Below are 230,686 nucleotides of genomic sequence, written 5' to 3'. Positions count from 1 at the left end.
AAAGTAAATGGTTGCAATAAATAAAAATACAAATGTGGTAAAATACCAATACAGTTTTATGGGTTTTAGTATTGTAAATGCAAAGAAAAAAGCGACTACAAAAGATATGACAGGGATAAGGTCTAAGGAGTGAAGAAGAATACTCTTACAAATTAATAGAAAATATAGGATGTAGATAGTGATGAAAATTTGTTTTATATATTTAAAAACAATTGCCTTTTTTGTACTAATGAAATAGATTATTAATAATATTACTCCAATGGTTAGGTTTGAGGATAAAAGACTTTTAGGTCTTACAAAAAAAAGCTCGAGGTTAATTTCTGTTATTGGGTTTAATATTCCTAAAAACAATAAATAAGTTTGGTATTCCTTTTTTCTTATGTACTCTTCATTGTTAGCTTCTATAAATTTATTTGATAATCTGGATTTAATTTTGAAAAAATTGAAAACTAACAAACCGTAGCAAATTATTAAAATAGGTATTAGCAACCACTTTAGGTTATTTTCCTGTATTATCGCCAAGTCTATTGCAAATAAAAAATTCGTTTTAAATGGAAAAGATCTCCAGAAAACGGAAAATAAATTTGTAATGAATGAAAAAATAGGGGAATAACAAAAAACCATAAAACTGTTTTTAATGTAATTTTTAGAAATATAAAGAAAAAAATCTATAAAAAAACCCAATTTAATAATTATTAGATTGGGAATTAATATTGTGACAAACAAGTTTCAACTAGAGTTTGTGGACTCTTGGAATTACTTCTTTTATATATATGAAATTAGTATTGTGAATTTTCGACTTTTTGAAATTCATTTTCTTTGTCAAAGCCAACAATTTCACTGTATAAAGCATAATACATAGAATACATAAAAGGAATCGTAAAGAAGATTCCAATACAGCAACCTATGAATCCTACCATAGATGCCATCCCAGCAACAAATACAAGTCCCAAAATAACCAATGGCTGTTTTAAAATAATAGTAAAGCTTGAACTGATAGCATCGACAGCTTTTAGGTCAGCAAAAATAATTAGGGGAATTGTCAATAAGGTAAAAAATGATACTGCAAGATTAATTAATGAACCAAGTAGTACTACTCCAGCGTAATCTAAGGCTAGCATTAAACCAGACGTAACACTAGAAATAAGTAGTACGGCAATAAAAAGTTCCTTAAAATAAGGTGCTTTGTAATATTCAAAAATGCTCGAAACATGGAATTCCTCATCCCTTTCTGCGCAATAAGCCATTTTTATCAAGCCTGCTAGTAAAGGACTTATTAAGCAGGAAAATAAAATTTCAAATCCCGTATAGATTAATTTAAAACTTTCAGTAGCCATTTGAGTTTCTAAACTTTCCGGATTGGCCATTGTTTTCAATGCGGCTATTCCAATGAATGCAATAGTAAATGTGGCAATAAGAGCGAAAATGATAAAGAAGAATACCAATATCATGGAACCTGCATAAAGGGCTATTTTTTTGTAATTTTCGAATGCAAGATTGAAGACACTGGCGAAATCCAATTGATACCCATTGGCTTTAATTTCTTCAATTCTGTTTTTTTGTAAATTCATTTTTTCTTGGTTATAATTGGTTGATTAGGGTTTAAAGCTTAAAATAAACTTCTTCTAATGGTACTCTAAAACGTTCTCCATAAATTCCTGTTTCCTCTCTGACTCCGCAAGCTATGATCATGTTTATTTCGGCAGAATTAGGAATCCCTATTATCTTTTTCACTCTCAAAGAGTCAAAACCTTCCATTGGGCAAGTATCATAATTGATTGCAGCCATACTGATCATGAAATTTTGTGCAGCAAGTGCCGCACTTTTTTGTGCCACAATACGCATGTCACTTCGTCTTGCTTCACGGTAAATGGGTTTGAATATCCCAATCGCTTGAAAAGTAATGTATTTTAATGCTCCCAGTATTCCTATAAAATCAAAGTATAGGGTTGGAACTATTTTTTGATAATAATTCAGTGCAAATTTTTCTCTTTTGGAATATTCAGAATGGGGTTTGTCTCCATATTGTGATTTTAAAAAATCAATATTAGACTGTACTCTTTTCTTCCATAAATCTTTTCTGGCCACTACAACGACCATTTGCTGTGCTGTTTTTGCGGCACTTTGGCTAAAGCTAGCTTCGCTAAGTTGCGACAATACATCCGTTGAAGTAACATGATAAAACTCCCAAAGTTGCATATTACTGCTAGTAGGAGCAAGGGAAGCTAAATGAATACATTCCTTTACCTTTTCGTCATCAAGTGGTTCTTTTTTAAAAACACGTACAGAGCGTCGGTAATGAATGGCAGCGCTAACTGATTTTTCAGGGGTTACATCCATTTCAACAATTTTTTTATAGTTGCTAATTTATTATTATAGGGTGCATATCGCATTGTCAAATCTAGCCAATTTGCTTTTTTAACGATTCCTTTTTTATGAGAAAAAATGTCAAAACTCAAACTACCGTGATAAGCTCCAATTCCGCTATGACCTACGCCACCAAAAGGCAATCTTTTGTTAGAGAAATGAACTACAGTGTCATTAATACATCCACCGCCAAAGGAATAGGTCTGGATTATTTTTTTAGCAAATGAATTATTAGTAGTGAAAACGTAAAGTGAAAGCGGCTTTTCATATTTGGAAATAATAACATGGATATCAGCTTCGCTTTCGTAAGAAAGTATAGGTAATAATGGTCCAAATATTTCATCCTTCATGATGAGACTATCAAGGTTCGTTTCCTCAATCAATGTGGGCGCTATGTAACAAGTTTCGGCATCAGTCTGTCCCCCAAAAACAACTTTTTCAGGTTCTATCATGCTCGCTAGGCGACTCCAGTTTTTGCTATTTACAATTCTTGCAAAATCACCAGATTCTTTTGGATTAGATCCATAAGCGGCCGTTATTTCGTCTTTTAAGTATCCCACAAATTTGTTTTTTATATCTTTTTGTACCAAGATATAATCAGGAGCTATACAGGTTTGTCCTGCATTAATAAATTTCCCCCAAACAATTCTTTTAGCTGCAATCTTTAAATTGGCAGTTTCATCAACTATACAAGGGTTTTTTCCACCAAGTTCCAGTGTAATTGGAGTCAGGCTTACAGCTGCGGCTTTTGCAACAATTTTGCCAACAGGCACACTTCCTGTAAAGAAAATATAGTCCCAGCGTTGCGAAAGTAAATCTTGGGAAACTTCTACGCCACCCTCAACAACTTGTACATGATTGACATGAAAGGTTTTTGAAATGATTTTAGCAAGTACTGCTGACGTTTTAGGCGTTAATTCAGAGGGTTTAAGAACCACTTGATTTCCCGCTGCCACTGCAGATACTAAAGGACAAAGAGCTAATTGGTACGGATAGTTCCAGGGCGCAATTACTAATACTTTGCCGTAAGGTTCTTTGTAAATATAATCTGTCGAAGGGAAATTAAGAATCGATGGAAAGACTTTTCTTGGCTTTGCCCAACTGTGTATATTTTTAATGGTATCTTTTAATTCCGAAATAACATAACTGGTTTCAGTTAAAACGGCTTCAAATTCAGGCTTTTTGAAATCATCATATAATGCCTGAATTATTTCCTTTTCGTGAATAATTACGTTGTTTAGAAGCTTTATTAAAGTTTCTTTTCGGTAGTCTATATTTGTTTTGTAATTCATTTTAAAATTAGCTCTTTAATTATATTGCAAGTTAATTTTTAAATTTCAATTATGTTTTTTTCTTTAAATAAAATCATAGTGCATTCCAAATAACTTCATTTGGGACTGGAGCAGTAACGGATAGTGTTTCTTTAGTGACGGGGTGAATAAACACTAATTTCCTGGCATGCAAATGAATACCTCCGTCAGGATTGCTTCTGTCAAAACCATATTTTAAATCTCCTTTTATTGGGGAGCCTATGGCTGAAAGTTGCGCTCTGATTTGGTGGTGTCTTCCTGTGTGTAAATTGATTTCCAGTGCAAAATAGTTGTTCAATTCTTTGAAAACAGTATAGTCCAAACTAGCTAATTTGCTGTCTGGCACTTCATTGATATGTGCTTTAGAAGTATTGTTTTTCTCATTCCTTTTGATAAAATGAACTAATTTATCCTGAGATTTTGCCGGTTTGTTCTTAACGATTGCCCAATATGTTTTTTGAGTTTCTCTGTTCTTAAATAGCTCATTCAATCGTGTCAGTGCCTTACTGGTTCTGGCAAAAACTACAATTCCAGTTGTGGGTCTGTCTAAGCGATGAACAACGCCAAGGAAAACTTCCCCTGGCTTGTTGTATTTGTCTTTGATGTATTCTTTCACAACCTCAGACAATGGCTTGTCTCCAGTTTTGTCTCCTTGTACAATATCACCCACACGTTTGTTTACCACTATGATATGGTTGTCTTCGTGTAATACTTGAAGATTGGTCTTATCTGAAACTATTTTCATAGAAAGTACCCTTTTATTTTTTTTTGATTAGTACTGTTCTTTCTCGTTAGGGAAGTCGCTCGATTTTACATCGGCAACATATTGACTAATTGCTTTTGTCATTCCTTCATATAAATCCATATAGCGACGTAAAAATCTTGGACTAAACTCATTGTTCATTCCTAACATATCGTGGATTACAAGAACCTGTCCGTCAACACCACCACCAGCTCCAATTCCTATTACGGGGATCGAAATACTTTTGGCTACTTTTTCAGCCAAGTGTGCAGGTATTTTTTCTAAAACTAAAGCAAAACAACCTAGTTTTTCTAATAATTTTGCGTCTTCCATCAATTTATCCGCTTCCTCATCTTCTTTGGCGCGTACCGTATAAGTTCCAAATTTATAGATAGATTGAGGCGTAAGACCCAAATGTCCCATTACAGGAATTCCGGCATTTAATATTTTTTTGATTGATTCTTTAATTTCTTTTCCACCTTCTAGTTTTACAGCATGTCCACCACTTTCCTTCATGATTCTGATCGAAGAGCGCAACGCTTCTTTAGGGTCTGATTGGTAACTTCCAAAAGGTAAATCCACCACAACCAAAGCTCTTTCTATGGCTCTAACAACTGAGGAAGCATGATAGATCATTTGGTCCAAAGTGATTGGTAAGGTCGTTTCGTGTCCAGCCATTACATTTGAAGCTGAGTCTCCTACAAGGATAACATCAATACCGGCCGAATCAACAATTTTCGCCATTGTAAAATCGTAGGCGGTAAGCATGGAGATTTTTTCTCCATTATTTTTCATTTCAATTAATGACTTGGTCGTAACTCTTTTGTAGTCTTTTTTTGCTGATGACATAGGATTGCTATTTTCGGCACAACTATAGGTGTCGGATTATACGCTGTAAAAGTAGTGAAACATATTCTTTAGAAACAAAAAAATGGGTCCGAATAAAATCGAACCCATTTTTATATGATGTACAGTCGTTGAACTACTGTTTCAAATCAGTAAATTTTGTATCCAAAGCAAACGAAGAGTTTGTTTTTTCAACAATAGTTTCTTTTTCTAAATTGAAATTTGCTGTTTTCTTAATGTCTAATGATGAAGTTCCAATAGCCACTTTGTAGGAACCAGCTTCAGCAATCCAAGCATTTTTGTCCGTAACAAATGAAGTTAAATCCTTTGGGTTCAATGTCAAAGTAATCGTTTGACTTTCTCCTGCTTTTAATTCGTTTGTTTTAGCAAAGGCTTTTAATTCTGAAGTTGGTTTGTCTGTGTTTTTTGAAGGCGCAGAAAGGTACAATTGAACTACTTCTTTTCCAGGCGTTTTTCCTACGTTTTTTACAGTTAGAGTAACTTCCATTTTGTTCGAAAATGTAGTTGAACTTAGTTTTATATCTGAAATGTCAAATGAGGTATACGATAGTCCGTAACCAAATTCATAGGATGGTTTTACCTTAAATGTATTGAAATAACGGTATCCAACGTAAACACCTTCTTCGTAGGTTACACTAGTAGGGTTTTCTGCAGGTGTACCAATCCAGTTTTTAGTTGCAGCAGCATCTTCATATTTTACGGGGAAAGTCATGGTTAATTTTCCTGATGGAGTTACTTTTCCAGAAAAAATATCTGCAACAGAGTTTCCACCTTCCTGACCAGGTTGCCATGGCAAAAGAATTGCATCTACTTTATCTTTCCAACTTGCTGTCTCTATTACGCCACCGATGTTTAAAACAACAACTACCTTTTTGCCTTCAGCATGAAAGGCTGCCGAAACGGTATTGATTAAATTGATTTCATCTTGTGCCAAGTTAAAATCTTCATCTAGTTTACGGTCGTCACCTTCACCAGCATTTCTGCCGATTGTGATTAAAGCTAATTCAGAACTTTTGGCTTTTTGTTGAACGATTTCTGAATTTAATTCTAATTCGTGAAGTCTTTTTGGAGTTGCCAATAAACCCTCTTTTTCACGTCTTTTAGTCTCAATTTCTTTTTGAGCCTTCATAAATGGGGTGTATAATCCTTCTAATTCGGTATCAATAGAAAACCCCGAATTAGTCAAGCCATCAATTAAAGAAATAGAATAAGCTTCATTTACATCACCACTTCCAGTACCACCAGAAATAAAATCATAAGATGTTATACCAAAAACGGCTAATGGTTTTGATTTTGAAGTGAATGGCAATACATTACCGTCGTTTTTTAATAGAATAATACCTTCAGCTGCAGCGTCTCTTGTGACCTGTGCGTTTTCTTTTAAGTTTGGTTTATTTGAATAGTTGTAGTTGCTCATAGCAGGTGATCTCATCACTAATTCTAAAACTCTTGTTAAATTGATGTTGAGATCTTCTTTAGAGAGTTTGCCATTTTTTATGTTTGCGACAATTGCATGGTGTTGTGCAGGTAAACCTGGCATCAATAAGTCATTTCCAGCTTTGAGTTGTTTGACAACATCACTAACAGCGTCCTTGTCCCTAATGGCCCCAAATCCGTTGTAGCCGCCAAACCAGTCTGTCATTACTAACCCTTTAAAACCCCATTCATCACGAAGTACAGTTGTTAAAAGGTCTTTACGTGCCGATGTGTAAGTACCATTCAAAAAATTATAAGAAGACATCACTGTCCACGGTTGCGCTTCTTTAACTGTGATTTCAAATCCTCTCAAGTATATTTCGCGTAATGCTCTTTCGCTCACATGCGCATTAACGCCCATTCTATTTCTTTCCTGATTATTAGCTGCAAAGTGTTTTACCGATGTTCCTACACCATTAGATTGTAAACCATTTACCATCGCAGCAGCAATTTTACCTGTCAAAAGCGGATCTTCAGAGTAATATTCAAAGTTTCTTCCACACAATGGGTTTCTGTGTATATTCATACCTGGACCTAATAAAACATCTACTCCATATTCTTTTACTTCGTTCCCCATCGCTTTACCAACAGTGTTGATAAGCGCTTCATTCCAGGTAGATGCTAATGCGGTTCCTACTGGAAATGCTGTAGCATAATAGGTATTCGAATCGTCTTCTCTAATTGGTTTGATACGTAAACCAGCGGGGCCATCTGATACAATTATAGAAGGAATTCCTAAACGAGAAATAGCAGTTATTCCTCCAGCAGAGCCAGGTACTTTTGCAGTATCTTTTCCAGAAGTAAACTGCATTTTTGCCCAGTCAAAACCAGGCATACCAATTCCAATCAGCATACTTGCCTTTTCATCGTTGGTCATTTTATTTATAAGATCTTGTATTCGATCTTGAGTTGAAAGTCGATAATCTTCATACTTATCTAATTTTCCATTTCTATTTAAATCAGAAAAAGTAAACCCATTTATAGTTATAAGAGGACTGTTTGTTGGATCTTTTGTCTCTGTGGTGTTTGCCCAAGAAATTCCTGAAAACACTAATGCCGAAAGCAATGATGTTTTTGCGATTGTTGAAATTGATTTGTTTCTCATGAGGTTATTTTTTGTTAATAGCTTTTTATTGCTTCAATATGAAGCAATATTAATAATTTTTATTTGATATTTGTATAAAAAAGGATTATTTTTCTGATTATCAGTTTTTAAAAGATAGATTTATAATCAGTTTCGTATTTTTACGGCCAATTAAAAAATATGGAACTCAAAAAAATTATTGAAGAGAAGTCGAAGGAGTCATGGGAAATCTATTTGCCCAGTATTTCTATCGATTGTGTTGTTTTTGGTTTTCATGATGGTGCACTGAAAGTATTGGTTTTGAAAATGAAAGGAAAAAATTTATTAGGACTTCCTGGGGGCTATATTAAAAAACGTGAAAACTTAAATGAGGCTGCTAGTAGAATACTTCAAAGACGAACTGGGGCCGAAAATATTTATCTGAGCCAATTTAGCACTTTTGGTGATTTAGATCGTTCCGAAAGTTTTTTTGAGGAGTATTCTGATACGTTATGGAATAAGCAGCGCTTTGTCTCTGTAGGATTTTATGCTTTAGTTGATTATTCTAAAGTGAATTTAGTTATAGATGAAGTTTTTGATCCTTGCGAATGGATGCCAATTGAGGAATTAACGGAATTTATGATGGATCATCAAATGATTTTTGACAAGGCATTATCCACTTTGCGAAAGCAATTAAATGATAAACCGATAGGTTATAATTTACTACCTGAAAAATTCACGATGCCAGAGCTTCAAAAACTATATGAAATTATTCTGGGCAAGAAACTGAATCGTGGTAATTTCTATCGAAAGATGTTGCGTTATGATATTCTTGAAAAACTGGATGAAAGTAGAAAAGGCGGCGCTCATAAGGCACCAGACTTGTATAAGTTTGATGTAGAGAAATACCAGCTGGCACTTACGAATGGATTTAATGAGGGTTGGTAGTGAATGTAGGATATCAAATTAAATTGTTAATTATGAAAAGAATTATTTTACTGGGTTTTATTCTAATTTCATGGAATAGTCAGGCGCAAAAGCAAGAAATTAAAAGTACTATTGCTACTTTTTTCGAAGGTTTTCATGCGAGAGACTCGGCGAAAATAAAGTCGGTTTGTTCTGAAAATATGGTTTTGCAATCTATTGCTGAAACTGCGAATGGCAATTCTTTATCAGAAGAGTCATCAGCAGCATTTTACCATTCGATAGCAACGATACCAAATGAAATTAAATTTTCAGAAAAAATAATAAGCTATACTATTCAAGTTGACGGCACAATGGCTGTAGCTTGGACTCCTTATGAATTCTATAAGAACGGAATACTCAGCCATACTGGTGTCAATGTTTTTACACTGTTCAAAAAGGATGACTCTTGGAAAATTATTTATATTATTGATACTAGAAGAAAATAATTTTATAGTAGTTCAATAGCCAGTTTTGTGTTTTGCCCTTAACTTTAGTAGTGTAAAAAACAGATCCCGAAAGTTATCGGGACCAGAATAATTTTAGTAGAGTAGAGGTAAAGCAATCATTTGTTGTTTTGATTGCATTTTTGTTTTTCATATATCATAATCGCAACCTGTTCAATTTAAGTTAGTTTTCCTTCAGCAAAAAGTCTTCGGATCTCTTTTTTGTCAAATTTACCAACGCTGGTTTTGGGCACTTCATTTATATAAACATAATCTTTTGGAATCTGATATTTTACAAACTCTCTAGATAAAAAATCGATTAGTTCTTCATCAGAAACTGTATCATCACTATTTAGCAAGACTATTGAAGCCAAAGGTTTTTCTACCCATTTTTCGTCAGGAATTGCAATTACGGCAGCTTCTTTAATTTTGGGATGCGCCATTAATGCGGATTCTAATGCTACACTTGAAATCCATTCACCGCCGCTTTTTATAAGGTCTTTGGTTCTGTCCTTGATTTCCATATAACCATCCTGATCAATCGTACTCACATCACCTGTTTTAAACCAACCGTCTTCTGTAAAACTTTCATGATTATTCGTTTTAAAATAGGAGCTTATGGTCCATGCCCCTTTTATTTGTAATTCTCCCATAGTCTTCCCATCTGTTGGAGCTACTTTTCCATCATCTGTTACGATCCTTAATTCTACACCCGGAAATGCGGTGCCTTGCTTGGCACGAATAGTTATCTTTTCGTCTTCTGATAGACTGTCATGCAAGGGTTGAAGGCGGCTTACTGTACCTAGAGGAGAAGTTTCAGTCATTCCCCAAGCTTGCACCCCTTTTATTCCAAAATCTTTTTCAAAGCCCTGAATAAGACTTTTTGTTAGAGCAGAACCACCTACAAGATATTCTTCGAGGGCTAATTTTTCTTTTGGAGGGTTCATTTTCAGCGCATGATAGACGCCTAACCATATCGTTGGGACACCATTAGCTTTATTTACTTTTTCTTCTATAAGAATTTTAATGATAGCCTCAGGCTGTAAGTTAGAAGAGGGCAGTACCATGTTTGATCCTGATAAGAGACACAAGTACGGAAAACCCCATGCCATGACATGAAATTGTGGTACAATCAGCAATACAGTATCTCTATTGCTAAAGTTTCCAGCATTTGGCGACATAATTGTTGTCGCATGTAAAAATGTTGATCTATGAGAATATAAAACTCCTTTTGGTAATCCCGTTGTTCCACTTGTATAACACAAACCACTGGCATCATTTTCATTTATCGCAGGCCATTCAAAATGGTCTGATTGATCCGCGATCAAATCTTCATAATGTAATGTATTTGGTAAAGTGGTGGTGAAATCTTGAGCTGCATTTATCAAAACGAAATGTTCTACAGTTTCCAGTAGCGGAGCAATTTTTTCTAAGAGCGGAACTAATGTTGCATCAACAAAAATCACTTTGTCTTCTGAATTGTTGATTATATATTCTATTTGATGACTAGATAATCTAATATTTATGGTGTGACAAACAGCTCCTATACCAGATATTCCATAGTATAATTCTACATGAGGGCCATGATTCCATGCAAAAGTACCCACCATATCACCATTTTTGATTCCTAATTTCTGTGTTAATGCATTGGCTAACTTTTTACAGCGTTTGTACATATCACCAAAACTATATTCATGTCTTGTTCCATCTGGTAAATGGGTTATTATTTTCTTGTGATGATAGACACTATTTCCATACTCAAGAATAGTATTTGTTGTGAGTGGGTAATCCATTATTAATCCTTTCATATTAAAATGTTTTAATGATTGATTTTTTTAATGGCGGCTTTATTTTCAGGAATACTATAGTCCGCTTCTATTAATGAGGTTGCGAGACTAAGTTAAGGTTTTTATTTCAGTTTATTTTACATTACTATAAAGTCTTGTTAAGGTCAGTTTACACTTCTTTTTTAAGACTAAACCTCTAATAAATTGTGAGCTAATTGTGCCTATTATAGCTGGAATTGTTAGAAAGCCGTACATGATGAATTCAAATGGGAATATGTTATGAGAAGAAGAATCGGCAATCATTTCGCAAATGGCTGCTAATGAAAATAAAGCCATACTCATCGGTCCATTTTGCCTTAGGCATTTTCTTTTAAACTCTTTTTGGTTTTTTATGTTTAACTTATGTGTTAACAAAAAACAATCTGTATTAGCAAATTGCATGGCCACTGCAATACATGTTTTTGTAGATACTTTAACTGTCAATCAATAATTAGAGCCTCATTTTTTTACCAACTCCATTATTTTAATGTATATTAAGTTTTCATCAATAGGTTTTGAAATATAATCGTCCATTGCAAATTCTTTGCATTTCGAAATATCTACTGTGGTAACATCAGCGGTTAAAGCGCTGAATTGAATTTTTGATTTCAACGTTTTTCGGATGTATTCCGCGGCTTCAAATCCGTTCATTTCAGGCATCTGTAAATCCATCAAAATGATATCGTGGGTATTAGTTTGTAATTTTTCAATTGCAATTTTCCCGTTTTCTACTACTTCATGTTCAAATCCAAAATCATTTAAAATAATTTTGATTAGTAATTGATTCAGTGGAATATCTCCGGCAACTAATACGCTTCGGTTTTTAATCTTTGAATCTAGTTTTGGTATTTCTATACTTTGTTCTACTTCTATATTCGTTTTTCCAAATAGCAGGGTAAATCTAAATGTAGAACCTTCTCCTATCTTACTTTTCACGTTAATACTTCCGCCTTGAGCTTCTATTAACTGTTTGATGATGGTAAGACCCATTCCTGTCCCGCCATACGAATTTGAAGTGCTAATTTCAGTTTGTTCAAAGACATTAAAAATTGAATTTAACGGCGTTCTAATTTCGTGACTCATTTTACCTCTAACCGTATTCCTGTAATTACTAATGTTAACAAGCCGTCAGTGATGGTTAATTCGATTGTAGTGTATCTGTTCCATTTAGAAACGGGGCCTAATGCTTTAGTGATTTTTGTAAGCTCATTTAGCAATTTGGATTTTCTTATTTTGAAGCTGGCTTGGTTCATTATCAAAATGTATTTAATTGATTTTTTGACTTAGTGCTAATAGATGATAGACTCCTATTGATTGTATTTTTTTTAATAAACCCCAACTTAAGAAATCAAAAGTCTAGCACAATATATCTGTTGGTTAAAAGTCCATCCGTAAATTAACACCGATTAGCGGAGTTTCGCAATACCCAATTTTAGTGATATTTAGCTATGTGATGCTGATTGTGAATAGCTTTCGATCTGTTTTCTGGAAGATGACAGTTGAATACCAATAAAAACTCCGAAATGAGGACACTTCGAAGGGCTGGGGCACGGAATGCAATTGCGCGCGAACGGCTAATGTCAAGTGATAATTCGCTCTTAATTGAATAGGAGACACCTGGCTTTTCAGGCAGGAAGTGGTATCTTTGATGCAAGAAAACTGCTTGCAGAAATACTGTAAAGTGAACACCGTAAATTGAACACTGAATTTTGTACGCAATACTTGACATCGAAACTACCGGAGGAGAATTCAATAAAGAAGGGATTACCGAAATTGCCATTTATAAATATGATGGTCACCACATTGTGGATCAATTTATTAGTTTGATCAATCCTGAAATCCCGATTCAGCCTTTTGTGGTACAATTAACCGGTATAAATAATGAGATGTTACAGAGCGCTCCAAAATTTTTTGAAGTGGCCAAACGTATTATTGAAATGACCAAGGATTGTGTTTTGGTAGCACACAATGCCAGTTTTGATTATCGAATTCTTCGCACTGAATTTCTCCGTTTGGGATATGATTTTAATCAAAAAACACTTTGCACGGTAGAATTATCCAAAAAATTATTGCCTAAACAAGCTTCCTACAGTTTGGGTAAATTAGTTCGTGCTTTGGGAATTCCTATCGTAGACCGCCACCGTGCAAGTGGGGATGCGTTGGCCACCCTGAAGTTGTTTAAACTATTTTTGGATACGGATCTCAATACTGAAATAGTAGAAGCGCACATCAAATTTGAAGTCCAAAAAGGAATAGCTCCCAAATTGAAGAACCTTTTAGAAAGTGCGCCTTGCACTACGGGCGTTTATTACATGCACAACCAAAAAGGAAAGTTGATTTATGTTGGAAAAAGCAACAATATTAATAAACGAATCAAGCAGCATTTTACAGGAAATTCCACCAAATCCAAGAAAATTCAAACTGACGTTTTTGCGCTAACTTATTATGAAACCGGAAGTGAACTCATTGCTTTATTGAAAGAAAGCGAAGAGATAAAAATTAACAAACCCATCTATAATCGTGCGCAAAGAAAGAGTATTTTTCAGTTTGTACTGTACGCTGAGAAAGATGAAAATGGCTATTTGAATTTAAAATTGCAAAAAGCGGATGGTCAAAAAAAAGAAATTACCTCCTTTGCTTCCCTGCAAGAAGCAAAAAATGCGCTGTTCAGCATTACATCACACTACCGTTTATGCCAAAAATTCACGGGTTTATACCAAACAAAAAAGGAATGTTTTCAATATCAAATAAAAGAATGTGATGGTGCCTGCATTGGCTCTGTTTTACCTAAAGAGTACAATGAAAGGGTTCAAAAATTTATTGATAAAAGCAGTTTCGAAGCGGATAGTATGATACTCCATGACAGAGGGAGGAATAGCAGTGAACTTAGCGCAGTTTTGATTGAGAACGGAATTTACAAGGGCTATGCTTTTTATGATTTGAATTGCCCAATTTTGCCGATCGAAAACCTAAAAAACATACTTATTCCCATGCAGAACAATCGCGATGCGCGAAATATTATTCAAAGTTATATACGAAAAGGCAAATTGATGAAAATTGTGAATTTCTGATTTTTGAACTTTATTCATCTCCTGATTGGATAGGGTGGAATGCTGTGCTTTGTCAACGGCAATTTGGATGCTTTAATTAACTTCCATTTTTAAAAATGATATTATTTCGATTAGCCTTTGAATACTAAAACCGCCCCGCTCTGCGAAGTCTCCCGACGTCGAACTTTTTTAAATGTTCTTGTACAACGTAAATCTAATAAAAGTCTCCCCAGTTTTTCCCTGACTATCTTATGAAATCCATTTGGTTCTAAAAACATTTACGGAAAAAATCGGAGACTTTTGAGCTGTTTTTTCTCTTGAAGAGCTTCTGAAAAAGCACAAAGTCATGAGACATTTGTGTACCATATAGAGACGAACACTTCGGGAAGCGGGGAGCAGGCGCAAATCGGAGACTATTGCCTATGACAAATGAGAAACACTAAGGTGATCACAATTAAAGGGTTTGATGTAGAAGCTTAATTCAGTAGGATCAATAAACCACACGGAAGGATTCATCCGGGAGCAGGGAGTAAGAAGCTTATTAATAGAACTTCACCTATTACTTTCCTGAATTTATTTTTGTTGCTTTTTGTAAAAAAAGGTTGTTGGGAATCATGATTTTTTCATCGGTTTCTGTCTTCATAATTACATAGAATAGCCCTATGTCAGACACTCGTCCAGTAATATCAAATTCTTTGTCGATAATTGTAATTGATTCTCCTAATTTAACGGGATGGCTTATAAAAATGATTAGTGCTGAAGATATGTTTGAAAGAATAGACCACTGGGCAAATAATGCTATGCCAATAACTGCGAGAACTGAAGTAATAAAAGTCAAAAGTTTTGTCTGTTCAACTCCCCAAATCGCTATTATTATAGTTACGAGTATTATAAAAACGGCTAAATTAATGAACTTCAGAATAGGTCTCATTCTATATTTTGAATAATCATATTTAGTTTGAATCTTTGAAAGAAATTTTATAGTGGCAAATCTTAAAATAAAAAAGGAGGCGACTGCCAGTATTGTTTCTATTACTCTAATGTCCATATCTGTTTTTGTTTTAATTAGCTAGCACGGTTTTTATAAACACTGGAGATTCGCATTGAGCTTAGTGCCATTTTCGTGTTTTTATAGTTCCTACTATTATCACTTTAAGAAACATATTTGACTCTAAAGTCAAAATTTTAATACTAAACATACTTTATTCTAATGTATTTGTCTTCTTTATATAAGCAAAGGCTTCTTCGATGCTTGCAAAAAGATGTTCTTCTGCCACTAGGTCAGGGATAATATCAATAGATCTTAATTTGTCCATGGGTTGCTTTTGTAGGTTGACCAATAATACTTGTGTTCCCAGCTGTTCTAAATCAAACACGATGTCTTCTAGAGTATAAAGTCCAGATTGATCTATTACCGGCACTTGATCCATTCGAATGATTAAGACTTTTATCTTTTTGTCTGTAGTGGCAACTTGATTTTTGAGATACGTTGTAAATCCAAAAAATAGCGGTCCTTTCAAGTGCTTGATTAACACTTTATCTTTATACTCATCATAGAAAGGCAATTCATCTTGCCATGGTTTTTCGTCTTTCAAGTTTTCTACAGATTCTATGACAATGCCCTTTTCACCAAGGTCACTTGCCTTTTTCATAAATAAGATAGATGCTAGTGCAACACCAAGACCAACTGCTTGGATCAGGCTCCCAAAAGTAGTAATAACTAGCACTAAAATTAAAACCGCTGCATCGGCTCGTGGTACTCGTAGTAAATGCTTCAAGCCTTTGATATCAATAATTTTGAAGCCAATAGGAATTAGTAACCCTGCCAAAACTGATAGTGGGATATACGCTGCTAATGAACCTAAACCTAAAAGTACTGCCAGTAAAAATAAGCCATGAATTGCTCCTGAGATCCGAGTTTTACCTCCAGCATTAATATTGACTACGGTGCCTTTTGTTGCTCCTGCACCTGGGATTCCCCCAAAAGCAGCAGCCAGCATATTGCCTATTCCTTGTCCAATCAATTCTCGGTTGCTATTGTGCCGTGTTTTCGTCATATTGTCTGCAATTACCGAAGTCAATAAGGAGTCAATACTACCCAGTACGGCCAGTACGGCTGCATACTCTACTATTAAGCTGTACGCTTCCGGTGGTATAGTACTGAACATGGTCCCAATCTGTAAATTTGGAATTCCAGATGGGATTTCTCCAATAACGGGTACGTCCCATCCCAGAAAATAGCCCGTAAGCGCACCAATAATCAAGGCTGCCAGCGCACTTGGAATCGCTTTAGTGAGTAGTGGAAATAAATAATAAATTAACACCGTCAAAATGCCTAAAGCAAGAGCATGAATATTAAATTCCGAAAAAAGTCGGGGCAAATCCTCCAATATTGCGAAGGTTGATTTTGCCGAAATGAGTCCTACAAAGGGGAATAATTGAAGAAGTATAATGATTAGACCTACTCCACTCATAAAACCAGAAACTACGGGGTAGGGAAAATATTTCACATAGCCAGCAATGTTTATCAGTCCAAAAACGATCTGCAAAAGGCCACCTAACAGAAAACTTAAAAGTATAATCCCCATCGCTGTTTCTAGACTTCCCGTTAATTGAATTGATGCAGCAACTAAGGCAGCAGCAACAACTGTCATTGGTCCAGTAGGGCCACTAGCTTGAGTGGGTGTTCCACCAAATATTGCTGCAAATATCCCTACCATGATTGCACCATATAGACCTGCCGTCGCCCCCATTCCTGATTGCACACCAAAAGCAAGGGCGAGGGGTAAGGCGACCACTCCAGCGACCAGACCTCCAATAAAATCTCCTTTTAAATTGCTGAAATCTACTATTTTCGATGACATAAGCTTAGTTTTTAGTCAGTAAATATTGAAAAACGATTGTTTATTCCATAAATTTTTTAAATAATCTTATCGTACACACATTTAAATATGTTTATAATTCATTGTGGTAGCGCATTACTGCTAACGGTCTGGAAATTTGATAGGTTGGGGAATTTAAAGCAGTGTATTTTCGATTGACTAAAATACGATATTTTTTTTAATTTCACTAAAAACGCAAATACACAAGTATGAATTTCTAATCCTTTATTTTTTTGATCATTTAGTCAATTAATAAATTTTGGTAATCGTTGCGGGTAAACATATCTTATCATAATGCTACAATTGTGGAGCTCTTACTTTACAAACACGCTGTATTGTCGAATTTATAAGTGCTACTCATTACTTAAAAAACAGAAAATTAGTTTTTACGAGAGCCACACGAAAGGATTCATCCGAGAGCGGTGGAGCAGACCTCTTGGAAGTAGAATAGATAGTAAGAAAACGGTAAATTATATAGCCAATAGAACCATGTTAGGATTAGATTTGAGTAATTTTTGTGCTCGCAGCTGCTGTTTGTCATTACGTAGCCATTTTATTGGCGGTTGCGTCGAATTGAGTCTAAAATGAATTGGGTTTGTCAGAAAACAAAAGAGGCAACCTTAATGGAGGCAATGAAGAGGCTAACTGTAAAGAAAAAACAATTGATATTCGATTAAAAGGAAGTTCGAATTCCGGAGTAGGATAAACCAAATAGTAGAAAGCGGCAGTTCTAAGAAATAACTACTTAATAATTCATGAGTTATTTTTTTTTTGTCTTTAGGCAATTCAAGTGATCAAATAGGGTGAGGACTGAATATATAATAAAGTAGATAAAAGATAATATTGACAGGTGCCAAATTCAGTTCGTGAGGAAGTGATGTAGTAGTACTGAAAAATTACGTTGGGAGTTATTGACTTAAACCCAATAAAATTGCTATTGCTCCTCTACAATAGCTGAACGATAACGTTCCGTTGCCTTTTGTAGGTTTTCTGAAAGGGATTTTAACCACGTCATGTGATTGGCAATCAAATAAGCCTCCTGAAGACCATGAAGCGTTTCGGTATCTAATTCGGTGTGACCTAATCTGATATTTTCATCTCGCAAATTTGATAATTGCTGGTATTTACCCAACAACTTTTCCTCTGCATCTTCAGCAGTTTCTTTATCGACTTTTTTCTTTATTTGAGTATCGCCAAAACTATCTATTGACATCTGTAGGGTATTGGAGATTTTTTTGATGAGTATATTAAATTCTATAGAAGCAGGAGTGGTTTGATGATTACTGATAAAACTACCGATGGATGCGATGGCAGAAACCATTGTCTGGTTAAGCGTCACAATTTCATAAATCAGTTGAAATTCTTTCTGTTTCGATTTTGGATCTTGGGTCAATCGCTGGAAGGCAGCATTTAAATTACTGATAGCAAGAAAGGCTTCTTTCCTTGCCAAACTATAGGAGAGTTTATGTTTAAAAGGATCTTGATACAACTCTTGTGTTGCTAAAAGATATTCTTTGTTCATTTTTAAAGCCGTCAGAAGTACCTGTTTTAGATTATTGGCTTGCCAACTTGGCAAGAGTATATAATTAGCAACGACAGCGATAGTGGCTCCAATGACAGTGTCGATGACGCGGTATTGAATCACTTCAAAGGCATCAGGATTGATTAAGGAATACACAAAGATGATACTAATGGTGATCAATGCGGCAGCAAACTTATAATTCTGCTGAATCAATGCAAATGCGAATACAAACGAAACAAATGCCAATACTGCATAAACCACTACATTTTGAGTAAGCAGCACAATACCAACAGCAATAGCCGCACCAATGAGTGTGCCGATGATACGATCTTTCGACCGCTCTTTGGTTAGACCATAGCTAGGTCGCATAATAACAATGACGGTCAGCAAAATCCAATAGGTGTTTTGGATGTCAAAAAGAAAGCCTAATAGATAGGCAAATACTATCGCAATGGTAAGGCGCAATGAATGTCTGAACATGGTGGAATCCAAACTGAAATTTTGAACAATGACATTCAGTCTGTATTCCTGTAGCGTTAAAAACTGACTCGAATCTTGTCTTTTTAAGGATACTTTTGAAGCCTCTTTGACATTGGCCATTACACGTCTAATAACTCTGATTTCTTGTAGCAGTTGCTCTTGGTAATCGTATAGGTTTTTCAATACTAAAGCACCTTCACGCGCTTCAGGTAATTTGACGGTATCCAGGTAATTCTGGATAGATTCGTTGGCTTCTGCTAATGCACTTAATAGACTATCTTTATTTGGTATTTTATCATTTTGAATCAATAATTCAGACAAACGGATGAGGTGGTTACCCATGATTTTGCTCAGATTTTTGGAAGCTTTTAGAAATTCTTTATGCTCGCCAAAAATGGCATCGATCATTTTATAATCCAAATGTTTTGCTTCTATCAATTCGAAGATATTGATGGAGGAAATTAAGATTAATAGTTGCTTTTCTTCATAATGCGAACGTCCGGAACGTTTACGTGCGGTAAGCAGTGTTTCTCGGAGTGTTTCCTGCTTTTCGTTGATTTGATGTTGCAGGACGAAGCTTTGTTTAAGGTGTTCGTCACGCTTGGTTTTCTTTGTTAATAATTTGGCTCGTATTTTTAGGTATTCACCAATAAGGAGAAGCGTATCTGACAATAGTTGATTCTGATCTTTTACAGGCGCAAGTTTTTGAAAAATAAAGGATACGATTAAATACCAAAGACCTCCAACTCCCATTAAGGCAACCTGAACTAAAATATCATACGCTGTTTCTTTTTGAATGGCAATTGCTATTACCATTGCCAACAAGCCAGAAAAGGACACTAAAGACGCTCTAAAACCATAAACAGAAAGCAGCGACACAGCAAACGTAATAATTGCAATTGCCACCAATAAAAGGGGTAAGAGAGGTTTTGAAAATAGGATTATAGCTGTAATAACCATTGTTAATCCAATACTGACTAAAATGGCATTGACTTTGCGTTTGCTGCTGCCCGGGATGTCGCCTGGCGCATTTAAAAAAGCACCGATAACAACAGCTGGAGCATATTCAAAATACCCTAAAAGATACAACAATGAAAGGGGTACAACAATCCCAAATCCAATACGAATTCCCCGGTCAAAGCTGGAGCTCTTTAAAAATAATTCTAATTGTTTGAGTTTTTCTTTCAAGCGGGTTTATAATTTGATTCTAAAGGTAGAATAATTGAGATGAAGTATTGTCTCGTTAGCTTATTTTAGTTGGTACATTTAAAAGAATCGCATGATGTGAAATAGTTGTATAAAGCCTTTTGTTTGTAGATTGATTTCTGACATTATTGCCAATATCCGGCTCGGCTTGGTCGTCTTTTTTGAGGGAGTTCAGTTGTCTCGTTGTAATTATTTGTAAGCACTTTAATTAAACCTACCACCAAACAATAAAAAAAAGCTAAATAGGAATCTTTATATTTTTGCCAACATAATGGGGCTTGTTTTTCTTTAATACTACTTATAGTTCCTCATCAATGCTATTCTCTATCTTCTGGTAAAGGTGAAATCATAATATGCGCTTTATGTGTTCCGGGATTCATAATCCAAGGATGATTTGAAGCCATTGGGACTTCTGGCAAACCAGTAGATTCTGATGTGGCCCAAGGCAGATATATCACATAGCGAAGTTGCGCACCTTCCACTTTTGAGGCTGCAGAGTCATATACGGTCTTTGCCCCGTAGTAGATTTGTAAAGTCAACCCAGGAGTTATTTTTAGTTGACCTAATTTCATCTCTTCTTCACGGATAGCAAAGACTTCTTGTTCATTCTTTCCTTCTGCTCTTAAGGCTCTTCCTCTTGCCATAAAGGGTTCGAGGTCTTTATGATAACATGCGGCACTAAATCCGGCCTGAGTCGGATTATCTGCAAGAATAATAAATTCATTATCTCCTTCTTTAAGGGTCACAAATTCACCTGCCATATTATATCCAATAACTTTACATTTCGATCTGCTTTCTTTGGGAGCAGCCATTAATGCTGTTGCAATTAAAGCTTCATCAGTATCAATATTCTTTAATTGTTTATTATTGTCATTTGATGTACTTTTTATTTCAGATTCCATTGCAGGGGATTCCTGTGTTGGCTTTTTTGTTTTGTCTGATGAATTACAAGAAATCAAAATTCCTGCAAAAACAAATACTGTAATAATATGTTTCATAATTTATTAATTTTTAAGTGTTTTTATAATGAAGTACAACGTTAGATATATTTTTTGTTACGTATTTAAGCAACTAATTTAGTAAATAAATCACAGATAGTAAATTCAAGCGCCGCGACGCTTCAGTATTTGCAAGTAGGTGAGGACTGGCAATGAATTATATACTGTGTTAGCTTTAGTTTCACAGGTATTTAATTGTCATACTTTATGGTTTTTATTGCTTGTTTAGATAAATTGATAAAAGGCTATTTAGATTTCCTAAATAGCCTTTTACTTCTTTTTTATTTACTCCTTTTTCCATTGTGGATAGGAAGTTATTCGTTATTTCGGTCATCTCCTGGTCTTGGGGATTTGAATACGTCCATTCCTTCTCTTCTATGCTCCACCACTTGTTCTTTGATAAATTCACGGAACTCACTGTTGCTCTGACCATCCTGTTTGGAGAATTCAGCTACTGTTTTTGTTAATCCTCTTGACTTGGTATTCAAATATGTTGTACTCATATGTAAGTGTTTTAATTATTAATCTGCAGTTTACAATTTAAATAAGGGGACTTTATTAATACTGTCTTAAAGTCAAGAGATTAACTTTAACACTTGCATGCCTTGTTAAGGTTTTTCTTAAAAAAAACCGCTACATCAAAGGGATTAAAGATGGCAAAATAGATACCTAAAACATTAATCTTGTCGTTATAAATACCTCTCCTAGGTAAATTCTTTTTTTATTAAGGTTTTGGCTGAGTTTATGGTCGTCTTTGCATGTTATGCTTATGGGAATCACAAAGTTTATAAAAGACAGCGTTTTCGGGTGTTAAAATTTCAAATTTAGAGGTATATATAATCCCATTTTTAAAACGAGTTAAGTGTTTTCATCTTTTGTGGTTACATTATCTGTACCAATGTCGCTACTAAAATTGAAGTCAGTACTTAAACCTAAAGTTAGTGGCGTATTTATCAGTATTACACTCGGCTGAAATTTTTAATTTTAAGAGTTTGCTGTAACGTTTAATTACTTTGTCGTTTTGATATATAGCTATTTAGAATTCACACAGGATTGGTGAATAGTACAACTCACGGTTCTTGGCTTAACGTGGTGTTTGTTTCATAAACGCTCAATTTTCGGCTTAACGAAAACTTGATGCGAAACGATAATCCCACTAAATTCCAGCTAGCTCAAAAAGGCTGTTGGCGGTTCGTATTTCTTATCAAAACGTTTTGTCAAAAGATTTTCCGTTAAATTTATAAACTCCACCTTCTGCCATTCCAAAAAGTAAATTGTTGCTGTTGTCTTTATATATTGACCAAATCATTGGGGTCGAAAGTTTGTTATTGATAGTGTAGTTAATTACATTTTTGCCATCATATTTCCAAGCTCCTGTATCTCTATCACCAAACCAAATATTACCTTCTGAATCTTCTTCAATTGCAAAAACGTGTTCCATTGTCCCAGTTAGTGATAGATTTCCATTTTTACTACTATTCTTTTGAATGAGTCCGTTTATCTCTGAAAAATGTATTGTTTTATCATGCTCCATTAGTAAAACTCCAATACCATTATTCCCTATCCAAATTCGTCCTTTGGAATCTGCTAATACACTTCTTATGTGCAAATTCTCATTAGCTTTAAGTTTTAATTTTTCATGTTCAAAAATAGTTGTCATTTTGCCATCATAACTAAATAATGCAGCATATGTGGATATCCAAAGGTTACCGTTTTTATCTTTTGATAAATCGGTTACCCCGAATGAATTATCAACATTTTTATTTTTGGGTTTTGGAAAAATTAAGTAGTTCATCTTTTTTCCATCAAAACGATTTACTCCGTCTTTTTCGCCTGCATTGAACCATAAATCACCACTGGTTTTGTTCCATTCCAATGTTGGGTTATTTGTTTGAGTTGTATAAGTAGTAAACTTTTTTCCATCATAACTATTCACCCCGTTTGCAGTTCCAAGCCAGATAGTTCCGTTTTTATCTTCTTCTATTGAACGTATTTGATTGTCTAATAAACCATTAGTATTGTTGAAATATTGAAATATTTTTCCATCATAATAGCTTACTCCTTCATTATGACTTCCAAGCCAATAATTGCCTTTACTGTCTTGAAAGATAGCACGGATTCCAGAAGTGAATTTTAAGGTGTCTCTTTTTGAATCACTTACAATTTCAGATTTATTAATTTCTTTTTCGGTTGCTTTCTTTTCAACACAAGAAAAGTTCAGAAATAATAAAAAAATAAGATATATCATTCTAAATAATTTGTCCATTCAGGTCTGTTTTTTAGTATGACGCGCAACGTTATGCCACTTTGAGATGGCTGGAAATTCGTAACCGCTCAATTTTCGGATTAACGAAAACTTGATGCGAAACGGTAATTCCACTAAACTCCAGCTAGCTCAAAATGGTGGTTGTGCTTAGTTTTTTATTTCGTTTCGTATTGATGTTTTTTTATTTCGTAATCAATAAATTCTTTCTCAGTCAATTTCAAAAGTATCATAGAGTATTTTTTATAGCTTTCAGATTCTTTATCCTTAAAAAAGTCTGTTGTCAAGTAATGAGTAAAAGGATGTTCTAAATCCTCAAGTTTAAGTTTTGAATATCGTTTTTTTGATTTTGGATATTGATTCCAGAATCGTTTATAGGTATCATATTGTGAATCGGTAATTTTATGAACTAATTCCGTCATTAAATCAACTGGAATTTTATTTTCTGATAATGCGTTAAAATATTTTTCAATTTCTCTGTAAAATTTCTTTTTCGGTTCAAGTTTGTTTTCAGTTTTCCACTTACTCAAAACTAATGAAGATATGAATCCAAAAAGAGCTAGGATAATTAAAAGCAAACTTCTGAGTGGTCTATTATCAAATGCTAATAATGGAAAAATACTAGTAGCTGTCAAAAGAGCAAATGCAATCAGATAAACATTTCTTTTAAAAAATTCCAGATAAAAATTAAACGCAAAAATTGAAATAATAAAAATAATTCCTGTGTAAAAAATAGGCACTCCAAATCCAACCGACTTATGATATATGGGATAAAAATGATACAAACTATCGTGCATTACTGCTATTCCGACAATTTGAATTATTGAAATCAATATTGGTCTTAGAATCTTTTTAGTCATTTTTCAGTAATCTATTTTTCGGTTTGCTAGGTTTTTTAAAATTAAGCACAACGTGTCGCGGCTTGCAGAAGTGGCGAACTTCGTAACCGAAATCTTTCGGCTAAGGTAAAATTTCTTGCGAAAGATAAACGTGAATTTACCACATTTTTCGCCATTTTTGCAAACCGCTGTTGAACTAAACCTTCGGTAGTGTATTGTGTAAAATACAGTTCTTTGTAAAAATAATTAAAAACCTTTACAATGATAAAAAAAAGAGGATGAAGTAGTAAAATACGTTACTATCATCAATCGAGCTATCGCAGAAGTTCCCGATTTCGGTAATTTATTTCATCGCTTTAAGCGAACAATGTCAGTTCTAGGTAGAAGTGAGAGTACCTGTAGAAACTACGGTCAGCATGTTGCCTCTATGGCGCTTCATTTTGGAAAACTCCCTACTGAGCTAGATGTAGAACAAGTGCAAGAATACTTATTTCTACTTCAAAAACGCTCTAAAACACCTTCTCAAACCTACTTTAAGCACTGTGTTTATGGACTTAGATTCTTACTTAAATCCGAAGGGTTGCCCTATGAGTACCTACATTTACCTTCGATAAAACACGACAAAAAACTACCTACAGTACTCAGTAAAGAAGAAGTTTGGCGATTACTTCAACATTGTCAACTGCTTAAACACAAAATACTCATTGGTTTGATGTACGGTTGTGGTTTGCGTTGTATGGAAGTGCGAAGTGTACGCTTGCAAGATCTTGATTTTGACCGTGAACAACTCAAAGTAGTACAAGGAAAAGGTAAAAAAGACCGCTACGTTCCCTTATCAAAACATTTAATTCGAGGACTCAAAACCTACATTGAAGCCGAAAAGCCAAAAACGTATCTCTTCAACGGACAACCCCAAGGCATAGCAGGTGGTGATTTTGATAGTCGTTATTCCCAACGTGGAGTGCAATGGGCAGTCAAACAAGCCAGTAAAGCCGCTGGGATTACCAAGGAGGTTTGTGTGCATACACTTCGGCACACTTTTGCTACGCATTTACTCGAAGACGGACTCGATATTATCACACTTAAAAATCTCTTAGGACATGAAAATATAGAGACGACGATGGACTATTTGCACATTGCGCAACTCGACACCATAAAAGCCTTTAGTCCACTTGATACCTTGTTTGCCAAGTGCAGCACGAAGTAGCTCATGTACTGGATAAACTAGGGCAAAACATTGAAAATTTAGGATTCAATACTTGGCAATTACGCACCTTATCGGCAGTTCGAAGATGTCGGACATCCGCTTTGGGTGGGCATATTGATGGTTGTGATACATGTGGGAACATCAGCATTAGCTATAACTCCTGTCGCAATAGACACTGTCCCAAATGTCAGGGGAATAAACGAGAAGATTGGATTCAGGCTCGAATGACTGAACTTTTGCCTGTGCCATACTTCCATGTAGTTTTTACCTTGCCAGCTAGTATTAATTCTTTGGCTATACATCAGCCAAAAATAGTGTACGATACTTTGTTTGAGGCGACTTGGGAAACGCTACAACAATTTGGCAAAAATAAGGAAGTACAAATGGGAATGATAGCCGTTTTGCACACTTGGGGGCAGCAACTGAGCTTGCATCCGCACTTGCACTGCATTGTCCCGGGCGGAGGAGTGGACAAAGAGGAGCAATGGAAAAATAGTAGAAGTGATGGTAAATTTCTATTTCCAGTAAAGGCTTTATCGAAAGTTTTTCGAGCGAAGTTTTGCGAAAAACTCAAAGCAAAAGAGCCTATAAAATACGAGCAAATAAGACAAGATTTATGGAAGAAACCTTGGGTGGTTTTTGCCAAGAAACCATTTGGAAACACAAAGTCTGTGGTGGAATATTTGGGCAGATACACCCATAAAATAGCCATAAGTAACCATAGAATAAAAAGCATCGATAATCAAAATGTGACTTTTGATTATAAGGATTATCGGGTGGCAGGAGCAAAGAAGCAAATGACACTCACACACGAAGAGTTTATCAGACGGTTTTCCTTGCATATATTACCCAAACGCTTTGTAAAAATTCGTCATTATGGTTTTTTGAGTAGCACTTGGAAGCGTAAAAAGCTAAAGCTTTTACAGGAGAAACTTCGAGTGAAAGTCTTGGAAAAAGTAGAAAAGAAACCTTTTTTACCCAAATGTCCTTGTTGCAAAACAGGGAATTTACATCGAATAGCAGTATTTGATCAGCGTGGTCCGCCTGCTTGGTATCTTGGCGGTAGCCAAAGTTTAAGTTCCTCTATTAACTAATTTATGGGTAAGGGATTTTATGCCCAAAAGTTACCGAAAACACTCAAAAACGAAGCAGAAACTACTCCAAAAAAAAGAGGACCATAAATCCTCTTGATATTCTCTCTAATTTTTTTACGATAAGTGCATAGGGTTGCGGAAGTGGAAACGGTTCCGTTCAACCGGAGTTTCATTGTTCGTGCTACGCACGCAACGAAACTCTAGCTGTTAGCGGTAGTTATTCATTGGATGAAGTTAGAAATATTGTTCTTGAAATGCGAAATGAAGCAGTATCTGGCTTAGTAGGTGAACAGCGTTGGGATATGCAAGAAAGACTTGGTAAAATAAGAGATAAGTGGAATTTGGGGTATAATTACCGCTAACGTTTTGCCACTTTGAGATGGCTGGAAGTTCGTAACCGCTCAATTTTCGGCTAAACGAAAACTTGATGCGAAACGATAATTCCACTAAATTACAGCTAGCTCAAAATGGCGGTTAGCTGTAGTACTTTTTTATTCATTCAGTTCATCTTCAGTGACAAGTCTAATATTTTTTCCAAATTTCCCTATAATATTTTCATCTGTTACTGTATTTGGAAAAGCCATTGCCAATACTTTTTTAGGCCTAGACATGGCAACATAGATTAATCTTTTCTTCTCATTAGGAAAGCTGTTATCAAGATTCGAAATATCCTCAAAGAGAATGTTATTAACGTGACTTCTTTCGTTAAAGAATATTAATACTGAATCTAAAGTTTTTCCCTTTACTTGATGGATTGTGGTAATCGGAATATTGGATTCTGTATACGATTTTTTAAAATGAATGTTAATAGATTCGTTTAATGTTATTTCCTTATTGAAGAATTTAGATTTTCTATTTCGAAGATTAAAATCCACGTCATAATTTAAACCCAATTTTTCTTTCATAAAAATTTGAGTTTGACTTGTCCAATCTGCGACTGTTAATTCAAAACTTGGTAATTCGTTTAGAATTTGAAATAAAAGTGAATTAAAAAGATGGTCCTCTTTTGAATTTCTTTCAATTTCTTTTAACTGATGATAGTCACTTTCTGGATTTAATAATTTTATAGAAATAGTGCGCATTTCGTTTATGGAATTTTTGATGTCATTTCCTGAAAAACGATTTTTTGCAATAATAATTTCTTTGGGTAGCTCAATACCCCAAGGCTTTTCTTCTGTTGTATTTCCTAATAACTTATTCTTTAATGAATTGCCTCTAACTACAATGTTGTTTTTTTTAAAATTGTTCTTAGAGCAAATTTCTTCATAATGTTTAATAATTGATTGTAAATTGTTTTCAGAATATTTATAAATAATAATTGTATCGTTTTGAGTAGGACTATCTACACAATTTATTTTCGGGTCATCTGCTTTTCTTAGAATAGAAAAAACGTCAATAATATTTTGAGGTGATCTCCTGTTGTCTGTTAAGTCAAACGAATTCCAACTATCGTCTTCATTGTATTTTTTTAAAAATTCATTTGGGTTTGCATCTCTCCATTCATAAAGACTTTGATAAGGGTCTCCTATTAATTCTATGTTTTTTAACCCTTGTTTAGACAGTTCTTCAAAAATAGCGTGCTGAATTAAAGAGTTATCTTGAGCTTCATCAATTATGATAAAAGGAAATCTTATGGCTAACCATTGACAAATTTTTGGATTTGTTCTTAAAATGTGAAGAGCAATAAATGCTGAATCACCTGTTGATATTAACCCTTTTTTAAATTGCGTTTGTTTAATTAATTTGCAATAATTATTGAATTTATCAATATCCACAGTACTATTGGAAGGTGTTTTTCCTTCAACCGTAAATGAACCATTTGGTTCTATTCTAATTGAACTTGGTGGATATGTATAGAATATACTTCTATTGTTTTTTGCCTTATACTCAGGATTATTTAATGGTCTTTTTAAACCTTCTCTTAATTTTCCATCACTCCCTCTATACTCAGTCATCCACATATCATTTAATATATTGGTATGGTCAAGAATTTTAGGCCTACTAAAATCCCTATTTAAAATATTATAAAAAGGAAGTGTGATAAATTTATTTATAAAACTATCAATAGTAGAAACGTGATTAGGAAACCTCAAAATTTTCCCACTTAGTCTTGAATAGGATTCATTTATTTCGTCTTTTGCAGAGTTTGTAAATGAGAGACAAGCAATGCCTGAATAGGAATCAATCTCTTTTGACAGTTCCAACGCTATTATTTTTTTAGCTATAGTAGTCGTTTTTCCACTTCCAGGACAAGCATTTAAAATGACTTTCCCTCTTGCTTGGAGATAAGCTTTTCTTTCTTCATTTAGGTCATAAATCATACTTCTTGTGTTAAATGATTTAAACCTTCTTTTATATATGGAGGAATATTGAAAGAGATTTTTGCTCTTTCCAAATTTTCAAGGATATATATCGAAAAATCTTGAGCGAAGTCAGCTTTTGATGGTAGAGCTTTCCATAATAGAATACCTACTTTTCGTTTTTCAGTTTCTGACATAATATCATTTTCGAACGTTTTAGTGTATTCAATAATTTTATCAATTTTATCTGTAATATTTTGGTTGACAAAGTCAAAAAGAAAACTGTCAAGTAATTGAGTGCGATTCTCAGTGATGTTATGAATGGCTAATTCATATTCTAACGTCTTAAAAGAATGTGAGATTTTTATATTGTCAGCATTATTTGCAACAGAATGTAGATTTGCGATTCTTGTTCCTGCAACACCATTCTGAATGTTATTGTCTAATTCGTTCAGAACAGTATAATCTGTTTCAATCAATCTCTCAAAACTATACTCCGTATTTTTAGAAGACGTAAAACGGTCATCATCAGTTAGCACTGTAATTGGTTTATTTATTCTTATATTTTCTTCTTGATTGTTGAATAAATATAAGAAAGGATAAAAAGATGTTCCTTTTACATTTACTACTTCAACTCTATAATCCTCGAGTTGATAATCGTCTAATCTTGTAAATGAAGAAAGTAAAAGTTCTTCTGAAATCCCTTCCACAAACAATACTGACTTTGCGTAAAAAAGTTGTGATTTTGTCACGTCAATATAACGCTCAAGTTTTTTTTGACTTAATTTAAAATCAACTTCTCTTAATGGATTGTTTTTACTAGTATCTTGTATTATATTTTCACCTAGCCTATTTTTAAATTTATTTTCAAGTTTATGAGCTTTCTTATTATCTAATAAAATTAGATTTTTTAAGGGGACCTTTGAAGTCAGAGTAGGAGAATGGGTAGTTATGAATAACTGACTATTATCTGAAGTGTTAGCACTCGTAAGAAAATTGTACAAGCTTAATTGAAGTTGTGGATGTAAATGAGCCTCTGGTTCTTCAATTAATAGTGCGTAATGTGGAATTACGTTATCTACTATTTGTTGTTTAACATCACCCAATACAATTGCGATGTAAATGAGGTTATTTAAACCCAAGCTATTTTGCCATAAATGAAACCCTTCTTCATTTAAACTTTCCCTATTATGTGGTAGAAAGGGTTTTATTGCATTGACAATGTATTCTGTTTTCGATTCTTCTATTCTGAGTCCAATTTTGTTATCAAGAAATTTTTTAAAAATCACTTCTAAATTATCATTGACACCATTTCTTGTGCTTTTCACTTCTTCTCTTTCAAGTAGCTGTGAATTTGCATCTTTCATTATCTGTTCAATCTCAGATTCTGTTTCATTACGTTTTACGAATCTTTTAATTACTCTTCCTAATACATTTCCACGACTGCTTAATAAATCTCGAGTACTATCTCTTAATGCTCCTAAATAGTAATGTTGAAATAATTCAAAGGTTTTATAGTCTGCTTTTTGTCCATCAATATCTCCCGTATTATAAGAAAAATGGGGGTATTTGCCGTCTTTTTCTTCGTAACTAATTGTTATTTTAGCAAAATCCTCTGCAGTGTCACTTGGATCGATTACCATATATTCATAAAAAGCACCTTTTTGAGCATTAGAAAGTCCTTTGAAAATATATGTAATTGTAATCAATGTAGCTTTTTCAATATCGATTCCATCGGCAGTAGTAATTCTTTTTTGATGAAAATCATCAGATGATACTGATATTTCTCTAATCGGTTCACCAATGTTGTATAGAAGTCTAATTGCATCAATTATAGCAGATTTACAACTCCCATTTTCGCCAATAATAATATTAATATTAGAGTCAAATTCTGTTTCTACAACTTCAATTCCTTTATAATTCTCTACTTTGATATATGATAAGTACATTCTTTTGTTTTTATAGGTCGTTTTGTATTACAGCTAACGTTTCGCTAGTAGGCGATGGTCGGGCTAAGTTATCCTAATATTTCGGTTAATCGGTATATCTCCAAATACAAAACAACATTTAAATTCAGCCTAATTCCCGACTATCGCTTACTAGCTGTGTGTGCCTTGCATGCACTTCCAATTCCTTCAAAAGTAGGAATTTTATCTATAGGGTGCAAGTCCCTTATCGGCAAGTTGTTGTATTATATTGAGCCGATTAGCACGTGGCAAGCTCGGGAGAAGTGATTCTTTGAGTGAAGGAAGCCAAACGGCAAAAGTCTGTACCGAGGAACACAAAGCGCATAAGAGGCTAGCTAAATTGGGTAAGCATGCACAGCAATGCAAAGCCTTAAAACAACAGGTTTAGTTAGTAGATGCGTCGGGGATAGATTGAAAGAGGAAGTGCTTACCGAGGGAGGTCTCTTAGATTACGAGTTAATCTCGAAGAGAAGTCAGCAGAAGTCATAGTACTTGTGGGAAACGAGTTGCGAATAGATACCGCATAGGGCTCACAAACAAGGAAGGACTGAACGCAAGTGGTTCTTAATTTCTAACGGAATAACGCAAGTTATAGCCATAGAGAAGCGGAACAGGTTAAAAGAGAATCTGAAATAATCCCGAAGTTTCGGGACAGATTAAAACAAACAAGTATGATTGCACAAGTAACACATCCTTACAATCTTCAAAAGGCGCTACGTCAAGTAGTGGTCAACAAAGGCAGTGCAGGCGTTGATGGCTTACAAACCACTCAACTGGCGGATTATTTCCGTGAACATAAATCTGCATTACTAGAAGATATTAAGAATGAGCGTTATCTACCGCATCCCATTCTTGGAGTAGAGATTCCCAAAGGAGGCGGAAAGTTCCGTCTTTTGGGAGTTCCAACAGTAGTCGATCGACTACTTCAACAAGCCGTCTCGCAAGCGATGATGCCGCGATTCGAAAAGGATTTTAGTGTGAATAGCTTCGGGTTTCGACCCAATAAAAACGCCCGCCAAGCGGTAGGCAAAGCCTTGGGAAACATACACGAAGGCTACAATTATATTGTAGATATTGACCTAAAAACCTTCTTTGACGAAGTGGATCATTGCTTGCTGATGAACCTAATTTACCAAAAGGTAAAATGCCCAACGACTTTGCGGTTAATCCGCAAATGGTTACGAGTACCGATACTCATTAAAGGCAAACTGATTAAACGCAGAAAAGGAGTTCCGCAAGGAAGCCCAATAAGTCCCTTACTGTCAAACATTCTACTCCACGAATTGGACAAAGAACTGACACGAAAAGGGGTAAAGTTTGTTCGTTATGCTGATGATTTCAGTATTTATACCAAATCGAAAACCCAAGCCAAAACGGTCGAAAATGCTATCTTTCTATTTTTGAGAGACAAGCTAAAACTGACCATCAATCTGGAAAAGAGCGGTATTAGAAAACCGATTCAGTTCACGATATTGGGATTTTCGTTTGCATCTACTTATCAAAAAGGCGTAAAAGGCAGGTATCAATTAACGGTAGGAAAGAAAGCTTGGGCAAAACTCAAGCAAAGTTTAAAGGAAGCGACCCGCAAAACCGCACCTAGAAGTTTCGAGGAACGTATCCGAAAAATCAACGAAATCCAACGAGGATGGTTAAACTATTTTCGGGGGACAAGTATTCAAGGAAAACTACGAGAAATTGACGGTTGGTTGCGCAATCGCCTGCGTTATTGCATTTGGACGGACTGGAAGAAACCTGAACGCAAAAGGAAAAACCTAATGCGATTAGGGGTTGATAAAGACCATGCTTATGCTTGGAGCAGAACGAGAAAAGGAGGATGGCGCATTGCTCAAAGTCCGATTCTAACTTCTACAATTACCCTACTACGGCTTAAGAAGAAAGGCTATCGGTCTATGTTGGAAACTCACATTGAACTCAACCCATCACTTTGCGAACCGCCGTATACGAGACCCGTACGTACGGTGGTGTGAGAGGCGCACTCCGTCAGTTTCTGGCGGAGCCGTCTACTCGATTAGCTATAGTTTTATTTCGATTGTTCTTGATGTTAAATCTACTGGGCTCAACTTTAAATAGATATATAAATTTTCAATATTTCCGTTTGTTTCATATATCAATATTTGAGGTTTTTCATTTATATCATGTAACGTTACTTTTTCTATAAACGGTTTAATCAAATCTTCATTTAAATGGTCTTTCATTCCAAAATCATAAACACTTTTTGGAATTGGCATTAAAGTATTTTCTCCATATTTTTTATCTTCTTTATTTGTAGAAACTATTTTAATATTTTCAATAGAACGTGGTAAATAAAAATAAGCCTTGTTCTTTTCTATTTTTAAAAGCTTAATTCCTTCAATATTCCCTAAATTGAATAAGATATTCTCATCTGTGTTTTTTAACTCCTTGTATTCAATAGTTTCAAATTGCTTTAAAGTTAATTTAATACTACCATTTAGATTTCTGTATTCTTTTTTAAGAGGGATGTCAATGTTTATTACTGAGTTGTAGAATTCTAAATCAGTTGACTGATTAATTTTAATTTTTCTTTCTTCTTTTTCAATAGCTGAATTATTGTTTTCATCAAATAATTTAATTTCAGAAACAGAAACAAATGTATTAGATAAAATATAGTCAATGTTTGAAGTATCTTCTATTGCATTGTTTTTGTTTATTGCAGAAGTAAAATTAAGATTCCATTTTTGTCTATAATCTTGTTCAATATTCAGGGAATTGTTTGCAGTTATGGCAGTAATTGTTTCTATTATGGTTTTTTCGTTTATTTTTTTTACTTCCCAGGGTTTATTAAATATTCCAACTACTCTGTTATCTAATTTTTTAATTGATGAATCATTTTTACTTTCTTGAAGACCTTTAATCATATAAGGCAAAAACTGTTTATAATGTTTTAGTTCTTCTTCGCTATTTTGTCCAAATATTAAATTGGATAAAGTCATTAATGTAAATAGAATTATTGTTTGTTTTTTCATTTTTTTTAAATTATAGCTAACGTCCCCCACGCTTGTACTTGCTGTGGACTTCGTAACCTTTCAAATTTCTGCTTTGCAGATTTACGATTACGAAACGGTAATTCCACTAAAACCACAGTAAGTACAAACGTGTGTTGGCAAATCGGTTTTATTTTTCCACCGAAGTAAGTGAAAAATATTTAATTTTACAAAAACTAATAATTATGAATGCAATTGAAACAGAGAAACACACAAAATATTCTTTAGAACTAATTTTTAGCGAAGCTGATAAAATGGCTACAGAATTACTCGGTTCTATAGCAGAAAACACAAATAAATCATTTATTTTAATAGCTATTTATTTTTCTATATTGTCTTATTCTTTTTTTAAAGTTATAGAAAATCATAGCTTTTTATATTTTATATTGATAATCGGAACGATTGCAGGTTCTTTATTTTTAAGAAAAAATATTTTTCCAAACACAATATGTTTTAAAGGTGCGTTGCCAGAGAATATGATACAAGAATACTTTTCTTCATTTTCTGAAGAATCTTTAGATAAAGAATATTTAGCAACGCAAATTGAATCTTACAATTGTGCAATGATTGAAAATAAAGAAACAATAGAGAAAATGGTAAAAAGATTTAAAAAATCAATTTACATAGTTCTATTTTCATTCTCTCTTTTTGGTTTGATTTCCGCTTTTTTGTTCTCTGCTGAATGTTTGCAACTTTGATGTTGTATTTGGTCTTTGAGTAGTAGGTGGCTTTGGTGCTTGTGAGCTGCTACTATTCTTGTTTTTTTCTTCACTCATATTTTTTTCGGTATTTCGGTTTTTCTAAACTGTTTGCCAACGTTATGCCACTTTGAGATGGCTGGATGTTCGTAACCGCTCAATTTTCGGATTAACGAAAACTTGATGAGAAACGATAATTCCACTAAACTCCAGCTAGCTCAAAATGGCTGTTACCTGCTGGCGTTATTTCTATTTTAGTAACCATTTTATTAATTCGTCATTATCCACAATACTCCAAGAATGCGGATGTCTTCTATTCTCAGGTTGTCTATAACCTTTATATTGTGTTGTTATTAATTCTGCATTTTGATTTCCAAGTCTATTCAGTTCATTAATCATTGCTGAACATTCTGTCGCATTCATACTCGTAAAGTCTGAACCACGTTCTTTTAACCACCAATTTATGTCAGGTTCTGTGTAAATTCTTAAAGGCATTTTTGTCAGTTTTTTAATTGCTGTTTGAGTTGTATCTGAAAATGAATAAGGCGAAATAGCGTAATATCCAGTAAGGTTTGTTTTGGGACTTCCACCAGTTTCTTTTTCAAGTCTGTCAACCATATAAACATTCTCCTCATTTGCTTCGTTCTCTTTCGAAAGTCGAATATCTCTTTTTGCGGAATTATAAAATCTTTCAAAGTCGAGTGGTGGGTCAATCGCAAAAACCGCTGTTGGTTTTATCGCTGAGTTTTCGGCATATTTAATCGCACAACTACCACCAATTGAAAATCCGCCAACATAAAATTTTTGGTCAATAAGTTTGTGTTTTGAAGTTACATCTTTTAAAATTCTGTCAAAAGATTGTTGGCTTAAACTATCCACACCAAAAGATAAAACTCCGTCTTGAAAAGTTGGAATAATTGTCAAAATGCCGTTTAAAGCTAACTTGTTAGGTAAGTCAGTTTGTTGTAAAACGTTTTCTGCTGTTTCACCAAAACCTGGAATTAGAAAAATATATCCTGTCCAAGGAAGTTTTGACGGATATATTATTGTGTAATAGTTTTTTGTAGTGTCCGCTTTCTCAAGAAAAACTTTCTCAATTTTTGGGTTAGTTGCTTTCTGTCCATTACAATTAATAGCAAAAAGTGAAAAAGTCAAAATTATTAAAAAAAGTCGATTCATAAATGTTTGTTCTTTTTTATTTCCGCTGCGCTACGCTTGCAGGTAACGTTTTGCGTCTTTGTCGTCGTTGTTGACGATTAAAAACTAATAATTACTAACAATACCTAAACTTTAAATTATGCCGAATACTGACAAAAATACACCGATGCCACAATGCGACAAAAACGCTGTTATGCCTCGTTATTTTAAGTGCAGATTTTTCAAAGGACAAATACTACATTCAAAAATATTAGAGGCTAAAAACGAAGAAGATATTAAGACTGTTTTTGCTAAAAAATACCCAAGCCGTCACCTTTTGGAGGCAATCGAGGTATAATGAGGCATAACGGTCACGGCTTTGCTAGGTTGCGAACTTCGTAACCGATTATTTTCCGCTAATATAAATGTTCTTGCGAAAAATAGACGTGAATTTCCCACATATTTCGCAATCTTGCAAAACCGGTGTTGCAATATGTATTTATCAGCACAATACTTCTAGCAATTCTGTTTTTCGCCGCAATACATTTCGCCGCAAACTGCATCGCTTTCATTGAAGCAAATTACTTTCTGCTTAACAAGTTCGTTCTAATCCATTTCGCTACAAACTGCATCGCTTTCATAGAAGCAAAATACTTTCTTCTTAACGATTTCGCTCTAATCCATTTCGCTACAAACTGCATCGCTTTCATGGAAGTAAATTACTTTCTGCTTAACGATTTTATAGTAAATTTTTCAGCGCAAAATTCGGCAACAATATGTATTGCAACGTTTGGTCGCTTGGCGATGTGGCGGATTAAGGAAGCCTAATCTTTCGGTTTATGACTAATTTTACAAGTACAAAACCATCTTCAAATTAAGCCAAATCCCGCCATATTGCCAAACGACGGTTATAGGATGTTTTTTTTATTATTTGTTTTCAAAGATTGTGTAATTCTTCGATTTCTTCTTTACTAAAATATTTTTTCAAAAGTCCGCATTGGCTCATATAAGCCCAGCATTCTCCATATTTTAAGCGTTGTGTCTGTGGAATTTCTTTTTTTCTTAAACACTTTTTTAAAATCTCAAGTCGTGTTTTTTCATCATTTTCAATGATTAATGATATTTTTTCTATTTCTTCTTTTGAAAATCTTTTTTGTATTGAATCAAAGTCTTTAATTACAGTCCAATATTTTCGTGCTCCAATTCCAACATCAACTCTTCTGAATCTATTTTTTTCTAAGGCAAAATTTATTTCGTCTTTTCTTTCAAAGTCAATATTGTTTTTCTTTAACTCAATCCAAAATAACTCAGTGTCAATACCAATACTTTCTTTCCAAAAAGTAAGAATGTTACTCGTGATAGATTTTAACTGAGTTAATGTAATTGGTTCTTTATTAATTATTTCAATATAATAATTTTCAAAATACACAAATGCTTCTTTATGCTTATCATCAAAATGTTTAGAATCGTTGACAAGTCTATTTTCAATTTTAATTAGATTGAGAAGTTTTTCTATATATTCAGTTTTTATATTTGTCATTCACTTTCGCTTTTTTTTAAAATATCCTATAACGTTTCGCGGCTTCATGAAGTGGCGAACTTCGTAGCCGTTTTTTTTCCACTAAGATAGAATATTATTGCGAAAGAAAAACGTGAATTTAGCAGATTTCTCGCCATTTCTTGAAACCGCTGTTGGCTGTCAGTGTTTTTTATTTAAATGTGTGTGGTTTTCTATTTATTTACTAACTAAAATCAGATGATTTCTCCATTCAGTTGGTATTTTGTTAATATCTAACAATTTTAATTCTCTTGTTTCAACACTAGTGACAGATTTTGTAAGAGTTTCATTTAGAAATTCTGTTTCAAGTTTAAACATTGCCCCTGTTGCTGGGTCAATTATTAATAAACCTAATGGTCCTCCAAATAATATATTTCCAAAATACCATCCGTTTAATTTAAATTCTACTGGAACTACTTTCTTATCAAATCCCACTTTTTCAAAAGTAACCTGATATTGTGCTTTTGAGAAAAATCCCGCACCTGACTTTAATTTTAATGTTGCTGGAGTATTTCCTGTATAGATTTCTATACCTTTTTTATCTTTTATAGAAATTTTGGCCTCTGAGGGTGTGCTATTTATTGTTATTGGCCAACTACTTTTGCTGACAATACTTGCACAACTACTTAAAAGAATAATTGATAATACTGCTACTAGATTTAATTTTAACTTCATTTTTTAGTTTTTATATAATAGCCTACTTCTCTTTTTCGTCTTTTTTCGGCATATTTAGACGTTTAAAATAACCACACACATTTGATTATTTTTTAAGTATTAAAATTTAAATGATCTTTAATCAATAAGTTATCTTCATCATTTATAGGTTTTTTTTTAACATTGCAGCCAACGGATTGCGGCTTCATGAAGTGGCGAACTTCGTAACCGATTTCTTTCCGCTAAGATAGAATATTATTGCGATAGAAATTTGTCATGCAAGCACATTTCTCGCCATTTCATGAAACCGCTGTTAGCCACAGGTTTTTATTTATTTAACCTTTTTATAATATTGATCTATTTTTTCCTTTTCATATATTTGTTCATCCTTTTCTTTCCATTTCGGTATGTTTTCGATATAATATTTTTGTAATTTTTCTGAATTTAATTCCTCACTATTTTCTTGTAATTCGTCACCTAAATAACTCCAAACAACGTATGAACTAATTTCTGTTAATTTTTCAAGCAATTCAGTTTTTTGATCAGTTGACATCTTTTCGTGCAAAATAAACTCAAAAAGACCTTCTGTTAATTTCTGTTCAGCATTAATATTTTTTTCAGTTTTTAGTTGCTCAATTATTATTTCAATTCCGAATTTCAGGTTTTTAAACTCAAAATCCGCAATGTCAAATTCAAGAAAATCGCAAAGAATTGCAGATGCCAATTCTCTTGTTTTTTCCTCTGTAGATTGAATATCTCTAATCAACCGCTTAAAAAAATCAGTTTTAGAAATTTTTTTTCCGAAAGAAATTAGCTCTTTTGTTATTCGCTCAATTTTATTTTCATCATCGTAGCTGACAGAATATTTTTCAACCATTTTTTCGGAACTACAACTACTCAGACCAAGAGTAATTCCTGTCTTTTCGGAATTCAACAATTTAAATTTATTTCCTATAAATGACTCTTTCATTGCAGTGTGTTCAACTTGTGGCTAACGGATTGCGGCTTGCAGAAGTTGCGGACTTCGTAACCGATTTCTTTCCGCTAATATATAATATAATTGCGAAAGAAATTTATCATGCATGCAGATTTTTCGCAATTGCTGCAAACCGCTGTTGTAAGTAGTACTGTTTATTAAGAAATTTATGACTTGGAAAGCGATTTTGTATAACTTTCTACTTAGAAAGTTTTAGAACAGATTAAATTTAATAATAATTTACTGCAAATTTGAAATACAAACTATGCCACAACTTTCTGCTACAAACTTTGAGTAAAATTACAGTTAAAATAAGGCAATCTTTGCCATAATATTCTGCTACAAACTTTTAGAAATTTAATTAATTTTTACTGCAAAAACTTGCGACAAAATTCGGCTACCAACTTGGAGTAATATTTACAGTATTTTTTCTGTAAACCAAAAATGCAAGGAAAAATAAAACAGAAAATTTTCCACTAAATTATTACCAAAAAATTATAAATAAGATTTTTGAAAACAGTAGAAGTAACGTAAGTTTTTTTCAAATTTGAATTACACTAAATGTAATATTATTTTTAAAAAGATAAATCACAAACTATTGATTTTGAACGTTTACGTTCCGCGATAGTATTACTTACAACGGTTTGGCGCTTGGCGAAGGTGGCGATTTTTACCACAAATGTTGATGCGGAGAACCAAACTTTGATTAACCACAAATGTGTCTGCGGAGCACCGAACCGCCACTTTTGCCAAACGCCTGTTACAGGCTGGCGTTATTTCAGTCGTTTTGTCCATTGATTATTCCGTTCAATGTTTGTTGAAGTTTTTCAATTCTATCTTCCGTGTCTAATTTGTTTGAGTTTTGAGAAATTATGAATTTACAGTCATTATCAATTTTTCCAATACTTACTAATTCGTCCAACAAAGTATTTAAACTTCGGTCTGTCATTCCGTTTTCAAACAAAAAGCCGTTTGGAATAGAAGAAATTAATATTTTTTTCCTGTTGAGTAAAAAAACAAGTTTAGAACCATAATTATTTTCAAATTCTAATTTCGTATTTGATTTAGAAAGTTCGTATAAAAACGGGTCCCAATGGTAGCCGTTAAATTGTCTTTCTTTCATTTTCCAAATGCAATAATCGCTGTCGCTATACCAATTGAAATTACCTTGATTACAATTTTCTCGAAAAGACGAATACTTTAGAAAATAATACTTCCAATCTTTCGGGTTGGTTGTATATTCTAAAAAATTATCTTCAATTTGTTGTGAAATTGCAACACCGTTGTTCGTGATAAAATAATCCAAGCAAGCTAATACTATCGTTTGTGTTTTAGTTTTAAACTGAGATTTGTTGTAGCCTGGTGTTGTAAGAAAGCTTCTTATATTACGATGTTTAGATGTCATTAAGTTGGTTAATGAACCGTCATCTTGTGTATAATCGCCAAAACTCAACAATAGATTAATTTTTGTCTGAAAATCTTGAATAAAATCAGTTTCATCAAATATTTCTAAAAACTTGTTTGCACGATTTTTTACTTTGTTGTCCAAAGGCAACAATGAAATACTTCCTCGCAATATGTCGCTGTCTTCAAGTTTTTGAAGTATTTCTTTATCTGCAAGGGCTTGTTTAAAGTAAGCATCTTTTTCTTTTTCTTCCTCTATTTGGTCAGTTTTAAATGTTTTGAGAACTTGTAAATTGCCACTTAAAACAAATTCTTCAACTTCTGAAAAGCTGTTTCCTAAAGTAGTTTCACGCAATTCGTTTTCAGAATTTACAACCAAGTTTCTCACTACTCTGATTTGGTCATTAAATATATTGCTTGGCATTTTTAGATTTGTTAAGCAAGCTAAGAGTAAAATTTGCTCTGGTAAAGTAAAACCTCTGAAATCAGCAAAGGAAAACAAGCAACGTTTTAAAAGATTAGTGTCTTTATGATTGAAAAATAATCTTGTTTTGCTTGTTGCGAATTCATCTTTATTATAATAAAACAAGTCGCTCCAAAATTGTGGATATTCTTGTTCTTGCTTACAAATAGCATCTAATGTGTCAAATAAAAAGTTTTGGTTTTCTTTGTCGCTATATATCGTTTTTAATAATTCGGCTGAAATAACTGTATTCTTATAACGATTATCGTTTTTGTCTTTCAATTCATTTTTGAAAGAAATAACCGAAGTGATAAAATTGAATAGATTAAGAAAAGAATTGTCAACTGTTAAAGCGATGTCGTCTTCGTCAGTTAATGAACCTGAATGAAGAATAATGTGCCAAACAGCATCAATCCATTTTCCATCAATAGATTCCTCAAATCTTTTTCTTTGCTTGGAATCTGAAATTATTTCAGCAAAACCTGCTTTAAAATATTCAAATTCGGTGAGTGGCTTACCACGTGAGTTCATTTTTATATACAAGTCGTCTGTTAGACCAACTTTGTCCATATCCAATTTATAGAAATAAAAAGGACAAGATGAATTGCCAATAGCACTCCAAATATCTTTTGTGTTGAAGTTTTCATATCGCAACTCTATGTCGTCAAGAACGATTAGCATTGCTTGAATGCTTGGGTCGAAGTCCCAAGTTTCAAAATACCAAGATTGGTTTTTTATTTCTTGGCTAATTTTTTCGTGAGAAAATTTAGGTTTGAATTGAATTAGATTTCTGAAAAATTCAGTTGTGCTATGTCGTGTTTCGTATAAAAAATTAGAAAGGAAATTTATTTCGTTTTCTAGAACATTTTCTTTTACGGAAACAAACCAATACAAAAGCCAAAGAGTTGTCAATCTTTGCTGTCCGTCAATTGGAACAAACGTAGTTTTGTTATCAGATTCTACTTCGCTAAAACCGTAAATAAAATCAAGTTCTATTTGTGCGTTTTTGTCGGTAAGTTTGTGAGAAACAAAATCAAACAATGCGTCCAAAAAATCTTTTCTGATTTTGTTAGTTTTGCTGTCTGTTCTTCCTTGAACATAATCTCGTTGAATGATTGGGATTTCAACTTTGTTGCTTAAAACTTCAATATAATTACTACGCATTTGTGTCAATGATTAATGGTTTATACAATTCAACACGATTACGTATTTCTTTCAAATAAGCATCTCGTTCTTCTTCTGTCCAAACAGAATAACGTTGATTATTTTCAGGTGAATAATATTTTAAGAAAACTCGTTTTGTTGCTAATGGAATAAACGCTCCTGTTTTATCCATTTCAATTATTTTTCTTCGTTTAACCTCAAATACAGAGTTGCCTAATGAAATATTTTCTTCAAGTCCAAGCAATGCCATATTCTGAATTTTGTGCAAATACTCGTTTTCGTTTGTGTTGTCATTAGGAATAAGAGCTAATATTTTTTCGCTCAGTCCTTTAAAATCTTCGTATTTGTATGTTTTCTCGTCAATAGAATTCACTTCATCAATTAATTTTTGTGCTTTTTCTTTTTCGTTAGTTACGTTCAGCAATATGTTTGTATGAGAATGCAACCACTTAAACCATTCATCTCTTCTGTTTTCGTTTAGTCCCTCTATGTTTTGGGCGTGAATATGTTCTAAACTCTTTGTAATGCTTTTATACATTTCAAAAGGGAAAAACTCGTTGCTATTATTGTTGGTTCGTGTAATTTCTATATTGGTTAATAGCAACACGTTTATGATTTTACTGTGTTCATTTGGTTTGTCGTAACTCAAGTCTTCCCAATCTTCATCAATGGTATTTGCTATTAGGTCATTAATTTGATTTTCAAAATTTTCTTTTGTGTTTTTGTTTTTAATACTTATCAAAGCTCCAATTTGTGTTCCTGTGGCAATAAGAAAACCAATTTTGTGATAAAGATTTTTATTAGAATACCAATAAGCCAATGAACGATATATTTCTTCAACTTTTATCCATTTTTCCCAAAGTGATTTTGCTGTTTCTCTGTCGTCAAAGAAGTGTATAAAACTATACAAAGGGTCTTTTTCGCTTGGTTTCTTGTTAGCAACAATGTCAAATAGATGCTCAATTTTGTTGCTGTATTTAGTCAAACTTTCATTTGAAATAAATGCCCAAAATTTCGGATTATTAAGTTGGTTTTCTATTTCGTCCCAAATTTGGACTAATTGTGTTCTTCGCTTGATTTTATCGTCATCAGACATTCCTTTGAAACTGTCAGAGTTTACAAATTTCGCTTTTATCAGTTCTGCACTTGTAAGCGGAATTTTACCTCTGTTTAAGCGTGTAAAAAGTTCTTCACTTTTCTGTGTAATGTCTTTTATTTCATACCAAATTACCTGAACACTCCATTCGGGAAGTTGTTTTTCTCCTTTGTCGTTTCTAATTATGCTTGGCAAAATAATTTTCAACATTTCGTCTTTTACTTGCCTTGGGATTCCTCTTTTCCCATCTTCAAACCAATCTTTAATAGTATTGTAAGCCTCACTCATATAATACAAATCGGGCTTTGTGTTGTCGGAATTATTAGTTTCTAGGAAAGTTTTAGATTCTAATCTTGTCTTGTAATAAATAGAATATAGGTCGTCTGAATAGCCTTCAGACTTCAAATTATTTTGTAGGTATTCTAATGTTAGATAAGTAAGAATACGGTGAAGCGTTGTTAGTCGTTGTTGTCCGTCAATTAGTTCGTAACCCTTTATAGTAATTCCGTTGATGTCTTGCCATTCCGCTTGTCTAACAACTACGGGCTGTAAACAATAAAAAGTATTTCTGTTGTTTGATTCTTGACGATATTCCCAAATATCATTTAGTAATTGTAAAACGTTCGTTTTTGTCCACCTGTAACCCCGTTGGTATTCTGGAATGAAAAAGTTCATTCCTAAAAGTTCTGTTACAGTTAATGTCTTTATTTGATTTTCTTCCATAATGTCAATTCGTCTTTTTGTGGTGTGTCGGTCGTCTTACGCTTGCCTGTAACGTTTCGCAGCTACAAGAAGTTGGCGATTTCGAAGCACAATACTATCTGCCTCCACAAAACTTGATACGAAGCACAAAGCTTCATTTAACCACTGAACCGCCAATTTCTTGTAGGTGCTGTTATAAGCTGGCCTTCTTTCTGTCGTTCGTTGATAATTATTCATTTTTACTGGTCGAAAGTTAGCCAAAATAAAGTAAATTTGTCCACATAATTTTAAGGTTAATTGTATATGAAAATAGTCTCATTTTTTGCAGGTGCTGGCGGCCTTGATTTAGGTTTTGAAAAAGCTGGTTTTGATGTCGTTTGGGCAAATGAATATGATAAAGATATTTGGGAAACTTTTGAGAAAAATCATAAAAATACTGTCTTAGATAGAAGAAGTATTGTTGATATTCCGTCAAATGAAGTTCCTGATTGCGATGGAATAATTGGCGGCCCTCCTTGTCAAAGTTGGTCTGAAGCTGGTTCTAAACGTGGTATAGCTGATAAAAGAGGGCAACTTTTTTATGAGTTTATGAGAATATTAGCAGATAAAAAGCCAAAGTTTTTTCTTGCAGAAAATGTGTCGGGAATGTTGTTGCCTGCACATAAAGATGCGCTTGCAAACATAAAGCAAATGTTTACGGATATTGGTTATGATTTGTCTTTTGAGTTGTTGAATGTGTCGGATTATGGTGTGCCACAAGATAGAAAGCGAGTTTTCTTTATTGGTTATAGAAAAGATTTAGGTCTTAAATTTCAGTTTCCGAAACCCACAACACCTGAAATAAAGATTACTCTTGAAAAAGCAATTGGCGATTTGAAAAACTCTGTATTGCCAGCAAAGGAAGGCAATTACACGAATGGCGATAAATGTAAGGTCGTAAATCACGAATATATGATTGGAGGGTTTTCGTCAATGTTTATGTCAAGGAATAGAGTTAGGTCTTGGGACGAAGTTTCTTTTACAATTCAAGCCGGTGGTCGTCACGCTCCATTGCACCCACAAGCACCAACAATGAAATTTATTGAGCAAAATTTAAGAGAGTTTGTAAAAGGAAAGGAAAGTTTATATCGTAGGTTAAGCGTCCGTGAATGTGCAAGAATACAGACTTTTCCAGATAATTTTATTTTTTATTACAGTAGTGTTGTCGCTGGTTATAAAATGATTGGTAATGCTGTGCCTGTCAGAATGGCGAAAGTTTTAGGGCAAAAAATATTTAAAGATTTAAGCTCTTTAAAAAGCAATAAAAAAGAAGTCGTTCAAGATTTTAACCAAGCAGTTAATGGAAGTATTGTCCGTGAAAAAATGAATGAAATAATTAATAGCATAGCAGTATAATGGCAAAAGTTGCAAGTCAAACAATAAATGGAAAAGCATTTGAGTATGCGTTATTGAAAGAGTTTTTAGAACGGCTGAAAGCGGTTACAACCGTTTCGGTTGTTGAAAATGACCCTTACAAAACAGCATTGAAATGTTATTTAAGTTTTAGCGAAAAAGATAGAAGTCATTACAGTTTGGTAGCAAGTTTTGCTGTCAATTTTTTACTTGATATTGAGCCAAGGTTGTCAAATGGAATTAGTGATAAAGATATTTTGCAACTTGAAATCGTGTCAGATAAAGAAGGTCAAACTGGCGATGTTCGTGATGTTTTAGCGATTAGGTCTTTGCAGAAATGGGAGATAGGAATTTCTGCTAAAAATAATCATAGAGCTGTTAAACATTCTCGATTGTCAAACGATATTGACTTTGGTAAAAAGTGGTTAGGCTTTCCTTGTTCAGTTGATTATTTTGAAAAAGTTAAGCCAATATTTGACAACTTGGCTAAGTTAAGAACTGCAAGTAAAGCAACTCAAAAATGGGACACTCTTGGTGATTATCATACGTCTGTTTATGTCCCAATTTTAGATGCGTTTAAAAACGAGTTGTTGCGTCTTGATGCAGAAAATACTGGTGTTGTAGCAGAAAAATTAATTGAATATTTAATTGGCAACCAAGATTTTTATAAAGTAATTAAAGGCAGCAATAAAGTCGAAATACAAGCGTACAATTTACACGGAACATTAAATTTACCTTTTGAAGGTGTCAAGCCAAAAGCGAAAGTTCCAAAACTGAAATTACCAAGTCGTTTAATTGAAGTTGTCTACCAAGAAAATTCAAAAACAACTTTGTTGGTTACGCTGAATGAAGGTTGGCAAATTTCATTTCGTATTCACAATGCAAGTTCACGAATTGAACCGTCCCTAAAGTTTGATATTAATTTAGTGTCTGCTCCACATTCACTTTTCACAAATCAATTGTTTATTGGTTAGTTTTTGTCTGCTCGATTGTCGGAGTGCGGTCGTCAATAGGCTTGCTTATAACGTTTCGCGGCTTGCAGAAGTGGCGAACTTCGTGACCGATTATTTTCGGCTAAGATAAAATTTCTTGCGAAAGATAAACGTGAATTTACTACATATTTCGCCATTTATGCAAACCGCTGTTGTGCGATCGGTTTTTTTCTTCAATATTCAATATTTATTTTTACAGTTAAAAAACCATTAAAAAAATCTATTTCAGATATTTTTGCTTCATATTCGTTTTTTAAAATTTCGTGGACTTCTTCAACTTCATATTCTGGAATATATCCAATAATTTTATTTAAATGTTTTATTTGAATTGCTCTGTTTGAATATTGATTATTCTTTTCGTGTTTTAAAAATACTTCATCATATTCTGAACAATTTGCGGTAATATATTTTTTTCTATTTTCAACGTGTATTCCAACAATTTCATATTCGCTATTATTCTGAAAAGTATTATTTACAATTGGGTTGGCTATATTTTGCGATTTTTTTTGTTCCGCTTCTTTTTGTAATTGCAAATCATATTTGTGGTTTGCATAAGGTTCTTTTACGGTTACTTTTTTTTCACCACTATTAGCAATAATAAATATAAAAAGTCCAATTATTAATATGATTACAATTATTATAGTCATTTTTATCTTTTATTTTTTAACTCTTTATTTTTTGAAATTTTTATAAACCAATTCCCCAAATTGCGATTTCAAATTCATTTTCATCTCTGTTAATTGCTACAGGAAATTTATTTATTTCGTAATCACTCCAACTTCTTCCAAATAGCATATAAAATTCCTTGTCATTATATTCTTCAATATCTTTATTATTAAATTTTCCTTTATTTGAACTATCATTTCCGTAAATTAAATATAGTTCATCAATTAAAGTTTTGATTTTATCAATTTGTACAGTATTTAAGTCGTAGTTTTTAAAACTAAAGTTTTTACATTTTTTATCAATTAATCTAATTTCAATTGTATCAAATAATCCACATTCTTTGTAAGAAATATTTTTTCTAAATACTTCTATAGTATTTCCACTTTCATTTTCAATTGTTTCTGCTTTTACAAAAGTTTCATCAGGAATTGCATTTAAGTCAACTTGGAAAAATTCAAATATCGTTTTTTTCATTTTTAGTTTTTTTAGTTTTAAAAATTATTTTCTATTATCTTTTCTTTATTTTATGCGGTTGCAGTAAACTGTCGCACAACTTGTATATAACATCAAATATATACATCTTTTTGAATGTTTTTTATTATTCATTCAGTTTTTTCTTGTTATTTTCATCTACTAAACGATCAAGTGGACTTACAATCTTATCAGTTGCCATTTTTGAAACATGCGTGTAGATCGTGGTGGTTTTAATACTAGCGTGACCTAGGAATTTTTGAATGTATCTAATATCTGTTCCATTTTCTAATAAATGGGTTGCAAAACTATGGCGTAAGGTATGTACTGTAGCTTTTTTAGATAATCCAGATTTTTTTAAGGCTTGTCGCATCACTGATTGTGCGCTTCCAGCACTGTAAGGCTCTCCTGCATATTGCCCTTCAAAAACGTATTTATTGGGTTCGTATAATTTCTTGTAGATTTCCAGTGAACTCACAATAGAGTAGGGCAACATCACCATGCGGTCTTTCTTTCCCTTGGCATTTTTAATATGAATTTTATGTTCTGAGAATAAGATGTCTCGCCATTCGAGAGTTACAATCTCACTTACTCGTAAGCCTGCTCCATAACCTATTAATAACAATAATTTATGTTTTGGGTTGTCAACCGCTCTAAAAATTTGTAGACATTCTTCCATCGTTAATACAGCGGGTAATTTTTTTTCGCTTTTTGGTCGTGGTAGTTTGAGTTCAAAGCCTTTTTGATGCTCGATTTGTTGGTAATAAAACAATAACGCATTGACCATACTATGTCCAGATGATGCTGATAATCCGCGCTCCATAAGGGATGCTAAGTATTTTATGATTTCTTTTTGTGATATCGTTTTTGGATCTCTAAACTGATGATCACGCAGGAATTTTAAAAAGGAACTCGTATAAGTACGCATTGTTGAACTACTGTAATTAAGTGCCAATATAGTGTCTACCATTAACGAAATATAGTCATGGGCTGCATCAGGAACTTGATTGAATAGTTGTGATTTGGTTTTGCTTAAATCGAGTTGTTTCCTGTTAGGCAAGTTTTGTTTCATCAAATAGCCTTTTGGTAGCCGATTACTCAGCAGCACTTTATGTGGCTCAAATTGCATTGCCATGGCGTCATATACAGTAGGTGCTGCAGGAAGTAAGTAACAGTCTTTTATGGTGCTATAACGCGCCATAGAGAAACGTTTTATTTTTTCTCGCAATACAAGAAAAGGGGGCATATACACTTCCATCCACTTCGAGTCTTCAGGATGTGGTTTTATTATTATTGATTCAGATGTGAAGACCGTTTCATTTTTATGATAATCATTTTCAGGAAAAAAAGCTGATACACCAAGTATTTTTTCTACTTGCTCTTTTGCAGCTAAATTCCTTAATACCATATAAACTTTATAATTGGCATTCCAATAGACTCCTTTTGTAGCTAATAATTGTCTACTGATAACCTGGTAATACTGCATCTTGAAAACCCAATATTTACCTAAATTAGGTAATAATTCTAAACGCATATTTGGTGCTAACGAATTTGTTTTCGTTATATGTTCAGGGTTATTCAGCACTGGGGCCAAATCTAACTGAAGTTCGCTTTTGGCTATGGCTGGAAGGTCACGGCTTATGGTAAGGCCGGCCAGCGGTTGCGTTTTAGACTTTTTTGGATTGTCAATAACCAAATCTTCAAAGTTTTGGCTGATGAGCTTGTAATTCTCAGCATTATAATCAAAATACCAACAACGGAGTGATTTACTGAATACACCTCCCAATTGTCTTAATTGGGAAATAGTAGCGCTATCGTACTTAAAAAAAAGTCCGATTCTATCTGCATCACGATGCCATATCTTTTTTACAATTATTTGCATAAGGCGTATATGAAAGAACTAAAATACCACTTTATTTTAAATAATATCAGTATAATTTATTGATTTTTAATGAACTATGCTTTTTGCTTTGAATGCTGTTTTGTGAATAGTGAAAAGTGGAAAGTTTTGAATTTAAAATGAAGCTACTCTTTATGGAGTTTATTGTTTTTCCTTTCATCTTAAATGTAAAAAGATAATGTGATGGTATTGACTGCGTGAAGGATCGAAGTGGAAATCCTCCCGATTTTTATTCGGGAGATTGTAACACAGAGCCTGACGCAGCTGCAACGGAGTGTAAGCTGGGGCACGCCATTAAGAAAGTGAAAAAGCTTATTTTAAATTATAAATTTTGAATTAAGTTTTGGTCTCTCGACCTGATTTTCGAAAAACGAATAACGAACAACGAACATCGGTCAAAGATTAACAATCAGCCATGTTGACTGCAACAGCCAGACCACCTTCTGAGGTTTCTTTGTATTTATTGTTCATGTCCTTAGCGGTTTCCCACATGGTGTTTACCACTTTGTCCAAAGGGACTTTTGCGTTTTTTGGGTCGGTTTCTAGAGCTAATTCGGCGGCATTTATTGCTTTGATTGCGCCCATTGTATTTCTTTCGATACAAGGTATTTGCACTAATCCGCCAATAGGGTCACAGGTTAATCCCAGGTGATGCTCCATAGCAATTTCGGCGGCCATTAAGACCTGCGCAGGAGTTCCTCCCATCAATTCACAAAGTGCTGCTGCGGCCATAGAAGATGAAACGCCTATTTCGGCCTGACAGCCTCCCATTGCTGCTGAAATGGTAGAGCCTTTCTTAAATATACTGCCTATTTCTCCTGCAACTAGCAAGAATTGTTTGATTTCTTTTTGACCTGCGTCGTGGTTTTCGATGACTAAATAATACATCAAAACCGATGGAATCACTCCGGCACTACCGTTTGTTGGTGCGGTTACGATGCGACCTAATGCTGCATTGACTTCATTTACCGCTAGGGCAAAACAACTAACCCATTTCAGGATTTGACGGAATTTTACTTCGGTCAATCTGATTTGTTCTAGCCAAGTTTGTGGATCACTATAATTAGATAATCCTATTAAATTTTGATGCATATCAAATGCTCTTCGGCGTACATTTAGTCCACCAGGAAGTATTCCTTCAGTGTGACAACCAATATACATACATTCGAGCATGGTATTCCAGATGCGCATTAATTCATGATCTATAACTTCCTCCGTGCGCATGGATTTCTCGTTTTCATAAACGATCTCTGATATCTTTTTATTTTCGGTTTCGCAATATTTTAAAAGATCAACCGCTTTATCAGTAGGGAACGGAAAAGCGCATTTTATTTCTATTTTCTTTTTGGCATTGATTCGCTCTTCTTTTACTACAAATCCACCTCCGATGGAGTAGTAGGTAGCAGTATAAATTTCGGCATCAGCTGCATAGGCCGTAAAGGTCATCCCGTTTGAATGAAACGGTAAAAACTCTTTATTGAAAATGATGTCTTTTTGAATATCAAAAGGAATTGTAAATTCATTCCCTAAAATGATTTGGTTTTTGTCTTTGATGGATTTTATGATTCCATCAATATCATCAACAGGAATGTACTCTGGATCTTGACCGCTTAAACCTAACATAACAGCTAAATCAGTGGCATGACCTATTCCTGTCAACGACAAGGAGCCGTATAAATCAGTTTTGATTCGGGTAACGCTGGCAATTACATTTTCATCTCTCATTTCTTCTAGGAATCGCTCGGCTGCACGCCAAGGTCCTAAAGTATGAGAACTTGATGGTCCAATACCTATTTTAAGCATGTCAAATACCGAAATGCACTCTTCCATAGTAAGCTTGTTTTTTAGACAAATATAATTGAATTTAGCAATGAACAATAGCTAAAACTTATAAATATGAAATTTTAATTACAGATAATTAACATTAAATGATTATTTGATAATTGAAGACTTGGTTGTTTTTTCTGTTTTAAATAAAAATAAATAGGTATTTATCTCAAAATGATTAAAATGGATAGCCAATTGCTAGATTAAATACCAAATTTTCATTTCGCCAAGTACTATTCCCAAAACTTACTTTGTCAAGTACCCATCTATTTCCATCGGGCAAATACGGTTTCCTGATAGGAAAAGCAAGATCAGTCCTAAGTACCAAAAATGAAAAGTCAAATCGAAGTCCGGCTCCAACGCCCACTGCAATTTCGCTCATGAAATCCTTAGAGAATTTAGCCCCAGGTTTGTCTAGATCCTCTTTTAGTAGCCAAATATTTCCAGCATCCAGAAACAAAGCGCCTTTAACTAGTCCGTAAATTTTAGCTCTGTATTCCGTATTAAATTCTAGTTTTAAATCACCCGATTGATCCGGTAAAAAAGTATTGGCGGTAGTTGAGCCATCAAAACTTCCCGGACCTATTGATCGTGCTCTAAAGGCTCTAATACTATTAGTTCCGCCATTAAAGAATTGTTTGATAAACGGCATTTCGTTCGAATTTCCATAAGCAAATCCTGCGCCCACGATAACTCTACTGGCGATTTGTGAGTCTTCAGTTAATTTTAAGTAATGCCTGAATTCATTTTCTATTTTTATAAATTGGCTGAAAGGGACACTAAATACTTTGACTGTATCTCCTGATTTTATATTGGCACCAGAGACTAATCCTGCCACATTTCCTGCTAAGTCAATACTGCCTTTGTAGTAAAAAGTATGTTTTTTCCTTTTTTGCATCGTATTGGTAAAAGTGTAGGAGTAAGTAGGTCCAAAAATCAATTGTTTTTCGATCACTTTCTCTAATGAAGGATTGGCATCAATTTGTTCTTGATACAATGGAGTCACATTTTGCGGACTGGCATAGGTAATTTCGGTTAGGTTTAGCAAATGTTCCTTGCGTTCATTTTCTTTCCATAAATAACCAAAAGAACCTTTGAATGTTTGTAAGGAGTATAATTTGGTTCTGTTTTGAAACTCATATCCTAGCGTCGCTTTTGTCTTTGGCACAAAACCACTAGACGTTTCAAATTTAAAAGGTGCTATTATTCGTGGCCAAATTAAACTAGCTTCGGTTCCCACACGGTACACATTAAAACCGTTATTTTGTCCTGAAACCTGTACTTCAACACCGCCAAAAGCTGATATAGTAAGCTGTTCGGCTCCTTTAAATACATTTCGATTGCTCCAGTTTAGATTTAATTCGGTCCCTGTATAATTAGCTGAATTGGTTTTAGCCAAAACTTCTACACGGATTGATTTTTTGGGTAGCGGAGTCAGATAATAATATGCATCCAAGTAATTCCCGATGGTGTCAGCTACTTTAAATTGGTTTTTTACAAACTTGAAAGTACCTAAGTTTACTAACCTATTTAAAGATAAGTTGTGATTAGTACGGTTGTAATAATCTCCTTTTTTAAAATAAAGCGTACGATCAAAAATACTTGGTTTAAATAGATTTTCAGAATCTATAATCGTGAAATCTTTGTATTTTACGATTGAATCAGAGCTAGTAGAGTCGTCATCTGAATTAATTGAATAATTAGGATACACTACTACATTATTGATCTTGTATTGCAACTTTGAGAGTTCCGGAGAATCTGTTTTTAGTTTGACAATCAAATCTACTTTATGATCAGCCACAGTACTGTCAACTTGTACTAACAAATAATCAGCATTGAAGTAATAAAACCCTTTTTCTTTTAGTCGTGCATCAATGCGCTCTCTTTCCGTTTTTATTACTTCAAGACTGTACGGTTCTCCTGTTTTTAATAAACTACGTCTTTCAGTTTTCCGTACTAAAGAAGCGATAGCTGATGAATCTTGGGGGAATTTTACTTCTCGAATAAAATAGCGTTTGTTAGGCGTTACAGTATAACTAACTTTTGCTTTTTTACCTGATCGAGTGGAGTCAGCAGTGGATTTTGTGTTAAAATATCCATTGTTTTCGCTATGGTTTTGTAAAACACTTTTGTTGTATTCTAGATCTACTTTGCTGTACAATACTGGTGGTTCACCCACTTTTGTGCGTAGCCAGTATCTCAAACCTTTTTCTTTTTTGGGCTGTCCCGCCAAATTATAAAAAAACAGTTTGGGTCTAAATCCTAAGAAAGAATAGTTGGGTTTTGGTCGGACCAGAAGTTCCAATTCTGTTTTTAGTGCTTTACGCTCTTTTTTTGATGGTTCATTTCCCTCAATTTTAATTTTTGCCCCCGTATATAGTAATTCGTCTTTGGGAATTTTATTCGTACCACTGCATCCAGATAATAAGAGGATGGCGAAAAGGAAATAGAGTAGTGGTGCTTTGTTTTTCATAATGCTATAAGTACGATTCATTATTTCTTTTTGTTTTTCTCTTTTGGAGTTTTGCTTTTTTGAAATAATTCTTTAAAATGATTGTAATCCAAAGTAATAATAAAGGCAATTCCTGTTTCTACTACCTGTCCTTGAAGTGCTACCTGATATTTATTTAAACGGTAGGCTTTTAACTTGTAGCGACCATCTTTAGAAAGTTGGTATTCTACAGAAACATCTCCTGCAATAGTGTTTGTTTCTTCATTTGTTTGTTGTGGTCCTTCTAGTCCAAAACTACTTCCTACAGTCACTTTCAATCGGTCATTGAGTAGTTTTTTAGAAATACCCACATTCAAATCAGTTTTATTCTCTAACTGTCCCGTGGTATAATCTTCGGTTGAATCTAAATCAAAATTAAGTTCGACACCACTAATTAAATTCCCAGCTAAATTGTTCAGCTGTTGCGATAGAATTTTACTCGCACTTTGTCTCGCTATTGAATTGATCGAACTACCACCTGCTTCACTGGCAAAAGGATTTTCACCTATAAAGCGATTCAGTAAAAGCAAAGCAAATACTTGCTTGTTAAGTTCGTCTGGCTGCTGACGCAGTTGGGTTAATTTCGCTTGAGTTGTATTGATGATTTCAGTTGAAACGCTATTATTCCCATCAGGTAAAATGATGTCAAAGGAAATAGACGGTTTCATTAATTCACCTTTCATTTTCAATTCAGTTTCAAAAGGAATTTTTTGTTTGTATGTATTTCTTACATCAGCTGTCATACTTCCTAACTGATCATCAACTAGGTCAATAGGAGCAGCTTCATTTTTATAAACAGCAGTAATGTTAATGTCAGCTTCTGTAGGTTCTCCGGTCCAGAGGATATAACTACCACTTTTAATGTCAAATTTTCGTTTGATAAAATTAAAATTCATTTCATAAGCTCCTTCTTTCAACTCATATCTTCCTGTCAAAGTTGTTTTTCCAGAAGGATCAATTCCACCATTTAACTGGGCTTCTCCTTTTAATTTTAAAAAATCTCCATTGGCTTTATCAATTACAATTGATAATTCAGCCTCTTTATCAACTTCAATATTTACAGATGCATTGATTCCCTTTATTTCAGTTTTGCTTAAATTAGGATCTACAGCAACGGTTTGAACCAGCGAAGGATTATCCTGATCAATAAATTCTACAATTCCTTCTCGATCTGCAATGGAAGGATCAGATTGTGGCATAACAATAGTCAATTTTGTGCCTTTATTTACTTTGATGTTTCCGTCAACAATAGGATTATTAAGGTCTCCTTTTATTCGTAAATGGTTGTCTAAAAACACTTCACCAAAGAATAGATCATTGTCTTTTTGTTTAGAATTTAAGGCTTGAAAATTATCAGCATCCAAGGTCAAGTCAAAACCAAAATTATTGAAATTAGAACTGTTGATTTTTCCATTAATTACTAAGTCATTGTCTTTCTCATCTTTAATGGTAAAACGATCAAATACAATAACATCATTTGAAAAAGAAACAACATCATTCATGGATTTGAATGTTGCATTGAGTTGTGTTACTTTAAATCCTATTTCATTCAACTTCAAATCGCCGTTCATTTTAGGCTGGTCCAGCGTTCCTGTTATTTTGAATTTTCCGTTAAAAAAACCAGTGCTTTCTTTTAGGTTGCCCAAAGTAAATCCTTGAACACTTTTCAGATTCAATTTTACAATATCTAAGTTGAAGTCCATAACTCCATTTCCTGTTTTGTAAACTCCATCTAAATCGACTTGGTTGTCCTGACCTGTTATAGCGATCTTTGCATTGTAGTTATTGGCAATCTTATTATCTACTTGGATATTAATAGTTCCAACGGTATCTTTCTTAAATGCAAAATTATCAATGGTAAGATTAGACGTAAAAACAGCAGTTTTACTTATATTTTTTAATAAAACAGTTCCATTTGTATTCCCACTAATAGTGAAATCGCTTTTCTCAGCTATACTACTTAAGGTTTCAATTTTAAAATCTTTCAAATTAATTGCTAGAGGAGCATTTGCTTGTTCAGATTGTGATTGAAGCGCTATACTACTACCGTCTTTACTTAATTCAACATTATTAGCGTAGATGCCTTTTGCTCCAAAACGGATTACATTATCAGCATCTATTTTCCATGATTCATAATTGAGCAGTAAATTCTTTGGATCAAAATGGATATCATTATTTCCTTTTTTTGCATCAAGCGTACCAGCAATCAAATACTTTTCTTTGTCGTTTAAGTCTTTTAATTGCAAGATATAATCGGCAGTATTGTTTTGTACTTTTCCAGTTAGGGAAGTATATGGTAATTGAAACTGATCGTTTTGTAAATCATCAACCATTAAGTTATAAAGTAAAGCCTTGTCTTTGGTATCTACTTTTAGAACAGCATTGGTTAATGTGTTTCCACCATAAATTAGTTTTGGAATAGCAGCATTCAAAACAATGGAATCATTAACAGTATTGTATCTTCCAGAAATAGCTATGGGTTCTAAACTTTTTAATTCAGGTATCACTTTTACTAAAAGAGGACTGTCAGAAATGGCAATTTTAAATTCTAACTCTTGTTTCTCAGAATTTTTAATAGTCGAATGTGGTGCTGTAGTGTAATATTTTGAAATTGAATTAGACAAGGCTGCGCCAATTTTAGAAAGCTTGTATTTCCCATTTACGGCAGCAGTCATAAATGGAGATTTTAAATTCAAAGTATTTTTCTCAGCTGTAGAAGTTGCAATTAATGTAATGGAGTCTGTAACAAATTGCTCCTTGTCATCAGCAACAGTCAGATTTAAAATATTAAACTTTCCATTTAAGTAATCCATATTTGCTGATTGAATATCAGCATCAACCACACCTCTAATTTTCATTGGTCCAGCATGCAAATTCAATTTTTCCAGGTCAGCAATGTCTATGTTTAACTTTATTTTACCAGCAGGGTACTTGTCCCTAAAGCTTCCGCTGCTCACTAAATCAAAAGTTAAGTTAGAATCGGTGCTGTTAGCATTTGCTTTAAAGAGTCCTTTGTTAATAGTCCCATCAAGGTCTAAGTCTTGATAGGTATATTTGTTGTAATTGATTTTAGAAATTGTTCCTTTTATAGAACTGTTTGCTGTTTTTAGATCTAAGCCAGTTCCTTTTATCGATGCCTTTAAACTGATCTTACCAATAGTATTATCTTTAATCAGTTTACCTAAATCAAAATTTTCTAGTTCTGTTTGAGCGTTGTATTTTTCGTTGTTTTTTCTGCTTTGGTCGTATTGCGCATTTATTTTTGCTTTACCAAAACTGCTGCCCATAACTAAATCAGTTGCAAAATTATTTATGGTTCCTTTGAAGTTTCCTTTCACGTTAAATAATGCGGGTAGCTGTATTGTATTTGGAATGGTTTCTTTTGGCACAAATGTGGCAATATCTTTCGCAGAAGTTTCAAAGTTGGTGATATTCAAATCGAAATAGGCTTTGTTGACATCCGGCAATCCTTTTATGCTACCACTTGAGGCAATTTTTGTTTGACCGATGCCACTGATTTCAAATTTCGGAATTTTTAAGTCATTCAACTTACCAGTAACTTTACTGTTTAACAGCAGAACGGCATTAGGATTAGAACTAAAAGGTTTTTTGTTTGATAGTTCAGGCATAAAAAGAAGAACGTCCTCAAATCCTATTTCACTTTTTTTCAATGAAGCATTAATACTCAATTGTCCATAATCTTTTCTCAGCGCTTCAATCGAAGGGTAACCCACAAGAATTTCGTCCTTTATTACAGTTTTTGGGGTTTTTAAATATAATTTTTTTAGAAATGCATTTTTCTCACCGTAATAAAATTCAGTTTTTAATGACTGAATATTCAGACCACTTTGTTCTTTTACTTTAAAAGAATTGATGCTTCCAGAAATCCCTACAGGACTATAACGTATGTTTTTGGCATCTAAGACTAATGACGAAAGCTTAAGATGGTTATAATCAATTCCCTTTTGTACTGCTTTTGCATTTTGATCATCGTAAGCAAAATCGACTCCCTTAATTTTGGATTCTCTAATTTTTATTTCCCAACCAGTAGCTTCATTTGAAACCAATTCTTTTTTAACTTGTTCTACTTTACCAAAAGCCAGTTTTCCATCGGCATTAGAAAGCGTAATGTTGTGTATCAATATAAATCGATTGTAAATATCTGTTTTATCAAATTTCACTCCTAGTTTTTTAAGCAATAGGGAAGTGGTTAATTTTGTCTTTTCATCCTCGTAGTCAATATCAACTTTGGATAAATCAATTTCACCTAACTGAAACTTATAAATTGTGGCAGGAGCAGTGTCTGTAGTGACTGTGTTCTTGGCTATTCCTTGTTTTAATTTTAGTTGTAAGCCTTTGACGGTTACTTTTGGAACCTCAAAATCCATTTTTTGCAAATCAAAAGTTCTGATTCGGGTATCTAAATGCTTCAGATTCATAGAAAAATTAATTTTCGCAAAATCGTCTTTAAGTTTGACTGTGGTTTGGTCTAGATTAATTTTATCGAGGGAAATAACCATTGGTGTTTTGGTCGTGTCAACTGGGGAAGAAAAGGCTTTTAAGATGTAATCAAAATTAAAAACAGCATCTGAATTCCGACTTAAATTTAAGGTTACGCCCTCAAGGTCTACTGAGTTTATTTCAATTGTATTATTCATCAACTGCAATAAACTGATGTCTACAGCCAATTTTTTTCCAGATAAAAGGGTTTGCTTTTTTTGGTCTTCAAAATAAACTCCTTTTAGAATTATTTTTTCAGGAAATTCAATTGAAAGAGTATCGACTCTTACTTTCGTTTGAATTTTTCCTTCAAGGTAACTAACTGCTTGATTTTTGGCTAGATTTTGAACAGCTGGGATTTGAATAAGTAGTAGCAGTAATAGCAATAATGCAGTGACTATTCCTAATGTCCATTGGAAAACTTTTAGACTCTTTTTTATTACCTTTTTCAAATGTGTGTTTTTTAATAGAAAAAAATCAAATTCTAATTTAAACTAACTACAAAGATGAAAATTTAAATCGGAAATGTTTTATAAAATCAGCAGTTTATCTATTAAAATTATTGGATTTAACTCTTTACTGATTCGCTATTTTTTATCAAGTCTAAAGCGTTAATTCTGGAGGGATTTCATGTTATTGAGTTTAAGTTCTGTATACTGGAATTTCATTAAAGTACTCGGCTTGTTTTTCTTGTAATAAAAAGTCTTTAACGGCCATCAGCATGGCCTTGTTTGAGGTAAATAGTTCCCTGTTAAAATTGATTACCGTAGTGATGTCTATGTCTTCAATAGTGGCGTTTTGTGCTTCAGTATAAAAGTTGTTAAGTGCTGAAGTATAGTTAGTTTGAATAGTGTCATACACAGTTTGTAGATTTTCGAAAGTTGCATTTTTGTCTTGAATCATAAATGCATTTAATTCTAGATATAAGGTTTTGGTTTCTTTCCTATGATGGACGAAAAAATTGTATTTAATTTCTTTTGAGGAATGGCGTAGGTTAGAAATGTTACTTCCTATGTCCTTGACACTTTTAACGGAATGCAGTGAACTGCGTACGGCAGAGATTAGTTGGTTTATTTCAGAATGCTGTTCTATTCGTAATTTAGGTCTTAATTCCAAATAGAAAGCTTGTAACTCGCCCTGTAACTGCTTTAGGAAATCATACTTTTCTTCTACGGTCTTTAAATAATATCTATTCTTTTCATTTATGCTTTTAAAATCAGGGTTTTCACGAAGTAGGCGAGTATCGATTTTAAACAATTCAAGATTGAAAATCATGGAGTTATGAATAAAATATTTTGTTTCTCTTCTAAATAAATCCAAGGCTGTTACTGGTTCTGCGTAGGAGGCGTGCCCTATGAAAGCGGTAGTTGAACCATCGGAATCTTTGAAGAACCGTTCTAGAAAACTAGTAAAAGTATCTAGTAAAGGCAAGAAGATAGAAATGGCTGAAAAGTTTATTAAAGTCGAAAAAGCCACCAGAGCGATAAGATGGTCTTTAATATTAAATACATCTGTTATAAGAAAGAGCAGAGGTTTTAATAAAAGGAAGGCAAAAACAGTTACAAATACATTAAAAAGAACATTTCCCAGAACGATACGTTTTTTTGATACATTTCCGCCTATGGCTGCAAAAATTATTTTAATTGTGGTTCCTGTTTGAGATCCCAGAATAATTGCAGCGGCTATTGGTAAACTAATGGCATCTACATGCAGCGCACTCAGAGTTAGGGCCATGGTAACGGAACTGGACTGCACTACCAAAGTAATGACAAAACCGATAAGCAGGAAAACAGCCAATGGCATTTGGGCATATTGGGAAAAATCAAAAATTTTGACTTGAGCCTGCATCGCGGTTTTCATAAAGCCAAGACCGATAAAAAGGAGGCCAAATCCAAACAGGAAAAATGCAATGTATTTAGTGGTTTTTCGACTACCAAATAAGATTAGCAGCAGGCCTCCAAGACAGACTGCTGGATAAGCAATAACTTCTATATCGACGTTAAAACCAAGTGTGGCGACTAGCCAGCTATCGAGTGTAGTTCCTAAATTTGCACCTAGTACTATAGCCATCGCGTTCCTCATAGTAAAAACGCCAGCTCCCACAAATGCCAACACCATAAAAGATACCATAGAACTGCTCTGCAGAATACCGGTAACTATTGCTCCTCCTGCTGCGGCACCAACCTTGTTTTTTGTAATTCGTTGCAAAAAGAGCTTGAAGCTTCTGCCAGAAAGATTTTTTAGAGAGTCCTCCAATAGGTATATGGCAAAAAGAAATAAGCCAATTCCTGCCAAAAGTTTTAAAATATGATTAAATGTTTCCATAACTAAAGATAACAATAAAATGATGTGTCATGAAAAAACGTTTGTTTTTGTGCCTCGATATTTCGGGGTATATGATAGGAATAGAGTGGTTTTTAGACTTATTTACCCCAGTAAGTAACAATTATAAAAAGTATAATAGCGAAAATGCCTAATAAAGACACAATAAAGAATTTGTCCGCAATTTGTTCTAGTTGCTGCTCTTTCTTAGTATCTGGCGTTCGTATCGAAAAGAACGAGAAGACAGATGAAATGGTTAGTAATAGTGCAACTATAGCGGTAAACTCATCAATATAACTATTATTAGATTTATCACCTATGTGCAATGAAGTAATGATGAATAGGCAAAATCCCAATAGGTTTGCTGATGTACTTAAAATGTGTTGTGAGGTTCTATTTGCCAAAGTAATTTCTGTTGGATTATCCTATTTTTATGATGCAATAGTTGCTTCTGCAATTAAAGGCTTTTATACTGTTGTAAAGTATCAAAGCGGATTATAAAAGTATAAAAAAAACTGCAGCTTTTTGCGCTGCAGTTTGTATTTATAAAGCGGTAGTGAATCAAAAGAAATAATTGACAAATGAGAAACAAGACTCTTTCCTAAAACAAATAAATAGTTAAGCTCAACTGAATTTTAATTTAGCTGAAATAGCGTGTAAATAAATGTGTCTTCGTTCCTTATATGAAAATTGATACTTGTGATTACCGCCTAGAACGTAAAGTCCTCTAAAAAGGTTTCATTTCAGCTTTTCGTTTTCTCAGTTGTACCTCTAAATCCCGAATGGTTTCAGCAACGGCCATTTCGAAAGTTTCCTCATTTGAAGAAGCAAATATTTGCGGACCGGGACAACTCAGGATAACATCACAAATTTTCCCTTTTCCGTTGGATTTTTTTTCTTCTTTAAAAACCACTTTTGCGCGAATAAGCCAATTATAATGCTTTGCTAAATTTTCTAATTTTTCAAAAACTAAGTTGTCTGCTGTAGCATTTGGTTCCGCTTGTACAAATTGAGTTGTAATTTCCATAATTGCTGTTTTTTAAGGTTAGTATAATTTTGATGCATTTTCGTTTTATTATTGTATTAAAACGAATTCATTATTAATTCCTGAAAGAACTTTTTAAATAGGGGTAACTACTCAAATTTACACATAAAATTTAAAGAAAACTAAGTTTAAAATGTTAAACAAACTAAAAAATAGGTAGAAAAAGGATTAAATCTGTTGATATACGGTAATTTCTATATAAACTTAAAAAAGGCTGGCTATCATTGATAGCCAGCCTTTTTAGAATGCTTGATGTTATTTACAAACTCTAGTAATAAAAGTGCTTAAAGTTGGATGAAATCTTCACTTTTTGGCATAGCAGCGAAAGCTTCCAAAGCAATTTCAGGAACTGGATCACACAATTTACGCAGTTTAGTATCCATCCAAGCTCCATCAACGGTGATAGTAGAATGTAGTACGTTAGCTTCATTCACAAATTCGTGTACAATTGACCAGCGCGAACCATCAGCTTTTAATTTAGAGACTTTGGTATGCATGAAGATGGCATCTGACAGTTTTATTTCTTTTCTAAATACACATTCTTCTCTAAAAAGTATCGGTCCAAAATGATTCATTTGTAAAGCTTTCATGGTCAAGCCAAGGCTCTCCAAGATCTCTATACGGTGTTGCGCTCCAAAGTCGTAATAAGCACTATGACGCACATGAAAATTAGGGTCAAGATCTGACCAACGAAAGGATAACTGTTTGCTGAAAGATTTCATTATGTTTTTGTTTGTTTAAATTCGTTTTTTGCTTTTTATGAAGCTGTTCCAAATTTATAAAACTTTAGGCGAATTCCTATGCCATACAAGTCCTTAATGGCAAATTTATTCAAAGGGCGAAAATAGGCAGCTGAAAGGCTTTTCGAAACAAAAACAGCAATAAAGAGTAAAGATAGTTTCAAATATTAAAAATTTAAAGTTTTGGGTACGCTTGTGTTAAAAAGCTCAAAAAAAATGTTTTTTTAGGAATTGGATTATAATTCAAAAGGAATGAAAAAGTAACTATATTTGTTTTCTTATAAGCAATAAAATTAAATAGTTATGAACGGCATATCTAAATTAGTCCTTATTCTCCTTTTAGTAATATTTGATAGTAATTCATTATCAGCACAGTCAGATGCAGAAAAAGCAAATGCGATTGTAAATGAAATGCTTGATGCTATGGGAGGGATCAAAAATTACAATAACACTCATTTTATTCAATGGGAATTTGTAAAACGAAAATTGTATTGGGATAAATGGACAGGCGATGTTCGCGTCGAAAACCCAGAAGCAAACCAAACTATTCTAGTAAATATCAATACCCTAAAGGGAAAAGTATACGAGAACGGGGTTTTAGTTGTAGATGTAAAAAAGGCTAACGAACTGCTGATAAAAGCTAAGAATTGGTGGATTAATGATTCGTATTGGTTAGTGATGCCATGGAAATTACAAGATCCTGGAGTCAATCTAACTTATGTGAAAACCGAAAAATTAGCCAATGGAAAAACAGTAGATATTTTACAGTTAACTTTTAATCAAGTAGGAGTAACACCAGATAATAAATACTGGCTTTATGTAGATCAACAAGACCATTTAATTAAACAATGGGCGTATTATAAAAATTTTGATGATGCAGAACCAAAATTCCTTAAGCCTTGGGATAACTATCAAAAAGCAGGTACTATATTGCTATCTTTTAATAGAGTTAATGAGGATGTAGGACCTAAAAATGTGATTGTCAAATCAGATTTTGACGCATCCATTTTTAGTAAACTGTAAGTTATATATTGGCATCCTGATGGATGCCATTTTTTTTAATGTTATTGCTAAACTTTTTTAGACGCTCAGTTTATTTTCCGCTTAATGCTGTTTCAAAAACACCAACAGCAAGTTCAGCCCAAATTAGAAGAAGAGTAAGGAATAGAATAATACAAATTACGATTCGGTTCTTGTTTTTTCTAATTTTCCTTAGTGCCAGTTCACACATTAAACCAGTACTAAATAAAAGAACTGCTGCGACAACAAAATCTAATAAAGTCCAATTTACTTCATTAGTGAACTGCATCGCTATTAATGGTATCAGTAATATAATTGCAACAACGAGCAGGATAATGCTAAGTCTTTTGTTGTGTAAAATCATAAGTTTTCTTGTAAGGGTCACAATGCTTTAGGAGTGCTGTATAAACAATAACAGAATTCAGCTATAATTTTCGAATTATTTTAGCTCTATTTTGTCAATTATGAGCTTGAATTTTTCCGACTTTTTATTGCCTATTAGAAAAGCTATTTCTTCAATATGATTCTGAGAAAAATCAGGTAAATCCATTTTTTTGCCCCTGAAAGATGGATACATATCCTTTAACGGAATTTCTATTTCTTGCCAGGCTCCAGAAGTAGCGAAGGCGCTGATGTACCAATAATAATTACTTGAATTGTCTTTTATTCGTAGCTGGTACTTCTTGCCATCTCCCCTAAGTTTAAGGATGATTTTGTTGTCTTTATTGACTTTTATTTTGTCAAATGGGTAACGTACCATAGAGAAACCCCCATTATTTTCCAAAGAGACAGAACCTTCAAATACGCCATGTCCATCAGGACTTAATTTAAAAGTACCCGATGATTCTCCTCCCATCACTGCATCATCAACAATTTTCCAGCCTTGGATATTGGCATTTTTATTAAAATCAAAAATGATTTGGCGGTTCATAAAAACAGTCAAAATAATAATTCCCATAAGATAGTTCATAACTTCCTTTTTAAAATGTTAACAATGTCTTTTCAAATATAAAAATAGGACAGAGGTAGACTCGATAAATCGCTAATATTAGCTAAAATAATATTCAGTTTATTTGATCTTATAATCGCTCAAGATTATTCTTATTCCGTCTTGATAGTTCGTTAGCTTAAAATCAGGAAAATTAGCTTTGAATTTTGAGGAATCAAAAATATTATCAATAGCGTAACGTGGTAGTAATTCCTGTGTTTCTTTAAGGTTTTTGTCAAAAAACGAACCTATTTTCAAGACCCACCAACTTAACACATCATATTTTATTTTGCGACCTAATTGGTTAGCAATTTCGTCAATAAATTGTTTGTAGGTTAATCTGTTGTCATCACAAGGCAGATGCCAGGTTTGTCCATAAGCACTCGAAGTGTTTCCTATTAATGCCATCGCCTTACTAGCATCAGGAGTAAAAATCAGTGTGCGTAAAACGTTGTCTTTTAGGAAGACCTTGGGGTTTTTGCCTTTTTTTAAATTGTCAAACACTAAAGTATTAGTAAGTCCTTTGGTTTTTCCGGGGCCATAAAATTCTGGAGCCCTACAAATTACTGCCTCAATTTCTTTGTTGGCAATGGCTTTTAATAATAGTTCAGCCGCCATTTTTTTTCCTCTTCCTTTTTTACCTTCAGATTCTAAAGGTGTTTTTTCTGTCTGAATAGGACTGTCTTGTGGATAGGCATAGGTATTGTCAAAATAGACCAATTTGCAGTTGTTTTGCTTGCAAGCTGCAATTACGTTTTCCATTATCATCACCCAATCCCTAAGCCATATTTCAGAATCATATGGCAGTCCAACTGTTAGGTAAGCAATTTGGGTATTTTCAAGTGCTTTATTGACACTTTCAGCATTGAGTAAATCCGCTTTAAAAAGTAAATCATCAGGATGTACTTTTTGTGGATTTCGACCCACCAGTTTAATTTCCTGAGTATACTTATCGCGCAATTCTTTGGCTAGTTCCTCACCAATTATTCCGTTTGCCCCTAATATTGTTTGCATTTTAAATATCTGTTTATATGATTGGCTTATTCAGCTGTTGTGCTAAGGTATCGATTATAACTAACAAATTATTGGAATTTGGATTACTTGTAGGTCATACTGTACAAGTCAAATCCCTTTGCCCAATAATCCTTTTCAATTTCCTTCAGGATGAATCCGTTTTTCTCGTAGAATTTGTATGCCAGTTGAGAAGTTCTTACCATAATGGTTGTAATATTATCCATCGATTTTAAAAGATCAATTCTATATTTTAAAAGCGATTGTCCAATTCCAAGTCCTTGAAATTTTGGGTCTATAAAGTCCCAGCTAATTTTTGCAGTTTTGCCGTTGGCTTCAAAGTTTATTCCTCCAGCACCGATGATCTGCTGCTCTATTGCTATAATGTAGTATTTTTCAATTTTGTGCTCTAGATAGTATTCAAAATCTTCAATTTAACTTTTGGCAAAAAAATCAGGAACGTTGAGTTTTAGTACCGCTAGAGCACTGTCCTTGTTAGTTGTTTTGTATTCTCTGATAATTAAGTTGTCAATCATTTTCTTCAAGAGTTTACAGAAAAAAATATAGAATCTTAGACGAATTTTTCTTTCTTCGAATAGCTTAAAAGTGAGTTATAAAAAGTAAGAGCTATTTAATTTAACCTAGGATTCTGAGAGTAAAAAATCACTACTTTTTTGACATCAATGTACTATTTATCCTGAATCAAGGTATACAGAAGTATTTCCTCGGTTTCATTTGGTAGTATTATGTTTTTCTCAAACTGAAGACCAATTTTCGTTAACAAAGCCTGTGAAGCTTTATTTTTAATAGAAGTTATTCCGCTAATCTGATTTAGTTTAAAATCATTAAAAGCGATTTCTTTTAGATGATTAACGCTTTCAAAGCCATAGCCTTTCTTCTCAAAATCCGGAAGGAATGCAAAACCAATATCAATCCCATTTACACCCTCTCTATCGTAAAGGCCGCAAGAACCTATTTTTTCACCATCTGATTTTCTGATTATAGTGTAATTGCCATAACCCAATCTTTCGAATTGAGGGATGAATTTGGTTTTGATATAGTTCTCAACCTCCTTGATAGTTTTTAATTTACGGTCTCCTATAAATTCAATCCATTTTGGACTGTTAAAAAGACTTCTTATAAATTCAGCATCTGCAGTGGTTGTGGGTTTTAGAATTAATCTTTCGGTTTCTAATGATTTCAATCTATTCACTTTTTATATTGTGTTAATGGTGCTATTGTGAGAACTCGCTCGGGACTAAATTAAGTAATTTATGCGAATCATCAACTAATATGGCAAATCCAAAACTGACTTCAAAGTGTAGCTTGGATACAATTGTGGGAAACTGCTATTGAAATATAAACTGCTAAAGTAGGCGTACATTTTCTAGGCGGTAGCGAAGGACATTATATAGTATAGTTAGCGGCTTTTCAACAAAAATTTCCTGCAGAAAAATCACTATTTTATAAAATTAAAGATTTGATTTGGTATATAAACCGTTATTAGTGAGGTGTTTATAAAATCTGTTTTACTGTTTTTTCTACTTTAAAGTACTGATAACCTGTGGTTTTTGCTTAACTTAGTAAATGGGATTGAATATTTTCGGTTTTTTCGGTTAGATTTTACTGAAAGAATCGGAATACAGTAATTCTTAGGGATAATTTTATTCAAATTACTAAAAAGATAAATATTATGAAAATTGCAAAAGACAACATTGAAGTTAAAATGGAGATTCCAGGAGCAATTATCCGTCAGAAAACTGATTTTGGAGACGCTACTGGATTAGGTAAAATTAGCGGTGAGTATTTTAGCCTTTCTGCGGGAGTTGATACAACTCCTTTATTTCTGGGTCTTGAAGGGGATTTGTGCCAATGCCCTCACTGGGGATTTGTTATAAAAGGTCAGCTCGCTACCACTGATGCTAACGGTATCGAAGAAGTTGTGGATGCAAATGATTTATTTTACTGGCCACCAGGGCATAATGTAAAAGTGAATTCAGATGCCGAGATTATTATGTTTAGTCCTCAGAATGCGCACAGCCAAGTGATTAATCATATGATTGAGAAGACCAAGGCGTAGAACTTAAAATTTTAAAAAGTGAAGTCGTTCTAGGTGCATGGCAAACGGTGCAATATGTTTTCCAATTTAAATTGATACTACTCTCAGACCATTTCAGTGCGCATTTGTGCAGCAATGTTTGATCTGAGTAATATCTTGAGTGCTTCAGTCTTAATAAACATGTTCTAGAAGCTTATATTTTAGACGGTTTCATCAAACATGATTGGGTCAGAACCGCTTTCTTTAACTACAGGTTCGTCAATGAGTAATGTAAAATAAAAAGAGGTTCCTTCGCCTTCAATACTTTCTACCCAAATATCACCGCCATTTTTCTCTAAAAAACCTTTTACCAGTAATAATCCGATTCCAGCTCCTTTATTCTTTTTTCTTGCCTCTGTGAGTGTTTTTATTTGTGGAGTGAAAAGTTTTCCCAGCATTTCTTTAGGAATCCCAAGACCAGTATCCTTGACATGGATAGTGATTTTGTCGTTTGCTCTTTTTGCAGAAACTGTAATAGTTCCGCCTTTTTCAGAATGTTTTATGGCATTTGAGACAATATTTTGAATGATCGAAATCAGCATTTTACCGTCTGCAAATACGAATGCATTATCTTGAATTTCGTTATCAAGATTTATCGAGTTTGCTAAAGCGTTATCATTTAAAGTCTCAAAAACTTTATCGACGTATTGGTTAAGTTGGATTTTAGTGGGAGAAAATACATCTGCTGCATATTTAATCCTTGCCCACTCGACTAAATAATCTAACATCTCCAATTCATCTGTTGATGATTGATAAAGTAAGTCAAGCATTTCCTGAACATCCTCGGTTTTCATTCTCTGAAAATTTGTTTTCAAATATTTTGCCGTTGATATAATGGATGAAAGGGGACTTCTTAAATCGTGCGAAAGTATAGCGAGAACACTTTCTTTATGCGCGTTTAGTTCTTCTAATTCTTTTACTGTTTTTTTTATAAGGTCTGCAGACTGTTTCTTATCTGTTAAGTCTTGCAAAATTTTAACATAACCTAGCATTACACCATCTAAATCGATAAGTGGAAAAACTAACCCATAAGCGTAAAATACAGTTTTATCTTTTGCAATGTGCCATCTGTTATCAGTTGCTTTACCTTCTTTTAAGGCCGTGTGGATTTCTTTTTTTGGAACTCCGTTTTTTAAATCTTTTTCTGTAAAAATTAAATCGAAATGTTGTCCGATAACTTCATCAGTTTCGTAACCAAATATTTTCGTTGAACCAGAACTCCAGCTATTGATGATAAAATCTTTATCTAAGGTAAAAATAGAATAGTCTAGCAAACTGTCAATTATTTGGCCATAAAATCTAACAGTTGGTACATATTTTTTTTTAAGAATATTAGAATTCTCTTGTTCGTTATTCATAAGATTGTATGTCTGAAGCGGTTTTTAAACTGATCGTAGGCAATACCTATGAGTGGATAGGGGAAGACTTTCTAACTCCGAAAAGGTTGTTTCGAAGATTTGGTCCCGTAATTGCGATCAGCTATTGTGTGGGATCAAATATATGCAACTTTTTAGATGGTTTGCTCTATTTTGAGGGTCTTTTTTTTGCTGTAAATATAATAGGGTAAAAGAAGTTGTTTTTATGTAGCTTATTGATTAGCCATTATTTGGAGCACTCATGATGTTAGAAAGTATATTTACGTTCAGTATTTTAGAACAAAATAATTGAGTAGGGCATAGTGATAACTGTTATTAGGAGAAAGTTTTTATTCTTTTTCACTTACTCTTTTTCAATTCGCATTTTGATTACTATGGCTTTGATTGTGGAGTTTGATCCAATACTTAGGCCCTATTTCGAGCTCTTGAGATTTCGAAAAGAGGGGTGAATGGTTTCGCTTTTAGGAAAAAAAATTAAATTGGTTCTTTTAAAGCAATTCCTCGATATGCCTTTTGATGTTTTCAGCGATTTTTTTGGTGGGTAAATCATTAGGATCATTGCCAAAAGGCTCTTCAATTTCCTCGGCAATAAGTTCTAAACTTGCCAATACATAAAAAATAAAAACCACTACGGGAATCACATAATAGCCGAGATTAAAAACATAGCCAAAAGGCAAAGTCAGTACATAAAAGAAAATGAATTTCTTGATAAAAGCACTATAAGAATAGGGTATAGGCGTATTTTTTATTCGTTCACAAGCCCCACAAATATCAGTGAAAGATTGAATTTCATGATTTAAAATAATGAGTTGGTCGCCAGTAATTTTCTTGGAATTATAGAGGTCATTGATCTTGTGAAATAATATTTTGGCAACCTGATTGGGTCTGTGCTTGTGGTGTTCTATTATAACATCTTCAAAAAGCTGTTTACTAGTTTCCTCGTCTTTTAAATGCTTATTTAAAAGACGAGGAAGCTAGGAATCAGTTTCCTGAAAAAAGCACGATCTGATTCTTCTGTTAAAATAGCAGATAATTTAAGCGCTAGATTTCGAGAATTATTAACTAAACTACCCCATATTTTGCGTCCTTCCCACCAACGATCATACGCAGTATTAGTCCTGAAAACAAGTAATAAAGAGATGACAAAGCCCAGCATACCATGCATGATGGAAATATTCTTGACATGGCTGTCTTCAGGTAAAACCCAATATTCTATTTCAAGATAGGCAATTCCTGCCGAGTATAGACCGATGAAAATCATCATGGGAATCAATTGTCGAAAAGTATCGGCTTTGTGAAAGCGAAAAATAAAAGTGATCCAGTCTTTTGGGTTGTATGAAATCATGTAAGTATATCGAAAGTTGAAAAGTTAAAAAGTCTTAGGATTGAGCATCACAATTATGTAGTAAAAACTAAACAATTACTTTGTCTAATTTCATCAGTACTTTATTACTGTCTATTTGCTCTTTCTGGAACATGCTACAAATTTAATTTAAAATTTAACAGCCCCAGCTAATTCTTTTAATGCAATTTCGGATAATTTTGCTTGAAATTGAGCGTCACTATAACGCACTTTGGCATTTACATAATTCAGCTGAGCGGTTCTAAACTCTAATGTGGTAATCGTTCCAATATGAAATTTATCTAAGGTAATATCTAGATTTTGTTTGGCAATAGCTTCATTAGTCTCTTCCAAATCAATCAATTGTAAATTGGTTAAATAAGTTTGGTAGGATGTGGCCAATTGGCTGTTTAAGGCTTGGTTTTGTTGGTCAATTTGGATAGTAGCATTCTCAATTTGGATACCAGCAATTTTTTCATTTCGCTTTTGGGCAAAACCATCAAACAAATTTAGGGAAGCACTAAAGCCGTAATTCAATCCACGAGCCGAAGATTGTGTAGTAAAACCCAAACTTGATTCGTTCTCAGCAAAATTATAGCCTGTATTTAATGCAAAAGTAGGGTAGCGGCCAGATTTCACTTGTTTTAATTCCAGTTCAGCTACCTTTTTACTGATGATTAAAGCTTGAATTTGCGGGTTTTGCTTTTCAGCTAAGGACTTTAAATCGGTAAATTCAAGTTTGCTGTCCATAGTAAAATCAGATACTACCTTAAAATCAATTTGGGTATCTCTAGCCAAAAGTTCATTTAATATAATCTTCGAATTTTTATACAATTCTTGCTGTCTCAATAGGGCCACTTTGTCCGTATTGATATCTACCTGAGCATTTAAAACCTCCAGTTTTGATGCTTTACCAATCGTATAACGGTTTTTGGCCAGATTTACTCTTTGGTTCGAAATAACGATTGTAGTATCTAAGGCAGCTAATTGTTGCTGTTGCTGAACTAGATTATAATACGCAGCTTGTACATCACTGATTTTTGTAATAATGGTCAGTTTAAGTTGGGTTTCCCCAAGTTTTTGTATTTCTTGTAATTGCTCTTTTTTGGCAAACATTTTAAAACCATCAAAAATGGTCCAATCGAGTCCTACGCCATAATTCAAACTATTGCTCTTGGCATTGTCCAAACTGGTTGTAGAACCATCAGATCGTGTTTGGGACAAATTTTGAAGGTTGTTATTTTGAGATACGGACGCAGTAGCCTTGGGCAACATTCCCGCATTTCCAGCTGCTACATTGGTCTGACTTATTTTCAAGTCGTTCTTTGCAATCTTGATTTCGTAATTGTTTTCTAAGGCTATTTTCACAGCTTCTTCCAGCGATAGTACTTGCTGCGCATTTCCTTTAACGAAACAGAAGAACAGTAATAGTACACTTTTGAATAGTAGTTTCATGTTCATCTTTTTATTTACTTTCTTTTTCATATTCCTCAATGTGGTCAAATTCTGGATAATGTTTACGGGCCTTTGACCACATTAAATAAAGTGCTGGAATGACAAATAAGGTCAATACCAAGGAGAAAATTGTTCCTCCAACAATTACAACTCCCATTCCGATTCTACTTGTTGAAGCCGCTCCAAGAGACATGGCGATTGGCAAAGCTCCTAATGAAATGGCCAAACTAGTCATCAAAATAGGTCTCAAACGCGCTTCTGAAGCTTCTAGAATGGCTTGCAGTTTTGGTTTGCCTTGTTCTCGAAGCTGGTTTGCAAACTCGACAATTAAGATTCCGTTTTTAGTTACTAAACCAATCAGCATTACGGTTCCAATTTGGCTAAAAATATTCCAAGTTTGGTCAAACAACCATAAAGAGAATAGGGCTCCAGCAACGGCCATAGGAACGGTTAAAATAATAATAAATGGATCAATAAAGCTTTCAAATTGCGCCGCTAATATTAAAAATATCAATAGCAAAGCCAGTCCGAAAGCGAAAGAAGTATTCGAGCTACTTTCGACAAAGTCTCTGGATTCTCCACCTAAATCTGTGGTAAAAGTGTCGTCCAGTACTTTGGCTCTGATTCTTTCCATAGCCTCAATTCCGTCACTGATACTTTTGCCTGGGGCAAGTGCTGCAGAAACAGTAGCCGACATGAATCGGTTGTTATGGTATAGCTGTGGTGGTTTACTTTGTTCTTCAGTACTCACAATATTGTCCATTTGAATCAACTCTCCCTTATTATTTTTGACATACATAGAGGTTAAATCCAGCGGTTTTGAACGGTCTTTTTGATCAAATTGGCCAATGACTTGGTATTGCTTTCCCTTTTTCATGAAATAACCAAAACGTTGGCCGCTCAATGATAATTGCAAGGTTTGTGCAATATCAATTACAGAAATACCTAAACTCTCCGCTTTTTCACGATCAATAGTAACATTGATCTCGGGTTTGTTAAATTTCAAATTCACATCGGTCATGGCAAAAGTAGGGTCGTTACCAGCTTCCTCCATAAATTCAGGAATTTTTTGTTCTAGTTTAGCAAAACTTTGTGTTTGAATAATGTATTGTATAGGCAATCCACCACGTCTGTTTACGGCAATAGTAGGCTGTTGTGTTACCGATGTTTTGGCATCTGGATATTGTTTGGTCCACTTGGTTAGTTTTTCGGCTATTTCATCTTGAGATAGTTTTCTTTCTCCAGGTTCTTTTAATGAAAGACGTACAAAACCACTATTTACGGATGAAGAACCAAAGCCAGGAGATGTAACTACTAGACTCACTTTCTTTTCTGGAATAGAGTCATCTACCAATTGCGATATCTCTTGCATGAAGCGGTCCGTGTATTCATAGCTGGAACCTTCGGGCGCTGTCATTCTTAAGATTAACGAACTTCTATCGTCATAAGGTGCTGTTTCTTTTTGGAGTAAATTATAAAAAACAAAAATCAAAGCAAAACAAGCAAATAGAATAGGGAAGCTCCACCATTTTTTAGCCATGAATTTACTTAAAGCATCTGCATAAGTGCTGTTTAATTTTTGGAAATAAGGTTCTGTTGCTATGTAAAACTTAGATTTTTTTTGTTCGCCACCTTTCATTAAATACGCATTCAACATTGGTGTAAGCGTTAACGATACAAAGGCAGAAATCAATACAGCAGCGCCTATGACGACACCAAACTCTCGGAAGAGTCGGCCCACGAAACCTTCCAGGAATATTACAGGTAAGAATACAGCAGCAAGTGTAATGGAGATAGAAATTACCGCAAAAAATATTTCGTTAGATCCTTTTATGGCAGCCTCGATAGGCGTCATTCCTTCCTCAACTTTTTTGAAAATATTTTCAGTTACTACAATTCCGTCATCAACTACCAATCCGGTTGCTAGAACAATTGCTAATAAAGTCAAAACATTGATTGAGAAACCAAACAACCACATAATAAAGAAAGTGGCAATCAATGAAACGGGAATATCGATCAGTGGTCTAAAAGCGATTGCCCAATCTCTAAAAAATAAGTAGATAATTAAAATTACTAAGAAGATCGAAATCCCTAAAGTTTCCGCTACTTCCAAGACTGATTTCTTTACGAAAATAGTATTATCAAGGGCAATATTTAATTTGATGTCCTTTGGTAAGTCTTTCTTTAATGCCTCAAATTGCTCATAAAAAGCTTTTGAAATATCTAAATAATTCGCTCCAGGACGGGGAACTATTGCAAGACCCACTAATGGCAATCCAGATTGACTCAGTTTAGTTTCAATGTTTTCAGGACCCAATTCCGCTCTTCCTACATCGCTTAAACGTACAATCTTATCGCCGTCAGAACGAATGATGATTTTGTTGAATTCTTCGGCTGTAGCCAAGTTTCCAACGGTTTTCACGGTTAATTCTGTATTATCTCCCGTTAATTTTCCGGAAGGCAATTCGACATTTTGTGCGTTTAGTGCAGTGCGAACTTCGGCAACAGTTAGACCGTACGAAGCTAGTTTTATAGGATCAATCCACAGTCGCATGGCATAGCGTTTTTGACCCCAAATTTGAACTCCACTCACTCCTGGAATGGTTTCCAGACGCTGCGAAATAACATTTTCGGCATAATCACTTAGTTCTAAAGGACTACGGGAATCACTTTGTACGGTCATGGAAATAATCGCATCACTATTGGCGTCAGCCTTAGAAACAACTGGAGGTGCATCAATGTCTTGCGGTAAACTACGAATAGCTTGTGAAACCTTGTCACGGACATCATTTGCCGCTTCTTCTAGGTCTTTGTCTAGGTTAAATTCAACTGTAATCGAACTACTTCCTTGCGAACTTGATGATGTGATGTTTCGAATTCCGTCAATCGAGTTGATTGCTTTTTCAAGTGGTTCTGTGATTTGGGATTCAATAATATCACTATTGGCACCGGTATAATTCGTTCTAATGGAAACTTGGGCTGGGTCAATTGAAGGAAATTCTCGAACGCCAAGGTAGGTGTATCCTATAATACCAAATAAGACGATTGTTAAATTCATAACAATGGTCATCACTGGTCTTTTTATACTTAATGTAGATAAACTCATTTAGATTTTTGGTTTTTTATTGCTGACTTGAGCTTTATGATTATGGTATCAATGTGATATCCGAAATCTATTTAACTGTTACCTTAACCGGAGCATCATTTTTGAGCGCCATAACACCAGTTGTAATTACGGTATCACCCGCTTTTAATCCAGATAAAATTAATAGCGAAGCATCAGTTCTTGTTGCAGTTTCTACCATGATTTCTTTGGCCTTTCCCATATCAGAGATGAACACTTTCTTACCGTTTTGAACAGGAATTACGGCTTGGCTAGGAACGACAATAGCATCTTTAATGACATCTAATGGCAATTCGACATTTGCAAAGGTACCAGGCAATAATTTTCCGTCTTTATTATCCGTAATCGCGCGAACTTGTAATGTTCTGGTTGCAATTTCTACAGTAGGCTCTATAGCATATACTTTAGCAGTATAAGTCGCAGTAGATCCCGCAACTGTGAAATTTAAAGTACTATTATTTTTTACTTGATTGGCATATTTTTCAGGAATAGAAAAGGTGATTTTTAGTTTACCAATGTTCACTAGATTGGCCACTAAAATAGTTGGAGTTATATAAGTTCCTTTTGAAATAGAACGCAAACCTATTCTTCCTGAAAAAGGAGCTCTTACTGCTGTTTTGGCAATTTGGGCTTTAATCAACTGACTTTGTGCCTTTGTAGAAGCATATTCGGCTCTTGCCACATCATATTCTTCTTGACTGATGGCTTCTTTTTGTAATAGCAGTTTGGCTCTTCTTTCGTTTTCTGATGCTAAACTTTGTTTAGTATTGGCTTGACTTAATTGTGCACGTAATTCGGTATCATTTACTTTAAAAAGCAATTGTCCCTTACTAACATTACTTCCTTCTTGAAAATTAATACTTTCTACAATTCCAGAAACTTCAGAACGAATTTCTACTTGCTCGTTAGCTTCAATAGAACCTGAAAGTGATAAGTTGTTATCAAATGATTGGGGTTGTACCACAATACCCGACAAACGCATGGCTTTTTGATTTCCAGATTTGTTTTTTCCTGAATCAGAATCTCCTTTGTTTTCCATAATTCGATACGTTATAAAGGCACCGAAACCAATAATTAATAAAGTGTAGATTAAGTATTTTATTTTCATAGCTATTGGGTAAAGTAGGATTAAGTTATTATAATTTTATGTTAAAAAACAAATTTAGGTTTTACATTTCGGAAATCGGAATATGTTAATTTTTATTTAACGTTTGTGTATACAAATATTTTAATTAGTAATATAAAATACTCCTAATCGTACAGTTAATGACGATTAGGAGTATTTAAAAACAAACAATAATAAAACAAACCAATTATTAATGTCTAAGCATGAAAATTAATAATTAGACGTTAAAATAGTCTAAAGGTTTAATGTGAGTATAAAAAAAAGTGAAATTATCAATAAAAGACAACAATCTAGCATTGATTAATGAGATTATTACAAGTAGAAATTCTATTATTAACAGTGTATTAGGGTATAAATATTAAAAAGCTAGAGCAAACAAAAACCGCATGAAAAAAGATTCATGCGGCTGGTTGTTATTAAAAATAGGCTATTTCTTATTTAGGTTTGAATAGCGTAATAATTAGTCTTTAAAATTTCCATTTGAAAAGTTTGCAAGCTTTTTCCAATTTCGAAAGAATGTCCCAACTCTGACAAAGCACGTTCTAAAGCACCTAATACAGCCAAAAGATCATTTGCAGATACAGAACCCATGTGACCAATCCTAAAATAGGATGCTTTTATATCTGGTAATAAACCTCCTGCAATAATCACATTGCTTACTGACATTTTAGTATTCATGGCCGCGCCATCAATTCCCTCTGGGTAATAGACAGCTGTTAAGGTGTTAGCAGCAATTGTATCTGTTTTTGGAAGAATAGTTAAGTTTATAGAGACTAAGGCTGCTCTAAAAGCTGTAGCAAAACTTTGATGTCTTTTTACTCTTTGTTCCATGCCTTCAGTGCATATAATTTTTAAGCTAGTTTGCAAGGCTACAATTAAATTAACGGCTGGTGTTCCAAAATAAGAAGGTTTTCTTTCTTCGTACGCTCGCATGATTGGTAACCAATTTGTCCAATCGGAATAGTAATTCGGAATAGGTGTTTTTCTGTTTTTCCAGACCTGCATCGCTTTTTCAGAAACCATTAAAAGTGCAAGCCCCGGAGGTACACCAATTGCTTTTTGAGATGCTGTTAAGACAACATCAAGTCCCCATTCGTCTTGATGTAATGCTTCTCCCGCTACTGAACATACGCCATCTACAATGCTTAACGTATTGTATTTTTTTGCCAAAAGGGCTATGGGTTTTGGATCAACAATAATTCCTGTAGAGGTATCTACATGCGTAATTGTTAATGCTTTATATTGTTTTGTTTTTAGTTCGTTTTCAATTGTATCATGGGATACAACTTCTCCTACAGGGGCTTCTAAAAGTGTTGTATTTGCACCATAGCGATCTAAAATATCCTTGAATCTTTTACCAAAGTAACCCGAAGAAATGACTAATACGTTATCTCCTGCTTCGATGAGATTGGCAGCAGCCATATCCATCCCTAATGTACCCGTACCCGCTACAATAAATGGTTGGCCTTTTGGAGATTTCCAAACTTCTCTCATTAGCTCAAGGCTATTTCCAAAAATTTCAATGAAATTGGGCGCTACATGACTCGTTGTAGCCATTCCCATTGCTTGTAAAACAGCTGGTTCAAATTCGATTGGACCAGGAATCATCAGTAATTTTCTAGCTTTCATATTTCTTTATTTTAATAAATTTAGTTTGCTTACCAGAATCCCGTCCACATCAGCATAAATATAGTCCTCTGAAGTAAATGTAATTCCTCCAAATTTTACTGGTATATCTATCTCTCCTATATTACGCTTCACGCTTTTAGCAGGGCAGGTGTTCAACGCTTTTATACCAATATTCATGGAATTAATGATTTGACTATCCCGAACGCAACCATTTACAATAATGCCTTCCCAGTTATTTTGTATTGCTAAAGCAGCTAATTGATCACCGATTAATGCACAGCGTAAAGAGCCACCGCCATCAATTACTAGAACTTTACCTTGACCGTCAGCTTCTAATTGTTGCCTAACGAATGAATTGTCTTCAAATAATTTTATTGTCCTGATTATTCCTGAAAATACTTTTTTGTTACCAAAATGGTTAAAAATTGGAGCAACGCAACTAAGAAGTGTTTCGTGCTCGTCCCAAAGATCTGCAGTTGTAAAGCTATTCATATTTGACATTTAGGAGGTTGTTTAATTAACTCAATTAGAAAAGGCAACATGCGTACATGTTGCCTTTTGGATTAATCTGAGTCAGTATTATTTTTCTAAAACCAATTCTCTTTTTGGCTCATTTTTTTTACTTTCAAATTGATCACTAGTGTTTTTTGCTCCATCGGCTTTTAAAGCATTATCTCCAGCAAAGAATGTTTTATGATCATCACCAAGATTAGACCCTGCCATTCTTTGATGTTTTACACAGGCAACTCCTTTACGTATTTCTTGTCTCTGAACTCCTTTAACGTAAGCCAACATGCCTTCTTCACCAAAATAACCTTGTGTTAAATCATTCATATGAAGTGCAGTTGTATGATACGTAGGTAAGGTAATTAAGTGATGGAAAATTCCAGCTTCTTTTGAGCTATCCATTTGGAACGTTCTAATTTTGTCATCTGCACGACGACATAAATCTGAATTATCATATTGTACATCCATTAAATTCGTTCTATCATACTCGGTCATATCATTAGCTTCAGCAAGCATTTCATCATATGCTTGATTACGGAAATTTAATGTCCAGTTAAAAGAAGGGGAGTTGTTATAAACCAATTTGGCATTTGGAACCACTTCTTTAATTCTGTTCACCATATTTGCAATTTGTTTTACATTTGGAGTTGGAGTTTCAATCCATAAAAGATCGGCTCCGTTTTGTAAACTCGTGATGCAATCTAAAACAACTCTGTCAATATTAGAACCCTCTTTAAATTGATATAAACCGTTTGATAATCTCACAGGGCGTACTAATTTACCGTCTCTTTTAAGAAGTACATCATCTTCTTTAGCGTCATTAATACTTATTTCTTCTGCTTCTACAAAAGCTAAATATTGAGAAGCTAAATCTCCTGGTTCTGTGCTTACCGGTAATTTTTGAGTAAGACTTGCACCTTCTGAATCTGTTCTTGCAACGATAATTCCGTCATCTACACCTAATTCTAAAAACGCATAGCGAATAGCATTTAGCTTAGCAATAAAATCTTCATGTGGTACAGTCACTTTTCCATCTTGATGGCCACATTGTTTTGCATCCGAAACTTGATTTTCAATTTGAATGGCGCAAGCACCAGCTTCAATCATTTTTTTAGTCAACAAATAAGTAGCTTCTTCATTTCCAAAACCTGCGTCAATATCAGCAATAATGGGAACGATATGTGTTTCAAAATTATCGATTTGGTCTTGAACATCTTCTCCTTTTTCAAGTCTTCTGAATAAATCATTTAACTCAATTGCATCAGCTTGACGCAAGAAATCGTAAATCTCTTTTATTAATGCTGGAACAGTTGTTTTTTCGTGCATAGATTGGTCTGGTAATGGACCAAATTCTGAACGCAACGCAGCAACCATCCAACCTGATAGGTATATGTATCTTTTATTAGTTGTTTTATGATGCTTCTTTACAGCGATAATATTTTGCTGCGCAACAAAACCATGCCAAGAACCTAGTGATTGTGTATAATTAGATGCGTTTGCATCGTATTCTGCCATGTCTTTTCTCATTATCGCTGCTGTATATTTAGCGATATCTAAGCCTGTTTTAAAACGATTTTGAGTCACCATTCTTGCGGCGCTTTCAGGATTTATTGCATTCCAAGTAGATCCGTACTTCGCTTTTAAATCTTTTACAGTCTGCAGAGCAGAACAATAATTACTTTGTGCTAAATTTTTCATAATTTTGTGTTAGGTTATTTTTTGTTAATAATTAGATCCTGTTGATTGTGACCGCAATCGCAGGATTGTTTTTTTTATATGTATTTGTAAGCGGGTAGAGTTAAAAATTCTTCGAATTCTTCAGAAATAACTAGTTCGTCGAAAAGTGAAATAGCTAATTTAAACTTGCTTTTCGATATGTTTTCTTCTCCAAATTCTGCAGTGATTTTTGCTACTTCATCGTTTAATAATTCTTTATATAATTCCATTTTGAATTGTCGTCCATCTTCAAGTGTTACTTTGTTTTTTAACCATTGCCAAACTTGAGTTCTTGAAATTTCGGCGGTTGCGGCATCTTCCATTAAATTATAAAGAGCAACTGCGCCATGACCTCTTAACCAGGATTCTATATATAAAATACCCACGTTAATATTTTTTCGAATTCCTTCTTCTGTGACAGTTCCTTTAGGGATCTCAACTAAATCTTTTTCTGTTATGATTACATCATCACGTGTAACATGTAATTGGTTTGCTGTAGGCATGTGTTTATTAAATTCAGCCATTGCAACTGCTACTAATGCAGGATGAGCAACCCAGGTACCATCGTGACCGTTTAAAACTTCACGTTCTTTGTCTTTTCTAACTTTTTCTAAAGCAGCAGCATTTGCTTCTTCGTCATTTTTAATCGGAATTTGTGCCGCCATTCCACCTATTGCAAGAATGCCTCTTTTGTGGCAACGTTGAATAACTAACTTTGAATAGGCGTCCATAAATGGTGTAGTCATGGTTACTTGATCGCGATTTGGAACTACAAAATTGGGATGGTTTCTAAATTTTTTGATATAAGAAAAAATATAATCCCAGCGACCACAATTTAAACCAACAATATGGTCTTTCAGTTCAAAAATTATTTCATCCAGCTGAAAACTGGCGGTAATTGTTTCGATTAAAACAGTTGCTTTAAAAGTTCCTTTTGGCACTTCTAAATATTCTTGTGCAAATTCAAAAACGTTGTTCCACCAGCGCGCTTCTAAATAATGCTCTAATTTTGGCAAATAAAAATACGGTGCTGTACCATTTTTTAGCATTGTTTGAGTATTATGAAATACGTACAAACCAAAATCAACTAAACTTCCAGAAGTTTCTTTATTGTTTATTAAAAGATGTCTTTCGTCTAAATGTAGACCTCTTGGTCTTACTAGTAAAACAGCCGTTTCTTTGTTTAATGTATATGATTTATTGCGCTTTGCGTCAATTAAGGAAATGGTCTTTTTATTTGCATCTATTAAATTTTGTTGACCTGTAATAGCATTTTTCCAAGAAGGAGCAGTGCTATCTTCTAAATCAGCCATAAATGTTTTGGCACCAGAATTTAACGCATTAATGATCATTTTTCGATCTACTGGTCCTGTAATTTCAACACGTCTGTCTTGTAAATCGTGTGGAATTGTACCAGCAGTCCAATCTGAATTTCTAATGTCTTCCGTTTCTTTTGGAAACTCTGGAAACTTTCCGCTATCAAAAAAGGATTGCTTTGCAATTCTGCTTTCTAACAGTTCTAGTCTTTGAGAATTAAATTTTTCATGTAGTGCCGTGATAAATGCTAATGCCTCATCAGTTAGAATTTCTGGGTAGTAATTATTAACCTCTTTTGAAAAGTTAATTTTCGATTGTCTTAAAAATGTATCTTCCATTGTGCTTATAGATTTATAGTACAATTTTAGAACAATTAATTCAATAAAACAAGCGAACGTTCGTTAAATATTGTTTTTTACAAAAAAAAGTATATTCGCAAAATGATAAAATTCGCTTGTTTTTAAGAAGATTGTATTGCTTTTAAATTTAGTTAAGTTTTTACTTAACAAGTGTTTACAGTAGTTCCCAGCTCTTTTGACTTGTAAAGAGTATAGTTTTTAAACTACAGGTATAATGAAGTTTAGCTGAAAATAAAATGTTTTTTTTTATTGATAAAATTATCATTCACCAATAGAAATTTATGCTAATTATAACTTAATGATGTAGTAAAGACACAAAATTTAGTGAAGTTTTTAAAAAGAGTAGTTTGTGGTTTCAAATTATGGTGGTTAGCTAAACAAGAGTTTTGTTTTAGGAAAGTCTTGTTTTATCGATAAAGCAGCAGTTGATGAGAGAAGTGAAGCTAATAATTTTTAAGTATTAATGGAAAACCAAAAGAAACTAGAAATTGTTAAATGATTGGGCTCATTTATTTAAAAAAAAAGGGGCGAGTTTCCTTTTATCACTCTGTGTGGTAAAAAAAAACATGTCATTTGTGATTGAAAACTCAGCTAATATAATTCCAGATATTTTTCTTCTTGGTCAACTCGATATACACTGCTCTTAGGGTAGCGTGTTCTGGTTTTTGTAAAGGAGCATCCTCTTTTAGTATTTTTGCGGCATGGTTTCTGGCTAATGCCAAAATTTCCCTGTCGCGTACGATATCCGCGATTTGAAGGTTTAGTACGCCGCTTTGTTGGGTTCCCATAAGATTTCCTGGTCCTCGAAGTTTGAGATCAACTTCGGCAATTTCAAAACCATCATTAGTGCTTACCATCGTTTCCATTCTGGTTTTACTGTCGGAACTCAATTTGTGGCTCGTCATCAGGATGCAATAACTCTGATCAGCACCACGTCCCACACGCCCACGCAATTGGTGTAGCTGCGATAGTCCAAAACGTTCCGCACTTTCAATAATCATCACTGAAGCATTAGGAACATTCACACCAACTTCAATTACAGTCGTTGCGACCATTATATTAGTTTTCCCTTCGCTAAAGCGCTTCATCTCCGCATCTTTATCCGCGGCCTTCATCTTTCCGTGTAAGATAGAAATAGAGTATTGAGGTAGCGGAAAATCACGTGATATACTTTCGTAACCATCCATTAAGTCTTTAAAATCCATTTTAGCCGATTCTTGGATCAACGGATAGACAATGTAAATTTGGCGTCCTATGGCAATCTCGTCACGTATAAATTTCCAAACTTTCAGGCGGTTTGAGTCAAAACGATGTACGGTTTGAATGGGTTTTCTTCCTGGTGGCAATTCGTCAATTACCGAGATGTCTAAGTCGCCATATAAGCTCATCGCCAAGGTTCTTGGAATAGGAGTTGCCGTCATCACTAAAACGTGTGGCGGAATCGTATTTTTCTTCCATAATTTAGAACGTTGCTCCACCCCAAAACGGTGTTGCTCATCTATGACTGCCAGTCCCAAATTTTGGAATTTTACTTTGTCTTCTAACAAGGCATGTGTCCCAATAAGGATTTGTAAAGTTCCATTTTCCAGTTCTTCGTGTATAATTCTTCTAGCTGCAGTTTTACTTGAACCTGTAAGTATCTTTATGTTTATATTCAACTCATTAGCGAGTTCTGATAACCCTATTAAATGCTGATTTGCGAGGATTTCAGTAGGTGCCATCAAGCAGGCCTGAAATCCATTATCGAGTGCAAGCAACATACTCATAAAAGCCACGATCGTTTTTCCAGAACCTACATCACCCTGTAACAAACGGTTCATTTGGGCATTAGTACCCATGTCTGTTCGTATTTCTTTGATCACCCTTTTCTGTGCTCCAGTAAGTTGAAAAGGCAGGTGGTTTTGGTAGAAATCGTTGAAATGTTCACCTACAATTGTAAACGGATGACCCTTTATTTTGTGCTTCTGAACAAGGTTTTTAGTAATGAGTTGCAACTGGATAAAGAACAATTCTTCGAATACCAAACGGAATTTGGCTTTCGCCAAAGCTTCAGCGCTTTTTGGGAAATGAATGTTGATTAAAGCGTCTTTTTTTGAGATCAGTTTCAGTTCCGAAATCAAATAATCAGGTAGTGTTTCAGAAAACAAAGTATGCGTTTCCAGAAACAGCTGTTGCATTATTTTGTTAATCGTACGATTTGAAATTCCGCGATTAGTTAGAGTTTCTGTCGAAGGATACACGGGTTGCATGGCAGAGCGCAAACTTTGTTCGTGTTCGCTCAGCAATTCAATTTCAGGATGAGACATATTATACATGCCATTGAAGGAAGTACATTTCCCAAAAATCACGCTGACTTCATTAATTTTCAAAGATTCGCGTACCCATTTGTGTCCTTGAAACCAAACTAGTTCCATTTGTCCTGTATCATCCACAAATGTGGCAACTAAGCGTTTTCTTCCTTTACCAAATTCTACCGTTTTAACATTAATGATCTTACCTATAATCTGTACCTCGGCAACATTGTTTTGCAACTCGTTGATTTTGTAATAACGGGTACGGTCAATGTATCGGTTGGGGTAAAAATTGATCAGGTCCTTATACTTATGAATCCCCAATTCCTTACGTAGTAATTCGCCCCGACTGGGACCAACGCCTTTTAAGTATTCAATGGGAGTAAGTAGGAGGTTGTTCATTTTGCTGTTTTGGAAAATAGAGTAAAGAGTAAAGAGTAAAAATAGAATATGGAACAAAGAGTATAGATGTTTCAGATCTTTTTTTCTGTGCTCTATTTTCTTTTCTCTTTTAAAAAGCGAAGATAGTTTTTTGTTTGGGAATTTCGAAATGGGATTGATTGAAAGTGATGTAGGAAAAAAGAGTATATTTGGTTTATAAACACGATTAGCGTTGCAAATTAGTTTTTGATGAAAGATAATTAGTTTTGTAATTTGTACTAATCATTATCAATTATATTTACACTCTTTTATAAACTCTTCCATTTTATGAGTATTTTACATATTTCAAGGTTAAAAACGTTGTTAGAAAACCAAGTTTTTCAATATATAGATATTGAAGAAATAAAAGTCGAGAAAGCTAAAATTTCTGATGAAGAGTTAGAAAATATAAAGCTGACGCAATCGTATTTGTTATTCGCTTTAAAAAACATAACGGGACTAGATTTTTCTGATCTTTCTAATTGTATTGTAGATAATTTCAAAGACAATGGTTTAGATGCTATTTTATATTCTCATAATAGTAATACATTATATATTTGTCAATCTAAATTTAATAAAAAAGGGAATTGTAGCTTTGATAAAGGAGAAACCTTTAAATTCTTAGAAGGTATTAATGATCTACTTTCACTTAATTTTTCTAAATTTAATTCAAAAATTAATTCAAAAATTAATTCAATTAAAAAGGATATTGAATTTGCAATAAATTCACCTAATATTAAAATTGAGGTTATTTTAGTGCATTCAGGAAATAAACTTTCAGATGAAATTGGAAAATTAATTAAAGATAAAATAGAAGCTTTAAATGATACTGACGAAGTAATCTTTTTTGAGGAATATAATTTAGTTAAGGCTTATAATAATCTTAAAGAAGCTGTAAATGGCGAACCCATCAATGTTGATATTGATTTGTTCAATTGGGGAATTAATGAGGAACCATTTAAAGCATATTATGGAATGATAAATTGTGGGAGTATAGCCGAATTAGCCGAAAACAATCCAAAAAGATTGTTTTCTAAAAATTTACGAAGTTTTATAGGTGTGAATTCGATTAATTATGAAATAGTAAAATCAATAATTAATACTCCAGAACATTTTTTTTATTTAAATAATGGAATAGTTTTACTATGTAAAGAGATAAAGAAATCGCCTTATAATAGCGGAAAGAGAGATATCGGTAAATTTCAACTTATAGATGTTTCCATTATTAATGGAGCGCAAACTGTTGGATCCATAAAACATGCATTTTCGAAGCAACCTGATAAAGTTAATAATGCAAATGTATTTGTTAAAATAATATCATTAGAAAACACCCCTAAAGACTTTGATAAACATATTACGATAACTAGTAATACACAAAATAGAATTGAAAAACGTGATTTCATTAGTTTAGATGATCAGCAAAATCGATTAATTAATGAATTTTACCTTGGTAATTTAAATTATCATGTTAAAAGGGATGATTTGAACGAGACCAAGGATGATAATAATTACTATTTTGAAGAAGCAACAATATCATTGGCGGGTTTTCAAGATAACCTTGATTTTTCGACTTACGCAAAACGAGAAATTGGAAAATTATGGGAAGATGAATATTATAATGTATTATTTAATAGTAGATTAAATATTACTTTCTTAGTGAATATTATTAAAGTTTATAGAGAGATTGATAAATATATCAAATCGTTAGGTGATTCAGATAGATACATATGTAGTCATGGAATTTATTTAATTTCTAACTTAATTTATAACAACCATAAATCAATATTGCAAAATCCTAATATTGATATTAATAATTTTATAAAAAGTGAATTTAAAGAGGATATTTTTAGAATTTGCCACAGAATAGTCCATGTTTATAATTCTAAGTTTACACAAAATAAAATTCCTCTTTCTGTTTTTAAAAATTTTAAATTTTGTAGAGAAATTAAAGATAATGTTTTAGAACTTGAAGGTAAAATTAATGAAAATAGTCAACCGTCACTATTTGATTAATATTGCAACACAATTTCTATAACTTTTCAGCAATGAGTGCTTTTTTTGACTAAATCAATATCATATTTTAGTAAGTATATATTCTTTTCAATTTTTCGAAAAAAGCACAAAATAAAAAGAGTTTGTTTTTAAAACAACGCTATATTTTTTTACATTTTTGCAAAAGCAATAAAACAGAATTAAACAGTTAAAAATAAAACATGATAATTGATAAAATTGATAATTACAGTCTTTATGCAAACCTAACCGAAAGATTAGCCAAAGGATTTGAATTTATAAAAAATACAGATTTGGTTCAAATAGAGCCTGGGACTTATGAAATAGACAATAAAGAAGTATTCGCCATTGTTCAGGAGTATGATACAAAGGAAATTAAGGATTGTGTTTTAGAAGGACATACCAAGTATATCGATATTCAATATGTGATTGAAGGAGCGGAATTAATGGGTGTTACTACCAAAAAGAATCAAAAAGTGGTAACTAGTGATTTAGACAAAGATTATACTTTCTATGAAGGTGAAACAGCTTATATAAGACTTAAAGCAGGAATGTTTACGGTATTTTTCCCTGATGACTTACACAGGCCTTGCGTTCAGAACGGGCAAAGTTCAAGAGTTAAAAAAGTAGTTGTTAAAGTTCAGATTTAATTACTAGATAAGATAGAAGTATCTCGGAGTCCGAAAGTGTTATTGCTTTCGGATTTTTATTTGCTGAAAAGCAAAGGCGTATTTTCTGTTTTAATAAAATTGTGAATTCTACATTAAACACAATATCTTTGGAACAATTACAAAAAACTAAAAAATGACAACGCATCTTGCACTTCTTCGTGGTATCAATGTTTCAGGACATAATATGATGAAAATGGATTTATTGAAAACGACTTTGGAGAAAATTGGTTTCACCAATGTAGAAACCTATATTCAGTCCGGTAATGTTTTTGTAGATACTGAGGAGGAGAATGCCGCCAAAGTTGGTTTTATAATCAAGCAAGAGATTTTTAAAGCCTTTGGTCATGACGTTCCAACAATTGTAATTGGAATTGAAGATTTAAGAAAATGCTTTTCAAACAATCCTTTTTTGAAAGAAAAAGAACTGGACATCAAAAAAATATATGTGGCTTTTGTTTCGAAAGAATTACGTTCTGAAAATATTAATGATTTAAAAATAAGTCAATTCAAACCCGATGAAGCTAAAATAGACGGCAACAGGATTTTTATTAAATATGCTGTAGGGGCAGGAAAAACAAGATTAGATCAAAAATACATCGAGAAAAAACTGAATCTTACTGCAAGCATCAGGAACTGGAATACGGTAACGCAGTTGCTGAAAATGTATGAAGAGCGATAAGTGAATTAAAATTGTGTTCTTTGAAGCAACCTTTAGCATAAAAGAGAATCTATCTAGTATATCTAAATTCTAAAAAAAATGAAAAGATCAATTATTTTTTGTGCTTTGCTAATGGTTTTTTGTTCTTGTTCCAATGATAATATAAAAGCAATTACAACCGATTATCAAGGAAAGTGGGAATTGTACCAAATGTCAGGCAATATTCCTAACAGTGAAACCACTGGAGCAGCAATGGAATGGCAAGAATACTATTTATTCAATACTGATGGAAGTTTTACCAAATCCAGAACTAGGAATGGCATCAAAAAGGAAATATCCGGAAGCTACCTCATTACAAAAATACAAGAAGATTCTTTTTTTGAATTAACTTATAAAACAAATAGCGAGCTTATAGGAAGTTGCTATGGCAGCAATAAAGAAGAGCTCTTTATCCTTCCTAACTCTAAGTTGTCTAGTACTTGGAAAAATTGTGACGGTCCGGGACTAGAATATAAGAAAACGAATGAATAGTTTGTAAGTAATAATTGGGGAAACATTTCTTTTGTCTCAATTTAAAAATAAAAATATGTCTTTAAAATTAAGCTTCATCATCACGGTTTTTTGTGCCTATTTTTCGATGGCTCAAAATGGTACTCCCACCGATTATTTGTCTTCCCAATTCCATAAGGAACGAAGAGAGGCACTTCGTAACAAAATGCCTAATAATAGCGTGGCTGTATTTTTTGGGAATCCAATTCGCAACCGTGCTAATGATGTGGATTATGTGTACCATCAAGATCCCGACTTTTATTACCTGACGGGGTACAAAGAACCTAATTCGGTTTTAGTTGTTTTTTCGAACGATCAAACCAATAAAGAGGGAAAGATATATAACGAAATGCTGTATGTTCAGGAAAAGAATGCACAGGCGGAGCAATGGACCGGGGTTCGTGTGGGTACTGAAGGAGCCAAAAAGGATTTAGGTTTTGAAGTCGCCTTAAATGGCAAGGAGTTTTTGAACTCAGGTATTGATTTTTCTAGTTTTTCTACTGTACAATTCAAGGAGTTTCAAGATGACTATAGAAACTCAAAACGGGATAATGCCGATTTGTTTAAACTGGTAGCTGCTTTTAAAACACAAATTGGATATAATGAAAAGATCTTACCTAAAATGGATTCAAAAATGCAAAAGGAATTGAATCTTAAAAAAAATATTAGTACTCCAAGGGCTGTTCTGGATACTAAGTCCATTACGAACTATATGGCAAGTTTGCGCGAGAAAAAAACCAAGGAAGAAATGGTGTTGCTTACAAAGGCAGTTCGTATATCTGCTATGGGACAACGTGAAATCATGAAAGCAATGCATCCCGGAATGTCAGAAACCGAGATTCAAGGCGTGCATGAGTTCGTTTATAAGAAATATGGAAGTGAGTTTGAAGGTTATCCTTCTATCGTAGGAGCTGGGAACAACGGTTGCGTATTGCATTATATTGAAAACATTAAAACAAAAATCGAAAACGATTTGGTTTTAATGGATTTGGGTGCGGAATACCACGGTTATACTGCTGATGTAACGCGCACTATTCCGGCAAACGGTAAATTCTCGCCAGAACAAAAGATTATTTATGATTTAGTGTATGATGCGCAAGAAGCGGGAATCGCTACAGTAATAATAGGCAATAGCTTTGCTGCTCCAGATATGGCGGCACGAAAAGTAATCACTGAAGGTTTGCTGCAATTGGGAATCATCAGAACCGAAGAGGAATCTAGAAAATATTTCCCTCATGGTACTTCACATCACATTGGTTTAGATGTTCACGATCCAGGCTTATACAACAAATTTGAGGAAGACATGGTTCTAACTGTAGAACCAGGAATTTATATTCCAAATGGCTCAGATTGTGATAAAAAATGGTGGGGAATTGCGGTGCGAATTGAAGATGATATTCTAATATCGACCAATGGTCCTGTTAACCTATCAGCAGAAGCGCCTAGGAAGTCAGATGAAATAGAAGCGTTGATGGCAGAGAAAAGTGTTTTTGACGATTTTCATTTGCCTAAGTTGGACTAAATTTTTAATCGAAACTAAGGCTTATAGTTACTTTAAAATAAAGCTCCGAATTCTACTGGATTCGGAGCTTTTTGCTGCTATCTACTTTTCAATTAGATCACAATACCAGAACCCATAATCAAAGGCATCAGAAGTGCTGCTGTCGCAAGCAGTATCTGAGGAATCTTCTTTCTCAGGTCTTTCATACTTGCGGTATACTACTTCGCCAATTTCAAAAGCAATGGGTTTTGAGAAAATAGGCCCATCAAAAGTAAAGGTGTGGAATTCTCCGTTTTCTCCGCATACATCTACATTTTCGGGTAAATCATTGATGAAATTCTGGTCAATCGCGCGACCCACAAAGCTTTTGTCAAGAAAGCGCTCATTGACGCAAACAACAATCGTTTTAAAGCCTAGATCGATGAATTCTTGTATCAAATCCTTTGTAGGGACTTTCCATAGCGGAAAAACGCCTTTAAAACCTATTTCGGCAAGTTTGTCTTCACGGTATTTACGTAAATCTTCCAGAAAGATATCACCGAATATAGAATGCGTTACGCCTTGATCTTTCAGTTTTCCCAAAGTTTTATTCATAACTTCTTCGTAAACCTCCATAGTTGGCATTTCGGGGATTTGCATAATCTCCAACGGCAGTCCAATGCTTTGAGCTTGCTGATGCAACAATTCAACCCGAACGCCGTGCATCGAGACGCGTTGAAACTGTTGGTTAACACTTGTCAGCAAACAGCTGATTTCATAGTCGGGATCTTGTAAAATTTTATATAAGGCTAAAGCAGAATCTTTTCCGCTACTCCAGTTAAATAGGGCTTTCTTTTTCAATGTATTTGTATTGTGATTTTGGAAGTAAACTTACAAAATTAGTAGAGAAGCAGTGCTGTATGTCTATAGTAATAGTTAATCTTTGTAACTTTGGCAATCATATTAATGCTTTTTATGGCTTTATTCAAAAATAAGTACCAAGTAGAATCGAATCGATTGAAAAACTGGGATTATTCCAGTGAAGCAATCTATTTCATTACCTTGGTTACTACTGACAGAGCTTGTGTTTTTGGAGCAATTGACAATGATAAAATGATATTAAACGATAATGGAAAAATTGTTGAAACGGAACTGCTGAGGTCTATTGCGATTAGGGAACGTTGGCTTTTTCATAATTGGATTATTATGCCCAATCACATTCATTTATTGGTCGAAATTTTGGATACGCACAACGTAGAGACGCACAATGTAGAGACGCACAATGTAGAGACGCACAATGTAGAGACGCACAACGTAGAGACGCACAACGTAGAGACGCACTGCAGTGCGTCTCTACAATCGGAATCGGAATCGGAATCGGAATCGGAAGCGGAATCGGAATCGGAATCCCCCAAATTATTTCGCAAACCCAATTCCATTTCATCATTTGTAGCCATTTTTAAATCGGTTACAACCACCAAGATCAATTCACAACGTAGAGACGCACAGGGTATAGACGCACGACGAGACGCACTGCAGTGCGTCTCTACAGGCAAACAAAATAAAATATGGCAATCTAATTACCACGATCATATTGTACGGAATTACAATTCCTTTGATAAAATCTATTTTTACATAAAAAACAATCCTAAAAATTGGAATCAGGATTCCATAAACCCAAATTAGAATGAAATACCTACTTTTATTTATTACCTCATTTGCATTCGCACAACAGACAAAATCTGTAGATTTCAAATCAGTTCATGGCCAAATTACAATTGATCCTATTGAAAAATCGGTTGCGGGCTCCGTTAGCTATTCGGTAGAGGTTTTGCAAGCCATTGATACCATTAAAATTGATGCCCAAAACATGGAGTTTTCTAAGGTTGTGTTAAATGATAAAACAGTACAATTTAGTAATGATGGAAAGCAACTATTGTTAATTTATCCTTTCAAAAAAGGAAAAAGCAATATCAGTTTCAATTATGTCGCGTATCCGAAGCAGACGATGTATTTTGTAGGTTCAGAGGAAAAAGACAATTTGCAGATTTGGACACAGGGGCAGGGGAAATACACCAGTAATTGGTTTCCGAGTTTTGATGATGTCAACGAAAAATTAGTTTTTAACTTGACTGTTTCTTTTAACCGAGATTATCAGGTTGTTTCGAATGGTATTTTGAAAGAAAAACGCGTAGCTAATGAAGGCCTTCAGTGGAATTATGTTATGCAAAAACCAATGAGCTCTTATTTGTTGATGGTTGGCATTGGGAAATATGATATTCACAGTCAAATTTCGAAATGTGGTACTCCCTTAGAATTATATTTAGAAAATAAAGATGCTGCTAAATTTGAACCTACATACCGCTATTCAGCACAAATGTTTGATTTCCTAGAAGACGAGATAGGAGTGAAGTATCCTTGGGAAATCTATAAACAAATTCCGGTTAGGGATTTCTTGTATGCGGGAATGGAAAACACTTCAGCAACCTTATTTGCGAGTCGGTATATAGTGGATTCGATAGGTTTTGAGGATCGCAATTATACCAATGTCAATGCACATGAATTAGCGCATCAATGGTTTGGGAATTTAATCACTGCAGAAAGTGGAAAGCATCACTGGTTACAGGAAGGTTTTGCTACTTATTATGCCTTATTAGCAGAACGCGATATTTATGGGGATGATTATTTTTATTCCAAATTATACCAATCAGCACAACAGATAAAATACGCTTCAAGAACAGATTCGATTCCGGTATTGAATGCCAAAGCCAGTTCGTTGAGCTTTTATCAAAAAGGGGCTTGGGCACTATTTGTGCTCCACGATGAAATAGGAGATGCGGCGTTTAAGAAAGCGGTACGAACTTATTTGAAAAAGTATGCCTTTCAAAACGTGATCACAGAAAATTTCTTTGATGAGGTGAGAAAAGTGTCGAACTATGACTTGGATAAATTTAGTAAAAAATGGCTTGAGTCTACGGTATTTAATACTAATTTGACCAACGAGTTACTTATCAAAAATAAAATGATACAGTTGTTGTTTGAAGTAGAGAAATTGAAAGGAAAACCGTTGAATGAAAAAGAAGATTTCCTAGAAAAAACTATGAAATCAGATGCTTATTTCACAGTAAAAGAAGCCATTATAAGCCAACTTAAAAACGAGAAATTTGCAGCTAAGAGGCAGTTGTTACATTTGGCTTTGGCAACTGATGAGGTTCAAGTGCGTCAGGTTGTAGCTAGTGAATTGCGTACTATTCCTGAAAGTTTTAGAGAAGAATATGAGACGCTACTGAATGACAAATCATATCAAACACAAGAAATCGCTTTATACAATTTATGGAATAACTTTCCTGAATTCCGTAGTAAATATTTAGATGCATCGAGTAATTGGATCGGTTACAATGATTATAATCTAAGAACTTTATGGTTGTCATTGGCTTTGTCAACCCCGGATTATTCAGCTGATCAAACTGCTTTAATAGGGGAATTAATCAATTATTCGTCCATTAATTATGAGGCGATCACAAGACAAAATGCATTGACGAAACTAATCGCTTTTAAGTTAATTGACGATACAGTTTTGGATAACTTGGTCAATGCCACAACGCATCATATGTGGCAGTTTTCTAAATTTGGAAGAGACAATATTCGGGTTCTATTGAAAAATTCCGAAATGAGAACTTCGTTTGAAAGGATTTTACCTGAGCTAAATGACAAGGAGCAATTTCAACTAAATCGCTTATTAAAAGAATAAGTGGTCTACCACAATTGACCCACTTCATCTTTAATAAATGCCAATGCGGCACTACTTGGAGAAGGTTTTTCCAATAAATCACTTAGTATCGTTTCGCGTAGACTATTTGCATCGGTCACTTTTTCATTTTTTGCAGCCAGACGAACCATTTGAATCGTTGCATTTTTGGCGGTTACAATAATGGACCAGCATTCATCAGATATATAGATCTGTTGTGCCAAATTATGCTCGAACTCTTGCTCTACTTGTGCGATTACAAAATTTCGATAATCGTTTTTGTCATCAGAAAGAGGTGCAATTCTAACTAATAATTGTGACGGATTGATTCGTTCCATAAACAAAGTCATGCGTTCATATGCTTGTAATCTTAGAGGCAAGGTTGCCGTCTGATTGTCTTTTTGTAGTAACCAGCGTCTCGTGTTTTGTTGATCTTTGAAATGGGAATTGAATAATAAATAAGCAACTCCTCCCGTAATTAAAGAAGGCAAAGTATAGGCGATTATTTCTGTAATAGTAGTTGAATCCATTGCGATTTAAATATTTGATTAGCAAAAATATACTTTTTGATGAGAATTCCGCTTCAATTGTATTGTATAAATATAGGGAATAGTATTTTTGCAAAACATAAGTAGGAATGGCGCTGATTTTGGGCGCATCAGTTTTAATCTTTTATTGTAGACCATCAATGGAGTCGTATATCATTATTTTTCTTTGTATAGCAGCTTTTGTAGCTGGATTTATTGACGCCATAGTAGGAGGAGGCGGACTGATTCAAACGCCAGCAGGTCTTATTTTTCTACCTAATTTACCGGTTTCCACTGTTATTGGAACCTTAAAAATACCCGCTTTCAGCGGTACTTCCTTTGCTGCGTATCAATATTTGAAGAAGGTAAATATGAATTGGAAACTACTTTTTATAATGATGGCTGTGGCTTTGCCTTCCGCTTTTATGGGGTCCACATTGTTAACTTATATGAGCAATGATTTCATGAAGCCGTTATTGCTTTTTATACTTTCTCTTTTGGCGATTTATACCTACGCCAAGAAAAATTTTGGACAACATGTAGAAAAAAACATTTCAGATAGAACGCTTATTTTAAATGCGATAATGATCAGTTTTATTGTTGGATTTTATGACGGATTTATAGGCCCTGGAACCGGAAGTTTCTTTGTAGTTGCTTTTATTGCTTTGATGGGTTTTGACTTTTTGCATGCTTCTGCAAATGCTAAAATGGTGAATCTTGCGACTAATTTTGGTTCGATTTGTCTCTTTGCTTTTAAAGGAAAAATCATCTGGGCAATCGCTTTGCCTATGGCTGCCTGTAATGCAATGGGAGGATGGCTGGGTGCCAAATTAGCTATTAACAAAGGGAATGGTTTTATTCGAATTTTCTTCTTGGTAGTTGTAGTGGGGACTTTGATTCGATTTGCCTACGATGTCTTTTTTATATAGTTCAAGCTATCTCCGAAAGTCAGAATATTAAACTAAAAAAAGTAATAACAATAGTATTTTGCACATATAAATTTGCTTGGATTGAAAGTAATAATGTGAGCAATGATTATCTATAGGTTTTTCTAATGGCTTAAGTCTTTAAAACTTTAGGAGTTCCAACTTTATTAACTCTTAAATTCTTATTTTTGCATAAATAGAAAATTTCAATGCAAAAATACATTGCCCAACTTAACGAAGCACAACGCGAACCCGTATTACAGAAAGACGGGCCAATGATTATTATAGCTGGTGCTGGTTCAGGAAAAACACGTGTGTTAACCATACGTATTGCCTATTTGATGCACCAAGGAATAGATGCATTTAATATTTTGTCGCTTACTTTTACCAATAAGGCAGCGCGTGAAATGAAAAAACGTATTTCGGATATCGTAGGTTCTAGTGAGGCTAAAAACCTTTGGATGGGAACTTTTCACTCCGTTTTTGCCAGAATTCTGCGTTCCGAAGCCTCTCTATTGGGGTATCCTTCTAATTTTACGATTTATGATTCTCAGGATTCACTTCGTGCTATTTCTGGAATTATAAAAGAAATGCAGTTGGATAGAGACGTCTACAAACCAAAACAGGTTTTGAGCAGAATTTCGAATTTTAAAAACAGTTTAATTACCGTAAAAGCCTATTTCAATGATCCCGATTTGCAGGAAGCGGACGCTATGTCCAAAAAACCTCGTATGGGTGAGTTGTACCAAAAATATGTAGAAAAATGCTTCAAGTCGGGCGCGATGGATTTTGATGATTTATTGCTAAAAACCAATGAATTGTTGACCCGTTTCCCTGAAGTATTGGCCAAATACCAAAACCGTTTTCGTTATATATTGGTTGATGAGTACCAAGATACCAATCACTCTCAATATTTGATTGTTCGTGCTTTATCTGATAAGTTTCAAAATATATGTGTGGTAGGGGATGATGCGCAAAGTATCTATGCCTTTCGTGGCGCGAACATCAATAACATTCTTAATTTCCAAAAAGATTATGAAGGCGTAAAAACCTTTAGACTGGAACAGAATTATCGTTCGACAAAAAATATTGTTGAAGCGGCGAATACTATTATTGATAAAAATAAAGTCAAATTAGATAAAATTGTTTGGACTGCGAATGATTTTGGTCCAAAGATAAAAGTGCACCGCAGCATGACAGATGCCGAAGAAGGGCGTTTTGTTGCCAGTACAATATTCGAACAAAAGATGCAAAACCAAATGACCAATGGTCAATTTGCAATTTTGTATCGTACTAATGCGCAATCGCGTTCGATGGAAGACGCGTTGAGAAAGCGTGACATTCCGTATCGAATTTACGGAGGTCTGTCCTTTTATCAAAGGAAAGAAATCAAAGATGTACTCTGTTATTTGCGTTTGGTAATCAATCCAAAAGATGAAGAAGCATTGATGAGGGTAATTAATTATCCTGCGAGAGGAATTGGTAATACAACAATCGAAAAACTATTAGTTGCCGCTAATCATTACAAGCGCTCCATTTTTGAGGTGATGCAAAACATAGACAAAATTGACTTGAAATTGAATTCAGGAACAAAGCAAAAACTACTTGATTTTGTTACTATGATTCAGAGTTTTCAGGTAATAAATGAAAATCAAGATGCTTTTTTTATAACCGATCATGTTTCTAAAAAGACGGGATTGGTACAGGAATTAAAGAAAGATGCTACTCCAGAAGGAATGGCTAAGGTTCAAAATATTGAAGAGTTATTAAACGGTATTAAGGATTTTACCGAAGGTCAAAAAGAAATTGACGGAGCACGAGGTGCTTTATCAGAATTTATGGAAGATGTGGCCTTGGCAACAGATTTGGACAAGGATACCAGTGATGAAGATCGTGTGGCTTTGATGACAATTCACTTGGCTAAAGGACTTGAATTTCCTCATGTTTTTGTGGTGGGTATGGAAGAGGATTTATTTCCTAGTGCCATGAGTATGAGTACAAGAAGTGAATTAGAAGAGGAGCGAAGGTTGTTTTATGTGGCTTTGACTCGTGCGGAGCATCAAGCTTATTTGACGTATGCGCAATCCCGATATAGATGGGGTAAATTGACAGATAGTGAACCTTCTCGTTTTATAGAGGAGATTGATGCGCAGTATTTAGAGTATCTTACGCCTACAGAGAATAATTACCGTTATAAGCCAATGATTGACAGTGATATCTTCGGAGATGTAGATAAATCAAAATTACGTCTGGCAAAACCAGCTAATGGGACACCACCAAAGCCTAGTGCTAACGGTGAATCTAGACCTGATGTTAGTGTTAGGAAATTAAAACCTTTGTTAGATAAAGGACCATCAGGAACGGCAAATTTGTTTGATAATAAATTGGTTTCTGGAAATGTGGTGATGCATGAACGCTTTGGTAGAGGACAGGTATTAAACATTGACGGAGGAGGAGCTGATAAAAAAGCAGAAATCAAATTTGAAGTTGGCGGAATAAAAAAGTTATTATTGCGTTTTGCAAAACTAGATATAATCGGATAAAAAAACTTTAAACTAAAAATAAAATGGCAGAATTTATTAAGATTTACCCGGATAAACCCAGTGAGGCTGCTATTGCGAAGGTAGTAAAGGTGCTTAAAGATGGTGGATTAATTATTTACCCAACAGATACTGTTTACGGTTTGGGATGTGATATTACAAATACCAAAGCTTTAGAACGAATCGCAAGGATAAAAGGAATTAAACTGGACAAAGCCAATTTTTCGTTTGTTTGTCACGATTTAAGTAATTTGTCGGATTATGTGAAGCAGATTGACACGGCTACTTTTAAAATATTAAAAAGAGCATTACCTGGACCTTACACATTTATATTGCCGGGGAACAATAGTTTGCCTAAAGAATTCAAGAAAAAGACAACTGTGGGGATTCGTGTGCCAGATAATTCCATTGCATTGGAAATTGTAAACCAATTGGGGAATCCAATTGTTTCGACATCGATACGTGATGATGATGATGTAATAGAATATACAACAGATCCTGAGCTGATTTTCGAAAAATGGCAGAATCTTGTTGATATGGTTATCGATGGAGGTTATGGTGATAATGTTGGTTCTACCATTATTGATTTGTCAGGAGATGAGCCAGAAATTATCAGAGAAGGAAAAGGAAGTCTAGATATATTGTAATATCGTAATTTTTGGCTTAATTGTTGTTTACATTAAAATAATTATTATTTTCGCTTAAAATAGAATAAGAATTTATTTACATATAGCATGTCGTTCTTAATAAATATTTAATTGGTTATTAATAAAAAATTAAGGATGCATAAAAGCAGGTCAATTGACCTGCTTTTTCTTTTTAAACAATTTAGCAGAAGTATATTCAAAGAAGAAAATACTGGATATAAAAAAACGTCTCGAATATCGAGACGTTTTTATTTATATCAAAAATGAAGTTAAAAACTATTGTTTTTGTTTTTTCATTTCTTTTTCAATCATATCGTAGAATTGATCGATTTTAGGCAATACAACAATACGAGTTCTTCTGTTACGAGCTCTGTTCTCTGCAGAATCGTTAGCAACCAAAGGAATGTATGAGCTTCTTCCTGCAGCAATCAATTGCGCTGGATTTACTTTCAATTCATCTGTTAGCACTCTAATGATAGAAGTAGAACGTTTTACACTTAAATCCCAGTTGTCAAGTAAAACACCGTTTCCAATGTAAGGAACGCTATCAGTATGTCCTTCAACCATACATTCGAAATCTGGTTTGTCGTTAACTACTTTTGCAACTTTAGATAAAACTGCTTTTGCTCTATCAGATACAACGTAGCTTCCAGTTTTAAATAATAATTTATCAGCAATTGAGATAAACACAACTCCTTTTTCGACATTAATTTCAATATCTGGATCATTTAATCCTACTGAACTTTTCAAGCTAGTAACTAAAGCAAGTGTAACACTGTCTTTTTTAGTTAATGCATCTTGCATTCTAGTAATTTTTAAATCTTTCTCTTTGATAGACTCTAATGCTTTTTCTATATTATCTGCACCTTTCGCAGTCAATATGGTCATGTCTTTAGATGTGCTGATAAGAGTTTGGTTGTGATCTTTTAAACCTGCAACTGTTGCTGTAAGCCCTGCTTTCTCTTCTAGGCATGAGTTTAATTTTACAGTACAACTGTTCAATAGATCTTGTGTTTCCTTGTTTCTAGCTTCTAAATCAGTGTATTTCTTTTTAGAAACACAAGAGCTCAAAAGTGCTAGAACCGATAATGCAATTACAATTTTTTTCATAGATTTTTTTGTTAGGTTCAAGTGCAAAGTTAGTTTTTAATGATTAAATATTTGATATAAATTACTGTTAAAATTACTTAACAAATACCTTGCCAGCCTTGAGGTAATAGTTATAAACGATACTTTTGGTATTGTAGTATTTTTTTGACTGAAAAAGTCCTCTTTTCTTGTAAGTATTTGATAATAAACTATAAAAAGACGCATGTGCTTTTAAAATAGCCGTGAAATGAGAAAATTTTCCTTTAAAAATAAATTGAATTCCTGCTAGGCCGTCTAGTAGCATTCGGGAAAATAGAACTAAATATAACTTTTCCTTGGGTAAATTTTTGGTTAACATTAACAATGAGTTTCTGAAATTCAAGAACGTTTTCTTAGGATTGCCTTGCTGCAATGTAGCCCCGCCTACATGGTATACCACTGATTTATGATTGTATTTTATTCCATATCCTTTATTTACGGCACGCCAGCATAAATCTATCTCTTCCTGATGGGCAAAAAAATCATCATCAAAACCTTTTAATTCCTTATAAACAGAACTTCTTATGAAAAAACAAGCTCCTGATGCCCAGAAGATCTCACAATCATCATCATACTGTCCTTTGTCTTTTTCTACTGTTTCAAAAATGCGTCCGCGACAATAGGGATAACCATATTTATCAATGAATCCACCTGCAGCTCCTGCATATTCAAAATAGTCCTTATTCTTATAATCTAATATCTTAGGTTGGATAATTGCTATCCGTGATTCTTTTTCAAAAGTTTCAATGATTGGTACAAGCCAGTTTTCGGTTACTTCAATATCTGAATTGACCAAGGCGAAGATATCAGCATCAATGTGCTTTAGGGCCTCATTGTATCCCTGCGCAAAGCCAAAGTTACTGTCGTTTTTTACAATTTGTACCGTCGGGAAATGAGCCGTTACAAATGAAATGGAATTGTCTGTGGAAGCATTGTCAGCAACATAGACAATTGCTTCAGACGAAAACTGTAGTATTGATGGTAAAAATTGTTCTAGTAAAGTAACTCCGTTCCAATTGAGGATAACGACTGCTATTTTCATTTTGTTGATTTAGGTAGTATAATTGGGAAGATTTGCAAGAAATTGATATTTTTCATTTTCAAAATCCATTTGGCAAAAGTAATGATCTAAACCGTTGGTGACCATTAAAAATTGTGCATCTAAGGTCATATTGTAGCGTGCAATTTGGTCAAAGGTCGCTTGTGCGATTTTTATTTCGGGTGCTTTACATTCGACTAAGATAAAAATGGAACCGTCAGGATTATAAACCACCACATCGTATCTCTTGCGCAATCCGTTGACTTTTAGAACTTTTTCTACATTTATATGGGACTTAGGGTAGTTTTTTTCTTCTAATAAGAACTTTACAACATGCTGTCGAACCCATTCCTCTGGTGTTAGAATGATAAATTTTTTCCTGATTTCATCAAAAATAGACACTTTATTTTCGCTATTTTTGAAGCGAAAAGAATAAGAATAAAAATTCAGTTTTTGCATGAAGCAAAAATAGTTATTTAGTTTAAAGTTTAGCAAGTTGAGACCAACTTTAAACTTTAAGCTTTAAATCAAAAATATGGACGAGGTAATTAAGATTTTAAGTGACATAAAAGGCGGCAACATCAAACCGATTTATTTCCTGATGGGAGAGGAAGCCTATTACATCGATATCATTTCTGATTATATAGAAAAAAATGTATTGTCTGAAGAAGAAAAAGGATTCAATCAAACTGTATTATATGGTAGGGACGTAACAATTGAAGATGTAGTTTCGACAGCCAAACGATACCCAATGATGGCTGAACGTCAGGTGGTAATTGTTAAAGAAGCGCAGGATCTGAGTCGAACTATAGACAAACTGGAGAGTTATGCTGAAAACCCTATGCTAACAACCGTTTTGGTAATTTGTTATAAATACAAAACGCTTGATAAACGTAAAAAATCGACCAAGTTATTAGCGAAGTCGGGATTAGTATACGAAAGTAAAAAGCTGTACGAAAATCAGGTTGGAGATTGGATAAAAAGGATATTAGCCAATAAAAAATATACTATAGAACCTAAAGCAAATGCGATGCTAGTTGAGTTTTTAGGTAATAATTTGGGAAAAATAAACAATGAACTTGAAAAATTGCAAATTGTACTGCCCAAGGGAAGTGTAATTACAGCAAAAGATATTGAGGAAAATATAGGTTTCAGTAAGGATTTTAATGTGTTTGAACTTAGAAAGGCGATAGGGGAGCGCAACCAACTTAAAGCCTATACCATTGCGGAGAATTTCGCGAATAATGCAAAAGAAAACCCAATGGTGGTTACCACGAGTTTGGTTTTTGGATTCTTTATTCAATTGCTAAAGTACCATGGATTAAAAGACAGGAACCCAAAGAATGTTGCCTCTGTTATAGGAATTAATCCTTTTTTTATAAAAGAATATGACGTGGCACTAAAGAATTATCCTATGAGAAAGGTAAGTCAAATAGTGGCTTCACTAAGGGATATAGATGTAAAAAGCAAAGGAGTTGGGGCAAATGCAATGTCAAATTCCGATTTATTGCGAGAAATGCTCTATAATATTTTCAATTAGAGGTTAAAATTATCGATATTTGCAGTTCATAAAATATGGCACAATCATGGGAATGAATAAGAATACTGTCCTTGGATGGGCAACTTTTATAATGATTATAATGGGATTACTTTTAATAGGACTTGGTGCTTTCAGGTATAGCGATGTTTCCGGATGGGGATTTGCTGCTGTTGGGGTTGGATTCCTTGCAAATGCTTGGGTTTTTAGTTCGCTAAAAGGAAGGCTTTAGAGCAATCAATATGTAAAAATATGTTTAATAAAAAACACTATGTAAATAGTGTTTTTTTTGGTTATAATAGTATATTTAAAAAATAAATCAATAGTTAAATGTGGAATAAATCATCAATTAAGTATCAGTTAATATTAATTTTATTGATTCCGTTTTCGGGTCTAATTTACATCACTGTATCAAATATAAATTTCTCTTTAGAAGAATATAAGAATACTGAAGGTAGTCTTGAAAATATTAATAATATTGCTATCCTTTCAGAAGGTATAGAATTGATTGGTAATGAAAGAACATTAAGTAATTACTCGTTTTTTGACAATTCAAAAAGAAAAGTATTTCTGGAAAATAAACAAAAAACGGAGGACTGGTTTTTAAGAACGCATATCAAAGATACGGTAATATCAAAGAATCTTAAAAAACTACAGAGTTCCATAATCAATCTTCATGAAAATATAGATAATAAGATTGAAACACCAGTAACTTCTTTTATAAAATACACAAATATCAATGAGTCGATAATTAATCTAATCGAAAGAGAAGTAATTAATTGCAGATCCTCTAATGTCGCCATACTCGCAAATAATTATTTAAATTTTGTACTCATAAAAAGGGCTGCTTTATTAAAGAGAGGGGTCGTTTTACAAACGCTGATTGATAAAAAAAAGGATAATTTATTATTGGAATATTATTATGATGCAAAAACATTTGAAAGCAAAGTCAATTTTAGATTAATGAATTTTGAATTGGACGATGTCAATAAAGGCTTAATTCAATTTAAAGATTCTAAAGAATTAACAGACTTTAATCTTAATACGTATAAAGTAGTAGAAAATCGATATGTACTGGCACCTACAATATGGTGGAAAGAATCGGGGGAAATAATTAATAAAATTAAGGAATTAGAGAAAGAAAACTTACAGTACATTCAAAATTATGTTAATGGCGAAAAGCAATCTGCATTAATAAATGTGACAGTTTTGATTTCTATATTATTACTGTTTTTAATAGTGACTTTTGTTTTATTATTTAAACTAGTAAATAGGCTATCTGGTTCCCTCAAGTTAATGTCTTCGACCATAAAGAAGATATCACAAGGAAAAATTATTCGTAATCCTACTTTTTCAGGTAATTCAGAATTTGTAGATATCAGTAATTCCTTCAGTCAGTTGCTGGATGGAATGAAGGAACAGTTTGATTTAGCTTCAAAAATTAGTTCAGGTCATTACGGAACAAAAATTAATCTGCGAAGTCAAAATGATACGCTTAATAAGTCAATGAATACAATGTCTCTGGAATTGAAAAGGATGGATAAAGAGTCCTCGGAGATTAATAAAATGAAGGAAAGTATTAGCGCAATAAATTATTCCGTTTTAGAATCCAAAGATTTAGAAGATTTTGGAAAGAATCTTTGTCAAACACTTGTAGAACAAACTCAAGGTTGTCAGTCCAATTTTTATATTATTAATTCATCTGAAAATAAAAAGCAACTTAATAAAATTGGGGGATATGCTGATCATAAAAACACTCCTAAAGTTATTAAGATGGGAGAAGGTTTAGTAGGAGAAGTTGCTAAATCAGGAGAGCAAAATTGCTTGAATGATTTGCCTAATAGTTACTCTTATTTATCATCATCCCTGGGAGAGTCTCCATATTTTAATGTATTAATTACACCTATTTCTTATAAGAACACAGTAATTGGTGTTATCGAGATTGGATCTCTTATAAATTTTAATGAAAATCATAAAATACTTTTAAACACTACTTCTGAATCCATAGGAAGTGCTATTGAGGTGTTTATTCGTAACGAAGAGCTAAAAGCTTCGGTTAATGAAATAAATCGTAAAAACAGTATTCTTCAAGTACAGGAAGAAGAACTTCGACAAAGTAATGAAGAATTAAACAAGCAATCCATGCTGTTACAACAATCAGAGGAAGAGCTTAGAAATCAAGCCTCTGAATTAGAACAGACGAACGCCTATCTCGAAGAAAAAGGCCGTGAGCTTGAGAATAAAAACCATGAAGTTAATATTAAAAATGAGGAACTGCTTATTGCTCAAGAAGAATTAAATGTAAAAGCAGATGAAATTGGTCAAGCTAGTAAATATAAGTCGGAGTTTTTAGCTAATATGTCTCATGAATTAAGAACCCCTTTGAATAGTATTTTAATACTTTCGGAACTTTTAAAGGAAAATAATTTAGGTAATTTAACCGATCCTCAAATTGACAACCTCTCTGTTATCAACTCTTCTGGTAAAGACCTATTAAATCTAATTACTGATATTTTAGATATTTCGAAAATTGAAGCTGGTAAAGTTGAAATTTATTCGGAAGATTCTATCGTTGAAAGAATTTATTCTGATATGGATGGCTTATTTAGAGCCCAAATGGAAAAGAAAAATATTGAGTTTATTACCACTATTTCTGAAGATTGTCCAAGGATACTATATACAGATATAGGAAAGCTAGAACAGATTCTTAAAAACTTTTTGTCTAATGCATTAAAGTTCACTCCAGAAAACGGAAAAGTTTCTCTGCGTTTTTCATCTAGTCTAGATAAGAATGATTTTGCTTCAGAAGCTTTAGCGAAACTGAAATCAAAGGAGATTTTATCTGTTTATATTGAAGACAATGGAATTGGAATTTCTGACGAGAATAAAAAGAAATTATTTCAAACTTTTCAGCAAGCAGATAGTTCTACTAGCAGAAAATATGGAGGTACAGGCTTAGGTTTGTTTATTTCTAAAGAATTGGCTGTGTTATTAGGGGGTGAAGTTAAGTTTGAAAGTGAGCTGAGCAAAGGAAGTATTTTTAGTGTTCATATTCCTGCGAAATTCCAAGAGGGTAATTTAGATCGTGCTGAATCAAGTTCTACAGCTGATAATAATATGGGTTTAAATAGAGTTGAAACTGTTAGACCATCGGATGCCGTTTTAGATTTATCTGAAAATCTTAAAGATGATCGGAATTTAGTTTCAGTTGATGATAAAACAATTTTGATAATTGAAGATGATGTTTCATTTGCAGATGTATTATTGCAGCTAGCGCATGACAATGGATTTAAAGCAATAGTTGCTTATCAAGGGGAAACAGGTTTTCAATATGCTAAAAAGTACAAACCAAAAGCAATCATCCTAGATATGAAATTACCTGGAATAGATGGCTGGACAGTTCTAAAATGGTTAAAAGAAGATAAAGAATTGCAGCACATTCCTGTACATGTAATGTCAGGAATGAATAGAGAAAAATTAGCTAAAGAAATGGGGGCTTTTGATTTTTTAATTAAACCAATAACGACAGATAAATTAAAAAGCGCTTTTGAATCGATTGATATTCAGATTAATAATGTATTTAAAAAAGTATTGATTTTAGAAGATGATGTCAGTCTTAATTATTCAATTAAAGAGCTAATTCACAATTGCGATAGAAATGTAATTTGTATTCAGGCGCATACCTTTAAAGAAGCTGAGAATATTTTAATGAATGATGATATAGATTGTGCAATTATGGATATTGGTTTACCTGATTCTAAGAAAATTGCCAACATAGCTTCGCTTAGAAAAATCTCTAAAAATAATGAGATTAATATAATTGTAAATACAGGACAATCATTGACTGATCTAGAGCAACTTGAATTGCAAAATAGTGCTGATGGTATTGTGATTAAAACAAGTAATGTCACTGAAAGATTAAAAGACGAATTACTATTATTTCTAGATACAGTAGAGACTTCAAATAAAAAAGTTACTAAAACAGTACAAAATTTATTAGGAGGAGAAGTTCTTAAGGATAAAAATATTTTGATTGTTGATGATGATATTCGAAATATATATGCACTTTCGAGTGCGTTAACGACAAAAGGAGCGTCAATTTTAACTGCCTTTAACGGAATCGAAGCGCTTGAAGCTTTAGAAAAGAATACGAGCATTGATATTGTACTGATGGATATTATGATGCCGGAAATGGATGGCTTTGAGGCAACAAAAAAAATAAGAGAAAATCCAAAATGGAAAAACCTTCCTATTATTGCCCTCACAGCAAAAGCAATGAAAGGTGATCGGGAGGAAATATTAAATGCAGGTGCATCTGATTATCAGTCAAAACCAATTGATATACAACAGCTTATTTCATTAATCAGTATATGGGTATATAAATAGATGATAGAATTTGACGAGCTAGAAGAAATAGTTTTTATAATAAAAAAACAATACGGATACGACTTTGAAGGATACTCTAGAGCTTCTTTTTTGAGACGTATTAATCGATATATGGAACTATCAGGGCTGGCTACAACTGTTCATCTAAAGAATGAGTTAATAAATAATCCTGAAAATTTCAACGCATTTATAAATGAGATTGTTGTGAATGTTAGTGAATTTTTTAGAGATCCTGATTTTTTCAAATCATTGATAGCTAATGTTTTTACCTATCTAGCAAGTTACCCCAAAATTAATGTGTGGAGTGCAGGATGTTCCTATGGAGAAGAAACATATTCTCTTGCCATTCTATTCAAAGAAATGGATTTATTACAAAAATCAAGAATATATGCCACAGACATCAGTACAAATGCATTGGATAAATCAAAGAAAGGAATCTATTCGAATAAAGATTTCAAAGAATATTCAAACAATTACTTTTCATGTGGAGGAAAAGAGTCTTTGAATCAATATTTCGTTTCTGACGGGCAAAAATCAATTATAAATTCTGAATTTAAAAAAGATATTTTGTTTTCTAGACATAACTTAGTGACAGATGGAGTATTCAAAGAATGCCAGCTTGTTTTATGTCGGAATGTATTAATTTACTTCGATGAAGAATTGCAAAATAAAGTGTTAAAACTGTTTTATGATAGTTTGCCAGTACACGGATTTTTGGCACTTGGAAATAAAGAGACATTGCGATTTAGTGAAGTTCAGGATAAATTTAAAATTATTGACAGTAGAGAAAAAATTTATCAAAAAATAAAATAATATGAAAATGATTATTATTGGAGGCTCCGCTGGTTCTTTTAATGTAATACTGTCTATTCTAAAGGAACTGGATGCAGACATTAGCATGCCTATTGTAATTGTTTTACATAGACTAAAAAAAGCGAAAGCTATTCTGGAAGATTGTTTGCAAACACAATCACATTATATTGTAAAGGAAGTAGAAGATAAAGAGTTTGCAAAGGCAGGGTATATCTATACTGCTCCATCTGATTATCATGTGCTATTAAATGAGAATTTAAGCTTCTCATTAGATACTTCAGAAGAGGTGAATTATAGTAGGCCATCTATCGATGTTAGCTTTGAATCTTTTTCTTGTGTATTAAAAGAGAACTGTTGCGGAATTCTATTGTCGGGAGCTAATCAAGACGGTGCAATCGGTCTAAAAATGATTGCTGAAAATGGAGGGGAAACAATCGTTCAAGATGGCGACGAAGCTGAATTTGCAACAATGCCTCGTGCTGCAATTGAATTATATAAAAAACATACAGTGTACAAACTGAAAGATATTGTAAAAAAAATGAATAATTATGCAAAATAAAAAACATACTCTCTTGTTAATTGATGACAAGCCAGAAAATTTGATGGCCTTGAAGAGTATTCTTGATCTACCGGAAAGAGAAATAATTTGCTGCTTGTCTGGTAGTGAAGCTTTACAAGTTTTACTTAAGAAAAAGGTTTCTCTAATTCTTGTAGATGTTCAAATGCCTGATATGGATGGGTATGAGTTTGTCGAAATAATAAAGAGTCACCCTGATACTGTTTTTATTCCCACTATTTTTGTTACAGCAATTAGTAATGAACATAAATATTTAACTAAAGCCTATGACTTGGGGGCCATAGACTTTTTATCTAAGCCTTTAAATACGGAGATTACGCGGAAAAAAGTGGAGTCGTTTTTAAAAATTTGGGATTACGATCAAGAATTGAAAAAATTGAATGAAACACTGGCTCAGAAGAATGAAGAACTGGAACAGTTTGCCCATATTATTGCGCATGATTTAAAAACTCCATTGGGGAGTATTCAAACTTTAATAAATGTAATTGAGGAAGATTATATTCTGAAGCTTGACGGTGATGTGGCTGAACTATTTGAGATGGTAAAAACTTCATCTAAAAACATGTCTGTACTAATTGACGATTTACTTTATTACAGTAAAAATGTTCAAGATAATGAAGGAAAAGAAGTAGTCAATGTTGAATCAGCACTCGATGAAGTTTTAAAACTTATAAATCCATCTGTAAATGTTGAGATTAGCAAGGAAAACCTGAATCATGCTATTGTATTTCAACCTTTTGCATTTAATCAGATTGTTTCAAATTTATTGTCGAATGCTATTAAGTATAACGATAAAGAGGTTTCGAATATTAAAATCTCTTTTAACCCAGAAAACTTCTCTTTGTCTGTGAAGGATAATGGTCCTGGAATTGAGAATAAATACCACACTAAAATTTTTGAAATGTTTCAAACATTAGGAAAAAGTTTCAATGGAGAAAGTAGTACAGGTATTGGTTTAAATTTGGTAAAGAAACTCGTGGAAAGGAATGACGCGACTATTGATGTTAAAAATAATGATGATATTGGATGTGAATTTATTATTTCTAACCTTGAGGTGACGAATGATATAGTTTAAATGCTTTGGAGTTTATGCTATAATATTTTAAGCATGGTATTTATTCATTAGTGTTAAAAGAGGCTTTGTTGATAAAAAAATAATACCTTTGCACTTTAAAATTTTATTAATTTTGTGTGTTATAACTGGGTTTGAAATGAATTTAAAAGCATTTTGAACAAAACCTATAAGTTCATTCAAACAATTAAACAATAATGTATGTCAGACGATAAAAAAGTAATTTTCTCAATGTCAAAATTGAGTAAAACTTATCAAGGAGCAGATAAGCCAGTCCTGAAAAATATTTATTTAAGTTTTTTCTACGGAGCTAAAATTGGTATTTTAGGTCTTAATGGATCTGGTAAATCATCTCTTTTAAAAATTATAGCTGGAGTTGATAAAAACTATCAAGGTGATGTGGTTTTTTCACCTGGTTACACTGTTGGTTATTTAGAGCAAGAACCAATTCTAGATGATAGTAAAACGGTTATCGAAATTGTTCGTGAAGGTGTTGCTGAAACGATGGCAGTATTAGAAGAGTTCAACCAGATAAATGATAGTTTTGGCCTTCCTGAAGTTTATGAGGATGCGGACAAAATGGAAAAATTGATGGACCGTCAGGCGCTTTTGCAAGATAAAATTGATGCATTAGGTGCTTGGGAAATTGATACCAAATTAGAAATAGCAATGGATGCATTACGTACTCCAGATGCAGATACTCCAATTAAGAACCTTTCTGGTGGTGAGCGTCGTCGTGTTGCTTTATGTCGTTTGTTGTTGCAACAACCTGATGTATTGCTTCTGGATGAGCCTACGAATCACTTGGATGCGGAAAGTGTACTTTGGTTAGAACAACATTTAGCACAATATTCAGGAACGGTTATCGCTGTAACGCACGATAGATATTTCTTAGATAATGTAGCAGGTTGGATTTTAGAGTTAGATAGAGGAGAAGGTATTCCATGGAAAGGAAATTACTCTTCTTGGTTAGACCAAAAGTCAAGCCGTATGGCCTTAGAAGAAAAAGTAGCTTCAAAACGCAGAAAAAATTTAGAACGTGAGTTGGACTGGGTTCGTCAAGGAGCTAAAGGACGTCAAACGAAACAAAAAGCGCGTTTGCAGAACTACGACAAATTGTTGAATGAAGATCAAAAAGCTTTAGATGAAAATCTAGAAATTTATATCCCGAACGGTCCCCGTTTAGGAACAAATGTTATTGAGGCAAAAGGTGTTGCTAAAGCGTATGGTGATAAATTACTATATGATAATTTAAACTTTACATTGCCACAAGCTGGAATCGTCGGAATCATCGGACCCAATGGTGCTGGTAAATCGACTATTTTCAGAATGATCATGGGCGAAGAAAAACCAGATGCAGGAGAGTTTGTTATTGGAGATACTGTAAAGATTGCTTATGTCGATCAAGCACACTCTAATATCGATCCTAATAAATCAATCTGGGAAAACTTCTGTGATGGTCAAGAATTGATTATGATGGGCGGACGCCAAGTGAATTCACGTGCTTATTTAAGCCGATTTAATTTTGGTGGAAGTGATCAGAACAAAAAAGTGTCTACACTTTCTGGTGGAGAGCGTAACCGTTTGCACCTTGCGATGACATTGAAAGAAGAAGGAAATGTATTGTTACTAGATGAGCCAACCAATGATTTGGATATCAATACACTACGTGCATTGGAGGAAGGATTGGATAACTTTGCTGGTTGTGCAGTGGTAATTTCGCATGACAGATGGTTCTTAGATAGAATTTGTACGCACATTCTAGCATTTGAAGGAAATTCTGAAGTGTATTACTTTGAAGGTGGTTTCTCTGAATATGAAGAAAATAAGAAAAAACGTTTAGGTGGTGATTTAACTCCAAAACGATTGAAATACAGAAAATTAATCAGAAGCTAATTCTGAATTTTCAATTTATTAAAAAAGGATATCTAATTGTAGATATCCTTTTTTTTATTTCTTTTTCTTGTCGTTGTTCATTAGTAAGAATACTGTTGCTACTAAAGCAAGTACAACGAAACCAAAGACAAAAACAATAATTATGGAACCGCTATCCCAGGTGATAAGTGTTATGTTTTTCATGTTTACCGATTTTAGATATCAAAATTAACAGTTTTGTACTTGACTTAATATGATAAAAGTCAGGAAACCCATTTTATTCTAAAAACTTTGATTTCAATTCAGGGGTAGGGATCATGCAAGCTTCTTTTCTTCCATACCATTTATACCTATTCTTGGCTATGTAATCGTATAAACTATCCTTTAGGGCTGTTGGTAATATTTTAAATATTGTTAGAAAAGCTATTCCTCCACTAAGATGCTTTGCTATTTCTAAAGCTGCTTCAGACTTTATATAATAGGCTACACCGGCTTCGTAGAGAATAATACTGTCCGTGTTTTGAATACCTATATGTTTAATAATATTCTGACCCAAATCAGATTGTAAAGGTACAAATCTAAACAGGTCTTTTTTATCATGTTTAATCACAAATTGTACCGCAGTATTACACAAATTGCAGACTCCATCAAATAGAATTATTTTTTTATTTTTGGGTAGATTTAGCATTTATGCAGTTTGTGTTTGTTATTAATTTATTGAAAAGGTTGAGAGGCTAGATCAGTTTGATTAAAGTCGTTTACAGCATAACTGAACAATCTAAACCTGACCACTGACTATCTATTTCTTCTTAACCGCTTCAACCAACTCCAGTTCGTCCATACTCACTTTGGAGGTAAACATTCCGTAATTTACTGTTGCTTTATTTTTCTCAATATTGTCAATTGTTCCTACAGCTTTTCCGTCTAGCATTCGAACGCGATCTCCTAATCGAATAACCGCTTTAGGTTTTTCGATTACAGGTTTTAGTTTCTTTTCTTTTTTCTCTTTCCTGATTTCTTCTACATGAACAGTAACTTCTTCAATTACTTCTTTTTTCTTTGCCACAATAGCTTTCACCTCTTTAGGAGTGGCTTTCTTGCGTTTTGAATTTTCAATTTCTACAATTTTTAAAAACTCACCAATAAGGTCTTTTTTACTTTTATTATTGAAATACTTCTCCGCTATGTCCTCAATTTTCTGACCTATATAAATCGTCTTTTGGTTGCTATCATACAATTCCTGATAACTCTCTAGTTTCTGCTTGATTTTGACATTGATGTTTTCCATTTTCTTGCCTTCTTCGCGAGCTCTGGTTTCTTCCTCCTTTAATGTTTGGGAGGTTTTTTCCATTTTGGAACGTTCTTTCTGAAGGGTAGCTATGGTCTTGTCAAAACGAACTTTTCCAACTTCAATTTTCTTTTTAGCACGATTAATCAAACTAAAAGGGATTCCGTTTTTCAGAGCTACCTCAAAAGTAAAAGAACTTCCTGCTTGACCCAATGCCAATTTATACATGGGTTCTAATGTCTTTTCGTCAAACATCATGTTGGCGTTGGTTGCGAATGGTAACTCGTTAGCCAATATTTTTAAGTTGGAATAATGCGTTGTAATAATCCCGAATGCTTCCCTATGGTAGAACTCTTCGAGAAAAATTTCGGCTAGAGCGCCACCCAACTCTGGATCAGAACCGGTACCAAATTCATCAATCAAGAACATCGTTTTGCGATTACATTTCTTGAGAAAGTAGTTCATGTTCTTCAGTCGGTAACTGTATGTACTTAAATGATTTTCAATGGATTGGTTGTCGCCAATATCTGTAAGGATTCTATCGAATAAAAAAGTTTCGGAACGCTCATGCACTGGAATGAGCATTCCAGACTGTAACATTAGCTGTAATAAACCAACTGTTTTTAAAGAGATTGTTTTACCACCAGCATTAGGTCCAGAGATTACAATAATTCTATTTTCCTGTTGCAATTCAATAGTCTGCGGATGCGTAATTTCTTTTTTCTGTTTGTTATTCAGATATAAAATAGGGTGATAGGCATCTCTAAAATAGAGTCTACGATTATCTGTTATATGAGGTAATATTCCGTTGATTCGGTCTGCATATTTTGCTTTGGCAGCAATCACATCAATATCACTCAGGAAGTCTTGATATTGTATAAGCAAAGGTAAAAAAGGACGGATGTCATTCGATAATTGTTTTAAAATACGCATAATCTCTTCGGACTCTTCGTATTCTAAATTACTTAATTCCCGAGAGTATTGTAAAGTAGCTTCCGGTTCAATATAAGCGATGCTTCCAGTTTTAGAGCTTCCCATAATAGATCCTTTGACTTTACGTCTATACATCGCCAAAACAGCTAAAACACGACGGTTTTGAACGAAACTTTCTTTGATGTCATCAAGGTAGCCTAGACTGTTATATTGCGTTAAAGCTGATCCAAAGCTTTGGTTTACTTTGCCTCGTACTGAATTCATATTTCTACGAACATCCAGAAGTACTGGTGATGCATTGTCCTTTATCTCACCGTATTTATCAACGATTTGGTCAACAGCTGTGATAATTTCTTTAGTTAATTCAACTTCGTTAGCTCTAGCGTTTAAATGAGGGTAATAGTCATCAAATTTTTTAAAATAGTTCAGCAAAAAATTAACTGTTGCCGAAAGAGTTGCAATTTTTCTAAAACTACCTACTTCAAGATAACTGTCTTCTATCGCTAAAAATTTAATTTCGTGGGTGATGGCATCAAAACCATGATTAGGAATTGCATTATTATTTTGAAAAGAGGAAACGTATTCTGATGTTTGCATTAAAGCTTGCATCAAAGTTTCTTTGTCTTTAAAAGGAGTTATTTCTAAGGCTTTTTGTTTTCCAATGTCTGTATTGCAGATTGTAGAAATCGTTTCTAGAACGGTTGGGAATTGTAAGTCTTGTAATGTTTTTTCGGTGATGGATATCATTCTTTATTGTAAATGGTAAAGAAGCAAAGTTACAAAGAATCCGTGTTAAAATTTGGCATATTGCAGTGTCTTTTAGGATGTGCTTTATTTCGTATCAAATCATATAGGAAAACCGCTAAGACATTAAATTTTTATCCTTTGTTTCATTCACGTGCGGAACACTTGAAAATCTTGGCTTATATTTGCTGTATAACTCTTTACTATGCAAATTAAGCTCGATTCAGAATGGAAATCGATATTATCCGATGAAATCCAAAAGCCCTATTTTACAGAATTAATGTTGAACGTAGAGAAAGAATACAAAGAATACACTTGTTATCCTCCTAAGGATTTAATTTTTGCTGCTTTTGACTATTGTAGCTTCTCTAATTTAAAAGTGGTTATTATTGGCCAAGACCCTTATCATGGGGAAGGAGAGGCGAATGGGTTGTGCTTTTCTGTAAATGACGGAGTTCGAATTCCGCCTTCGTTGCGAAACATATTCAGGGAAATCAATGAAGATCTTGGCAGTATATTTTTGCCTACTTCAGGAAACTTGGAGCATTGGGCAAAACAAGGCATTTTGCTCTTGAACGCTTCTCTTACCGTAAGAAAAGACAGCGCTAACAGTCACAAACATTTGAAATGGAATCTTTTTACCGATGCCGTAATTCAAAAGATCTCTGATGAAAAAGAAGGAGTTGTTTTCTTACTTTGGGGCGCTTTTGCTCATAAAAAAGGAAGTAAGATTGACCGAAGCAAACATTTGGTTTTAGAATCAGGACATCCTTCGCCTATGAGTGCTAACCAAGGGAAATGGTTTGGAAATAAGCATTTTAGTAAAACGAATGCCTATTTGAAAAAAGTTGGGCAAACAGAAATTTCTTGGTTTTAAAAATACGTCCTAATTTATAGGGATTTGCGTGAGGGATAGCAGCATCCGCCGCAGCGGAGCGAATAGCCCGACGGCAATAGATAAAGGGGGCTAGTTATCGTACTGATAATTAGCCCCCTTTTTTTATTGCTGGCACGCCCAAAAGATGAGAATGTTATTTTTTAATAATCTCTTCTAAGATTGCCTTATCCGCTTTGTTGCTCACCTTTAAGATGATTTCCACGTTTTTTACTGTTTTACCTTCAATGACATACATTTTGGCTTTTTTAAACTCGGTGTTGCTTTTGTCAAAGTCAACGTCACCGTACTGTAAGGTGTTTTTTATGTCAATGGTGTCAATCCATTTTTCGGCTAAGACTTTAGAAGCTTTTTCAGAATAATGGAAAGGTTTGTTTCTTAAATCATTTAAAACTCTGGAATTCGGAAAATAATTACATCGGGTATCTTTTCCGCTAAAAATCATAGCTACAAAAAACAGACCCATTACTAATCCCACTAAATAGTAGGCAAAACGTTGGAAAAACTTCATGAATTTTTTTTTGCAAAGGTAATTGAAAGTTTACTTAAAACACAATTAAATTGATATCGTTATTTGGTAAATCGAACCAATCCCCAATGACTTTGCTCGTCAATATTCCATGATAAAGGTAAACGCCGTGTTTTAATCCGATGTCACATCTAATGGCGCTTTCTATACCGCCATCTTCGGCAATTTGCATCAGATAAGGGCTGATGATATTGCTGATGGCAAGAGAGGCTGTTTTAGAATAACGAGATGGGATATTAGGCACGCAGTAGTGGACCACGTTACTTTTTATAAATGTGGGTTTTTCATGTGATGTTACTTCTGAAGTTTCAAAGCAACCACCAGTGTCAATACTCACGTCTACGATTACCGCACCTCTTTTCATGTGCTCGACCATTGTTTCAGTAACCACAACAGGGCAACGCTCAATGCCGCTCATCGCGCCAATAGCAACGTCACAGCGTCTTAAGGCTTTTAATAATGATTTAGATTGAATTGTTGAAGTGAAAATTCGTTGGTTTAAATTGTTTTGTAAACGACGTAATTTAGTGATGGAATTGTCAAAAACTTTCACGGTTGCGCCCAAACCTATTGCTGTTTTTGCGGCAAATTCACCAACTGTTCCAGCACCCAAAATGACCACATCAGTAGGAGGTACGCCGGTAATGTTACCGAAAAGTAGTCCTTTTCCAAATTCATTAGTAATCATCAGTTCTGCGGCAATTAATACAGAAGCTGTTCCTGCAATTTCACTTGATGAACGTACCGCTGGGTAGGTACCGTCTTCGTCTTTTATATATTCAAAAGCTAAAGCAGTAATTTTTTTTCTGCTTAGCGCTTCAAAATAAGCTTTTCTGGTTGTTTTTAGTTGAATGGATGATATCAGGATCGTCTGACTGTTCATCATTTCGATTTCGGCAATGGTGGGAGGTCCCACTTTCAAAATCATTGGGCAGCCAAATACTTTTTTGGTATCATTGGTTACTTCTGCGCCTGCATCACTATATTCTTTGTCTGAATAACTGGAACTTTCTCCAGCTCCAGCTTCTATCATTACTCTATGTCCGTTAAAAGTCAGAGAGTTGACAGCGTCCGGAGTAAGACAAATGCGACGTTCTTGGTAACTGGTCTCATTGGGAATACCGATAAAAAGATCGCTTCTTCTTCTCGCTACCTCTAGCTTTTCTTCTTGAGGCATTAACTGTTGTTTGGTAAAAGGCGTAAATGATATTGACATTGTTAATAGAATGATTTAGAAGTAAAAATACGCAAAAAAGATTAGAAAAAAATGTTTTTGGTGCAGAGAAATAGGGATATTTTTGTGTTTTAGATCAGGAAATAACCTTTTCCATTTTAATATCCGCCCTTTCATAAACGCCATCCTCTAAGGGAACTTCCTCAAAACCAAATTTTCTATACAAATGAATGGCTGGCTCTAAGCCTCTGTTCGAGTATAGGATTATTTTCTCTATTGCATTTTCTTGGGCCATTTTGAAGCAATGTTGTAGCAGTTTTTTTCCTATTCCTAGTCCCTGAACACCATCTGTAACTGCCATTTTGCTAAGTTCATATACGGAATCAGTTATTTTCATCAAGGAAACGGTGCCTACAATTTTGCTGTTGTATTCAGCATAAAAAATCAATCCGCCTTTATCGATAATTTCTTCTTGTGGATTTGATAGTACCCTTTCGTCTTTTGGCTCAATTTTAAAATATCTTTTCAGCCATTCGATATTTAGGGTTTTTATGGGTTCCGCTAAATCTGGAGAGAAGGGGATAATTGTAACAATATTCTCTAAATTCATAAAATCAAAGGCTATAATTTAACTTAATTCTAAAGCGCGTTTGCCGTCAGGAAGTTCCTTGATGGTGATAACCGAATGCGTTTCGGGAATAAGATTTGGAATTTGTTCGGCCCATTCGATAAAGCACCAATTGCCAGAATATAAATACTCATCAACTCCCATATCTAAAGCTTCGGTTTCATGCTTTAATCTGTAAAAATCAAAATGATAAACAACTTGGTTATCAGTAGTTTCGTATTCATTAACTAAAGAAAAGGTTGGGCTGCTTGTGGCTTCTGTAACACCCAGTTCTTTAGCCAATTGTTTTATGAAAGTCGTCTTACCTGCGCCCATTTCTCCGTGAAAAAGAATTACTTTATTGGGGTTTTCGTCCACTACTTGACGTGCTATATTTTCGATTTCATCTAATGAAAAAATAAATTCCATGGGCAAAATTATTATGAATTATAAGTTATAAATTTTGAATTAATGAATAGTGAGAAGTGAAATGTATTAAGGCAATTCAGTTGTTAAAACCAATAAACGACTCCCTTTTCACTTCTCAGTACAAAATTACTTCGGATTAAAAACCAAAAACGGAATTATCATTTCTTCCAGTGATATACCGCCATGCTGATAAGTGTTTTTATAATAACTCACATAATGGTTGTAATTATTGACATAGGCCAAGAACAAATCATTTTTTGCAAAAATATAAGAACTACTCATATTAATCGTAGGCAAACCAATTTTTTTAGGTTCTTTTACCGCATATACATCTTTGTACTCATAAGTAAGGCTTCGACCTGTTTTGTATCTCAAATTCAGACTGGTATTTTTATCACCCACCACTTTCGAAGGGTTTTTGACATTGATAGTACCATGATCTGTCGTCAAAATCAGTTTGAAACCCAGTTTTTGTGCCTGTTGAATGATCTCCAAAAGTGGAGAATTCTTAAACCAACTCAAGGTAAGTGAGCGATAGGCTTTGTCATCTGATGCTAATTCTTTCACCACATCCATTTCGGTTTTGGCATGCGATAGCATATCTACAAAGTTATATACTACGGTCACCAAGTCGTTTTCTTTTAATCCCTTGAAATTTTCAACCAGTTTTTTTCCTGATGCTAAATTGGTGATTTTAAAATAATCCTCTTTGATATTCAGTCCCAATCGTTTTAATTGCGCCGACAAAAACTCCGCTTCATAAAGGTTTTTACCTCCTTCTTCGGGATCATTTTTCCAGTATTGTGGAAACTGTTTCTCCATTTCAAGTGGCGTTAAACCAGAGAAAATGGCGTTTCGTGCATACTGCGTCGCTGTAGGTAAAATAGAGTAGTAGGGTACCTCTTTTTCTAGTTTGTAATAATCAGCCACCACACTTTCAAAAGTTTTCCATTGGTCGTAACGCAGGTTATCAATCACTACAAAAAGAATAGGTTTGTCTTTCTTTACTATTTCAGGAACTACTAATTCCCTAAATAAGGTATGGGACTGAACAGGTTTGTCTGCTTTTGGCAAAAACCAATCCTCATAATTACGTTCAATAAATTTTCCAAACTGGGAGTTGGCTTCTGCTTTTTGGGATTCTAATATTTCAATCATCCCATGATCGTTGATGCTTTCCAGATTAAGTTCCCAAAAAATCAATTTTTTATACAGTTCAACCCAGTCTTCATACGAGTTCACCATGGCCATTTCCATGGAAATTTTCCTAAACTCCTTCTGGTAATCCAAAGTTGTTTTTTGCGAAATCAAACGGGAGTGATCCAGGTTCTTTTTCAAACTCAACAGGATTTGGTTTGGGTTGACCGGCTTAATCAAATAATCAGCGATTTTAGAGCCAATGGCTTCTTCCATCAGGTATTCCTCCTCACTTTTAGTAATCATAATCATGGGAATAGCCGACTTTTTTTCTTTCATTTCAGAAAGCGTTTCTAGTCCACTCATGCCGGGCATATTTTCGTCTAGAAAAACAATATCGAAGTTCTCGCTCTCAAAAATATCAATCGCGTCACGGCCGTTATTGCAGGTGGTGACACTGTAATTTTTTTTCTCTAGGAACAGTATGTGCGGTTTTAGATAATCAATTTCATCATCAACCCAAAGTATTTTTATCTTGTCCATATATATCGTATAAAAAGAATAGTAAAGTCATTAATCAATGTGCCAAATTACATTATTTTCAAGCGCTTTGTTATTAATATTATTATAAAATTTACTACTAAAACTGATCTAGCAAACTATATAATACCTTTATTTGGGGCGTGCCCTCCGCAAAAGCTCCGGTCGGGCAGTTCACTGCAAGTCCTCGTCCCGCCAAAAAAGTGGTACTGTGGGCTTTCCGTTTCCTTCCCTCACGCGGGATTAGGGATTTGATTGTATGTCTTATTCTCAAGAAGGTTTGTAATTATTCTTATTGTAATGAGGGAAGTCGCAAAGTATTTCTAGAGGGTTATTTAAAATTTGGAATATTATAATAGTTACTGTGAGTTAATATAATAAATGCTATATTTGAAAACCACGAATAAAACAATATTAATCCAGAATAAAAGAGAGTTTCCTTTCCTTTTGTTCTGGATTTTTGTTATTTCAAGGGGGGATAAAAAACAAAAAAAATAGTAAAGTTTACAATACATTATCAATGGATAAAACAATGGAAATACCCCAGCAATTAATAAAAAAAATACAGCAAAATAATTTAGTGATTTTTGCAGGTGCTGGGATATCAATAAATGCGGGACTTCCAAATTGGAATAATCTTATAGATACAATCTTAGAAGGACTCGGGAATAAGGAACCAAAAAGCGAAAAATTTAAAGCGGCTTTAAAAGATGAATTATTTACACCAATAGAAATTTTAAATAAAATAAAACATTTAAAATCAGAATCAATTGAAATATTTTATCAAGAACTTTCCAAGTATAACAACTGTGAACCTACAACAATTCACAAAAAAATTGGAGAATTATCAAATAAAATTATAACTACCAATTATGATGAATTATTAGAAAAAGAACTTTCATCATTTGAAAAAATAGTATATACAAATACTTATAAAGTAGCAAAATTATCAGAAATAGATAGATATATTTATAAAATTCATGGAGATATAAATGAACCTGATAAATGTATTTTATTTCCTTCAGAATATGAAAATTTATACTCAATTGATGAAAAATCATCAGTTTTTGAATTGAAAAAAATAATTTCTGATAAATCGGTTCTATTTATTGGTTTTAGTTTGAATGACCCTTACATAGATTATATATTTAATTATGTAAATAATTTGTATTCCGGATTTACCCCAGAACATTTTATAATTACAACACAAAAAAATAAAGAGTGGCCAAATAAAATAACTCCAATTATTTTAGATGATTTTAGTAAATTAAGTAGTCTTCTTGACGAATTAATTAAAATTAAAGTCACTCAAAAAGAAGAAATTGAAGAAATTCAACAAGAACTAAAAAACAGTTCGAAAAACGCTATAATAGAATTTAAACAGAGTTCTGAATTTGATTCACCTCCAAATAATAAATATTGGGTTGGTAGAAATAAAGAATTAGTTAATATTAGTAATGATAATTTTAAAATAATATTTATCACAGGTATTGGTGGACAAGGGAAATCAGCATTAGCTGCAAATTATTTACGAAATCATTTTGATTCAAAAAAATACGAATTTGCTGATTGGAGAGATTTTAAAGAAGAAACAAATCGATTTCAAACTAAGTTAGTATCTATAGTTAAAAGACTAAATGAAAATTTTAATATTCTTAACTTAGAGAATTTTAGTAATAATGACTTAGTAGACACCTTTTTTAATAATCTTGGTAATAGAAAAATTATATTTGTTTTTGATAATATTGATAGCTATATAGATCTAGAGACTTTTAAACCTACAGGTAGCTTAGGATATTTTTTCGAACAAATCCTTTATAGGGAACATAACTCAAAATTTATTTTTACTTGTAGACCATTTATACGAGAAGCTAGTATAAATTTTTATCAAATTTCTTTATCGGGTATATCTGAAGATGAATGTGAAGAACTTTTTGGTTTTTATAAAATACCAATTTCTAAGATTCAACTAAAATCATTGAGCATTCGTGCTCATAAATTAGCAAAGGGTCATCCACTATGGTTGAATTTAATTGCTGGTCAGGCTATTAGAGGTGTTGAGACAGTAACTAATTTTATTAACTCTATTGAAAATAAGTCAAATTTTGATGAAGATAATTTTTCAGCAATTCTATCTGAAAAAATATTGAATGAAGTTTGGAATTCTTTAAATGATAAGCAAAAGATATTAATACGTGGTATATCCGAAACTGTTAAACCAGAAAAAGAAGAAAATTTAAAGACTATTTTAGATAGCGAATTAAACGCAAATCAATTTCATAAATCATTACGAGTTTTAAAAAACTTAAATTTAATAGAAACCTTGAGTGATGGAGAGATAGAGTTGCACCCTTTGGTGAAAGAATTTATTTTAACAAAATACCCGAGAAATGAACGTGCAAAATTCATTACCCTATTTGTTCAGTATTACGATAAATTTATTTATGTTTTAAAGCCTAAGCTAAATTCAAATTTAACAATAAATGAATTTCAAAACTGGACTTCAAAAATAGAATTACAAATTAATAGCAATGATTTTAAATCAGCATTAATTGCACTAGAGGAGGTTAGTTCTGCAATTTTAACATCTGGATTTTCTGAAGAATATTTAAGAGTATGCGAAATGTTATATAAGAAGATCGACTGGAATGATTCTATTAGCAAAGAATATCCATATTTTCATTCTCAATTTATTTCTTTGACTAGCACTCAAGTGCAAATGGGGAAATTTGACTTATGCGATGAGAATTTGGAAAAATATCAAAATTTAATCCCAGGAAAAAGTTCTTACTATTTATCATACTGTAGTCAAAAATCATATAAATTATGGTACCAAGGATTGTTTGATGATTCTATTTCAATTGCAGAGGAAGGTGTATTTCTTTTGGATGAATCCAGCTTAACAGATAATTATAGTTTACGACATAATTTAGCTCTAGCTTTGAGAGATTCTAGGAAAAAAAATAATTTAAAAAAGGCCTTGGAATATTTTTTAAAAAATGAAAAAATTGAAGATATTTTAAATAGAGAAAAAATTAATTTTGATTTTAATGGGCACTTTTATGGAAATATTGGTAAGTGTTTAGAATATATGAATTTGTATGACGACGCACTATATTGTTACTACTTATCATTGAAATTATTATTTAAAGAAAATGATACAAATTCAATTCTAAACATGGGTTACGCTAGTTTATGGATTTCGGAATTATTATTAAAAGATAAAAAAAATATAGATGGATTATATTTTTTAAAATTTGCTAAAAATAATTGGGACAAAACATCCCCACCACGTGCAAAAGGATTAAAACAGACTTGGTCTAATTTGGCTTTTGATAAGGCGTCAAAAGATTCAATTGCTAAGCTGACAAATTGGAAAATTGAAAATCATTGTAAAAATTATTTAAGTAAAAGATTATTGAATTAATTAAACCGCTTAATATGGTTTAATCAAATAATAGTGAGGCATTCCTGTCAGTAGCTCGTACTCCCAATTTTAAAATAAATTACGGTTACAATACGAGTAAAATCCAACTAAGTAAACCAAAAGTAAACATGAAAAAATATTTAGGAAAAACAATGATTTTAGTTGCCGTTTTTGCGGTTAGTACTATTGCTCATTCGCAAGTCGACAAAGTGGACAGTGCGATGAAAGAGCTGATGCTAAAAAACAGGATTGTGGGTTTGCAACTGGCGGTGGTTAAAAACAATAGCATTGTCAAAACGGCGCATTACGGTCTGGCAAATATTGAGGATTCGATTGCTGTTGATAATGAAACTGTTTTTAGTATTAACTCAATGACTAAATCCTTAACGGGAGCTGCCGTTATGCAATTAGTTGAAAAAGGTCAGTTGAAACTGGAAGATCCTATTTCTAAATATTTGGACAGTTTGCCTATTACATGGCAAAATATCACCGTGAAACAACTGGCAACGCATACCTCCGGAATCCCTGATATTTGGGAAAGACCAGAGCAAATGTGGTCAGATGATAGTGCTCCGTTGTTTAATAAAATAAAGGAGCAAGCTGTCGTCTTTCAACCCGGAGAAGAACAAAGCTACAATCAAACCAATTTCCTGCTGCTAGGAAAAATCATCGAAAAAGTTAGCGGTCAATCTTTTGAAAAATATGTGATAGAAAACCAGTTTAAAAAAGCGGGGATGAAAAATTCGATTAAAGCGGGGATGGGCAATTTCTTCACGATAATTGATCATTCCGCTAAACCGTATACATATTATATTAATGGTACTTTAACTAATATATTCCAACCCATGCCCAAAAACTTGTATCCTGCAGGCGGAACATATTCAACTGCTACCGAAATGGCACAATGGGCAATTGCTTTACAAACGAATAAATTAATAAATAAAGAAAGCCTAAAAACGCTATTGGCTCCAGTAACTTTAAATGATGCTGCGATACATGAAGGGAATGGTTTTTTTAATCAAAGTTCGATTGGATTTTTTCTAGCCACAAAAACTAGCGCTCCTGTAGTCGGTACTTTCGGTGGCGCCAGAAATGCTTTGTTTATCTATCCTAAAGATAATGTTACCGTTGTGGTATTGACGAATTTAGTAGGTGCACATCCTCAAGATTTTATTGAAGAAATTGCCAAATTATATATATCGGATAAGAAATAATAAACTCTAGCCAATTGCTATTTGATGCTTGCGTAAAAAACTATCATATTGCGAATTTAATTTGAAAGAGAATATGAGAATGGATAGAAAGTCTAGAAAACTACGTTTTGAAAATTCCCCTCCGCTGGAGGGGTGTCCGCAGGATGGGGTGGTAGATAACATAGCACAACAAGACTTTTATATAAATAAAACTCAAATCAACTTAAATCCTATTTTAAAGCTTCCGTATAATGTAAAATTAAAACAATGGGCAAGAGAATTACGTCAAGCAGAAAACTTATCTGAAGTACTTTTTTGGATGCAGGTGACCAAAGGAAGATTTCATAAAATAGATTTTGACAGACAGCGCTTAATTGGGAATTTCATTGTTGATTTTTATGTCAAAAAATTGGGTTTGGTTATAGAAATTGATGGTTCCAGTCATGATTCTAAAGTTGAATATGATTCTGCCAGAGAGGCTTATTTAATATCATTGGGATTAAGAGTATATAGAATTAAAGTATCAGATGTTATGAACAGGATGACTGATGTATTAGTGAGTTTAGAAAATTATATTATTGAGAATTATGGAGTAAAAAATGATGAGTTCGTTAACGAATGAAGAACCACCCCGTCCTTCAGACACCCCTCCAAAGGAGGGGAATTGAGGACAATTTCTAAAAAAAAAATATATTACAATAGTTGATCAGCAATTGTGTTTAAAACAGTGGTATTAGTATTTAAATTTAGTACTGTTTCGTTCTGAGAAAAAGTTAAGATATTTATATTTAATCAAAAAAGCCTCCTGAGAAGTCAGGAGGCTTTTGATCTGTAGCAATCTTAATTAGAACAGGAAGTTAACTCTATTCTATATATTTCAGTTTCTGTAGTACTTTAAAAGTTCTATAATGTATCGAAAACAGCTTTTAGATCTGCTTTCAAATCATCGATATCCTCAAGTCCTACTGACAAACGAATCAAATCTTTAGTTACGCCTGAGGTAACTTGTTGCTCATCAGACAACTGCTGATGTGTTGTGCTTGCGGGGTGTATCACTAATGATTTTGTATCTCCAATATTTGCCAAAAGCGAGAATAATTTTGTTTCATCAGCCACTTTTTTAGCCGCTTCAAATCCGCCTTTTAAACCAAAAGTCACTAAGCCATTTTGACCTTTTGGTAAATATTGTTGTGCCAAGTCATAGTATTTACTTGATTTCAATCCTGGATAGTTTACCCAAGCTACTTGCTCTTGTGTTTGTAACCACTCCGCTAAAGCCAAACCATTTTCGCTGTGTTTCTGAACGCGAATAGGTAAAGTTTCTAATCCCTGAATAATTTGAAAAGCATTAAATGGACTCAAAGCTGCACCAAAGTCGCGTAATCCTTCGATTCTAACTTTAGCAATGAAAGCCGCTGCACCTAGTGCCTCGTGATAAATCAGTCCGTGATATCCTTCGTTTGGCTCTGTGAATTCTGGGAATTTTCCGCTGCTCCAATCAAATGTACCGGCATCTATAACTGCTCCTCCCAATGAAGTTCCATTTCCAGCGATATATTTAGTTAAGGAGTGAATTACAATGTTTGCTCCATGTTCAATAGGGTTTAATAAATAAGGTGTTGCCACAGTGTTATCAACTATGAACGGAACTTTGAAAGCTTTGGCTTCAGCCGCAATAGCTTTTATATCCAATACATCTAATTTAGGATTTCCTAAACTTTCTACGAAAAATACTTTTGTATTATCTTGAGCTGCTTTTGTGAAATTTGTCGGATCTGAAGGATCTACAAATGTGGTAGTGATCCCTAATCTTGGCAAAGTAGTTTTTAACAGGTTGAAAGTTCCGCCATACAAACTGCTGGAAGCCACAATGTGATCTCCAGTTTTTAATAAAACCAATAAGGATGTTGCAATGGCCGCAGTTCCTGAAGCCGTAACTACCGCTGCAATACCACCTTCAAGTGCAGCAAGACGTTGTTCTAAAATATCATTCGTTGGATTGTTTAATCTAGTGTAAATATAACCTGCTTCAGCAAGTCCAAATAAATTGGCGGCATGCTCAGAGTTATTAAAAACGTATGAAGACGTTTGGTAAATAGGAACTGCTCTTGTTCCTCCATGTTTTGTTACGTCATGCCCTGCATGTAATGCGTTTGTTGCAAATTTTGGTGTGCTCATGTTTATTTAGATATTAAGTACGCTGTTGATTATATTTATTTTCAATTGTGTTGATTAGTCTATCAAAGATAATTTTATTGATTTGCAGAAGCAATGTTTCAGAATAAAACTTTATTAAAATAGTTGATTTATAACAATTTAATTCAATACTAATAGATGTAAAACAAAAAATAGATTATTCTAATTTGGAAATAGTTCTGTTTGTGAAATTGTATTTGTTTAATGAAAATGTTGAATAATCGTCAAAAAATAAATTCATATTTACTAAGAATTAGATGCTTTTTCCTTTATTTTTATAAATTCGTAGTAGTTTAGAGCTTTCCTCTTTACAAAACAATATGATTGTTATAGAAGTGATGGATGCTGCCATACAAAGCAGTAAAACAAAACGAACAGTTAAAATTAAATAATAAACACAACCTCAATAAACATCCAAATATCCATTTATGAAAATGCACAAAAACGTATACTTAGTATTTGCTATCGTCTTTTTATTATCATTCATCGATTCTTTATTCGATGCTGAAGCGACACACGAACTCTTATTTTGGGAAGTGAATATTTGGGTGTACCGTTTTTTCAGATTGGCAATAGCAGTACTGTTTATGAAATCGTATATGGATATAAGAAACGCTGAAAAGATAGCTAAGGAATAGCGACTCTAGAAAGCTATGGTATGCTTAAAATAGTGTGCCTTAAAAATAAAAGAGAATGAGTAATGATTTAGTCTACAAAAGAAATTGGTGGGAAAGAAACTGGAAATGGTTCTTAGCTGTTATTGTTTTAGCACTAGGTATTTGGCTATTTCTTATTTCTGTAGCTAATACTAATAGTATTGATGTGGTTCAGGCCTATTCAGAAAATGCACTTTATGAAAACGCTTTAGCAAAAGTGAATACAAATGATGAGGCTATCTCGATTCTTGGTAATTTGGAACCTTTAGATCAATTAGCAATTTTAGAAGGAAGTGCAAAATATTCAACTGATAAACAGCGAATAGAAACCACAGTACGAATTAAAGGAAGTAAGGCAAAGGGAAAAATGGATATTTCGGCCTTCAAAAAAGGGAATAACTGGCAATACGAAAAAATTAATATTAGGATTAATTCGACTAAAGAAGTGATCTCCATTGTAAAGTAATTATGCTATTTCTTATATGAATAATTCAAAAAAAATCTATGTAATAGTTGCAATCGTTTCGCTTCTCTTTGGCCTTTTTTCTTGTAACAGCAGTAATCCAAAATTCGGAAAACGATTTGTCGCAAAGGATAGCGACACCATATCTTTACAAAAATTAAAAGGAGAAATTAGAAGTGTTTCCAATACAGTTTTTGAAATTGGATCTTACACTGGGAGCCAAAATATTCCTATTCACTACCGTTTACTGAAACCAAAATTGAAGCGAGAGATTGATAAATTCCCACTAGTCATCGTATTTCATGGATCAGCTGCTATTGGTACTGATAATGAAAGTCAATTGGGATTATTAGCAAAACTTTGGGCCGTGGATAACATTCAAAAAAAGTATCCCGCTTATGTACTTGCTCCACAATTTTCGGTTCGTTCGTCTAATTATTCGATGGATAAAAATAGGGCTGTAATTGTATCTGTTGCTCAAGGTCCTGTGCAAACTACGCTGCAGCTTATTGATTCCTTAAAGGCGAATTTAAATATTGATAGTAAGCGAATTTATCTCGTGGGTTTCTCAATGGGAGCTTCAACCGTAATCAACACTTTATCCTCTCAACCCGATTTGTTTGCTGCCGTAGTGAGTATTGCTGGTATTCCGCAATTTGATCAAATAGGAGCCTTGGCTAATAAACCTATTTGGCTAATACACGGCAATCAGGATACCGAAAATCCTTTTGAAAGTGATATGCAGTTTTATAAAGAAAGCAGTATGCACAATAAGACACTTTTTTGGGAGATGGATGCATTAGAGCATAACAATATTCTTTCAACAGAACTTCTCGGAGATGCCATTCCAAAATGGTTATTTCGTTTTAGTGCACCATAATCAATGCCCTCAAGCTTTGTAAAAGGATACTTTTCAACGAAGTACTATTGTTGCACTAATTGTATGAAACAGCTGATATTAAAATGCAATTAACTGTTTATTAGTTGATTAGTTGGTGCTTTTATCTTTTATTTATTACCTTAGTTATATAGTTCATATTACTGAATAACTGATAAATGTAATTTTAAAAAGTGCGTATAATTAAAAATAAAACAAGATGGAAACTTTCGACTGGACTAAATTCACAAAGAAAATTGCTGTAGAAGGAAATCTTTTTGATATTTATAATGCTTGGACAAAACCAGCGGCATTAGAAAGTTGGTTTTTAAGTAAAGCTATCTTTCGTAGAGCGGAGAAGGGTATTGTTGACAGTCAGGAAAATATTTTGAAAAATGATAAATACGAATGGTCTTGGTATTTGTATGATGTTATTGAAGAAGGAAAAGTAACAAAAGCGAACGGAATTGACCATTTGCAATTTACTTTTGCGGGAGAATGTTTAGTCGATGTTCAACTCAAAAAACAAGGGGAGTACGTGATTGTAGAATTAACACAAAAAAACATTCCAACAGATAATGAATCAAAACTAAATACCCGATTGGGATGCGAGTCAGGTTGGTCCTTTTACCTTTTAAATTTAAAATCAGTTTATGAAGGTGGTGTGGATCTAAGGAATAAAAATCCAGACTTCAAAGGAATGCTAAATAGCTAATAAGAAATCAGCAGTAGAAGTGAGCTAATAATTAAATGACTTAGCGAACCGAGGTGTATAAAGTTTCAGGAATTCCTAGTTGTTCAATTTCACAACTAAACATAAAAAAGCCACTGCGTATCGTACTCAGTGGCTTTTTTCGAATTAACAAACCTATTTTATTCTTTGTACCGAAGTCCGTTTATTGCCATCCACCACCAAGGGCTCTGTACAATTGGATTACAGCTTTATATTGTTGAAACTTATTATCTACTAAACTTAAATCAGAATTTAAAGCGGCGTCCTTAGCAGTCAATACTTCTAAATAATTTGCCAAACCATAAGTTAATAATTCGTCAGAGAACATACTTGCTTTTGATAATGCGTCAGCCTGTTTTTTTCGAATAGAAATCTTATAAGTTTCATTATTATATTGTGCTAAAGCATCTGAAACCTCTTTAGCTGCAGTTAACAATGATTGCTCAAATTGCAAATAGGCCTTTTCTTGATTCGCCTGCGCAATTTCATACTTTGTTTTCACTTGTCTTTGATTGAAAATAGGTTGTGTCAAACCTGTAATTACATTGGCGAAAAGCGAATTAGCACTAAACCACTCTTTTAAATCTATACTTTGAAGTCCTCCAGTAGCCGTTATTTTTAAACTTGGATAAAAACCACTTTTTGCAACGTTAGTCATCTCAAAGTTGGTAATCAAGTTGTATTCGGCAGCAATTACATCCGGTCTGTTTCGTAATAAATTAGCAGAAACACCTAATGTGATTGCGGGTTGCAAACTTTGAGATTCAAAAGTAGAACGTTCAATTTTAGCTGAAGCTTCTCCCAAAAGTGCACTCATCGTATTTTCTAAAATAAGAATGCTGTTTTTCAAGTCGGCAATAATTATCTCCGTAGCGTATTTTTGTGCTTCAGTTTGTTTTACACCTACTTCAGTAACATTACCTGCTTTTTTCAAGGCTAAAATAGTTTCGACACTTTTATCGCGATTGATTAAAGTTTCTTCGGCTACTTTAATTTGTGCATCAACAGAAAGTAATTGGTAATAAGTGGTAGCGATATTAGCAATCAATTGCGTTTTTATAGCTTGATTCACAGCTGTTGTTTGTAGGTAAGCCGCATTAGTAGCGCGTTTATTACTTCTTATTTTACCCCAAATATCAGCTTCCCAAGAAAGACTACCATACAATTGATATTGATCTGTATTCAAATCAGTCAAAAACGAACCTGACTGGCTATTTTTAGAAATTTTGTTGTGAGTCCAATCCGTGCTCGCTGAAAGAGTAGGGAAGTAGCCCGCTTTTCCCTGTTTCATTGTCGCTTGTGCAGCAGCAATGTTTTGCATGGCAATACGGATATCTAAATTGTTTTGTAATCCTTTTGAAATATAACCTTGCAAAAGCGGATCAGTAAAAATTTTATCCCATGATACATTTGCTAATGAAGTAGTGTCTGTTGACACTACTTCATTTCGGTACAAATTCTCCGTTTTTAATTCCGGACGTTCATATTCTTTGGCAACAAAACACGATTGCATTACTGTTGCAGTCACAGTCAAAAGTGCGACTTTGTATATTTTATTTTTCATTTTCTTTTTCTAAAAGTGGAACATCTGATTCCTGATTTAATACAGGAAGTGGTTTAGTGCTAACTCGTTCTTGTAATGATTGGAAAACAATAAACAGTACTGGAATTACAAATACACCAAGTAGCGTACCTATCAACATTCCTCCAATTGCTCCAGTTCCAATGGATTTGTTTCCTACAGCTCCTGCTCCTTGAGCCAACATAAGAGGCAATAATCCGAAGATAAATGCAAATGAGGTCATCAAAATAGGACGCAAACGTGCAACAGCACCTTGGACTGCAGCTTGAGTAATACTTAATCCTTTTTTTCTCGCTTCTACAGAAAACTCTACTATCAAAATCGCATTCTTAGCGAGCAATCCGATCAGCATGATGAGCGTAATTTGTAAGTAAATATTGTTACTCACATTAAATAGATAAGCAAATATGTAAGCTCCTGCTAAACCAATTGGTAAGGAAATTAATACTGCAAAAGGCAACATATAACTTTCATATTGGGCTGCTAATAAGAAATAAACAAAAACTAAACACAATAAGAAAATATACAATGTTTGTCCGCCTGCACTAATTTCCTCACGCGTCATTCCTGAGAATTCGTAACCATAACCAATAGGTAGTTTTTGACTAGCTACTTCTTCAACGGCTTTAATAGCGTCACCAGTACTAAACCCTTCATTAGGTGCTCCGGTAACTTTAACAGATGTAAACAAGTTAAAACGATCAATAGCTTGTGGGCCAAATACTTTTTCTAAAGTAATAAATTGAGAAATAGGAGCCATTTGCCCTTTGTCATTTCGTACTAAAACTTTATTCAAAGATTCTGGATTAGCTCTGAATTGAGGTTCTGATTGATATACAACTCGGAATTGTTTTCCAAACTTATTAAAGTTAGATGCGTAAACACCACCATAATAACCTTGCATCGTTCCTAAAACATCAGAAACACTTAAGCCTGATCTTTTTATGGCTGCTACATTCAGGTCAATTCTATATTGCGGATAATTTGGAGAGAATGAAGTGGCTGCATATTTTATTTCTGGACGATTGTTTAAGGCTGCCAAAAAGTTATTGTTAACCTCACTTAATTCTTGAATTGTTCCTCCTTTTTGATCTTGCAATTGGAATTCAAATCCATTGGTAAAACCAAAACCAACAAGTGTAGGACGAGCAAAATAAAGAACTCTAGCATTTTTTACTGCAGCAGTTCGTTTAAACAAGTCTTTAACTATCATGGATATTTCTTGATTGGCGTCTTTACGTTCTGCCCAAGTTTTCAATTTTACAATTACCATTCCGTAGTTGCTCCCCGTACCACTAATCAAACTTCGACCAGATATACGAAGGACTTCTTTGATCTCAGGAATATCTTTAATCTTGTTTTCAATTTCTAATAATACTTTTTCAGTATTTTCAAGTGATGTTCCTGGCGGAAGAGAAACATCTGAAAGTATTGCTCCAGTATCTTCTCCAGGTACAAAAGCCTTAGGAGTGATATTTAATAACAAAACAAATATTCCAGCAAAAACGGCTATTCCTAAGAATGCTAACCATTTGCGTTTTATGAAAAACTCTACTGATCTTTTGTATTTTTTAGTTGTTGTATCAAATCCAACATTAAATGCAGTATAAAAACGGTCTAAAAAGCCTGTTTTCTTTTCGTTCTCATGAGGTTTCAAGAAAATCGCACATAAAGCTGGAGAAAGTGTCAGCGCATTAATTGCTGACAACACAATAGAAACCGCTAATGTTAAACCAAATTGTTTGTAGAAAACTCCAGCTGAACCGCTAATAAATGACACGGGTATAAATACGGCAGACATTACCAAAGTAATCGAAATAATGGCGCTACTAATATCACCCATAGCACTATGAGCAGCTTTTTTAGGATCGTGTTCGCCGGCTTCCATTTTTGCATGTACGGCTTCCACAACCACAATGGCATCATCGACCACAATTCCAACGGCAAGTACAAGTGCAAATAACGTCAACAAGTTAATCGTAAAGCCAAATAAGCTAAGGAAAAAGAACGTTCCTAAAATTGCAACGGGAACAGAAATTGCTGGAATAAGTGTTGATCTCCAATCTTGTAAGAAGATAAAAACCACAATAAACACTAATATAAAGGCTTCTATTAACGTATGAATCACTTTTGTAATCGATTCATCTAAGAAATCATTAGCGTTAATTAAGGTCGTATAATGTACTCCTTTAGGGAAATTAGCTTCTGATTCATCTAAAACTTTTAAGGAGCCTTCAATTACTTCTTGAGCATTCGAACCTGCCGTTTGTGCAATTGCAATAGCGACTGATTGATTACCATTAGTAAGTGTATTACTAGCATAATTTACAGCACCTAATTCAATTCTGGCTACATCACCTAATTTAAGAATTTCACCGTTTTCTGTTGAACGAACAACAATTTCTTCAAACTCTTTAGTGTCTTGAAGACGCCCTTTGTATTTTAAAGTATATTGGAAAGATTGTCCACTATTTTCACCCAATTGTCCTGGTGCAGCTTCTATATTTTGTTCTGCTAATAATGCAGAAATATCAGAAGGTACTAGACCATATGCACCCATTACATCAGGCTTAAGCCAAATACGCATAGAGTAGTCCTTTTGACCAAAAATCACCGCTTCTCCAACACCTGCAACCCTTTTTATTTTGGGTAAAATGTTGATATTAGCATAATTTTGAAGAAAAGTCATGTCATAATCAGGGTTTTCACTGTATAAAGAGAAAATCAAAATATTATCACTTTGTCTTTTCGATGTGGTAACTCCTGCTTTTGTAACCTCTTGTGGTAATAAAGGTGTGGCACGTGATACACGATTTTGCACATTCACGGCTGCTAAATCAGGATTTGTACCTAATTTAAAATAAATACTTATCGAAGCTGAACCATCATTATTTGATGTTGAAGTCATATATGACATGTCTTCAACACCGTTAATTTGCTCTTCTAAAGGAATAACTACTGAGTTCATTACTATTTCAGCACTTGCTCCTTGATAATTTGCTGTAACTGTTACTGTTGGTGGCGCTATTTCTGGATACTGTGAAACTGGAAGTGAAAGTAAGCCTATAACCCCTAAGATTACGATGATAATGGATATCACTGTTGACAATACTGGCCTGTCAATAAATTTTGAAAACATATTTTGTTATTTATTCAATAGTTAGTTTGTCAATTATTTTTTTGCAGATTCAATCGTAGTATTAAAATCTACGATTTCTGGTTTGATAGGAGTTCCTTCAGTAACAATACCTACACCTTCGATAAGCATTTTGTCTGAAGTTGTAAGTCCGCTATCAACTACAAAATAGCGACCTCCAGGCACTGGACGCACTACAATAGGTACAGCTTTTACTTTATTATCTTTATCAACAACAAGAGCAATACGCTTGTCTTGCATTTCTAAAGTTGCGCTTTGAGGAATAATAATCACATCCTGTAAGGCAGTTGGAATTTGAATTGTTCCGCTTCCACCTGAACGTAATAATCTATTTGGATTAGGGAAACTAGCTCTTACATTAAATGAACCAGTTTGCATATTGGCTTGACCACTAAAAGTTTCAATCTTACCTTTTTGCTCATACGCAACACCATTGCTTAAAACTAAATTTACAGCTGGCATTTTATTGATTTTATCTTGAAAAGATTTTCCTTCAGAGTTCATCATGATGTCTAGTTGTTGTTTTTCATTTACAGAAAAATAAGCAAAAACAGTACTCACATCAGAAATACGCGTTAAAGGCTCTACTGTTTGACTGCTTACATAACTTCCCAAACGTAAAGGCAAACTCCCTACAATTCCGTTAACGGGACTTTTTATAGTGGCGTAATTAATTCTAGCAATAATACTTTGGTACGTACTTTTAACTCCAGCAAGATTTGCTTTGGCAGTTTCTAGTTGGACATCACTAATGATATTACGGTCAACTAAAGGTTTTAGACGATTTACCTCTACTTGTGCAGCAGTAATTTTAGCTTTTGCGGCAGCGGCTTCTTGAGTAGCTGTTTGAGTTTCTAGTTTAAAAAGTATTTGTCCTTTTTTAACCTCTTGGCCTTCTTGAACGTATATTTTCTCGATATATCCGTCCACTTTTGCGCGAATATCAATATCTGTAATTCCTTCTAAACTAGCAGGATACTCAGCTAATAAAGTGGTATTTGATGTGGCAATTTGTACTACTTTGTAGGGTTGTACAGGAGGAGCCGTTTGAGTTGTTTCTTTTTTGCAGGAGAGGAAGCTTATTGATAATAATACTGCACCTATAAAGGATCTCTTTTTCATTATTGTATTTACTAAAATTAATTATTTATTGATTGTTTTTATTTTTGATTTCTGTTTCTTGAAACTTTTGGATCGTATTTAGGAATATTTTCTCAACTTCATTAACGTGCTCTTTATACGCTTTTACGTTTTCAAGATTACATTTTTCCTCAGGACAAGAAGCTGTATGTTCTCTGTAAACAATCATTCGGTTAATAATTGCCATTTCAGAAGCAAGTAATTGCATATAGCTACCTAATCTTTTACTTAAATCGGCAGCTTTAAAATATTTCTTGCGATCACCACAAATTGTGAAGTAGGTGATCTTTTCCATTTTTAAAAGTAAATTTAAATTGGTCGAAATGGAACTTTTACTGGCGCTCATAGTTTCAACTAATGATTCAAACCTAAGCCCTGATTTACAACCATCAATAATTAGAACGCCTAATATTCTTGCAGCTAATGGAGGAATGTTATAAAGTTTCTCAAAATGATCACCAAACATTTCTCTTAACTCATTTTTTTCATTTTGAATGTCCATGGTATAAAATTTTGTGCAAATGTAAGGTTGGTTCGCAAAACACCGAACTAATCGAACTTAATGTTATGTTAATTTTATTACGAATTATTGTATTCTTATTTATCACCAAAAAAAAGATGATTTTAGCAAGAATTAGGGTTTCTAAAAACACTTTGATTGATAAGATCTAATTTGACTATATTTGTTGACCTAAAAAGAAAGTTATAGTGAGTCAAATCAATAAACTGAAAATATTCAACGATCCCATTTATGGTTTCATAAGCATTCCGAATGCCTAAATTTACGACCTAATACAACACCCTTATTTTCAAAGATTAAGGAGGATTTCTCAAATGGGTTTGTCCTATTTAGTATATCCAGGGGCTAATCATACTCGTTTTCATCACGCTCTAGGTTGCATGCATTTGATGCAAAAGGCAGTTGATGTGCTACGTTTTAAAGGGGTTTCCATTAGTAAAGAAGAAGAAAATGCCCTGTATATAGCAATTTTATTGCACGATATAGGTCACGGACCATTTTCCCATGCGATGGAAAGAAGCATCGTGGAAGATGTGCACCATGAAGAAATCTCTTTGTTGTTTATGCATCAATTGAACGTGGAATTTGAAGGGCAATTGGATTTGGCGATTCAGGTATTTGAAGGACATTATCATAGAAAGTTCATGTTGCAGCTTATCTCAAGCCAATTAGATATGGATCGAATGGATTATTTAAAACGCGATAGCTTTTATTCAGGTGTTGCGGAAGGAAATGTCAATTCGGAGCGATTGATCCAAATGATGAATGTAGTGGACGATGTTTTAGTAATCGAAGAGAAGGGAGTGTATTCAGTAGAAGAATTTCTGATGTCCAGACGTTTGATGTACTGGCAGGCTTATTTGCACAAAACTAGTTTGGTGGCTGAGTTAATTTTAACCAGAATATTAAAGCGTGCAAAAGAACTCACATTAAAAGGAATGCTGTTGCCATGCAGCGAGCCATTGCAGTTTTTTTTACAGAACAAGGTTACACTGGAGACATTTGATACAGATACTTTAGACTTATTTTCCCAATTGGATGATTTTGATATTATAAGTGCGTTAAAATCGTGGCAACGACAAGATGATTTTATTCTATCTTCGTTAAGCAAGATGATTATCAATAGGGATTTATTGAAAATAAAATTGACCAGTGAAAAATTGCAAGTGGAAGATTTGCAACCTATGAAGGAACGGTTTGCACTGGAGAACAATATAAGTATCGCAGAAAGTAGTTATTTTATTTTTAAAGGTAAAATTAAAAATCAAGCATACAGTAAAGAACAAGAACCGATACGAATTTTGAAAAAAGACAAGACTGTCGAGGATGTAATTGAATCTTCTGACCAGCTGAATTTAAAATCATTATCGAAATCGGTCACCAAATATTACATCTGTTTCCCAAAACAACTTGTGGAAATGAACATTTAAAATCTATTTTTTTATATTTTTGTCGGAATGAAATTTACAGCAGAACAAATAGCGGGGATTTTGGAAGGTGAGGTTGTTGGGAATCCCAATGCTGAAGTGCACGAGTTATCTAAAATTGAAGAAGGAAAAGACGGCTCGCTGACTTTTTTATCGAATCCTAAGTACAATAGCTTTATTTATACTACAAAAGCTAGTATTACAATTGTAAATAAGACCTTTACCCCAGAATCAGAAATTAAAACAACTTTAGTTAAAGTAGACGATGCTTATTTGGCTTTTTCTAAATTATTGGAGTTTTATGATCAGGCCAAAGGAAATAAAAGTGGAATAGAACAGCCATCTGTTATATCAGAAAACACTAAATATGGTAAAAACTTATATTTAGGTAGTTTTAGTTATATAGGTTCAAAGGTGGTGATTGGCGATAATGTCAAAATTTATCCAAATTGTTTTATTGGAGATAATGTTGTCATTGGAGATAATGTGACTATTTTTGCTGGCGCCAAAATATATTCAGAAACCGTGATTGGTAGCAATTGTGCTATCCATTCTGGAGCTATAATTGGTGCAGATGGTTTTGGCTTTGCGCCAAATCCTGACGGAACTTTTAAAAAAATACCCCAAATAGGGAACGTTATTATAGAGGACAATGTTGATATAGGTTCCTGTACTACGATAGATAGAGCCACTATGGGTTCTACTATTATTAGAAAAGGGGTAAAGCTTGATAATCAAATTCAGATTGCCCACAATGTTGAAATAGGTGAGAATACAGTGATTGCCGCACAAACGGGTATTGCAGGTTCTACAAAAATTGGTAAAAACGGCATGATCGGAGGACAGGTAGGAATTGCAGGGCATTTAACTATTGGGAATAATGTTCGTATTCAAGCACAATCTGGTGTAGGAAGGAATATTAAAGACGATGAAATCTTGCAGGGAAGTCCAACATTTGGATACAATGATTTTAGCAAATCCTATGTTTATTTCAAGAATTTGCCAAAGATTGTTGCAGAATTAGAAGAATTAAAGAAACAAATAACAAACCAAAAAAACGGGAATAATGGTTAAACAGAAGACTATCAAGACAGAAATCTCGCTTACCGGAGTAGGATTACACACCGGGAAAGAGGTTCAAATGACATTTAAGCCGGCTCCAATAAATAATGGATTCACTTTTGTCAGAGTAGATCTAGAGGGACAACCTGTTGTTGAAGCTGACGCAAATTATGTCGTAAACACACAAAGAGGAACCAATTTAGAGAAACTTGGAGTAAAAATCCAAACCCCAGAACATGTTCTGGCGGCATTAGTTGGTTGCGATTTAGACAATGTCATTATTGAATTAAACGCTTCTGAACTACCTATAATGGATGGTTCGTCTAAGTATTTTGTTGAAGCGCTTGAAAAAGCGGGAATTGAAGAACAAAATGCCAAACGTAAAGTATATGTAGTGAAAGAAGTTATTTCTTTTACTGATGAAGCTTCAGGAAGTGAAATATTGATTATGCCAAGTGACCATTATTGTGTTACTGCTATGGTAGATTTTGGGACTAAAATATTAGGTACTCAAAATGCCAATATGAAAAGTATTGCCGATTTTAAAACTGAAATTTCTGAATCAAGAACTTTTAGTTTTTTACATGAATTAGAAGAGTTGCTAGACAACGGTCTAATTAAAGGAGGTGACTTGAATAATGCTATTGTATATGTTGATAAGGAAATATCTGAATCTACAATGGAGAATTTGAAAGTAGCTTTTGGTAAAGAAACTATAAATGTAAAACCTAATGGAATATTAGACAATCTTACTTTGCATTACCCTAATGAAGCTGCCAGACATAAACTTCTTGATGTGGTTGGGGATTTAGCTTTGATTGGAACTAAAATACAAGGAAAAGTTATTGCTAATAAACCAGGGCATTTTGTAAATACTCAGTTTGCAAAAAAGATGGCAAAAATCATCAAAATAGAACAAAGAAATTATGTCCCTGTTTATGATTTAAATTTGGAGCCCTTGATGGATATCCATAAAATCATGGCAGTTCTTCCTCATAGACCTCCATTTTTATTGATTGACAGAATTATTGAGATGTCTGAGAGTCATGTGGTTGGTATGAAAAATGTGACAATGAATGAAAATTTCTTTGTAGGACATTTTCCAGAAGCTCCAGTTATGCCGGGTGTACTAATTGTTGAGGCAATGGCACAAACTGGTGGAATTTTAGTGTTAAGCACTGTTCCAGATCCTGAAAATTATTTGACTTATTTTATGAAAATAGATAATGTTAAATTCAAGCATAAGGTGTTACCTGGTGATACTTTAATATTTAAATGCGATTTAATTACGCCTATCAGAAGAGGAATCTGTCATATGCAGGCCAACGCTTATGCGAATGGAAAACTAGTTGCAGAAGCAGAATTAATGGCTCAAATTGCCAAAAAGCAATAAATTTAAGATAAGGGTAAAAATTCGAAATTAGATTTTCAAAGTTTTTATCATGAATATAAAAAACATAAAAATAAGTAGATGAATCAACCCTTAGCATATGTTCATCCTGGCGCAAAAATAGCCAAAAATGTTGTTATTGAGCCTTTCACAACCATTCATAATAACGTAGTTATTGGTGATGGAACATGGATAGGTTCTAATGTAACCATTATGGAAGGCGCAAGAATTGGAAAAAATTGTAATATATTTCCTGGTGCAGTAATTTCTGCTGTTCCACAGGATTTAAAGTTTGGTGGAGAGGAATCACTAGCTATTATTGGGGATAATTGTACCATTAGAGAATGTGTTACAATCAACCGCGGTACAATAGCGTCTGGTCAAACAACACTTGGAAACAATTGTTTGATTATGGCAACGGCACATATTGCTCATGATTGTCATATTGGTGACAATGCTATTATTGTAAATGGTGTAGCATTAGCAGGACATGTAACGGTTGGTAAATTTGCCGTTATTGGTGGTTTAGCAGCAGTACATCAGTTCATTCATATTGGGGATCATGCTATGATTTCTGGTGGTTCATTAGTAAGAAAAGATGTTCCTCCTTTTACAAAAGCGGCAAAAGAACCTTTGTCTTATGTTGGGATTAACTCTGTAGGTTTAAGAAGAAGAGGTTTTACAACTGAAAAAATCAAAGAGATTCAGGACATTTATAGAATTTTGTACCAAAAAAACTATAACACCACACAGGCAATAGGAATTATTGAAGCAGAGATGGAAGCAACTCCGGAACGCGACGAAATTCTTGATTTTATCAGAAATTCTTCTAGGGGAGTTATGAAAGGATACACAGGAAACTATTAGAAATTAAGTCAGTCCTTTAAAAGGATTGAGATGAATTTATTAGTTGGATAAAAATTAGAATAATACTATAAATAATAAGTAACACACTTCAATTCTGTTTTCTTACCCTTCGGGGAGGAGTTGGGTGGAAAAAAACAAATAATATCATGGCATCTACATCAGACATCAAAAACGGATTGTGTATTAAATATAACAATGACATTTACAAAATCATTGAATTTCTTCACGTTAAACCAGGAAAAGGACCTGCTTTTGTTAGAACTAAACTAAGAAGTTTAAGTAATGGAAAAGTATTGGACAATACATTTTCAGCTGGGCATAAAATTGAAGAAGTAAGAGTGGAAAACCACAAATTTCAGTATTTATATCCAGAAGGGGACGATTTTCATTTTATGAACACGGAGACTTTCGAACAAATATCTTTGAATAAAAATATTTTGGATTCACCAGATTTATTGAAAGAAGGCGAAAGTGTTATGGTAAGTATCAATACAGAGACTGATTTGCCTTTATCAGTAGATATGCCATCTTCAGTAATTCTTGAAGTTACTTACGCAGAACCTGGAATTAAGGGAAATACGGCTACAAATGCAACAAAATCAGCAACTGTTGAAACTGGAGCGACCGTAAACGTACCTTTGTTTATCAATGAAGGAGATAAGATTAAAATAGACACTACAACAGGTTCTTACATGGAGCGCGTTAAAGAATAGTTTGCAGTGGTCGGTATTCAGTTTGTATTAAAACTGAATACCGACCACTGATCATTGAATACAAAATTTATGAAATTTAATAAAGTACATTCTTTACAAGAAATTGCAAATTTACTTAACTGTGAATCTGTAGGTGATAAAAATTTTGAAATTTTAGGCATGAACGAAATTCATGTTGTAGAAGAAGGTGATATCGTTTTTGTGGATCATCCTAAATATTATGATAAAGCTTTAAAATCAGCCGCAACAATTATTCTTATAAACAAGAAAGTAGATTGTCCTGAAGGAAAAGCACTTTTGATATCTGACGATCCATTCAGGGATTTTAATATATTGACGAATCATTTCAAACCGTTCCAGTCTGCTAGTGCTTCAATTTCTGCTTCAGCAAAAATTGGTCAAGACACTGTAATACAGCCAAATGCTTTCGTAGGAAATCATGTTGTAATAGGGGAGAATTGTATGATACATTCTAATGTTTCTATTTATGATCATACGATAATTGGTGATAATGTTATCATTCATGCAGGTTCTGTTTTAGGGGCTGATGCTTTTTATTACAAAAAGCGTGAGGATGGATTTGACCAGTTACTGTCGGGTGGTAGAGTGGTAATTAAAGACAATGTCGGCATTGGTGCACTTTGTACTATTGACAAAGGAGTAAGTGGTGATACAATCATTGGAGAAGGAACAAAACTGGATAATCAGGTGCATGTAGGACATGACACTGTGATTGGAAAGAAATGTCTGATAGCTTCGCAAACAGGTATTGCAGGTTGTGTAATTATAGAAGATGAAGTTACAATCTGGGGACAAGTGGGTACCACAAGCGGAATAACAATTGGAAAAAAAGCAATCATTCTTGGTCAAACAGGAGTGACGAAATCAGTAGAAGGAGGGAAATCTTATTTTGGAACCCCTATCGAAGAGTCCAGAGAAAAGTTAAAGCAACTGGCCAATATTAAAAAAATCCCCGAGATTTTAAATAAATTGAAATAAGTATGACAGCAAAAGAAATCGTTCAAGAATTCTATAAATCAGATGCACTTATAGACAGTGCGATTCTGAAAGATTATATGCATCCTGATGTTATTGTAGATTGGAATAGCAGTAAAGGATTCGTGCAGTTAAATTTTGCTTCTTTGGTAGAATTATCTGATGAACTATCTCAGGCTTATGTTCGTTCTAAAATAAGAATAAGCCATATTATCGCAGAAAATGATATGATAACGGTTCGTTATTCTCATTTTGTCAAAACGATTGAGAATCCAAGAGAGGAGATGTTGTTGGCACATTTTATATCAATTTGGCAAATAAAAGACAATAAATTGCATAGAGGTTTTCAAATGAGTCAAATATCGTAATTTATTTTGTCAGGAAAGGTCTCAAATAATTTTCAAAACCTTACTTTTGCATCACAATTTTTAAAAATCACATAAAATATATATCATGAGTGTTTTAGTTAATAAAGATTCCAAAATTATTGTTCAAGGATTTACAGGAAGCGAAGGAACTTTCCATGCTTCTCAAATGATTGAGTACGGAACTAACGTTGTTGGTGGTGTAACTCCAGGAAAAGGGGGAACTACTCACCTAGATCGTCCAGTTTTCAACACTGTAAAAGACGCCGTTGAACAAGCGGGTGCTGATACAACTATTATTTTTGTACCACCAGCTTTTGCTGCTGATGCAATAATGGAAGCTGCTGATGCTGGAATAAAAGTGATTATTGCAATTACGGAAGGAATTCCTGTTGCAGATATGATCAAAGCAAACAGCTATGTAAAAGAAAGAAATGCTAGATTGATTGGACCTAACTGTCCAGGTATCATCACTCCAGGTGAAGCTAAAGTTGGTATCATGCCAGGTTTCGTATTCAAAAAAGGAACTGTAGGAATTGTATCTAAATCAGGAACTTTAACTTATGAAGCGGCTGACCAAGTTGTAAAACAAGGATTAGGAATCACTACTGCTATCGGTATTGGTGGAGACCCAATCATTGGAACTACTACAAAAGAAGCAGTAGAATTGTTGATGAATGATCCAGAAACTGAATGTATCGTAATGATAGGTGAGATTGGTGGACAATTAGAAGCTGATGCTGCACATTGGATTAAAGCTGATGGTAACCGTAAACCAGTTGTAGGTTTCATTGCAGGAGTTACCGCTCCAGCAGGAAGAACAATGGGTCATGCAGGTGCTATTGTAGGTGGATCTGACGATACAGCTGAAGCTAAAAAACAAATCATGAGAGAATGTGGAATACACGTTGTGGATTCTCCAGCTGAGATTGGTAAAAAAGTAAAAGAAGTTATCGGATAATTGAAAGATTATTAATGATTTCAAGTCATTATAAAAATGCCTCACTGTTTTTGTGAGGCATTTTATTTAAAATTAATACAAAAGTAAGATGTACAAAGAATTAGAAAAGTTTAAGGTAAGCGATAGCTTTACTTTTACAGCAGATGATAGCTTAGAGCAAGTTTGCAACGCTTCTGAAGGAAGTGGTGTGTTTTTGGTTTATGCAGTTGGAGATGAAAAAGAGTTAATCATGGTAGGTTCTACTGGAACTGTTCAAAATGACGGATCTTTGAAAATCAAAAATGGTGGTTTGAAAGAAAAGATTGTTGAAGGGCACCAGTTTGCAAAAACAGGAAGAAAATATTCTTGGCCAGCACAAATGACAAAAGAAGATATCAGCACTTTAGAAGTAGTTTGGTACGAAACATTCAATGATGATACTAAAGGTATTCCTACATCTGTTGAAGGACAAGTTTTACAGAACTTCATGGACGAAAATGGAAGATTGCCAAAATGGAATGTGGCTTTTTAGTCAATTTCAAAAATCATATATTTTATAAAAAAAGCTTTACTTCGGTAAGGCTTTTTTTGTAGGAAAATAATTTATTACTAATTGATTTCTATATATTTGATTACTTTAATTGATGTAATGAAAAAACTTTATTTTTTACTTGTTGGAATTTGTTTTTTTGGAAGTGTTAATGCTCAGATTATAAATATACCGGACGGCAATTTTAAATTTTGGTTACTGTATGCTGATATCTATTCATCTATTGCAAAAGATGTGAATGGGAATAATATTAAAATTGATTTAAATAGTAATGATGAAATTGAAGCCAGTGAAGCGTTAAATGTTTATGAGCTGGATCTTAGAAATAAGGAAATAATCAATTTAAATGGGATTTCATTTTTTAAAAATTTAAAGAATTTAAATTGTCAAGAAAACAACATTGAAAATTTAGATGTTTCTGAGTTAATAAATTTAGTCGAATTGAACTGCATTTATAATAAAATATCTAGTGTATTTGTTACTGATTTAAAGAAATTAAAAACCTTAGATCTTTCTCAAAATCAGATTAAAAATATCAGTTTTCAAGGACTTACTAATCTTGAGAGTTTATCAATTGCAAACAATCAATTAACTAGTTTAGATATCTACGGATTGACTAATCTTAAATCAATCATTTGTTTGAATAACAAGATAAGCAGTTTTCAAGCAAGCGGATTAAGTTTATTAGAAAATATAGACATTTCTACGAACCAAATAAGTTCCTTAAACCTATCAGAATTAATTAATCTTAAAAGTTTAAATTGTAGGGAAAACAAACTAACAACTATCGATTTTTCTAAGATTAATTCTATTACAGCATTATATTGTTCGGGTAATTTACTTACTTCATTAAATGTCAATAATCTGATCAAATTAGAATATTTGTTTTGTAACGGGAACCTTTTAGAAAACCTTGAAACAAAAACATTATCTCATTTATCAAATCTAAATTGTTCTTCAAATTCAATTAAAAAATTAGACTTATCAAATAATATTTTATTGAACAGCCTAGATTGTACATATAACCTTTTAACAGAATTGAATTTAAATACTTGTGTGGAATTAAATAATATATATTGTGGTTTTAATAATTTACTTGAGGCAGTTTATATTAAAAACAATGTATTTACATACAATATGGGTTTTGCTCCAAATCCTAGCCTCAAGTTTATATGTACTTCCGAAGGTCTTATATCCCATTATTACCGGGTAATTGGAAGTAGTTTAGGGAGTTCTCCAAGCTGCCAAATTAACTCGTACTGTTCTTTTACACCTGGCGGAACTTTTTATACAATTAAAGGAAAATCTAAATTAGATACAGATAATAACGGTTGTACTACAAATGATGCTGTGTATAAAAAATTGAAGTTTAAAATAACTGACGGGACTACTACAGGAAATTTTATTTCAGATTCCTCTGGAAATTATTCGATTCCTATTCAAGCAGGAATTCATACAGTCACTCCAATTATTGAAAACTCCAATTATTTCAACATTTCACCAAATGCTGTAAATGTAACTTTCCCCTCAGAGTTAAGTCCTTACAATCAAGATTTTTGTGTTACTCCAAATGGTATTCATAATGATTTAGAAGTAACGATTTTACCGCTTATTCCAGCAAGACCAGGATTTGATGCAACTTATAGAATCATATATAAAAATAAAGGAACAACGATGCAATCCGGTTCGGTGGTTTTAACTTTTAATGACGAAGTTTTAGATTATGTTTCTGCAACACCAATTTTTGATAATCAAATTACCAACAAACTAACTTGGAATTATTCGGACTTACGATCTTTTGAAACTAGAGAAATCAATTTTACATTGAATGTAAATTCTCCTATGGAAACTCCTGCAGTGAATAATGGAGATCGTTTGAGTTTTAATGCTTTGATTACTCCTGTTGCTGGTGATGAAAAACCAGTAGACAATTCATTTGCTTTACGCCAAAGTGTGGTGGGGTCTTTTGATCCTAATGACAAAACTTGTTTAGAGGGAGATGTTATCACTCCAGAACTGATTGGTGAGTATGTACATTATTTAATCCGTTTTGAGAATACAGGAAATTATGCCGCTCAAAATATTGTAGTGAAAGATTTAATTGACTTATCCAAGTTTGATATTTCAACTTTAGAACCAACAAAAGCCAGTCACGAATTTGTGACTAAAATATCCGAGGGAAATAAAGTGGAATTCATATTCGAAAGCATCAATCTTCCTTTTGACGACGCTACAAATGATGGCTACATTGCTTTCAAGATTAAAACATTACCAACGCTGGTAACTGGGGATTCATTTGCTAATGAGGCTAATATATACTTTGATTACAATTTTCCAATCCTGACTAATAAGGCAACATCTACTTTTAAAACGCTAGGAACTCAAGATTTTCAATTTTTAGATTATTTTAGTGTGTATCCAAATCCTGTAAATGATATCTTGAATATTGGAACTAAAAATACTATTGAATTAAAATCAATTTCGATTTATGATATGTTAGGACAATTAGTTATTGCTGTTCCAAATGCTCAGAATATTTCAAAAGCGGATGTTTCAAAATTATCTAAAGGTAATTATTTCTTGAAAATGAACACGGATAAAGGAACTTCTAGCTTTAAATTTATTAAACAATAAAAAAATATTTAAATGAAAAAACTATACTTTCTACTGTTGTGTTTTTTGTTTTTTACTACTGCAAAAGCACAAATTGTTGCCTTGCCAGATACAACTTTTAAAGAAAAATTAGTGTTGTCTGGAAAAGGGCAATATTTATATGTTGCTAAAAATCTAAGTGGCGTTTATTTTGAAGTCGATGCAAATAAAGACGGTGAAATCGTATCTTCGGAAGCTTTACAAGTCAGTTATTTGAATGTTGTTGGTTCTACAATAACTGATTTAACAGGTATTTTGAGTTTTAAAAATCTTGAAACTTTGTATTGTAATAATAATAAAATTACAGCATTAGACGTCAGAGGCTTGATAGGTATGAAAGATATAATTTGCAGTAACAATCAGCTAAGATCATTAAATATTAATGGATTGGTTAATCTTGCACATATTGATTGTTCTTACAATCAACTCAGCGCCTTGAATTTGGAAAATTTACCAAGTATGACCGAATTAAATTGCGGTAAAAATAATATTACTACACTAAATACAAGTGATTTAATAAATCTATGGGGATTAAATTGTTGGGGAAACCAACTAGAGTCATTGTTTCTGAAAAATGGAAAAGAACAAGGAAGTGTTAACTTTAATGAAAACCCAAATCTTAAATTTATTTGTGCAGATGAATCAGAATTAGGGTGGTTACAAAAAGGTGTCATTGCTATGGGATACGAGCATTGCGTGGTAAACTCTTATTGTTCATTTAATCCCGGCGGTACTTTTTATACTATTAAGGGCAATAGTAAATTTGATCTCTTAGGTGACGGTTGTGATGAGACAGATAAAAAATATCCCAATTTAAACTTTTCCGTTTTTAACGGGGCAACCAAAGGAAATATAATATCCAATAAATTGGGTTTGTATGCGATTCCAGTACAAGCAGGGAATTATACAATTACTCCAATTTTAGAAAACCCATCCTATTTCAATATTTCGCCTGCATCTTTGAATGTAAATTTTCCATCACAAACGAGTCCTTATACTCAGGATTTTTGTATTGCCCCAAACGGTGTTCATAAAGATCTTGAAGTAACTATTTTATCAACTATTCCTGCAAGACCAGGCTTTGATGCTACCTATAAAATCATTTATAAAAATAAGGGAACAAGTACACAATCTGGTTCCGTTTCTTTGACTTTTAATGATGCTGTTTTAGATTTTGTTTCGGCTGTGCCAAATGTGAATAGTCAAATCACAGACAAGCTGAGTTGGGATTATAGTAGTCTTTTACCTTTTGAAACTCGTGAAATTACAGTAATCCTAAATGTAAATTCTCCTATGGAAACTCCTGCGGTAAACATTGGAGACCGTTTGAGTTTTAATGCCTTGATTACTCCAGTTGCTGGTGATGAAAAACCAGTTGATAATTCGTTTGCTTTGCGCCAAAGTGTAGTTGGTTCGTTTGATCCAAATGATAAAACCTGTTTAGAAGGCGATGTAATCACTCCAGAACTGATTGGTGAATATGTACATTATTTAATCCGATTTGAAAATACAGGAACCTATCCGGCTGAAAACATTGTGGTAAAGGATTTAATTGATTTAAGGAAATTTGATATTTCAACTTTAGTACCAACAAAAGCGAGTCATGATTTTGTAACAAAATTATCCCAAGGAAATAAAGTCGAATTTATATTTGAAAATATCAATTTGCCTTATGATGATGCTACAAACGATGGGTATATCGCTTTCAAAATTAAAACATTGCCAACGCTTGTAACTGGTGATTCTTTTACCAATGAAGCTAATATTTATTTCGATTATAATTTTCCAATTCTCACTAATAAAGCGACTTCAACATTTAAAACTTTAGGGATTACGGATTTTGCGTTTTCGAATTATTTCAGTGTGTATCCAAATCCTGTAAATGATATCTTGAATATTAATAATAATGGATCTATTGAAGTACAATCAATTGCGGTTCTTGATATTTTAGGACAGTTAGTTATAGCCGTTCCAAATGCTCAAACTATTTCTAAAATAGATGTTTCTAAATTAACGACTGGAAAGTATTTCTTGAAAATGAATACTGATAAAGGAACATCAATTATGAAGTTTATAAAAAACTAAAAAAGATTTTTTTTTTAATAGCTAAACTGCTTGGTTAATTCAAGCAGTATTTTTGTGTTTTGAAATCAAAAAGTCATCTCTAGCCCTGATTGAAGCAAGTATCCTTTTGTGGCGTTTTCGACACAAAATATACTGTGGAAAGCAGGAGGGAAGTAGATTTAAACGAAAATGTTGTGCTGCTAAAAAAACAGATGCTATCTCTTTAATGAGAAATGAGATTTGAATTCTTTATTGATTCCGTCCTCAAGATAGATTACCCTAAACCAATAATCAGTGGCAGGCATGACTTGACCGTTGTAGGTTCCGTCCCAACCGAAATCAATAGAGTTTATTTGTTTTAATAATTTCCCGTAACGGTCAAAAATGGTAATCGAAGGATTGTATTGACTGTTGAAACCAATAATTTTCCAAGTGTCGTTATGGCCATCCCCGTTTGGTGTAAAGAATTTTGGATAGCCTATTACGATGACTTGGTAACTTAAATCAGTACAGCCTTCAGTATCTACAATTCGTATAGTATGTGTCCCTGGAGTAACTTCAGAGAAAACGTTTGATTCTTGAAAAGGGTTTTGGTCCAGCTGATACTCATAGTTTGCACTTCCTTCAATAACTGCAATAGTTAGGGTTGCATTGTCACTAAAGGCATTGGTTTGTGTTATTTTAAATGTTGTAGTGTTAGACAAGGTTTCAGTAACTATTGCTTCAATGACTGTTGAACTGCAATTAGTAGATTTATTTGTAGCCTTAACAGAATAGGTTCCTTTTTGGGTTGCTTCAAAAGTGCTTTGTGTGGCATTTAATATTGTAAACCCATCTAAAAACCATTCAAAATTATGAGTTGCATTATTTAGCTTGCTGTCCAAAAGGTAAGACTGGATTACGGCATTTGAGTTTTTATCGACGCATATTTTACCATCTGTCAAAAGCGGTATTGGTTTTGGTTTTACTGAAATCGTCAATTTTGTTTGATTCGCACATTGTCCCGCATTTGGAGTAAATGTATATTCAGTAGTTGTGATATTGTTTGGAGCAGGCGACCAAGTTCCATTGATACTGTTGTTTGATTGTAATGGAAGTGCAGCAAGTGTTTCACCTTCACAAATAGCAGCAATAGCTGTAAATGTTGGAGTTGTTTTTTGATTTACAACAATCGTTAATTTGGCCGTATTAGCACATTGTCCCGCATTTGGAGTAAAGGTGTATTCAGTAGAAGCAGTATTGTTTAAAGCAGGCGACCAAGATCCATTGATGTTGTTAATTGATTGTAATGGAAGTGCAGCAAGTGCTTCGCCAGAACAGATAGGAGCAACTGCTGTAAATGTAGGAGTTGTTTTTTGGTTTACAACAATCGTTAATTTGGCCGTATTAGCACATTGTCCCGTATTTGGAGTAAACGTATATTCAGTAGTTGCAGTATTGTTTAAAGTAGGCGACCAAGATCCATTGATGTTGTTTATTGATTGTAATGGAAGTGCAGCAATCGTTCCTCCTGCGCAAATAGGAGCAGCAGCGGTAAATGTTGGAGTTGTTTTTTGGTTTACAACAATCGTTAATTTGGCCGTATTAGCACATTGTCCCGTATTTGGAGTAAACGTATATTCAGTAGTTGTAGTATTGTTTAAAGTAGGCGACCAAGTTCCATTGATGCTGTTAATTGATTGTGATGGAAGTGCAGCAAGTGCTTCGCCAGAACAGATAGGAGCAACGGCTGTAAATGTTGGAGTTGTTTTTTGATTTACAACAATCGTTAATTTGGTCGTAGTAGCGCATTGTCCTGTATTTGGAGTAAATGTATATTCAGTAGTTGTATTATTGTTTAAAGCGGGCGACCAAGTTCCATTGATGTTGTTAATTGATTGTAATGGTAAAGATGCGAGGGTTTCTCCTTCACAAACAGGAGCAACGGCGGTAAATGTTGGAATCGTTCCTAGATTTACAGTAATGGATCCATTTAAAGTTGCATTTGGAGCACATCCTCCTGATGTAGTTATCGTATAATTAAAGGTTCCCGAAACGCTTGGGGTACCTTCAATTTTAAATTGATTTGCAACTAAACTTGTCGTTACACCATTAGGCAAACTTCCAGAAGTTATAGATGCAGTGGTTGCTCCAGCGCCAATTGTATAAACAACATTCGAAATAGCTTCGTTTTCACAAGTTTGTTGTGAGCTAGCACCTTGAGTGAGACTTAATGTTGGACTAATTAAGCAACTGTCAAGTACGCAGGATATTGAATTGGGGCCAAAACATTCACTTGGCGTTCCTATTGGAGTTACCGTTATAACGACAGTTTCACCCGGAGGAACATCTTGAACAGTATAGGAATAAACTTTACCAATGAATCCAACGTCAACAACTGTATTTGTTCCTATTTTATAAGCAACAGAAAATTCTGCTTCTCCTAAAGCCAGCCAATCAAAAGTGATAGAATTAGAAGTTTTTGTTCCACAATAAAGATAAGGAGCTGCAAGGGTACCGAATTGAATGGCTATCTCATCACTGACTGGACAAGTCGTCCCAAAAGGAAAGGCTTGAACGGAGTATAAGCCCGATTTATCTATAGTGATTTGTGGTCCGTTTTGTCCCGGAATTAAGGTTCCATTATAACGCCATTCATGAATTTCACTGGCACTTAATCCCGAATTTAATATATGGTTTGAGGCACTGCATATCTTCAAGTCAGGTCCTAAATTAATTGACGGAGAACTAAAACTGGCTCCTTCTATAAATACAGCCGAATCGTAATTATTATCCCCAACATTTGCAATGGCTAACTTAATATGATAGGTTTGCCCGCAAACAACATCAGCGTTTGCCGATAAAACTTTAGTAAATCCATCGTATTGAATAGTAGGTCCTCCTTCATTATTAACGTAGTATTGACAATATTCACAAGGTCCCGAATTTGAAGTTCCATCGTTTAGATTATTAATAGAAACAGGAAGAGTTGTAGTAGGAATTAATGCAATGTTTTTAGCACTACTTGAAAAAGGACCTGTAATTCCAGGTCCGCTTAAGAAAAAACCAAAATTATCGTTATAGGTATCATTCACAAATTCAGGATACTCCTCAGAAGCAAAAACAAAATTAAAACTCAATTTATTTCCTGTAGGGATAAAATCAAATTCTAGGATAGCTACATTTTGAATACTTTGATTATTCGATAATATGTATAAATCATTATCTCCTATAAATGGATTTGAAGTGGGTAAAGTACCTAAATTGGTGTCATTTGCACCTTTTGCAATTATAGCATTTCCCGTACTTAAAATAATTCCGGTGCTTAATCCGATGTTGGTTGTGAGTCCATTAGAGAAAAGACCTACTTGATCGCATATTAAATCTGCATTGGCAGCAGTGCCATTAAATATAATATTTGAAACGTTAATTCCTTGTCCTACGACTACGTTTTGCACTAATTGTTTAGGGGTTTGCGACGTATTATCGACCACTAATTGCGCAGTAGTAGTTATACTAAAAAGAATATAAAATAAGAAAAATATTTTTTTCATTTACAAATTCGGGAAATTGATTTTTCTCTTTCTTATTTTAAATAAAGGGATAATAATAAATTGACTACTGACAAATATACTTAAGAAGATTGTAATCCTTTTCTCTTTTTTACAAAATGTTAAAGTAAGTATGTTCTTTTTTTAAAGGAATTTGTATTGAATTATTCATTTTTTGGACATTATTTTTTGTAGTACAAAATTTGTTATATTTACTTGCTTTAAAAATTATACATGAAAAAATTCTACTTTTTATTACTTGCTTTTTTTATCTTTTCTGGAGTTAATGCTCAAATTATAGAGTTTAAAAGTCCAACTTTTAAGGAAAGATTATTAATTGCTAATACTGATAATGACATTGCGAAAGATCTTTTAGGTAATTCTATTAAAATTGATGAAAATAATGATAAGGAGATACAATTAGAGGAAGCCTTAAAAATTAGTGCTCTTGATTTAAAATCTACTCCTATTTATGACATATCAGGTATTGAATTTTTTACAAATTTGAAAAGTTTAAATTGTTGGAATACCCAAATATCTACATTGAATATAAGTACATTAAAAGAGTTGAAATATTTAGACTGTGCTTGGAATTCAATAAAAACTTTAGATGTCAGTTCACTTAAAAACCTGGAAACTATAGTTTGCACACAAGGGTCTCTTACTTCAATAAATCTTACAGGACTGGATAAACTTCATCATTTACATTTAGATGGTAATGCATTAGTTGATTTAAATTTATCTGGATTAACAAGTTTAAAATATATTGATTGTGGTTATAATAGACTTACTAAATTAGACTTGTCTGGAATAACCCAATTAGAAGACTTAATTTGTAATGATAATAAGATTACAAGCTTTACTAATTTGGCAGATTGTCCTGAAATTACTCGAATGTGGGTGCAACAAAATGAATTAAGCAGTATCGATTTTTCAAAATGTTCTAAATTAAAGGACTTGTGGGCCGATGATAATAAATTAGTAACTATAGACTTAACGGTGCCAAAAGATGTTGGAAATGCTAGCTTTGGAAACAATAATTTATCATCTGTAAAAGTAGACGGTTATAGCAATATCAAGTTTATAAGATTATCAAATAATAATTTTACAACAATAGATTTATCTCCTTTCATTCAAATTAGCGATGCTGAATGTAGTAATAATAGTGAGCTTACTACAATCTTCGCAAAAAATGGTAGAAATGAAGGGATTGCTTTTGAAGGATGTCCAAAATTAAAATACATATGTAACGATGACATCAAAGATTCAGTAGTAGAATGGTATCTTAAATACTATAATTATACGAATATATCATTAAATTCCTATTGCACATTTGAACCTGGGGGAGTTTTTTATACTATTAAAGGGAAAACGATTTTAGACAGTGATAATAATGGTTGTGACTCATCAGATTTGAGTTATTCTAATTTAAATTTTTCAATTACTAATGGTTTGAATAAAGGGAATTTAATCTCCAATAAGTCTGGAGACTATAATATTCCAGTTGGAGAAGGAACGCATACTATTACTCCAATTTTAGAAAATCCAATTTATTTTAGTGTTTCACCTACTTCAATCGATGCGAGTTTTCCATCGCAAAATAGTCCATTCACTCAAAATTTTTGCATCACTCCAAATGGTGCTCATCCCGATCTAGAAGTAACTTTATTACCAATAATTCCAGCAAGGCCAGGATTTGATGCTACTTATAAAATCATATATAAAAACAAAGGAACTAATGTACAATCTGGTTCATTAAGCCTAAGTTTTAATGATGCAGTTTTAGATTATATCTCGGCAGTTCCAGCAGTAAATAGTCAAGCGACAGATAAACTTAGTTGGGATTATATCAATTTACAGCCTTTTGAAACTCGTGAGATTGTAGTTACCTTGAATGTCAATTCGCCAATGGAAACTCCTGCCGTAAATAATGGAGACCGTTTGAGTTTTAATGCACTAATTAATCCTGTAACAGGAGATGAAAAACCCGTTGATAATTCGTTTGCTTTGCGCCAAAGTGTCGTTGGTTCCTATGATCCAAATGATAAAACCTGCTTAGAAGGAGATGTCATTACTCCAAGTTTGATTGGGGAATATGTACACTATTTAATTCGTTTTGAAAACACAGGAACCTATCCCGCTCAAAATATCGTAGTAAAAGATCTAATCGATTTAGGCAAATTTGATATTTCAAGCTTAACTCCAACCAAAGGAAGTCATGAATTTGTAACCAAAATTTCTGATGGGAACAAAGTAGAATTTATATTCGAAAACATCAATTTGCCTTTTGATGATGCTAATAATGATGGTTATATAGCTTTTAAAATTAAAACATTACCAACGTTAGTAGTTGGCGATACATTCCAAAATGAAGCTAATATTTATTTTGATTATAACTTTCCAATTCTGACAAACAAAGCGACGTCTACTTTTAAAGCCTTAGCAACTTCAGATTTTGAATTTTCAAATTACTTTAGCGTGTTTCCAAATCCTGTAAAGGAGATTCTAAATATTAATTATAAAAATTCGATAGAAGTGCAATCAATAGCTATTTATGATATTCTAGGACAAATGGTCATTGCTGTACCTGATGCAAATGCAGTTTCAAAGATTGATGTTTCAAAGCTGGCTACTGGAAAGTATTTCTTGAAAATGAATACAGATAAAGGAAGTTCGAATATGAAATTTATAAAAAACTAAATTAGTTGTATTGAAAGCTTTACTTCCGTAAAGCTTTTTTTTGTAAAATAATTTTTCTGGCGGAAGAAGGTAATTTCAAAAAATAATAATTACTTTTGCAGCCGTTATCACGAATCTCATAAAGAGATAGCAACCTGCAACAACGAGCAAGGTGCTAAAACGATAAGCCAAATCCTTTGGAAAAAATGTTGTTTACATTCCCATTTTTTTAGCTATTGTTTTTCGTCATATTTATATCATTATAAAACTGATTTATGACTCATTTATTGAAAAAAACAGGAAGTGCCTTTGCTTTAATTCCCTTATTGATTTTTATTTTTATGTTTTTAGGAGCGGGATTATGGCTTGATGATTTCTATGCCTTACCTGCACCAATTGCGGTTGTGATTGGAATAATTTCCGCTTTCTTATTATTCAAAAGTTCGTCAGATGAGAAAGTAGCCACTTTGATTGCTGGTTGCGGAGAGAGTAAGATTATGACTATGTGTCTCATTTATCTTTTGGCGGGAGCATTTGCTGTGGTTAGTAAAGCAACGGGAGGTGTTGATGCCGTTGTAAGCCTTGGGATTAATACAATTGATGTCGCTTATTTTCCGTTAGGAATCTTTTTAATAGCGGCCTTTTTATCAACTGCTACTGGAACTTCTGTGGGAGCTATTGTAGCAATTGGGCCTATAGCTGTTAGTCTAGCTAATTCAAGTGGTGCTTCATTGCCATTGATTGCTGGTGCTTTGTTAGGTGGTTCTATGCTTGGAGATAATCTATCGATGATTTCAGATACTACAATCGCTGCAACGCAATCTTTAGGGTGTGAGTTAAAAGATAAGTTTAAAATAAATTTATTCATTGCTTTTCCCGCAGCCATTATTACCATTTTAGTCTTCTTTTATTTGGGATTAAACTCTGATATTACTGCAGTGGCGATTCCTAAGACTAGTTTTGAATGGATAACTATTGTTCCTTACGTTTTAGTAATTGTATTAGCATTAGTTGGCGTAAACGTTTTTTCGACACTGATTATTGGAACTTTATTAGCTGGATTGATTGGGTATTTTGGAAATCATTTTACCTTGATGGAATTCGCTCAAAAGATATACGAAGGTTTCACTAGTATGACTGAAATATTTTTACTTTCTATGCTTACAGGTGGTTTAGCAGCAATGGTAGATAAAGCGGGAGGAATTGACTACTTATTGCACCAAATTAAAAAGCGTATTAAAAGTAAAAGATCAGCGCAGGCTGGAATAGGTGCTTTGGTAGGTTTTACTAATGTGGCTATTGCCAATAATACAGTTTCCATTGTAATTACTGGAGGAATTGCTAAGGAAATTAGTGATGAATACGATTTGAGTCCCAAGAAAACTGCAGCAATTCTTGATATATTTTCTTGTGTTGTACAAGGGATATTGCCTTACGGAGCACAAGTATTATTGATTTTAAGTTTTGCTAATGGCAAACTCGATTTCATGGATTTAATTACGAATGCTTGGTATCATCTATTTTTGTTTATTTTTACATTGGTTGCGATTTACAGCTCTTTTTGGGATAAATTAGTAAAACGATTCTTGCATATTTAAAATCGGTTTGAATTAGAATGTAAATGAATTTGAAATTTTTTTTAAAAAAGGAAATATTCTATATTTGACAACTGTAAGATAGCCCTGATAGTAGTGGAAATCCTTTTATGAAAGCGATAGCGGTCATAAAAGATTGAAGCGGATAGCAGGATTAGCTTCAAATAAAAATTAAACTAATTTTTGAATATGAAATTACTAGAAGGAAAAGTGGCCATCATAACAGGCGCAAGTCGCGGAATTGGAAAAGGAATTGCAGAAGTTTTTGCAAAACATGGAGCAAATGTTGCTTTTACATACAGTTCATCTGTTGAGTCGGCTTTAGCATTAGAAAACGAATTGAATGCTTTGGGAATAAAAGCAAAAGGATACCAGTCAAACGCAGCTGATTTTAATGAAGCACAAGCAATGGTTGATGCCGTTATCGCTGATTTTGGAACTGTTGATATTTTGATCAATAACGCTGGAATCACTAAGGACAACTTGCTAATGCGCATGTCTGAAGAGGATTTTGACAAAGTTATCGATGTAAATTTGAAATCAGTTTTCAATATGACCAAAGCGATTCAAAGAACTTTCTTGAAACAACGTTCTGGATCTATCATCAATATGAGTAGTGTTGTGGGTGTGAAAGGAAACGCTGGCCAAACAAATTATGCGGCTTCAAAAGCAGGAGTTATTGGTTTTACAAAATCAGTGGCATTAGAGTTAGGTTCTCGTAACATTCGTTGTAATGCAATTGCGCCAGGATTCATTGAAACTGAAATGACTGCAAAATTAAGCCCTGAAGTGGTTCAAGGATGGAGAGACGGAATTCCGTTGAAACGTGGAGGAACTACTGACGATGTTGCTAATGCTTGTCTATTCTTTGCATCTGACATGAGTGCGTATGTAACTGGTCAGGTTATGAATGTTGATGGAGGAATGCTTACTTAGAATTATTTTTAAATTATAAATGATGAATTTTAAATGATATAAAAGTTCTGAATTTGCACTATATTTAAATAAAAAAGAATGACTTTAAACACTACTCTATTAATAGTTCTTTCCTTGTTAGTAGCTGGAGTTTTATCGTTTTTTCAATATTATTACAAAGCCAAAAACAAATCAAAACTGATTTTGTTTTTGGCTTTTTTGCGATTTGTATCTGTTTTTGGAGTGTTGTTATTGCTGATTAATCCCGTAATCAGTACAAATTCAGAAGAATTAATTAAGCCTACTTTGTCTATTGTAGTTGATAATTCAAGCTCGATTAAGACTTTGAATGGGGATAAAACAGCTGTGGAGGTTTATACAGCACTAGTTGGTGATGAGAAACTGAACGAGAAATTTGACGTTCAATCCTATAAATTTGACAGTGAGTTTCAGGAATCGGATAAGTTTGATTTTAAAGGTACGCAAACCAATTTAGACCTGATTGCGACAAATCTCAAAAACAACAATAGAAATAAAGTATTTCCCACCATTATCATTACTGACGGAAACCAAACTTCGGGAAATGATTATGTGTATAGTTTTGATGCTTCCAATAAAGTTTTCCCGATAGTTCTGGGAGATACCACAAAGGTATTGGACTTGAAAATAAACCAACTGAATGTCAACAAGTATGCGTTTTACAAGAATAAATTTCCTGTTGAAGTGTTTTTACAATATTCAGGAGACAAAAGCCTTACTGCCAATTTTACCATATCTCAAGGAAATGCAGTTTTAGCCAAGGAAAATATTTCATTTTCATCGTCTAAGAAAACAGCAGTTGTGAATGTGCTTTTGCCTGCAAATAAAGTGGGCTCACAAGTTTTTAAGGCTAGTATCTCTTCCAACGAAAAGGAGATAAACAGCTACAATAACACCAAGAACTTTGCCGTCGAGGTGATGGATCAAAAGACAAATATTGCTATTATATCGGCTATAAACCATCCTGATATAGGTGCTATAAAGCGATCGATTGAATCTAATGCACAACGTAAAGTAACTATTGTTAAACCGCAAGAAATAAAACAGTTAAGTGATTATAATGTTTTGGTTTTATATCAACCAACTGCTGAGTTTAAATCGGTTTTTGAAGAGAACAAATCCGCAGGGATTAACAGCTTTATAATTACTGGAACGAATACTGATTTTGCCTTTTTAAACCAGCAGCAAAATAGCTTAGGATTTAAAATGAGCAATCAGAAAGAAGATTATTTGGCTGGATTCAACCCGCAGTTTAATCTATTTGCACTCGATAATATTGGCTTTGAAAATTTCCCTCCTTTAGAAAATAATTACGGCACAACAACAGTTAACGGAGCAGTTTCTGTTTTGCTTTATTCAAAAATAAGAAATCTAGAAACTAATTCCCCTTTAATGGCTTTTGCTGAAAACCAAGGCGGACGTACTGCTTTTCTTTTAGGTGAAAATATATGGAAATGGAGATTGCAAAGTCATGTAGAAAATCAATCCTTTGATAAATTTGATATTTTTATCGATAAAACAATACAGTATTTGGCGTCTAACAATTCCAAAAAATCATTGGTTGTCAATCACGAAAGTTTTTATAATTCAGGAGAAGCAATTGAAATTAGTGCACAATATTTCAATAAAAACTACGAGGTCGACGAAAAGGCACGCTTGAGTATTTCTGTAATTAACTCAGAGACTAAGCAAGCGAAGAACTATGATTTGTTGAAAAGTGACAACTCTTATAAAGTAAATCTTGATGGACTAGCAGCAGGAAATTATAATTTTACTGTAAAAGAACTCAATTCAAAAAGTAGTTATTCTGGTCGTTTCGAAATTTTAGATTTTGATATCGAAAAGCAATTTGTAAATCCTGATCTTCAAAAATTAAATCAGTTAGCTTCAGAAACACAAGGAAAGACCTATTTTCCTAATCAAGCGGATAAGTTGATTAAAAGTCTTCTTGAAGATGAAGATTACAAAGCAATACAAAAAAATAATGCAACAAGAACTCCTTTGATTGATTGGTATTGGTTATGTCTTTTAATCGCTATGACATTGGCTGCAGAATGGTTTGTCAGAAAGTTTAATGGCTTGCTATAGAAACCTTTTGGAATAACAAAAAAATGGAATTATGGATTTTAGACTAAAGGTATTCTTTACGGTGGCTAACAGATTGAGCTTTACAAAAGCCGCAAGCGAATTATTCATAAGCCAGCCGGCAGTTTCTAAACACATACAAGAACTCGAGGAAGAATATAAGATTAAACTTTTTGATCGAAATGGAAGCAAAATATCACTTACTGCAGGTGGTCAGTTATTGCTTAAACATGTGAAAAATATATTCGAAATTTACCGTGAAATCCATTTTGATATGGGAATGCTAATTGATCAGCAACAGGGAACATTACGATTAGGCGCCAGCACCACGATTTCACAATATATCATTCCGCCGCTTTTGGCTCGTTTCCATCAGAAAATGAAAGGAATAAAAGTCAATTTACTTAATGGAAACACAGAACAAATTGAAAATGCACTGTTAAACAAAGAAATCGAAATAGGAATTGTAGAAGGACAGTCGAAAAACAAATCAATTAAATATAGTCCATTTTTGAAGGACGAACTAGTATTGGTTTGCAACAGCAAGAATCCATTAGTAAGCAAGGAAGATATTACAAAGGAAGATCTAAAGGTTATGCAATTTGTAATGCGGGAGCAGGGTTCAGGAACACTTGAAGTTATTGAACATGCCTTAAAACCTTTTAGCATTAAACTTTCGCAGCTAAGTGTTGAAATGCAGTTAGGTAGCACTGAGAGTATTAAATCGTATCTTATGAATTCTGACTGTGTGGCTTTTATATCGATTCATGCCATAGAAAAAGAATTAAAAAATAATGAATTGGTTATACTTGACGTGAATAATATGGTCATTGAGCGGTATTTTTATATTATTAGTTTACAAGGTAAGACTGAAGCATTATCTGAATTGTTTATTAATAATATACTAGAACATCATAACTTAAAGTTATAGGAGATTGTTATTTACGATTGGTTAATTCTATTGAATAAGCGCACCTTTGTACAGTAATCATTCAAATATTGTATTTTGGAAAATAGTGTGCAAACGGTCGAAAACAAATCATTGCCATTTTTGGAAGTAAACAAATTTTATCAGCAAGTCATTTTTGGTTTATTGGTTTTAGTTTGTTTGAGCGGATTTGTTTCTCCTCCAGTCGCCTTGCTGCTAGGATTGATTGTGGCTAATGTTTCAGGACATCCTTTTTTACATCTGAATGCTAAAACAATAAACATCTTATTGCAATTGGCTGTTGTTGGGCTTGGTTTTGGAATGAATGTAAACAGCGCTTTGTCTGCAGGTAAAGAAGGTTTCTTATTTACAATCGCTTCTATTGTTAGTACTTTAGTTTTAGGAAGTTTACTTGGTAAATGGTTTGATATCGAAAATAAAACCTCACATCTGATATCTTGTGGAACGGCTATTTGTGGTGGAAGTGCCATTGCGGCTATCGCTCCCGTAATAAAAGCAGATGAAAAGCAAACCTCAGTTGCCTTAGGAGTAATTTTTATTCTTAATTCTATTGCCTTGTTTCTATTTCCTGCAGTCGGACATTTGTTAGAATTATCACAGCAAGATTTTGGGCTATGGTGCGCTATTGCTATTCACGATACAAGTTCAGTAGTAGGAGCAGCCAATAATTACGGGGCGGAAGCTTTGCAAATCGCGACCACTGTAAAACTAGCCAGAGCATTATGGATAATTCCAGTAGCTTTGATAACTTCGGTTTTATTCAAAAACAAATCTAGTAAAATCAAAATCCCATACTTTATAGGATTGTTTATTTTAGCGATGATAATGAATACCTATATTCCCCAAACAGCTTTAGTATCTCCTTATTTAGTGGCTGTGGCTAAAATTGGACTTACGGTAACTTTATTTTTAATTGGTGCTGGACTTAGTAGAGGTGTGCTGCAGTCTGTAGGTATAAAACCATTACTGCAAGGCGTTTTACTTTGGGTATTTATTGCTGTCGCCACTTTGGGATCAGTAATGTATTTTAATTAATGTGGCGTGTGAATTTTTTCCTTCTGATTACAAAGAATTGCAGGCGAATGTAATCATACATAAGGGCGATCAATAGAAAAAAGGCACCAACGAAAAGTGTTTTTATTTCAAGAAAAGTATATAAGAATCCTCCCGAAATGCAACCTATAAAAAAGAAAACAATGATAGACAATCGCAAGTATATACTGGTCTTTAACCTTTTTCTTTCGTTTTGTTTTTTATAGAAAAATAATTGCGATAGTTCTATTCCTAAGTCTGTAAATAGTCCTGTTAAATGGGTTGTTCTTACAACAGAATTTGATATTTGGGTCACCAGCGAATTCTGAATTCCCATAGCAAATAGCATAGAAAAAGCAATTGATTTCCCTTCAATTGTAGACAAGTCGGTTTGCATACCAAAAAATCCAACCGAACTTAAAATCGCAATCTCTAGTGAAATTGGTATCACATGTAGCAATTCGGGTTGTCTAATGGCGACGAATTCCGCCAAAAAGTTAGATGTAAAAGCGCCCATCAAAAAGAAAAGGGTAAAAACAAAAAAAGCAATTGCAGCGGAATAGTTGTGTTTAATGACTTCCTCTGCAAAAAAAGCAAAGTGCCCCGTGACATTAGTAGTTAAAGTGTTTACGGCTAAAACTCCGGTGATATTTACTATTCCTGCGACAAATGAAAGTAAAGTAGCTAAACGCAAATTATGAATGAAAGTTCTGTTTTTTCCTTGATGCCGAAACATAGTTGTAAATATTGTTTAAATTACTGTAATCTTAAACCCATTATTTTTGAATTGTTCAAAAAAAAAATACATTTGTACCACATAAAAATAAATGTAATGAAAAATATCAAGTTTAAGCCTACGATGTTGTTGTTAACTGCAGTAGCCATTTCTTTCCTGACGATATCTTGGGGAATTGTGGGACATGAAAGAATCAACAAAGCGGCAGTTATGGCACTTCCAAAGCCACTGCAAACTTTCTTTTATAACCATATCGATTTTATTACGCAAGAGTCTACTGTTCCAGACTTACGAAAGTACATCTTGCAAGATAGGGCAGAGAACCCAAGACATTATTTTGACATGGAAAATTTTGGTTCTGTAGATAGTTTTCCAAAGACTATGGCTGAAGCCAAAAAGAAATATGATGATAAGTTCTTGTCTAAAAATGGAACCTTGCCTTGGCATATTCAAGATATGATGGCTAAATTGACTACTGCATTTAAAGAAAAACGCAAGTCAGAGATCTTGTTTATCGCTGCTGAATTAGGTCATTACATAGCTGATGCACATATGCCTTTGCATACTTCAGACAATCATGATGGTCAGCTTACAGATCAAAAAGGAATCCATTCTTTATGGGAAAGTAGATTGCCTGAGTTATTCGTGAAAAACTATAAATTCACTGTAGCTCCAGCTGAGTATTATGAGGATGTTGACAAGGCTACTTGGGATATGATCAATGATACACATAGTTTAGTACCTGCATTATTGGCAGCTGATAAAGGATTGAGAACGTCATTGGCTACAAATCAGATTTTTGTTACTGACGCTAGTGGTGCTATTGTAAAAAACAAATACAATGGTGTACGATATACAGATGAATATGCTGGACAATTTCACACAGCTCTAAACGGAATGGTGGAGAGCCAAATGAAGAAAGCAGTTACTGCAACGGCTAGTTTTTGGTATACTGCTTGGGTAAATGCAGGAAAACCTGACCTAAATAATCTTGATGCTGTTGCTTTAACAAAACGTAATTCTAAAGCATTAAAAAAAGACATAAAACTTTTCAAAAAAGGAGATTTGTTTGGAATAGAAAGCGATAAAGACGCTGAATAATCTATCTTAGATTTAAATCGAAAAAGCCTGTGAATTTATATTCACAGGCTTTTTTATTTGCTTAATTTTTCTGGTATTTCTTTTTCTTCAACATATCAGAAGCCGTTTGATAGAAAGAGATCGTTTCGTTTACTAAATCTTCCCTTTCCTTGGCTAAAGGTTTCTGATCATAATACAATTGAAAATCATCTTCAATTCCTTCTTTAGGCAATAATGTCAATTGAAATTGTTTTACTTGTTGTTTTGGGCTAATGATAGTCAAGATATTATCTCTAATCATCCCTAAATCCTGATAAGTAGCAATTAAAGCTCTAGGCTTATAATCTGCTTTTAGTACATCCTGCCCAAAAAATTTGCTTTGGTAGTTGAAATTCAAAATTCCAAAAACAGTTGGCATAATGTCAATTTGGGAAACAAGATTAGTATAGCGTTGTGGTTGTATGAAACCAGGGCTATAAATCATAGCTGGAATTCTGTATTTGTCAACAGGAAGTTCTGTCTTACCCGCGCTAGATGCACAGTGATCCGCCAAGATGACAAAAACAGTATTTGCAAACCAAGGTTGTTTTTTGGCCATTTCAAAGAATTTTTTCATGGCATAGTCTGTATATTTTACACCACCATCTCTGGATTTTGCATCTCCAGGAATATCAATTTTATTATTAGGGTAAGTAAATGGCCTATGATTACTAACCGTCATTATGTGATTAAAAAATGGCTTGTTTTCCTTAGCCTCTTTATTCATTACCATGATAGCTTTATTATACATATCTTCATCACATACACCCCAAATATTGTCAAAAGTGATTTCGTCAGGGGAGAATGTTTTTTTGTCTACAATATCATAACCATTCCCAGAAAAGAAATCTTCCATGTTATCAAAGAAAGCATCACCTCCGTAAAGGTATTTTACATTGTATCCTTTTTGTTTGAATATATTTCCTGTTGAGAATTTGTCTTTGTTATCTTTTCTTTTTACTACGCTTTCACCGGCAGTAGGAGGCAAACACAAAGTTACAGCTTCCAGACCACGTACAGTTCTATTCCCTGAGGCATAAAAATTAGTAAACAATAAACTTTCTGAAGCTAAACTATCTAAAAATGGAGTTAGATTCTTATCGCTACCATATATTTTCATGAAATCAGCACTATAACTTTCAATAGTAATTAAAACGACATTTTTATGGTTTTCAGTCGCAGCAGTTTTAATGTCTCTTAAGGTAGATTCACCAGTTAGACCAGGAATTTGTTCTCCTAATAAGGCATAGACTTCTTTTTCGGGAAGTGTTTTGTAAAATTTGAAATAATCCAACTCACTATTCATAAAGGCCAAATAGAATTTATAAACTCCATTTGCTTGCAACTCATTTGAAAATATATTTTGGGAATTTTCATTGGTTGCCAATGATGGAATGGCCAAAAGGGAAAATCCAAACAATACAAAATACAAACCAGAAATTTTGACTTTTTCAACAAAGGTCGGAATACTGTCAATGTAGGATTTTGATCTCCCAACAATAAAATAGGTAACAATTCCCGCAATAATAAATAAGCCTGTAAATAATGGAACTACAGGATAAGATTCCATTATGTTTCCTATTACCTCATTGGTGTAAACCAAATAATTTACTGCTATAAAGTTATATTTTACTCCAAATTCATTCCAGAAAAAATATTCACTAATTGCGTTTTGCAAGATCAAAACGACAAACAAAAACATCACAAAGCTAAATAACCAGAATCTAATTTTGTTACGGTATTTTGGCAGAAAAAGGAGTAAGCCAAATAGAAACGTTTTAATTCCAACAAAGATTAAACCAATTTTGGGTAGTGCACCGCCATATTCATTAAGAATTGATTTTCCTGAGGCTATATAAAGAAATAAAGCCACAAAAAGACCAAAAAGGAGGTATCCATAAGGTTTTAGGTATTTTGAATTTGATATGAAAATCAAGTACAGCCATAGAAAACCACTTGCGATAATAAACACAAAGAAATCAGAAACGATTCCTAAAGTAAAAATTTTTAAGGAATCAATAAAAGAAAATGATGCTTGAGTAATGGGATGAAAGAGCAATACAATTCTTAAAATAAAACTGACTACAACATAGAAAAAGATTAGGTTGTAGAAAGGGGATAGTTTTTTTAAAAAAGACATAGATATTTTTTTTGGTAAAATTAGGTAATTTGTTAAGACAACCTACTAGTTTACTGTGCTATCTATTCTTAAATTTAGCTTAAGAACATTTAACTTTAACAATAAGTAGCTAAGAATTGAGTTAAATTTGTTGACAATTGAAGTACAATATTAGTAATAAATAGTTCTTTATAGAATTTAAAATAATATACAATGAAAAATAAAATGGCATTCTTATTATTGTTCATGGTAACAATAGGATATTCTCAAAACTGGAATACTGATTTTAGTAAAGCGACAACTGAGGCCAATGCTCAGAATAAGCCAGTTATATTAGTTTTTGCAGGCTCAGATTGGTGCGCTCCATGTATTAAATTGGATAAAGCTATTTGGCAATCCGAAGCATTTAAAAGTTATTCGGCAACAAATTATATTCTTGAAAGAGCAGATTTTCCTAAAAAGAAACAAAACCAATTGACAGAAGAATTAAAGAAACAAAATCAAAATTTAGCGGAAAAATACAATCAAGACGGTATTTTTCCCTTAGTTGTTGTTTTGGATTCTAACGGTAAAGTATTAGGTAAAACAAGTTATAAAAACGTGACTCCTGAAGAATATATCGAATTACTAAATTCATTTATAAAGGGATAATAATGCGACAGCTCTCTTTAATTTTATTTTTATTTGCCAGTGTAGCAGTTACAGCGCAAGTCACTCAAAAAAGAACGTTGTCCATGCTGGGCAGTCCGTTTGAGATGATTGTTGAAGCAAAAGACATTCCGCAAGCTGATATTTACATTGACATGGCTGTAGCCGAAGTCTCCCGCGTTGAGAACTTAATTTCAGATTGGATTCCGACGACACCAATTTCTGAAGTCAATAGAAATGCAGGTGTAAAGCCAGTTAAAGTACCTCAAGAAGTATTTGATTTAGTGCAACGCTCTATAAAAATATCTGAATTAACTTCTGGCGCTTTTGATATCAGTTATGCCTCGATGGATAAAATTTGGAAATTTGACGGCAGTATGACGAAAATGCCATCTCCAGAGGAAATTAAAAAATCGGTAGAGAAGGTGGGCTACAAAAATATAATTTTGGATGCTAAAAATTTTACTATTTTCCTGAAGAATCCAGGAATGAAATTAGGACTAGGAGGAATTGGACAGGGTTTCATTGCCGATAAAATAAAAGCATTACTTGTTTCAAAAGGTGTAGTCGCCGGAATCGTAAACATATCCGGTGATATTAATACTTGGGGAAAACAGCTCAATGGAGAAAAATGGAAAGTTGGAATTAAAAACCCATTAAATAAGGACAAAATTTTCGCCACTTTTCCGCTGGAAGACAGTGCTGTGGAAACTTCAGGAAGCTATGAAAAATATGTGACATTCAACGGAATTAGATATTCTCATATTATTGATACCAGAACAGGCTATCCTGCCTCAGGAGTGATTAGTGTTACTGTTTTTGCTAAATCAACAGAATTTGCTGATGCATTAGCTACTGGTGTTTTTGTAATGGGAGTAGATGTAGGATTGGATTTAGTCAATCAATTACCAGGAATCGGTTGTATATATGTCGATGATAAGGGAAAAATATTCGCTTCAAAAAATATAGATTTAAAAAAATTCAAAAATGAATAAACTAGCTCTTTTTATAATCGTTTTAGTCACTATGCAATCGTGTGTTGCGGTGAAAGAATATGATAAATTATACATTAACGATCCTGACATGAAGTTAGCGGCAAAACCGTCTGAGAAATACGAAACTACTTTTCAGGTATATCGCGAGGCTGCAGCAGGAGCCAATGGCGGAAAAACAGGTGGTGGATGTGGTTGTAATTAATATAGTAAGATGAAAAAAATAATATTTGTGCTGGCTTTGTTAATGAACATGGCTGCTATTGCCCAGGTTAAAGACTCAACGACTACTTTTAAGAAGAGAGTTTTAGAAAATACCGAAGTAGACTTTTTACTGAGTTATTACAATCAGGATGGAACGCATTCTGCTGTGAGCGGTGGAATAGGTTCAGAAAAATTGTCTGACATCGCTTCAAATATCGTGGTTGCTCTTCCTCTGAATGACGATGATGTCTTGACTTTTGATGTGGGAATTTCGGCTTATACCTCTGCCTCTTCAAGTAATATTAATCCGTTTAATGCAACGGGGGCTTCTGGATCAGGATATGATGATGATAAAACAACAATTGGAAAAAATGCCGCTGCAACTAGTCCTTATGGCACTCCTTGGCAAGCATCATCTGGAGCATCAAGAAGTGATCAGCTAGCATCTGTTGCTGCAAATTACAGCCATAATTCAGATAATAGAAATAACATCTGGAATGCTGATGTTTCTTTTTCGAATGAGTATGATTATACTTCAATTGGCTTTGGCGGAGGGTTTACCAAATTATTTAATGAAAAGAACACCGAAATAAGTATAAAAGCCAATGCTTATTTAGACCAGTGGAGACCAATTTATCCTACTGAATTACATGAATATGCTAAGTATGGGGCTAATTTTCAAAATAACGGATTCTTTTCTGGTGTTCCTGTATTAGATCAAAATGGTACTACATCAAATGGCTATTTACCATCGGCATTTAATCCTTATGACAAGTCAAATAGAAATTCGTATTCTGCGTCTTTTTCTTTTTCCCAGATACTGACAAAAAAGATTCAAATGTCTATTTTTATGGATGTTTTACAGCAGGAAGGCTTATTAGGAACTCCATATCAACGAGTGTATTTTGCTGATAAAGCAAACTATTATATCGGACAATCTCAATATATTCCATTATATACTACTTCAGCGAATAAAGGGGTGTATCAATTAGCCGATGACAAAGAGCGTCTACCAAGTACCCATTTTAAAATTCCGATAGGAGCGCGACTAAATTTTTATATTAATGAATACGTAGTCGCCAGAACCTATTATAGATATTATCAGGATAATTGGGGAATTCAGGCACATACAGCTTCCATTGAATTGCCAATTAAATTAAGTTCAAAATTCACTATGTCTCCATTATATCGCTATTATACTCAAACAGCGTCTGATTATTTTGCAGGCTACGAAGAGCATATTTCGACTGAAAAGTATTATACATCTGATTATGATTTATCTAAATTTGATAGCAATCAATACGGACTTGGTTTAAGCTATACTGATATTTTTGCCCAAGCTAAAATTTTTGTTTTAGGATTGAAATCGATAGATTTACGATTGAATCATTATGAAAGAAGTGATGGCTTATCAGCAAATATTGGCTCATTAGGGTTTAAATTCGAAATAGAATAAATAAAGATAATAAAATGCATATTTTAATAGTGGAAGATGAAGCAGGTATTGTACAATTCCTGACGCAAGGTTTAGAGGAAGAAGGGTACGAAATCACAGCGGCTTTTGACGGATTACAAGGTTTTGAATTAGTTCAAAAAAACAATTTTGATCTTATTTTACTTGATTGGATGCTACCTAAGATGAGCGGTTTGGATTTATGTAAAGCCATAAGAATAAAGGACAATACAACTCCAATTATTTTTTTGACTGCCAAAGATACTATTCAGGAAACGATAGAAGGATTGAAGGCAGGAGCCAATGATTACATCAAAAAACCTTTTAGTTTTGAAGAATTAGTAGAACGCATTAAAATTCATTTTAGAATCCAAAAGGAGGAGGAAACATTAAGCTTAGGTACAATATTTATAGATTTGGCTAAACACACTGTTTCTGTAAACGAAAATGAAGTTTCATTAACGCAACGTGAGTTTGAATTGCTTTGCTACTTAGTTAAAAATAAAGGTAAAGTTTGTACCAGAAACCAAATTATAGAAGACGTGTGGGATATTCACTTTGAATATGATACTGGGGTTATTGATGTTTTTATTAACGCCATTCGTAAAAAGCTAAACTTAAGAATTGAAGAAGACTATATAAAAACAGTGCGAGGAGTAGGATATATCGCAAATGACTAATCAATAATGCAACAATTTTCGTTTAAAAACAGGATCGCTTTTAATTACATCATTACAACAGCTTTGTTGATTTTTGTAGTATTTGCTGTGATTTATTCCATTGTTCGATTAAGTGTTTATAGCCATATAAACAGCGATATTTCCATTGAAGTAAGACATCATTTGCAAGAAATTGACATTTCGAGTGATTCCTTTCATTTGACACACGAAGATGAATGGAAAGAAAGAGAGCACAACACTGTTGATGTAAATCCAGTTTTTATTCAATTTTTAGATCAAAACGGAAAATTAATAGAGAAATCTCCCAATCTAAAAAAGCAAACCCTATTGCTTAATGACCAAGTTGAAGATAGCGAGTTATTTGACACCAAGTTATTAGGGAGTAAAATTCGTCAAATTCAAGTTCCCATCATTTCACATGATAAAAAAGTGGGCTATTTATTAATCGCCATGTCACTTGAAGGAGCATCAATTGTGCTTCAAAATCTTTCAGAAATACTAGTTATAGCTTACCCATTAATCTTAATTATCCTTTTTCTTATTGCTAGATTTATTGCAGGAAGAAGTATAAAACCAATTAGTGCAATCATAGAAACATCTAATATTATTACCAAAGATAATCTTATATCTAGGATTCCGTTACCGCAAAAAAAAGATGAATTACATGTTTTATCAAAAACCATAAATAATCTTTTAGATAGAATAGAAACTGCCGTTGAAAGGGAAAAACAATTCACATCAGATGCTTCACACGAATTAAGAACTCCTTTGACAGTGATTAAAGGAACACTCGAAGTATTGGTAAGAAAGCCCAGAACTCCTGAAGAATACGAAGATAGAATTAATTTTTGTGTTTCAGAAGTCGACCGTTTGAACTATTTAGTAGATCAGTTATTATTATTGGCACGTTTTGAAAACCAAAAACAGAGTCTAAAAATGGAGCGCTTATATTTGAATGCTGTAGTTCTAGATACTCTTTCAAGACATTCAGGCAAAATCCAAGCTAAAGAGATAGAAATTGTTACTAATTTCTCTGAAGAATTTTATATAAAGACTGATTATTATTTATTCTCAATAATAATTAACAATTTGATTTCTAATGCTTTAAAGTACTCAAATAAAAACACTAAATTAGCTATTACTATTTCAAAAGGTATTAATACGATAGAGTGCAGTATAGTCGATTCTGGTATTGGAATTGATTCAAAAGATGTTGGGAAAGTTTTTAATTCTTTTTTTAGATCTGATGCTACTGAACATCCAGAAATTAAGGGAACTGGTTTAGGGTTGTCAATCGTTAAAAAGTTATGTGCATTGCTTGCAATTGATATTGATATTTCCAGCCAAAAGAATGTGGGGACTTCAGTTATTTTAAGCTTGCATGAAGAAGACCTTAAGTAGTTCTTAAGACAACTTTTTTATTTTCACTGTATTTTTGAAAGATAAAATAAAGTTAAAATGCTCGAAAAAATAATTGCTTTTAGTCTCAAAAACAAACTCATTGTTTTACTATTTACCCTAGGGATTTTTGGATTTGGTGTCTATTCCATATTTCAAATATCAATTGGTGCTGTTCCTGATGTGACTAATAATCAGGTACAGGTAATAACCACTTCTCGAAACCTTTCTACCCAAGACATCGAGCAATACATTACTTATCCAGTAGAAATTGAAATGGCCAACTTGCCTGGAGTTCAGGAAATCCGTTCTATTTCAAAATTCGGATTGTCAGTGGTAACCATCGTTTTTGATGATGATTTAGGTACTTATTTGCCAAGACAATTAATTGCAGAAAAAATAAAATCTGCTTCAGAGAAAATCCCTCCTGGTTTTGGAACTCCAGAAATGGGTCCAATTACTACCGGCCTTGGAGAAATATATCAATATACTTTAGAAGTAAAACCGGAATTTAGAGATCAATATTCAGTTACTGATTTAAGAACAATTCAGGATTGGGTAGTAAAACGCCAACTTTCAGGAATAAAAGGAGTTGTTGAGATTAATACTTGGGGAGGCTATTTGAAGCAATATGAAATCGCTATCAATCCGTCGAACTTAAAAGCAATGAACATCAGTACTACAGATGTTTTTACTGCTCTGGAGAAAAACAACAGCATTGCAGGCGGTGCTTATATTGAAAAAGTTAACCAAAGTTATTTTATTCGTGCTGAAGGAAAAGTAAAATCACTTCAGGACATTGAAAATATTGTCGTGAAAACCGTCAATGGAATGCCTATTTATGTAAAAAATGTAGCTGAAGTACGTTTTGGTGCTGCCAATCGTTTTGGAGCAATTACCGGAAATGGTGAAGGTGAGAAAGTTCTTGGGCAAGTAATGATGCTTAAAGGAGCCAATTCAAAACAGGTTATCAATGACGTAAAAGATAGAATTGCTGTTATTCAAAAATCACTGCCTGAAGGGGTTTATATTAACGGCTTTTTGGAACGAAGCGAATTAGTAGGCAAAACAACTTTCACGGTTGCCGAAAATCTTATTTTAGGTTGCCTTATTGTGATTTTTGTTGTGGTTTTATTGTTAGGAAATTGGCGTTCCGGCTTAGTTGTAGCTTCAGTTATTCCGTTGTGTTTACTGTTTGCAATTTCGTTAATGAATATTTTTGGCATTGATGCGAATCTGATGAGTTTGGGTGCCATTGACTTCGGAATTATAATTGACGGAGCGGTGATTATAGTAGAGTTTATTGCTTTTCAAATAGCCAGTAAATCAGCGCAATTAGGTCCGCTTTCGAAAGAAGACCGTCAACTTGAAATTGATCAAATCACCTATAAAAGTGCCTCTAAAATGATGAATTCGGCTATTTTTGGACAGCTGATTATTCTAATCGTTTTTATTCCAATTCTTTCTCTTTCTGGGATTGAAGGCAAAATGTTTAAACCTATGGCAATGACCTTTAGTTTTGCCCTAGTTGGAGCCATGATCTTCTGTTTTACCTATGTACCAGTTGTTTCATCTTTATTTCTAAAGCCAACGGTAGAAAATCCAAAATCGATATCCAGTAAATTAATACGTAAACTAAATTCTTGGTATCTGCCTGTTATCAGTTGGGCTTTGAGTAATACTAAGAAAGTAATGTATGGTGCAGTAGGTTTGCTACTAATGGCTGCAGTTTTATTTACTACAATGGGAGGGGAGTTCATTCCTACTCTTGATGAAGGAGATTTCGTGATTCAGCCTGTCCTAAAAACAGGAACTTCATTGACAAAAACAATTGCCACCACAACTAAAATCGAAAAGATAATTCTTGAAAATTTCCCTGAAGTGGAGCAGGTGGTAAGTAGGATAGGAGCCGCCGAGGTACCAACAGACCCAATGAGTATGGAGGAAAGTGATGTAATCGTGAAGCTAAAGCCAAAATCAGAATGGGTTTCGGCATCCAGTAAAGACGAATTAGCTGATAAAATAAAAGCAGCTATTGAAAAACAAATTCCAAACATGGAAATTGAATTTACCCAACCTATAGAAATGCGTTTCAACGAATTAATTTCAGGTACGAGATCAGATGTAGCGGTAAAAGTATTTGGTGAAGACTTAAGCATTTTGGCCACAAAAGCCAATGAAATTAAAAAAGCAATAGAAAAAGTAGAAGGTGCCTCAGATGTCATTATTGAAAAGACAGAAGGATTACCACAAATGACGGTACGCTATGACCGATCTAAAATTGCCCGATATGGCTTGAATATTTCGGATCTAAATGACATTATTGCTCTTGGGTTTGCAGGAAAAACAGTAGGTAATGTCTTTGAGGGAGAAAAACGTTTTGACATGGTTATTAGGCTGGATCAAACTAAACGTAATGATATAAATGATCTGAAAAACTTATATGTATCAACTCCAGCAGGAGAACAAATTCCGTTACAAGAATTAGCAAATATTGAATATACTGAAGGGCCTGCCAAAATATCCAGAGATAATACTAATAGAAGAGTTGTAGTGGGAATCAATGTGAGAAACAGGGATTTGCAAAGTGTAGTAACAGATATTCAGAAAATTGTTGATACACAAATTAAATTGCCAACAGGATACTATGTTGAATATGGAGGGCAGTTTGAGAATTTACAAAGTGCCAAAGCCAGATTAATGATTGCAGTACCAATTGCCTTGTTTTTGATTTTTATACTACTATATTTTGCCTTTGGTTCAATCAAAGAAGCGCTAATGGTATATTCAGCAATTCCGCTTTCAGCAGTGGGTGGAGTATTATTTTTATGGATGCGAGGTCTGCCGTTTAGTATTTCAGCAGGAGTAGGATTTATAGCGCTGTTTGGTATTGCAGTTTTAAATGGAATCGTATTAATCGAACATTTTAAAGAACTAAAACATCAGGGAATGAAAGATATCGACGAACTTATTTTAAAAGGAACCACAGACAGATTACGTCCGGTATTATTAACGGCTGCTGCCGCAGCTTTAGGATTTTTACCTATGGCAATATCATCGTCTGCAGGTGCAGAAGTACAACGACCTCTCGCAACTGTAGTTATTGGAGGGTTATTTACAGCGACAATTTTGACTATGGTTGTTTTGCCTATTTTATTTAAGGTTTTTGATGAAAAAGAGTTTAAAAAACCAAAATTTAAAAAGCATCATAGCAGTACATATCTACTTCTATTGTTGTTAAGTACTTCGTTTGCTTTTTCACAAAATTCAAATCCCGAATTGGATAGTTTAATTGGAAAAGGGATCACTAATAATAAAGGCTTAAAGAGTTATCAATTGCAGGTCGATAAATACCAGGCTAATATAAAAAGTGCGTATACCTTTGAAAAAACGACTATTTATTATAATTATGATCAAAATAACTTGGCTTCGAATAATGAACCTCTGAAGATCTTTGGGGCGCAACAACGCTTTTCTTTCCCCACGGTGTATGGTGCACAAAAAAGAGTAAATGAAGCGGAATATGAAAAGGGGAAAGCCAATTTTGAAATTCAAAAGAACAAACTTTCAGTAGAGATTTCCAAAGTATATTATCACATTGTGTATTTGCAAAATCGGGAAAAGTTATATCTCTATTTGGATAGTTTGTATCAAAATTTTTCAAAAGCTAGCGACAGACGTTTTGAATTAGGCGAAACCAATTATCTCGAAAAAATTACTGCTCAGGCCAAATTTCGACAAATAAAAACAAGTCTTTCTCAAATTGAAAATGATAAAAAAGCACAGTATGATTTGTTGTATTCCTTGATTCAAACTGATGAAGAAATAGTTGTAAAAAACAATTCAATCAGTCCACTACTTAATTCAACTGAAGAATTAAGTAAAAGTATTCATAACAAATATTTAGAGAGTGTTACGAATAATTATAAGAGCCAAATTAAACTTGAAAAACAACATTGGTTACCTGATTTTCATCTGGAATATTTTAGAGGATCAAATAAAGGTTTGTCACAATCATTAAATGGTTTTCAGATTGGAATTGGGGTTCCAATTTTATTCTCGGGAAATGTTTCAAAATCAAAAGTGGCACAACTCGAATTGCAAAGTTGGGAACAACAAAAAGCTAATGAAGAACAAAAAAGAGAACAGTTTGTTAACCAAAAAAAGAACGAGTTAGCAAAGTATCAGGAAGCAATAAATTACTATAATCAATACGGAAAAAAGTTGTCAGATGAAATTATAAAGGTGGGAAATTTGAGTTACAAACATGGAGAAATTGACTTCTTTCAGTACATTCAAAGTTTAGAAAATGCCACTGCCATTCAAGTAGAATATTTAGACAATGTTCTTCAATTCAATAAAACCCAACTGGATTCACAATACCTTAATTTCTAAAAAGCATAAAATGAATAAATCTATATATTTACTAGCCTTGTCACTTGTTTTATTCTCATGTAAGGAGACTAAAACAGAAGAAACTCCAATTAAAGATGATAATTTAATTACAGTCACCTCTGATCAATTTAAGTCAACAGCAATGGAAATCGCAAGTCCAACTGAACAAGATTTTGAGGTAACAGTAAAAACTGCAGGTAAAATTGATGTGCCACCACAAAACAGAGCCCAAGTAACCACTTTTGTTGGTGGAAATGTCAAATCGACAAGACTATTGGTTGGTGACAAGGTAACAAAAGGACAAGCTTTACTAACTTTGGAAAACACAGAGTTTTTAGATATTCAAAGAGACTATCTCGAGGTGGCTGAGCAAATTAAATATCTGCAATCAGAATACGAACGCCAGAAAACATTATTTGACGAAAAAATCACCTCTCAGAAAAACTATCTGAAAGCCGAAAGTGAGTATCGAAGAGCCAAGGCAATGTATCAAAGCCTTAGGGCAAAATTAAAATTATTGAATATCAATCCTTCTAATGTAGCGCAGGGAAAATTAACGTCAGTAATTACAATTTTCTCCCCTATATCAGGTGATATTGTAGTAATGAATGCAAATGTGGGGATGTATGTCGCTCCTTCAGATGTAATGCTTGAAATTATTCAAACAGATCACTTGCACTTAGAATTAAATGTTTTTGAAAAAGACATTTTAAAGGTCAAAGAGGAACAAGATATTAATTTTACAGTTCCTGAAGCTACTAAAGACGTATTTCATGCAAAAGTGCATTTAGTAGGTAAATCTATTGAAGGAAATGACCGGACAATCAATGTTCATGGTCATTTAGACGACAATATAAAGCAAAAACTAATTACAGGAATGTTTGTTGAAGCGGCCATTGTGGTGGATTCTAAAAAGGGAATGGCAATTCCTACAGAAGCATTGATAACCGAAAACAACAGAAACTTCGTACTTTTATTGAAAGAAAATAAAAACAACAGTTATTTCTTTAAAAAAGTGCCAGTTGAAGTGGGTGAACGATCAGAAAAATTTGTTGAAATTCTTTCAGGAACTCAAGTTAATTCTTCATCAAAAATATTGGTAAAGGGTGTTTTTGACTTAGTTAATTAAAAAAAATATATGGACTTAAACAAACTAAAAGGGCAGCTCCAAACAGAAGTAGATACTGCTTTTTTGTATGAAAGTATTGCTGCCATACAAACTGATGATAATTTAGTCCGTGTATTGCAAAGTCTGGGTGAAATTGAAAAGGGGCATGCCAAGCATATGCTTGATAAAGTGATAAGTGCGGAGCCTAATTACAAAATACCTTCACCATCTTCAAGAGCTAAGATTCAGTTAAAATTGGGAAAGATTTTTGGCTATGGTTCCATAATTAGTAGTTTGTCGAATATCGAAAAACAATTTGCAGTAAATGCTATAAAAAACAAAATAGAAAGCGGAGGAAAACCAACCGGTTTTGAGCACAATCATCTAAAAATAATTGAAGCGGTTAATGATAACGCAGCTTTTAATGTTTCAGGAGGCTTTTTATCGAAATTTGAAAGCCGACATAAATCCGTTGGCGGGAATGCTTTACGGGCCGCTGTTTTAGGATCGAATGATGGCTTGGTTTCTAATATGAGTTTGGTAATGGGTGTTGCGGGAGCGGCAGTCTCAAACAATACCATATTACTGACGGGAATTGCAGGATTAATGGCTGGAGCTATTTCGATGGCTTTGGGCGAATGGCTATCGGTACAAAGTTCAAGGGAATTGAATCAACGCCAAATCGATCTGGAAACGGAAGAACTGCAAGCTTCTCCGGAAGAGGAAAAAAAAGAGTTAGTTTTATTATATCAGGCAAAAGGAATGAGTATCGAAGAGGCTACGAAATTGGCGGAGAAAGCATTCGAAAGCCATGAAACAGCTATAGACGCCATTATAAAAGAAGAATTGGGAATCGACAAAGAAGAATTAGGTGGTTCGGCATGGGAAGCGGCAATTGCTTCTTTTGTGCTTTTTTCAATAGGTGCCATTATTCCTCTTTATCCCTTTATGTTTTTGGACGGAAAAAATGCCATTTTATTGAGCGTAGGAAGCAGTGTTATCGGACTTTTTGGTATTGGTGCCGCCATTACTTTGCTCACCGGAAAGAGCATTTTGTTCTCTGGCTTTAGACAAGTATTTTTCGGTTTGGCCGCCGCCGCCGTAACCTACGGTATTGGATCGTTAATAGGAGTTTCATTAGCAGGATAAATTGATTAAGTTTGTTGAATACTAATATACCAATTAAATTATATAATTATGAATGATGCTCACTTACACCTTGTGGTAAATCACTTTCCAATAATAGTGACTTTTTTGGGATTGGGGATTTTGGTAGTTGGAATGTTTTTAAAGAACAATTCGGTAAAAAATACCGCTTATGTCTTATTTGTTGTTGCTGCAATTTTTGCTTTGGCTAGTATGGCTACAGGAGATGGCGCAGAAGAAATGGTTGAGGATATGCCCAGCATAGGAAAAAAAATTATCCATGAGCATGAAGAATTGGCAGAGAAATTGACTTTAGTTTTATATGCTACGGGACTTTTTAGCTTACTTTCATTATATACCTCTTTCAAAAAAAATAAATTTGCTAAAATACTATCATATAGCACCTTATTACTTGCCTTTGCTGCTTCATTTTTAGCTGTTGGGGTAGGGAATTCTGGTGGGGAAATACGTCATACCGAGATTAGGGCAGAAAGTACTAATGCAATAATAAATGACACTAATGCTGTTAAAAGCCAAAATTCAGAGGAAGAAGAATAGATTGAAAATTCAAAGTACTAATAATAATTTAACAAAAACTCTCTGTTAAGTTAAATTTAATATTGTGTTCTAAATAAAATTTCATGTATATTTGCAACAGGAATTAAAATTCTAAAATAAAACACAGTTATGTTTACAATACAATTGCATCATCATCATTTTCATTCTTGCTCTCAAGCGAAGTGTTAATGATATGCATGTAAATCATCATATTTAAAAACCCGTTTGAGTACATCAAACGGGTTTTTTATTTGCCATTTTTTGTACTCAGACATATTTAACAAGAAAACTAAAAACAAAAAAAATGAGTACATTAAAAATTGCAATTCAAAAATCAGGACGTTTAAACGAAGAAAGCATTCAGATCTTAAAAGATTGCGGAATCTCGATTAACAACGGAATCGATCAATTAAAAGCTGAAGCGTCAAACTTTCCTCTAGAGGTATTATACTTAAGAAACTCTGATATTCCTCAATATTTGATTGACGGTGTGGTAGACATTGCCATTGTTGGAGATAATTTATTGGTAGAAAAAGGAAAAGGAATTGAAGTGGTTCAAAAACTTGGGTTTTCAAAATGTAAGGTTTCTGTTGCTGTCCCCAAAACATTCGAATATAATTCAATTCAAGATTTAAACGGACTTCGTATTGCGACTTCATATCCTAATACCGTTATCGAGTATTTTAATTCTTTTGGTGTGAATGTTGATATTCACCAAATTTCAGGTTCGGTTGAAATTGCCCCAAATATTGGTCTTGCAGATGCTATTGTCGATATTGTTTCAAGCGGAAGTACTTTGTTTAAAAACAACTTAAAAGAAGTAGAGATAATTTATAAAAGTGAAGCAGTTTTAGCTGTTTCTCCAAAAGTAACTCCAGAGGTTCAAAAATTAATTGACACTTTAAAATTTAGAATAGAATCGGTTTTAAGAGCTCGTAAATCAAAATACATTTTGATGAACGTTCCTAACGATAAAATTGAGCAAGTAGGAAAGATTCTTCCAGTACTGCGTAGTTTGACTGTTTTGCCATTAGCACAAGAAGGTTGGAGTAGTGTACACTCAGTAATCGATAAAGATACTTTTTGGGATGTAATCGATCAATTAAAAGAGGCTGGAGCCGAAGGAATTTTGATTTGCCCAATTGAAAAAATGGTACTTTAGATAATTATAAATTATTAAGTATGAATTATAAAGTTGAGCAAAACTTAGTAGTTGATACTTTAGCAAACTTTGCGAAAACTCTTTGCGAGCTTTGCTGTTAAACCAAAAAACGATGAATAAAATATATAGCCCGAAACCCGATACTTGGTCAGAAATCTTGGAGCGACCTACAAAAACGGTCGACGATATTGAACTTACAGTAAAAGAAATTTTCAAAGAAGTTCAGAAGAAAGGGGATGAAGCTGTCGCAAAATACACTTCGATTTTCGACGGTGTCAATTTTGAAAATCTAGAAGTTTCTATACAGGAAATTGAAACGGCTGTTGCTGCTGTTCCTACTGAATTGAAGGAAGCAATTCAATTAGCTAAAAGCAATATCGAAAAGTTTCATGCGGCTCAAAAAACAGCCAAAGTGGAAGTAGAAACGGTAGAAGGTGTACAATGCTGGCAGGAAAAAAGACCGATTCAAAAAATTGGTTTGTATATTCCTGGTGGTACAGCTCCTTTGTTTTCAACGGTTTTAATGTTGGCTGTTCCTGCAAATATTGCAGGGTGTAAAGAAATTGTCTTGTGTTCACCTCCAGATAAACAAGGAAATATAAATCCAGCGATTTTATACGCGGCTCAATTATGTGGCGTAACTAAAATTTTAAAAGTAGGAGGAATTCAAGCGATTGCCGGTCTGACCTTTGGTACTCAAACAATCCCTAAAGTATATAAAATATTTGGACCAGGAAATCAATTTGTAACTGTTGCTAAGCAATTAGCGACACAATATGGTGTTGCAATTGATATGCCTGCTGGACCTTCTGAATTGTTGGTTGTAGCTGATGACATTGCTGTTCCCGCTTTTGTAGCCTCGGATTTATTGTCGCAAGCAGAACACGGAACGGATAGTCAGGTTATTTTGGTTTCTACTTCTAAAAATCTGATTGATGCTGTTGAAGATGAAATTCAACTTCAGTTAGAGCAGTTACCTAGAAAAGAAATTGCAGAAAAAGCAATCGCAAATTCAAAGTTGATTTATGTCGCAAACGATTCGACAGCTTTAGAATTAATCAATGAATACGGACCAGAGCACTTTATTGTTTGTACTGCCAATGATGATTTTTATATTGACGGAATTGAAAATGCAGGTTCGGTTTTTATTGGGAATTATACGCCAGAGAGTGCTGGAGATTATGCTTCAGGAACAAACCATACATTGCCGACAAACGGTTACGCAAAGAATTATAGTGGTGTAAATCTAGATAGTTTCACTAAATCAATGACTTTTCAAAAAATATCTGAAGTCGGAATTCAGAAAATTGGAAAAGCCATTGAAGTTATGGCTGAAGCTGAAGGATTGCAAGCACATAAGCATGCCGTTACTTTGAGATTGAAGAGTTTAGAATAAAGAACATAGAATAAAGAAAATAGATATACATTTAGAACTACAGTAAATCTTTGTTCTATTCCCTAAATTCTTTACTCTTTTTAAAATAGGAAAATGGAAAATTTCGATATAAATAATTTAGTTCGTGAGAACGTAAAAACCATGAAACCGTACTCATCGGCTCGTGATGAATTTAAGGATTTTGATGTTGCTCAAATGATTTTTTTGGATGCCAATGAAAACCCTTATCAAAGTGGGGTAAATCGTTATCCAGATCCACAGCAAAGCAGCGTGAAAGCAGTTTTAGCAAAACAAAGAAACCTGCAAGCCAATCAAATTTTACTTGGAAACGGTAGTGATGAAGTATTAGATCTATTGTTCAGAGCTTTTTGCGAACCAAATGTGGACAATGTAATCACATTGCCACCCACATATGGAATGTATGGCGTTTTGGCAAATATTAATGCAGTTGCGAATAGAGAAGTACTACTTTCTACAGATTTCCAACCGGAAATTGATGCTATTCTTGATGCTGTCGATGAGAATACTAAAATGATCTTTTTATGTTCGCCAAACAACCCTACCGGGAATACTTTTTCGGATGAAAGTGTGGTAACTTTACTGCAAAATTTTAAGGGATTGGTAGTTATTGACGAGGCATATATTGATTTTTCAAAAAAGCAAAGTTGGTTAAATGAATTGGACGAATATCCTAATTTGATAATTACGCAAACCTTGTCAAAAGCCTATGGCTTGGCAGGAATTCGTTTAGGAATTTGTTACGCTTCTAGTGCAATTATTGGTGTTTTGAATAAAATCAAACCACCTTATAATGTAAATGAACTGACGCAAAAAAGGGCTTTGGAAAGATTAGCAGACAAAGAAAAAATTCAACTCGAAATTGACTCAATTATAATGCAAAGAGAAGATTTACTTAAAGTTTTAGATGAAGTAAAATTTGTATCAAAAATATATCCTACTGAAGCGAATTTCGTTTTGATTAAAGTAGATGATGCCAGCAAACGCTACAATGAATTAATAGCTAAAGGAATTGTTATTAGAAACAGGACAACTCAGCCGTTATGTGAAAATACCCTACGATTAACTATTGGGACAGCAGAAGAAAATAAAAAATTAATGGATGCATTATTAGCGATTAGCTAATTTTCAAAAGAATTATAAAATGAAAAAAGTACTTTTTATCGATCGTGACGGAACGATTGTTTTAGAACCAGAAGGATATCAATTAGACAGTTTAGATAAATTAGAATTTTATCCAAAGTCATTTCAATATTTGGCTAAAATCGCCAATGAATTGGAATATGAATTAGTAATGGTAACCAATCAAGACGGTCTTGGAACGGATAGTTTTCCTGAAGACACATTTTGGCCTACGCAAAATTTCATATTGAGGGCTTTTGAAAATGAAGGAATCCTTTTTGACGACATTTTTGTAGATCGCTCTTTTCCTGAAGATAACGCACCTACACGCAAGCCCAGAACGGGAATGTTGACAAAATATATAGATAATCCAGCCTACGATTTAGCGAATTCATTTGTTTTAGGGGATCGTTTAACGGATGTAGAACTAGCCAAAAACCTAGGAGCGCAAGCAATTTTCATGAACACGACTGAGGGTGCTGGAAGTACTGAAATTGCTGCAAAAAGAGAAGAATTAGACTCTGTAATTACTTTGCAAAGTACAGACTGGAAAGTGATTTATGAGTTTTTAAAACTAGAAGCACGTTCAACTACTATTTCTAGAAAAACGAATGAAACAGACATATACATCAATCTTAATCTGGATGGAACTGGAAAAAGCAAAATCGAAACTGGAATTGCCTTTTTTGATCATATGCTTGACCAAATTGCACGCCACGGACAAATGGATTTAGAAATTCTTGTAAAAGGAGATTTAGAAGTTGATGAGCATCATACTATTGAAGACACTGCTATTGCTCTTGGAGAAGTTTTTGCGAAAGCATTAGGGAATAAACTGGGGATTGAGCGTTACGGTTTTTGTTTACCAATGGACGATTGTTTAGCACAAGTAGCGATTGACTTTGGAGGAAGAAACTGGCTAGTTTGGGAAACTGAATTCAAACGTGAAATGGTTGGGAAAATGCCAACAGAAATGTTCTTGCACTTTTTTAAATCATTCTCAGATGGGGCAAAAGCCAATATCAATATCAAAGCAGAAGGACAAAACGAGCACCATAAAATTGAGGCCATTTTTAAGGCTTTCGCCAAAGCAATTAAGGTTGCCGTAAAACGTGATACCGAAAAGATGATTTTACCAAGTACGAAAGGGATGCTGTAGCCCCCTAACCCCCGAAGGGGGAATTAATGGGCATATAAATTAGTTTAGAAAAATATTATGGATCAAGAAAAAACACAATCTTCTTCAACTCCCCCTTCGGGGGCTGAGAGGCTTGTAATCATAAATTACGGAGCAGGAAATATTCAAAGCATTATGTTTGCTATCGAAAGATTGGGATTTAAGGCGGTTTTGAGTAATGATCCAGCCGAGATAAAAGCAGCCGATAAAGTAATTTTTCCTGGTGTAGGTGAAGCGAGTTCAGCGATGGAGATGCTTTTAGAAAGTGGTTTAGATACTTTAATACCAACATTGAAACAACCTGTTTTGGGAATCTGTTTGGGAATGCAATTGATGTGCAATCATACTCAAGAAGGAGATACGAAAGGATTGGGAATTTTTGATGTAGACATACTCAAATTTTCATCAAAAGTAAAAGTACCACAAATGGGGTGGAATAATATTTACAACCTCAAATCAGATTTATTTAAAGGTGTTTCTGAAAATGAATACATGTATTTGGTACACAGTTTTTACGCGCCCAATTGTGCAGAATCAATTGCGACTACTAACTACGAAGTGGAATATGCTTCGGCATTACAAAAAGACAATTTTTACGGAACCCAATTTCACCCTGAAAAAAGCGGTGATGTAGGAGAAAAAATTCTTGGAAATTTCCTAAAACTTTAAACCTGAAAAAAATTATGCGTATAATACCAGCCATAGACATCATCGACGGAAAATGTGTCCGTTTATCAAAAGGGGATTACAACACTAAGATCATATACAATGAAAACCCGCTGGAAGTGGCTAAATCATTTGAAGCACACGGAATAGAATACTTGCATTTGGTTGATTTAGATGGAGCCAAATCAAGCCAAATAGTCAATTATAAAATATTGGAACAAATCGCTACTCAAACGAGTTTGAAAATTGATTTTGGCGGTGGATTGAAATCTGATGCCGATTTGAAGATTGCCTTCGAAAGTGGTGCTAACCAAATCACAGGTGGAAGTATTGCTGTAAAAAACAGAGCGATTTTCGAAAAATGGATCGCTGAATACGGAGCAGATAAAATTATCCTTGGAGCAGATGCTAATAATGAAAAAGTAGCCGTTTCAGGTTGGTTAGAAGAGTCTAACGAAGATTTAGTTCCTTTCATTCAAGATTATCAGGCTAAAGGAATTCAGTACGTTATTTGCACTGATATTGCTAAAGATGGAATGCTAGAAGGTCCTTCTTTTGATTTGTACGCGAAGATTTTGGCGGAAGCCCAAGGAATTAAATTAATTGCTTCAGGTGGAATTTCTACATTTGATGAATTGCCTAAACTGGACGAATTAGGTTGTGAAGGTACGATCATTGGAAAAGCAATTTATGAAGGACGGATCTCGTTGAAACAATTGGAACAATATATTATAGCATAAATTCAAATTTTTTAGAGACGCACACGGTAGAGACGCACTGCAGTGCGTCTCTACACAAAACGAAAAAAATCATGTTAACAAAAAGAATTATACCCTGCCTAGATATAAAAAACGGTCGTACCGTTAAAGGCGTAAATTTTGTAGATTTACGAGATGCAGGTGATCCTGTTGAACTGGCAAAAATTTATTCAGATGAAGGCGCTGATGAATTGGTATTTCTAGATATTTCAGCAACTGAAGAGCAAAGAAAAACATTGATTGACTTAGTTCGAAAAGTGGCTTCTACAATCAATATTCCGTTTACCGTTGGTGGTGGAATCTCATCTGTAGAAGATGTTGCCATTTTGTTGCAAAACGGGGCTGATAAAGTGTCTATCAATTCATCGGCGGTAAAAAATCCGCAGTTGATCAATGATTTGGCGCAAAAATTTGGAAGCCAATGTGTAGTTGTTGCAATTGATGCAAAACAGATTGCCGGTGAATGGGTAGTACATTTGGTTGGAGGAAAAGTACCTACTGAATTAAATCTATTTAATTGGGCAGTGGAAGTGGCAGATAGAGGCGCGGGAGAAATCTTGTTTACTTCAATGGATAATGACGGAACTAAAAATGGTTTTGCTAATGAAGCTTTGGCTAAATTATCAACATTGGTAAATATCCCGATTATTGCTTCTGGAGGTGCTGGAAATATACAGCATTTTGTAGATAGTTTTGCAGTTGGAAAAGCAGATGCAGCTTTGGCCGCAAGTGTATTTCATTTTAAAGAGATTGAAATTAAGACCTTAAAACAAGAATTGAAGAATAATAATATCGAGGTGAGATTGTAGAACATAGAAAAAAGAGTAAAGAAGTCAGAGGTAAAATCTTTCAATATTTGTATCTTTTAATCATTAAATTATAAAAAATGAACATAGATTTTTCAAAAAGCGCAGACGGATTAATTCCAGCAATTATACAAGACAGTGAAACTAAAGCCGTTTTGATGTTGGGTTACATGAATGCGGAAGCGTATCAAAAAACAGTTGAAACACAAAAAGTAACTTTTTTCAGTCGTTCTAAGCAAAGACTTTGGACAAAAGGAGAAGAGAGTGGAAATTTTTTGAATTTGGTTGATATCAAAAATGACTGTGATGGTGATACCTTGTTAATTCAAGCAAAACCGGTGGGACCAACTTGCCATACAGGTGCTGACACTTGCTGGCAAACAGAAAATAAATCAGATTATGGATTTATTTCAACATTAGAAGACACTATTGAACTTCGAAAAAATAACGCCGATTCTGAAAAAAGTTATGTGGCTTCATTGTTCAAATTGGGAATGAACAAAATCGCTCAAAAGGTAGGTGAGGAAGCTGTTGAAGTGGTTATAGAAGCCAAAGATGACAACGATGATTTGTTTCTAAGTGAAAGTGCCGATTTGCTATTTCATTACCTTATTCTTCTTCAAGCCAAAGGATTCAAAATTGATGATGTTGTAGAAGTACTAAAAAGTCGTCAGAAGTAGATAAATTTCCTTGTTAATAGTATTACAGAAACCCCAATAGCGAATTCATTTGCTGTTGGGGTTTCTTTTTTCTTTTTTATCAAAAGACAATCCCTTATATTTACTATTTATATTAAAAAAATACCACAATAGATTTATGAATTTTGATATTGAAACGCGTACTAAAGATTTAAATCATACAATTATAAAAACAGGACTCCATTTCATATTAACCACTGATGAAGATGATTCACGTCCAGTATACCTTTCGGGAAATTTTAACGAATGGCGTACTCAGGATAAAGAGTTTATGATGGAGAGAGTTGGAGCTGGTTTGTATCACTACAAATTCACCCACGATTTTGATTATCCGGAGACTCTTTTATATAAATTCACCAAGGGAGATTGGAGTGAAGTAGAAATTGACAGTGCGGGTAATCGTACTGAAAACAGATCAACAATGAAACACACGGGGATTCAGAAAGAACATGTAGCAAGATGGCGTAAAAACTGGTTGCCTTTCAGACAAAATTTCTTACCGCAGCTGATGCTTATATCTGATGCTTTTGAAATTCCGCAGCTTAATAAAACGCGAAAAATATGGGCTTTGCTTCCGCATGATTATGACAGCTCTGATGAACGTTATCCTGTTATGTATTTGCAGGATGCCCAAAATTTATTTAATGAAAGTGCAGAGTACGGGAATTGGGAAATTGACAAGAAGCTGGCTGTAATGTCTGAATATAAAATAGGTAAAATCATCGTCATTGCCATAGAACATGCCGAAGAGGATAGAGTAAAGGAATATAGTGTAGGGAAAAGTGTCCTTGGAAAAGGGCAAGGAAAAAAATACATCCGTTTTGTGACTGAAACCCTAAAGCCATTTGTTGATATTAATTTTCGAACAAAAAAAGACAGAGAAAATACAGGAATAGGAGGTAGTTCGATGGGCGGATTAATCAGTATTTTTAGTGGATTGCGCTATCCAGAAGTTTTTGGGAAATTAATGATTTTCTCTCCTTCACTTTGGGTTAAGCCAGATCTGAAAATTAATATTGCAGATGAGAGTATCAACGACACTAAAATTTATTTATATGCGGGTGGTGATGAAAGTGAAACGATGATTGAACACGTGAAAAGTTTTAAAAACCGAATGCTTTCAAGTGAATTTGTGAAAGATAAAATGAAAATTAATTTAAGCATCAATAAACAGGGAAAGCACAACGAAACCTATTGGAGTGATGAATTCCCTAAAGCAATTGAGTGGCTGTTTTTTAACAATAAAGACAATTAAATGAAAACAAAAAAAATTGACAACTTAAAAGAATTTTCGGGAACAGTTTTAATTCCAGTTTTTGAAACGACTGCTAAAAATTTAATTCCCATTAAATATGATGATTTAGCCGTTTCTGCCAAAGTTTTTTACGGAAAAAAAGACACTCATTATTTAGTTGAAAAAAATGACAATACCTTTATTTTTATAGGGTTAGGTAAGTCAATTGATTATAAGTCGTTAAAAACGATATTTCGCAGGATAGCATCTAAGGAAAAAGAAACTTTTGCAAAAAGCGTGGCTCTGTCACTGCCTTCAGAATTTAGCTCTGAGGAAGTGGAAGCCGCTATATCTGGATTGCTTCTAGGAACTTACAGTTTAGGACATTTCAAAAAAGAAGAAGATCATCCATTTTTAGATCCTGATTTTGAATTGGATATTTTATCTGATAAAGATCATACCGATTCTATAAATAAGGCCATAAAAATTGCACGTGCACAACTAGAGACTCTTAAACTGGTTGATTTGCCACCTAACAAAGTCACGCCAAAATATTTGGCCACATGGGCGTTGGATAAAGGTGAGAAATACGGATTCGATGTTGAAGTTCTAGGTTTGGAAGCATCCAAGATAGAAGGCTTAGGGGCTTTTTTGGCTGTTGGAAAAGGTAGCGAAAACGAACCGCAATTTGTAATTATTAAGTACAGTCCTAAAGAGGAAACTGAAGCTTTAAAACATGTTGGACTGGTAGGAAAAGGAATCACATTTGATACAGGAGGTTTAAATATAAAAACCGCAGGAATGGTTCATATGAAATGTGATATGGCTGGTGGTGGTGCTGTATTTGGCGCGATGCAACTTATAGCTGATTTGCAATTACCTATAAAAGTAACTGCAATTGTTCCCTGTGCCGAGAATTCAGTAGATAGCAAATCATTTTTGCCTAGTGATGTGATTCACAGTTATAGCGGGAATTCAATTGAAATTATAGATACTGATGCTGAAGGACGTCTTGTTTTGGCTGACGGATTATCCTATTTAATTAAAAATTACAAGCCAGAATATATAGTAGATATTGCCACATTAACAGGAAGCAGTGTGGGAACTTTAGGATATGAAGCTGGTGCTTTGTTTACTAATAACGAAGCCATTTCAAAGAAACTGCAAGAAGTAGGGGACTCCATTGGAGAGCGTTTATGGCAATTGCCACTTTGGGATGTTTATAAGCAGGATATAGAAAGTGATATCGCTGATGTAAAGAATTATAGTGGAAAACCAGTCGCTGGTGCGATAAGTGCAGCTAAATTTTTGGAATATTTTACACAAGAGCACCCAGCTTGGGCGCATCTTGATATTGCAGGAGTAGCTTTTGGAGATGACGAATTTGCCAAGAGTAAACATGCAACAGCATACGGAGTTCATTTATTAACCAAGTTCATCGAAAACTTATAAGCTTATGAAAAATGCTAAGACCTTCATTTGTATTTCAAATTATTTTAAGGGTGCCGACTTTTTAATTCATTTAAAGAATCTAGGCAACAAAGTATACCTTATAACAAGCGAAAAATTGCGCGATAAGCCATGGCCACATGACTCTATCGACGAAATATTTTACATGCAAGGTCAGGACATCGATTGGAATTTGGAGCATTTATTACTGGGAGTCGGTAATTTGATGAAATCAAATCAAGTAGATGCGATTGTAGCATTAGATGATTATGATGTGGAAAAAGCCACTTATCTTAGGGAAAACCTGAGGATTGATGGTATGGGCCAAACCACAGGTCGTTATTTTAGAGATAAATTAGCAATGCGAATGAGAGCAAAAAGTTGCGGTATTAACAGTCCCTCTTTTTGTTCCTTATTCAATGATCATGATATCAATACTTTTGCAGACACTGTTTCGGCTCCATGGGTATTAAAACCACGATCTGAAGCATCTGCTTCTGGAATTATAAAAGTGTTTGATAAAGAAAGCTTGTGGATGCACATAAATGAAATGGGAAATAACCGTTTCAAGTATTTGTTGGAACAATTCAAACCCGGAGATGTTTATCATTGTGACAGTTTAATTTTAGATCGAAAAATTATATTTAGCTTGACCTCGAAATATTTGGCAACGCCAATGGAAATTTCTCAAGCGGGAGGTGTATTTCGCAGTTCAAATATTCCATATAATTCAGATGATGACAAGGCGATTAAAAAGGTTAATGAGCAGGTGTTAAAAGGCTTTGGATTGAAATATGGTGCCGCACACACTGAGTTTATTAAAAATAGTGAAGACGGGGAAATATACTTCTTGGAAACTTCCTCTCGTGTTGGTGGTGCTCACCTTGCCGAAATGGTGGAAGCAGCTTCAGGCATCAATCTTTGGAAAGAGTGGGCCGCAATCGAAGACGCATTGGTGAAAGGCAAAAAATACAGCTTACCAAAAGTGAAGAAAGGCTACGCCGGAATCGTATTGACATTATCTAAATATCAAAATCCAGATTTATCTTCTTTTTCTGATCCAGAAGTTTGCTTTACAGTTCCATTGGAATATCATGCAGGCTTAATCGTAAAATCAGATAAACATGAAAGAATACTGGAGTTACTGAATGAATATGTTGACAGATTGGTTGCAGATTATTCTGTAGTGGTGGAACAAGAAAAAGTGTCAAAGCTGCATTAGTTGAACGGTTTACAGTATCGAATTACATTATTATCTAAGGTTACAAATTCATGAAGAAATTATTCGGTTTTATTTTTATATCATTATTTATTTCAAATAACACAAAAGCACAAGGTCTGTTAAAAGGGAACAATGAAGTTTTCACAAGACAGGATACATTAAGGGGAAGTATAACCAAAGAAAGAGCATGGTGGGATGTGAAATATTATTATCTGGATATAAAAGTTAATCCTTCAGATAGCACGATTACAGGGTCTAATACTATTAAATATCAAGTGTTACAAGAGTACAATCGCATGCAAATTGATTTGCAAAAACCGATGGATATTTATAAGGTGATTCAGGATGGTAAAACTTTAAAATTCACAAGAGAAGGCAATGCTTTTTTTATTGAATTACTTGCTCCCCAAACAGCGGGCAAGACAAAAGAATTGACTGTTTTTTACGGAGGCAAACCCAAAGTAGCTGTCAATCCACCATGGGATGGAGGTATCACTTGGAAAAAAGATGGTAATGGTAAACTATTTATTGCTTCTTCCTGTCAGGGACTAGGAGCAAGTGTTTGGTGGCCAAACAAAGACCATATGTATGACGAGGTAGAGAACATGCTTATTAGTGTGAATGTACCAGGCAATTTGACGGATGTATCCAATGGCCGTTTGCAAAGTGTAAAGAAATTAAAGGATGGGACTAAAACCTATAACTGGTATGTCTCTAATCCGATTAATAATTATGGTATAAATATAAACATCGGTGATTATGTTTCCTTCTCGGAAAAATACGATGGAGAAAAAGGGAATTTGGATTGCACTTATTATGTGTTGAAAGACAATTTGGCAAAAGCCAAAGAACAATTTAAAGACGTGCCTCGAATGCTAAAAGCTTTTGAACATTGGTTTGGACCTTATCCGTTTTATGAAGACAGTTATAAGCTGGTAGAAGCTCCTTACCTGGGAATGGAACATCAGAGTTCAGTTACCTACGGAAATGGGTTTCAAAATGGATACCGAGGACGGGATTTGAGTGGAACAGGTTGGGGCCTTAAATTTGATTTCATAATTATCCATGAATCTGGGCATGAATGGTTTGCGAATAACATCACAGATAAAGATATCGCAGATATGTGGATTCACGAGAGTTTTACAAACTATTCTGAGAGTCTATTTCTAGAATATTATTACGGAAAAGAGGCTGGTTATGAGTACGTTAGGGGCATCCGAAAAAATATTGAAAATGATAAACCAATAATTGGTCACTATGGTGTAAACAGTGAGGGTTCCAGTGATATGTACTATAAAGGGGCTAATATGCTGCATACTTTGCGCCAAATTGTGAATGATGATGAAAAATGGAGAGCCACCTTAAGAGGTTTAAATAGTACTTTTTATCATCAGACGGTCACCACAAAACAGATTGAAGATTACTTAAGTGAGGCGGTTGGTATGGATTTAACCCCTTTCTTCAATCAATACTTAAGGGACACTAGAATACCTACATTAGAGTATTTCTTCAAAGATAATACCCTCGGTTTTCGTTGGACTAACTGTGTTGCAGGCTTCAATATGCCAGTAAAAACTACCCTGAACGACAAAGAAAAATGGCTTAAACCAACTACTGACTGGCTAACTGATTCCATTACAGTAGAAAATCCAAATCTTAAAATTGACGTAAATTTTTATGTGGCGGAATTTGATATTACAGAATAAAATTGGTTAATTTTACACAGGCATATTAAGAGCCAAATTGTCAAATTTCTTTTATTTTATGAAAAATTCAATTACATTACTATCGTTATTTCTATTCTTCAGTATAAATGTTTGTGGACAAAATAGTACGCAAAATCAAGAAGAGTCATTAGGTAGTATTGAAAATCCTGAAATTGCAGTTCGAATTAATCTTGATTCTATTACGCTCCCAAAATCAAGTGAAATGCTAAGTGAGAACAGCTTTTGGGCATTAATAGAAAATTCACTGAAGGAAACGACAAACCAAGAAGACCAGGAAATTTTTCTAGTTTCGGCAATTGAGAAGTTGACTCCGCAAGAAATGATAGGCTTTCGTTTACGAACTGATAAGCTACTTTTTGACACTTATAATGAAAATTTGTGGTGTGCGGCCTATATTATGAATGGTGGCTGTTCTGATGGTGGTTTTGAGTATTTTAGATGTTGGTTAATTTCTAGAGGAAAAGAAGTATTCTATAATGTAAAAGAAAACCCAGATTCCCTAATTAATGAAGTAATAGTAGGGCAAGAGAACTATGAGTTTGAAGGATTTTGGTATGTAGCTATGAATGCATTTAAAAATAAAACTGATAAAGAATTATTCTCCTATATAGATTACGATAGATTTGTTACAAATGATGAAAATTACCCCGTTCTAAAATTTTCATGGAATATAGACGAACCAAAAACTATGGGAGTAATTTGCCCTGTTTTATTTAAAAATCTTTGGAAATAAAATAACAAACAATTACTTTCTCTTATATTGAATAGGGTTTTTACCAACTACCTTTTTAAAAATTCGATTAAAATAAGATAAACTTTCAAATCCACATTCATAACAAGTTTCTGTTACATTTTTATCACTTTTTAATAGCCTTTTTGCTTGCTCAATTCTATATTGATTTAAAAATTCTGTAAAAGTAAGTTGGGTCATTTTTTTGAAATAACGACAAAAAGCGGCGTTTGACAAATTAGTTTTCTGTGCTATTTCCTCTAATGAAATAGGTCTTTGAAAATTAGCTTCAATAAACTCATAAACAATTTTCAATCGCAACTGTTCTTTATTATTATACCTATTTTCAAAGGGAACTTCATGTAAAAGTGTCATTTCAGTAGTATTTGCAAGTAATTGAAATAGAGATAACACTTCTATGAATTGATCAAAATGAGATAATAAATGTACTTTTTGAAGTCTTTTGCCAACAGTATTTTTTATTTTTCCATCAAAACAAATTACCCTTTTAGAATTTTCGAAAAATTGATAAATTGAAGCTAACTCAGGGGTAGTAGCCAAGTCATTTTTAAAAAAATCTTCATTGATCTGTAAAACTACTTTTTCATATTCCGTTTTTATTCCATAATCGAAATTTAAATGTGGAATATTAGAACCTATAAAGACCAAATCACTTCCTTCAAAATTTCCTACATGATTTCCAACACGCCTTGTTCCGCTTGGAGCAACAATAAAAGTAAGTTCAAATTCAGGATGAAAATGCCAATAATAGAAATCATTCAACTTTGGATTTACTAATATTCGGAACGAACTTCCTGCTAACCTTTTTATATCTTCTAAAACTATTTTCATTTCAATATCAATTCTTTAATTGTTTTAAATATACAAAAAACTAGAATAAAAACAGTTATTTAATCAATATTGTACAAATAGTAGTAAATTTTGTAGAAATTAATGGCATTCATTTTTTATAATTTTGAATTATTAATAATAACTAAATATTCAAATAATGGAAAATAAGGAAAAAACAATGACGCCAAATATGGTGCCTACGATGGCAACGAATAATGCTCATAAAAACATCCCTGGTAATCCTTCGACTGCAAAATCGAGTAGTTTAAAATTAAATGATCGTTCTAATGGAAAACCTTTACGTTTATTAACTGAGGAAGATTGGAAATTTTGGAAAGAGAACGGATATATTGTAATAAAAAATGCTGTTCCCAAAGAGAATGCTAAAAAGATGGCTGACTTTTTATGGGAATTTGAAGAAAAAAATCAAAATGATCCAGAAACATGGTATGCTCCACCAAGAGCGGAAATGCAAATGAAAGAACTAACTAATAGTGGAATGGTTGAAGTATATAATCATCAATACCAATGGGATAATCGCCAAATGCAAAAAGTGTATGATGCATTTGTAGATATTTGGGGAACTGAGAAATTATGGGTGACTATTGATAGAGCTAATCTCAATTTGCCAATCAGACCTGATTTTGATTTTAAAGGATTTATTCATTGGGATTATGATCCTGAAACCAAGCCACAAAACGTTCAAGGAGTTCTTGCTTTAGCTGATCAAACTGATGAAAATATGGGAGGTTTTCAATGTATTCCTGATTTATATCGCAATTATGATACCTGGAAATTAACACAACCCGAAGATCGTAACCGTTTTAAACCAGATGTAACAGGATTAGAAGATAAATTTGTAAAAGTAAAAATGGAAGCTGGGGATTTATTAATTTTCAATAGTACACAACCACATGGAATACGACCAAATATTACTAAAGACAAAGTGAGAATGGCACAATATATTTCGATGATGCCAGCAGAAGAAGATAATGAAGAATTGAAACAATGGCGTATTAATTCTTGGAAAAATAGGGTAGCACCTGAAGGATATGCTTTTCCGGGAGATCCACGCAAATGGGAACAAACTAAATATGAAACTGCAGAGTTGACCGATTTAGGTAAAAAATTATTAGGACTTGAAAAATGGGAATAAAAAAAGGGATACGAAAAGTATCCCTTTTTTGTGGCTTTATATTAAGTTGTTCTTTATATAATTATAACTAGCAGCTGCAGATTCTATTGGATTAGGAATGTAGTTGCTTTCATGTTCCAAAAAGAAACGCTTCAATCCAGAAAGTTCCGCTTGCGCAAAAATAGCTTTAAAGTCAATAGTTCCAGTTCCAATCACAGCATTAAACTCATGATTGGCTTTATCCATATCTTTTACATGCCACATTTTAAAACGGCCTGGATGTTCTTTAAATAATTGCAATGGATCATGTCCAGCGCGAACTACCCAATATAAATCCATTTCAAAATCAACTAATTTTTTATCAGTTTCATTTAATAAAATTTCATAACCATTCGTTGACCCAAATTTTGTAAATTCAAAGTCATGATTGTGATATGCTAATTTTAAACCAGCAGCTTTACAAATTTCGGCTGCTTTATTAACTTTTAAGGCTAATTTTTTATAATCATCCCCAGTTTTACCTCTTAAGTTTTCAACTACATAAGGAACAGTAATGTATTCACTACCTAATATATTAGCTGCTTCAGTATAGGACTTAATTACATCAGTATTCCCATTTTCTATATAACCATTAAAATCAAAATGATTACTAGTTGCTTTTAAATCATTGTCACAAAGCATTTTTTTGAATTCCTTAACTGATGTCCCAAAAAAACCTTTTGTGGGAGAAAAACCAAAAGTTTCCACTTCGTTAAATCCTACTTTTCCAACTTGCGCCAATACTCCTTTAACATCTTTTGGAAAAGTATCTCTCAATGTCCATAATTGAATGCCTATTGCTTTCTTTTTTGCAGCAAAAGCAAAGGAAGGAGCAATCGCTAATGCTCCAAGAGCCAATCCGGTATTTATTAAAAAGTCTCTTCTTTTTATCATGAGTTCTATTTTTTATAATCGTTAAATATCACATATTGCGATTGCCTTTTTCAAGGATTTCAGCTTGTTCTGGTTTTTAGGAATAAACTCCTGCGCTACATATCCTTTAAACCCAGTTTCATGAATAGCTTTCATTATAGCACCGTAATTTAATTCTTGTGTATCATCAATTTCATTTCTCCCAGGAACTCCTGCTGTATGATAATGCGCTATATAATTATGGTTGTCTCTAATTGTTCTAATCACATCGCCTTCATCAATTTGCATATGGTAAATATCATATAATAGTTTGAAATGTTCTGAATTCAAACGTTTGGCCAACTCCACTCCCCAAGGAGTAGTATCACATTGATAATCAGGATGATTTACTTTACTATTCAATAGTTCCATAACTAAAACCACACCGTGCTTTTCTGCAATAGGAATTAATTTTTGTAAGCCAATAACACAATTGTTTAGTCCTTCTTCGTCTGTTTTATTTCTTTTATTCCCGCTAAAGCAAATAAGGTTTTTAAAACCTGCATTAGCCACGAGCGGAATCATTTCAGTATAATTATTAACTAGTGCCTCATGAAATTGAATATCATTAAAGCCGTCAACCAAATTAATTTCAGCGCCATTACACATAGGGGAGTCTAGTCCATACTTTTTTAGAATAGGCCATTCTTTAGGTCCAACCAAATCAATTCCCTTAATTCCAATTTTTTGGGCTTCTTTACAAAGAGTGTCCAAGTCTATATCATTAAAGCACCAGCGCGCAACGGAATGATTAATATTCCCTTTTAAAATATCTAAAGCCGATTCTTTTTCATTTGGATTCAATCCAAAATCAGAAAAACTTGCAGGAATTCCCATTGCTGCTGTTCCTGCTAACATCCCTTTTATAACGGATCTTCTGCTTAAGTTTGAATTCATAACTAGAGTATTAAATAGCCTTAATTTCTTTTTCTTTTTTCGAATCAAATAAAAGGGCAAATAACAAAAATACTGCGAATGCTATCCCTGCTGGAATAATCCAAACCATTTGCCAATTGATAGTACCATCAATCATTTTATAATTATCAGTAATCCAGCCGGCAACGGCAAAACCAACTAACATTCCAACACCATAAGTAGCTAATGTTATAAGGCCTTGGGCTGCACTTTTATATTTATCGCCCGCTTTTGAGTTGGTATATATTTGGCCTGAAACAAAAAAGAAATCATAACAAATTCCGTGCAGAGCGATACCAATTATCAGCATAAAACTCAAGTCACCACCATTTCCGTAAGCGAACAAAGCATAACGAATTGCCCATGCCAACATACCAACTAAAATTGTTTTCTTAAATCCGTAACGAACAAAAAATACGGGAATTAATAGCAAGAATAAAGCTTCAGAAATTTGCCCAATAGCCATTTTACCTGTTGGATTTTCAATTCCAGCACTTGTTAAAAAGGGATGTGCATTTTGATAATAAAAGGCTAGGGGAATACAAATAAGAATAGAAGAGATAAAAAATATAGCAAAGTTTTTATCCTTTAATAATTTTAAGGCATCTAATCCCAATAAATCAGCAACTCTAATTTTTTCATTTGAAACTATTTTTGGTGATGTTTTAGGTAAAGCAAAACTAAAAATTCCTAATACAAAAGCGGCTATTCCTGATAAAAGGAAAGTGTTTTTCAAGAGACCTTGCGTAACTCCTTCTGAAGAGTCCCAATGAAATACGTAACTGATCGATAGTCCAGCTAAGATCCAACCAATAGTTCCCCAAACTCTTATATTTGGAAATTCTTTTTCAGGATCTTTCATTTGATTAAAAGCTACTGAATTTACAAGCGCCAATGTAGGCATGTATAAGATCATATAGCCTAATACATAGGTGTAAAACATACCTACTTGTTCTGATTGATACATTTGATACATCAATAATGCTCCTGCTATATGAAGGATTCCTAATATTTTTTCAGCATTAAAGTAACGGTCAGCAATTAGTCCAATTATGAATGGAGCAATTATAGCGCCCCAAGACTGCGTTGAGAAAACAGAGGCCGTCTCTGAACCTGACGCTTGTAGATTTATTGCTAAATACGTTCCTAGAGTTACAAACCATGCTCCCCAGATAAAGAATTCAAGGAACATCATAACAGATAATTTAATGCGGATGGTGCTATTCATTGGTTTTTTTGGTTGGTTGGTTAATTTTTTTTGTAAGGCTAATCCTAATTAGGTTATAATTTTTTAATTAATATATTTCTATACCAAACATTATCTCCATGATCTTGCAAGGCAATTTTCCCCTTCTTAAAGGTTCCAAAATCTTTCCAAGCCGCAAATTTACTTCCTGCTACTAATTCCTTCCATTCATTATCCCAAAGTGTCGTTTTTACAACTTCAACTCCATTTAAAATAAATGTAAGTTGACCGTTGTTAGATATGATTTCAGCAGTATTCCATTCTCCCACAGCTTTAACTGGCTCTACATCACCTTTTACTAAATCATACAAATTTCCTGCTCTATGCTTGTCTATTTTCCCATCAGGATGACCTTCATTATCTAAAACTTGCATTTCCAAACCTGTTTCATAAGTATTTTTATACTTGATAGGATCTTCATTGATGTAAAAAATTATTCCGCTATTTCCTTTTGGAGCCACTTTCCAATCTACTTTTAAATGAAAATTAGAATATTCTTTATCTGTAACTAGATCTCCTCCTTGATTGTTTTCTTTTGCTGTTGGATCAAAATGTAATGTGCCTTTTTCAACTTTCCAAGCATTTCCTACTGTTGATTTTCCGTATGTATGCCAACCGTTAGTCGTTTTTCCATCAAAAAGACTCTCGAATTCACTTTGTGCATTGGCAATTGGTATCATAAGTAGAAGAAGGATTACGGTGATATTTAATTTTTTCATTTTTATTTATTTTAATATTTAACATTGATTTTTTATAGTACAAGATTTTTCCATCCTTGACGATAGTCTCTTTTTACAAATTGGTTTACATCATCAAAATTGGTGATTTTCATGTTTTCATTATCCCATAACAATTTTACAGATCTACCTGGATATTTAATTTTGCCATTCACTTCCTTTTGAATGTCATAACCTCTTATGGCTAAATTTGCCATTAATAAAGCTTCGGTTAATGGACCAGCAATTTCAAACGGTGAACTCAATTCGTGTTTTCCATACCCAGCAATAGCAGCTTCAACCCATTGTTTGTAATGCCCATTTGCACCATCTTGAACTCTATTATATTTGGAAGCTATTTTCAGGTTTTCATTCTTACTTAAAGGTAATAAACGGGGATTCAGCCCGTAAGTATCACACATCATTTTGCCTTTTGTACCAATAAATAGAGTTCCGTTACCACCATCACCAAAGATTTCATTAGGCTCTAATTCTAATGGTCTCTCCGGTTGGATACCACCATCCATCCAATGTAAGCTAACATCACCATTGGTTTTATCAGTTTTAGGGAATGTTAATGTGACATGGCTTGAAGGCGGACAACTTTCTGGAAAATAACCTCTTTTAAATTCATCGACATATACTGATCCTACACTGCATTGTACATCTTTAGCGTATTTTAAATTTAACACACTAAATGGAGCTTCAATTAAGTGACAACCCATATCACCTAAAGCTCCTGTTCCATAATCCCACCAGCCACGCCAGTTAAATGGAACTAACTTGTCTATATATTCTTTATAGGGTGCAGTACCTAACCATAAGTCCCAATCAAGTGCTTCAGGAACACTGCTTTTAGTTCCTGGCCAAGGAATTCCTTGAGGCCAAACAGGTCTATCTGTCCAAGCATTTACCGTATGTACATCACCTATTAGTCCCGCTTCATACCATTCTTTCATTATTCGTGTGCCATCATTTGAGGCACCTTGGTTTCCCATTTGAGTAACCACCTTATATTTTTTGGCAGCTTCAGTTAAAATACGGGCTTCAAAGATATCATGAGTCAGTGGCTTTTGAACATAAACATGTTTTCCTAGTTGCATGGCTGCCAAAGTTTGAATAGCATGATTATGATCTGGCGTTGCCACAGAAACAGCATCAAAATTTTTATGTTCTTTATCAAACATTTCTCGCCAGTCCTTATAATATTTTGCTTTTGGAAAAGCATTTACGCTTTTAGCAGCTCTTCTGTCATCAACATCACATAGAAAGGAAATATTTGCCTTTCCACTTTTATCAAACATTGCAATATCAGACTGTCCTTTTCCTCCAACTCCAATACTAGCTATTAATAAACGATCACTTGGAGCGACAAATCCTCTTCCTAACACATGACGAGGAACAATCATAAACGCTGCGGCCGCCATAGCACCCGTTTTTATAAAATCCCGTCTATTCTGAATAATTTTAGTGTTTTTTTCTTCTTCTTCTTTCATGTTTGCTACTTATGAGAATTAATAATATAAAAACATGTATGCGATGATATTAAAGGAATTGAAATCAAAACAATCAATTCTGAGTTTTATTTTTTTAAAGTCAAGATGTATTTAACCATAGATTTAGCATCATCTTTCGTTAGAGAAGCATGAGCGCCCATTGGTAAACTTCCCCATACACCCGAGCCTCCTTTTATGATTTTTCCAGATAAATAATTGATGTTCTTATCGTTTGCAGCGTACTTATTAGCGATATCTATATAAGAGGGACCTACCACTTTCTTATCTTTGTTATGACAACCAATACAGTCTGATTTAGCTATTAATTTCTCACCATCTGAAACTTGAAATTTTAAACTATGTATGTTTGAAGATTTAAGATAATTTTCATCCAAACTCTCATTAGAGAAAGAGGTTAAACCAATCATGGCAATGGCAAGCAATAAATATTTTATTTTCATTTCGTTTTTATTTTATATTCTACAATCCTAAAATTTTTCTGTTAAAAGTCTGACTGCTGTTAACTGAAGCAAAGTCATCAAAAGCTTTATCGGTAACTTTTATAATGTGCTTTTTTATGAATTCAGCACCTTCACGAGCACCATCTTCTTGATTTTTGATACAACATTCCCATTCCATGACGGCCCAACCTTTAAAATCATACTGAGATAATTTGCTGAAGATCGTTTTAAAGTCAACTTGACCGTCACCGGGTGAACGATAACGTCCGGCTCTGTTTAACCAACTTTGGTATCCACCAAAAGTTCCTTGTTTACCTGTAGGGTTGAATTCGGCATCTTTAACATGAAACGCTTTGATACGTTCGTGATAAAAATCAATGTATTGAATGTAATCTAATTGTTGGAGCACAAAGTGAGAGGGATCATATAAAATACAAGCACGAGAATGATTATTAACGGCTTTTAGAAACATTTCATAAGTTTCTCCATCGAATAAGTCTTCACCAGGGTGAATTTCATAACAGAGATCGACACCATTTTGATCAAATTCATTCAAAATAGGCATCCAACGCTTAGCTAATTCAGCAAATCCCTCTTCAACTAAACCTGCTGGTCGTTGTGGCCAAGGATGGAAATATTGCCAAAGTAAAGATCCACTAAAAGTAGCATGTGCATTTAACCCTAAATTATTAGAAGCTTTAGCTGCATATTTCAATTGTTGTACAGCCCATTCTTGTCTTGCTTTTGGTTTTCCATGTACGTTTGCAGGAGCAAAAGCATCAAATAAGTCGTCATATGCAGGATGAACGGCAACTAATTGACCTTGTAAGTGAGTTGATAATTCGGTTATTTCTAGACCATAAGACGCAATTTTGCCTTTTAATTCGTCAGCATACGTCTTGCTTTCTGCAGCTTTTTGTAAATCAATAAAACGCGTGTCTAAAGTTGGCATTTGTATACCTTTAAAGCCCAAATCAGCAGCCCATTTACAAATTCCGTCTAAAGAATTAAAAGGCGCTTCATCACTGATGAATTGTGCTAAAAATACTGCTGGTCCTTGTATTGTAGTCATTTCTTATATTTTAAATTTTAAAATCAAACCATTTTTGATCTGATTTACCTGAGGCGATTACATTTTCAATGAAAGCCATTCCGCGTACACCATCTTCGACAGTAGGGAAATCAAGCATTTCTTCAGTTGGTTCCTTTCCTTCTAATTTTGCGGATAATGTCAAAGCGAAATTCTTATATAAATTAGCAAATGCTTCTAAATACCCTTCGGGATGTCCACTAGGAGTGCGAGAATTGAACTGCGCACTACTAGATAAATAACCATTTCCGGCCCTATAGATTTGAGCGGGAGCATCGGGCCATTTAACAAGTAGGGTATTGGGTTCCATTTGATGCCATTCCAAACCTCCTTTTTCTCCGTAAACCTTAATTTTCAAACTATTTTCTTCTCCACTAGCAATTTGTGAGGCTACCAAGATACCATTGGCACCATTGTCAAATTTCAATAATACATTACCATCATCATCGAGTTTTCTGCCTTCGACAACGATGTTAATATCGGCACATAATTTAGTGATTTGTAAACCTGAAATATATTCAGCTAATTGAGCTGCATGTGTGCCAATATCTCCCATACAACCGCTAATACCACTTTTTTCAGGGTCAGTTCTCCAAGCTGCTTGCTTGTTTCCGTCTTTTTCAGTCAAAGTACTTAACCAACCTTGTGGGTATTCGACCATTACTTTACGGATTTTTCCAAACTGATTATCAGCAACCATTTTTCTGGCTTGTTTAACCATTGGATAACCCGAGTAGGTATGACTGAGGCATAAAATAAGTCCTGTTTCTTTTACTCTTTGTTGTATTTGCTTGGCTTCATCAAGACTTAAAGTCATTGGTTTGTCAATCATAACATGAAACCCATGTTCTAAAGCCATCATAGCAGGGGCGAAGTGGGCAAAATTTGGTGTAACAATAGACACAAAATCCATTCGTTCGCCTAAAGGAAGTTTACTTTCAGTAACTAACATTTCTTGGTAAGAACCATAACATTTTGAATCAGTAAGAAACAAATCTCTTCCCGATGCTTTAGATGTCTCTGGATTAGAACTAAAAGCGCCGCAATGGAGTTCTATTAATCCGTCCATGTTAGCAGCAATACGGTGAATAGCGCCAATAAAAGCATTTTTTCCACCGCCAATCATTCCCATTTTTAGTTTTCTCATAGCCATTAAATTCCCTATATATTTCCTTTTTTTAATTCTTTTACAGCATAATCTGCTGCGCGAGCAGTCAAAGCCATAAAAGTCAAAGAAGGATTTTGACAAGCTATTGAAGGCATGCAAGAACCATCAGTAACAAATACGTTGCTAACTTCGTGCATTTGATTCCATTTGTTTAGTACAGATTCTTTAGGATCATTACCCATTCGGGCAGTTCCCATTTCATGAATCGCCATACCTGGATAACATTCATTATCAAATGTTTTTACATTTTTGATTCCAGATGCTTCTAGCATTTCTGCAGCATCATTCATCATATCAATTCGCATTTTTTTCTCGTTTTCTTTGTATTCGCAATCAATTGCCAACACAGACTGACCCCATTTGTCTTTTCTGGTATGATCGATGTACACTTTATTTTCATAGTACGGTAACATTTCACCAAAACCTCCAAGTCCCATACTCCAAGTATCAGCAGGAAAACTCAGTTTGTCTTTAAAATCACCGCCAAACTCTAGTTCAGCTACTTCTTCATGCCATGAACCTCTGCTGGCCCCACCTTGGTAACCAAATCCTCTTAAATAGTCTCTTTTATCATTCCCAACATTTTGATATCTTGGAACATAAATTCCGTTGGCTCTACGACCATAAGTGTATTTATCTTCAAAACCTACAGCACTTCCTGAAGCACCACAACGAAAATGATGATCCATTAAATTATGTCCTAATTGCCCGCTTGCATTTCCCAATCCATTAGGGTGTGCATCTGAAGTTGAATTTAATAAAATAAAGGTTGATCCTAGAGTAGATCCGTTTACAAATACAATTTTAGCATAAAACTCGATACTTTCATTAGTCTTAGCATCAATAACCATAACTCCTTTTGCCTTTTTAGTGTCTTTATCATAAATGATGTGGTTAACAATAGAGTATGGTCTAACGGTTAATCGTTTAGTAGCCATTGCAGCTGGTAGAGTGCTAGACTGTGTGCTAAAATAAGCGCCAAATGGACATCCACGGCTACAAAGATTACGGTACTGACAGCTACCTCTACCTTTATGAGGGACAGTCAAATTAGCAGTACGTCCAATAGTTAATATGCGGCTTTTATTGTAGTGCTTTTCAATGCGTTCTTTAACTGATTTTTCGACACAATTTAAATCCATTGGTGGTAAAAATTTACCATCTGGTAGTAACGGCCAGTTTTCAGCTTGACCACTTATACCTGCAAATTGTTCTACATAGTCATACCATTTAGTTAGGTCTTTATAGCGTATTGGCCAATCATTTCCATGACCATCTTTTTTATTATCTTCAAAATTGTGGTCGCTGAAACGGTAACTCTGTCTTCCCCAAGTCAAAGATTTACCACCTACGTGAAAACCTCTATACCAGTCAAAACGCTTGTCCTCAGTGTAAGGGCAATCTAAATCATTTACCCACCATTTTTCATTAGCTTCCTGATACGGATAATCTCTAGTCTGTACCGGATGGGTTCTTTTTTGTTCCTCTGTCAATTTTCCAGCATGCTCAAACTCCCAAGGGGCTTTCATTGCTGAGTCATAATCTTTTATATGTTCTACATTCATGCCTCGCTCGAGCATCAATACATTTAAACCTTTTTCAGTAAGTTCTTTTGCAGCCCAGCCACCGCTAATACCAGATCCAATTACAATTGCGTCGTAGGTATTTTGTTCTTTTAAATTGGTATTTATATTCACTTTCCTTATTTTTTAAATTGATTTTTAAATCTTCTATTTACTGAAATAGTCGTTATGTCGCCCAGGCTTTTTGCCCAGGCTTATACTCCGCATTACCGTCATATTTACCGGGGATTGGTAGATATTCACGAGCTTGAGTACAACCAATTTCAGAAGAGAAATACCCCAAAAGAGTTAAATCTCTAGCTATAGTAAAGAAAGAATAAGGTAGTTTTTTGTCAATCGTGTCTTTTCTTAAATCTCCAACCAATTTTTGTTTTTGATCGTCGGCAAGAGATAGGAAATTTTTATTGTAGTCTTGCATTGCTTTTGACTCCATTTCTTTTAAGCCTGAAGCAAATGTATGCTGCATTGCAGGAGGATAACAATCCCTTATCATCATTGGAATAAAAGTTCCAACTCCAGCTGCCTTAGCTCCTGGAGAGAGTTTTGTAGTTGGAATAATTATATCAGCAAATTCGGCTAAAATCTCTTCATCTGTTCCTGAAAAAGATACTTGATTTTTTTCATCCTCGGGAAGTGTAAAATTTTCAAATAAAACTCCAATTGTAGAGGAGGAGAGGGCAGTTCCGAGTAAAAATGCCACGTTTTTAAGTGCTTTTCTTCTATCCATTTGCTAAATTATTAAGTATGTCTTATTATTTTGCTAAATATGTAATTAATACATTGTATCAATATTACTAAAATTATTGCTGTAATCTTAGTTAACAACACTGTTGGCTATAATAAATATTAAATTATTAATGATTTTAGGCAAATGATTAAATATGTATATTATTTTGGATTTGAAATGCTTGTAAATTACCATTTATTCAACAGGAAATTTATTATTACTATTGTAAGTGTCTCAAACAACGCCTTAAAAATTATTTAAAGTAAAAATAATCTTGTTAAAATTTATAAAAAACGTCGAATTGTAATCTCATTGCTTAAAAAAGAAACAATAAAGAAAATGTATTGCAAAAAAAGGAATAGTAAATGAAGTGTCTGAAACATCAACTTCAAAAGTAAAATTTCAGTAGAAATGAAATCCTAAAAAGAAGGTCAGCCACTAGAATTAAAAAGTAGTAATAAAACTGCTAATATTAAGACAAGAAAGAGTAAATATAAATTAATAAAAGGCTAACGCTCAAACAACCCTATAGTTCCGCCAACCCAATCTTTATCTTTATTGAATTTAACGCCTATCATTTCTCCTCTGCTCAATCGCACGAGGTTGCAAAGTAGAGTAGGAGCAGCATCATTCTTTTTCCATACGCAAAGAACGCGGACTTCTGCTTTTACTTTCCCTTCAGGTGATTGTACGATAGGCATATAGTTTACCTTTTTCTGAAGGATGTAGAGTTCTTTTTCAACAACTGCTTCAATATCTTCCTTTTTTACATGGAAAATAACTCCCGTTCCTGAAAAAGAAAACAAGGGTTTCAAAACGTAGTTTTCTAAATCTTCCGGAATTTCGGTCAATTCGCTCAACAAAGTGGTTTCAATAAAATATTTTCCCTTTAAAAAAGGCAATATGAATTTACTAATCCTAAAAAACCAATTCGGATGTCCTGCCCATTCCACATCAAGTTCGTCTGAGAAATGAAAATTCAGTTTTAAATCGGTACGCAAATCGAGTTCATCAAAAATCACTCGATTGTATATGCGTTTTACAAGAATTTCAGTACCGTTTTCATTCGTATAAAAAAGCTGTTTTCCTTTTTTAATTAGTTCGGTTACACAAACCGTAGGTATACCTAAATCTCGTTTGCAATAATAAAAGTCAATTTTGGTGTTTTGTTTTTCGGGTTCAATCTCGAGGAGAATGACATTTTCTTTAGGATGACCGTTGCGTATTACATCATCAAGTATCTGAAGGTATTGTTGTGAAGTAATCCCATTTATGAATGGAGTCAACTCGTCTAGAAAAGGATATTGATTTGTGAATTTTTCGAACAAATTCATCTGGTAATTAAACAAGGACGGGAATCCTTGTACTTCAATTAATTTTGGAATAATAGCACCATATTCTTCACATATTCCGAAATCTATTGCCAGAAAGGTGCTGTGCTCGTCTTCGTTCGGCACTTTATGATTTAATTCTAATGATTTGTCAGTAAGCGCTTTAAAATGATCTTTCTGAATCAAAGCTATAACTTCATTACAACCTTCAATAAGCTGTTCCTTAAGCTCATTAGATATAAAAAAAGGTGTTTCTCCCAATCGAAAAGTGGGTTCGTAACCAAAGTCGGAAGCAATATCATCTTTGAGTGCCTGATACTTCTTTTCTGTAAATTGGGCATTGAATAATTTTCGATATTTAGAAATCATATAAAGAAGAATTGTTAATTGGACATCATTTTCTTAGTCTGCAGCAAGTCATTTATTGCTGAACGAAGAAAATTAGGAATTAAAGTTTCGTTAGTTCGGTATATTTTGTCGTCATCAAGTAGGTCCTCAAGCATATTGCGAAACTTTCTTTTTCCCTTCATGTCCCTGATTTTTTCTTTGACCTCTTTATTTCTCAAATGCGAAATAAAACTTATAGGATCAGCCTCAGGGTGAAACTGGGTTCCTACGAAATAATCAGTAAAACGTACCGCCATGATAGCGCGTTCGTATTGTACATGGTCTCTAATTTTTTCTAAAGAAATTATTTTGGCACCTTTCTTTTTAAAAACGCTCAATTTAGGCTGAACCACCTGATAATCTCTAGAATCTATCGCATAAAATGGATCATCTAATCCTGCAAAAAGAGGATCTGTAATTCCTTCTTTCGTTTTATGCATTGTCATAACACCAAAAGAGGTATCATTTCTTTTAGTGATTTCAGCAAGACCAAAGTGTTTACAAGCCATTTGAAAAGAGTGACAAATGAATAAAACATGCTTTTTTACCGGATTTTCAATATTCCATTTGGTCAACGCATCAATAAATTCGTAATATTTTATATCCCAATCACCATCACCAATTAGTGGATTTCCGGGACCTCCTGTAGATATATAGATGTCAAATTTGTCAATTTCAGGCAACTCACACTTCCCTCTGACATCAAATATTTTGAAGTTTACAAAAGGATTAAACCTGTTAACGATGTCAATAATACAGCGCATTCCTTGATTAGGCACACCGTCGTACATGTCTAAAATAGCGATTGTTAGGGTCTTGTTATTCATGGGTAATCTTTAATAAATGTGGATTGCAAATATAATCTAATTATATCATAACCCTTTGGTAAATTCATCAGTTATGAAATCTACGACCTTTGTCAGATCATTTGTTTCTTTAAAAACTGCTAGCTGTTTGGCTGCTCCAGTACCGTTTTTTAAGATTTGGTGCACATAATTAATATGCTCACGACTTCCCAATTCATCGACCACATCATCTACAAAATCTAATAACTCTAATATCAGCATTCTTGTTTCTACTTCTTTTTGTAGTCCAAAATCAATCATATGCCCTTCGATTCCATAACGGGCAGCGCGAAATTTATTTTCTTTTATAAGAGCTAATCGATAGATATTGAAGCTCATATTATTTAAATTCAACTTATATAATTTAGCTACAACTGCTTGTATAACAGACACAATACACATGGTTTCCTCAACTGTTAGACTCATGTCGCAAATACGAAATTCAATGGTATCGTAAAAGGGGTGCAAACGTAAATCCCACCATATTTTCTTAGGATTGTCGATGCAATTAGTTTTGACTAGGGTTTCCAGGAAATTATCGTAGGAAGCAACTGAATCAAAATATTCTGGCAGTCCAGTTCTTGGGAATTTATCAAAAACCTTTGTTCTAAACGATTTGTAACCTGTTTGTCTTCCTTCCCAAAAAGGAGAGTTGGTCGATAGTGCAAAAATATGCGGTAAAAAATAGCAGGCTTGATTCATCAATTGCAGACCGATTTCACGATTTTCAATTCCCACATGGCAATGCATCCCAAAAATCAAATTGGACCGTGCGGCATCCTGTAATTCATTTACGATATTGTGGTAACGAGGGTCATCAGTAATTGGTTGGTCTTGCCATTTGGAAAATGGATGTGTTCCCGCTCCACCTACGATCAAATTTTGCTTATCAGCAAGTTCGACAATTTTGGTTCTTAAAAACTTAATTTCCTTTTCGGCTTCATCTACATTTTTACAAATGTTTGTTCCTACTTCAACCACAGATTGATGCATTTCTGCTTTTACCTGTTCATTCAATATTATTTTTGCTCCGTCAACAATTTTAGATAAATGGGAGCGAAGGTCTCTTGTTTCAGGGTCTATAATCTGGTATTCTTCTTCAACACCAAGTGTGAAAGTAGGTAATTTTTTCATTTTAATTTTTTTAGGAGCTCTTTCCCGCTTTTCGTTTCAATTCCCGATCAAGAAAAATTAGATTTAACAATCTATTTTTCTAAAAATCGGGAGATTTCCTCTGCAATCGGGGCTAAGGTCACTCATTCCTCTAAATTATTTTATTTGCCCGCTACTGCATCTTTCATAAAAGTTCCCCAAGTCAAATTCATTTTACCTGGCTTATGCTTTTTTGCTGCAGCGATAGCCATTTTAGCGGATTCTTCGACTACCCATTCAAAATTATCAGCACCTACAGATGTCAACTCTGCATCTGGAGCTGGATTTCCAAAATCAATAGCATACGGAATTCCATCACGAACAGCAAATTCTACGGTATTAAAATCATAACCTAAACCTTCGCAAAGTTTCAAGGTATAATCTTTTACAGTTGCTAATAGTTTCTTATCAGTAGGAGGTCCGTCTAATACATAGCGCAAATGCGGTTGATTTCTTGGCTCGTACTGCATAATTCGAACCGCTTTACGGCCTAAGCAGTATACTCTGAAATACTCCGTAAAAACGATCTCTTCTTGAAGCATCATCACAAGTTGTCCTGTTTCTTGATGCTTCTCCCAGAATTCCTCTTTATTTTCAAGACGGTACACGTTTTTCCATCCACCACCAGCATAAGGCTTCATGTAAGCAGGAAATTTTATGTAATCAAATATCCCTTCCCAATCCATAGGAAATTTGAGGTTTCTAAATGATTTTTCTGATGTATCTGTAGGATGTTGTGCAGAAGGCAGCAAAACAGTGTTAGGCAATGGTACGCCTAAAGTATCAGCGAGTGCATTATTGAAAAATTTATCGTCAGCACTCCACCAAAATGGATTATTTATTACGTTAGTTCCAGTTAAAGCAGCATTTTTAAGGTATGCACGATAAAAGGGAACATCTTGTGAAATACGGTCAATAATTACAGCATACTCACCATCTTTATTTTGAACCACTTTGTCAATTGAAACCGCTTCGGCGATAATTCCTTTCGTGTTTTTTGAATTTACACGATCTATAAATGCTTGTGGGAAGGTATCTTCCATTCCAAATAAAATTCCAATTTTTTTCATCCCTAAATTTTTATCTTAATATATACTTTTGATTATTTCTTGATGTTAGCACCTGCACTAAAAAAACTTGACTCTTGATAGGTAATGCGGAAACATTTCTTTCCAAACGGGCCAATCGTGCTTTTTGTCTTGGCGTATATCTAACCAGTTGTGAATGTTTCTTTCGTTTAACACTTTACTCAGCTTTAGGTTGTAATCAAGACAAACATCCCAATTAGAAGTTCCTAAAACAATATCCATTTTCCATAATTCAGAATCATCTAGTCCGTATAAATAATCCTCTGGACTATTGTAATATACATCGTCATTATGAAAACCATCCATAAAACTTTTTATGCTGAATGCGCCACTCATAGAGAACATATGACTTACATATCCGGGATGTCGAAAAGCGAAATTAGCGGCATGGTATCCACCAAAACTAGCACCCGCTACCACAACTTTTCCTGCAGGGGTGTTATTTTTTACTTTTTCCACAATTTCATGGCAAATCATCCTGTCATACCTCACATGATTTTCGATGCGATGGATCGGATAAATGTTTTTATTGTAGAAACTATCTTTATCAATACTGTCTGGACAATAGATTTGTATTAATCCTTGTTCGATGTACCATTTAGCTGATTCTATCAAACCCATATCCTTATTTTCATGGAAACTTCCCATCGAAGTAGGAAACAAAATCACTGGGTATCCAGAATGTCCAAAAACTAACATTTCGATCTCTCTATTTAGGTTAGGAGAATACCATTTGAAATACTCTTCTTTCATAACATATTTTTAACAATTATAATAAAAAATATTGAATAAACACAATAAAATAGCGGGTATATTCCATTTTTAAATTCTAAAAACAAAAGAATTATGAAATAGTTAGTAAACTCCGTTTTTATTGGGAAAAGACTATTCACTGCTGCTAGTTTCAAACAATTGTATCTGACTTCGCAATCTTTCGATTAACATGGTCATCATTCTTTTGTTTAGACTCGAAGAATTTTTGATATATATTGAATATTCTTCAATAGTAAATAATCCAATTACCATCCCTTTTAAAGCATTACGATATTTAATATCTTTTTGAATTGAATTCTCAATTGCAGCTAATTTTTTTTCTATTGACTGAGAATAAAAGTCGCTTTTATATTTAGTAATATAATTCTTGAAAGAGGCGATGAACAAGTCATTTTGAAGTTTGAGGATAGGACGAAGTACTTCATTTTGGAAGGTTTCGTCAGAAGAAGATTGAGAACTGATAGAACCTATAGTTTCCCCACGTAATTCCTTTAAAAATATATCTCTTTGGCTCATTTTTTTCTTTAAAATTAAAAAAAAATCAAGTGAGAAGTGTTATTTTCGCATTAATAAATTAAAAACTATGAGATTTCACACTAGAAAGTGGGTTAAACCCGAAGACCTAAACCCAAACGGAACATTATTTGGAGGCCAATTGTTAGCTTGGATAGATGAGGAATTAGCTTTATATAGTATTATCCAGTTAGAAAACTCAAGAGTAGTTACCAAACATATGTCTGAAATTAATTTTACAAGTTCAGCAAAACAGGGAGACATCATCGAAATTGGTATTGCTGTCGCTAAGTTTGGAAAAACATCTTTGACACTTAAATGTGAGGTTCGAAATATGATGACCCGAGAAACAATCATTACTATAGATAGTACTACCATGGTTAACCTAGGAGCTGACGGAAAACCAAAACCACATGGAAAAACACAGATTGAATTCGTTAAAGACCGAATTAATTAGAAAATTCCTCTAATATGTGGATTGCTTTATTGATGTCATTGTGGTCAACAAAAATATGATCATGATAAAATGCCGCAATCACATTACAGCTAATGCCATTTTTGGCAAGTGCATTAGAAAAAGCTGCTGTCAGTCCAACTGCTTGTAAAGACGAGTGGACGGTCAAAGTGATCCAACCAGAAATGAAAGAATAGTCTAATTTTAAACTATCGGCTAATTCCTTTTTGATGACAATAGTGATTCCTTCTTTTTCTCTGAAAACTAAAATCACTTCCTCAAGATTAATATCTTTTAGATTAGGAATAACACAAAAAACATATTCCCCAATATTATGTTGGGGTTTCATGGTTTTGAGTAATATTTCCAAATTTTCTTCTGCTGCCATGTTTTTATAATAATTTTCGACTTATTTATTTTTTTATTCTCTCGTCCGTTTCTAAAATGGCGTATTCATAATTATCCGACCATCCTGATTTTAAAGGAAGCGTTTGCCTTGCATGGCCTTCTCGTGTCATGCCTACTTTTTCAAGCACTTTAATAGATCCTATGTTTTCTATCGCGCAGCCTGCTACAATACGGTGTAGTTTTAAGTTGTAAAAACCAAAATCTAAAACTAAATTTAAGGCTTCGGTTGCATATCCATTTCCCCAATAATCTACATTCAGCTTGTAATAAACCTCTGCGTTATTGTACTTTTTAGAACCTAATTTGAAACCAAGCAAACCTATAAATGTTCCTGTATTTAATTCTTCAACAGCAAAAGTATAGTTTACAATCTCCTGCTGTTGATTTGCTGTAATTTGTGGATTAATGATTTTTTTCGTAGCCTTAATATCATCTGGAATTCCCAGCGTGTTGTATCTATCGGTTTCCGTTAGGGAATGTAAGGCATGGATTGCATTCAAATCCGAAGATTCAATTCATCTCAGTTTTAATCTTTCGCTAAACAACTCTATCGTCTTCATGCTAATACAATTTTTTATTTTAGATATTCTTTTTCTGATGGCAATTCAAATACTTCTAGATCAAAGTATTTTACCGATGCAAAAATATGGTCAAAAACATCTGACATCACGTACTCATAATTTTCCCATCTTTTATCACTAGAAAAAGCATAAATTTCTATAGGAACACCATGTGATGTAGACTGTAATTGACGGCACATCATTATCATTTCCTGATTCAATGCCGGATGGTTTCGCAAATATTGTGTGATGTACTTTCTAAACAAACCTAGATTAGTAAGGTTTCTACCATTGATAGCAAGTGACTTATTAACAGAATTGTTTATGTTGAATGTATCAATATCTTTTTTTTGGGTATCGAGATAATCACTAATAAGCGTTATGTTTTTTAATTCTGACAGCTCTGTTTCTTCAAGAAAACGAATACTGCTTGTTTTAATAAGGATATGTCTTTTAATTCTTCGCCCATCTGAATTAAGCATTCCTCTCCAGTTTTGGAAAGAGTCAGAACTCAAACTATAGGTTGGAATAGTGGTAGTCGTATTGTCAAAATTCCGAACCTTAACGGTGGTTAAATTGATTTCAATTACGTCTCCGTCGGCACCAAATTTATCCATTGTTACCCAATCTCCAATTCGGATCATATCATTTACCGAAACCTGTACACTTGCCACAAAACCAAGAATAATGTCCCTGAAAATTAATATTATTAAAGCAGAAACGGCTCCGAAAGTAGTTAATATTTCCGTATGGTTGATGTCAAAAAGTCGGGAGATAATAACAGTGATACCTACCATCCAAAGCACAATCATGATAACCTGAATGAAACTATCAATAGGTTTGTCGCTGTATCGAGCCTTCAGTTTTAAATAATCTCTTAATGCATTAAATATGGTTCTGATGATCCATAAAACCAAGACAACAATGTATATACTGACCAGTTTACCAAAAACACCTTCCCAGTATTCATATTTGGCCAGAATTATAGGAACTGATTTATAGATAAATAATAGCGGAATAAGATGGGCAATGTATTTAGCAGTCTTATTGGTCACTAATAAATCATCAAATTTTGTTTTGGTTTTTTGGGCTATAAAAACCATAACCGTTACCAAAATAAGACGAAACACCACATATATTAAGTAAGCCAATACGCACAGTATGGCTATATTGAAAATCAAACTAATATAAGACGCAAAGCTATAACTCATTCCCCATTTTCTAAAAATGGGGTAGAAGAAGCCAAAAGTCTTTTCGATGAACTTATACATTTTTTAGGTATTTCTTCTCAACGTAAAAAGCGCCAAAAGGAATTAGGGAAGCGAGTAGGATTATACCCAAAGTTTTAAAAGACCAATTTTGTGATTTTTTTACAAGAATTGCCAATAAAACATAGGCGATAAATAAGACTCCGTGACTCATCCCGATTGGGTAAAGCAAAGTATGGTACAGTTCGAAATTTGATGGCTTGATAAAAAGCATATTTGAAAATAATACCAAATAGGATATTCCCTCTAGGACTGCTGTAACCTTAAAAATCTTGAGCATTTAATTTTTTTTAAGTAATAATTTACAAAATTAACTATTCTGATTGAAGTATTCAATCCCAAAGTAATTTACTTTTGTAAATCTGAAACAGTTAACATGAGCAAACGTGATTTAAAAAAATACCTGAACGAACTTAATAAAGAACAACTCGAGGAGCAAATCATCGAACTGTACGAAAAGTTCAGTGCTGTCAAGGTCTATTACAATTTTGTATTCAACCCTAAGGAAGATACTCTTTTGCAGGAATGCAAAATTAAAATCTCCAATGAATATTTTCCCATAAAAACTACTGGAAGAGGGAAGAAACCAAAAATGCGACGTTCCGTTGCTCAAAAGTATATCAAGCATTTTATTGTTTTAGGCGTAGATCCATTTGTTATCGCTGATGTTATGCTTTATAACATTGAAATTGCACAAACCTTCTCCTCAGGGCATCCCATAAAACAAGAGTTATTTTATAAAAGTATGTTCAATTCCTTCGAGCAAGCTGTGGCTTTTATGATTGCAAATGGCATTTTAAATGAGTTTAAAACAAGAATTATTGGCATTCATAAAGAGACAATTTCCCAGAAATGGAAAAACGAACCCCAATTTGATGCAGTAATTGAGCGATTTGAGTATTAATAGGTCGCGTAATCCAAATTATTTAAATCAGGTCCTATATTTTCAATTAAATATAACAGAATTACTGTTTTTTAGGTGTATTTTTGCAAAAACCCAACAAAAACAATGTTTGAAAATACTATAGAAATAGAAAAAGAAGACAGAAAGGAACTTTATGCGTACCAACAAGGGGATATTGACTCCATTTTTGAGCGTATAGATAATGCACCGAAGCAACATCATTTGTTATATCAACTACCTACGGGTGGAGGAAAAACAGTTGTATTCTCTGAAATTGTTCGTCGTTATTTGACAAAGCACGAAAAAAAAGTTGTTGTTTTAACACATCGAATTGAGCTGTGTAAACAAACCTCAAAAATGTTAAAAGGTTTTGGAGTTAAAAACAAAATTATTAATAGTAAAGTAAAAGAACTTCCAGATCAAAATGAGTATTCTTGTTTTGTTGCCATGGTAGAAACTTTGAAAAACCGTATTAATGACGAGAAACTACATCTTGATAATGTAGGTTTGGTGATTATTGATGAAGCCCACTACAATTCATTTAGAAAATTATTGAGTTCATTCACAAATGCATTTATTTTAGGAGTTACAGCAACTCCTTTGAGTTCGAATATTAAGTTACCTATGCACGAAAGCTACGATGAATTAATTGTTGGTGATACCATCAATTCATTGATCGAAAACGGCTTTTTAGCTAAAGCAATTACGTATAGTTATGACGTAGGTTTAACTTCGTTAAAAGTCGGTATTAATGGTGATTACACCGTTAAATCATCGGATGATTTGTATACCAATATGGCCATGCAGGAGAAATTACTACATGCCTATACCGAGAAATCATTGGGTAAAAAGACCTTGATTTTCAATAATGGAATTAACACATCTTTGTATGTTTATGAAACATTTAGAGAAGCAGGTTACCCAATTCGTCATCTTGATAATACCAGCAGCACTGAGGAGCGTAAAGATATCTTGCAATGGTTTAAGAAAACACCTGATGCGATTTTGACATCAGTTGGTATCTTAACAACTGGTTTTGATGAACCTACTGTTGACACCATAATTCTTAACAGAGCAACAAAATCATTGACTTTATATTACCAGATGATTGGTCGTGGTTCAAGAAAACTGCCTAATAAAGATATGTTTACCGTTATTGATTTAGGGAACAATGCAGCTCGTTTCGGACTGTGGAGTGAACCTGTAAACTGGCAACATATTTTTAAATCACCTGAGTTCTATTTAGAAAATTTACGTGATGATACGGAGATAGAATTGTATTTTAAATATACAATGTCACCAGAATTGAGAGCCAAATTCAGTAAAACAGAAGAAGTTTCTTTTGATGTTGATGAAGAGCATAAACTGATTATTGCTCAAAACTTACGTTCAAAAGTAGTTTTGGAAAAATCATTGGAGCAGCATGCTGCCATGTGTGTAGACAATACAGAAACGTTGCAAGAAGCAAAATCACTGTCAAAAGAATTAGACGAAGATATCGAGTGCCGTATAAAACGCTATTCTAAATGTCTAAGTCAATGTAGTAAAAACTACCGCGAATGGCTTGTTGATGATTACAAATTAAAAATGACCTTATTAATTGGGAAAAAGTATCGTGAGAAAATCATGAACGAACCTGATGAAGAATAAGATATAAAATAAGGAGCTAATCCCGCTGTACACTTTATCTGTTGTGGTGAACCCCACCACAACAGGATATCGTTACCATCGGGGCTAAAAAGCAGATTACAAAACAACTATTTTTTATAAAATAACAAATCCAAAAAAATGCCAAAACAATTCTCTGATTTAGGAATTTCAGCACCAATATTAAAAGCGATTACCGAATTGAAAATTGTTGTGCCAACAGAAATTCAACAAAAGACAATTCCGTTACTTTTAGCAAACGCTACTGATTTAGTAGGTCTTGCAAAAACAGGTACTGGAAAAACAGCTGCTTTTGGATTGCCCCTTTTACAATTAATAGATACACAAATAGCTACTGTACAAGCTGTAATTCTGGTTCCAACACGGGAACTAGGACATCAGATTTTCAGAAACCTTGAGGATTTTGCAAAACACCTTCCTGAAGTTTCTATAGCGGCAACCTGCGGTGGAATCCCAATCAAACCACAAATGGAACGCTTGGCTTCGCCAACACATATCGTTGTGGCTACACCTGGACGTTTGATAGATTTAATCCAACGCAAAGCAATAAACTTAAAAGAAACTAAATTTTTAGTTCTTGATGAAGCCGATGAAATGGTAAGCATCCTGAAAGAAAGTTTAGACGAAATTGTAGCTGAATTACCTAAGGAACACAGAACATTTTTGTTCTCGGCAACCATGCCAGGAACAATCAAACAATTAGTTCAGAATTACCTAAATAAAAATGTGGTACAAGTTAGTGCTAGCATGGAAACGATAGGAAATCAAGGAATTGATCATGAATATATTGTGGTTGACCCTATTGAGAAACTAGATATTTTAATGCATTTCCTGAATTCTAAGGAAGGCGAACGCGGAATCATCTTTTGTAAAACAAAAGCAGCCGTGAATAAACTGGCTAAAAACTTAGCTATCAATCGTTTTTCATCTGGAGCATTACATGGTAGTTTGTCACAAGGAATTAGAGACCGTATCATGGAGCAATTTCGTGAAGGACACATCAATATATTAGTTGCTACTGATTTAGCAGCTAGAGGAATTGACGTAAAGGAAATATCCTATGTGGTTAATTATCATTTACCTGACGTTTATGAAGCTTACGTACACCGTAGCGGAAGAACTGCCAGAGCAGGAGCAAAGGGACTTTCATTGACTGTATTGCAGCCCGAAGAAGTTGCAGAAATTGCTGATTTCGAAAAAGAACTTGGAATCAAATTCTCAGAGTTTAAAAAACCAAGTGCTTTAAGTATCGAAGAAAACAATACCCTTTTATGGGCAAAACAAATATTTAAAACCAAGCCCAACCATGAAGTGGACGCGGAATTAAAAACAAAAATAAAAACTGTTTTTCATCATTTAACGAAAGACGAATTAATAGAAAAACTCTTGGCGAATTATTTGTTGCAAAACAAAAACGAACCAGCGGAAAAACCGGTTAAGAGACAAAAAATGAAATAGAACTTTTTCTATTTTATAAATGAAAAACCATTGCAATGCTTGATAAAGCGATGCAATGGTTTTTTTTTGCCTTCTATTAATTTTAAAAAAAATAACTCTAGATGAAGGAGCTGAAATACATTTAATAGTTAAAAAATATTCTAAATAAAAAAGCTTGCTAAAGCTATACTAACGCAATTATAATAACGCGGCCCTGCTCTCCAAAGCAGGCTGAGCAAAAGCTCTGTCTACTATTTGGGTTAGGATCTTAGTTTCCGGACACAAACTCAACAGATTTTGGAACGGGCTGAAAATTCATTCCATATTCTTTATTGAATGAAAACTAAAAATAATTTTAGTTAACTGAGCTATAAATCTCTTTAAAGAGCAATAACTTGATTTATACTTCGTTATTTACTCTAACAATAACTAGTTTTTCACTTAGTTATACATCCAAAGCGTTTTACCTCATGAAAAAAATGACAATTGCAATAATTGCAACCATTGCCCTATTATTTATTACATCAAACATTTTTAGTCAAACCACAAATAAACCTATTGATTCGGGTTCTTTAAAAGATCAGTTTGATAACCTTATTAATACATCAAATGATTTTAAAGGTTATAAAGTGATTAAAGCAACATCGTTACTTAAATTACAATCAAATGTTCTTGATTCTCTTTCAGTTTCAAAAGAAAAGATTTTAGTCAACGCCGGTTTTAGGAATTCCCAAAAACAACTTATTGACAGTTTAAAAAGCAAATCTACTGCCTCAAAAGAGGTTGTTTCCAACTTAAGATCTGAAAAAGAAAGTATTTCACTTTTTGGCATTCAATTGGAAAAAACGTTTTTTAAAACATTGTTTTTCCTTATTGTACTTGGATTAATCGCTACACTAGTATTTTTCATCTTCCAATTTAAAAAAAGCAATGCCATAACAATTGAAAGTAAGCTTGCATTAAAAGAATCCGAAAAGGAATTTGAAATCTATAAAGAAAAAGCATTGGAGCGTGAGCAGAAAGCTATGCGCAGGCTACAAGATGAATTGAATAAAAAGAAAAAGGAATTCTCTGCGACTTAAGCTCGTACATAAAAGAGGACGGACTGAGAACCTTAGCTTTACATCAAACACTTATAGAGAATTTAGAAAAGGGCTGTCTAAAATGTATCGACAGCCCTTTTTTAATGCTGCCATTCTGTACTATTCTGGCATCCTGAAAATTTAGTGTTACAAACCGAATGCGTTTGAAAAAAATAAGTAAGCAACTTTAAAGCAATCACATCATAGTTTTTTACTATTTGGAAATTTTATACAAGTCATAAATATCGTATATTTATGACTTGTATTTTTTTTAATAAATAAGGAAACTAATATATGGAAATTGTAATAATAGGAGGAGGATTTGCAGGACTAAATTTGGCCAAAGAACTACTCGATCAAAAAGGAATTAATGTAACGCTTGTTGATAAAAACAATTATAATTTCTTTCCGCCACTTATATATCAGGTAGCTACGGCATTCCTCGAGCCGTCAAGTATCAGCTATCCCTTCCGGAAATTTTTTGCAGGTAAAAAGAACCTTCAATTTCGCCTTGGAGATTTGCAAAAGGTCATTCCTGAAGAAAATAAAATCATTTTACATAACGGAGAATTACATTACGACCAATTGGTTTTTGCTACTGGAGCTGAAACCAGTTATTTTGGAATGGAAAACGTGAAGAAAAACGCCATTCCTATGAAAACACTCAATGATGCTATTGAGATGCGAAATACGGTACTAAAAAATCTAGAAAAAGCGGCGATTTGCAAAGACATGCGAAAACGTAGGAAGCTATTGACTATTGTTGTGGCCGGTGGTGGACCAACAGGCGTTGAAGTTTCTGGTATGTTTGCCGAAATGAGAAAAAACATCATTAGCAAAGAATATCCAGAATTGGCCACATCAGCAAGTAATATCTATTTGATTGATGGTGGAGATGCATTGCTGGCCCCTATGAGTAAAGCTTCACAAGAAGATACGTATAAGGCCTTGACAGAGTTGGGTGTTGTCATAAAATTAAATACTCGAGTTGTTGATTATAAAGATGACACCGTATTTTTCTCCAACGGAAAAACATTGGAAACTAAAAACCTTATTTGGGCTGCCGGAGTTTCGGCAAAAACATTTGAAGGAATTCCAGCAGAAAGTTATGGTCGCGGAAAACGAATGTCTACAGATGCCTACAACAAGTTAAGTGGTTCCCAAAACATATATGCAATTGGTGATACTTGTATCCAACTTACCGATGAGAATTTTCCGCAAGGACATCCTCAAGTGGCACAAGTAGCTATTCAACAAGGATTGAATTTGGCAGCCAACTTTAAACTTATGAATAAAAATAAACCATTAGTGCCATTTAAATACAATGACAAGGGCTCGATGGCAATTATTGGAAAGAACAAGGCTGTAGTTGATTTACCAAGTCCAAAATGGCACTTTAAAGGCTTCATTGCCTGGTTGATTTGGCTTTTTGTTCACCTAATTTCCTTGATAACCTATCGCAATAGAATCGCTACATTTATTAATTGGACAATTGCTTATTTTTCGAAAGACCAATCTTTACGAATGATCATTAGACCAAATAAAAAATAAAGTGAAAGCTAGATAAAAAAAGCCTCAAGTCCTGTAGTAAGGTTCTTGAGGCTTTTTTTTAATGCTTAATTTTAATGGTTCGTTTCCCAATAAATAAAACAATTAATGCGGTTACAGTTGAAATAGTCATAATCACAACCATAGGAACCATAGAATCTTTTACGAAAATACCAACGGCAAACGAGGCAAAAGCACCTAAACCTAATTGAATTGCACCCATTAAAGCAGAGGCACTTCCAGCATTTCTTGTAAAAGGAGCAAGTGTAAGTCCAGCTGTATTAGGATTAGATATACCCAAACAAGCCAAGAATAAAAACAACATTCCAATTGTTTCATACATTCCCAAAAGACCATATATAGAACTGATTAAAAAAGTAATTGCAACTACGGTTTGTGTTACTAAAGCACCAAAAATCATTTTCTCGCTTGAAAACCATTTTAGTAATACAGAGTTTAGCTGACTTGCTAAGATAAAACTGAGTGACATAAATGCAAAAATCCAACCGTATGTTTTGGCATCAACCTTAAAAATGTCCATAAATAAAATAGGAGAAGCTGCTACATAAGTAAACAATCCTGAAAAGGCAATCGAACCAGTAAAAGCATACGTATAAAATTGTGGCTCTTTTAAAACAGTGGCAAAATTAAGCAGAATCGGTTTGGGTTTTAATGAAATAGAAGTGTCTGGAGTATAGCTATTAGGTAATCCAAATTGTGCTGCTAATAAAATTACAATTCCAATACACATCAAAATAAAGAAAACCATATGCCATCCGTAAGCATCTGTAACGTATCCACCTACAGTAGGAGCTAACATTGGTGATATTCCTACCACTAACATCAATAAGGAAAATACTTTTGGAATATCGCGTACGGGAAATAAATCACGAACCATAGAAACCGAAGCCACTGTAGCAGCGCAACTTCCTATCGCCTGAATAAAGCGTAAACCAATGAAAGTATCGATGTCTTTCACAAAAACGCAACCCAAAGAAGCAGCAATATAAACCAGCAAACCAATAAATAATGGTTTTTTCCTTCCAAAACGATCTAATAATGGACCATACAGTAATTGCCCCGCTGAAATTCCGATGAAATAACTAGACAAAGTCATGGCAACATTAGCAACAGTAGTATTCAGGTCTTTTGCAATTCCAGCAAAACCAGGTAAATACATATCTATTGAAAAAGGACCAAGCGCCGTCAGAGAACCTAAAATCAGAATTAATTTAAAATATGTGGCTTTTGTCATTAGTGTCGAAGGAATTTTTAATTTTTTTGCAAATGTAAAAATTTAGAATAGGAATCGGAAGTCAGGGAACTAAAGATTATATAAAATCATTTTGTAGTTTCGGATTTATGTTAATGCTATGCTTTCTAAAATTGAAAGAACATTTATATGCACTACATTTGGAGACTTTAAGATTATAAAAATGCCAATAGAAAACATTCCCCAAATTTACACAGACAACAGTAATTTACCTCTTGACTTATTTGTCTATGATTTTAAAATGACAAATGATGTTGTAAAAACGAAGGTGAATTTAAGCATGAATATGTTCAGCTTTTTGCAAGTGGGTAAAAAGCAAGTCCATTTTGCCGATACTTCTATTGCCGTAAACAAAGAACAATCACTACTGATCAAAAAAGGAAACAGTCTTTGGACAGAACTCTTAGATATTGAAAACGTTTATTACTGTAAACTCTTATTTTTTTCTGAAAATAAACTACAGGAATTTTTAAACAAACATTCTAAGCCCACCACATATAACAAAGATGAAATACCCTATTTTGTTATTGAAAATGACGCTTATATTTCGAACTATTTAAACTCTTTATCGGCCATTAGTTCGATCTCAACGCCTTTTACTGAAAATTTTCTATCGGTAAAGTTTGAAGAAATAATGCTTTATCTTTTTAATAAATATGGTGAGCGGTTTGAATTGTATTTGCATTCACTGATTTCAAAAGAAGTTTCCCCATTCAAAAAGGTTTTAGAAAGTAATATTCATTCGAATCTAAAATTAGAAGAAATTGCTTTTTTATGCAATATGAGTATGTCTACTTTTAAACGTAACTTCATAAGCGAATACAATACTAGTCCTGGAAAATGGTTGCAAGACAAACGCTTACAAAAAGCCAAAGAAACCTTGGAAGAAGGAAAATTAAAACCTTCGGATATTTATTTAGATTTTGGATATAACAACCTTTCCAACTTTAGTACAGCCTTCAAAAACAAATTTGGCAAGAGCCCAAAGGAGATTTAGTAGTTATGCTATTCGTCCGTATAACACTGATATATTAATAATTATCTCCTTTTATTTCGATTACAAATAAAATTGACCTTTTTTCATAAGTTTCTGAACTCTTTCCGTAAGCCCATTTCTTTCCTCTTAAATTACCTTTGTCGAGTAGTTTGTTGCGCTTTTATAGCGGTCAAATTGCAATTGTTTAATTTAAATATATAGATATGGCTAATGTTATAAAACCAGTTTTTAAAGAAAGATATGGTAATTTTATTGGAGGAAAATTTGTTGAACCTATTAAAGGTCAATATTTTGACAATCCATCCCCAGTTGACGGGAAAATCTTCACTCAAGCAGCAAGATCAACTCAGGAAGATGTAGACGCAGCTTTAGATGCAGCACACGGAGCTTTTCCAACTTGGAGTAAAACTTCTGCTACAGAAAGAAGTAATATGTTGTTGAAAATTGCTCAGGTAATGGAAGACAATTTAGAATACTTAGCAACTTTAGAAACGATTGACAATGGTAAACCAATCCGTGAATCTCGTGCCGCTGATATTCCTTATTGCGTAGATCACTTTCGATATTTTGCAGGTGTAATTCGTGCTGATGAAGGAAGTATTTCAGAACATGATAAAAACACCGTAAGTATTGTACTTCACGAACCATTAGGAGTTGTAGGTGAAATCATTCCTTGGAATTTCCCAATGTTGATGCTAGCGTGGAAAATTGCTCCAGCTTTAGCAGCAGGAAATACAGTGGTGGTAAAACCAGCTGAACAAACACCAACAAGTGTTATGTGTCTAATGGAACTGATAGGTGATATTTTACCTGCAGGTGTCTTAAATATTATTACAGGATTTGGTAACGAAGCAGGTGCAGCATTAGCGACTTCTGAGCGTATTGCAAAACTTTCATTTACAGGTTCTACTGAAACTGGACGTAAAGTATACCATAATGCAGCTGAAAACATTATTCCAGTAACTATGGAATTAGGTGGAAAATCACCAAACGTTTTCTTCCCATCAGTAGCTGATCATGATGATGCCTTCTTTAGTAAAGCAATTGAAGGAGCACTTATGTTTGCCTTGAATCAAGGTGAAATTTGTACTACTCCGTCTCGTATCTTAGTACATGAAAGCATTGCCGATAAGTTCATCGAAAGAATGTTAGAAAGAATCAAGAAAATCAAGGTAGGAAATCCATTGGATCCTGAAACGATGATTGGTTCTCAAGTTTCTAAAGGCCAAATGGATAAGATCTTAGGGTATATCAACATTGGTAAAGAAGAAGGAGCAGAAGTACTATCAGGGGGTGAAGCAGGAAATCATGTAGGTGAAACTGCAGACGGATACTACATCCAACCAACTATCTTGAAAGGAAACAACAAAATGCGTGTTTTCCAAGAAGAAATCTTCGGACCAGTTGTGGCTTTGACTACTTTTAGCTCTACTGAAGAAGCGATTGAAATTGCAAATGACACCATTTATGGTTTAGGTGCAGGAGTTTGGAGTAGAGATGCCCACGAATTATTCCAAGTACCAAAAGCAATTCAAGCTGGTAGAGTTTGGGTAAACCAATACAATACTTATCCTGCACACGCACCGTTTGGTGGAGTTAAAAAATCAGGATTTGGTCGTGAAAACCATAAATTAGCCTTAGACCATTACCGTCAGGTTAAAAACATGTTGGTATCTTACGATAAAGAACCAGTTGGTTTCTTTTAATCAACGTTAGAATATAACTTGTAGATATAAACCTCGGACTTGTCCGGGGTTTATTTTTTTACGACATTAAATTTTCTTGTCCCAGATCAAGGCTGTGGAATTTAACCATTGGTACCTTTGTGTGTCTGATAATTTCAGTTAATAAATCAAATAAAAAATAGCAATTATATGTCAAACATAATAAAACCAAGAATACTTATTACGGGCGCAACCGGCCAGGTTGGCGGGAAAACGATCGATTTTCTATTATCAGATACATCCATAGAAATTGTGGCTGCTGTTCGAACTGCTGAGAAAGCGGTTCCATTTACAGAGAAAGGAATAAAAATGGTCATTCTCGATTTTGATGATGAAAGCACGCATATTCCCGCTTTCAAAAACATCGATCGCATTTTTATGGTGACCGCCTACACCGTAGACATGCTGCGCCAAAGCAAAGCACTACTAGACAATGCTAAAAAAGCCGGGGTAAAGCATATAGTACATCTTGGTGCTTGTGGTCCAGACGATACGACTATTGGCCATTGGGCTTGGCATCAGTTTGTAGAACGTTACATTGAGTGGTGTGGTTTTTCGTATACGCATTTACGTCCCCAGGATTTCATGCAAAACCTATTGGGCTATGGTGGTAAAAAAGCAATTGAGAATGGTATTCTGCACCATTATGTTTCTGACGCAAGAATGAGTTGGGTAGATGTGGATAATGTGGCCGAGGTGGCTGCAGTCACACTAGTCCATCCAGAGCTGCATGCCGGTAAGACATATAGACTTGGCTATGACGGCAAGAATTTTAATGAAATAGCCGCACTAATGACTTCAATTGTTGGCAAACCTTTTCGCTATGAGCCGCTTTCGCCTGATGTATTTCTTCAGTCAATGATTGATGCAGGAGCAGAGATGGCGTACATGGGCTGCGTGTACGACCACTGGAAGCGCTATGCCGCAGGAACTATTCCTGGAGCTGATGACACATTCGATAATTTTCAGAAAATTACAGGCAAACAGCCTACGAAATGGGCCGATTTTATCGAGAAACACAAAGCGCAATTGGACTATTAAAGTCCTAAAACGGAATTGAACACTATAAACACAAATCTAACAGCTTGGGTTTTATTGCCTGTATATAACAAAAAATAAAACCCAGCTCTTGGTTTGTCATAAAATACTTTAAGTTCACTATCTAGAACTAATTCTACGAAAGAAACACATTGGAGTTATACCTACTTTTCACCTGAATAAGCGGCTGAAATGTTGCTGGTATATTCAACCCATTTCTAAATATTTATCAAATAATTCTCTTTGTATGCCTTTTGATAAATATCCTTACTGAACATAAAGAGGTGAGATGGCTTTTTTGAAATCCCCACTTGTTTCTCATCTAACTTAACGATGAATTTCTTTGTTATCAGTTTTCGTCTAAAATTACGATTGTCAATCTCAGTTCCTAGTATTGCTTCATAGGTATCTTGCAATTCCTTGATTGTAAATTTATCAGGAAGCAATTCAAAAATAATAGGTTTATACATTGATTTCTCCTTCAAATCAGCATAGGCTTCATTGATTATGGCTTTATGGTCAAACCCAAGTGCAGGCAATTTATCTACAGGAAACCATTGTGCTTTGTGTTCCGTATTTCGCAAATTAACTTCATGCGTCTGCAATAGAAAGTAATAGGCGATAGTAATCGTCCGTTGGTTGAAGTTTTGATTTTTTGCCCAAATGATATCTCTATCATTCATTAAACGGTTTGGATCCCCAAAAACTTTAAACTGCTTCTTATAAAGATTGTCAAGACCAGTTAACTCCTTCAATACTCTTGACGCTGTTTCATCTAATGTTTCGCCCTCATAGGTATGATATCCAGTTAAAACATAATCATTAACAAGTGGCTCGTTACCTTCATCCGCTTTTAAAAAACGTTCAATTAATAATACGTTTAAGGATTTAGTTTCGAAGTCAAAACCAAAAATGACACAGTCAACAGAAATATTGGGGATTATTTGAGGTTGCATAAACAAGAATATAAAAAGGTTGCACGTTTTTCTGATAAGTTTGAATACTTCGAAAGGCAAATCTAATGATTTAATTATGAATATAGGAGATAACATATTATAGTAAAATATTCATTAAACGTCAAATGAACAATTGTTTGTACATTTGATTTATTTTAAACATAAAATGTGATATTACGATGTAAGTTCCTTGTATTTTGTATAATATCAAAAAATAAATTACTTTTTTTAGTATATATTATAATTAAAATATACATTTGGAAAATAATAGTCAATATGACGCTTATTAATAAGTGAAATACTATTACGATTAAGTAAAATCAAAATAGATAAAACCAGCTTACATCTATAATCTTAACTAAACCAAAAAAAGTAACAAAACGGAAAGCCATGAAAAAACCAATTACACTTCTTTTATTATTCTCCACTATGTTTTCCTACACACAGGTAGTTATCACTAATTCTAATTTTTCTATGGGAACTACAGGTAGGATTGGAGTGGGGCTTTCGCCAAATGGAGAAGGGAACCAGTGGAGACCATTAAACCTTTCTGGACAAGGGTCTTTGGGTGGTAGAATGGAACAAACAGATTATATCGATATATTACCCGCTTTTCACTTTTCGCCAAAAATTCTAGATAAAGACAGTACTAATATAACGTTCCAAATGCGTTTAGGAATGTATTCAAACAATGGGCAGTTTATAGGGAATGCAAGTTCACGTACTGATAATGGACTAACTTTTATCCTTCCTGAAGCTTATGTTGAAGCTACAAATATCATGGGAAGTAAATGGTCTGCTTGGGCTGGTTCTCGGTTCCGTCGCTATGACGATATACACATTAGTGATTACTTTTATTTTGATGATCATTCCTCTCAAGGATTTGGTGTAAGCCATAAAAATACAGAACTGACGATGTTAATGCCAGCATCTTCAAATACAGGTTCTATTTTTCCGTATAATTATGAAGTAAGTGTTGCAGGAGCTACAAACTCAGCTATTCGTCAAAGAATGGTTTGGATTGGAGAACACAGTTTCAAGCTAAAAAATAACAACACAATTAAACTTCTTGGAGAGTTTCACCATGTATCTGCAAGTTCAGATGAAGCAAGTATTAAATACGCTGCTGACAATGGATGGGTGGCTGGAATCAAATACAACAGTCCGTTTAAAACGGCTATGCCAGGATCATTTAATCAAATTTCGGCTCGTTATGGTTCTGGAATTGCTAATGGTGGAGATAACGGTAATACTTTTACGTGGGCTACATATGGAGCTCCAGATGATCAAGGAAAATACAATAGCGCATACTCCTTTACAATGGTAGAGCACTTTTTATTAAATGTTTCTAAAAAATTTAGTATCAACGGTTATGGGGTATTTACTAGAAGTAAAGGTGGATCTAGCAGCACTAATAAAGACACTTACTTTAACGGAACAGAATTGTTCAATCAAAAAACCGACTTAGTACTAGGGATGCGTAATTTTTACTACGTGACTGATTGGTTTCACATTCTTCAAGAACTGCATTATGCTGTTAGAAAAGATGGTGATAATCCGGAAGCAAAAATGTGGAAATTCTCATTGGCACCTACAATCGTTCCTTTAGGAAAACGGGACCCTTGGAGTCGTCCACACATTCGCTTAGTTTATACCGTTGCCAGATATAATGATTTTGCAAGAGATAATAATTACTCGTCTTTCTTACAGACAAACCAGAAACAATGGGGTTCTTATATAGGAGTAAAAACAGAATGGTGGTTGTTCTAATCAATCAGTAAACAATAATTTAAAAACATAATAATATGCCAATTTTTGGAACTAGTATTTTATCATTCATTCCAGCATGGACTCTCGAAGGTCGAAGTTTTGCTATCAAAAAAACAGCAGAATATGGTTTTGATATGCTCGAAATCAGCTTGCCTGCTTCATTGGATTTTGACGCCAAGGAAACTAAAAAGCAACTGGATCAATACGGAATTCAAGGGCGTTTGTCTTTAAACTTACCTACAAACTGTCATATTCCTTTATATCCTGAAAATGCAATAGCACTTATCAGTAAAGCAATAGATAAGGTAGGGGAGATGAACGGTGATTTTTTGGGTGGTGTTTTGCATTCTGCTATTGGCACGTTTACAGGAAAACCATGTACTGCTGACGAAAGAGTAATTGTCCGTCAAGTATTTACGGAGTTATCGGCTTACGCCAAAAAACAAAATATAACGCTGGGAATTGAGCCAATTAATAGATACGAAAGTTATGTTTTTACAGCGGCACAGGAAGTATTGCAAATGATTGAAGAGATCAATACCCAAAATATCGGTTTGCACCTAGATACTTTTCACATGAATATAGAAGAAAGAAATTTCTATGATCCTATTATTGCTGCGGGAGACAGGCTGAAACACGTTCACATCACTGAAAGTGACCGCGGAATGACTGGAGAAGGAAATGTGCATTGGGATGATTTTTTCAAGGCTTTGGCCAAAATTAATTACCAAGGTCCTTTAGTTCTCGAGAATTTTTCTTCAGAAATCACAGCTTTGGTTGGTCCTACCTCTTTATGGAGGCCTTCAAAATACAATTCTGAGGAACTCGCAAAAGGCAGCTTGCTCTTTATGAAAGAGATGGTAGCTAAATGGTATAATAACTAACAACTGATTTAATAAATAAATAAAAATAAGATGGAAAAAATGCTAAAAGGAGTATGTTACGGTGAGATTCTTTTCGATGTTTTTCTTGAACACAAAAAAATTGGGGGAGCCCCATTAAATGTAGCTTCAAGATTAAACTCACTGGGTGGAGAAATTTCGATGATTAGCGCTGTTGGTAATGATGCTAACGGAGAGAAATTAGTAGATTATTTGAATACCGTAGGCATAAATACTAAAACGGTTCAAGTAAAAGAAAATTACGGAACAGGTGTTGTAAAAGTAATTCTTAACGAAAAAGGAAATGCCTCTTATGACATCAGCTACCCTGCCGCCTGGGATAAGATCGAAGCTTCTCCTTTGAGTACACAAGTGGTTCAAGATGCTGATTTTTTTGTTTACGGGAGTTTGTCTTCTAGAGATTCAGTATCAAACAAAACTTTAAAAGGATTGTTGAAAGATTCAAAGTACAGCATTTTTGACGTCAATTTAAGAGTTCCTTATTATACAAAAGCGAACGTTTTAGAACTGATGTATGAAGCTGATTTCATAAAATTCAATGATGATGAATTGAATGAAATTTGTGAGGATCTAAAATCAGATAGAAAATCATTAGAGCAAAACATCTTGTTTATTGCTGAGAAAACCAATACTAAAACAATCTGTGTTACTTTAGGATGTCACGGTGCTGTATTATATTGCAATAATAAATTTTATCACAACTGTGGATTCAAGGTTGATGTGGTAGATACTGTAGGTTCAGGAGATTCTTTTTTAGCCTCTTTAATCATTAAGTTATTGAGTGGTGAAGATCCACAATATGCAATTAATTTTGCTAGTGCCATAGGTGCAATTGTTGCTCAAAATGAAGGTGCTAATCCTGTAATTACAGCAGCCGAAATCGATTCTTTTTTAATTGGGCTTGAGCCAAAGACACAAAAAATACTGAACTAAAATATTTTTTTAAACAAACCAAAAAACTATAAACCCAATGAGCACAACAACCCGTATTCCTATTGTAAAAAAGGATCTATTATTTCCTTTTATCATTATTACCTCACTATTTGCCTTATGGGGAATCGCTAATGACTTGACCAATCCTATGGTTTCGGCATTCAAAAAAGTAATGCCTGAATTGTCAAATGTTCAAGCATCGTTAGTACAGTTTGCCTTTTATTTTGGGTATTTCTTTATGGCTTTGCCAGCAGCTTTATTTATTAGAAAATACAGCTATAAATCAGGAATTATCTTGGGATTGCTTTTATATGCAACGGGAGCTTTCTTATTTTACCCTGCGGCTGAATACGAGCAGTTTAATTACTTTCTAGTTTCCTTGTGGATTCTCACCTGTGGATTGGCATTTTTAGAAACCATTTCAAATCCGCTGATATTGTCATTAGGAGATCCAGAAACGGCGACCCAAAGATTAAATTTGGCGCAAGCCTTCAACCCAATTGGTTCAATCACAGGGATGATTATGGCGCAAACATTTGTGATGAGTGCTTTGAGATCTGATGATTTTACAACTACGGCATACAACGCTTTATCTGCTGCAGAAGTGGCCTCAATAAGGGAAAATGACTTGAGTATCATCAGTATTCCTTACATTGGTTTAGGAGTTTTGGTATTGTTTATCATGGTAGTAATCCTTTTTACAAAAATGCCTAAAACAGCCGAATCTGATAAGATGTCAATATCTGAATCGTTCAAAAAACTGTTTTCAAACAAAAATTATAAAAATGGAGTTATCGCACAAACTTTTTATGTTGGAGCTCAAATCATGTGTTGGACATACATCTTTCAATACGTTGATTATATCAATGAGAGCTTAGGTTTAGACTTAACGGCTACTTATTACAATGTAGGAGCAATGATTTCATTTTTAGTAAGCAGATGGATTGGAACCGCATTGATGTTAAAAATTAATCCATCTAAGCTATTGATGCTTTTTGGAATTGGTGGTGTGATTTGTTGCGCTGGAGCAATCCTATTACCAGGAATCCCGGGACTATTATCGCTAGTGGCGATCTCTATATTCATGTCAATTATGTTCCCTACTATTTACGGAATTGCATTAAAAGACATGGGTGACGAGGCTAAAATTGGGTCCGCAGGATTGGTAATGGCTATTGTTGGTGGAGCATTAATGCCAGTTCTGCAAGGATCCATATTAGATATGGGTGGTTCAGGTTTTTCAGACATCAAACTTTTCGGATACATTCCAGAGGTGAATTTCTCTTTCATTCTGCCTCTAATTTGTTTGGCTGTTGTAGCTCTATACGGGTATAGCACTTATAAAATGTCAAAAATCGTAGTATAATTCACTAGAATAGGACAACTAAATATATAACCGAAACAGGCATTAAGTCTGTTTCGGTTTTTTTGTTTTATAAATTTTCAGTAGCTAACTCCCGTTATCCGTTGCACCCTTTCTGTCTTCAAACTCTTTTTCTAGGTGGTGGCAGGCGCTTCTTTTAGTCGCACTGCCACAACCAGAAAAAAGTGGTTTTCAGCCTGTAAAGGGGTTTCACTACTACCGGGGCTAAAAAACATACGCTAAAAAACCTCCGTTTACGGTTTGCCGTAAAGTACCTGGAGGAAAAGCAGTTATATTTGAAAAAAAAATAATTTATCAGATTTTTCGGTAAATTTATATATATTTAATTAATTAAAAAAAGCGAAACAAAACTTCGCATATACATACAAAAAAGGGTATATTGGCGAAGCTTTGTTTCGCCAATATACAAGTTGGCGGTAATTGTAAAAAACTGCCACTAAAAAAACATAAATTGACATAAAACATGAATACAGATTTTTTCATAAAACAGCTTGACGAAATATTAAATGACTTTAACAAAATCAAGTCAAAGAATGTTAACCAGATTGCTCTGATATAATCTAAAAAACTAATAAAAAAACAACAATGAAAAAACTATCTAATACTGTAAAAATAACGGCATTAATTTCTATCTGTTTATGGATAATTGGGAGTATTATCCTATTCGATGAGAAAAACGGAAAAACTATTATTTTGCTTACTGCTGTGGTTATAATAGCTGGATTGTTTTCTCAAATAAGTAAAGAAAGAAAGCTGAATTCCGAAGGTTGAGATTAATTTAGTATGACCGCTCGGCTATGGAATCCATTGTACACAACGATATTGGGTTGTGAATCCTGAAAAGGCATAAAAAGGCATAAGAATCTAAAAGGGTACGTCGGTGTTTGCTAGCTTGTAGACATAAGCAGTGATTTTCTTGCATAAAAAAACCTGACAGCAAAGCTGTCAGGTTTTTTTACGTAAGTAGTGTCCCGTCCTGAAATAGCGATACACAAAAAGTATCCTAATGGAACAACATGAAGAAACACGCTATGTTAAGCGAACTCAAAAAGATTACTCAATGTCTTTTAAATTACAAATTGTTCAAGAAATTGAACGAGGAGAACTT

186 protein-coding genes, 2 pseudogenes and 1 riboswitch are annotated in these 230,686 nt (G+C 33.9%); of the genes and pseudogenes, 93 read left to right on the top strand and 95 right to left on the bottom strand.

Annotation, left to right across the window (positions count from 1 at the left end):
- Positions 1 to 779 precede the first annotated feature (779 nt).
- From BLV91_RS04655 to BLV91_RS04630, 6 genes are all read right to left on the bottom strand, one after another.
- Positions 780 to 1,571 (bottom strand): hypothetical protein, encoded by a 792-nt coding sequence (locus BLV91_RS04655; RefSeq protein ID WP_091430184.1) that lies wholly within the window; start codon positions 1,569 to 1,571, stop codon positions 780 to 782.
- Positions 1,572 to 1,602: 31 nt separating this feature from the next.
- Entirely contained in the window at positions 1,603 to 2,340 is a 738-nt protein-coding gene (locus tag BLV91_RS04650) for a nitroreductase family protein (RefSeq protein WP_091430182.1), read from the bottom strand.
- Positions 2,331 to 3,659, bottom strand: a complete 1,329-nt coding sequence (locus BLV91_RS04645; protein ID WP_091430180.1) for an aldehyde dehydrogenase — start codon at positions 3,657 to 3,659, stop codon at positions 2,331 to 2,333. Before BLV91_RS04645 ends, BLV91_RS04650 begins: the two co-directional genes overlap by 10 nt.
- 73 nt (positions 3,660 to 3,732) lie before the next feature.
- Positions 3,733 to 4,422, bottom strand: a complete 690-nt coding sequence (locus tag BLV91_RS04640) for an RluA family pseudouridine synthase (RefSeq protein ID WP_091430178.1) — start codon at positions 4,420 to 4,422, stop codon at positions 3,733 to 3,735.
- Positions 4,423 to 4,449: 27 nt separating this feature from the next.
- Entirely contained in the window at positions 4,450 to 5,268 is an 819-nt protein-coding gene (panB, locus tag BLV91_RS04635) for a 3-methyl-2-oxobutanoate hydroxymethyltransferase (protein WP_091430176.1), read from the bottom strand.
- 133 nt (positions 5,269 to 5,401) lie between these two features.
- Positions 5,402 to 7,867: a glycoside hydrolase family 3 N-terminal domain-containing protein gene (locus tag BLV91_RS04630; RefSeq protein WP_091430173.1), complete on the bottom strand. Its 2,466-nt coding sequence runs from the start codon at positions 7,865 to 7,867 to the stop codon at positions 5,402 to 5,404.
- 159 nt (positions 7,868 to 8,026) lie between these two features.
- On the opposite strand from BLV91_RS04630, the gene BLV91_RS04625 reads away from it, so the two are divergent.
- Both BLV91_RS04625 and BLV91_RS04620 read left to right on the top strand, forming a co-directional pair.
- The gene (locus BLV91_RS04625) at positions 8,027 to 8,773 is read left to right on the top strand and encodes an NUDIX hydrolase (RefSeq protein ID WP_091430170.1); all 747 of its coding nucleotides are present in this window, start codon (positions 8,027 to 8,029) and stop codon (positions 8,771 to 8,773) included.
- Positions 8,774 to 8,805: 32 nt separating this feature from the next.
- Positions 8,806 to 9,237 carry a Cif family virulence factor gene (locus BLV91_RS04620; protein ID WP_091430318.1) on the top strand — a complete coding sequence of 144 codons (432 nt, stop codon included), beginning with the start codon at positions 8,806 to 8,808 and terminating at the stop codon, positions 9,235 to 9,237.
- Between the two features lie 176 nt (positions 9,238 to 9,413).
- Here BLV91_RS04620 and BLV91_RS04615 read toward each other — a convergent pair whose 3' ends face one another.
- The 4 genes from BLV91_RS04615 to BLV91_RS16960 form a co-directional block, all read right to left on the bottom strand.
- Positions 9,414 to 11,042, bottom strand: a complete 1,629-nt coding sequence (locus BLV91_RS04615; RefSeq protein WP_091430168.1) for a long-chain fatty acid--CoA ligase — start codon at positions 11,040 to 11,042, stop codon at positions 9,414 to 9,416.
- 111 nt (positions 11,043 to 11,153) lie between these two features.
- A complete protein-coding gene (locus tag BLV91_RS04610) occupies positions 11,154 to 11,357 on the bottom strand; it encodes a hypothetical protein (RefSeq protein ID WP_139262276.1) in 204 nt (67 codons plus the stop codon).
- Positions 11,358 to 11,519: 162 nt separating this feature from the next.
- Positions 11,520 to 12,143, bottom strand: a complete 624-nt coding sequence (locus BLV91_RS04605) for an ATP-binding response regulator (RefSeq protein ID WP_091430162.1) — start codon at positions 12,141 to 12,143, stop codon at positions 11,520 to 11,522.
- Positions 12,140 to 12,313 carry a hypothetical protein gene (locus BLV91_RS16960; RefSeq protein WP_175513952.1) on the bottom strand — a complete coding sequence of 58 codons (174 nt, stop codon included), beginning with the start codon at positions 12,311 to 12,313 and terminating at the stop codon, positions 12,140 to 12,142. The genes BLV91_RS04605 and BLV91_RS16960 overlap by 4 nt, the downstream gene beginning before the upstream one ends.
- A gap of 456 nt (positions 12,314 to 12,769) precedes the next feature.
- On the opposite strand from BLV91_RS16960, the gene BLV91_RS04600 reads away from it, so the two are divergent.
- Entirely contained in the window at positions 12,770 to 14,131 is a 1,362-nt protein-coding gene (locus BLV91_RS04600) for an exonuclease domain-containing protein (RefSeq protein WP_091430160.1), read from the top strand.
- A gap of 538 nt (positions 14,132 to 14,669) precedes the next feature.
- Here the strand turns inward: BLV91_RS04600 and BLV91_RS04595 are convergent.
- The 7 genes from BLV91_RS04595 to BLV91_RS04565 all read right to left on the bottom strand — a co-directional run bounded on the left by BLV91_RS04595 (position 14,670) and on the right by BLV91_RS04565 (position 24,321).
- On the bottom strand, positions 14,670 to 15,158 hold the full coding sequence (locus tag BLV91_RS04595) for a mechanosensitive ion channel domain-containing protein (RefSeq protein ID WP_091430157.1): 489 nt from the start codon (positions 15,156 to 15,158) through the stop codon (positions 14,670 to 14,672).
- Positions 15,159 to 15,312: 154 nt separating this feature from the next.
- Entirely contained in the window at positions 15,313 to 16,974 is a 1,662-nt protein-coding gene (locus BLV91_RS04590) for a SulP family inorganic anion transporter (protein WP_245709605.1), read from the bottom strand.
- Between the two features lie 952 nt (positions 16,975 to 17,926).
- On the bottom strand, positions 17,927 to 20,182 hold the full coding sequence (locus tag BLV91_RS04585; RefSeq protein WP_091430154.1) for an FUSC family protein: 2,256 nt from the start codon (positions 20,180 to 20,182) through the stop codon (positions 17,927 to 17,929).
- A 335-nt stretch (positions 20,183 to 20,517) separates the two neighbouring features.
- Complete coding sequence (locus tag BLV91_RS04580) at positions 20,518 to 21,198, bottom strand: hypothetical protein (protein ID WP_091430152.1); 681 nt, start codon at positions 21,196 to 21,198, stop codon at positions 20,518 to 20,520.
- 314 nt (positions 21,199 to 21,512) lie between these two features.
- The gene (locus tag BLV91_RS04575; RefSeq protein WP_091430150.1) at positions 21,513 to 21,701 is read right to left on the bottom strand and encodes a hypothetical protein; all 189 of its coding nucleotides are present in this window, start codon (positions 21,699 to 21,701) and stop codon (positions 21,513 to 21,515) included.
- Positions 21,702 to 22,402: 701 nt separating this feature from the next.
- Positions 22,403 to 23,464 carry a ligand-binding sensor domain-containing protein gene (locus BLV91_RS04570; RefSeq protein ID WP_091430148.1) on the bottom strand — a complete coding sequence of 354 codons (1,062 nt, stop codon included), beginning with the start codon at positions 23,462 to 23,464 and terminating at the stop codon, positions 22,403 to 22,405.
- 155 nt (positions 23,465 to 23,619) lie between these two features.
- On the bottom strand, positions 23,620 to 24,321 hold the full coding sequence (locus tag BLV91_RS04565; RefSeq protein ID WP_091430146.1) for a hypothetical protein: 702 nt from the start codon (positions 24,319 to 24,321) through the stop codon (positions 23,620 to 23,622).
- A gap of 406 nt (positions 24,322 to 24,727) precedes the next feature.
- Here BLV91_RS04565 and BLV91_RS04560 point away from each other — a divergent pair, with 406 nt between their 5' ends.
- Positions 24,728 to 25,507, top strand: coding sequence for a tyrosine-type recombinase/integrase (locus BLV91_RS04560; protein ID WP_245709604.1), 780 nt, complete (start codon positions 24,728 to 24,730; stop codon positions 25,505 to 25,507).
- Entirely contained in the window at positions 25,492 to 26,601 is a 1,110-nt protein-coding gene (locus BLV91_RS04555; RefSeq protein ID WP_091430142.1) for an IS91 family transposase, read from the top strand. The genes BLV91_RS04560 and BLV91_RS04555 overlap by 16 nt, the downstream gene beginning before the upstream one ends.
- Positions 26,602 to 27,092: 491 nt before the next feature.
- Here BLV91_RS04555 and BLV91_RS04545 read toward each other — a convergent pair whose 3' ends face one another.
- Together BLV91_RS04545 and BLV91_RS04540 are read right to left on the bottom strand one after the other, a co-directional pair.
- Entirely contained in the window at positions 27,093 to 28,922 is a 1,830-nt protein-coding gene (locus BLV91_RS04545) for an ATP-dependent helicase (protein WP_091430138.1), read from the bottom strand.
- A complete protein-coding gene (locus BLV91_RS04540) occupies positions 28,919 to 30,850 on the bottom strand; it encodes an ATP-dependent nuclease (RefSeq protein ID WP_091430136.1) in 1,932 nt (643 codons plus the stop codon). The genes BLV91_RS04545 and BLV91_RS04540 overlap by 4 nt, the downstream gene beginning before the upstream one ends.
- A 689-nt stretch (positions 30,851 to 31,539) precedes the next feature.
- On the opposite strand from BLV91_RS04540, the gene ltrA reads away from it, so the two are divergent.
- Positions 31,540 to 32,856, top strand: coding sequence for a group II intron reverse transcriptase/maturase (ltrA, locus tag BLV91_RS04535; protein WP_091430135.1), 1,317 nt, complete (start codon positions 31,540 to 31,542; stop codon positions 32,854 to 32,856).
- Between the two features lie 45 nt (positions 32,857 to 32,901).
- Here the strand turns inward: ltrA and BLV91_RS04530 are convergent, their stop codons facing one another.
- Positions 32,902 to 33,873 carry a hypothetical protein gene (locus tag BLV91_RS04530; RefSeq protein ID WP_139262274.1) on the bottom strand — a complete coding sequence of 324 codons (972 nt, stop codon included), beginning with the start codon at positions 33,871 to 33,873 and terminating at the stop codon, positions 32,902 to 32,904.
- A gap of 203 nt (positions 33,874 to 34,076) precedes the next feature.
- Here BLV91_RS04530 and BLV91_RS04525 point away from each other — a divergent pair, with 203 nt between their 5' ends.
- Positions 34,077 to 34,589 (top strand): hypothetical protein, encoded by a 513-nt coding sequence (locus BLV91_RS04525; protein WP_091430133.1) that lies wholly within the window; start codon positions 34,077 to 34,079, stop codon positions 34,587 to 34,589.
- A 249-nt stretch (positions 34,590 to 34,838) separates the two neighbouring features.
- Here BLV91_RS04525 and BLV91_RS04520 read toward each other — a convergent pair whose 3' ends face one another.
- Positions 34,839 to 35,768: an alpha/beta hydrolase gene (locus BLV91_RS04520; RefSeq protein WP_245709603.1), complete on the bottom strand. Its 930-nt coding sequence runs from the start codon at positions 35,766 to 35,768 to the stop codon at positions 34,839 to 34,841.
- A 118-nt stretch (positions 35,769 to 35,886) separates the two neighbouring features.
- On the opposite strand from BLV91_RS04520, the gene BLV91_RS04515 reads away from it, so the two are divergent.
- Positions 35,887 to 36,084 (top strand): hypothetical protein, encoded by a 198-nt coding sequence (locus BLV91_RS04515; RefSeq protein ID WP_091430132.1) that lies wholly within the window; start codon positions 35,887 to 35,889, stop codon positions 36,082 to 36,084.
- 579 nt (positions 36,085 to 36,663) lie between these two features.
- Here the strand turns inward: BLV91_RS04515 and BLV91_RS04505 are convergent.
- The 5 genes from BLV91_RS04505 to BLV91_RS04485 form a co-directional block, all read right to left on the bottom strand.
- Positions 36,664 to 37,266 (bottom strand): hypothetical protein, encoded by a 603-nt coding sequence (locus BLV91_RS04505; RefSeq protein WP_091430130.1) that lies wholly within the window; start codon positions 37,264 to 37,266, stop codon positions 36,664 to 36,666.
- Between the two features lie 195 nt (positions 37,267 to 37,461).
- Positions 37,462 to 37,959: a peptidase associated/transthyretin-like domain-containing protein gene (locus BLV91_RS04500; RefSeq protein ID WP_091430129.1), complete on the bottom strand. Its 498-nt coding sequence runs from the start codon at positions 37,957 to 37,959 to the stop codon at positions 37,462 to 37,464.
- Between the two features lie 310 nt (positions 37,960 to 38,269).
- Entirely contained in the window at positions 38,270 to 38,815 is a 546-nt protein-coding gene (locus BLV91_RS04495; RefSeq protein WP_139262272.1) for a hypothetical protein, read from the bottom strand.
- A gap of 877 nt (positions 38,816 to 39,692) precedes the next feature.
- Positions 39,693 to 41,945 (bottom strand): DUF262 domain-containing protein, encoded by a 2,253-nt coding sequence (locus BLV91_RS04490; protein ID WP_091430127.1) that lies wholly within the window; start codon positions 41,943 to 41,945, stop codon positions 39,693 to 39,695.
- Entirely contained in the window at positions 41,938 to 43,764 is a 1,827-nt protein-coding gene (locus BLV91_RS04485; RefSeq protein ID WP_091430126.1) for a DUF262 domain-containing protein, read from the bottom strand. The genes BLV91_RS04490 and BLV91_RS04485 overlap by 8 nt, the downstream gene beginning before the upstream one ends.
- 282 nt (positions 43,765 to 44,046) lie before the next feature.
- On the opposite strand from BLV91_RS04485, the gene BLV91_RS04475 reads away from it, so the two are divergent.
- Both BLV91_RS04475 and BLV91_RS04470 read left to right on the top strand, forming a co-directional pair.
- Positions 44,047 to 45,138 (top strand): DNA cytosine methyltransferase, encoded by a 1,092-nt coding sequence (locus tag BLV91_RS04475; protein WP_091430124.1) that lies wholly within the window; start codon positions 44,047 to 44,049, stop codon positions 45,136 to 45,138.
- A complete protein-coding gene (locus tag BLV91_RS04470) occupies positions 45,138 to 46,109 on the top strand; it encodes a HaeIII family restriction endonuclease (protein ID WP_091430123.1) in 972 nt (323 codons plus the stop codon). The genes BLV91_RS04475 and BLV91_RS04470 overlap by 1 nt, the downstream gene beginning before the upstream one ends.
- 191 nt (positions 46,110 to 46,300) lie before the next feature.
- Here BLV91_RS04470 and BLV91_RS04465 read toward each other — a convergent pair whose 3' ends face one another.
- The 10 genes from BLV91_RS04465 to BLV91_RS04420 all read right to left on the bottom strand — a co-directional run bounded on the left by BLV91_RS04465 (position 46,301) and on the right by BLV91_RS04420 (position 62,071).
- Entirely contained in the window at positions 46,301 to 46,774 is a 474-nt protein-coding gene (locus BLV91_RS04465; protein WP_091430122.1) for an HIRAN domain-containing protein, read from the bottom strand.
- 40 nt (positions 46,775 to 46,814) lie between these two features.
- Positions 46,815 to 47,267 carry a hypothetical protein gene (locus tag BLV91_RS04460; RefSeq protein ID WP_091430121.1) on the bottom strand — a complete coding sequence of 151 codons (453 nt, stop codon included), beginning with the start codon at positions 47,265 to 47,267 and terminating at the stop codon, positions 46,815 to 46,817.
- A gap of 124 nt (positions 47,268 to 47,391) precedes the next feature.
- Positions 47,392 to 49,146, bottom strand: a complete 1,755-nt coding sequence (locus tag BLV91_RS04455) for a tyrosine-type recombinase/integrase (RefSeq protein ID WP_091430120.1) — start codon at positions 49,144 to 49,146, stop codon at positions 47,392 to 47,394.
- Positions 49,147 to 49,566: 420 nt separating this feature from the next.
- On the bottom strand, positions 49,567 to 50,994 hold the full coding sequence (locus BLV91_RS04450) for an L-serine ammonia-lyase (RefSeq protein WP_091430119.1): 1,428 nt from the start codon (positions 50,992 to 50,994) through the stop codon (positions 49,567 to 49,569).
- Positions 50,995 to 51,169: 175 nt separating this feature from the next.
- Positions 51,170 to 53,485, bottom strand: a complete 2,316-nt coding sequence (tamL, locus tag BLV91_RS04445; RefSeq protein WP_175513951.1) for a translocation and assembly module lipoprotein TamL — start codon at positions 53,483 to 53,485, stop codon at positions 51,170 to 51,172.
- Positions 53,485 to 58,434 (bottom strand): translocation/assembly module TamB domain-containing protein, encoded by a 4,950-nt coding sequence (locus tag BLV91_RS04440; RefSeq protein WP_091430117.1) that lies wholly within the window; start codon positions 58,432 to 58,434, stop codon positions 53,485 to 53,487. The genes tamL and BLV91_RS04440 overlap by 1 nt, the downstream gene beginning before the upstream one ends.
- Positions 58,435 to 58,624: 190 nt before the next feature.
- A complete protein-coding gene (locus BLV91_RS04435; protein ID WP_091430115.1) occupies positions 58,625 to 60,307 on the bottom strand; it encodes a Na/Pi cotransporter family protein in 1,683 nt (560 codons plus the stop codon).
- Between the two features lie 98 nt (positions 60,308 to 60,405).
- Positions 60,406 to 60,708, bottom strand: a complete 303-nt coding sequence (locus tag BLV91_RS04430) for a hypothetical protein (RefSeq protein ID WP_091430113.1) — start codon at positions 60,706 to 60,708, stop codon at positions 60,406 to 60,408.
- A gap of 323 nt (positions 60,709 to 61,031) precedes the next feature.
- The gene (locus BLV91_RS04425; RefSeq protein ID WP_091430110.1) at positions 61,032 to 61,331 is read right to left on the bottom strand and encodes an HPF/RaiA family ribosome-associated protein; all 300 of its coding nucleotides are present in this window, start codon (positions 61,329 to 61,331) and stop codon (positions 61,032 to 61,034) included.
- Positions 61,332 to 61,633: 302 nt separating this feature from the next.
- Positions 61,634 to 62,071 (bottom strand): acyl-CoA thioesterase, encoded by a 438-nt coding sequence (locus tag BLV91_RS04420; RefSeq protein WP_091430109.1) that lies wholly within the window; start codon positions 62,069 to 62,071, stop codon positions 61,634 to 61,636.
- 321 nt (positions 62,072 to 62,392) lie between these two features.
- Between BLV91_RS04420 and BLV91_RS04415 the strand changes: the two genes are divergently transcribed.
- Positions 62,393 to 63,112: a DUF6503 family protein gene (locus tag BLV91_RS04415; RefSeq protein WP_091430107.1), complete on the top strand. Its 720-nt coding sequence runs from the start codon at positions 62,393 to 62,395 to the stop codon at positions 63,110 to 63,112.
- A 70-nt stretch (positions 63,113 to 63,182) separates the two neighbouring features.
- Here the strand turns inward: BLV91_RS04415 and BLV91_RS04410 are convergent, their stop codons facing one another.
- From BLV91_RS04410 to BLV91_RS04390, 5 genes are all read right to left on the bottom strand, one after another.
- A complete protein-coding gene (locus BLV91_RS04410) occupies positions 63,183 to 63,473 on the bottom strand; it encodes a hypothetical protein (RefSeq protein WP_091430106.1) in 291 nt (96 codons plus the stop codon).
- Positions 63,474 to 63,548: 75 nt separating this feature from the next.
- Complete coding sequence (locus tag BLV91_RS04405) at positions 63,549 to 64,079, bottom strand: CIA30 family protein (RefSeq protein ID WP_091430104.1); 531 nt, start codon at positions 64,077 to 64,079, stop codon at positions 63,549 to 63,551.
- Positions 64,080 to 64,178: 99 nt separating this feature from the next.
- Positions 64,179 to 65,111 carry an NAD-dependent epimerase/dehydratase family protein gene (locus BLV91_RS04400; protein WP_091430102.1) on the bottom strand — a complete coding sequence of 311 codons (933 nt, stop codon included), beginning with the start codon at positions 65,109 to 65,111 and terminating at the stop codon, positions 64,179 to 64,181.
- Between the two features lie 83 nt (positions 65,112 to 65,194).
- The gene (locus BLV91_RS04395) at positions 65,195 to 65,542 is read right to left on the bottom strand and encodes a GNAT family N-acetyltransferase (protein ID WP_217636953.1); all 348 of its coding nucleotides are present in this window, start codon (positions 65,540 to 65,542) and stop codon (positions 65,195 to 65,197) included.
- A gap of 254 nt (positions 65,543 to 65,796) precedes the next feature.
- The gene (locus BLV91_RS04390) at positions 65,797 to 66,321 is read right to left on the bottom strand and encodes a GNAT family N-acetyltransferase (RefSeq protein WP_317039682.1); all 525 of its coding nucleotides are present in this window, start codon (positions 66,319 to 66,321) and stop codon (positions 65,797 to 65,799) included.
- Positions 66,322 to 66,834: 513 nt separating this feature from the next.
- On the opposite strand from BLV91_RS04390, the gene BLV91_RS04385 reads away from it, so the two are divergent.
- A complete protein-coding gene (locus tag BLV91_RS04385; protein WP_245709602.1) occupies positions 66,835 to 67,188 on the top strand; it encodes a cupin domain-containing protein in 354 nt (117 codons plus the stop codon).
- 179 nt (positions 67,189 to 67,367) lie between these two features.
- Here the strand turns inward: BLV91_RS04385 and BLV91_RS04380 are convergent, their stop codons facing one another.
- From BLV91_RS04380 to recG, 10 genes and pseudogenes are all read right to left on the bottom strand, one after another.
- A complete protein-coding gene (locus tag BLV91_RS04380; RefSeq protein ID WP_091430096.1) occupies positions 67,368 to 68,564 on the bottom strand; it encodes a PAS domain-containing sensor histidine kinase in 1,197 nt (398 codons plus the stop codon).
- Between the two features lie 506 nt (positions 68,565 to 69,070).
- Positions 69,071 to 69,927 (bottom strand): annotated as a pseudogene (locus tag BLV91_RS04375) (bestrophin family protein).
- Between the two features lie 147 nt (positions 69,928 to 70,074).
- Positions 70,075 to 71,409 carry a TolC family protein gene (locus BLV91_RS04370; RefSeq protein ID WP_394331830.1) on the bottom strand — a complete coding sequence of 445 codons (1,335 nt, stop codon included), beginning with the start codon at positions 71,407 to 71,409 and terminating at the stop codon, positions 70,075 to 70,077.
- Positions 71,390 to 74,485, bottom strand: a complete 3,096-nt coding sequence (locus BLV91_RS04365) for an efflux RND transporter permease subunit (protein ID WP_091430094.1) — start codon at positions 74,483 to 74,485, stop codon at positions 71,390 to 71,392. Before BLV91_RS04365 ends, BLV91_RS04370 begins: the two co-directional genes overlap by 20 nt.
- 67 nt (positions 74,486 to 74,552) lie before the next feature.
- Positions 74,553 to 75,611, bottom strand: coding sequence for an efflux RND transporter periplasmic adaptor subunit (locus BLV91_RS04360; protein ID WP_091430092.1), 1,059 nt, complete (start codon positions 75,609 to 75,611; stop codon positions 74,553 to 74,555).
- A gap of 456 nt (positions 75,612 to 76,067) precedes the next feature.
- On the bottom strand, positions 76,068 to 77,258 hold the full coding sequence (locus BLV91_RS04355) for a pyridoxal-phosphate-dependent aminotransferase family protein (protein ID WP_091430089.1): 1,191 nt from the start codon (positions 77,256 to 77,258) through the stop codon (positions 76,068 to 76,070).
- Positions 77,259 to 77,264: 6 nt separating this feature from the next.
- Positions 77,265 to 77,750, bottom strand: coding sequence for a ribonuclease E activity regulator RraA (gene rraA, locus BLV91_RS04350; RefSeq protein ID WP_091430310.1), 486 nt, complete (start codon positions 77,748 to 77,750; stop codon positions 77,265 to 77,267).
- An 87-nt stretch (positions 77,751 to 77,837) separates the two neighbouring features.
- Positions 77,838 to 79,463, bottom strand: a complete 1,626-nt coding sequence (locus tag BLV91_RS04345; RefSeq protein ID WP_091430087.1) for an isocitrate lyase — start codon at positions 79,461 to 79,463, stop codon at positions 77,838 to 77,840.
- 74 nt (positions 79,464 to 79,537) lie between these two features.
- Positions 79,538 to 81,136 carry a malate synthase A gene (gene aceB, locus BLV91_RS04340; RefSeq protein ID WP_091430084.1) on the bottom strand — a complete coding sequence of 533 codons (1,599 nt, stop codon included), beginning with the start codon at positions 81,134 to 81,136 and terminating at the stop codon, positions 79,538 to 79,540.
- Positions 81,137 to 81,744: 608 nt separating this feature from the next.
- Entirely contained in the window at positions 81,745 to 83,850 is a 2,106-nt protein-coding gene (gene recG / locus BLV91_RS04335) for an ATP-dependent DNA helicase RecG (RefSeq protein ID WP_091430081.1), read from the bottom strand.
- A gap of 306 nt (positions 83,851 to 84,156) precedes the next feature.
- Between recG and BLV91_RS04330 the strand changes: the two genes are divergently transcribed.
- The 5 genes from BLV91_RS04330 (at position 84,157) to BLV91_RS04310 (ending at position 89,278) form a co-directional block, all read left to right on the top strand.
- Positions 84,157 to 85,881 carry an AIPR family protein gene (locus BLV91_RS04330; protein ID WP_091430078.1) on the top strand — a complete coding sequence of 575 codons (1,725 nt, stop codon included), beginning with the start codon at positions 84,157 to 84,159 and terminating at the stop codon, positions 85,879 to 85,881.
- Positions 85,882 to 86,081: 200 nt separating this feature from the next.
- Positions 86,082 to 86,528 (top strand): NanQ anomerase/TabA/YiaL family protein, encoded by a 447-nt coding sequence (locus BLV91_RS04325; protein ID WP_091430076.1) that lies wholly within the window; start codon positions 86,082 to 86,084, stop codon positions 86,526 to 86,528.
- Positions 86,529 to 86,682: 154 nt separating this feature from the next.
- Positions 86,683 to 87,228 carry a DUF1697 domain-containing protein gene (locus tag BLV91_RS04320; RefSeq protein WP_091430074.1) on the top strand — a complete coding sequence of 182 codons (546 nt, stop codon included), beginning with the start codon at positions 86,683 to 86,685 and terminating at the stop codon, positions 87,226 to 87,228.
- Between the two features lie 78 nt (positions 87,229 to 87,306).
- Positions 87,307 to 87,738: a hypothetical protein gene (locus tag BLV91_RS04315; RefSeq protein WP_091430071.1), complete on the top strand. Its 432-nt coding sequence runs from the start codon at positions 87,307 to 87,309 to the stop codon at positions 87,736 to 87,738.
- Between the two features lie 55 nt (positions 87,739 to 87,793).
- On the top strand, positions 87,794 to 89,278 hold the full coding sequence (locus tag BLV91_RS04310) for an aminopeptidase P N-terminal domain-containing protein (RefSeq protein WP_091430069.1): 1,485 nt from the start codon (positions 87,794 to 87,796) through the stop codon (positions 89,276 to 89,278).
- 81 nt (positions 89,279 to 89,359) lie between these two features.
- Here BLV91_RS04310 and BLV91_RS04305 read toward each other — a convergent pair whose 3' ends face one another.
- Positions 89,360 to 90,097, bottom strand: coding sequence for a Dph6-related ATP pyrophosphatase (locus BLV91_RS04305; RefSeq protein ID WP_091430066.1), 738 nt, complete (start codon positions 90,095 to 90,097; stop codon positions 89,360 to 89,362).
- 90 nt (positions 90,098 to 90,187) lie between these two features.
- Here BLV91_RS04305 and BLV91_RS16955 point away from each other — a divergent pair, with 90 nt between their 5' ends.
- Both BLV91_RS16955 and BLV91_RS04295 read left to right on the top strand, forming a co-directional pair.
- Positions 90,188 to 90,922, top strand: coding sequence for a transposase (locus BLV91_RS16955; RefSeq protein WP_175513950.1), 735 nt, complete (start codon positions 90,188 to 90,190; stop codon positions 90,920 to 90,922).
- Position 90,923: 1 nt separating this feature from the next.
- Complete coding sequence (locus tag BLV91_RS04295; RefSeq protein WP_091430059.1) at positions 90,924 to 92,987, top strand: M1 family metallopeptidase; 2,064 nt, start codon at positions 90,924 to 90,926, stop codon at positions 92,985 to 92,987.
- A gap of 5 nt (positions 92,988 to 92,992) precedes the next feature.
- On the opposite strand, the gene BLV91_RS04290 is transcribed toward BLV91_RS04295, so the two are convergent.
- Complete coding sequence (locus tag BLV91_RS04290) at positions 92,993 to 93,514, bottom strand: DUF7935 family protein (protein WP_091430056.1); 522 nt, start codon at positions 93,512 to 93,514, stop codon at positions 92,993 to 92,995.
- Positions 93,515 to 93,672: 158 nt separating this feature from the next.
- Here BLV91_RS04290 and BLV91_RS04285 point away from each other — a divergent pair, with 158 nt between their 5' ends.
- From BLV91_RS04285 to BLV91_RS04275, 3 genes are all read left to right on the top strand, one after another.
- Complete coding sequence (locus BLV91_RS04285; protein WP_091430308.1) at positions 93,673 to 94,440, top strand: sulfite exporter TauE/SafE family protein; 768 nt, start codon at positions 93,673 to 93,675, stop codon at positions 94,438 to 94,440.
- Positions 94,441 to 94,646: 206 nt separating this feature from the next.
- A complete protein-coding gene (locus BLV91_RS04280) occupies positions 94,647 to 96,980 on the top strand; it encodes an ATP-dependent helicase (RefSeq protein ID WP_091430053.1) in 2,334 nt (777 codons plus the stop codon).
- A gap of 23 nt (positions 96,981 to 97,003) precedes the next feature.
- Entirely contained in the window at positions 97,004 to 97,624 is a 621-nt protein-coding gene (locus BLV91_RS04275) for an L-threonylcarbamoyladenylate synthase (protein ID WP_091430050.1), read from the top strand.
- A 276-nt stretch (positions 97,625 to 97,900) separates the two neighbouring features.
- Here the strand turns inward: BLV91_RS04275 and BLV91_RS04270 are convergent, their stop codons facing one another.
- From BLV91_RS04270 to BLV91_RS04260, 3 genes are all read right to left on the bottom strand, one after another.
- Positions 97,901 to 98,734: an OmpA/MotB family protein gene (locus BLV91_RS04270; RefSeq protein WP_091430047.1), complete on the bottom strand. Its 834-nt coding sequence runs from the start codon at positions 98,732 to 98,734 to the stop codon at positions 97,901 to 97,903.
- 73 nt (positions 98,735 to 98,807) lie between these two features.
- Positions 98,808 to 99,794: a glycosyltransferase family 2 protein gene (locus tag BLV91_RS04265; protein WP_091430045.1), complete on the bottom strand. Its 987-nt coding sequence runs from the start codon at positions 99,792 to 99,794 to the stop codon at positions 98,808 to 98,810.
- 9 nt (positions 99,795 to 99,803) lie between these two features.
- On the bottom strand, positions 99,804 to 100,250 hold the full coding sequence (locus BLV91_RS04260; protein ID WP_091430042.1) for a type I restriction enzyme HsdR N-terminal domain-containing protein: 447 nt from the start codon (positions 100,248 to 100,250) through the stop codon (positions 99,804 to 99,806).
- 76 nt (positions 100,251 to 100,326) lie between these two features.
- Between BLV91_RS04260 and holA the strand changes: the two genes are divergently transcribed.
- The 7 genes from holA to ettA all read left to right on the top strand — a co-directional run bounded on the left by holA (position 100,327) and on the right by ettA (position 110,072).
- Complete coding sequence (gene holA / locus BLV91_RS04255) at positions 100,327 to 101,331, top strand: DNA polymerase III subunit delta (protein WP_091430040.1); 1,005 nt, start codon at positions 100,327 to 100,329, stop codon at positions 101,329 to 101,331.
- A gap of 46 nt (positions 101,332 to 101,377) precedes the next feature.
- On the top strand, positions 101,378 to 101,560 hold the full coding sequence (locus BLV91_RS04250) for a CAL67264 family membrane protein (protein ID WP_091430037.1): 183 nt from the start codon (positions 101,378 to 101,380) through the stop codon (positions 101,558 to 101,560).
- A 98-nt stretch (positions 101,561 to 101,658) separates the two neighbouring features.
- Complete coding sequence (locus BLV91_RS04245; RefSeq protein WP_091430035.1) at positions 101,659 to 105,714, top strand: response regulator; 4,056 nt, start codon at positions 101,659 to 101,661, stop codon at positions 105,712 to 105,714.
- A complete protein-coding gene (locus tag BLV91_RS04240) occupies positions 105,715 to 106,527 on the top strand; it encodes a CheR family methyltransferase (protein ID WP_091430033.1) in 813 nt (270 codons plus the stop codon). It abuts the gene before it with no gap.
- Position 106,528: 1 nt separating this feature from the next.
- Entirely contained in the window at positions 106,529 to 107,086 is a 558-nt protein-coding gene (locus BLV91_RS04235; RefSeq protein WP_091430031.1) for a chemotaxis protein CheB, read from the top strand.
- Positions 107,076 to 108,179: a hybrid sensor histidine kinase/response regulator gene (locus tag BLV91_RS04230; RefSeq protein WP_091430029.1), complete on the top strand. Its 1,104-nt coding sequence runs from the start codon at positions 107,076 to 107,078 to the stop codon at positions 108,177 to 108,179. The genes BLV91_RS04235 and BLV91_RS04230 overlap by 11 nt, the downstream gene beginning before the upstream one ends.
- A gap of 198 nt (positions 108,180 to 108,377) precedes the next feature.
- A complete protein-coding gene (ettA, locus tag BLV91_RS04225) occupies positions 108,378 to 110,072 on the top strand; it encodes an energy-dependent translational throttle protein EttA (protein WP_091430027.1) in 1,695 nt (564 codons plus the stop codon).
- 54 nt (positions 110,073 to 110,126) lie between these two features.
- On the opposite strand, the gene BLV91_RS17240 is transcribed toward ettA, so the two are convergent.
- The 3 genes from BLV91_RS17240 to BLV91_RS04215 form a co-directional block, all read right to left on the bottom strand.
- Entirely contained in the window at positions 110,127 to 110,255 is a 129-nt protein-coding gene (locus BLV91_RS17240) for a hypothetical protein (protein ID WP_262488599.1), read from the bottom strand.
- 73 nt (positions 110,256 to 110,328) lie between these two features.
- Complete coding sequence (locus BLV91_RS04220; RefSeq protein ID WP_091430025.1) at positions 110,329 to 110,739, bottom strand: thiol-disulfide oxidoreductase DCC family protein; 411 nt, start codon at positions 110,737 to 110,739, stop codon at positions 110,329 to 110,331.
- Positions 110,740 to 110,850: 111 nt separating this feature from the next.
- Entirely contained in the window at positions 110,851 to 113,019 is a 2,169-nt protein-coding gene (locus tag BLV91_RS04215) for an endonuclease MutS2 (RefSeq protein WP_091430023.1), read from the bottom strand.
- Between the two features lie 202 nt (positions 113,020 to 113,221).
- On the opposite strand from BLV91_RS04215, the gene ung reads away from it, so the two are divergent.
- Positions 113,222 to 113,893, top strand: a complete 672-nt coding sequence (gene ung / locus BLV91_RS04210; RefSeq protein ID WP_091430021.1) for a uracil-DNA glycosylase — start codon at positions 113,222 to 113,224, stop codon at positions 113,891 to 113,893.
- 154 nt (positions 113,894 to 114,047) lie between these two features.
- Here the strand turns inward: ung and BLV91_RS04205 are convergent, their stop codons facing one another.
- The 5 genes from BLV91_RS04205 to porX all read right to left on the bottom strand — a co-directional run bounded on the left by BLV91_RS04205 (position 114,048) and on the right by porX (position 118,330).
- Positions 114,048 to 114,422, bottom strand: coding sequence for a DUF4258 domain-containing protein (locus tag BLV91_RS04205; protein WP_091430019.1), 375 nt, complete (start codon positions 114,420 to 114,422; stop codon positions 114,048 to 114,050).
- 34 nt (positions 114,423 to 114,456) lie between these two features.
- On the bottom strand, positions 114,457 to 115,656 hold the full coding sequence (locus BLV91_RS04200) for an alanine dehydrogenase (protein WP_175513949.1): 1,200 nt from the start codon (positions 115,654 to 115,656) through the stop codon (positions 114,457 to 114,459).
- A 94-nt stretch (positions 115,657 to 115,750) separates the two neighbouring features.
- Positions 115,751 to 116,224, bottom strand: a complete 474-nt coding sequence (locus BLV91_RS04195) for a GNAT family N-acetyltransferase (protein WP_091430016.1) — start codon at positions 116,222 to 116,224, stop codon at positions 115,751 to 115,753.
- Between the two features lie 18 nt (positions 116,225 to 116,242).
- Entirely contained in the window at positions 116,243 to 116,650 is a 408-nt protein-coding gene (tsaE, locus tag BLV91_RS04190; RefSeq protein WP_091430014.1) for a tRNA (adenosine(37)-N6)-threonylcarbamoyltransferase complex ATPase subunit type 1 TsaE, read from the bottom strand.
- Between the two features lie 126 nt (positions 116,651 to 116,776).
- The gene (gene porX / locus BLV91_RS04185) at positions 116,777 to 118,330 is read right to left on the bottom strand and encodes a T9SS response regulator signal transducer PorX (RefSeq protein ID WP_091430011.1); all 1,554 of its coding nucleotides are present in this window, start codon (positions 118,328 to 118,330) and stop codon (positions 116,777 to 116,779) included.
- A gap of 517 nt (positions 118,331 to 118,847) precedes the next feature.
- Between porX and BLV91_RS04180 the strand changes: the two genes are divergently transcribed.
- The 3 genes from BLV91_RS04180 to BLV91_RS04170 all read left to right on the top strand — a co-directional run bounded on the left by BLV91_RS04180 (position 118,848) and on the right by BLV91_RS04170 (position 123,569).
- Positions 118,848 to 121,754: an SIR2 family protein gene (locus tag BLV91_RS04180; RefSeq protein ID WP_091430009.1), complete on the top strand. Its 2,907-nt coding sequence runs from the start codon at positions 118,848 to 118,850 to the stop codon at positions 121,752 to 121,754.
- A gap of 128 nt (positions 121,755 to 121,882) precedes the next feature.
- Entirely contained in the window at positions 121,883 to 122,968 is a 1,086-nt protein-coding gene (locus tag BLV91_RS04175; RefSeq protein WP_091430007.1) for a serine hydrolase domain-containing protein, read from the top strand.
- A gap of 79 nt (positions 122,969 to 123,047) precedes the next feature.
- Positions 123,048 to 123,569: an endonuclease domain-containing protein gene (locus BLV91_RS04170; protein ID WP_091430004.1), complete on the top strand. Its 522-nt coding sequence runs from the start codon at positions 123,048 to 123,050 to the stop codon at positions 123,567 to 123,569.
- A 281-nt stretch (positions 123,570 to 123,850) separates the two neighbouring features.
- Here BLV91_RS04170 and BLV91_RS04165 read toward each other — a convergent pair whose 3' ends face one another.
- Positions 123,851 to 125,125, bottom strand: a complete 1,275-nt coding sequence (locus BLV91_RS04165) for an O-acetylhomoserine aminocarboxypropyltransferase/cysteine synthase family protein (protein ID WP_091430001.1) — start codon at positions 125,123 to 125,125, stop codon at positions 123,851 to 123,853.
- A 446-nt stretch (positions 125,126 to 125,571) separates the two neighbouring features.
- Between BLV91_RS04165 and BLV91_RS04160 the strand changes: the two genes are divergently transcribed.
- From BLV91_RS04160 to BLV91_RS04145, 4 genes are all read left to right on the top strand, one after another.
- Positions 125,572 to 125,781: a hypothetical protein gene (locus tag BLV91_RS04160; RefSeq protein ID WP_139262268.1), complete on the top strand. Its 210-nt coding sequence runs from the start codon at positions 125,572 to 125,574 to the stop codon at positions 125,779 to 125,781.
- A 55-nt stretch (positions 125,782 to 125,836) separates the two neighbouring features.
- Positions 125,837 to 126,265 carry a cytochrome c oxidase assembly factor Coa1 family protein gene (locus tag BLV91_RS04155; RefSeq protein WP_091429996.1) on the top strand — a complete coding sequence of 143 codons (429 nt, stop codon included), beginning with the start codon at positions 125,837 to 125,839 and terminating at the stop codon, positions 126,263 to 126,265.
- 16 nt (positions 126,266 to 126,281) lie between these two features.
- Positions 126,282 to 127,142 (top strand): carboxylesterase family protein, encoded by an 861-nt coding sequence (locus BLV91_RS04150; RefSeq protein ID WP_091429993.1) that lies wholly within the window; start codon positions 126,282 to 126,284, stop codon positions 127,140 to 127,142.
- A 217-nt stretch (positions 127,143 to 127,359) separates the two neighbouring features.
- Positions 127,360 to 127,854, top strand: a complete 495-nt coding sequence (locus BLV91_RS04145) for an SRPBCC family protein (protein ID WP_091429990.1) — start codon at positions 127,360 to 127,362, stop codon at positions 127,852 to 127,854.
- A gap of 181 nt (positions 127,855 to 128,035) precedes the next feature.
- On the opposite strand, the gene BLV91_RS04140 is transcribed toward BLV91_RS04145, so the two are convergent.
- The 4 genes from BLV91_RS04140 to BLV91_RS04125 are packed head-to-tail and all read right to left on the bottom strand — an operon-like array spanning position 128,036 to position 134,253.
- On the bottom strand, positions 128,036 to 129,436 hold the full coding sequence (locus BLV91_RS04140) for an efflux transporter outer membrane subunit (RefSeq protein WP_091429987.1): 1,401 nt from the start codon (positions 129,434 to 129,436) through the stop codon (positions 128,036 to 128,038).
- Positions 129,426 to 132,593: an efflux RND transporter permease subunit gene (locus tag BLV91_RS04135; protein ID WP_091429985.1), complete on the bottom strand. Its 3,168-nt coding sequence runs from the start codon at positions 132,591 to 132,593 to the stop codon at positions 129,426 to 129,428. Before BLV91_RS04135 ends, BLV91_RS04140 begins: the two co-directional genes overlap by 11 nt.
- A gap of 33 nt (positions 132,594 to 132,626) precedes the next feature.
- Positions 132,627 to 133,733: an efflux RND transporter periplasmic adaptor subunit gene (locus BLV91_RS04130; protein WP_091429983.1), complete on the bottom strand. Its 1,107-nt coding sequence runs from the start codon at positions 133,731 to 133,733 to the stop codon at positions 132,627 to 132,629.
- 25 nt (positions 133,734 to 133,758) lie between these two features.
- The gene (locus tag BLV91_RS04125; RefSeq protein WP_091429981.1) at positions 133,759 to 134,253 is read right to left on the bottom strand and encodes a GbsR/MarR family transcriptional regulator; all 495 of its coding nucleotides are present in this window, start codon (positions 134,251 to 134,253) and stop codon (positions 133,759 to 133,761) included.
- A 206-nt stretch (positions 134,254 to 134,459) separates the two neighbouring features.
- Here BLV91_RS04125 and BLV91_RS04120 point away from each other — a divergent pair.
- The 11 genes and pseudogenes from BLV91_RS04120 (at position 134,460) to BLV91_RS04070 (ending at position 147,318) form a co-directional block, all read left to right on the top strand.
- Positions 134,460 to 135,701: pseudogene (locus tag BLV91_RS04120) on the top strand (HD domain-containing protein).
- A gap of 27 nt (positions 135,702 to 135,728) precedes the next feature.
- The gene (lpxD, locus tag BLV91_RS04115) at positions 135,729 to 136,772 is read left to right on the top strand and encodes a UDP-3-O-(3-hydroxymyristoyl)glucosamine N-acyltransferase (protein WP_091429979.1); all 1,044 of its coding nucleotides are present in this window, start codon (positions 135,729 to 135,731) and stop codon (positions 136,770 to 136,772) included.
- Positions 136,765 to 138,153 (top strand): bifunctional UDP-3-O-[3-hydroxymyristoyl] N-acetylglucosamine deacetylase/3-hydroxyacyl-ACP dehydratase, encoded by a 1,389-nt coding sequence (locus BLV91_RS04110; protein WP_091429977.1) that lies wholly within the window; start codon positions 136,765 to 136,767, stop codon positions 138,151 to 138,153. The genes lpxD and BLV91_RS04110 overlap by 8 nt, the downstream gene beginning before the upstream one ends.
- Before the next feature lie 78 nt (positions 138,154 to 138,231).
- Positions 138,232 to 139,017 (top strand): acyl-ACP--UDP-N-acetylglucosamine O-acyltransferase, encoded by a 786-nt coding sequence (gene lpxA / locus BLV91_RS04105; protein ID WP_091429974.1) that lies wholly within the window; start codon positions 138,232 to 138,234, stop codon positions 139,015 to 139,017.
- Positions 139,018 to 139,163: 146 nt separating this feature from the next.
- A complete protein-coding gene (gene efp, locus BLV91_RS04100) occupies positions 139,164 to 139,730 on the top strand; it encodes an elongation factor P (protein WP_091429972.1) in 567 nt (188 codons plus the stop codon).
- Positions 139,731 to 139,799: 69 nt separating this feature from the next.
- Positions 139,800 to 140,729, top strand: coding sequence for a UDP-3-O-(3-hydroxymyristoyl)glucosamine N-acyltransferase (locus BLV91_RS04095; protein WP_091430304.1), 930 nt, complete (start codon positions 139,800 to 139,802; stop codon positions 140,727 to 140,729).
- Between the two features lie 2 nt (positions 140,730 to 140,731).
- Positions 140,732 to 141,094 (top strand): hypothetical protein, encoded by a 363-nt coding sequence (locus tag BLV91_RS04090; protein ID WP_091429970.1) that lies wholly within the window; start codon positions 140,732 to 140,734, stop codon positions 141,092 to 141,094.
- Between the two features lie 85 nt (positions 141,095 to 141,179).
- Positions 141,180 to 142,052, top strand: a complete 873-nt coding sequence (gene sucD / locus BLV91_RS04085) for a succinate--CoA ligase subunit alpha (RefSeq protein ID WP_091429967.1) — start codon at positions 141,180 to 141,182, stop codon at positions 142,050 to 142,052.
- Positions 142,053 to 142,140: 88 nt separating this feature from the next.
- Positions 142,141 to 142,563, top strand: coding sequence for a hypothetical protein (locus BLV91_RS04080; protein ID WP_091429965.1), 423 nt, complete (start codon positions 142,141 to 142,143; stop codon positions 142,561 to 142,563).
- 117 nt (positions 142,564 to 142,680) lie between these two features.
- Positions 142,681 to 145,215 carry a DUF7619 domain-containing protein gene (locus BLV91_RS04075; protein ID WP_091429964.1) on the top strand — a complete coding sequence of 845 codons (2,535 nt, stop codon included), beginning with the start codon at positions 142,681 to 142,683 and terminating at the stop codon, positions 145,213 to 145,215.
- 12 nt (positions 145,216 to 145,227) lie between these two features.
- Positions 145,228 to 147,318, top strand: a complete 2,091-nt coding sequence (locus tag BLV91_RS04070; protein WP_091429962.1) for a T9SS type A sorting domain-containing protein — start codon at positions 145,228 to 145,230, stop codon at positions 147,316 to 147,318.
- Positions 147,319 to 147,512: 194 nt separating this feature from the next.
- On the opposite strand, the gene BLV91_RS16840 is transcribed toward BLV91_RS04070, so the two are convergent.
- The gene (locus tag BLV91_RS16840) at positions 147,513 to 150,830 is read right to left on the bottom strand and encodes a T9SS type B sorting domain-containing protein (protein ID WP_139262266.1); all 3,318 of its coding nucleotides are present in this window, start codon (positions 150,828 to 150,830) and stop codon (positions 147,513 to 147,515) included.
- 231 nt (positions 150,831 to 151,061) lie between these two features.
- Here BLV91_RS16840 and BLV91_RS04050 point away from each other — a divergent pair, with 231 nt between their 5' ends.
- The 6 genes from BLV91_RS04050 (at position 151,062) to BLV91_RS04025 (ending at position 160,124) form a co-directional block, all read left to right on the top strand.
- Complete coding sequence (locus tag BLV91_RS04050; RefSeq protein ID WP_091429956.1) at positions 151,062 to 153,527, top strand: T9SS type A sorting domain-containing protein; 2,466 nt, start codon at positions 151,062 to 151,064, stop codon at positions 153,525 to 153,527.
- A gap of 99 nt (positions 153,528 to 153,626) precedes the next feature.
- Positions 153,627 to 153,723, top strand: a riboswitch (SAM-I-IV-variant riboswitch).
- A gap of 58 nt (positions 153,724 to 153,781) precedes the next feature.
- Positions 153,782 to 155,104, top strand: coding sequence for a Na+/H+ antiporter NhaC family protein (locus BLV91_RS04045; RefSeq protein ID WP_091429954.1), 1,323 nt, complete (start codon positions 153,782 to 153,784; stop codon positions 155,102 to 155,104).
- A gap of 186 nt (positions 155,105 to 155,290) precedes the next feature.
- Positions 155,291 to 156,037, top strand: coding sequence for a 3-oxoacyl-[acyl-carrier-protein] reductase (gene fabG, locus BLV91_RS04040; protein ID WP_091429952.1), 747 nt, complete (start codon positions 155,291 to 155,293; stop codon positions 156,035 to 156,037).
- Between the two features lie 78 nt (positions 156,038 to 156,115).
- Entirely contained in the window at positions 156,116 to 158,143 is a 2,028-nt protein-coding gene (locus tag BLV91_RS04035; protein WP_091429950.1) for a hypothetical protein, read from the top strand.
- 31 nt (positions 158,144 to 158,174) lie between these two features.
- Positions 158,175 to 159,071, top strand: coding sequence for a LysR family transcriptional regulator (locus BLV91_RS04030; RefSeq protein WP_091429948.1), 897 nt, complete (start codon positions 158,175 to 158,177; stop codon positions 159,069 to 159,071).
- Positions 159,072 to 159,146: 75 nt separating this feature from the next.
- Positions 159,147 to 160,124: a YeiH family protein gene (locus tag BLV91_RS04025; protein WP_245709601.1), complete on the top strand. Its 978-nt coding sequence runs from the start codon at positions 159,147 to 159,149 to the stop codon at positions 160,122 to 160,124.
- Here the strand turns inward: BLV91_RS04025 and BLV91_RS04020 are convergent.
- Positions 160,117 to 160,857 (bottom strand): YoaK family protein, encoded by a 741-nt coding sequence (locus BLV91_RS04020; protein ID WP_091429938.1) that lies wholly within the window; start codon positions 160,855 to 160,857, stop codon positions 160,117 to 160,119. The two genes, BLV91_RS04025 and BLV91_RS04020, sit on opposite strands and share 8 nt — an antisense overlap.
- A gap of 96 nt (positions 160,858 to 160,953) precedes the next feature.
- Between BLV91_RS04020 and BLV91_RS04015 the strand changes: the two genes are divergently transcribed.
- Positions 160,954 to 161,958: a zinc dependent phospholipase C family protein gene (locus BLV91_RS04015; protein ID WP_091429936.1), complete on the top strand. Its 1,005-nt coding sequence runs from the start codon at positions 160,954 to 160,956 to the stop codon at positions 161,956 to 161,958.
- Between the two features lie 61 nt (positions 161,959 to 162,019).
- Here BLV91_RS04015 and BLV91_RS04010 read toward each other — a convergent pair whose 3' ends face one another.
- Positions 162,020 to 164,116, bottom strand: coding sequence for an LTA synthase family protein (locus BLV91_RS04010; protein WP_091429934.1), 2,097 nt, complete (start codon positions 164,114 to 164,116; stop codon positions 162,020 to 162,022).
- A 192-nt stretch (positions 164,117 to 164,308) separates the two neighbouring features.
- On the opposite strand from BLV91_RS04010, the gene BLV91_RS04005 reads away from it, so the two are divergent.
- The 23 genes from BLV91_RS04005 (at position 164,309) to BLV91_RS03895 (ending at position 190,845) form a co-directional block, all read left to right on the top strand.
- Complete coding sequence (locus BLV91_RS04005) at positions 164,309 to 164,746, top strand: thioredoxin family protein (RefSeq protein WP_091429932.1); 438 nt, start codon at positions 164,309 to 164,311, stop codon at positions 164,744 to 164,746.
- 2 nt (positions 164,747 to 164,748) lie between these two features.
- Complete coding sequence (locus BLV91_RS04000; protein WP_091429930.1) at positions 164,749 to 165,738, top strand: FAD:protein FMN transferase; 990 nt, start codon at positions 164,749 to 164,751, stop codon at positions 165,736 to 165,738.
- Positions 165,731 to 165,940 carry a DUF4266 domain-containing protein gene (locus BLV91_RS03995; RefSeq protein ID WP_091429927.1) on the top strand — a complete coding sequence of 70 codons (210 nt, stop codon included), beginning with the start codon at positions 165,731 to 165,733 and terminating at the stop codon, positions 165,938 to 165,940. The genes BLV91_RS04000 and BLV91_RS03995 overlap by 8 nt, the downstream gene beginning before the upstream one ends.
- A gap of 9 nt (positions 165,941 to 165,949) precedes the next feature.
- Complete coding sequence (locus BLV91_RS03990; protein WP_091429925.1) at positions 165,950 to 167,395, top strand: DUF3570 domain-containing protein; 1,446 nt, start codon at positions 165,950 to 165,952, stop codon at positions 167,393 to 167,395.
- A 14-nt stretch (positions 167,396 to 167,409) separates the two neighbouring features.
- Positions 167,410 to 168,072, top strand: a complete 663-nt coding sequence (locus BLV91_RS03985; protein WP_091429922.1) for a response regulator transcription factor — start codon at positions 167,410 to 167,412, stop codon at positions 168,070 to 168,072.
- Between the two features lie 6 nt (positions 168,073 to 168,078).
- The gene (locus BLV91_RS03980; protein ID WP_091429918.1) at positions 168,079 to 169,473 is read left to right on the top strand and encodes a sensor histidine kinase; all 1,395 of its coding nucleotides are present in this window, start codon (positions 168,079 to 168,081) and stop codon (positions 169,471 to 169,473) included.
- 57 nt (positions 169,474 to 169,530) lie between these two features.
- Entirely contained in the window at positions 169,531 to 173,865 is a 4,335-nt protein-coding gene (locus tag BLV91_RS03975; protein ID WP_091429916.1) for a CusA/CzcA family heavy metal efflux RND transporter, read from the top strand.
- Between the two features lie 10 nt (positions 173,866 to 173,875).
- On the top strand, positions 173,876 to 174,994 hold the full coding sequence (locus BLV91_RS03970; protein WP_091430298.1) for an efflux RND transporter periplasmic adaptor subunit: 1,119 nt from the start codon (positions 173,876 to 173,878) through the stop codon (positions 174,992 to 174,994).
- Positions 174,995 to 175,003: 9 nt separating this feature from the next.
- On the top strand, positions 175,004 to 176,122 hold the full coding sequence (locus tag BLV91_RS03965; protein ID WP_091429914.1) for a VIT1/CCC1 transporter family protein: 1,119 nt from the start codon (positions 175,004 to 175,006) through the stop codon (positions 176,120 to 176,122).
- A gap of 48 nt (positions 176,123 to 176,170) precedes the next feature.
- Positions 176,171 to 176,677 carry a DUF2231 domain-containing protein gene (locus BLV91_RS03960; RefSeq protein WP_091429912.1) on the top strand — a complete coding sequence of 169 codons (507 nt, stop codon included), beginning with the start codon at positions 176,171 to 176,173 and terminating at the stop codon, positions 176,675 to 176,677.
- A gap of 304 nt (positions 176,678 to 176,981) precedes the next feature.
- The gene (gene hisG / locus BLV91_RS03955) at positions 176,982 to 177,839 is read left to right on the top strand and encodes an ATP phosphoribosyltransferase (RefSeq protein ID WP_091429910.1); all 858 of its coding nucleotides are present in this window, start codon (positions 176,982 to 176,984) and stop codon (positions 177,837 to 177,839) included.
- 112 nt (positions 177,840 to 177,951) lie between these two features.
- A complete protein-coding gene (gene hisD / locus BLV91_RS03950; protein WP_091429907.1) occupies positions 177,952 to 179,235 on the top strand; it encodes a histidinol dehydrogenase in 1,284 nt (427 codons plus the stop codon).
- Between the two features lie 93 nt (positions 179,236 to 179,328).
- Positions 179,329 to 180,378, top strand: a complete 1,050-nt coding sequence (gene hisC / locus BLV91_RS03945; protein WP_091429904.1) for a histidinol-phosphate transaminase — start codon at positions 179,329 to 179,331, stop codon at positions 180,376 to 180,378.
- Between the two features lie 19 nt (positions 180,379 to 180,397).
- Positions 180,398 to 181,534, top strand: coding sequence for a bifunctional histidinol-phosphatase/imidazoleglycerol-phosphate dehydratase HisB (gene hisB, locus BLV91_RS03940; protein WP_091429901.1), 1,137 nt, complete (start codon positions 180,398 to 180,400; stop codon positions 181,532 to 181,534).
- A gap of 57 nt (positions 181,535 to 181,591) precedes the next feature.
- A complete protein-coding gene (hisH, locus tag BLV91_RS03935; protein ID WP_091429897.1) occupies positions 181,592 to 182,221 on the top strand; it encodes an imidazole glycerol phosphate synthase subunit HisH in 630 nt (209 codons plus the stop codon).
- A 14-nt stretch (positions 182,222 to 182,235) separates the two neighbouring features.
- Positions 182,236 to 182,958, top strand: a complete 723-nt coding sequence (gene hisA / locus BLV91_RS03930) for a 1-(5-phosphoribosyl)-5-[(5-phosphoribosylamino)methylideneamino]imidazole-4-carboxamide isomerase (RefSeq protein ID WP_091429895.1) — start codon at positions 182,236 to 182,238, stop codon at positions 182,956 to 182,958.
- Positions 182,959 to 183,029: 71 nt separating this feature from the next.
- A complete protein-coding gene (gene hisF / locus BLV91_RS03925; RefSeq protein ID WP_091429893.1) occupies positions 183,030 to 183,785 on the top strand; it encodes an imidazole glycerol phosphate synthase subunit HisF in 756 nt (251 codons plus the stop codon).
- 77 nt (positions 183,786 to 183,862) lie between these two features.
- Positions 183,863 to 184,462: a bifunctional phosphoribosyl-AMP cyclohydrolase/phosphoribosyl-ATP diphosphatase HisIE gene (hisIE, locus tag BLV91_RS03920; RefSeq protein ID WP_091429891.1), complete on the top strand. Its 600-nt coding sequence runs from the start codon at positions 183,863 to 183,865 to the stop codon at positions 184,460 to 184,462.
- Between the two features lie 136 nt (positions 184,463 to 184,598).
- Positions 184,599 to 185,735: an alpha/beta hydrolase gene (locus BLV91_RS03915; RefSeq protein WP_091429890.1), complete on the top strand. Its 1,137-nt coding sequence runs from the start codon at positions 184,599 to 184,601 to the stop codon at positions 185,733 to 185,735.
- Positions 185,736 to 187,166, top strand: a complete 1,431-nt coding sequence (locus BLV91_RS03910) for a leucyl aminopeptidase family protein (protein ID WP_091429888.1) — start codon at positions 185,736 to 185,738, stop codon at positions 187,164 to 187,166.
- A 4-nt stretch (positions 187,167 to 187,170) separates the two neighbouring features.
- Complete coding sequence (locus tag BLV91_RS03905) at positions 187,171 to 188,385, top strand: ATP-grasp domain-containing protein (RefSeq protein WP_091429887.1); 1,215 nt, start codon at positions 187,171 to 187,173, stop codon at positions 188,383 to 188,385.
- A 50-nt stretch (positions 188,386 to 188,435) separates the two neighbouring features.
- Positions 188,436 to 190,091 carry a M1 family metallopeptidase gene (locus BLV91_RS03900; RefSeq protein WP_091429886.1) on the top strand — a complete coding sequence of 552 codons (1,656 nt, stop codon included), beginning with the start codon at positions 188,436 to 188,438 and terminating at the stop codon, positions 190,089 to 190,091.
- 58 nt (positions 190,092 to 190,149) lie between these two features.
- Entirely contained in the window at positions 190,150 to 190,845 is a 696-nt protein-coding gene (locus tag BLV91_RS03895; RefSeq protein WP_091429885.1) for a DUF4240 domain-containing protein, read from the top strand.
- A gap of 12 nt (positions 190,846 to 190,857) precedes the next feature.
- On the opposite strand, the gene BLV91_RS03890 is transcribed toward BLV91_RS03895, so the two are convergent.
- A complete protein-coding gene (locus tag BLV91_RS03890) occupies positions 190,858 to 191,694 on the bottom strand; it encodes an AraC family transcriptional regulator (protein WP_091429884.1) in 837 nt (278 codons plus the stop codon).
- A 157-nt stretch (positions 191,695 to 191,851) separates the two neighbouring features.
- On the opposite strand from BLV91_RS03890, the gene BLV91_RS03885 reads away from it, so the two are divergent.
- Positions 191,852 to 192,850 (top strand): phytanoyl-CoA dioxygenase family protein, encoded by a 999-nt coding sequence (locus BLV91_RS03885; protein ID WP_175513948.1) that lies wholly within the window; start codon positions 191,852 to 191,854, stop codon positions 192,848 to 192,850.
- Between the two features lie 36 nt (positions 192,851 to 192,886).
- On the opposite strand, the gene BLV91_RS03880 is transcribed toward BLV91_RS03885, so the two are convergent.
- From BLV91_RS03880 to BLV91_RS03805, 16 genes are all read right to left on the bottom strand, one after another.
- Positions 192,887 to 193,762 carry a sugar phosphate isomerase/epimerase family protein gene (locus tag BLV91_RS03880; RefSeq protein ID WP_091429881.1) on the bottom strand — a complete coding sequence of 292 codons (876 nt, stop codon included), beginning with the start codon at positions 193,760 to 193,762 and terminating at the stop codon, positions 192,887 to 192,889.
- Positions 193,763 to 193,783: 21 nt separating this feature from the next.
- Positions 193,784 to 194,677 (bottom strand): hydroxypyruvate isomerase family protein, encoded by an 894-nt coding sequence (locus BLV91_RS03875; protein WP_091430294.1) that lies wholly within the window; start codon positions 194,675 to 194,677, stop codon positions 193,784 to 193,786.
- 10 nt (positions 194,678 to 194,687) lie between these two features.
- On the bottom strand, positions 194,688 to 195,923 hold the full coding sequence (locus tag BLV91_RS03870; protein WP_091429879.1) for an MFS transporter: 1,236 nt from the start codon (positions 195,921 to 195,923) through the stop codon (positions 194,688 to 194,690).
- A 53-nt stretch (positions 195,924 to 195,976) separates the two neighbouring features.
- Positions 195,977 to 196,660 (bottom strand): 3-keto-disaccharide hydrolase, encoded by a 684-nt coding sequence (locus BLV91_RS03865; RefSeq protein ID WP_091429877.1) that lies wholly within the window; start codon positions 196,658 to 196,660, stop codon positions 195,977 to 195,979.
- Positions 196,661 to 196,692: 32 nt separating this feature from the next.
- On the bottom strand, positions 196,693 to 198,153 hold the full coding sequence (locus BLV91_RS03860; RefSeq protein ID WP_091429875.1) for a Gfo/Idh/MocA family protein: 1,461 nt from the start codon (positions 198,151 to 198,153) through the stop codon (positions 196,693 to 196,695).
- 86 nt (positions 198,154 to 198,239) lie between these two features.
- Positions 198,240 to 198,614 carry a c-type cytochrome gene (locus tag BLV91_RS03855; RefSeq protein ID WP_091429872.1) on the bottom strand — a complete coding sequence of 125 codons (375 nt, stop codon included), beginning with the start codon at positions 198,612 to 198,614 and terminating at the stop codon, positions 198,240 to 198,242.
- A gap of 19 nt (positions 198,615 to 198,633) precedes the next feature.
- The gene (locus tag BLV91_RS03850) at positions 198,634 to 199,686 is read right to left on the bottom strand and encodes a sugar phosphate isomerase/epimerase family protein (protein ID WP_091429868.1); all 1,053 of its coding nucleotides are present in this window, start codon (positions 199,684 to 199,686) and stop codon (positions 198,634 to 198,636) included.
- 10 nt (positions 199,687 to 199,696) lie between these two features.
- Positions 199,697 to 200,851 carry a Gfo/Idh/MocA family protein gene (locus BLV91_RS03845; protein WP_245709600.1) on the bottom strand — a complete coding sequence of 385 codons (1,155 nt, stop codon included), beginning with the start codon at positions 200,849 to 200,851 and terminating at the stop codon, positions 199,697 to 199,699.
- 14 nt (positions 200,852 to 200,865) lie between these two features.
- Positions 200,866 to 202,569 (bottom strand): GMC oxidoreductase, encoded by a 1,704-nt coding sequence (locus BLV91_RS03840; RefSeq protein WP_091429864.1) that lies wholly within the window; start codon positions 202,567 to 202,569, stop codon positions 200,866 to 200,868.
- Between the two features lie 52 nt (positions 202,570 to 202,621).
- A complete protein-coding gene (locus BLV91_RS03835; protein WP_091429862.1) occupies positions 202,622 to 203,182 on the bottom strand; it encodes a gluconate 2-dehydrogenase subunit 3 family protein in 561 nt (186 codons plus the stop codon).
- 509 nt (positions 203,183 to 203,691) lie between these two features.
- A complete protein-coding gene (locus tag BLV91_RS03830; protein ID WP_091429861.1) occupies positions 203,692 to 204,882 on the bottom strand; it encodes a hypothetical protein in 1,191 nt (396 codons plus the stop codon).
- A gap of 14 nt (positions 204,883 to 204,896) precedes the next feature.
- Positions 204,897 to 205,727 carry a type 1 glutamine amidotransferase gene (locus BLV91_RS03825; protein WP_091429859.1) on the bottom strand — a complete coding sequence of 277 codons (831 nt, stop codon included), beginning with the start codon at positions 205,725 to 205,727 and terminating at the stop codon, positions 204,897 to 204,899.
- Positions 205,728 to 205,772: 45 nt separating this feature from the next.
- A complete protein-coding gene (locus BLV91_RS03820) occupies positions 205,773 to 206,879 on the bottom strand; it encodes a carboxylate-amine ligase (protein WP_091429857.1) in 1,107 nt (368 codons plus the stop codon).
- A 140-nt stretch (positions 206,880 to 207,019) separates the two neighbouring features.
- Positions 207,020 to 207,967 (bottom strand): ATP-grasp domain-containing protein, encoded by a 948-nt coding sequence (locus BLV91_RS03815; protein WP_091429855.1) that lies wholly within the window; start codon positions 207,965 to 207,967, stop codon positions 207,020 to 207,022.
- A gap of 57 nt (positions 207,968 to 208,024) precedes the next feature.
- Positions 208,025 to 208,738 (bottom strand): esterase family protein, encoded by a 714-nt coding sequence (locus BLV91_RS03810; protein ID WP_091429850.1) that lies wholly within the window; start codon positions 208,736 to 208,738, stop codon positions 208,025 to 208,027.
- Positions 208,739 to 208,870: 132 nt separating this feature from the next.
- Positions 208,871 to 209,275: a glyoxalase gene (locus BLV91_RS03805; protein WP_091429847.1), complete on the bottom strand. Its 405-nt coding sequence runs from the start codon at positions 209,273 to 209,275 to the stop codon at positions 208,871 to 208,873.
- 67 nt (positions 209,276 to 209,342) lie between these two features.
- Between BLV91_RS03805 and BLV91_RS03800 the strand changes: the two genes are divergently transcribed.
- The gene (locus tag BLV91_RS03800; protein WP_091429844.1) at positions 209,343 to 209,729 is read left to right on the top strand and encodes an acyl-CoA thioesterase; all 387 of its coding nucleotides are present in this window, start codon (positions 209,343 to 209,345) and stop codon (positions 209,727 to 209,729) included.
- Here BLV91_RS03800 and BLV91_RS03795 read toward each other — a convergent pair.
- From BLV91_RS03795 to BLV91_RS03780, 4 genes are all read right to left on the bottom strand, one after another.
- Positions 209,722 to 210,114 (bottom strand): ACT domain-containing protein, encoded by a 393-nt coding sequence (locus tag BLV91_RS03795; protein WP_091429841.1) that lies wholly within the window; start codon positions 210,112 to 210,114, stop codon positions 209,722 to 209,724. The two genes, BLV91_RS03800 and BLV91_RS03795, sit on opposite strands and share 8 nt — an antisense overlap.
- A gap of 25 nt (positions 210,115 to 210,139) precedes the next feature.
- Positions 210,140 to 210,634, bottom strand: a complete 495-nt coding sequence (locus BLV91_RS03790; RefSeq protein ID WP_317039680.1) for a GNAT family N-acetyltransferase — start codon at positions 210,632 to 210,634, stop codon at positions 210,140 to 210,142.
- Positions 210,635 to 210,708: 74 nt separating this feature from the next.
- On the bottom strand, positions 210,709 to 211,965 hold the full coding sequence (locus BLV91_RS03785; protein ID WP_091429838.1) for a mechanosensitive ion channel family protein: 1,257 nt from the start codon (positions 211,963 to 211,965) through the stop codon (positions 210,709 to 210,711).
- On the bottom strand, positions 211,958 to 212,242 hold the full coding sequence (locus tag BLV91_RS03780) for a DUF3817 domain-containing protein (RefSeq protein WP_091429836.1): 285 nt from the start codon (positions 212,240 to 212,242) through the stop codon (positions 211,958 to 211,960). Before BLV91_RS03780 ends, BLV91_RS03785 begins: the two co-directional genes overlap by 8 nt.
- A 96-nt stretch (positions 212,243 to 212,338) precedes the next feature.
- Here BLV91_RS03780 and BLV91_RS03775 point away from each other — a divergent pair, with 96 nt between their 5' ends.
- The 5 genes from BLV91_RS03775 (at position 212,339) to BLV91_RS03755 (ending at position 218,604) form a co-directional block, all read left to right on the top strand.
- On the top strand, positions 212,339 to 212,866 hold the full coding sequence (locus tag BLV91_RS03775) for a DUF6155 family protein (protein ID WP_091429834.1): 528 nt from the start codon (positions 212,339 to 212,341) through the stop codon (positions 212,864 to 212,866).
- Between the two features lie 105 nt (positions 212,867 to 212,971).
- Positions 212,972 to 214,516 carry a DEAD/DEAH box helicase gene (locus BLV91_RS03770; protein ID WP_091429832.1) on the top strand — a complete coding sequence of 515 codons (1,545 nt, stop codon included), beginning with the start codon at positions 212,972 to 212,974 and terminating at the stop codon, positions 214,514 to 214,516.
- Positions 214,517 to 214,654: 138 nt separating this feature from the next.
- Positions 214,655 to 215,992, top strand: a complete 1,338-nt coding sequence (locus tag BLV91_RS03765) for a DEAD/DEAH box helicase (protein WP_091429830.1) — start codon at positions 214,655 to 214,657, stop codon at positions 215,990 to 215,992.
- Positions 215,993 to 216,441: 449 nt separating this feature from the next.
- Entirely contained in the window at positions 216,442 to 217,053 is a 612-nt protein-coding gene (locus BLV91_RS03760) for a hypothetical protein (protein ID WP_091429826.1), read from the top strand.
- Positions 217,054 to 217,347: 294 nt separating this feature from the next.
- Positions 217,348 to 218,604: an NAD(P)/FAD-dependent oxidoreductase gene (locus BLV91_RS03755; protein WP_091429824.1), complete on the top strand. Its 1,257-nt coding sequence runs from the start codon at positions 217,348 to 217,350 to the stop codon at positions 218,602 to 218,604.
- Between the two features lie 58 nt (positions 218,605 to 218,662).
- Here BLV91_RS03755 and BLV91_RS03750 read toward each other — a convergent pair whose 3' ends face one another.
- Complete coding sequence (locus BLV91_RS03750; protein WP_091429821.1) at positions 218,663 to 219,856, bottom strand: multidrug effflux MFS transporter; 1,194 nt, start codon at positions 219,854 to 219,856, stop codon at positions 218,663 to 218,665.
- A 181-nt stretch (positions 219,857 to 220,037) separates the two neighbouring features.
- Between BLV91_RS03750 and BLV91_RS03745 the strand changes: the two genes are divergently transcribed.
- The 3 genes from BLV91_RS03745 (at position 220,038) to BLV91_RS03735 (ending at position 223,636) form a co-directional block, all read left to right on the top strand.
- On the top strand, positions 220,038 to 220,871 hold the full coding sequence (locus BLV91_RS03745; protein ID WP_091430290.1) for a helix-turn-helix domain-containing protein: 834 nt from the start codon (positions 220,038 to 220,040) through the stop codon (positions 220,869 to 220,871).
- 203 nt (positions 220,872 to 221,074) lie between these two features.
- Positions 221,075 to 222,577, top strand: coding sequence for an aldehyde dehydrogenase family protein (locus tag BLV91_RS03740; RefSeq protein WP_091429817.1), 1,503 nt, complete (start codon positions 221,075 to 221,077; stop codon positions 222,575 to 222,577).
- Positions 222,578 to 222,745: 168 nt separating this feature from the next.
- A complete protein-coding gene (locus BLV91_RS03735) occupies positions 222,746 to 223,636 on the top strand; it encodes an SDR family oxidoreductase (protein WP_091429813.1) in 891 nt (296 codons plus the stop codon).
- Between the two features lie 215 nt (positions 223,637 to 223,851).
- On the opposite strand, the gene BLV91_RS03730 is transcribed toward BLV91_RS03735, so the two are convergent.
- Positions 223,852 to 224,589 (bottom strand): NUDIX hydrolase, encoded by a 738-nt coding sequence (locus tag BLV91_RS03730; protein WP_091430288.1) that lies wholly within the window; start codon positions 224,587 to 224,589, stop codon positions 223,852 to 223,854.
- A gap of 390 nt (positions 224,590 to 224,979) precedes the next feature.
- On the opposite strand from BLV91_RS03730, the gene BLV91_RS03725 reads away from it, so the two are divergent.
- The 5 genes from BLV91_RS03725 to BLV91_RS03705 all read left to right on the top strand — a co-directional run bounded on the left by BLV91_RS03725 (position 224,980) and on the right by BLV91_RS03705 (position 230,349).
- A complete protein-coding gene (locus tag BLV91_RS03725) occupies positions 224,980 to 226,359 on the top strand; it encodes a carbohydrate porin (RefSeq protein ID WP_091429810.1) in 1,380 nt (459 codons plus the stop codon).
- A gap of 35 nt (positions 226,360 to 226,394) precedes the next feature.
- Positions 226,395 to 227,243: a sugar phosphate isomerase/epimerase family protein gene (locus BLV91_RS03720; protein WP_091429808.1), complete on the top strand. Its 849-nt coding sequence runs from the start codon at positions 226,395 to 226,397 to the stop codon at positions 227,241 to 227,243.
- Between the two features lie 30 nt (positions 227,244 to 227,273).
- Positions 227,274 to 228,194, top strand: coding sequence for a carbohydrate kinase family protein (locus tag BLV91_RS03715; RefSeq protein WP_091429807.1), 921 nt, complete (start codon positions 227,274 to 227,276; stop codon positions 228,192 to 228,194).
- Between the two features lie 37 nt (positions 228,195 to 228,231).
- Positions 228,232 to 229,560: an L-fucose:H+ symporter permease gene (gene fucP / locus BLV91_RS03710; RefSeq protein ID WP_091429806.1), complete on the top strand. Its 1,329-nt coding sequence runs from the start codon at positions 228,232 to 228,234 to the stop codon at positions 229,558 to 229,560.
- A 603-nt stretch (positions 229,561 to 230,163) separates the two neighbouring features.
- Positions 230,164 to 230,349: a hypothetical protein gene (locus tag BLV91_RS03705; protein ID WP_091429804.1), complete on the top strand. Its 186-nt coding sequence runs from the start codon at positions 230,164 to 230,166 to the stop codon at positions 230,347 to 230,349.
- Positions 230,350 to 230,686 lie beyond the last annotated feature (337 nt).

The sequence above is a fragment of the Flavobacterium degerlachei genome, from assembly GCF_900106645.1.
In the GTDB taxonomy this organism is placed as follows: domain Bacteria; phylum Bacteroidota; class Bacteroidia; order Flavobacteriales; family Flavobacteriaceae; genus Flavobacterium; species Flavobacterium degerlachei.
The sequence above is the reverse complement of the archived record's forward strand: the minus strand, read 5'-3'. Positions and strand labels throughout refer to the sequence as shown.

Bases quoted from the DNA above. Each gene is read 5' to 3' on its own strand.
- BLV91_RS04485 (WP_091430126.1), bottom strand. From the start codon at position 43,764: ATGGAAGAAAATCAAATAAAGACATTAACTGTAACAGAACTTTTAGGA.
- panB (WP_091430176.1), bottom strand. From the start codon at position 5,268: ATGTCATCAGCAAAAAAAGACTACAAAAGAGTTACGACCAAGTCATTA.
- BLV91_RS03805 (WP_091429847.1), bottom strand. From the start codon at position 209,275: ATGAGCCAAAGAGATATATTTTTAAAGGAATTACGTGGGGAAACTATA.
- BLV91_RS04355 (WP_091430089.1), bottom strand. From the start codon at position 77,258: ATGAAAGCTAGAAAATTACTGATGATTCCTGGTCCAATCGAATTTGAA.
- BLV91_RS04405 (WP_091430104.1), bottom strand. From the start codon at position 64,079: ATGAACTATCTTATGGGAATTATTATTTTGACTGTTTTTATGAACCGC.
- hisF (WP_091429893.1), top strand. From the start codon at position 183,030: ATGTTAACAAAAAGAATTATACCCTGCCTAGATATAAAAAACGGTCGT.
- BLV91_RS03725 (WP_091429810.1), top strand. From the start codon at position 224,980: ATGAAAAAACCAATTACACTTCTTTTATTATTCTCCACTATGTTTTCC.
- BLV91_RS04435 (WP_091430115.1), bottom strand. From the start codon at position 60,307: ATGGAAACATTTAATCATATTTTAAAACTTTTGGCAGGAATTGGCTTA.
- BLV91_RS04250 (WP_091430037.1), top strand. From the start codon at position 101,378: ATGGGAATGAATAAGAATACTGTCCTTGGATGGGCAACTTTTATAATG.
- hisG (WP_091429910.1), top strand. From the start codon at position 176,982: ATGAGTACATTAAAAATTGCAATTCAAAAATCAGGACGTTTAAACGAA.
- BLV91_RS04640 (WP_091430178.1), bottom strand. From the start codon at position 4,422: ATGAAAATAGTTTCAGATAAGACCAATCTTCAAGTATTACACGAAGAC.
- BLV91_RS04420 (WP_091430109.1), bottom strand. From the start codon at position 62,071: ATGAAATCTTTCAGCAAACAGTTATCCTTTCGTTGGTCAGATCTTGAC.
- BLV91_RS04125 (WP_091429981.1), bottom strand. From the start codon at position 134,253: ATGGACATTCAAAATGAAAAAAATGAGTTAAGAGAAATGTTTGGTGAT.
- BLV91_RS04080 (WP_091429965.1), top strand. From the start codon at position 142,141: ATGTACAAAGAATTAGAAAAGTTTAAGGTAAGCGATAGCTTTACTTTT.
- BLV91_RS04290 (WP_091430056.1), bottom strand. From the start codon at position 93,514: ATGGATTCAACTACTATTACAGAAATAATCGCCTATACTTTGCCTTCT.
- BLV91_RS03770 (WP_091429832.1), top strand. From the start codon at position 212,972: ATGTTTGAAAATACTATAGAAATAGAAAAAGAAGACAGAAAGGAACTT.
- BLV91_RS04130 (WP_091429983.1), bottom strand. From the start codon at position 133,733: ATGAAAAAGAGATCCTTTATAGGTGCAGTATTATTATCAATAAGCTTC.
- BLV91_RS16840 (WP_139262266.1), bottom strand. From the start codon at position 150,830: ATGAAAAAAATATTTTTCTTATTTTATATTCTTTTTAGTATAACTACT.
- BLV91_RS04320 (WP_091430074.1), top strand. From the start codon at position 86,683: ATGACAACGCATCTTGCACTTCTTCGTGGTATCAATGTTTCAGGACAT.
- BLV91_RS03745 (WP_091430290.1), top strand. From the start codon at position 220,038: ATGCCAATAGAAAACATTCCCCAAATTTACACAGACAACAGTAATTTA.
- BLV91_RS04415 (WP_091430107.1), top strand. From the start codon at position 62,393: ATGAACGGCATATCTAAATTAGTCCTTATTCTCCTTTTAGTAATATTT.
- BLV91_RS04245 (WP_091430035.1), top strand. From the start codon at position 101,659: ATGTGGAATAAATCATCAATTAAGTATCAGTTAATATTAATTTTATTG.
- BLV91_RS04455 (WP_091430120.1), bottom strand. From the start codon at position 49,146: ATGCAAATAATTGTAAAAAAGATATGGCATCGTGATGCAGATAGAATC.
- BLV91_RS03965 (WP_091429914.1), top strand. From the start codon at position 175,004: ATGGACTTAAACAAACTAAAAGGGCAGCTCCAAACAGAAGTAGATACT.
- BLV91_RS03895 (WP_091429885.1), top strand. From the start codon at position 190,150: ATGAAAAATTCAATTACATTACTATCGTTATTTCTATTCTTCAGTATA.
- BLV91_RS04175 (WP_091430007.1), top strand. From the start codon at position 121,883: ATGAAAAAATATTTAGGAAAAACAATGATTTTAGTTGCCGTTTTTGCG.
- BLV91_RS04140 (WP_091429987.1), bottom strand. From the start codon at position 129,436: ATGAAAAATAAAATATACAAAGTCGCACTTTTGACTGTGACTGCAACA.
- BLV91_RS04650 (WP_091430182.1), bottom strand. From the start codon at position 2,340: ATGGATGTAACCCCTGAAAAATCAGTTAGCGCTGCCATTCATTACCGA.
- BLV91_RS03810 (WP_091429850.1), bottom strand. From the start codon at position 208,738: ATGAAAGAAGAGTATTTCAAATGGTATTCTCCTAACCTAAATAGAGAG.
- efp (WP_091429972.1), top strand. From the start codon at position 139,164: ATGGCATCTACATCAGACATCAAAAACGGATTGTGTATTAAATATAAC.
- BLV91_RS04050 (WP_091429956.1), top strand. From the start codon at position 151,062: ATGAAAAAATTCTACTTTTTATTACTTGCTTTTTTTATCTTTTCTGGA.
- BLV91_RS04070 (WP_091429962.1), top strand. From the start codon at position 145,228: ATGAAAAAACTATACTTTCTACTGTTGTGTTTTTTGTTTTTTACTACT.
- BLV91_RS03865 (WP_091429877.1), bottom strand. From the start codon at position 196,660: ATGAAAAAATTAAATATCACCGTAATCCTTCTTCTACTTATGATACCA.
- BLV91_RS04280 (WP_091430053.1), top strand. From the start codon at position 94,647: ATGCAAAAATACATTGCCCAACTTAACGAAGCACAACGCGAACCCGTA.
- BLV91_RS03780 (WP_091429836.1), bottom strand. From the start codon at position 212,242: ATGCTCAAGATTTTTAAGGTTACAGCAGTCCTAGAGGGAATATCCTAT.
- BLV91_RS04370 (WP_394331830.1), bottom strand. From the start codon at position 71,409: ATGAAAAAGAAAGTAAATAAAAAGATGAACATGAAACTACTATTCAAA.
- BLV91_RS03875 (WP_091430294.1), bottom strand. From the start codon at position 194,677: ATGAATTCAAACTTAAGCAGAAGATCCGTTATAAAAGGGATGTTAGCA.
- BLV91_RS04465 (WP_091430122.1), bottom strand. From the start codon at position 46,774: ATGACTATAATAATTGTAATCATATTAATAATTGGACTTTTTATATTT.
- BLV91_RS04155 (WP_091429996.1), top strand. From the start codon at position 125,837: ATGAGTAATGATTTAGTCTACAAAAGAAATTGGTGGGAAAGAAACTGG.
- BLV91_RS04030 (WP_091429948.1), top strand. From the start codon at position 158,175: ATGGATTTTAGACTAAAGGTATTCTTTACGGTGGCTAACAGATTGAGC.
- BLV91_RS04275 (WP_091430050.1), top strand. From the start codon at position 97,004: ATGGCAGAATTTATTAAGATTTACCCGGATAAACCCAGTGAGGCTGCT.
- hisIE (WP_091429891.1), top strand. From the start codon at position 183,863: ATGAACATAGATTTTTCAAAAAGCGCAGACGGATTAATTCCAGCAATT.
- BLV91_RS04590 (WP_245709605.1), bottom strand. From the start codon at position 16,974: ATGTCATCGAAAATAGTAGATTTCAGCAATTTAAAAGGAGATTTTATT.
- BLV91_RS03980 (WP_091429918.1), top strand. From the start codon at position 168,079: ATGCAACAATTTTCGTTTAAAAACAGGATCGCTTTTAATTACATCATT.
- BLV91_RS04580 (WP_091430152.1), bottom strand. From the start codon at position 21,198: ATGAAACATATTATTACAGTATTTGTTTTTGCAGGAATTTTGATTTCT.
- BLV91_RS03735 (WP_091429813.1), top strand. From the start codon at position 222,746: ATGTCAAACATAATAAAACCAAGAATACTTATTACGGGCGCAACCGGC.
- BLV91_RS04565 (WP_091430146.1), bottom strand. From the start codon at position 24,321: ATGACTAAAAAGATTCTAAGACCAATATTGATTTCAATAATTCAAATT.
- BLV91_RS03860 (WP_091429875.1), bottom strand. From the start codon at position 198,153: ATGAAAGAAGAAGAAGAAAAAAACACTAAAATTATTCAGAATAGACGG.
- BLV91_RS03990 (WP_091429925.1), top strand. From the start codon at position 165,950: ATGAAAAAAATAATATTTGTGCTGGCTTTGTTAATGAACATGGCTGCT.
- BLV91_RS04230 (WP_091430029.1), top strand. From the start codon at position 107,076: ATGCAAAATAAAAAACATACTCTCTTGTTAATTGATGACAAGCCAGAA.
- BLV91_RS04475 (WP_091430124.1), top strand. From the start codon at position 44,047: ATGAAAATAGTCTCATTTTTTGCAGGTGCTGGCGGCCTTGATTTAGGT.
- BLV91_RS04545 (WP_091430138.1), bottom strand. From the start codon at position 28,922: ATGATTTATGACCTAAATGAAGAAAGAAAAGCTTATCTCCAAGCAAGA.
- BLV91_RS03970 (WP_091430298.1), top strand. From the start codon at position 173,876: ATGAATAAATCTATATATTTACTAGCCTTGTCACTTGTTTTATTCTCA.
- BLV91_RS04625 (WP_091430170.1), top strand. From the start codon at position 8,027: ATGGAACTCAAAAAAATTATTGAAGAGAAGTCGAAGGAGTCATGGGAA.
- hisA (WP_091429895.1), top strand. From the start codon at position 182,236: ATGCGTATAATACCAGCCATAGACATCATCGACGGAAAATGTGTCCGT.
- BLV91_RS03880 (WP_091429881.1), bottom strand. From the start codon at position 193,762: ATGATAAAAAGAAGAGACTTTTTAATAAATACCGGATTGGCTCTTGGA.
- BLV91_RS03905 (WP_091429887.1), top strand. From the start codon at position 187,171: ATGAAAAATGCTAAGACCTTCATTTGTATTTCAAATTATTTTAAGGGT.
- BLV91_RS04460 (WP_091430121.1), bottom strand. From the start codon at position 47,267: ATGAAAAAAACGATATTTGAATTTTTCCAAGTTGACTTAAATGCAATT.
- ung (WP_091430021.1), top strand. From the start codon at position 113,222: ATGCAAATTAAGCTCGATTCAGAATGGAAATCGATATTATCCGATGAA.
- BLV91_RS03975 (WP_091429916.1), top strand. From the start codon at position 169,531: ATGCTCGAAAAAATAATTGCTTTTAGTCTCAAAAACAAACTCATTGTT.
- BLV91_RS04145 (WP_091429990.1), top strand. From the start codon at position 127,360: ATGGAAACTTTCGACTGGACTAAATTCACAAAGAAAATTGCTGTAGAA.
- BLV91_RS04170 (WP_091430004.1), top strand. From the start codon at position 123,048: ATGGATAGAAAGTCTAGAAAACTACGTTTTGAAAATTCCCCTCCGCTG.
- rraA (WP_091430310.1), bottom strand. From the start codon at position 77,750: ATGAATAGCTTTACAACTGCAGATCTTTGGGACGAGCACGAAACACTT.
- BLV91_RS03830 (WP_091429861.1), bottom strand. From the start codon at position 204,882: ATGATTTCTAAATATCGAAAATTATTCAATGCCCAATTTACAGAAAAG.
- BLV91_RS03845 (WP_245709600.1), bottom strand. From the start codon at position 200,851: ATGAGAAAACTAAAAATGGGAATGATTGGCGGTGGAAAAAATGCTTTT.
- BLV91_RS04330 (WP_091430078.1), top strand. From the start codon at position 84,157: ATGAGTATTTTACATATTTCAAGGTTAAAAACGTTGTTAGAAAACCAA.
- BLV91_RS04645 (WP_091430180.1), bottom strand. From the start codon at position 3,659: ATGAATTACAAAACAAATATAGACTACCGAAAAGAAACTTTAATAAAG.
- BLV91_RS03705 (WP_091429804.1), top strand. From the start codon at position 230,164: ATGAAAAAACTATCTAATACTGTAAAAATAACGGCATTAATTTCTATC.
- BLV91_RS04310 (WP_091430069.1), top strand. From the start codon at position 87,794: ATGTCTTTAAAATTAAGCTTCATCATCACGGTTTTTTGTGCCTATTTT.
- BLV91_RS04425 (WP_091430110.1), bottom strand. From the start codon at position 61,331: ATGGAAATTACAACTCAATTTGTACAAGCGGAACCAAATGCTACAGCA.
- BLV91_RS04240 (WP_091430033.1), top strand. From the start codon at position 105,715: ATGATAGAATTTGACGAGCTAGAAGAAATAGTTTTTATAATAAAAAAA.
- BLV91_RS03825 (WP_091429859.1), bottom strand. From the start codon at position 205,727: ATGAATAACAAGACCCTAACAATCGCTATTTTAGACATGTACGACGGT.
- BLV91_RS04450 (WP_091430119.1), bottom strand. From the start codon at position 50,994: ATGGAAGAGTGCATTTCGGTATTTGACATGCTTAAAATAGGTATTGGA.
- BLV91_RS04505 (WP_091430130.1), bottom strand. From the start codon at position 37,266: ATGACAAATATAAAAACTGAATATATAGAAAAACTTCTCAATCTAATT.
- holA (WP_091430040.1), top strand. From the start codon at position 100,327: ATGGACGAGGTAATTAAGATTTTAAGTGACATAAAAGGCGGCAACATC.
- BLV91_RS03795 (WP_091429841.1), bottom strand. From the start codon at position 210,114: ATGGCAGCAGAAGAAAATTTGGAAATATTACTCAAAACCATGAAACCC.
- BLV91_RS04015 (WP_091429936.1), top strand. From the start codon at position 160,954: ATGAAAAATATCAAGTTTAAGCCTACGATGTTGTTGTTAACTGCAGTA.
- BLV91_RS04490 (WP_091430127.1), bottom strand. From the start codon at position 41,945: ATGCGTAGTAATTATATTGAAGTTTTAAGCAACAAAGTTGAAATCCCA.
- BLV91_RS03785 (WP_091429838.1), bottom strand. From the start codon at position 211,965: ATGTATAAGTTCATCGAAAAGACTTTTGGCTTCTTCTACCCCATTTTT.
- BLV91_RS03715 (WP_091429807.1), top strand. From the start codon at position 227,274: ATGGAAAAAATGCTAAAAGGAGTATGTTACGGTGAGATTCTTTTCGAT.
- BLV91_RS04235 (WP_091430031.1), top strand. From the start codon at position 106,529: ATGAAAATGATTATTATTGGAGGCTCCGCTGGTTCTTTTAATGTAATA.
- BLV91_RS04570 (WP_091430148.1), bottom strand. From the start codon at position 23,464: ATGGACAAATTATTTAGAATGATATATCTTATTTTTTTATTATTTCTG.
- BLV91_RS04400 (WP_091430102.1), bottom strand. From the start codon at position 65,111: ATGCAAACAATATTAGGGGCAAACGGAATAATTGGTGAGGAACTAGCC.
- BLV91_RS03730 (WP_091430288.1), bottom strand. From the start codon at position 224,589: ATGCAACCTCAAATAATCCCCAATATTTCTGTTGACTGTGTCATTTTT.
- BLV91_RS03835 (WP_091429862.1), bottom strand. From the start codon at position 203,182: ATGGATAGAAGAAAAGCACTTAAAAACGTGGCATTTTTACTCGGAACT.
- BLV91_RS04205 (WP_091430019.1), bottom strand. From the start codon at position 114,422: ATGAAGTTTTTCCAACGTTTTGCCTACTATTTAGTGGGATTAGTAATG.
- BLV91_RS04285 (WP_091430308.1), top strand. From the start codon at position 93,673: ATGGAGTCGTATATCATTATTTTTCTTTGTATAGCAGCTTTTGTAGCT.
- recG (WP_091430081.1), bottom strand. From the start codon at position 83,850: ATGAACAACCTCCTACTTACTCCCATTGAATACTTAAAAGGCGTTGGT.
- BLV91_RS17240 (WP_262488599.1), bottom strand. From the start codon at position 110,255: ATGAAAAACATAACACTTATCACCTGGGATAGCGGTTCCATAATTATT.
- BLV91_RS03995 (WP_091429927.1), top strand. From the start codon at position 165,731: ATGAATAAACTAGCTCTTTTTATAATCGTTTTAGTCACTATGCAATCG.
- BLV91_RS03760 (WP_091429826.1), top strand. From the start codon at position 216,442: ATGAAAAAAATGACAATTGCAATAATTGCAACCATTGCCCTATTATTT.
- BLV91_RS04010 (WP_091429934.1), bottom strand. From the start codon at position 164,116: ATGTCTTTTTTAAAAAAACTATCCCCTTTCTACAACCTAATCTTTTTC.
- BLV91_RS03910 (WP_091429888.1), top strand. From the start codon at position 185,736: ATGAAAACAAAAAAAATTGACAACTTAAAAGAATTTTCGGGAACAGTT.
- tsaE (WP_091430014.1), bottom strand. From the start codon at position 116,650: ATGGAATTTATTTTTTCATTAGATGAAATCGAAAATATAGCACGTCAA.
- hisD (WP_091429907.1), top strand. From the start codon at position 177,952: ATGAATAAAATATATAGCCCGAAACCCGATACTTGGTCAGAAATCTTG.
- BLV91_RS03755 (WP_091429824.1), top strand. From the start codon at position 217,348: ATGGAAATTGTAATAATAGGAGGAGGATTTGCAGGACTAAATTTGGCC.
- BLV91_RS04020 (WP_091429938.1), bottom strand. From the start codon at position 160,857: ATGTTTCGGCATCAAGGAAAAAACAGAACTTTCATTCATAATTTGCGT.
- BLV91_RS04005 (WP_091429932.1), top strand. From the start codon at position 164,309: ATGAAAAATAAAATGGCATTCTTATTATTGTTCATGGTAACAATAGGA.
- BLV91_RS03855 (WP_091429872.1), bottom strand. From the start codon at position 198,614: ATGAAAATAAAATATTTATTGCTTGCCATTGCCATGATTGGTTTAACC.
- BLV91_RS16960 (WP_175513952.1), bottom strand. From the start codon at position 12,313: ATGAACCAAGCCAGCTTCAAAATAAGAAAATCCAAATTGCTAAATGAG.
- BLV91_RS04560 (WP_245709604.1), top strand. From the start codon at position 24,728: ATGGCGCTTCATTTTGGAAAACTCCCTACTGAGCTAGATGTAGAACAA.
- BLV91_RS04345 (WP_091430087.1), bottom strand. From the start codon at position 79,463: ATGAAAAATTTAGCACAAAGTAATTATTGTTCTGCTCTGCAGACTGTA.
- BLV91_RS04515 (WP_091430132.1), top strand. From the start codon at position 35,887: ATGCCGAATACTGACAAAAATACACCGATGCCACAATGCGACAAAAAC.
- ltrA (WP_091430135.1), top strand. From the start codon at position 31,540: ATGATTGCACAAGTAACACATCCTTACAATCTTCAAAAGGCGCTACGT.
- BLV91_RS04095 (WP_091430304.1), top strand. From the start codon at position 139,800: ATGAAATTTAATAAAGTACATTCTTTACAAGAAATTGCAAATTTACTT.
- BLV91_RS04365 (WP_091430094.1), bottom strand. From the start codon at position 74,485: ATGAGTTTATCTACATTAAGTATAAAAAGACCAGTGATGACCATTGTT.
- BLV91_RS04605 (WP_091430162.1), bottom strand. From the start codon at position 12,143: ATGAGTCACGAAATTAGAACGCCGTTAAATTCAATTTTTAATGTCTTT.
- hisH (WP_091429897.1), top strand. From the start codon at position 181,592: ATGGATCAAGAAAAAACACAATCTTCTTCAACTCCCCCTTCGGGGGCT.
- BLV91_RS04295 (WP_091430059.1), top strand. From the start codon at position 90,924: ATGAAATACCTACTTTTATTTATTACCTCATTTGCATTCGCACAACAG.
- BLV91_RS04090 (WP_091429970.1), top strand. From the start codon at position 140,732: ATGACAGCAAAAGAAATCGTTCAAGAATTCTATAAATCAGATGCACTT.
- BLV91_RS04000 (WP_091429930.1), top strand. From the start codon at position 164,749: ATGCGACAGCTCTCTTTAATTTTATTTTTATTTGCCAGTGTAGCAGTT.
- BLV91_RS04180 (WP_091430009.1), top strand. From the start codon at position 118,848: ATGGATAAAACAATGGAAATACCCCAGCAATTAATAAAAAAAATACAG.
- BLV91_RS04215 (WP_091430023.1), bottom strand. From the start codon at position 113,019: ATGATATCCATCACCGAAAAAACATTACAAGACTTACAATTCCCAACC.
- BLV91_RS03800 (WP_091429844.1), top strand. From the start codon at position 209,343: ATGAGATTTCACACTAGAAAGTGGGTTAAACCCGAAGACCTAAACCCA.
- BLV91_RS03915 (WP_091429890.1), top strand. From the start codon at position 184,599: ATGAATTTTGATATTGAAACGCGTACTAAAGATTTAAATCATACAATT.
- BLV91_RS04110 (WP_091429977.1), top strand. From the start codon at position 136,765: ATGGTTAAACAGAAGACTATCAAGACAGAAATCTCGCTTACCGGAGTA.
- BLV91_RS03740 (WP_091429817.1), top strand. From the start codon at position 221,075: ATGGCTAATGTTATAAAACCAGTTTTTAAAGAAAGATATGGTAATTTT.
- BLV91_RS04035 (WP_091429950.1), top strand. From the start codon at position 156,116: ATGACTTTAAACACTACTCTATTAATAGTTCTTTCCTTGTTAGTAGCT.
- BLV91_RS04160 (WP_139262268.1), top strand. From the start codon at position 125,572: ATGAAAATGCACAAAAACGTATACTTAGTATTTGCTATCGTCTTTTTA.
- BLV91_RS03820 (WP_091429857.1), bottom strand. From the start codon at position 206,879: ATGAAAAAATTACCTACTTTCACACTTGGTGTTGAAGAAGAATACCAG.
- hisC (WP_091429904.1), top strand. From the start codon at position 179,329: ATGGAAAATTTCGATATAAATAATTTAGTTCGTGAGAACGTAAAAACC.
- BLV91_RS03870 (WP_091429879.1), bottom strand. From the start codon at position 195,923: ATGAATAGCACCATCCGCATTAAATTATCTGTTATGATGTTCCTTGAA.
- ettA (WP_091430027.1), top strand. From the start codon at position 108,378: ATGTCAGACGATAAAAAAGTAATTTTCTCAATGTCAAAATTGAGTAAA.
- BLV91_RS04530 (WP_139262274.1), bottom strand. From the start codon at position 33,873: ATGAAAAAACAAACAATAATTCTATTTACATTAATGACTTTATCCAAT.
- lpxA (WP_091429974.1), top strand. From the start codon at position 138,232: ATGAATCAACCCTTAGCATATGTTCATCCTGGCGCAAAAATAGCCAAA.
- BLV91_RS04525 (WP_091430133.1), top strand. From the start codon at position 34,077: ATGAATGCAATTGAAACAGAGAAACACACAAAATATTCTTTAGAACTA.
- BLV91_RS04195 (WP_091430016.1), bottom strand. From the start codon at position 116,224: ATGAATTTAGAGAATATTGTTACAATTATCCCCTTCTCTCCAGATTTA.
- BLV91_RS04150 (WP_091429993.1), top strand. From the start codon at position 126,282: ATGAATAATTCAAAAAAAATCTATGTAATAGTTGCAATCGTTTCGCTT.
- BLV91_RS04200 (WP_175513949.1), bottom strand. From the start codon at position 115,656: ATGTCAATATCATTTACGCCTTTTACCAAACAACAGTTAATGCCTCAA.
- BLV91_RS03720 (WP_091429808.1), top strand. From the start codon at position 226,395: ATGCCAATTTTTGGAACTAGTATTTTATCATTCATTCCAGCATGGACT.
- BLV91_RS03960 (WP_091429912.1), top strand. From the start codon at position 176,171: ATGAATGATGCTCACTTACACCTTGTGGTAAATCACTTTCCAATAATA.
- BLV91_RS03985 (WP_091429922.1), top strand. From the start codon at position 167,410: ATGCATATTTTAATAGTGGAAGATGAAGCAGGTATTGTACAATTCCTG.
- BLV91_RS04325 (WP_091430076.1), top strand. From the start codon at position 86,082: ATGATAATTGATAAAATTGATAATTACAGTCTTTATGCAAACCTAACC.
- aceB (WP_091430084.1), bottom strand. From the start codon at position 81,136: ATGGAAGATACATTTTTAAGACAATCGAAAATTAACTTTTCAAAAGAG.
- sucD (WP_091429967.1), top strand. From the start codon at position 141,180: ATGAGTGTTTTAGTTAATAAAGATTCCAAAATTATTGTTCAAGGATTT.
- BLV91_RS04520 (WP_245709603.1), bottom strand. From the start codon at position 35,768: ATGAATCGACTTTTTTTAATAATTTTGACTTTTTCACTTTTTGCTATT.
- BLV91_RS04165 (WP_091430001.1), bottom strand. From the start codon at position 125,125: ATGAGCACACCAAAATTTGCAACAAACGCATTACATGCAGGGCATGAC.
- tamL (WP_175513951.1), bottom strand. From the start codon at position 53,485: ATGAATCGTACTTATAGCATTATGAAAAACAAAGCACCACTACTCTAT.
- BLV91_RS04495 (WP_139262272.1), bottom strand. From the start codon at position 38,815: ATGGTTGAAAAATATTCTGTCAGCTACGATGATGAAAATAAAATTGAG.
- BLV91_RS04270 (WP_091430047.1), bottom strand. From the start codon at position 98,734: ATGAAAAAAATTGTAATTGCATTATCGGTTCTAGCACTTTTGAGCTCT.
- BLV91_RS04575 (WP_091430150.1), bottom strand. From the start codon at position 21,701: ATGAGTACAACATATTTGAATACCAAGTCAAGAGGATTAACAAAAACA.
- BLV91_RS04360 (WP_091430092.1), bottom strand. From the start codon at position 75,611: ATGAAAATAAAATACTTAATCTACACTTTATTAATTATTGGTTTCGGT.
- BLV91_RS03850 (WP_091429868.1), bottom strand. From the start codon at position 199,686: ATGACTACAATACAAGGACCAGCAGTATTTTTAGCACAATTCATCAGT.
- BLV91_RS03765 (WP_091429830.1), top strand. From the start codon at position 214,655: ATGCCAAAACAATTCTCTGATTTAGGAATTTCAGCACCAATATTAAAA.
- BLV91_RS04620 (WP_091430318.1), top strand. From the start codon at position 8,806: ATGAAAAGAATTATTTTACTGGGTTTTATTCTAATTTCATGGAATAGT.
- BLV91_RS04615 (WP_091430168.1), bottom strand. From the start codon at position 11,042: ATGAAAGGATTAATAATGGATTACCCACTCACAACAAATACTATTCTT.
- BLV91_RS04315 (WP_091430071.1), top strand. From the start codon at position 87,307: ATGAAAAGATCAATTATTTTTTGTGCTTTGCTAATGGTTTTTTGTTCT.
- BLV91_RS03885 (WP_175513948.1), top strand. From the start codon at position 191,852: ATGGAAAATAAGGAAAAAACAATGACGCCAAATATGGTGCCTACGATG.
- BLV91_RS04260 (WP_091430042.1), bottom strand. From the start codon at position 100,250: ATGCAAAAACTGAATTTTTATTCTTATTCTTTTCGCTTCAAAAATAGC.
- BLV91_RS04410 (WP_091430106.1), bottom strand. From the start codon at position 63,473: ATGATTTTACACAACAAAAGACTTAGCATTATCCTGCTCGTTGTTGCA.
- BLV91_RS04220 (WP_091430025.1), bottom strand. From the start codon at position 110,739: ATGCTAAATCTACCCAAAAATAAAAAAATAATTCTATTTGATGGAGTC.
- fucP (WP_091429806.1), top strand. From the start codon at position 228,232: ATGAGCACAACAACCCGTATTCCTATTGTAAAAAAGGATCTATTATTT.
- BLV91_RS04045 (WP_091429954.1), top strand. From the start codon at position 153,782: ATGACTCATTTATTGAAAAAAACAGGAAGTGCCTTTGCTTTAATTCCC.
- BLV91_RS04630 (WP_091430173.1), bottom strand. From the start codon at position 7,867: ATGAGAAACAAATCAATTTCAACAATCGCAAAAACATCATTGCTTTCG.
- BLV91_RS04655 (WP_091430184.1), bottom strand. From the start codon at position 1,571: ATGAATTTACAAAAAAACAGAATTGAAGAAATTAAAGCCAATGGGTAT.
- BLV91_RS03775 (WP_091429834.1), top strand. From the start codon at position 212,339: ATGAGCAAACGTGATTTAAAAAAATACCTGAACGAACTTAATAAAGAA.
- BLV91_RS03900 (WP_091429886.1), top strand. From the start codon at position 188,436: ATGAAGAAATTATTCGGTTTTATTTTTATATCATTATTTATTTCAAAT.
- hisB (WP_091429901.1), top strand. From the start codon at position 180,398: ATGAAAAAAGTACTTTTTATCGATCGTGACGGAACGATTGTTTTAGAA.
- BLV91_RS04265 (WP_091430045.1), bottom strand. From the start codon at position 99,794: ATGAAAATAGCAGTCGTTATCCTCAATTGGAACGGAGTTACTTTACTA.
- BLV91_RS04610 (WP_139262276.1), bottom strand. From the start codon at position 11,357: ATGGCTTTATTTTCATTAGCAGCCATTTGCGAAATGATTGCCGATTCT.
- BLV91_RS04540 (WP_091430136.1), bottom strand. From the start codon at position 30,850: ATGTACTTATCATATATCAAAGTAGAGAATTATAAAGGAATTGAAGTT.
- BLV91_RS04470 (WP_091430123.1), top strand. From the start codon at position 45,138: ATGGCAAAAGTTGCAAGTCAAACAATAAATGGAAAAGCATTTGAGTAT.
- BLV91_RS03815 (WP_091429855.1), bottom strand. From the start codon at position 207,967: ATGAAAAAAATTGGAATTTTATTTGGAATGGAAGATACCTTCCCACAA.
- BLV91_RS04385 (WP_245709602.1), top strand. From the start codon at position 66,835: ATGGAGATTCCAGGAGCAATTATCCGTCAGAAAACTGATTTTGGAGAC.
- BLV91_RS03750 (WP_091429821.1), bottom strand. From the start codon at position 219,856: ATGACAAAAGCCACATATTTTAAATTAATTCTGATTTTAGGTTCTCTG.
- BLV91_RS04595 (WP_091430157.1), bottom strand. From the start codon at position 15,158: ATGGACATTAGAGTAATAGAAACAATACTGGCAGTCGCCTCCTTTTTT.
- lpxD (WP_091429979.1), top strand. From the start codon at position 135,729: ATGAAATTTACAGCAGAACAAATAGCGGGGATTTTGGAAGGTGAGGTT.
- BLV91_RS03890 (WP_091429884.1), bottom strand. From the start codon at position 191,694: ATGAAAATAGTTTTAGAAGATATAAAAAGGTTAGCAGGAAGTTCGTTC.
- porX (WP_091430011.1), bottom strand. From the start codon at position 118,330: ATGGACAAGATAAAAATACTTTGGGTTGATGATGAAATTGATTATCTA.
- BLV91_RS04500 (WP_091430129.1), bottom strand. From the start codon at position 37,959: ATGAAGTTAAAATTAAATCTAGTAGCAGTATTATCAATTATTCTTTTA.
- BLV91_RS04075 (WP_091429964.1), top strand. From the start codon at position 142,681: ATGAAAAAACTTTATTTTTTACTTGTTGGAATTTGTTTTTTTGGAAGT.
- BLV91_RS04135 (WP_091429985.1), bottom strand. From the start codon at position 132,593: ATGTTTTCAAAATTTATTGACAGGCCAGTATTGTCAACAGTGATATCC.
- fabG (WP_091429952.1), top strand. From the start codon at position 155,291: ATGAAATTACTAGAAGGAAAAGTGGCCATCATAACAGGCGCAAGTCGC.
- BLV91_RS04380 (WP_091430096.1), bottom strand. From the start codon at position 68,564: ATGAATAACGAACAAGAGAATTCTAATATTCTTAAAAAAAAATATGTA.